At 67.8% G+C, this 227,654-nt stretch carries 216 protein-coding genes, 1 tRNA gene and 2 riboswitches (2 of these 219 cut by a window edge); of the genes, 92 read left to right on the forward strand and 125 right to left on the reverse strand.

The features are described 5' to 3' along the window. From QGN17_RS14365 to rfbG, 6 genes are all read left to right on the forward strand, one after another. Positions 1-115 carry the final stretch of a nicotinate-nucleotide adenylyltransferase gene (locus QGN17_RS14365; protein WP_281045278.1) on the forward strand. It extends 557 nt beyond the left edge of the window, so only the last 115 of its 672 coding nucleotides appear in the window; its start codon lies off the left edge, out of view; the stop codon is at positions 113-115. After that, positions 112-513, forward strand: a complete 402-nt coding sequence (gene rsfS / locus QGN17_RS14370) for a ribosome silencing factor (protein WP_281045279.1) — start codon at positions 112-114, stop codon at positions 511-513. Before QGN17_RS14365 ends, rsfS begins: the two co-directional genes overlap by 4 nt. A 19-nt stretch (positions 514-532) precedes the next feature. After that, positions 533-955 carry a 23S rRNA (pseudouridine(1915)-N(3))-methyltransferase RlmH gene (locus tag QGN17_RS14375; RefSeq protein ID WP_281045280.1) on the forward strand — a complete coding sequence of 141 codons (423 nt, stop codon included), beginning with the start codon at positions 533-535 and terminating at the stop codon, positions 953-955. A gap of 143 nt (positions 956-1,098) precedes the next feature. Further along, positions 1,099-2,235 carry a murein hydrolase activator EnvC family protein gene (locus QGN17_RS14380; RefSeq protein WP_281045281.1) on the forward strand — a complete coding sequence of 379 codons (1,137 nt, stop codon included), beginning with the start codon at positions 1,099-1,101 and terminating at the stop codon, positions 2,233-2,235. 64 nt (positions 2,236-2,299) lie between these two features. Continuing rightward, positions 2,300-3,070 carry a glucose-1-phosphate cytidylyltransferase gene (rfbF, locus tag QGN17_RS14385; protein ID WP_281045282.1) on the forward strand — a complete coding sequence of 257 codons (771 nt, stop codon included), beginning with the start codon at positions 2,300-2,302 and terminating at the stop codon, positions 3,068-3,070. Next, positions 3,055-4,140, forward strand: coding sequence for a CDP-glucose 4,6-dehydratase (rfbG, locus tag QGN17_RS14390; RefSeq protein WP_281045283.1), 1,086 nt, complete (start codon positions 3,055-3,057; stop codon positions 4,138-4,140). The genes rfbF and rfbG overlap by 16 nt, the downstream gene beginning before the upstream one ends. Here the strand turns inward: rfbG and rfbH are convergent. The 8 genes from rfbH to QGN17_RS14430 form a co-directional block, all read right to left on the reverse strand. Beyond that, entirely contained in the window at positions 4,137-5,477 is a 1,341-nt protein-coding gene (rfbH, locus tag QGN17_RS14395; RefSeq protein ID WP_281045284.1) for a lipopolysaccharide biosynthesis protein RfbH, read from the reverse strand. The two genes, rfbG and rfbH, sit on opposite strands and share 4 nt — an antisense overlap. Positions 5,478-5,544: 67 nt before the next feature. Further along, positions 5,545-5,979, reverse strand: coding sequence for a GtrA family protein (locus QGN17_RS14400; protein WP_281045285.1), 435 nt, complete (start codon positions 5,977-5,979; stop codon positions 5,545-5,547). Further along, positions 5,976-7,793: a thiamine pyrophosphate-binding protein gene (locus tag QGN17_RS14405; protein ID WP_281045287.1), complete on the reverse strand. Its 1,818-nt coding sequence runs from the start codon at positions 7,791-7,793 to the stop codon at positions 5,976-5,978. The genes QGN17_RS14400 and QGN17_RS14405 overlap by 4 nt, the downstream gene beginning before the upstream one ends. Further along, positions 7,790-8,824, reverse strand: coding sequence for an NAD-dependent epimerase/dehydratase family protein (locus QGN17_RS14410; protein WP_281045288.1), 1,035 nt, complete (start codon positions 8,822-8,824; stop codon positions 7,790-7,792). Before QGN17_RS14410 ends, QGN17_RS14405 begins: the two co-directional genes overlap by 4 nt. Then, positions 8,821-9,774, reverse strand: a complete 954-nt coding sequence (locus QGN17_RS14415; RefSeq protein ID WP_281045289.1) for a glycosyltransferase family 2 protein — start codon at positions 9,772-9,774, stop codon at positions 8,821-8,823. The genes QGN17_RS14410 and QGN17_RS14415 overlap by 4 nt, the downstream gene beginning before the upstream one ends. Positions 9,775-9,783: 9 nt before the next feature. Continuing rightward, positions 9,784-10,878 carry a 3-dehydroquinate synthase gene (locus QGN17_RS14420; RefSeq protein ID WP_281045290.1) on the reverse strand — a complete coding sequence of 365 codons (1,095 nt, stop codon included), beginning with the start codon at positions 10,876-10,878 and terminating at the stop codon, positions 9,784-9,786. Continuing rightward, a complete protein-coding gene (locus QGN17_RS14425; RefSeq protein ID WP_281045291.1) occupies positions 10,862-11,551 on the reverse strand; it encodes an SDR family NAD(P)-dependent oxidoreductase in 690 nt (229 codons plus the stop codon). Before QGN17_RS14425 ends, QGN17_RS14420 begins: the two co-directional genes overlap by 17 nt. Before the next feature lie 40 nt (positions 11,552-11,591). Further along, positions 11,592-12,395: an aldolase/citrate lyase family protein gene (locus QGN17_RS14430; protein WP_281045293.1), complete on the reverse strand. Its 804-nt coding sequence runs from the start codon at positions 12,393-12,395 to the stop codon at positions 11,592-11,594. Positions 12,396-12,850: 455 nt separating this feature from the next. Between QGN17_RS14430 and QGN17_RS14435 the strand changes: the two genes are divergently transcribed. The 4 genes from QGN17_RS14435 (at position 12,851) to QGN17_RS14450 (ending at position 16,327) form a co-directional block, all read left to right on the forward strand. Next, positions 12,851-13,540, forward strand: coding sequence for a hypothetical protein (locus QGN17_RS14435; protein ID WP_281045294.1), 690 nt, complete (start codon positions 12,851-12,853; stop codon positions 13,538-13,540). A gap of 82 nt (positions 13,541-13,622) precedes the next feature. Continuing rightward, complete coding sequence (locus QGN17_RS14440; RefSeq protein WP_281045296.1) at positions 13,623-14,423, forward strand: DUF72 domain-containing protein; 801 nt, start codon at positions 13,623-13,625, stop codon at positions 14,421-14,423. Between the two features lie 45 nt (positions 14,424-14,468). Next, on the forward strand, positions 14,469-15,626 hold the full coding sequence (gene nhaA / locus QGN17_RS14445; protein ID WP_281045297.1) for a Na+/H+ antiporter NhaA: 1,158 nt from the start codon (positions 14,469-14,471) through the stop codon (positions 15,624-15,626). Then, positions 15,623-16,327 (forward strand): CPBP family intramembrane glutamic endopeptidase, encoded by a 705-nt coding sequence (locus QGN17_RS14450; RefSeq protein ID WP_281045298.1) that lies wholly within the window; start codon positions 15,623-15,625, stop codon positions 16,325-16,327. The genes nhaA and QGN17_RS14450 overlap by 4 nt, the downstream gene beginning before the upstream one ends. On the opposite strand, the gene QGN17_RS14455 is transcribed toward QGN17_RS14450, so the two are convergent. The 5 genes from QGN17_RS14455 to QGN17_RS14475 all read right to left on the reverse strand — a co-directional run bounded on the left by QGN17_RS14455 (position 16,324) and on the right by QGN17_RS14475 (position 20,064). Next, positions 16,324-16,599 (reverse strand): acylphosphatase, encoded by a 276-nt coding sequence (locus QGN17_RS14455; protein WP_281045299.1) that lies wholly within the window; start codon positions 16,597-16,599, stop codon positions 16,324-16,326. The genes QGN17_RS14450 and QGN17_RS14455 overlap by 4 nt on opposite strands. A 79-nt stretch (positions 16,600-16,678) precedes the next feature. Beyond that, positions 16,679-17,608 carry an electron transfer flavoprotein subunit alpha/FixB family protein gene (locus QGN17_RS14460; protein WP_281045300.1) on the reverse strand — a complete coding sequence of 310 codons (930 nt, stop codon included), beginning with the start codon at positions 17,606-17,608 and terminating at the stop codon, positions 16,679-16,681. After that, positions 17,605-18,354: an electron transfer flavoprotein subunit beta/FixA family protein gene (locus QGN17_RS14465; RefSeq protein WP_281045302.1), complete on the reverse strand. Its 750-nt coding sequence runs from the start codon at positions 18,352-18,354 to the stop codon at positions 17,605-17,607. Before QGN17_RS14465 ends, QGN17_RS14460 begins: the two co-directional genes overlap by 4 nt. Before the next feature lie 105 nt (positions 18,355-18,459). Then, positions 18,460-19,659 carry an ADP-forming succinate--CoA ligase subunit beta gene (gene sucC / locus QGN17_RS14470; protein WP_281045303.1) on the reverse strand — a complete coding sequence of 400 codons (1,200 nt, stop codon included), beginning with the start codon at positions 19,657-19,659 and terminating at the stop codon, positions 18,460-18,462. 90 nt (positions 19,660-19,749) lie between these two features. Then, positions 19,750-20,064 (reverse strand): hypothetical protein, encoded by a 315-nt coding sequence (locus tag QGN17_RS14475; RefSeq protein WP_022692779.1) that lies wholly within the window; start codon positions 20,062-20,064, stop codon positions 19,750-19,752. A gap of 65 nt (positions 20,065-20,129) precedes the next feature. On the opposite strand from QGN17_RS14475, the gene QGN17_RS14480 reads away from it, so the two are divergent. Next, positions 20,130-20,642 (forward strand): sterol desaturase family protein, encoded by a 513-nt coding sequence (locus tag QGN17_RS14480; protein ID WP_281045304.1) that lies wholly within the window; start codon positions 20,130-20,132, stop codon positions 20,640-20,642. A gap of 58 nt (positions 20,643-20,700) precedes the next feature. Further along, on the forward strand, positions 20,701-21,012 hold the full coding sequence (locus QGN17_RS14485) for a hypothetical protein (protein WP_281045305.1): 312 nt from the start codon (positions 20,701-20,703) through the stop codon (positions 21,010-21,012). Positions 21,013-21,025: 13 nt separating this feature from the next. On the opposite strand, the gene QGN17_RS14490 is transcribed toward QGN17_RS14485, so the two are convergent. The 4 genes from QGN17_RS14490 to thiC all read right to left on the reverse strand — a co-directional run bounded on the left by QGN17_RS14490 (position 21,026) and on the right by thiC (position 25,226). Beyond that, positions 21,026-21,706, reverse strand: coding sequence for a DUF2490 domain-containing protein (locus tag QGN17_RS14490; protein ID WP_281045306.1), 681 nt, complete (start codon positions 21,704-21,706; stop codon positions 21,026-21,028). 37 nt (positions 21,707-21,743) lie between these two features. Continuing rightward, positions 21,744-22,682 (reverse strand): phytoene/squalene synthase family protein, encoded by a 939-nt coding sequence (locus QGN17_RS14495; RefSeq protein ID WP_281045308.1) that lies wholly within the window; start codon positions 22,680-22,682, stop codon positions 21,744-21,746. Then, positions 22,682-23,263: an LOG family protein gene (locus tag QGN17_RS14500; RefSeq protein WP_281045309.1), complete on the reverse strand. Its 582-nt coding sequence runs from the start codon at positions 23,261-23,263 to the stop codon at positions 22,682-22,684. The genes QGN17_RS14495 and QGN17_RS14500 overlap by 1 nt, the downstream gene beginning before the upstream one ends. Positions 23,264-23,348: 85 nt before the next feature. After that, the gene (gene thiC / locus QGN17_RS14505) at positions 23,349-25,226 is read right to left on the reverse strand and encodes a phosphomethylpyrimidine synthase ThiC (RefSeq protein ID WP_281045310.1); all 1,878 of its coding nucleotides are present in this window, start codon (positions 25,224-25,226) and stop codon (positions 23,349-23,351) included. Positions 25,227-25,262: 36 nt separating this feature from the next. Next, positions 25,263-25,372, reverse strand: a riboswitch (TPP riboswitch). Between the two features lie 212 nt (positions 25,373-25,584). Between thiC and QGN17_RS14510 the strand changes: the two genes are divergently transcribed. Beyond that, on the forward strand, positions 25,585-25,875 hold the full coding sequence (locus tag QGN17_RS14510) for a hypothetical protein (RefSeq protein ID WP_281045311.1): 291 nt from the start codon (positions 25,585-25,587) through the stop codon (positions 25,873-25,875). On the opposite strand, the gene QGN17_RS14515 is transcribed toward QGN17_RS14510, so the two are convergent. Genes QGN17_RS14515 through QGN17_RS14525 form a run of 3 tightly spaced genes read right to left on the reverse strand, consistent with a single transcriptional unit; the run spans position 25,847 to position 27,562 of the window. Further along, complete coding sequence (locus tag QGN17_RS14515) at positions 25,847-26,257, reverse strand: DUF2065 family protein (protein WP_281045312.1); 411 nt, start codon at positions 26,255-26,257, stop codon at positions 25,847-25,849. The genes QGN17_RS14510 and QGN17_RS14515 overlap by 29 nt on opposite strands. 49 nt (positions 26,258-26,306) lie before the next feature. Continuing rightward, positions 26,307-26,963, reverse strand: coding sequence for a hypothetical protein (locus tag QGN17_RS14520; protein ID WP_281045313.1), 657 nt, complete (start codon positions 26,961-26,963; stop codon positions 26,307-26,309). Positions 26,964-26,989: 26 nt separating this feature from the next. Further along, complete coding sequence (locus QGN17_RS14525; protein ID WP_281045314.1) at positions 26,990-27,562, reverse strand: hypothetical protein; 573 nt, start codon at positions 27,560-27,562, stop codon at positions 26,990-26,992. 220 nt (positions 27,563-27,782) lie between these two features. Between QGN17_RS14525 and QGN17_RS14530 the strand changes: the two genes are divergently transcribed. Then, complete coding sequence (locus tag QGN17_RS14530) at positions 27,783-28,250, forward strand: hypothetical protein (protein WP_281045315.1); 468 nt, start codon at positions 27,783-27,785, stop codon at positions 28,248-28,250. A gap of 43 nt (positions 28,251-28,293) precedes the next feature. Here the strand turns inward: QGN17_RS14530 and QGN17_RS14535 are convergent, their stop codons facing one another. After that, positions 28,294-28,998: a sterol desaturase family protein gene (locus QGN17_RS14535; RefSeq protein WP_281045761.1), complete on the reverse strand. Its 705-nt coding sequence runs from the start codon at positions 28,996-28,998 to the stop codon at positions 28,294-28,296. A 149-nt stretch (positions 28,999-29,147) separates the two neighbouring features. Between QGN17_RS14535 and QGN17_RS14540 the strand changes: the two genes are divergently transcribed. Further along, positions 29,148-29,486: a PilZ domain-containing protein gene (locus QGN17_RS14540; protein WP_022689680.1), complete on the forward strand. Its 339-nt coding sequence runs from the start codon at positions 29,148-29,150 to the stop codon at positions 29,484-29,486. 4 nt (positions 29,487-29,490) lie between these two features. Here QGN17_RS14540 and QGN17_RS14545 read toward each other — a convergent pair whose 3' ends face one another. Continuing rightward, positions 29,491-29,667 (reverse strand): hypothetical protein, encoded by a 177-nt coding sequence (locus QGN17_RS14545; protein ID WP_281045316.1) that lies wholly within the window; start codon positions 29,665-29,667, stop codon positions 29,491-29,493. 188 nt (positions 29,668-29,855) lie between these two features. On the opposite strand from QGN17_RS14545, the gene crtY reads away from it, so the two are divergent. Continuing rightward, the gene (gene crtY / locus QGN17_RS14550; protein WP_281045317.1) at positions 29,856-31,010 is read left to right on the forward strand and encodes a lycopene beta-cyclase CrtY; all 1,155 of its coding nucleotides are present in this window, start codon (positions 29,856-29,858) and stop codon (positions 31,008-31,010) included. An 11-nt stretch (positions 31,011-31,021) separates the two neighbouring features. Next, positions 31,022-32,506, forward strand: a complete 1,485-nt coding sequence (locus QGN17_RS14555; RefSeq protein ID WP_281045318.1) for a phytoene desaturase — start codon at positions 31,022-31,024, stop codon at positions 32,504-32,506. Positions 32,507-32,634: 128 nt separating this feature from the next. Here QGN17_RS14555 and QGN17_RS14560 read toward each other — a convergent pair whose 3' ends face one another. The 4 genes from QGN17_RS14560 to QGN17_RS14575 form a co-directional block, all read right to left on the reverse strand. Next, positions 32,635-34,587 (reverse strand): hypothetical protein, encoded by a 1,953-nt coding sequence (locus QGN17_RS14560; protein ID WP_281045319.1) that lies wholly within the window; start codon positions 34,585-34,587, stop codon positions 32,635-32,637. Continuing rightward, the gene (locus tag QGN17_RS14565) at positions 34,581-35,558 is read right to left on the reverse strand and encodes a TniB family NTP-binding protein (RefSeq protein ID WP_281045320.1); all 978 of its coding nucleotides are present in this window, start codon (positions 35,556-35,558) and stop codon (positions 34,581-34,583) included. The genes QGN17_RS14560 and QGN17_RS14565 overlap by 7 nt, the downstream gene beginning before the upstream one ends. Further along, on the reverse strand, positions 35,555-37,825 hold the full coding sequence (locus tag QGN17_RS14570; protein ID WP_281045321.1) for an integrase: 2,271 nt from the start codon (positions 37,823-37,825) through the stop codon (positions 35,555-35,557). The genes QGN17_RS14565 and QGN17_RS14570 overlap by 4 nt, the downstream gene beginning before the upstream one ends. Positions 37,826-37,970: 145 nt before the next feature. Continuing rightward, positions 37,971-38,927: a hypothetical protein gene (locus QGN17_RS14575; protein ID WP_281045322.1), complete on the reverse strand. Its 957-nt coding sequence runs from the start codon at positions 38,925-38,927 to the stop codon at positions 37,971-37,973. A gap of 154 nt (positions 38,928-39,081) precedes the next feature. Here QGN17_RS14575 and QGN17_RS14580 point away from each other — a divergent pair, with 154 nt between their 5' ends. Beyond that, entirely contained in the window at positions 39,082-40,185 is a 1,104-nt protein-coding gene (locus tag QGN17_RS14580; RefSeq protein ID WP_281045323.1) for a hypothetical protein, read from the forward strand. On the opposite strand, the gene QGN17_RS14585 is transcribed toward QGN17_RS14580, so the two are convergent. Next, positions 40,182-40,919 carry a hypothetical protein gene (locus tag QGN17_RS14585; RefSeq protein WP_281045324.1) on the reverse strand — a complete coding sequence of 246 codons (738 nt, stop codon included), beginning with the start codon at positions 40,917-40,919 and terminating at the stop codon, positions 40,182-40,184. The genes QGN17_RS14580 and QGN17_RS14585 overlap by 4 nt on opposite strands. An 846-nt stretch (positions 40,920-41,765) precedes the next feature. On the opposite strand from QGN17_RS14585, the gene QGN17_RS14590 reads away from it, so the two are divergent. Continuing rightward, positions 41,766-42,446 (forward strand): hypothetical protein, encoded by a 681-nt coding sequence (locus QGN17_RS14590; protein ID WP_281045325.1) that lies wholly within the window; start codon positions 41,766-41,768, stop codon positions 42,444-42,446. A 94-nt stretch (positions 42,447-42,540) separates the two neighbouring features. Here QGN17_RS14590 and QGN17_RS14595 read toward each other — a convergent pair whose 3' ends face one another. The 3 genes from QGN17_RS14595 to QGN17_RS14605 are packed head-to-tail and all read right to left on the reverse strand — an operon-like array spanning position 42,541 to position 45,853. Then, a complete protein-coding gene (locus QGN17_RS14595) occupies positions 42,541-43,431 on the reverse strand; it encodes a plasmid partitioning protein RepB C-terminal domain-containing protein (RefSeq protein ID WP_281045326.1) in 891 nt (296 codons plus the stop codon). 2 nt (positions 43,432-43,433) lie between these two features. Then, positions 43,434-44,306, reverse strand: a complete 873-nt coding sequence (locus QGN17_RS14600) for a plasmid partitioning protein RepB C-terminal domain-containing protein (RefSeq protein WP_281045327.1) — start codon at positions 44,304-44,306, stop codon at positions 43,434-43,436. Further along, entirely contained in the window at positions 44,303-45,853 is a 1,551-nt protein-coding gene (locus QGN17_RS14605) for a recombinase family protein (protein ID WP_281045328.1), read from the reverse strand. The genes QGN17_RS14600 and QGN17_RS14605 overlap by 4 nt, the downstream gene beginning before the upstream one ends. Positions 45,854-45,921: 68 nt before the next feature. On the opposite strand from QGN17_RS14605, the gene QGN17_RS14610 reads away from it, so the two are divergent. Next, positions 45,922-46,290, forward strand: coding sequence for a hypothetical protein (locus QGN17_RS14610; protein WP_281045329.1), 369 nt, complete (start codon positions 45,922-45,924; stop codon positions 46,288-46,290). Between the two features lie 52 nt (positions 46,291-46,342). Here the strand turns inward: QGN17_RS14610 and QGN17_RS14615 are convergent, their stop codons facing one another. Beyond that, positions 46,343-46,618: a helix-turn-helix domain-containing protein gene (locus QGN17_RS14615; protein WP_281045330.1), complete on the reverse strand. Its 276-nt coding sequence runs from the start codon at positions 46,616-46,618 to the stop codon at positions 46,343-46,345. A gap of 214 nt (positions 46,619-46,832) precedes the next feature. Beyond that, entirely contained in the window at positions 46,833-47,264 is a 432-nt protein-coding gene (locus QGN17_RS14620; RefSeq protein ID WP_281045331.1) for a hypothetical protein, read from the reverse strand. Positions 47,265-47,850: 586 nt separating this feature from the next. Here QGN17_RS14620 and QGN17_RS14625 point away from each other — a divergent pair. Then, positions 47,851-53,754 carry a DUF3320 domain-containing protein gene (locus tag QGN17_RS14625; protein ID WP_281045332.1) on the forward strand — a complete coding sequence of 1,968 codons (5,904 nt, stop codon included), beginning with the start codon at positions 47,851-47,853 and terminating at the stop codon, positions 53,752-53,754. Positions 53,755-53,822: 68 nt separating this feature from the next. Here QGN17_RS14625 and QGN17_RS14630 read toward each other — a convergent pair whose 3' ends face one another. From QGN17_RS14630 to QGN17_RS14640, 3 genes are read right to left on the reverse strand one after another with little or no spacing between them, the layout of a single operon-like run. Next, the gene (locus tag QGN17_RS14630; RefSeq protein ID WP_281045333.1) at positions 53,823-54,470 is read right to left on the reverse strand and encodes a hypothetical protein; all 648 of its coding nucleotides are present in this window, start codon (positions 54,468-54,470) and stop codon (positions 53,823-53,825) included. A 40-nt stretch (positions 54,471-54,510) separates the two neighbouring features. After that, on the reverse strand, positions 54,511-55,479 hold the full coding sequence (locus QGN17_RS14635) for a restriction endonuclease (protein WP_281045334.1): 969 nt from the start codon (positions 55,477-55,479) through the stop codon (positions 54,511-54,513). Beyond that, positions 55,457-56,293 (reverse strand): WYL domain-containing protein, encoded by an 837-nt coding sequence (locus tag QGN17_RS14640; protein ID WP_281045335.1) that lies wholly within the window; start codon positions 56,291-56,293, stop codon positions 55,457-55,459. The genes QGN17_RS14635 and QGN17_RS14640 overlap by 23 nt, the downstream gene beginning before the upstream one ends. 79 nt (positions 56,294-56,372) lie before the next feature. On the opposite strand from QGN17_RS14640, the gene QGN17_RS14645 reads away from it, so the two are divergent. Together QGN17_RS14645 and QGN17_RS14650 are read left to right on the forward strand one after the other, a co-directional pair. Beyond that, complete coding sequence (locus tag QGN17_RS14645; RefSeq protein WP_281045336.1) at positions 56,373-57,518, forward strand: exonuclease SbcCD subunit D; 1,146 nt, start codon at positions 56,373-56,375, stop codon at positions 57,516-57,518. Next, positions 57,515-60,592, forward strand: a complete 3,078-nt coding sequence (locus tag QGN17_RS14650) for an AAA family ATPase (protein WP_281045337.1) — start codon at positions 57,515-57,517, stop codon at positions 60,590-60,592. Before QGN17_RS14645 ends, QGN17_RS14650 begins: the two co-directional genes overlap by 4 nt. 49 nt (positions 60,593-60,641) lie before the next feature. Here QGN17_RS14650 and QGN17_RS14655 read toward each other — a convergent pair whose 3' ends face one another. From QGN17_RS14655 to QGN17_RS14690, 8 genes are all read right to left on the reverse strand, one after another. Beyond that, positions 60,642-61,709, reverse strand: coding sequence for a hypothetical protein (locus QGN17_RS14655; RefSeq protein WP_281045338.1), 1,068 nt, complete (start codon positions 61,707-61,709; stop codon positions 60,642-60,644). Between the two features lie 112 nt (positions 61,710-61,821). Further along, on the reverse strand, positions 61,822-62,745 hold the full coding sequence (locus QGN17_RS14660) for a restriction endonuclease (RefSeq protein WP_281045339.1): 924 nt from the start codon (positions 62,743-62,745) through the stop codon (positions 61,822-61,824). A 101-nt stretch (positions 62,746-62,846) separates the two neighbouring features. After that, positions 62,847-64,373 (reverse strand): three-Cys-motif partner protein TcmP, encoded by a 1,527-nt coding sequence (gene tcmP, locus QGN17_RS14665; RefSeq protein WP_281045762.1) that lies wholly within the window; start codon positions 64,371-64,373, stop codon positions 62,847-62,849. Further along, complete coding sequence (locus QGN17_RS14670) at positions 64,340-65,161, reverse strand: DUF5131 family protein (RefSeq protein WP_281045340.1); 822 nt, start codon at positions 65,159-65,161, stop codon at positions 64,340-64,342. The genes tcmP and QGN17_RS14670 overlap by 34 nt, the downstream gene beginning before the upstream one ends. An 80-nt stretch (positions 65,162-65,241) precedes the next feature. Further along, positions 65,242-66,432 (reverse strand): GIY-YIG nuclease family protein, encoded by a 1,191-nt coding sequence (locus QGN17_RS14675; RefSeq protein WP_281045341.1) that lies wholly within the window; start codon positions 66,430-66,432, stop codon positions 65,242-65,244. A gap of 1 nt (position 66,433) precedes the next feature. Beyond that, on the reverse strand, positions 66,434-68,491 hold the full coding sequence (locus QGN17_RS14680; protein WP_281045342.1) for a DEAD/DEAH box helicase: 2,058 nt from the start codon (positions 68,489-68,491) through the stop codon (positions 66,434-66,436). A gap of 15 nt (positions 68,492-68,506) precedes the next feature. Next, the gene (locus tag QGN17_RS14685) at positions 68,507-71,233 is read right to left on the reverse strand and encodes a DNA methyltransferase (protein ID WP_281045343.1); all 2,727 of its coding nucleotides are present in this window, start codon (positions 71,231-71,233) and stop codon (positions 68,507-68,509) included. Positions 71,234-71,241: 8 nt separating this feature from the next. Further along, the gene (locus QGN17_RS14690) at positions 71,242-71,541 is read right to left on the reverse strand and encodes an ArsR/SmtB family transcription factor (protein ID WP_281045344.1); all 300 of its coding nucleotides are present in this window, start codon (positions 71,539-71,541) and stop codon (positions 71,242-71,244) included. A gap of 300 nt (positions 71,542-71,841) precedes the next feature. Here QGN17_RS14690 and QGN17_RS14695 point away from each other — a divergent pair, with 300 nt between their 5' ends. The 5 genes from QGN17_RS14695 (at position 71,842) to QGN17_RS14715 (ending at position 75,909) form a co-directional block, all read left to right on the forward strand. Next, positions 71,842-72,585: a hypothetical protein gene (locus QGN17_RS14695; RefSeq protein ID WP_281045345.1), complete on the forward strand. Its 744-nt coding sequence runs from the start codon at positions 71,842-71,844 to the stop codon at positions 72,583-72,585. After that, entirely contained in the window at positions 72,582-73,499 is a 918-nt protein-coding gene (locus QGN17_RS14700) for a 3'-5' exonuclease (RefSeq protein ID WP_281045346.1), read from the forward strand. The genes QGN17_RS14695 and QGN17_RS14700 overlap by 4 nt, the downstream gene beginning before the upstream one ends. 120 nt (positions 73,500-73,619) lie before the next feature. Then, the gene (locus QGN17_RS14705; RefSeq protein ID WP_281045347.1) at positions 73,620-74,306 is read left to right on the forward strand and encodes a hypothetical protein; all 687 of its coding nucleotides are present in this window, start codon (positions 73,620-73,622) and stop codon (positions 74,304-74,306) included. Next, positions 74,303-75,106, forward strand: coding sequence for a hypothetical protein (locus QGN17_RS14710; protein ID WP_281045348.1), 804 nt, complete (start codon positions 74,303-74,305; stop codon positions 75,104-75,106). The genes QGN17_RS14705 and QGN17_RS14710 overlap by 4 nt, the downstream gene beginning before the upstream one ends. A 116-nt stretch (positions 75,107-75,222) precedes the next feature. Further along, on the forward strand, positions 75,223-75,909 hold the full coding sequence (locus QGN17_RS14715; protein WP_281045349.1) for a hypothetical protein: 687 nt from the start codon (positions 75,223-75,225) through the stop codon (positions 75,907-75,909). Between the two features lie 63 nt (positions 75,910-75,972). Here QGN17_RS14715 and QGN17_RS14720 read toward each other — a convergent pair whose 3' ends face one another. The 4 genes from QGN17_RS14720 to ung form a co-directional block, all read right to left on the reverse strand. Next, the gene (locus QGN17_RS14720; RefSeq protein ID WP_281045350.1) at positions 75,973-77,928 is read right to left on the reverse strand and encodes a hypothetical protein; all 1,956 of its coding nucleotides are present in this window, start codon (positions 77,926-77,928) and stop codon (positions 75,973-75,975) included. A gap of 245 nt (positions 77,929-78,173) precedes the next feature. Beyond that, a complete protein-coding gene (locus QGN17_RS14725) occupies positions 78,174-78,596 on the reverse strand; it encodes a DUF6481 family protein (RefSeq protein WP_281045351.1) in 423 nt (140 codons plus the stop codon). A 138-nt stretch (positions 78,597-78,734) separates the two neighbouring features. Beyond that, entirely contained in the window at positions 78,735-79,592 is an 858-nt protein-coding gene (locus QGN17_RS14730) for a hypothetical protein (protein WP_281045352.1), read from the reverse strand. Positions 79,593-79,804: 212 nt separating this feature from the next. Then, entirely contained in the window at positions 79,805-80,533 is a 729-nt protein-coding gene (gene ung, locus QGN17_RS14735; protein WP_281045353.1) for a uracil-DNA glycosylase, read from the reverse strand. Between the two features lie 101 nt (positions 80,534-80,634). Here ung and QGN17_RS14740 point away from each other — a divergent pair, with 101 nt between their 5' ends. Then, entirely contained in the window at positions 80,635-80,949 is a 315-nt protein-coding gene (locus QGN17_RS14740; RefSeq protein ID WP_281045354.1) for a hypothetical protein, read from the forward strand. A gap of 30 nt (positions 80,950-80,979) precedes the next feature. On the opposite strand, the gene recF is transcribed toward QGN17_RS14740, so the two are convergent. Further along, positions 80,980-82,059: a DNA replication/repair protein RecF gene (recF, locus tag QGN17_RS14745; protein WP_281045355.1), complete on the reverse strand. Its 1,080-nt coding sequence runs from the start codon at positions 82,057-82,059 to the stop codon at positions 80,980-80,982. Between the two features lie 48 nt (positions 82,060-82,107). On the opposite strand from recF, the gene QGN17_RS14750 reads away from it, so the two are divergent. After that, the gene (locus QGN17_RS14750; protein ID WP_281045356.1) at positions 82,108-83,334 is read left to right on the forward strand and encodes an MFS transporter; all 1,227 of its coding nucleotides are present in this window, start codon (positions 82,108-82,110) and stop codon (positions 83,332-83,334) included. A 9-nt stretch (positions 83,335-83,343) separates the two neighbouring features. Here the strand turns inward: QGN17_RS14750 and QGN17_RS14755 are convergent, their stop codons facing one another. From QGN17_RS14755 to QGN17_RS14775, 5 genes are all read right to left on the reverse strand, one after another. Continuing rightward, positions 83,344-83,643, reverse strand: a complete 300-nt coding sequence (locus QGN17_RS14755) for a glycine zipper 2TM domain-containing protein (protein WP_281045357.1) — start codon at positions 83,641-83,643, stop codon at positions 83,344-83,346. Between the two features lie 130 nt (positions 83,644-83,773). Further along, positions 83,774-84,334, reverse strand: coding sequence for a nicotinamide riboside transporter PnuC (gene pnuC / locus QGN17_RS14760; protein ID WP_281045358.1), 561 nt, complete (start codon positions 84,332-84,334; stop codon positions 83,774-83,776). After that, entirely contained in the window at positions 84,334-85,473 is a 1,140-nt protein-coding gene (locus tag QGN17_RS14765) for a phosphotransferase enzyme family protein (RefSeq protein ID WP_281045359.1), read from the reverse strand. The genes pnuC and QGN17_RS14765 overlap by 1 nt, the downstream gene beginning before the upstream one ends. A 2-nt stretch (positions 85,474-85,475) precedes the next feature. Continuing rightward, positions 85,476-87,758, reverse strand: coding sequence for a TonB-dependent receptor (locus tag QGN17_RS14770; protein ID WP_281045360.1), 2,283 nt, complete (start codon positions 87,756-87,758; stop codon positions 85,476-85,478). A gap of 60 nt (positions 87,759-87,818) precedes the next feature. After that, positions 87,819-87,928, reverse strand: a riboswitch (TPP riboswitch). Between the two features lie 209 nt (positions 87,929-88,137). Next, the gene (locus QGN17_RS14775; RefSeq protein ID WP_281045361.1) at positions 88,138-89,577 is read right to left on the reverse strand and encodes an NAD-dependent succinate-semialdehyde dehydrogenase; all 1,440 of its coding nucleotides are present in this window, start codon (positions 89,575-89,577) and stop codon (positions 88,138-88,140) included. Between the two features lie 216 nt (positions 89,578-89,793). Between QGN17_RS14775 and QGN17_RS14780 the strand changes: the two genes are divergently transcribed. The 3 genes from QGN17_RS14780 (at position 89,794) to QGN17_RS14790 (ending at position 93,400) form a co-directional block, all read left to right on the forward strand. Next, on the forward strand, positions 89,794-91,122 hold the full coding sequence (locus QGN17_RS14780) for an amidohydrolase family protein (protein WP_281045362.1): 1,329 nt from the start codon (positions 89,794-89,796) through the stop codon (positions 91,120-91,122). A gap of 2 nt (positions 91,123-91,124) precedes the next feature. Next, a complete protein-coding gene (locus QGN17_RS14785) occupies positions 91,125-91,553 on the forward strand; it encodes a nuclear transport factor 2 family protein (RefSeq protein ID WP_281045363.1) in 429 nt (142 codons plus the stop codon). Between the two features lie 77 nt (positions 91,554-91,630). Continuing rightward, a complete protein-coding gene (locus QGN17_RS14790) occupies positions 91,631-93,400 on the forward strand; it encodes a M14 family metallopeptidase (protein ID WP_281045364.1) in 1,770 nt (589 codons plus the stop codon). Between the two features lie 10 nt (positions 93,401-93,410). Here the strand turns inward: QGN17_RS14790 and QGN17_RS14795 are convergent, their stop codons facing one another. Next, positions 93,411-94,049: a flavin reductase family protein gene (locus tag QGN17_RS14795; RefSeq protein WP_281045365.1), complete on the reverse strand. Its 639-nt coding sequence runs from the start codon at positions 94,047-94,049 to the stop codon at positions 93,411-93,413. Positions 94,050-94,054: 5 nt separating this feature from the next. Beyond that, positions 94,055-94,999 (reverse strand): carbon-nitrogen hydrolase family protein, encoded by a 945-nt coding sequence (locus tag QGN17_RS14800; RefSeq protein WP_281045366.1) that lies wholly within the window; start codon positions 94,997-94,999, stop codon positions 94,055-94,057. Between the two features lie 98 nt (positions 95,000-95,097). On the opposite strand from QGN17_RS14800, the gene QGN17_RS14805 reads away from it, so the two are divergent. Further along, positions 95,098-96,225, forward strand: a complete 1,128-nt coding sequence (locus QGN17_RS14805) for a cupin domain-containing protein (RefSeq protein ID WP_281045367.1) — start codon at positions 95,098-95,100, stop codon at positions 96,223-96,225. 21 nt (positions 96,226-96,246) lie between these two features. Then, the gene (locus QGN17_RS14810; RefSeq protein WP_281045368.1) at positions 96,247-97,158 is read left to right on the forward strand and encodes a fumarylacetoacetate hydrolase family protein; all 912 of its coding nucleotides are present in this window, start codon (positions 96,247-96,249) and stop codon (positions 97,156-97,158) included. A 52-nt stretch (positions 97,159-97,210) separates the two neighbouring features. Here the strand turns inward: QGN17_RS14810 and QGN17_RS14815 are convergent, their stop codons facing one another. The 8 genes from QGN17_RS14815 to QGN17_RS14850 form a co-directional block, all read right to left on the reverse strand. Then, the gene (locus tag QGN17_RS14815; protein ID WP_281045369.1) at positions 97,211-97,618 is read right to left on the reverse strand and encodes an acyl-CoA thioesterase; all 408 of its coding nucleotides are present in this window, start codon (positions 97,616-97,618) and stop codon (positions 97,211-97,213) included. Then, positions 97,615-98,103: a MarR family winged helix-turn-helix transcriptional regulator gene (locus tag QGN17_RS14820; RefSeq protein ID WP_281045370.1), complete on the reverse strand. Its 489-nt coding sequence runs from the start codon at positions 98,101-98,103 to the stop codon at positions 97,615-97,617. The genes QGN17_RS14815 and QGN17_RS14820 overlap by 4 nt, the downstream gene beginning before the upstream one ends. A 25-nt stretch (positions 98,104-98,128) precedes the next feature. Continuing rightward, entirely contained in the window at positions 98,129-100,435 is a 2,307-nt protein-coding gene (locus QGN17_RS14825; RefSeq protein ID WP_281045371.1) for a bifunctional salicylyl-CoA 5-hydroxylase/oxidoreductase, read from the reverse strand. Between the two features lie 71 nt (positions 100,436-100,506). Further along, positions 100,507-101,649, reverse strand: coding sequence for a pyridoxal phosphate-dependent aminotransferase (locus tag QGN17_RS14830; RefSeq protein WP_281045372.1), 1,143 nt, complete (start codon positions 101,647-101,649; stop codon positions 100,507-100,509). Between the two features lie 58 nt (positions 101,650-101,707). After that, on the reverse strand, positions 101,708-102,877 hold the full coding sequence (locus QGN17_RS14835) for a pyridoxal phosphate-dependent aminotransferase (protein ID WP_281045373.1): 1,170 nt from the start codon (positions 102,875-102,877) through the stop codon (positions 101,708-101,710). A gap of 8 nt (positions 102,878-102,885) precedes the next feature. Continuing rightward, entirely contained in the window at positions 102,886-103,269 is a 384-nt protein-coding gene (locus tag QGN17_RS14840; RefSeq protein ID WP_281045374.1) for a hypothetical protein, read from the reverse strand. After that, positions 103,262-104,542, reverse strand: coding sequence for an NAD(P)/FAD-dependent oxidoreductase (locus tag QGN17_RS14845; protein ID WP_281045375.1), 1,281 nt, complete (start codon positions 104,540-104,542; stop codon positions 103,262-103,264). The genes QGN17_RS14840 and QGN17_RS14845 overlap by 8 nt, the downstream gene beginning before the upstream one ends. Before the next feature lie 50 nt (positions 104,543-104,592). Continuing rightward, the gene (locus QGN17_RS14850; RefSeq protein WP_281045376.1) at positions 104,593-106,839 is read right to left on the reverse strand and encodes a TonB-dependent receptor; all 2,247 of its coding nucleotides are present in this window, start codon (positions 106,837-106,839) and stop codon (positions 104,593-104,595) included. A gap of 159 nt (positions 106,840-106,998) precedes the next feature. Here QGN17_RS14850 and QGN17_RS14855 point away from each other — a divergent pair, with 159 nt between their 5' ends. Genes QGN17_RS14855 through QGN17_RS14875 form a run of 5 tightly spaced genes read left to right on the forward strand, consistent with a single transcriptional unit; the run spans position 106,999 to position 113,826 of the window. Beyond that, positions 106,999-109,053: a hydantoinase/oxoprolinase family protein gene (locus QGN17_RS14855; protein ID WP_281045377.1), complete on the forward strand. Its 2,055-nt coding sequence runs from the start codon at positions 106,999-107,001 to the stop codon at positions 109,051-109,053. After that, complete coding sequence (locus QGN17_RS14860) at positions 109,050-110,693, forward strand: hydantoinase B/oxoprolinase family protein (protein WP_281045378.1); 1,644 nt, start codon at positions 109,050-109,052, stop codon at positions 110,691-110,693. Before QGN17_RS14855 ends, QGN17_RS14860 begins: the two co-directional genes overlap by 4 nt. Positions 110,694-110,695: 2 nt before the next feature. Next, positions 110,696-111,886 carry an MFS transporter gene (locus QGN17_RS14865; RefSeq protein ID WP_281045379.1) on the forward strand — a complete coding sequence of 397 codons (1,191 nt, stop codon included), beginning with the start codon at positions 110,696-110,698 and terminating at the stop codon, positions 111,884-111,886. A 17-nt stretch (positions 111,887-111,903) separates the two neighbouring features. Beyond that, positions 111,904-113,133, forward strand: a complete 1,230-nt coding sequence (locus QGN17_RS14870; protein WP_281045380.1) for a metal-dependent hydrolase family protein — start codon at positions 111,904-111,906, stop codon at positions 113,131-113,133. Between the two features lie 24 nt (positions 113,134-113,157). Then, complete coding sequence (locus QGN17_RS14875) at positions 113,158-113,826, forward strand: GntR family transcriptional regulator (protein WP_281045381.1); 669 nt, start codon at positions 113,158-113,160, stop codon at positions 113,824-113,826. A gap of 79 nt (positions 113,827-113,905) precedes the next feature. Here QGN17_RS14875 and QGN17_RS14880 read toward each other — a convergent pair whose 3' ends face one another. Continuing rightward, positions 113,906-114,289: a Rid family hydrolase gene (locus QGN17_RS14880; RefSeq protein WP_281045382.1), complete on the reverse strand. Its 384-nt coding sequence runs from the start codon at positions 114,287-114,289 to the stop codon at positions 113,906-113,908. Between the two features lie 24 nt (positions 114,290-114,313). Next, a complete protein-coding gene (locus QGN17_RS14885; protein ID WP_281045383.1) occupies positions 114,314-114,787 on the reverse strand; it encodes a MarR family winged helix-turn-helix transcriptional regulator in 474 nt (157 codons plus the stop codon). Between the two features lie 141 nt (positions 114,788-114,928). On the opposite strand from QGN17_RS14885, the gene QGN17_RS14890 reads away from it, so the two are divergent. The 3 genes from QGN17_RS14890 to QGN17_RS14900 are packed head-to-tail and all read left to right on the forward strand — an operon-like array spanning position 114,929 to position 119,340. Beyond that, the gene (locus QGN17_RS14890; RefSeq protein WP_281045384.1) at positions 114,929-115,708 is read left to right on the forward strand and encodes a cyclase family protein; all 780 of its coding nucleotides are present in this window, start codon (positions 114,929-114,931) and stop codon (positions 115,706-115,708) included. A 6-nt stretch (positions 115,709-115,714) separates the two neighbouring features. Continuing rightward, positions 115,715-117,841, forward strand: a complete 2,127-nt coding sequence (locus tag QGN17_RS14895) for an indolepyruvate ferredoxin oxidoreductase subunit alpha (protein ID WP_281045385.1) — start codon at positions 115,715-115,717, stop codon at positions 117,839-117,841. After that, complete coding sequence (locus QGN17_RS14900) at positions 117,841-119,340, forward strand: indolepyruvate oxidoreductase subunit beta family protein (protein WP_281045386.1); 1,500 nt, start codon at positions 117,841-117,843, stop codon at positions 119,338-119,340. Before QGN17_RS14895 ends, QGN17_RS14900 begins: the two co-directional genes overlap by 1 nt. Before the next feature lie 39 nt (positions 119,341-119,379). Here QGN17_RS14900 and QGN17_RS14905 read toward each other — a convergent pair whose 3' ends face one another. From QGN17_RS14905 to QGN17_RS14920, 4 genes are read right to left on the reverse strand one after another with little or no spacing between them, the layout of a single operon-like run. Continuing rightward, complete coding sequence (locus tag QGN17_RS14905; protein WP_281045387.1) at positions 119,380-121,059, reverse strand: GMC oxidoreductase; 1,680 nt, start codon at positions 121,057-121,059, stop codon at positions 119,380-119,382. A gap of 1 nt (position 121,060) precedes the next feature. Then, positions 121,061-121,672, reverse strand: a complete 612-nt coding sequence (locus QGN17_RS14910) for a gluconate 2-dehydrogenase subunit 3 family protein (RefSeq protein WP_281045388.1) — start codon at positions 121,670-121,672, stop codon at positions 121,061-121,063. Next, entirely contained in the window at positions 121,672-123,384 is a 1,713-nt protein-coding gene (locus QGN17_RS14915) for a hydantoinase B/oxoprolinase family protein (RefSeq protein ID WP_281045389.1), read from the reverse strand. The genes QGN17_RS14910 and QGN17_RS14915 overlap by 1 nt, the downstream gene beginning before the upstream one ends. Further along, positions 123,381-125,420, reverse strand: coding sequence for a hydantoinase/oxoprolinase family protein (locus tag QGN17_RS14920; protein ID WP_281045390.1), 2,040 nt, complete (start codon positions 125,418-125,420; stop codon positions 123,381-123,383). The genes QGN17_RS14915 and QGN17_RS14920 overlap by 4 nt, the downstream gene beginning before the upstream one ends. 135 nt (positions 125,421-125,555) lie before the next feature. On the opposite strand from QGN17_RS14920, the gene QGN17_RS14925 reads away from it, so the two are divergent. The 3 genes from QGN17_RS14925 to QGN17_RS14935 are packed head-to-tail and all read left to right on the forward strand — an operon-like array spanning position 125,556 to position 128,123. Continuing rightward, positions 125,556-126,422: an alpha/beta hydrolase gene (locus QGN17_RS14925; RefSeq protein WP_281045391.1), complete on the forward strand. Its 867-nt coding sequence runs from the start codon at positions 125,556-125,558 to the stop codon at positions 126,420-126,422. A gap of 2 nt (positions 126,423-126,424) precedes the next feature. Further along, positions 126,425-127,738 carry a purine-cytosine permease family protein gene (locus QGN17_RS14930; RefSeq protein ID WP_281045392.1) on the forward strand — a complete coding sequence of 438 codons (1,314 nt, stop codon included), beginning with the start codon at positions 126,425-126,427 and terminating at the stop codon, positions 127,736-127,738. 19 nt (positions 127,739-127,757) lie between these two features. Then, complete coding sequence (locus QGN17_RS14935; protein WP_281045393.1) at positions 127,758-128,123, forward strand: nuclear transport factor 2 family protein; 366 nt, start codon at positions 127,758-127,760, stop codon at positions 128,121-128,123. A 54-nt stretch (positions 128,124-128,177) separates the two neighbouring features. On the opposite strand, the gene QGN17_RS14940 is transcribed toward QGN17_RS14935, so the two are convergent. The 8 genes from QGN17_RS14940 to QGN17_RS14975 form a co-directional block, all read right to left on the reverse strand. Next, a complete protein-coding gene (locus tag QGN17_RS14940) occupies positions 128,178-129,101 on the reverse strand; it encodes a sugar phosphate isomerase/epimerase family protein (protein WP_281045394.1) in 924 nt (307 codons plus the stop codon). Positions 129,102-129,256: 155 nt separating this feature from the next. Then, complete coding sequence (locus tag QGN17_RS14945) at positions 129,257-131,323, reverse strand: TonB-dependent receptor (RefSeq protein ID WP_281045395.1); 2,067 nt, start codon at positions 131,321-131,323, stop codon at positions 129,257-129,259. A 145-nt stretch (positions 131,324-131,468) separates the two neighbouring features. Continuing rightward, positions 131,469-131,876 carry a RidA family protein gene (locus QGN17_RS14950; protein WP_281045396.1) on the reverse strand — a complete coding sequence of 136 codons (408 nt, stop codon included), beginning with the start codon at positions 131,874-131,876 and terminating at the stop codon, positions 131,469-131,471. A 17-nt stretch (positions 131,877-131,893) separates the two neighbouring features. Continuing rightward, the gene (locus QGN17_RS14955) at positions 131,894-132,388 is read right to left on the reverse strand and encodes a VOC family protein (RefSeq protein ID WP_281045397.1); all 495 of its coding nucleotides are present in this window, start codon (positions 132,386-132,388) and stop codon (positions 131,894-131,896) included. Between the two features lie 95 nt (positions 132,389-132,483). Then, positions 132,484-133,887 (reverse strand): FAD-dependent oxidoreductase, encoded by a 1,404-nt coding sequence (locus tag QGN17_RS14960; protein WP_281045398.1) that lies wholly within the window; start codon positions 133,885-133,887, stop codon positions 132,484-132,486. After that, positions 133,884-134,171: a (2Fe-2S)-binding protein gene (locus tag QGN17_RS14965; protein ID WP_281045399.1), complete on the reverse strand. Its 288-nt coding sequence runs from the start codon at positions 134,169-134,171 to the stop codon at positions 133,884-133,886. The genes QGN17_RS14960 and QGN17_RS14965 overlap by 4 nt, the downstream gene beginning before the upstream one ends. A gap of 1 nt (position 134,172) precedes the next feature. After that, positions 134,173-135,354 carry an NAD(P)/FAD-dependent oxidoreductase gene (locus QGN17_RS14970; RefSeq protein WP_281045400.1) on the reverse strand — a complete coding sequence of 394 codons (1,182 nt, stop codon included), beginning with the start codon at positions 135,352-135,354 and terminating at the stop codon, positions 134,173-134,175. Then, entirely contained in the window at positions 135,333-136,298 is a 966-nt protein-coding gene (locus QGN17_RS14975) for a dihydrodipicolinate synthase family protein (RefSeq protein ID WP_281045401.1), read from the reverse strand. The genes QGN17_RS14970 and QGN17_RS14975 overlap by 22 nt, the downstream gene beginning before the upstream one ends. Before the next feature lie 162 nt (positions 136,299-136,460). On the opposite strand from QGN17_RS14975, the gene QGN17_RS14980 reads away from it, so the two are divergent. Continuing rightward, complete coding sequence (locus QGN17_RS14980; RefSeq protein WP_281045402.1) at positions 136,461-137,345, forward strand: LysR family transcriptional regulator; 885 nt, start codon at positions 136,461-136,463, stop codon at positions 137,343-137,345. Positions 137,346-137,395: 50 nt separating this feature from the next. On the opposite strand, the gene QGN17_RS14985 is transcribed toward QGN17_RS14980, so the two are convergent. The 6 genes from QGN17_RS14985 to QGN17_RS15010 all read right to left on the reverse strand — a co-directional run bounded on the left by QGN17_RS14985 (position 137,396) and on the right by QGN17_RS15010 (position 141,936). Beyond that, positions 137,396-138,646: an MFS transporter gene (locus QGN17_RS14985; protein WP_281045763.1), complete on the reverse strand. Its 1,251-nt coding sequence runs from the start codon at positions 138,644-138,646 to the stop codon at positions 137,396-137,398. Positions 138,647-138,651: 5 nt separating this feature from the next. Further along, complete coding sequence (locus tag QGN17_RS14990) at positions 138,652-138,981, reverse strand: hypothetical protein (protein WP_281045403.1); 330 nt, start codon at positions 138,979-138,981, stop codon at positions 138,652-138,654. 1 nt (position 138,982) lies between these two features. Beyond that, entirely contained in the window at positions 138,983-139,549 is a 567-nt protein-coding gene (locus tag QGN17_RS14995) for an isochorismatase family cysteine hydrolase (RefSeq protein ID WP_281045404.1), read from the reverse strand. Between the two features lie 24 nt (positions 139,550-139,573). Further along, positions 139,574-140,026, reverse strand: a complete 453-nt coding sequence (locus QGN17_RS15000) for a MarR family winged helix-turn-helix transcriptional regulator (RefSeq protein WP_281045405.1) — start codon at positions 140,024-140,026, stop codon at positions 139,574-139,576. 158 nt (positions 140,027-140,184) lie between these two features. Continuing rightward, positions 140,185-141,303 (reverse strand): DNA polymerase III subunit beta, encoded by a 1,119-nt coding sequence (dnaN, locus tag QGN17_RS15005; protein WP_281045406.1) that lies wholly within the window; start codon positions 141,301-141,303, stop codon positions 140,185-140,187. A 129-nt stretch (positions 141,304-141,432) separates the two neighbouring features. Beyond that, positions 141,433-141,936, reverse strand: a complete 504-nt coding sequence (locus QGN17_RS15010; protein WP_281045407.1) for an outer membrane protein — start codon at positions 141,934-141,936, stop codon at positions 141,433-141,435. 405 nt (positions 141,937-142,341) lie between these two features. On the opposite strand from QGN17_RS15010, the gene QGN17_RS20895 reads away from it, so the two are divergent. Both QGN17_RS20895 and QGN17_RS15020 read left to right on the forward strand, forming a co-directional pair. Next, a complete protein-coding gene (locus tag QGN17_RS20895; RefSeq protein WP_313790163.1) occupies positions 142,342-142,611 on the forward strand; it encodes a hypothetical protein in 270 nt (89 codons plus the stop codon). Positions 142,612-142,735: 124 nt separating this feature from the next. Continuing rightward, entirely contained in the window at positions 142,736-145,228 is a 2,493-nt protein-coding gene (locus tag QGN17_RS15020) for a TonB-dependent receptor (RefSeq protein ID WP_281045408.1), read from the forward strand. Between the two features lie 85 nt (positions 145,229-145,313). Here the strand turns inward: QGN17_RS15020 and QGN17_RS15025 are convergent, their stop codons facing one another. Then, on the reverse strand, positions 145,314-145,469 hold the full coding sequence (locus tag QGN17_RS15025; protein ID WP_022689819.1) for a hypothetical protein: 156 nt from the start codon (positions 145,467-145,469) through the stop codon (positions 145,314-145,316). Positions 145,470-145,592: 123 nt separating this feature from the next. Next, positions 145,593-145,724, reverse strand: coding sequence for a hypothetical protein (locus QGN17_RS15030; RefSeq protein ID WP_281045409.1), 132 nt, complete (start codon positions 145,722-145,724; stop codon positions 145,593-145,595). Positions 145,725-145,821: 97 nt separating this feature from the next. Between QGN17_RS15030 and QGN17_RS15035 the strand changes: the two genes are divergently transcribed. From QGN17_RS15035 to QGN17_RS15045, 3 genes are read left to right on the forward strand one after another with little or no spacing between them, the layout of a single operon-like run. Continuing rightward, complete coding sequence (locus QGN17_RS15035; protein WP_281045410.1) at positions 145,822-146,883, forward strand: FUSC family protein; 1,062 nt, start codon at positions 145,822-145,824, stop codon at positions 146,881-146,883. Positions 146,884-146,924: 41 nt separating this feature from the next. Continuing rightward, on the forward strand, positions 146,925-148,130 hold the full coding sequence (gene rlmN / locus QGN17_RS15040) for a 23S rRNA (adenine(2503)-C(2))-methyltransferase RlmN (RefSeq protein WP_281045411.1): 1,206 nt from the start codon (positions 146,925-146,927) through the stop codon (positions 148,128-148,130). 39 nt (positions 148,131-148,169) lie between these two features. Then, a complete protein-coding gene (locus QGN17_RS15045) occupies positions 148,170-149,393 on the forward strand; it encodes an SAM-dependent methyltransferase (RefSeq protein ID WP_281045412.1) in 1,224 nt (407 codons plus the stop codon). A 133-nt stretch (positions 149,394-149,526) separates the two neighbouring features. Here the strand turns inward: QGN17_RS15045 and QGN17_RS15050 are convergent, their stop codons facing one another. Beyond that, positions 149,527-149,955 carry a hypothetical protein gene (locus tag QGN17_RS15050; protein WP_281045413.1) on the reverse strand — a complete coding sequence of 143 codons (429 nt, stop codon included), beginning with the start codon at positions 149,953-149,955 and terminating at the stop codon, positions 149,527-149,529. 88 nt (positions 149,956-150,043) lie between these two features. Between QGN17_RS15050 and QGN17_RS15055 the strand changes: the two genes are divergently transcribed. After that, the gene (locus tag QGN17_RS15055; RefSeq protein WP_022689813.1) at positions 150,044-151,267 is read left to right on the forward strand and encodes an argininosuccinate synthase; all 1,224 of its coding nucleotides are present in this window, start codon (positions 150,044-150,046) and stop codon (positions 151,265-151,267) included. Here the strand turns inward: QGN17_RS15055 and QGN17_RS15060 are convergent. Next, on the reverse strand, positions 151,229-152,815 hold the full coding sequence (locus QGN17_RS15060; RefSeq protein ID WP_281045414.1) for a glycosyltransferase family 39 protein: 1,587 nt from the start codon (positions 152,813-152,815) through the stop codon (positions 151,229-151,231). The two genes, QGN17_RS15055 and QGN17_RS15060, sit on opposite strands and share 39 nt — an antisense overlap. 158 nt (positions 152,816-152,973) lie before the next feature. On the opposite strand from QGN17_RS15060, the gene QGN17_RS15065 reads away from it, so the two are divergent. From QGN17_RS15065 to QGN17_RS15075, 3 genes are read left to right on the forward strand one after another with little or no spacing between them, the layout of a single operon-like run. After that, positions 152,974-154,515 carry an NAD(P)/FAD-dependent oxidoreductase gene (locus tag QGN17_RS15065; protein ID WP_281045415.1) on the forward strand — a complete coding sequence of 514 codons (1,542 nt, stop codon included), beginning with the start codon at positions 152,974-152,976 and terminating at the stop codon, positions 154,513-154,515. Continuing rightward, positions 154,512-156,320 (forward strand): hypothetical protein, encoded by a 1,809-nt coding sequence (locus QGN17_RS15070; RefSeq protein ID WP_281045416.1) that lies wholly within the window; start codon positions 154,512-154,514, stop codon positions 156,318-156,320. Before QGN17_RS15065 ends, QGN17_RS15070 begins: the two co-directional genes overlap by 4 nt. Before the next feature lie 47 nt (positions 156,321-156,367). Then, positions 156,368-157,984, forward strand: a complete 1,617-nt coding sequence (locus QGN17_RS15075) for a hypothetical protein (RefSeq protein WP_281045417.1) — start codon at positions 156,368-156,370, stop codon at positions 157,982-157,984. Here the strand turns inward: QGN17_RS15075 and QGN17_RS15080 are convergent. From QGN17_RS15080 to QGN17_RS15090, 3 genes are read right to left on the reverse strand one after another with little or no spacing between them, the layout of a single operon-like run. Continuing rightward, positions 157,918-158,649 carry a class I SAM-dependent methyltransferase gene (locus QGN17_RS15080; protein ID WP_281045418.1) on the reverse strand — a complete coding sequence of 244 codons (732 nt, stop codon included), beginning with the start codon at positions 158,647-158,649 and terminating at the stop codon, positions 157,918-157,920. The genes QGN17_RS15075 and QGN17_RS15080 overlap by 67 nt on opposite strands. A gap of 1 nt (position 158,650) precedes the next feature. Continuing rightward, positions 158,651-159,616, reverse strand: a complete 966-nt coding sequence (locus QGN17_RS15085) for a glycosyltransferase family 2 protein (protein ID WP_390902701.1) — start codon at positions 159,614-159,616, stop codon at positions 158,651-158,653. A gap of 25 nt (positions 159,617-159,641) precedes the next feature. Beyond that, positions 159,642-160,070, reverse strand: a complete 429-nt coding sequence (locus QGN17_RS15090; RefSeq protein WP_281045420.1) for a GtrA family protein — start codon at positions 160,068-160,070, stop codon at positions 159,642-159,644. A gap of 83 nt (positions 160,071-160,153) precedes the next feature. Here QGN17_RS15090 and QGN17_RS15095 point away from each other — a divergent pair, with 83 nt between their 5' ends. After that, positions 160,154-162,064, forward strand: a complete 1,911-nt coding sequence (locus QGN17_RS15095; protein ID WP_281045421.1) for an AcrB/AcrD/AcrF family protein — start codon at positions 160,154-160,156, stop codon at positions 162,062-162,064. 145 nt (positions 162,065-162,209) lie between these two features. On the opposite strand, the gene QGN17_RS15100 is transcribed toward QGN17_RS15095, so the two are convergent. The 4 genes from QGN17_RS15100 to argB are packed head-to-tail and all read right to left on the reverse strand — an operon-like array spanning position 162,210 to position 164,990. After that, entirely contained in the window at positions 162,210-162,833 is a 624-nt protein-coding gene (locus QGN17_RS15100) for a MarC family protein (protein ID WP_281045765.1), read from the reverse strand. Beyond that, complete coding sequence (folD, locus tag QGN17_RS15105; RefSeq protein ID WP_281045422.1) at positions 162,830-163,720, reverse strand: bifunctional methylenetetrahydrofolate dehydrogenase/methenyltetrahydrofolate cyclohydrolase FolD; 891 nt, start codon at positions 163,718-163,720, stop codon at positions 162,830-162,832. The genes QGN17_RS15100 and folD overlap by 4 nt, the downstream gene beginning before the upstream one ends. Further along, positions 163,717-164,019 (reverse strand): YggT family protein, encoded by a 303-nt coding sequence (locus QGN17_RS15110; RefSeq protein WP_281045423.1) that lies wholly within the window; start codon positions 164,017-164,019, stop codon positions 163,717-163,719. The genes folD and QGN17_RS15110 overlap by 4 nt, the downstream gene beginning before the upstream one ends. Positions 164,020-164,078: 59 nt before the next feature. Further along, positions 164,079-164,990 carry an acetylglutamate kinase gene (gene argB / locus QGN17_RS15115; protein ID WP_281045424.1) on the reverse strand — a complete coding sequence of 304 codons (912 nt, stop codon included), beginning with the start codon at positions 164,988-164,990 and terminating at the stop codon, positions 164,079-164,081. 109 nt (positions 164,991-165,099) lie between these two features. Here argB and QGN17_RS15120 point away from each other — a divergent pair, with 109 nt between their 5' ends. The 7 genes from QGN17_RS15120 (at position 165,100) to QGN17_RS15150 (ending at position 170,216) form a co-directional block, all read left to right on the forward strand. Continuing rightward, positions 165,100-165,342: an HIG1 domain-containing protein gene (locus QGN17_RS15120; protein WP_281045425.1), complete on the forward strand. Its 243-nt coding sequence runs from the start codon at positions 165,100-165,102 to the stop codon at positions 165,340-165,342. Next, positions 165,342-165,920 (forward strand): cob(I)yrinic acid a,c-diamide adenosyltransferase, encoded by a 579-nt coding sequence (locus QGN17_RS15125; protein WP_281045426.1) that lies wholly within the window; start codon positions 165,342-165,344, stop codon positions 165,918-165,920. Before QGN17_RS15120 ends, QGN17_RS15125 begins: the two co-directional genes overlap by 1 nt. A gap of 93 nt (positions 165,921-166,013) precedes the next feature. Then, a complete protein-coding gene (egtB, locus tag QGN17_RS15130; protein ID WP_281045427.1) occupies positions 166,014-167,309 on the forward strand; it encodes an ergothioneine biosynthesis protein EgtB in 1,296 nt (431 codons plus the stop codon). Position 167,310: 1 nt separating this feature from the next. Further along, a complete protein-coding gene (gene egtD, locus QGN17_RS15135) occupies positions 167,311-168,291 on the forward strand; it encodes an L-histidine N(alpha)-methyltransferase (protein WP_390902702.1) in 981 nt (326 codons plus the stop codon). Positions 168,292-168,360: 69 nt separating this feature from the next. Beyond that, entirely contained in the window at positions 168,361-169,230 is an 870-nt protein-coding gene (locus tag QGN17_RS15140) for a 3-hydroxyacyl-CoA dehydrogenase NAD-binding domain-containing protein (protein ID WP_281045428.1), read from the forward strand. Further along, a complete protein-coding gene (locus QGN17_RS15145; RefSeq protein WP_281045429.1) occupies positions 169,227-169,748 on the forward strand; it encodes an HIT family protein in 522 nt (173 codons plus the stop codon). The genes QGN17_RS15140 and QGN17_RS15145 overlap by 4 nt, the downstream gene beginning before the upstream one ends. A 66-nt stretch (positions 169,749-169,814) precedes the next feature. Continuing rightward, on the forward strand, positions 169,815-170,216 hold the full coding sequence (locus QGN17_RS15150) for a hypothetical protein (protein WP_281045430.1): 402 nt from the start codon (positions 169,815-169,817) through the stop codon (positions 170,214-170,216). A 7-nt stretch (positions 170,217-170,223) separates the two neighbouring features. Here QGN17_RS15150 and QGN17_RS15155 read toward each other — a convergent pair whose 3' ends face one another. Together QGN17_RS15155 and QGN17_RS15160 are read right to left on the reverse strand one after the other, a co-directional pair. Next, entirely contained in the window at positions 170,224-170,679 is a 456-nt protein-coding gene (locus QGN17_RS15155; RefSeq protein WP_281045431.1) for a hypothetical protein, read from the reverse strand. Next, positions 170,676-171,914, reverse strand: a complete 1,239-nt coding sequence (locus tag QGN17_RS15160; protein ID WP_281045432.1) for a NupC/NupG family nucleoside CNT transporter — start codon at positions 171,912-171,914, stop codon at positions 170,676-170,678. Before QGN17_RS15160 ends, QGN17_RS15155 begins: the two co-directional genes overlap by 4 nt. A 146-nt stretch (positions 171,915-172,060) precedes the next feature. Between QGN17_RS15160 and QGN17_RS15165 the strand changes: the two genes are divergently transcribed. Together QGN17_RS15165 and QGN17_RS15170 are read left to right on the forward strand one after the other, a co-directional pair. Then, positions 172,061-172,693 carry a hypothetical protein gene (locus QGN17_RS15165; RefSeq protein WP_281045433.1) on the forward strand — a complete coding sequence of 211 codons (633 nt, stop codon included), beginning with the start codon at positions 172,061-172,063 and terminating at the stop codon, positions 172,691-172,693. Positions 172,694-172,775: 82 nt separating this feature from the next. Continuing rightward, on the forward strand, positions 172,776-173,426 hold the full coding sequence (locus QGN17_RS15170) for a queuosine precursor transporter (RefSeq protein ID WP_281045434.1): 651 nt from the start codon (positions 172,776-172,778) through the stop codon (positions 173,424-173,426). Positions 173,427-173,429: 3 nt separating this feature from the next. On the opposite strand, the gene gluQRS is transcribed toward QGN17_RS15170, so the two are convergent. Next, entirely contained in the window at positions 173,430-174,287 is an 858-nt protein-coding gene (gene gluQRS, locus QGN17_RS15175) for a tRNA glutamyl-Q(34) synthetase GluQRS (protein WP_281045435.1), read from the reverse strand. A gap of 170 nt (positions 174,288-174,457) precedes the next feature. Between gluQRS and QGN17_RS15180 the strand changes: the two genes are divergently transcribed. The 3 genes from QGN17_RS15180 to QGN17_RS15190 all read left to right on the forward strand — a co-directional run bounded on the left by QGN17_RS15180 (position 174,458) and on the right by QGN17_RS15190 (position 178,586). Beyond that, positions 174,458-175,024, forward strand: a complete 567-nt coding sequence (locus tag QGN17_RS15180) for an HNH endonuclease (RefSeq protein WP_022688401.1) — start codon at positions 174,458-174,460, stop codon at positions 175,022-175,024. Positions 175,025-175,107: 83 nt separating this feature from the next. Continuing rightward, positions 175,108-177,795 (forward strand): phosphoenolpyruvate carboxylase, encoded by a 2,688-nt coding sequence (gene ppc / locus QGN17_RS15185; RefSeq protein ID WP_281045436.1) that lies wholly within the window; start codon positions 175,108-175,110, stop codon positions 177,793-177,795. A 206-nt stretch (positions 177,796-178,001) separates the two neighbouring features. Further along, positions 178,002-178,586, forward strand: a complete 585-nt coding sequence (locus tag QGN17_RS15190; RefSeq protein WP_281045437.1) for a manganese efflux pump MntP — start codon at positions 178,002-178,004, stop codon at positions 178,584-178,586. Here QGN17_RS15190 and QGN17_RS15195 read toward each other — a convergent pair. Genes QGN17_RS15195 through QGN17_RS15225 form a run of 7 tightly spaced genes read right to left on the reverse strand, consistent with a single transcriptional unit; the run spans position 178,583 to position 186,179 of the window. Further along, positions 178,583-179,905: a sensor histidine kinase gene (locus QGN17_RS15195; protein ID WP_281045438.1), complete on the reverse strand. Its 1,323-nt coding sequence runs from the start codon at positions 179,903-179,905 to the stop codon at positions 178,583-178,585. The genes QGN17_RS15190 and QGN17_RS15195 overlap by 4 nt on opposite strands. After that, positions 179,905-180,630: a response regulator gene (locus QGN17_RS15200; protein WP_281045439.1), complete on the reverse strand. Its 726-nt coding sequence runs from the start codon at positions 180,628-180,630 to the stop codon at positions 179,905-179,907. The genes QGN17_RS15195 and QGN17_RS15200 overlap by 1 nt, the downstream gene beginning before the upstream one ends. Further along, positions 180,627-181,292, reverse strand: a complete 666-nt coding sequence (locus QGN17_RS15205; protein WP_281045440.1) for an EF-hand domain-containing protein — start codon at positions 181,290-181,292, stop codon at positions 180,627-180,629. The genes QGN17_RS15200 and QGN17_RS15205 overlap by 4 nt, the downstream gene beginning before the upstream one ends. Beyond that, positions 181,289-182,497: an ABC transporter permease gene (locus tag QGN17_RS15210; protein WP_281045767.1), complete on the reverse strand. Its 1,209-nt coding sequence runs from the start codon at positions 182,495-182,497 to the stop codon at positions 181,289-181,291. Before QGN17_RS15210 ends, QGN17_RS15205 begins: the two co-directional genes overlap by 4 nt. 50 nt (positions 182,498-182,547) lie before the next feature. Next, a complete protein-coding gene (locus QGN17_RS15215; RefSeq protein WP_281045441.1) occupies positions 182,548-183,243 on the reverse strand; it encodes an ABC transporter ATP-binding protein in 696 nt (231 codons plus the stop codon). A 4-nt stretch (positions 183,244-183,247) separates the two neighbouring features. Then, positions 183,248-184,579: an efflux RND transporter periplasmic adaptor subunit gene (locus QGN17_RS15220; RefSeq protein ID WP_281045442.1), complete on the reverse strand. Its 1,332-nt coding sequence runs from the start codon at positions 184,577-184,579 to the stop codon at positions 183,248-183,250. A gap of 1 nt (position 184,580) precedes the next feature. Then, positions 184,581-186,179: an efflux transporter outer membrane subunit gene (locus tag QGN17_RS15225; protein WP_281045443.1), complete on the reverse strand. Its 1,599-nt coding sequence runs from the start codon at positions 186,177-186,179 to the stop codon at positions 184,581-184,583. A 232-nt stretch (positions 186,180-186,411) separates the two neighbouring features. On the opposite strand from QGN17_RS15225, the gene QGN17_RS15230 reads away from it, so the two are divergent. Both QGN17_RS15230 and QGN17_RS15235 read left to right on the forward strand, forming a co-directional pair. Further along, on the forward strand, positions 186,412-188,937 hold the full coding sequence (locus tag QGN17_RS15230) for a DegT/DnrJ/EryC1/StrS family aminotransferase (RefSeq protein WP_281045444.1): 2,526 nt from the start codon (positions 186,412-186,414) through the stop codon (positions 188,935-188,937). Further along, positions 188,934-189,992: a glycosyltransferase family 2 protein gene (locus QGN17_RS15235; RefSeq protein ID WP_281045445.1), complete on the forward strand. Its 1,059-nt coding sequence runs from the start codon at positions 188,934-188,936 to the stop codon at positions 189,990-189,992. Before QGN17_RS15230 ends, QGN17_RS15235 begins: the two co-directional genes overlap by 4 nt. Before the next feature lie 13 nt (positions 189,993-190,005). Here the strand turns inward: QGN17_RS15235 and QGN17_RS15240 are convergent. Both QGN17_RS15240 and QGN17_RS15245 read right to left on the reverse strand, forming a co-directional pair. Then, a tRNA-Leu gene (locus QGN17_RS15240) sits at positions 190,006-190,092 on the reverse strand. 98 nt (positions 190,093-190,190) lie between these two features. After that, positions 190,191-190,937, reverse strand: coding sequence for a zinc-ribbon domain-containing protein (locus QGN17_RS15245; RefSeq protein WP_281045446.1), 747 nt, complete (start codon positions 190,935-190,937; stop codon positions 190,191-190,193). 159 nt (positions 190,938-191,096) lie between these two features. Between QGN17_RS15245 and ftsE the strand changes: the two genes are divergently transcribed. Genes ftsE through QGN17_RS15265 form a run of 4 tightly spaced genes read left to right on the forward strand, consistent with a single transcriptional unit; the run spans position 191,097 to position 193,908 of the window. After that, positions 191,097-191,804, forward strand: a complete 708-nt coding sequence (gene ftsE, locus QGN17_RS15250) for a cell division ATP-binding protein FtsE (protein ID WP_281045447.1) — start codon at positions 191,097-191,099, stop codon at positions 191,802-191,804. After that, positions 191,804-192,691 (forward strand): cell division protein FtsX, encoded by an 888-nt coding sequence (locus tag QGN17_RS15255; protein ID WP_281045448.1) that lies wholly within the window; start codon positions 191,804-191,806, stop codon positions 192,689-192,691. Before ftsE ends, QGN17_RS15255 begins: the two co-directional genes overlap by 1 nt. Beyond that, a complete protein-coding gene (locus QGN17_RS15260; protein WP_281045449.1) occupies positions 192,688-193,221 on the forward strand; it encodes a YdcF family protein in 534 nt (177 codons plus the stop codon). The genes QGN17_RS15255 and QGN17_RS15260 overlap by 4 nt, the downstream gene beginning before the upstream one ends. Positions 193,222-193,224: 3 nt before the next feature. After that, complete coding sequence (locus tag QGN17_RS15265) at positions 193,225-193,908, forward strand: lysophospholipid acyltransferase family protein (protein WP_281045450.1); 684 nt, start codon at positions 193,225-193,227, stop codon at positions 193,906-193,908. Positions 193,909-193,994: 86 nt separating this feature from the next. Here QGN17_RS15265 and QGN17_RS15270 read toward each other — a convergent pair whose 3' ends face one another. Continuing rightward, complete coding sequence (locus QGN17_RS15270; RefSeq protein ID WP_281045451.1) at positions 193,995-194,900, reverse strand: prephenate/arogenate dehydrogenase family protein; 906 nt, start codon at positions 194,898-194,900, stop codon at positions 193,995-193,997. Next, a complete protein-coding gene (hisC, locus tag QGN17_RS15275; protein ID WP_281045452.1) occupies positions 194,900-196,003 on the reverse strand; it encodes a histidinol-phosphate transaminase in 1,104 nt (367 codons plus the stop codon). The genes QGN17_RS15270 and hisC overlap by 1 nt, the downstream gene beginning before the upstream one ends. 147 nt (positions 196,004-196,150) lie before the next feature. On the opposite strand from hisC, the gene QGN17_RS15280 reads away from it, so the two are divergent. The 3 genes from QGN17_RS15280 to metW are packed head-to-tail and all read left to right on the forward strand — an operon-like array spanning position 196,151 to position 198,292. Beyond that, positions 196,151-196,561, forward strand: coding sequence for a hypothetical protein (locus QGN17_RS15280; protein ID WP_281045453.1), 411 nt, complete (start codon positions 196,151-196,153; stop codon positions 196,559-196,561). A gap of 13 nt (positions 196,562-196,574) precedes the next feature. Next, positions 196,575-197,690 carry a homoserine O-acetyltransferase MetX gene (gene metX / locus QGN17_RS15285; RefSeq protein WP_281045454.1) on the forward strand — a complete coding sequence of 372 codons (1,116 nt, stop codon included), beginning with the start codon at positions 196,575-196,577 and terminating at the stop codon, positions 197,688-197,690. Beyond that, positions 197,687-198,292, forward strand: a complete 606-nt coding sequence (gene metW, locus QGN17_RS15290) for a methionine biosynthesis protein MetW (RefSeq protein WP_281045455.1) — start codon at positions 197,687-197,689, stop codon at positions 198,290-198,292. Before metX ends, metW begins: the two co-directional genes overlap by 4 nt. Positions 198,293-198,411: 119 nt before the next feature. Here metW and pheT read toward each other — a convergent pair whose 3' ends face one another. From pheT to rpmI, 6 genes are all read right to left on the reverse strand, one after another. Next, positions 198,412-200,796, reverse strand: a complete 2,385-nt coding sequence (gene pheT, locus QGN17_RS15295) for a phenylalanine--tRNA ligase subunit beta (protein WP_281045456.1) — start codon at positions 200,794-200,796, stop codon at positions 198,412-198,414. Further along, positions 200,793-201,878 carry a phenylalanine--tRNA ligase subunit alpha gene (gene pheS, locus QGN17_RS15300; protein WP_281045457.1) on the reverse strand — a complete coding sequence of 362 codons (1,086 nt, stop codon included), beginning with the start codon at positions 201,876-201,878 and terminating at the stop codon, positions 200,793-200,795. The genes pheT and pheS overlap by 4 nt, the downstream gene beginning before the upstream one ends. A gap of 64 nt (positions 201,879-201,942) precedes the next feature. Next, positions 201,943-202,980, reverse strand: coding sequence for a hypothetical protein (locus QGN17_RS15305; RefSeq protein WP_281045458.1), 1,038 nt, complete (start codon positions 202,978-202,980; stop codon positions 201,943-201,945). Further along, positions 202,977-204,707 (reverse strand): Hsp70 family protein, encoded by a 1,731-nt coding sequence (locus QGN17_RS15310; RefSeq protein WP_313790164.1) that lies wholly within the window; start codon positions 204,705-204,707, stop codon positions 202,977-202,979. The genes QGN17_RS15305 and QGN17_RS15310 overlap by 4 nt, the downstream gene beginning before the upstream one ends. Positions 204,708-204,799: 92 nt before the next feature. Further along, positions 204,800-205,177: a 50S ribosomal protein L20 gene (rplT, locus tag QGN17_RS15315; protein WP_110155310.1), complete on the reverse strand. Its 378-nt coding sequence runs from the start codon at positions 205,175-205,177 to the stop codon at positions 204,800-204,802. A gap of 14 nt (positions 205,178-205,191) precedes the next feature. Further along, positions 205,192-205,395 (reverse strand): 50S ribosomal protein L35, encoded by a 204-nt coding sequence (rpmI, locus tag QGN17_RS15320; protein WP_022692209.1) that lies wholly within the window; start codon positions 205,393-205,395, stop codon positions 205,192-205,194. A gap of 159 nt (positions 205,396-205,554) precedes the next feature. Between rpmI and QGN17_RS15325 the strand changes: the two genes are divergently transcribed. Beyond that, positions 205,555-207,687: an AsmA family protein gene (locus QGN17_RS15325; RefSeq protein ID WP_281045460.1), complete on the forward strand. Its 2,133-nt coding sequence runs from the start codon at positions 205,555-205,557 to the stop codon at positions 207,685-207,687. Here the strand turns inward: QGN17_RS15325 and hisN are convergent. Further along, positions 207,684-208,451 (reverse strand): histidinol-phosphatase, encoded by a 768-nt coding sequence (gene hisN / locus QGN17_RS15330; protein WP_281045461.1) that lies wholly within the window; start codon positions 208,449-208,451, stop codon positions 207,684-207,686. The two genes, QGN17_RS15325 and hisN, sit on opposite strands and share 4 nt — an antisense overlap. A 62-nt stretch (positions 208,452-208,513) precedes the next feature. Here hisN and QGN17_RS15335 point away from each other — a divergent pair, with 62 nt between their 5' ends. Continuing rightward, the gene (locus QGN17_RS15335) at positions 208,514-208,945 is read left to right on the forward strand and encodes a VOC family protein (protein ID WP_281045462.1); all 432 of its coding nucleotides are present in this window, start codon (positions 208,514-208,516) and stop codon (positions 208,943-208,945) included. 3 nt (positions 208,946-208,948) lie between these two features. Here QGN17_RS15335 and QGN17_RS15340 read toward each other — a convergent pair whose 3' ends face one another. Then, a complete protein-coding gene (locus QGN17_RS15340) occupies positions 208,949-209,281 on the reverse strand; it encodes a TfoX/Sxy family protein (RefSeq protein WP_281045463.1) in 333 nt (110 codons plus the stop codon). A 4-nt stretch (positions 209,282-209,285) separates the two neighbouring features. After that, on the reverse strand, positions 209,286-210,221 hold the full coding sequence (locus tag QGN17_RS15345; RefSeq protein WP_281045464.1) for a ribose-phosphate pyrophosphokinase: 936 nt from the start codon (positions 210,219-210,221) through the stop codon (positions 209,286-209,288). 111 nt (positions 210,222-210,332) lie between these two features. Between QGN17_RS15345 and gltX the strand changes: the two genes are divergently transcribed. The 6 genes from gltX to ribH are packed head-to-tail and all read left to right on the forward strand — an operon-like array spanning position 210,333 to position 215,239. Further along, the gene (gltX, locus tag QGN17_RS15350; RefSeq protein ID WP_281045466.1) at positions 210,333-211,673 is read left to right on the forward strand and encodes a glutamate--tRNA ligase; all 1,341 of its coding nucleotides are present in this window, start codon (positions 210,333-210,335) and stop codon (positions 211,671-211,673) included. Between the two features lie 16 nt (positions 211,674-211,689). Beyond that, positions 211,690-212,031 carry a hypothetical protein gene (locus QGN17_RS15355; RefSeq protein ID WP_281045467.1) on the forward strand — a complete coding sequence of 114 codons (342 nt, stop codon included), beginning with the start codon at positions 211,690-211,692 and terminating at the stop codon, positions 212,029-212,031. Next, a complete protein-coding gene (ribD, locus tag QGN17_RS15360) occupies positions 212,028-213,089 on the forward strand; it encodes a bifunctional diaminohydroxyphosphoribosylaminopyrimidine deaminase/5-amino-6-(5-phosphoribosylamino)uracil reductase RibD (protein WP_281045468.1) in 1,062 nt (353 codons plus the stop codon). Before QGN17_RS15355 ends, ribD begins: the two co-directional genes overlap by 4 nt. A gap of 10 nt (positions 213,090-213,099) precedes the next feature. Further along, the gene (locus QGN17_RS15365; protein WP_281045469.1) at positions 213,100-213,717 is read left to right on the forward strand and encodes a riboflavin synthase; all 618 of its coding nucleotides are present in this window, start codon (positions 213,100-213,102) and stop codon (positions 213,715-213,717) included. Continuing rightward, a complete protein-coding gene (ribB, locus tag QGN17_RS15370; protein WP_281045470.1) occupies positions 213,714-214,826 on the forward strand; it encodes a 3,4-dihydroxy-2-butanone-4-phosphate synthase in 1,113 nt (370 codons plus the stop codon). The genes QGN17_RS15365 and ribB overlap by 4 nt, the downstream gene beginning before the upstream one ends. Next, positions 214,826-215,239 (forward strand): 6,7-dimethyl-8-ribityllumazine synthase, encoded by a 414-nt coding sequence (ribH, locus tag QGN17_RS15375; protein WP_281045472.1) that lies wholly within the window; start codon positions 214,826-214,828, stop codon positions 215,237-215,239. The genes ribB and ribH overlap by 1 nt, the downstream gene beginning before the upstream one ends. A 10-nt stretch (positions 215,240-215,249) precedes the next feature. On the opposite strand, the gene QGN17_RS15380 is transcribed toward ribH, so the two are convergent. Together QGN17_RS15380 and QGN17_RS15385 are read right to left on the reverse strand one after the other, a co-directional pair. Continuing rightward, positions 215,250-216,101, reverse strand: a complete 852-nt coding sequence (locus QGN17_RS15380; RefSeq protein WP_281045473.1) for an HpcH/HpaI aldolase/citrate lyase family protein — start codon at positions 216,099-216,101, stop codon at positions 215,250-215,252. Continuing rightward, complete coding sequence (locus tag QGN17_RS15385; protein WP_281045475.1) at positions 216,098-216,550, reverse strand: MaoC family dehydratase; 453 nt, start codon at positions 216,548-216,550, stop codon at positions 216,098-216,100. Before QGN17_RS15385 ends, QGN17_RS15380 begins: the two co-directional genes overlap by 4 nt. Positions 216,551-216,730: 180 nt before the next feature. Here QGN17_RS15385 and QGN17_RS15390 point away from each other — a divergent pair, with 180 nt between their 5' ends. Then, positions 216,731-217,327: an NADPH-dependent FMN reductase gene (locus QGN17_RS15390; RefSeq protein WP_281045476.1), complete on the forward strand. Its 597-nt coding sequence runs from the start codon at positions 216,731-216,733 to the stop codon at positions 217,325-217,327. A gap of 3 nt (positions 217,328-217,330) precedes the next feature. Here the strand turns inward: QGN17_RS15390 and QGN17_RS15395 are convergent, their stop codons facing one another. Both QGN17_RS15395 and QGN17_RS15400 read right to left on the reverse strand, forming a co-directional pair. Further along, entirely contained in the window at positions 217,331-217,774 is a 444-nt protein-coding gene (locus tag QGN17_RS15395) for an acyl-CoA thioesterase (protein WP_022690818.1), read from the reverse strand. Continuing rightward, on the reverse strand, positions 217,774-218,550 hold the full coding sequence (locus QGN17_RS15400; RefSeq protein WP_281045477.1) for an SDR family NAD(P)-dependent oxidoreductase: 777 nt from the start codon (positions 218,548-218,550) through the stop codon (positions 217,774-217,776). The genes QGN17_RS15395 and QGN17_RS15400 overlap by 1 nt, the downstream gene beginning before the upstream one ends. A gap of 127 nt (positions 218,551-218,677) precedes the next feature. On the opposite strand from QGN17_RS15400, the gene QGN17_RS15405 reads away from it, so the two are divergent. Beyond that, complete coding sequence (locus QGN17_RS15405) at positions 218,678-219,280, forward strand: TetR/AcrR family transcriptional regulator (protein WP_281045479.1); 603 nt, start codon at positions 218,678-218,680, stop codon at positions 219,278-219,280. Between the two features lie 5 nt (positions 219,281-219,285). Continuing rightward, positions 219,286-220,071, forward strand: coding sequence for an enoyl-CoA hydratase-related protein (locus tag QGN17_RS15410; RefSeq protein ID WP_281045480.1), 786 nt, complete (start codon positions 219,286-219,288; stop codon positions 220,069-220,071). A 177-nt stretch (positions 220,072-220,248) separates the two neighbouring features. On the opposite strand, the gene QGN17_RS15415 is transcribed toward QGN17_RS15410, so the two are convergent. Beyond that, the gene (locus QGN17_RS15415; RefSeq protein ID WP_281045481.1) at positions 220,249-221,184 is read right to left on the reverse strand and encodes an NAD(P)H-dependent flavin oxidoreductase; all 936 of its coding nucleotides are present in this window, start codon (positions 221,182-221,184) and stop codon (positions 220,249-220,251) included. A gap of 130 nt (positions 221,185-221,314) precedes the next feature. Here QGN17_RS15415 and QGN17_RS15420 point away from each other — a divergent pair, with 130 nt between their 5' ends. Beyond that, a complete protein-coding gene (locus QGN17_RS15420; RefSeq protein ID WP_281045768.1) occupies positions 221,315-222,289 on the forward strand; it encodes an NAD(P)H-dependent flavin oxidoreductase in 975 nt (324 codons plus the stop codon). Here QGN17_RS15420 and QGN17_RS15425 read toward each other — a convergent pair. The 3 genes from QGN17_RS15425 to QGN17_RS15435 are packed head-to-tail and all read right to left on the reverse strand — an operon-like array spanning position 222,286 to position 225,040. Beyond that, positions 222,286-223,077 (reverse strand): tyrosine-protein phosphatase, encoded by a 792-nt coding sequence (locus tag QGN17_RS15425; protein ID WP_281045482.1) that lies wholly within the window; start codon positions 223,075-223,077, stop codon positions 222,286-222,288. The two genes, QGN17_RS15420 and QGN17_RS15425, sit on opposite strands and share 4 nt — an antisense overlap. Continuing rightward, positions 223,074-224,276 (reverse strand): acyl-CoA dehydrogenase family protein, encoded by a 1,203-nt coding sequence (locus QGN17_RS15430; RefSeq protein WP_281045484.1) that lies wholly within the window; start codon positions 224,274-224,276, stop codon positions 223,074-223,076. Before QGN17_RS15430 ends, QGN17_RS15425 begins: the two co-directional genes overlap by 4 nt. Next, positions 224,273-225,040, reverse strand: coding sequence for an SDR family NAD(P)-dependent oxidoreductase (locus QGN17_RS15435; protein WP_281045485.1), 768 nt, complete (start codon positions 225,038-225,040; stop codon positions 224,273-224,275). Before QGN17_RS15435 ends, QGN17_RS15430 begins: the two co-directional genes overlap by 4 nt. A gap of 142 nt (positions 225,041-225,182) precedes the next feature. Between QGN17_RS15435 and QGN17_RS15440 the strand changes: the two genes are divergently transcribed. Both QGN17_RS15440 and QGN17_RS15445 read left to right on the forward strand, forming a co-directional pair. Then, positions 225,183-226,346, forward strand: coding sequence for an acetyl-CoA C-acetyltransferase (locus tag QGN17_RS15440; protein ID WP_281045487.1), 1,164 nt, complete (start codon positions 225,183-225,185; stop codon positions 226,344-226,346). Positions 226,347-226,385: 39 nt separating this feature from the next. Continuing rightward, positions 226,386-227,654, forward strand: the 5' portion of a protein-coding gene (locus QGN17_RS15445) for an acyl-CoA synthetase (protein ID WP_281045489.1). It continues 273 nt past the right edge of the window; the window shows 1,269 of its 1,542 coding nt (coding positions 1-1,269); its start codon is at positions 226,386-226,388; its stop codon lies off the right edge, out of view.

The raw sequence follows: 227,654 nt of genomic DNA on the forward strand, positions 1-227,654 counted from the left end.
CGATCCCGATTGGCATCGCCGCCGACTTCCCAGGGCCGCCCGCGACCGCGTGACGCGCCGGCCCGTTCCCCCGGAGGATACTTGCCTTCCCCTACCGCCGCCGCCCGCTCCATGACGGGTGGCCCCGCTGCCTCTGCCGAAGCCCAGGCGCTTCATGCCACCATCCTGCAGTCGCTGGATGACGATCAGGCGGTCGAGACCGTCTCGATCCCGCTCGCCGGCAAGTCGACGATCGCCGATTATATGGTGATCGCGTCGGGCCGTTCGAGCCGCCAGGTCTCCTCGATGGCCTCCAAGATCGCCGAGAAGGTGAAGGCGCAGACCGGCCAGAGCCCCAAGATGGAAGGCCTCGCCGCCGCCGACTGGGTGCTGATCGACGCGGGCGACGTGATCGTCCACCTGTTCCGCCCGGAGGTCCGCAGCTTCTACAATCTGGAGCGGATGTGGGCGTTCGGTGACGAAAGCGCCGCGACCGCCTCGCCCTCCAACCCGCCCGCGCCGCCCGGCGCCTGACGGCCGCGCGGGGGACGAATTGCTGCTCCATATCGTCGCCCGCGGGCGGATCGGGCGCGGGCCCGAGGCCGATCTGGTGGAGCGGTATCTCAAGCGTGTGAACTGGCCGACGAAGGTCAGCGAACTGCCCGACACCGGCGGGCGGGTGCCTGATGTCGCGCCCGCCACCCGGACGGTGGTGCTGGACGAGACCGGTCGCGACCTGCCCTCGCGCGAGCTGGCCGCGATCCTAGGGCGCTGGCGAGACGACGGGATACGCGAGACGCGCTTCCTGCTCGGCGCAGCCGACGGCCACGAGACGGAGACGCGCGACAAGGCGGATCTGCTGCTCGCCTTCGGCAAGGCGACCTGGCCGCATTTGATGGCGCGCGCGATGCTCGCCGAGCAGCTCTGGCGCGCGACCAGCATCCTCGCCGGCCATCCCTATCATCGGGAGGGGTGATGGCCACCGCTCGCCCTCCCTATCCGTTCGTCCTGAGCGAAGTCGAAGGACGTGCGGCGAGCGCCACGCCTGCAGCCCGCACTTCGACTTCGCTCAGTGCGAACGGTAGGATCTGGCGGAGATTGCTCCTCGTCCCCCTCCTGATGCTCGCCGCCCCTGCCCCCGCCCAGGCCCCCGGCCTCGACGATGCCAAGGTTGCGCTCGTCGCCGCCAAGCAGGCGGCCGCCGATGCCGAGGCGCGCGCCGCGGCGCTCGATCAGGCGGCCGAGGATGCCGGCAACGAGGCGGCGCGCGCGCGCGCCAAGGCACAGTCGCTCGCGCTGCAGGTGCAGGCCGCCCAGTCCGACATCATCGCCGCGCAGGCGCGCATCCGGCTGATCGCCTCGCTCCAGCAGGTCGCGCGGGGGAAGATCGCCGACAGACAGGGGCCGATCCTGCATCTCACCGCCGCGCTGCAGACCATGGCCCGCCGCCCCCCGGCGCTGGCCATCGCCCAGCCCGGATCGATCGACGACATCGTCCACGTCCGCCTGCTGCTCGCCGACACGTTGCCGGTCATCCAGGCGCGCACCGCCGGTCTGCGCGCCGATCTCGACAAGCAGACCCAGCTCAGGTCCGATGCCGAGCGCGCGATCGCGGCGCTGGATGCCAGCCGCAAATTGCTCGGCCAGCGCCAGCAGCAACTCGCCAGCCTCGAACAGACCGCGATCCGCAAGTCGCAGCGCCTCGCCGAGCAGGCCGCCGACGAACAGCAGCGTGCACTCGGCCTGGGCGAGGAGGCACGCGACGCCGCCGACCGGATGCAGAGTGCGGAGGATGCGGGCGACGTCCGCGCGCACCTCGCCCGCCTGCCCGGCCCCGACATGCGGCCCGACGACAATGGCGACGATGCGATGCCCGAGCGCGGCGAGACCGGCCGCTACCGCCTGCCCGTCTCCGGCGATGTCGCGACCGGCTATGGCGAGGTGTCGCCCGCCGGCGTGCGATCGCGCGGGTTGACCGTATCGCCCGCCGCCGATGCCGAGGTCGTGGCGCCCGCCGCCGGCACCATCGTCTTCGCCAGACCTTTTCGCAGCTATGGCCAGGTGGTGATCATCGATCATGGCGGCGGCTGGACGACGACACTCACCGGCCTTGCCGATGTCTCGGTGAAGGCCGGCCAGCATGTCGCGCAGGGCGAGGCGGTCGGGCGGAGCGGCGGCAAGGGCGCCAGCGTCACCACCGAGCTTCGGCGAGACAATCGCCCGATCGACGTCGTGGCGATGGCGCAGGCGGGCTGAGCTTGCCCGTCCATCGCGCCGCCCCTAATCGTGGTCCAGTCGCGGGGCGAAGCGGGGAGCGTACATGCAGGCAGTGATTTTGGCGGGCGGCCTCGGCACCCGCATCGGCGAGGAAACCGCGATCCGTCCCAAGCCGATGGTCGAGATCGGCGGGATGCCGATCCTGTGGCACATCCTGAAGATCTACGATCGCGCCGGCATCACCGACTTCATCATCTGCCTCGGCTACAAGGGCTATGTGATCAAGGAGTTCTTCGCCAACTACTTCCTCCACACCGCCGACGTGACGATCGACCTCGCCCGCAACGACATCGAGGTTCATCGCGCGGGCAGCGAGCCGTGGCGGATCACGCTGGTCGATACCGGCGCCGAGACGCAGACCGGCGGGCGCCTGAAGGCGATCCGCCACCATCTGAAGCCGGACTCGCCCTTCTGCTTCACCTATGGCGACGGCGTGGCCGACATCGACGTCAGCAAGCTGGTCGCCTTCCACGCCAGCCACGGCAAGCGCGCCACGATCACGGCGGTGGCCCCGCCCGGCCGCTTCGGCGCGCTGGAGTTCGACGAGGATCTCGTCACCAGCTTCCGCGAGAAGCCCTCGGGCGACGGCGGCCTGATCAACGGCGGCTTCTTCGTGGCGGACCCGTCGGTGCTCGATCTGGTCGATAACCCCGACACCCTGTGGGAACAGGAGCCGCTGGAACGCCTTGCCGCCGCGCGCGATCTGGTCGCCTATCGCCACGAAGGCTTCTGGCAGCCGATGGACACACTGCGCGACAAGCAGCTGCTGGAGCGGCTGTGGGCGAGCGGCGAAGCGCCGTGGAAGGTCTGGTGAGCATGAACTGGCGCGGCCGCCGCGTCCTCGTCACCGGCCATACCGGCTTCAAGGGGAGCTGGCTGTCGCTGTGGCTGCACGCGATGGGCGCCGAGGTGAGCGGCCTCGCGCTCGCGCCGCCGACCGATCCGAGCCTGTTCGACGCCGCCCGCATCGCCAAACTGGTCGACCACGAAGAGGGCGACATTCGCGATTATGCGACCGTCCACGCCACGATGGCGCGGGTGAGGCCGGAGGTGGTCTTCCACCTCGCCGCGCAGCCTTTGGTCCGCCTCTCCTACGAGCAGCCGGTCCAAACCTATGCCACCAACGTGATGGGCACGGTGCACGTCATGGAGGCGGCGCGGCAGGTCGGCGGCGTGGGCGCGCTGGTCTGCATCACCACCGACAAATGCTACGAGAATCGCGAATGGGTCTGGCCCTATCGCGAGACCGACCCGATGGGCGGGTACGATCCCTACAGCAGCAGCAAGGGCGCCGCCGAGCTGGCGATCGCGGCGTATCGGCGTTCCTACTTCCCGGCGGAGGGCGGCACCCTGCTCGCCTCGGTGCGCGCCGGCAACGTGATCGGCGGCGGCGACTGGGCACTCGACCGGCTGGTGCCCGATCTGGTCCGTGCGTTCGAGGCAGGCGAGGCGCCGGTGATCCGCTCGCCGGACGCGGTGCGGCCATGGCAGCATGTGCTGGAGGCGCTGGGCGGCTATTTGCTGATCGCCGAACGGCTGATCGCGGGCGAGGCCGCCTTCGCCGATGCGTGGAATTTCGGCCCCTCCGACGATGACGCACGCCCGGTCGGGTGGATCGTCGACACGATGCGCGCGGCGTGGGGCGGCACGCATGAGGCTAGCCCGCACCACGGGCCGGTGCCGCACGAGGCGGGGCTGCTCCGCCTCGACTGCTCGAAGGCGCGCGCGGCGCTCGGCTGGCGGCCGGCGCTGACGCTGGACACCGCGCTCGACTGGATCGTCGACTGGCACAAGCAGGCCGGCGCCGGGGCGGACCCGCGCGACCTCACGCTCGGCCAGATCGCCGCCTATCGCGCACGGATGGCCTCGCCCGTCGCGGGTTAGACCCGGCCGCCCTTCAGGAAGGCGTCGATCGTCTCGGCCATATAGTGCAGGTGGTCGTCGGTGAGGCCGGGGAAGACGCCGATCCAGAAGCAGTTGGTGGTCACCAGATCGGCATTGGCCAGTTCGCCCACCACGCGGAAGTCGCGGCGACGCATATAGGGCTGGCGGATCAGGTTGCCGCCGAACAGCAGGCGCGTGGCGATGCGGTGCGCCTCCAGCCAGTGGACCAGCTCGTCGCGGGTGAAGGGGGCGTCGGGGCGGATCGTGATCGGGAAGCCGAACCACGACGGATCGCTGCGCGACGTGGCTTTCGGCAGGATCAGCACATCCTCGAACGGGGTCAGAAGCTCGGTCAGCTTGGCGAAGTTGCTGCGCCGCGCGGCGACGAAGCCGTCGATCCGGTCGAGCTGGGCCAGTCCCACCGCCGCCTGCATGTCGGTGATCTTCAGGTTATAGCCGGCGTGGCTGTAGGTATATTTGTGGTCGTAGCCCATCGGCAGGTCGCCGAGCTTGCGGGCGAAGCGCTTGCCGCAGGTGTTGTCCTGCCCCGGCGCACACCAGCAGTCGCGGCCCCAGTCGCGCATCGATTCGATCACGCGGCGCAGGCGCGGCTTGTCGGTGAAGACCGCGCCGCCCTCGCCGGTAGTGATGTGGTGGGCGGGGTAGAAGCTCAAAGTGCCGATGTCGCCGAAAGTGCCGACATGCTGGCCGTCATAGGTGGCACCGAGCGCATCGCAGCAATCCTCGACCACCCAGAGATCGTATTTCTCGGCGACGCGCATCACCTCGGCGAGATCGAAGGGATTGCCGAGCGTGTGGGCGATCATGATCGCGCGGGTGCGGTCGGTGACCGCCGCCTCGATCATCTCGGGCTTGATGTTGTAGGTCGGGATGTCGACGTCGACGAACACCGGCACCAGCCCGTATTGCAGCGACGGATTGACCGTGGTCGGGAAGCCGGTGGCGACGGTGATGACCTCGTCGCCCGGCACCAGCGCCTCGCTGCGGAAATAATGCGAGGTGAGCGAGGAGAGCGCGAGCAGGTTGGCGGACGAGCCGGAATTGGTCGTCAGCAGATCCTGTATGCCGATGTAGGACGCCAGCTTCGCCTCGAACTCATCGTTGAAGCGGCCGGTGGTGAGCCACAGGTCCAGCGAGGAATCGACCAGCGAGCGCAGCTCCGGCTCGCCCACCACCTTGCCTGACACCGCGACATTGCTCTCGCCCGGCACGAACGGGCGGGGCGCGTGATGCTCGCGCGCGAAGCGGCCGGCGAGATCGACGATGAGCTGGCGCAGCTCGTCGCGGCCGAGGCCCTCCGCGAGCTGGTCGATCATGGACTCGCGAGATTCCGCTGCGATGCTCATTCGATTGAATACCCGTCCGATGGCGTCAAGACGCCCTTTATGCCGTCCCGCCGCGAAATGTCAGCCGGCTATGGAAGATGTAGCTGCCGATCACGGTGAGAATCGTGAAACCGAGCTGGGCGACGATCGGCCGGATGCCGACGATCTCGACCAGAAACGGCAGGGCGACCCAGTTCAGCGCATAGATGCCAAGATAATAAGAAGCGAAGCGCACGAACTCGCGCGCGATGTTGCCGCGCGTGCCGAACACGAACAGCTTCTGCGTGGTGTAGGCGAAGACCAGGCAGACGGCCTGCGAGATCAGCAGCGCGCCCATATAGCCGACGCCGGCCGGGCGCAGCGCCCAGAGCAGCAGCGGATAGACGCCGAGGCCGACGAGCGTGTTGACCCCGCCGACCACGACGAAGCGGGCCGATCGCTCGGTGCCGCCGGTCGTGCCGCTGTCCGCGCGCAGGGCGAATCCGCGGCTCATTCGTCGAGCAGCTCCACGCGCATATTCTCGCGCAACACCTCGCGCGGCAGGAACGGCGAAAGGTCCTCCAGCGCGGGCGAGGTGATGCGGCCGTCGGGATGCACCTTGGCCGAGAGCTTGGGCGAGAAGGGCGCGTTCTCGTCGACCATGATCTCACAGAGCGCCGGCCCGTCCACCTCCAGCGTAGCGCGGATCGCATCGGCCAGCTCGGCGTGGTTGCCGGCGCGCGCATAGGCCAGGCCGAACGCCGCCGCGATCCGCCCAAACTGCGGGAAGGTGACGTTGCTCTTCGGCCCGCCGCCGACCTCCTGCCCGTTGAAGAAGTTGCGCTGGGTCTGGAAGATCGAGACGTAGCCGCTGTTGTTGATGAGGAAGATCTTCACCGGCAGGGCGTTGCCCGCGATCGTCTGCAGCTCCTGCAGATTCATCATGATGCTGCCGTCGCCGGCGATCGCGATCACCCGCCTGTCCGGCCCGAGCGCCACCGAGGCGCCGATCGCGGCGGGCAGATCGTAGCCCATCGAGGCGCAGCCGGAGTTGGTCCACAGCCGCTGGCCGCGCTTGATCTCGCCCGCCTGGAAGCTGACGACGCAGGCGCTGCCGTTGCCGGTGACGACCACCTCGTCCTCGTCGAGCGCGGCGAACAGGCTCTCCATGGCGACGTAGGGGTTGCAGATCTCGCTCTCGCGAAATTCGGGCAGCACCACCGGGAAGCGACGGACGCGCTCGCGCGACCATTCGAGCCATTCGGCCTGCTCGGCGCTCGGCCCGTCATGAGGCTGGGCGAGCAAGGCGGGGATGAAATCCTTGAGATCGGCGACGATCGGCATGTCCGGCACCACCGTCGGCTTGCGCAGCTCGATCGGATCGATGTCGACCCATACCTTGTACGCCTCGCGCGCGAAGGTCTTCCAATTGTAGCTGACCTGCCGGATGTTGAGCCGGCTGCCGAGGATCAGCAGGAAATCCGCGCTCTGCGTCACCATATTGCCCGCGCGGTCGCCGATCGTGCCGGGCTTGCCGGCATAGAGCGGGTGCGCGTTCCACAGCACGTCGTGCGCGTTCCAGCCGGTGACCACGGGCACGCCGAGCCGGTCGATCAGCTGGAGGAACTGCTCGTGCGCGCCGCTCAGCCGAACGCCGCCGCCGGCGAACACAACCGGGCACTTCGCCTGCTTGAGTTTCGCGATGACGTCCTTCGCCACCGCATCGAAATCGGTGTGCGTCCACGGCTCGTCCAGCTCGGCGGGGTCGAAGCCGGGGAGCAGATCGTCCGGGTCGATCCGGGCGGACTGGACGTCGAGCGGGATGTCGAGCCAGACCGGGCCAGGCCGCCCGCTGGTCGCCAGATACAGCGCCTTCTCCAGATGATAGCGGATCGATCGCGGATCGGTGACCATCACCGCATATTTGGTGACCGGGCGGATCATCGGCTCGATGTCGATCTCCTGGTCGCCGAGCTGGCGCAGCGGCAGGCCGGTGGAGCGCACCGTCGTCTCGATCTTCACCTGGCCGGAGATCACGACCATGCCGATCGAATCGACGTACGCGCCGTAGACGCCGGTGATCGCGTTGGTGCCGCCGGGGCCGGTGGTGACGTTGACCACGGCCAGCCGGTTGGTCAGCCGGTAATAGGCCTCCGCCGCCATCGTCAGCGCCTGCTCGTGATGCGCGAAGGTGGTCTTGAGCGCCGGGTGCGTGCCGAGCGAGTGGTTGAGGTGCATCGCCCCGCCGCCCGTGATCATGAACACGTCGCTTATGCCATGCGTGGCGATCCGCTCCGCCACCCAGTCCGAAAGCTTCACCGTCGTCATCCCTGCCACCCGTTCCAGATCGCCGTGCGGCGAATGGCCTCGTCGAGGCCGATTGTCGATTCAAGCCCCAGCTCCGTCCGCGCGCGTTCGGTCGAGGGCACGTAGCGGCCGGGGTTCCAGCCCGGATCGGGCCGGCCGAGGATCTCCGGCGCGCCGCCGCCCAGCACCGCGCTCACCCGCGTCGCCAGTTCGGCGATCGAGACGGCCTCTTCCGATCCGACATTGTAGGCTTTGCCCCCCTGCCCATGCAGCAGGATCGCCCACAGCCAGCGGACCAGATCGGTTGTGTAGAGGTAGGAACGCACCGCCGTGCCCGCGCCCTGCACGGTGATCGTCCGCCCGGCCAGCGCGTCGCGAATGAAGTTGCCCGCGGCGAAATGGATGTCGAGCGAGAGCAGCGGCCCAAGCAAGGTGAAGATGCGCGCGGTGACGATGTCCAGCCCGAACTGCCTGGCCATGATCGCGCCCAGCATCTCGGCCGCCCGCTTGCCCTCTCCATAGGCCGAACGCGGATCGAGCGGATCGGGGCCGCCGCGCCAATCCTCGCCGACATGGGTCAGCTCCCACGGCTGCGCGCCATAAACCGCGCCCGAGCTGAAGAGCAGCACCCGATCCGCTTTGCTCGCCACTGCGAAGTCGAGCGCGCGGCGCGTGCCGTCGACCACCGTTTCGAACATGCGGCGCGGATCGTGCTCGTTGAGTGCGGCGCTGGCGTCGGTGGCGGCGTGAAGGATGTGGGTGTAGCGCGCGCCATCCGCCGCCATGTTCAACACGTCGCCGGTGACGAAGCGAAACGCTGGATGCGCGGCGAGGTGCGGCGCCTTCGCGGCAAAGGCGGCCGGATCGCGGGTGAGGATCGTCACATCGCAGCCGAGGCCCAGCCGCAGGTCCGCCTCGCGCAGCCCCTCCAGCATCCAGCGGCCGATGAAGCCGGTGCCGCCAGTGACGAACAGGCGCGCACCCTTCAGGCCTGACCAGTCGAGGCCGGTCACGATCGCGTCGAGATCGTCGGCGAAACGCCAGCCGGTCATCGCACCGGCCGCTGGCGATCCGCCGGGAAGTTGATCCTTTGCTCCTCGATCACCAGCGGCACGTTGCGCGTGCGCTCCGCGATGAGGCGCACCTGATCGCCCATCAGGCCGAGGAACAGCAGCAGGACCGCGAACAGCCCGATCTGCAGCGTCGCCAGGCCGAGAAACAGCGCACTGGCCCCCACCAGCAGGCAGACGATCGTCGCGATCGCGAGCAGCGCCGTCAGAAGCCCGGCATAAACCGACAGGATCAACGGCAGCCGCAGCAGCGACTTGGCCGATCCCGCGAGGCCGGACAGCGCGAAGGCCAACAGGGTGCGGACGTTGTTCTTGGATTCGCCCGCCTGCCGCGCGGGCCGATCGAAGGGCAGGAGCGCGATGCGGTAGCCGCTTTCGACCAGCATCCCGCGAAAGAACGGCTCCGGCTCGCGCCACGTCGCCAGCATGTCCACCACCTCGCGGTCGAACAGGCCGAAACCGGTCACGTCGCGCAGCACCGGATAGTCACCATGGCGCGCGAGGAAACCGTAGCCCGCGTCGCGTACCATGCGGTGCAGCCACGGCGCCGGCTCCGAACGACGCTGACCGAGCACGATCTGCGCGCCCGCGCGCCATTGGCGGATCATTTCGCCGATCAGCGCGGGCGGATCCTGAAAGTCGCAGCACATGGCGATCACCGCCCGGCCCGCCGCCTGATAGATGCCGTGGGTCGGCGATCGCATCTGGCCGTAATTGCGGTTGTTGAGGATCACCCGCACCGCCGGATCCTCGGCGCACAGCGCGGCCAGCAGGGCGCGCGTCGCGTCGGTCGATCCGTTGTCGATGAAGATGATCTCGTGCGAGGCCGCGTGCAGCACCAGCTCCGCCGCCACGGCGGCGTGGATGGCGCGGACATTCTCCTCCTCGTTGAAGCAGGGAATGACGACCGAAATCTCGGGGCGATCGGACATGCGTGTGCCTCAGGCCGCCGCGCGCGCCGCGACCGACGCTTCGAGGATGGCGGCGAAGGCGCCCCGGATCAGCGCCACCGACGCCGCGTCGCGCGGCAGCATCACGCGCTCGACGCGCCCCTCGGGCGTGACGACGATCGCGGCATAGGCGGTCCGGCTGTGCTTCTTGTCCGATTCGAAGGCGGCGAAGAAGGCGTCGATCGTCACGCCCGACAGGCGATCGGCTAGGTCGGGCACGGTGGCGAGCAGGCCGCGGATATGCGCCGCGAAGGCGGCGACGTGCCCGACCGGCATCGGATCGCGCCCCTGCAGCCGCCCCAGCTCCAGCGCGGCCAGCATTCCCAGCCCGACGGCGAGGCCATGGCTGACCGCAAAGTCGCTCGCCGCCTCGATCGCGTGGCCGAAGGTGTGGCCGAAATTGAGCAGCAGCCGCTCGGCGCGATCGAACTCGTCGATCTCGATGAACCAGGTCTTGGTTCGCAGCGTCAGTTCCGAAACCCGTTCCAGCGTCGCCGCTCCGGACATCGCCGAGGGCGCCAGCGCCAGATAATCGGCGAAGCGATCGGGGCCGTGGCACAGGCAGATCTTCGCCGCCTCGCACAACCCTTCCGCCTTTTGTTCGGCGGAGAGCTTGTCGGTCAGCGTGGCGTCGACCTGCACCGTCACCGGCGGGTGGAAGGTGCCGACGATATTCTTGAAGCGCCCAACATTGATCGAGCTTTTGCCGCCGATGCAGCTGTCCGCCATGCTGAGCAGGGTTGTGGGCACATACACCCAGTCGATCCCGCGCATGTAGATCGAGGCGACGAAGGCCGCCGCATCCTGCACCACGCCGCCGCCGATCGCGACCAGCCGGGTACCGCGCGTCGCGCCGCGTTCACGCAGCGCCACGATCAGGTCCGAGACGCGGTCGAGCGACTTCGCCTCCTCGTTCGCGTCGATCAGGATCGCGTCGATCCCGGCGGCAGCGAGCCGATCGGCGAAGAAGGCATCGGCGATCACCACCTGATCGCGCGTGTCGGCCAGTACGGCGGCGAGCGAACCCGGCCCGATCGCGACATCGTAGGCGCCGGTCGAGGCGGAAACGCTAAAGGAGGTGGGCATTGGACATTCCCAGATCGACGGCGATCGATTGGCCGGTGATGCTGTTGTTGGCGGGCGAGCAGAGGAAGAGGATCGTCTCGGCCAGCGTCGCCAGATCGGGCAGGCGGCCGAGGGTGGACTTGCCCGTCACCGTCGCGATCTGGTCCGCCGAGAGGTTGGCGCGGGTCATCGGCGTGTCGAGCACGCCGGGCAGCACGCCGTTGACGAGATGGCCGTCGCTGCCGAGATCGACGCTCGCCGCGCGGACGATGCCGCCGACCGCCGCCTTGGTGACGGCGTAGGAGAATTTGTCCTGCCGCGCGCGCTCCTGCCAGATCGAGCTGACGATCGCGAGGCGCGCACCCTTGGCGCAGAGCAGACCGCGCCGCAGCAGCGCGGCGGCCGACGCCATCACCGTCAGGCAATTGGCCTGGTAGAGCGCGACATGGCGGGCCATGTCGAAATCCTTGAGCGAATCGGCGAGGTTGGCGCCCTGTGCCCAGCACACCGCATCGAACGGGGCCAGCCCGTCCAGCGCGACACCGTCCGCATCATCGATCGGATCGTAGCGGAGCCATTCGGCGGAGCCGGCCTCTGCGGGGATCGCGCCCCGCGTCACCGCCGTCACCGCCCATCCGGCGCGGGTTGCGTGATCGACGACCGTACCGCCGATCGCGCCGGTCGCGCCGAACACCAGGCATCGCCACGCTCCCCCCGTCATAACGTGGCGCTGGCTAGGCGGCGGAAACGAGCGAGACGGGCGCGCGGGTGCGCGCTTCCATCATGGCGATGCGCGTCGCGTCCTCTTGGGAGATCGAACCGTAATAGTCGCGCTTGTTGCGCAGCCAGTCGAGCTCGAAGTCCACGGCGTTGGCGATGCCGGCCTCGATCTTGTTGGTATCGAGCGCGGCGCCCGAGAAGATCACCTTGCGCGTCTCGAAGCGATCGAGGCGGATGGCGCGGATCGCGCGCAGCGCCGGGATGGCGTCCACCGACACCGAACCGCCGACCACCAGCTCCAGATCGTTGAGCGCGCAGGTCAGCGCCACGCGCAGCACAGCGTCGGTGATCGAAGGCTCGTTGATCGCGCCGCGCGGCATACCGCGCGACAGCGTGAAGTCGACGCGGCCGAAGACGATGCCATCGACGCCGCCCTTCGCCACCGGAACCATCTCCTCGAGGTTCTGCAGCGTGGTCTCGGTCTCGAGATTGTAGAGGAACTGGGTGCCGTCCTCGTTGGTGCCGTGGGTCTTCTTCTTGGCGTCGATGAATTTGGAGAGCGCGTAGGGCGTCTCCACCATCGGCGCGATGATATAGTCGATGCCGTAGAGCCGGCTCGCCAAGAGATCGGACACCGCCTCGCAGCCGCCGATCTTCAGCGCGACCTTCAGGTCCGCGCGGCGCGCCATGTCGAGCAGGCGCAGCAGCTCGTCCGGACGCGTGCCCTCCGCCTCGAACTCCGCCTTGACGGCGACGACGCCGAATTCGTCACGACCGCGCTTCAGGCGATCCAGCATCATGTTTTCGAGATGGTTCATGGTCTTGCATCCGTTCGGTGATGGCCAAGGATTAACGGCGAATTATTGATAATTCCTAACCACGAGGCGGGCTTCGGCGGACGCCTGGGGGGCCATGGCGAAGCCCGCAAGGCGGCACATGCGGCGGCCGGATCGGCCGCGATCCGCCCGGTTTTCCGGCACTGGCGATGACCGTAACGCATCGGCTTCGGCTCCCTGCCGCGAGCGACTTTTCGATCGTGCCGGAAATATGCGCCGATGAATCTTAGCCAATCGTTTCAACCATGATGGCGATACGACCAAGGCCGCATCCCGATATGGAGCCGTCGCGCCAATTCGGACGCGATCCTAACCGGTTAGACCATGAACCCGCTTGACGCGCCGCCCGGCTCCGCCATGGTCGCCGCGCGCCGATCATGGCGCGACGAAACGGGGGTTTCACAATGATCAGGGGTGGATGCGCTCTTCTGGGCGCAATGGTCGTCGCCATGCCGGCGACGGCGCAGGTGGCGGCGACGCCGGTGACCGCAACGGTGGCGCCGGTCCTCACGGTGCAGAAGACCGTGGTGCAGAACGGCTCGGCGCTGCCGAGCAACAGCGATGTATGGGTCTCGCTCGACATGCCCATGGATTCGAAGCGCATGAAGCAGGGCGACAAGTTCGACGTCACCGTCTCACGCGACGTCATGCTGGGCGATTATGTGGTGATTCCACGCGGCACGCACGGCCACGGACAGATCAGCTACCGCACCGGCAAGGGCGCGTTCGGCAAGAGCGCCAAGATGGAATTCGACATCATCGACGTGCAACTCGGCCAGCGCACCATCGCGCTGTCCGGCCATTATCGCATCGAAGGGCAAGGCAATACCGGCGCAACGGTGGCCGCAGTCGCCACCGTCTGGATCGCGTCGCCGTTCATCACTGGCCATAGTGCTACCGCCACGCAGGGAAGCGAGTGGAAAGGTGCAACCAAGGAACCGATTCTCGTCGCTCTCGCTCCAGTTACTCCCGTTCAACCGGAGGTTGTCGCCGCGCCCGTGACGGCGACCCCGGCGGTCGCGACACCGGCACCGACGGCTCCGGTCGCGACGCCTGCGGTCACCACCGCCGTCGCACCGGGCGGCGCGGTGCTGACCCCGGCCAGCGCCACCATCGTCAAGCAGTGACCGGTTCGCCGGCGGCGCCTTTCGCGGGCGCCGCCGGCCATCGCGCTGGACGCCGCCTCCGCCCGCGCGCAAAGTGCCGGGCATGAGCAAGCATGGCACCATCCGGGTCGGCATAGGCGGCTGGACCTTCGAGCCTTGGCGCGGGACTTTCTTTCCCGAGAAATGGCCCAAGACGAAGGAGCTGGACTATGCGGCCGGCAAGCTCACCGCGATCGAGGTGAACGGCACCTATTATTCCAGCCAGAAACCCGCCACCTTCGCCAAATGGGCGGCCGCCGTGCCCGACGGCTTCGTGTTCAGCCTCAAGGCCTCGCGCTTCTGCACCAATCGCAAGGTGCTGGCGGACGCGGGCGAATCGATCGAGCGCTTCGTCGGCCAGGGCATCACAGAGCTGGGCGATCACCTCGGCCCGATCCTCTGGCAGTTCGCCACCACCAAGAAGTTCGACGCGGCCGACTTCGGCGCCTTCCTCGCATTGCTGCCATCCTCGCGCGACGGGCTGCCGCTCCGCCATGTCGTCGATGTGCGGCACGAGAGCTTCCGCGTGCCGGAGTTCGTGGCTTTGTGCCGCGCGCACGGCGTCTCGATCGTCCACACCCATTCGGACGAATATCCGCAGATCGGCGATGCCAGCGGCCCCGTCTCCTATGCCCGCCTGATGATGACGCGCGAGGAGGAGGTGGCCGGCTACCCCGCGCCCGAGATCGACGGCTGGGTGGATGTCGCGAAAGGCTGGGCGAAGGGCGAAACGGGCGATGCCTTCCCCCTCGCCGCGCCCGATGACCTGCCGCCACCCGTGCCGCGCGACGTCTTTCTCTTCTACATCAGCGGCGCGAAGGTCCGCGCGCCCCACGCGGCCATGGCGACGATCGCGAAGCTCTGACCGGTTTTCCTTGAAACCGGCGGCACCGAACCGCCACAAGGGGCCATGCTCCGCAAGCCACGCCGCGTCCTGACCAAGTCCTTCCTCGCGGTGCGCGACCATCTGTCGGGCGAGGCCGCGCCGGGACTGGTGCTGATGGCCGCCGCCGCCCTCGCGCTGATCGTCGCCAATTCGCCGCTCGGCCCCGCCTACGAGCATATGCTGCACGCGAAGATCGGGCCGATGGGCGTCCAGCACTGGATCAACGACGGGCTGATGGCCGTCTTCTTCCTGTTCGTGGGGCTGGAGGTGAAGCGCGAGGTGGTGGCGGGCGATCTCTCGACCCCGGCCGCGCGGCGGCTGCCCGTAATCGCGGCGGCGGCGGGCATGATCCTGCCCGCGCTTGTCTATGTCGGGGTGATCCGGGGCGATCCCGCCTACCTTCATGGCTGGGCGATTCCGGCCGCGACCGACATCGCCTTCGCGATCGGGGTGCTGGCGCTTCTCGGGTCGAGGGCGCCGGCCTCACTCAAACTTTTCCTGACGACGGTGGCGATCGTCGACGATATCGGCGCGGTGGCGATCATCGCGCTCGCTTATACGAGCGGGCTGAACTGGCACGCACTGGCCGCGGCGGCGGTGCTGCTCGTGCTGCTCTGGCTGCTCAACCGCAAGGGTATCCGCGCGCTGTGGCCTTATGCAGCGCTCGCTCTGCTGCTGTGGGCGGCGGTGCTGAAATCAGGTGTCCACGCGACGGTGGCGGGCGTGGTCGCCGCCCTGTTCGTGCCGCTCGGCGACCGCGACGACGATGACGACTGCCCGCTCGCCAAGCTGGAGCACGCGCTGTCGCCCTGGGTGAGCTACGCGATCCTGCCGGTGTTCGCCTTCGCCAATGCCGGCGTCGCGCTGGGCGATGCGCCGCTCTGGGCACCGCTGCCGCTGGCGGTGATGCTCGGCCTGTTCCTCGGCAAGCAGATCGGCGTGTTCGGCGCGATCCGCGGCGCCGTCGCCTTCGGCTGGGCGCAGAAGCCGGAGGGCGCGGGCTGGATGCAGCTTTACGGCGTGGCGTTGCTCGCCGGCATCGGGTTCACGATGAGTCTGTTCATCGGCGGCCTGGCCTTCACCGATCCGCTGCTGATCGAAGAAGTGAAGATCGGCGTGCTGGCGGGGTCGATGCTGTCGGCGGTGGCGGGCTACGCGGTGCTGCGGTGGAGCGCGCGATGACACCGATCTGGGCCGATCATCTCTACGTGGTCGGCATCCTGCTGCTGGTCATGCCGATCGTCGGCACCATCGCCTATCGCCGGTTCCTCGCCCGGCGCGAGCGGATCGGCGGGCGCGCGCTGGTCATCGAATATCGCACCACGCTGCTGTGGCAGGTGGCGCTGGCCGGGTTGCCCCTGCTGATCTGGTGGATCACCGCCCGCCCGCTTGCCGCGCTGTTCGCCACGCGGCCGGTCACGAGCGACGGCGGAGACTTCGCGATGGCGCTGGCGATCGGCGCGGGGATCGGTCTTGCGGCGCGTCCGCTGCTGGCGCTGGTCCCGCCAATTGGCCGCACGTTCGCACGCCAGATGACGAAGCTCGCGCCGTTCCTGCCGCGAACCGTCGAGCAGCTTTGCTGGGGCCTCGCCGTCTCGCTCGCAGCCGGGCTGTGCGAGGAGATCGCCTATCGCGGTTATCTGATGGCCTATCTCGGTCACTGGCTGCCATGGGGATGGCAGATCGCCGGGACGGCCGCGATCTTCGGAATCGCCCACGCCTATCAGGGCAAGACCGGCGTGATGATGACGTCGGTCGTCGGCGCGGGGCTGGGCGCGCTCTATGTGGTCGGCGGATCGCTCTGGCCGGCGATCGCGCTCCACGCCGCGCTCGATGTGTCGGTGATGCTGACCGCCTTCATCGTCCTGCGCGAGACGGCCTAGACAGTCGGGCGCTTTCCGAAGGCATCGAACAGCTCCTCCGCCACCTCGCTCACCACGACGTCATCGACCCGCGAGGCGGGCGAGCCTTGCCGCGCCTTCGCGACCGCCGCCGCAATCATCTCGGAAGATCCTGACACCACCGCCTCGACACTTCCGTCCGCCCGATTGCGCACCCAGCCGGTGATTCCAATCCCGCGCGCCTGCTCGACGAACCAGTCGCGATAGAAGACGCCCTGCACGCGGCCGGTGATGCGGAGGTTGCGGGTGATCATGCGCGGTCAACGCCTCGACAAACGAAAAGCCCCGCGACGCTGGTGCGTCGCGGGGCCTTGGTGATCGGTTTGGGCCGGATCAGAGCTTTTCGGTGAGCTCCGGCACGACCTTGAACAGATCACCGACCAGGCCGATGTCCGCCACCTGGAAGATGGGGGCGTCCTCGTCCTTGTTGATGGCGATGATGGTCTTGCTGTCCTTCATGCCGGCGAGATGCTGGATCGCGCCCGAGATACCGACCGCGATATAGACTTCCGGCGCCACGATCTTGCCGGTCTGGCCGACCTGATAGTCGTTGGGCACATAGCCCGCATCCACCGCCGCGCGGCTCGCACCGACGCCCGCGCCCAGCTTGTCGGCGAGCGGCTCGATGATCGCGTGGAAGTTCTCGCTGTTCTGGAGAGCACGGCCGCCAGACACGATGATCTTCGCCGAGGTCAGCTCCGGACGCTCCGACTTGGAGATCTCGGCGCCGACGAACGACGAACCGGCATTCTCGCCCGCACCCGATACGGCCTCGACACTGCCCGAACCACCCTCGCGGGCGGCCTTCTCGAAGGCGGTGCCGCGCACCGTGATCACCAGCTTGGCGTCCGACGACTTCACCGTCGCGATCGCGTTGCCGGCGTAGATCGGCCGCGTGAAGGTGTTGTCGCCTTCCACCGAGAGAATATCGCTGATCTGCATGACGTCGAGCAGGGCGGCGACGCGCGGCGCGATGTTCTTGCCGTTGGCGGTGGCGGGCGCCACGAAGGCGTCGTGATGGCCCATCAGTTCCACGACCAGCGGCGCGATCGCTTCCGGCAGGACATGATCGTAGGCGGCGTTGTCGGCGACATGCACCTTGCCGACGCCCGCGATCTTCGCGGCGGCGTCACCCACCGCGCCCACGCCCGAACCGGCGACGAGGAGATGCACCTCGCCCAGCTTCGCGGCGGCGGTGACGGCGGAGAGGGTGGCGTCCTTGATGGCGCCGCTGTCGTGCTCGACCCAAACCAGCGTCTTCATGCCGCCACTCCCAGCGCCTTGAGTTTCGTGACCAGTTCATCGACGTCAGCCACCTTCACGCCGGCCGAGCGCTTGGGCGGCTCGGAGACCTTGAGGGTCTGCAGGCGGGCGGCGGTGTCGACGCCGTAATCGGCCGGGGTCTTGTTCGCGAGCGGCTTGCTCTTCGCCTTCATGATGTTGGGCAGCGAGGCGTAGCGCGGCTCGTTGAGGCGCAGATCGGTGGTGATGATCGCCGGCAGCGCCAGCTTCACCGTCTCCAGGCCGCCGTCGACCTCGCGGGTGACGGTGGCCGAGTCACCCTCGACCTCCAGCTTGTTGGCGAAGGTGCCCTGTGGACGGCCGGTCAGCGCCGCCAGCATCTGGCCGGTCTGGTTGCTGTCGTCGTCGATCGCCTGCTTGCCGAGGATCACCAGGCCCGGCTGCTCCTCGTCCACGATCGCCTTGAGGATCTTGGCGACGGCCAGCGGCTCGACTTCATCGTCAGTCTGGACGAGAATGGCGCGGTCGGCGCCCATCGCCAGCGCCGTGCGCAGCGTCTCCTGCGCCTTGGCGACGCCGATCGACACCGCCACGATCTCGGTCGCGACGCCCTTTTCCTTCAGGCGGATCGCCTCTTCGACGGCGATCTCGTCGAACGGGTTCATCGACATCTTCACGTTCGCCAGATCGACGCCGGTGCCGTCCAGCTTCACGCGCGGCTTCACGTTATAGTCGATCACCCGCTTCACCGGGACTAGGATCTTCACCTTCGCACTCCTCTCAAAATAGGCGGCAGGGGCTCCTGTTGGGGATGCCCCTACCTTACCTTGACGTAAAGGTAAAGCGAACCTCCCCCGAAGGAGAGGGGCGGATCAGGCCGCCTGCTTCACCTCCGCGACGATCTTCTTGGCGGCGTCGCCCAGATCGTCGGCGGGCACGATGGCGAGGCCGGAATTGGCGAGGATCTCTTTGCCCTTCTCGACATTGGTGCCTTCGAGGCGAACGACCAGGGGCACCTGGATGTTCACTTCCTTGGCCGCCGTGACGATGCCCTCGGCGATGATGTCGCAGCGCATGATGCCGCCGAAGATGTTGACGAGGATGCCCTTCACCGCCGGATCGGCGAGGATGATCTTGAACGCCGCCGTCACCTTCTCGGTGGTGGCGCCGCCGCCGACATCGAGGAAGTTGGCGGGGAACATGCCGTTCAGCTTGATGATGTCCATCGTCGCCATGGCGAGGCCGGCACCGTTGACCATGCAGCCGATGTCGCCGTCGAGCTTGATATAGGCGAGGTCGTACTTGGAGGCCTCGACCTCGGCCGGATCCTCCTCGGTGATGTCGCGCAGCTCGAGGATGTCCTTGTGGCGGAACAGCGCGTTCGAGTCGAAGCTCACCTTGGCGTCAAGCACGAGCAGCTTGCCGTCCTTGGTCTCGACCAGCGGGTTGATCTCCAGCATCGACATGTCGGTGGCGACGAAGGCGTTGTAGAGCTGCTCGACCAGCTTGACGCACTGCTTGTTGAGATCGCCGGTCAGCTTCAGCGCGAAGGCGGCGGCGCGGCCGTGGTGCGGCTGGAAGCCCTCGGCCGGGTCGATCACGATGGTCTGGATCTTCTCGGGCGTGTCGTGGGCGACCGCCTCGATGTCCATGCCGCCCTCGGTCGAGACGACCATGGCGATGCGGCCGGTCGCGCGATCGACCAGCATCGACAGGTAATATTCCTTGTCGATATCGGCGCCGTCGGTAACGTAGAGGCGGTTGACCTGCTTGCCATGCTCGCCGGTCTGCACCGTGACGAGCGTGTTGCCGAGCATCTCGGTCGCCGCGGCCTTCACCTCGTCGAGGCTCTTGGTCAGGCGGACACCGCCCTTGGCATCGGCGGGCAGTTCCTTGAACTTGCCCTTGCCGCGGCCGCCGGCGTGGATCTGCGCCTTCACCACGTAGAGCGGCCCCGGCAGCTTGCCGGCGGCCGCAACGGCCTCGTCCACGCTCAGCGCGGCATGGCCTGCGGGCACCGCGACACCGAACTTCGCGAGCAGTTCCTTGGCCTGATATTCGTGGATGTTCATGGGAAGGCGACTCCGCTGGTCCAAAGGTTTGCCGGTCGCGTTAATCCCCGATGGCAGGCGCGGCAACCCCGCTATTTCGCAGGCGCGGCATCAGCCCGCGATCGCACAACCCAGCCCGACTCGCGTGACAACGCTGACGATGTGCGGATCGTTCAGCGCCTGCAGCCGCTGAGCCAGCTCGTCGAAACTCATGTGCCCAGGATGCTGGCCAGGCAGCTTGGCGACGCGACCGAGCTGATGCAGCTCGTCATAACTGAGCTTGCGGACCAGCTTTCCCGCCATGCACTGCGCCATTTCCGGGCGCACGCCGGCATCGACAAGCTTCTGGCGCACCCGCGCCTCGGGCGAAATCGTCGAGCAGGCGGCAGCGAGCAGGGCGAGGGAGAGGATGGCGGCGCGTTTCATGGTCCCGCGTCCAGCGCTCCTGCGGCTGAGCGGTTCCTGAACGCATCGATCCCGCCTATATCGGCATGGTGAGCGTGGCACCCGGCATAATCCTGTTCGTTCTGACCGTCGCGGCGATGGAGGGCTTCGCCTATGCGATGCACCGCTGGGTAATGCACGGGCCGGGCTGGTTCCTGCACGCCAGCCACCACCGGGCGCGCACCGGCCCGTTCGAGTTGAACGATCTCTATGCAGTGATCTTCGCCTGCCCGTCGATCCTGCTGCTGGCGGGCGGGGTACGCTGGGGCTGGTGGCCGGGCTGCACCTGGATCGGCGCAGGCATAGCCGCCTATGGCGCCATCTATTTCGGCTTCCACGACTGGATCGTGCACAAGCGCCTGCCGCATCGCTACGTACCGCGATCGACCTACATGAAGCGCATCGTCCAGGCGCACCGCCTCCACCATGTCGTCGAGACGAAGGAGGGCACGGTGAGCTTCGGCTTTCTCGTCGCGCCCAGGCCGGAGGCGCTGAAGGCGGAACTGCGCCGCCGTGAGCGCGTGGGTGTACGTGCGCCAGTGTTCGATCGGCGCGCTTGACCGTTTCGGCAACGCGCCATAGCTTTGTTGCCGGGGGATTTCTCAGGAACGAACAGCCATGCGTAGCTTCGTGATTGCGGGGGCCGCGTGCCTCCTGACCGTGTCGGCCGCGACCGCGCAGGTCGCCTCCACCGGCAACGGCCGCGCCACCGCCGACATCGGCAAGGGTTCGAGCGACCCCAACAAGGTCGTGTGCATCACCGAAGAAGTGACCGGATCGCGGCTCGGCGCGGTCAAGACCTGTCACACCAATGCCGAATGGGCGCAGTATCAGCGCGAGATGCGCAATACGGTGGATCGGATGAGCGCCGGCAAGAACTATCAGCTCGGCCAGGGCGGCGGCCCGACCTTCATCGCCGGCGGACACTGATCCGCTCCGGCGGTCAGTGTCGGACGAACAGGCTGAGCGAGACGACGTGGTTGTCGCCGATGCGGCGGCCCGTCATGTTCACCCGCTGGTTCAGGTAGCCGGCCTCGACCGTGGTCCTGCCCTTAACGGGTATTTCGAGGCCGGCGAAGCTGCGCAGCTGGTCGAAGCCCTTGCGCGCGCCCCAATCGGTGTCGTTCGCGGCGAGGAAAGCCTCGGCGTAGACCAGCGCCTTAGGCCCCTTGCCGCTGGCGTGCAGCGGGTGGACGTAGCGCAGCATCTCGCGAAGCCGGAAGCCGATGTCAGCCCCGTCCGACCGCCAGCGCTGCTCGAAGCGGGTGCGTGAGGAGAGCGTGCCGCGCCCTACCTTGCCGATCGTCCAGGTCGCCTGCTGGAAGCTGCGCTCCTCGTTGATGTCGCGCGCCCCCTTCACCGGCTGCGCGATGTGGGCATAGCCCTGATAGAGCGCGAGGTTCGGGCTGACCTGCCAGCCGATCGCCGGGCGGATCAGCAATTGACCGAGCCGCTCGCTATTGTCGTAGAGGCGGGGCTGGATCTCGGCGAAATAGATGAGCTTGCCCGACAGCGAGCCCATCGAGGTGAGATTCACCCAGACATGGGCGTCGGGCACGATCTCCGCGCGGGCGGGCGCGGCGACGGCGAGCAGGGCAAGCGGGAGAAGGGAAGCGATTCGCATCGCCGTTCCCTGCCTGATTGCGCGCGCGCCGTGTGTTTCAAAGCGTTGCCGGGCCGCGCGTCCACAGCCCATCACGCGACGCATCGGGGAAGGAGCGGCGCCGCATCGCCTGCCAGCCGGCGGTGACGACCCAGCCGAGCTTGTCGGCGTTGGAGGTGGTGACCCGCCGATCCCACGCGCGCGGCCCCCGCGCCGCGACCTCGCGCGCGATGTCGCCATAGATGCCCGCCGCCGCCAGCACCGCCCAGGCCGACCGGAAGGGCAATGCCTTCGTCCCCGTCCGCGCCGAGGCCTCGTAGCGTTCGGCCATGCCCGACAGCCGCCGTGCCAGCACCGCGAGGCGTGGGCGGAAGGGCGGCTTCATATGCTCGCCGGGCGGGATGTCGACCTCGACCAGCCATTCGACCGGCAGGTAGCAGCGGTCGATCACGTCATCCTCGCTGATGTCGCGTGCGATGTTGGCGAGCTGGAAGGCGATGCCGAGATCGCAGGCACGGTCCAGCACTGCCTCATCGTCGGGTGCCACGCCCATCACCACCGCCATCATGCAGCCGACCGTGCCGGCGACATGGTAGCAGTAGCGCAGCAGGTCGTCCTCCGAGCGCGGCCGCCACTCCTGCGCGTCGAGCGCGAAGCCGTCGATCAGATCGTGCGCATAGCGGTGCGGCAGGCCCGTTTCCGCCGCGACCACGCCGAGGCAATCGAAGGAGAGATCGCCCGTCTCCTCCCCGGCCAGCGCCTTCGCTGTCAGCATCCGCATCCGCGAAAGCCGCGCAGTCGCATCCTGCACCGCGCTCGCGCCATGGCCCAGCACCTGCCCGTCGGCGATGTCGTCACACGCGCGGCACCAGGCGTAGAGCAGTTGCGCGCGCTCGCGGGTGCGCGCATCGAACAGGCGCGAGGCGGCGGCGAAGCTCTTCGATCCCGCCGCGATCGTCCGGCGGGCGTGCGCGACGAGCGCCGCGCGATCCGCCATCACAAATTCTCCGCCTTCATCGCGAAGATCGTCGCATGGGGTTCGTAGGCCGCCATCCTTGCCAGCAGATCGTCGAGATCGTCGGACGCGATCAGGATGTTCCGATGCTGGGGGCGGACGAAGCCGGTCTCCCCCATCTTCGCCCAGAATTGCAGCAGCCCATCATAGAAGCCCGCGACATTGAGCAGGCCGACCGGCTTGCCGTGGTAGCCGAGCTGCGCCCAGCTCATCGCCTCCCACAATTCGTCCATCGTGCCGGTGCCGCCGGGGATGGTGACGAAGCCGTCGGACAGATCGGTGAAGGCCTGCTTCCTCTGGTGCATCGTCTCGACGACGTGCAGCTCGGTGCAGCCCTTGTGCGCCACCTCGGCATCGACCAGCGCGGAGGGGATCACCCCGATCACTTCGCCGCCCGCCTCCAGGCAGGCATCGGCCACCGCCCCCATCAACCCGAGCCGCCCGCCGCCATAGACGAGGCCGATGCCGCGCTCGGCGAACCCCCGCCCGACTTCGCGCGCGCTGGCGACGTAGCGGGGATCGCTCGGGGTGGCGGAGCCGCAATAGACGGCGAGACGCTTCACGGGGAGATGCTCCATGGATCGTTAGGAGGTGGCGGAGCGGCGATACGATAACCCCCAGCGACCACGCAACGTCCTCGTTACCCCCTCAATCGTGCTCCCGCCCGCCGGCGCCCATATACAGTTCGCTCCCCGTCTCCTTGAACACGCGGCTCATTTCGCGCATCCCGGCTTCCGCCTCTCCTTCGCTCACCGGGGTAGCGGCGAGGAAATCGTCCGCTTCGCTGTTCTGCCTGGCGGCGAACTCGCGCACCTCCTGCGTGATTTTCATCGAGCAGAATTTCGGGCCGCACATCGAGCAGAAGTGCGCGGTCTTGGCGCCTTCCGCAGGCAGCGTCTGGTCGTGGTACGATTCCGCCGTTTCCGGATCCAGCGACAGGTTGAACTGGTCGCGCCAGCGGAACTCGAAGCGGGCGCGGCTGAGCGCGTCGTCGCGCACCTTGGCGGCCGGGTGGCCCTTGGCCAGATCGGCAGCGTGGGCGGCGAGCTTGTAGGTGACGACGCCGACCTTCACGTCGTCGCGATCGGGCAGGCCGAGATGCTCCTTGGGCGTGACGTAGCAGAGCATCGCGGTACCGAACCAGCCGATCATCGCGGCGCCGATGCCGCTAGTGATATGGTCGTAACCCGGCGCGATATCGGTCACGAGCGGCCCGAGCGTGTAGAAGGGCGCCTCGCCGCACGCCTCCAGCTGCTTGTCCATGTTCGCCTTGATCTTGTGCATCGGCACGTGGCCGGGGCCTTCGATCATCACCTGCACGTCCTGCGCCCACGCTTTCTTCGTCAGCTCGCCGAGCGTCGCCAGCTCGGCGAACTGCGCCTCGTCATTGGCGTCGGCGATCGAGCCGGGACGCAGGCCGTCGCCGAGCGAATAGGCCACGTCATAGGCCTTCATGATCTCGGTAATCTCGTCGAAGCGCTCGTAGAGGAAGCTCTCCTTGTGGTGCGCGAGGCACCATTTCGCCATGATCGATCCGCCGCGCGAGACGATGCCGGTGACGCGCCTGGCGGTCAGGGGCACGTAGGGCAGGCGCACGCCCGCGTGGATGGTGAAGTAATCGACCCCCTGCTCGGCCTGCTCGATCAGCGTGTCGCGGAAGATTTCCCAAGTGAGATCCTCGGCGATGCCGCCGACCTTTTCCAGCGCCTGGTAGATCGGCACGGTGCCGATCGGCACCGGCGAGTTGCGCAGGATCCATTCGCGGGTGTCGTGGATGTTGCGACCGGTCGAGAGGTCCATCACCGTGTCCGCGCCCCAGCGGATCGCCCACACCATCTTGTCGACCTCGCTCGCGACGTCGGACGCCACCGCCGAATTGCCGATGTTCGCGTTGATCTTGACGAGGAAGTTGCGGCCGATTGCCATCGGCTCGCTTTCCGGGTGGTTGATGTTGTTGGGGATGATCGCCCGGCCGCGCGCCACCTCGTCGCGGACGAACTCGGGCGTCACGAAATCGGGGATGGCGGCGCCGAAATCCTGCCCGTCGCGCGCCAGCTGCTCCTTCAGCGCCTCGCGGCCGGCATTCTCGCGGATCGCGACATATTCCATCTCGGGCGTGATGATGCCGCGCCGGGCATAGTGCATCTGGCTGACGTTCATGCCCGGCTTCGCGCGCAGCACGCGGCCCCGCACCTGCGGGAAGGTGGGCACGCCGCCCGAGCGATCGGGGCCGAGCTGGCCGTTATCCTCGGGCCGCACCTCGCGCTGGTCGACCTCCTCGACATCGCCGCGCCCGCGGATCCAGTCACGGCGCAGTTCGGGCAGCCCCGCCATGATATCGATGCGCGCGTTCGGGTCGGAATACGGCCCGGACGTGTCGTAGACGCGCACCGCCGGCTCGCCCGCCGAGGGTTCCAGATCGATCTCGCGCATCGCGACGCGCAGATCCCCGACATGGACCTTGCGGCTACCACGGATGGGACCGGAGGTGACTTTGAGTTCGGTACGGGCGGGAATATCGGCCATCGTTTCGGTTCCTCTTCCTAGCGGAAGGGCGAAACGGGGGTGCCGCTCGACCCTCCCTACGCCGGTGTGAGCCGGATCAGGTTCAGCGGGTCGTGGGCTGCTGCCCACCTCTCAGCCGCGCGACAGCGGCCCCCCGGGGATGCTGCACGCATATCCGCCCGGACGGCGCGGGTCAAAGCCTGTCGTAAGACCGGTCGCTCGGACATCATCCGAAACGCGCGGCCGTATGGGGCGAGTCGCGCAAAAAAAAACGGTGATGGATCAATGACTTTTCAGACGAAGCCCGTCGGCGTGATCGCCGGCGCCCCTACTGCTCGCGCCGGCCGCACGAACGGAAACGGTCACGACGAGGTCCGGCTTGACCGAATGGCCTTGCTACGGATCACCGCAACTGATCGGCTATTGCCCTGGCTTCAAGGTCGACGGGACGCGAACCCAGACGATCGTCAACCAGACGGCCACGCCCTATCAGGGGCAATATCTGCTCACCGGAACCTATGATGTCGACTTCGACGGCCGCCTGTCCGGCATCGGCGACATTCCGATCAAGGTCAGCGCCCTCTTGAGGGCGTGCCGGCGTCACCCTCGGCTGGTAGGGCAAATGGCGCGCGCCGGCTCATTCACGGCAATGCGTCGGCGCGTCCCGTAAGGCCGGCAAGCAGCATCAGCACCCCCAGGACCAACGATACGATCGCCCATAACCGCGCATGGGCGAGGAAGGGTCGCGCGAGCGCAATCAGAAGACCCGGAAGCGCGATCAACACCAACCCTTCCAGCGCGAAGACCGCAGCTAGGACGGTGACGATCACGCTCAGCGGATCGTACAGGACATGGTGCGGGATCAGGATCGCGGTGCCGATCGCGAACACGCCGAGACCGATCGCGTAGACGAGGCCCGGCGAGGACTCGAGCTCCTCCACCATCGCCCGCATCCGCGCCGGCGCGATGAGCAACCCGATGCCGGCCGCGATCCAGTAGAGACCGATCGCGGTCGCGAGATCGAGCGTCAGTACGGTGAGCGTGTGGATCATCGCGCAAAAACGCGGGGCAGGGCCGTTCGGCTCCCGCCCCGTGCCGCGATCAGCGCGTGGCCGTCTGCGCGGCGACCTCGTTGCGGGCGAATTCCTCGAAATCCGCCTTGAACACGCTGACCAGCTCGTCATTGGCGGCCTGGATGTCGTCGCCCGGCTTGGGCGGGAATATCTTCAGGCCGTTGCCGCCCCAGCTCTTGTAGATGCGCTTCGCCTCCGGCGCGTCGCCGAACTGCCGGTAAATGAACAGCGTCTTGAGCGACCGGCCGTACATCGCCGCCTTCTGATACAGGACGTCGGCGACGATCAGCTCCGAATAGCAGGGGGAACTGGACGTCGCGCGGCGGGTCTTGATGTCGTTGACGCTATGCCGCTCCAGCGGCGCATCGTGCAGGATGACGGTCGCCGGCTGCTGCTTGAGCAGATCGGCGAGCGCGAGCGAGTTGAGCGCCGCGGTCTGGCCGGGACTGTCGAGCGCGCTGGACAGACTGGTCCGGCGCTGGGCATCGCCATCGGCGTGGCCGGCGGAATCGGCCAGCGCGCCGATCAGCCCGAAGCCGACGCCCCAGCCGGTGGTGCGCGCGTTGAACCGCTCCGCCGGCCAGACATGCAGCTCGCACGCCGGTGCGGGCGCGGTCGGCGTCTGCGCGCCGGCGGACGCCGCCGTGATGATCGACGCGATCGACGCCACCCAAACTCGGATCATGACATTCCTCCCCTGTTGAAAACGACTTATCGACGCGCGGCGACGGCGTAGCCCGCGAACTGTTCGAGATTGCGGACCAGCGCGACACGCAGCGCGGAATCGGCCGACACCGGATCGGCATCGATCGTGAAATGCGGCAGGGGCGTGGAGACCAGCGTCGTGAACGGCCGCGCCCCGCCATAAGGCCGCCACGCGAAGATGCCCTGTAATGCCGTACGGCTGAGCTGGTTATGCGAGAAGACGATATGCTGGAGCACCAGCGCTCCACCGCATGGCGCCGGCGCGGTCGTCCCGTCGACCGGCCCGTCGTGCAGCACCATCCGCGAGCCTGCCTGGCCCAGCAGCGCGGGCAGGTCCATGCCGGTCAGGGCCGAACGCTGCGCGGCCGGGGTCAGCATGTCGGCCAACATGCTCGGATGGCCGTCGCGGTCGCGCAGCGCCCTGTTGTGCGCCTCGATCAGGACGGCGCCGTCGCTGTTGGTTTCGAGGCCCTGAGCCAGCCAGACGTCGACGCGGCAGGCCGGCGCCTGCGCGATCGCCATGGCGCCCGGCACGAGCGACAGCGCGGCCGAACACGCCGCGATCCAAAGCCTTCGCATTGACAGACAAGCCCCCCGAGCGCCGCCCCCGCAGCGCATCCAAGACATTCGCCCGACAGGAGATTTTGTCAATCGGCGGCGTGGTCGAACTCCTGCCGTTCCTGAACCGCAACGAAATGCGGGGTTCAGCGGAGATAAACCGCGCATCCGGCGTTGTGACACGATCGCCGCGGCTTTTCCGCGGCCCGAGGGGAGAGAGAAGATGCGCTTGAAACGCCCGATGACGGCCTTGATGGCCTGCGCGATGCTGCTGCCGCTGGCCGGCTGCTACGAGGATGACGGCCCGCGCGGCTATGGCCCGCCGCCCCCGCCCCCGCCGCCGCCCGGTGGCTATTATGATCATGACCGTCCGCCGCCCCCTCCGGGTGGCTATTACGACAATGGCGCGCCGCGCGGCGGCTATTGGGATCGCGACGCGCCGCAGGGCTACGACCCCTATCGTGACTATCGCGACGAGCCGGGCCGCGATCGTGTGATCACCCGCGACGACCGCGTCTATCGTGGATCGGACGGCCGCTATTACTGCCGGCGTTCGGACGGCACGACCGGCACCGTGGTCGGCGCGATCGGCGGCGGCGTGCTCGGCGCGATCCTCGGCGGCGGCGGCGCGCTCGGCACCATCCTCGGTGCCGGTGGCGGTGCGCTGCTCGGTCGCTCGATCGACAAGGGCGAGGTCCACTGCAAGTGATCCGCGCCTGATCGCGGGAAACCCGTTCGCCCCGAAAAGATATTCAGGGCGAGCGGGTTTCCTGTCGGTCGAATCGGCCCAATCCGCTGTCCGTCCCGCACAATCGGTCCCAGACGCGGAAATAGAGGCCGTAATTGCAGCGATACTGCTGATGATGCCGCTGATGGTGGCTCGCGGTAATCAGCCAGTTCCCCGCTCGTCCCTCGACCATCCCGCGCGGAAACATCTCCCAGCCCATGTGGTTGGTGACGCCCATTACCGTCATGATCGTCAGCACGCAGGCCAGTGCCGTCCAGTGTAGCGGGACGATCAGCACCAGTGCGGGGATCACCACCGCCCCGGTCAGCGCCTCCCATGGATGGAAGCTCATCGCCGCCCAGGCGGTCGGCGGGCGGCTCGCATGATGGACGGCGTGCGCGATCCGGAACGGCATCGGCCGGTGCATCCAGCGGTGCGTCCAGTAGAACCATGTATCGTGCGCGAACAGGCAGAGCAGCGCCGATACCGGCCACCACCAGAGTGGATACGCATGGATGTCGGTGTAGACCCGCGTCCAGCCGCGATGCGCCCAGCCCCAGGCGAGCACGCCCGCCGGCACGCCGTAGATCGCGGCCGACGCGAGGCTCCAGCCGATCTCGCGCCGCATCTGCGGAGACAGGCCACGATAGAGGCCGGGGTGTCGCCGCTCTGTGGCGAGCGCGAAGGCGCCCGAGACGAAGAGGTAGCGCACACCGACGATCAGCGTCATCGCCAGGACGGAGAGGAGAAGCGCGAGCGTGGTGGTCACCACCCGCTTATACCTCGCAGCATCTTGATTTGAGCCATGAAAAAGACGAGCAGGGGCGCATGGGAGAGGGTGGCGACCCTGGCCTGCGCCATCCTGATTTCGAGCGAAGCATGACCGACGAGCGTCCCGTGTCCGAATCGGCCCCGCGCCGATCCGATCCCCGTTATGCCATCGACCTGCCGGCGCGGCTGGTCGTGATCGAGGGCAAACCGGAAAAGGTGCGGCTGATCGATCTGTCGCGCGGCGGCTTCCGCGTCACCTCGCCTCTCAACCTGCCCGCCGGCCATCCCGTGCGGCTGGAGGTCGACGGCTGGCCGCGGCTGGTCGGCAAGGTTGTGTGGTGCAGCGGCGGACGGATCGGCTGCATGATCGACGTGCCGCCGAGTGATGCCGTCTACGCAAAGATGCGCGCCGTCGCCGAAGGGCAGCAAGGCCAGCAGCAGCCCTGACGGCTCACTTCGCCGGCGGCCCCATTTCCTCGCGATGGAGGATCAGCCATTCCATGATCCGGCCCCATACCTGCTTCACGTCACCTTCGGCGGCATCGAACTGGCGGATCACCACATCCAGCGCGCGATCGCCGAAACGCTCCACCAATCCTTCCGCCAACGCATTGATTCGCTCGTCCACATCGACTTCCTTCACAGGGCCGACATTGGGCCACTGGATCGGCCTGCGCTCTAGGGCACGAAGGGGGTCTTGTGGCTGCACGAGTGTATAAACTGTATCAGGATCGATCAGTCTCGACCATCGTCTAAGGACCTGCGCAAATTTGCAGGCGGGTGACGCGGCGTGCGCGCCACGATAGGAATCCCGGCATGACACGCGTGCGCCAGTGCGACCTTGCGATCGTCGGCGGCGGGCTGGCCGGCGGGCTGATTGCACTCGCACTCGCGAAACGCCGGCCGGAAGCGCGCGTGCTGCTGATCGAGGGTGGCGAGACTCTGGGCGGCAACCACGTCTGGTCCTTCTTCGAAAGCGACGTGACGCCGGAGGACCGGCTGCTGATCGGCCCGCTCGTGGCCCATGCGTGGGACGGTTATCACGTCGTGTTCCCCGGCCTGCGCCGGCGGCTGGACGTGCGCTACAACAGCATCACCTCCGAACGCTTCGATCAGGCGCTCCGCGAGACGCTGCCCGCCGAGCGGGTGCTGACCGGTCGCAAGGCGATCGGCGTCGGCCCGCGATCGGTGGTGCTGGCGGACGGCACGCGGATCGAGGCCGGCGGCGTAATCGATGCGCGCGGCCCCGGCGACCTCTCCACCCTGGAATGCGGCTGGCAGAAATTCCTCGGCCGCGAGCTGCGCCTCGCCAAGCCGCACGGGCTGCAGCGCCCGGTGGTGATGGACGCCAGCGTCGATCAGGCGGACGGCTATCGCTTCGTCTACCTGCTGCCGTTCGGCACCGATCGCCTGTTCGTCGAGGATACCTATTACAGCGACACGCCCACCATCGATCCCGCTCTCCTGGCCGGGCGGGTTTCCGCTTACGCCGCGTCGCGCGGCTGGCCGGTCGCGGATTCGGCGCGCGAGGAGACCGGCGCGCTGCCGGTGGTGATGTCCGGCGATTTCGAGGCCTATTGGCGGTCCGGCGGCGCGCATGTCGCCAAGGCCGGGATGCGCGCCGGCCTGTTCCAGCCGGTCACCGGCTATTCGCTGCCAGACGCGATGCGGACGGCGCGGTTCATCGCGAACCTCTCCGATCTCTCCGCGCCGGGCCTGCATGAGGCGCTGTTCGCCTTCGCCAAACGGGCCTGGGACGAACGCGGTTTCTACCGCCTGCTCAATCGCATGCTGTTCAAGGCGGCCGAGCCGGACGAGCGCTGGCGGGTGCTGAAGCGATTCTACACGCTGGACGAATCCCTCGTGGAGCGCTTTTACGCGAGCCGCTCGACCAACATGGACAAGGCGCGGATCCTGCTGGGTCGTCCGCCGGTTCCGATCGGGCGTGCGTTGCGGGCGATCGCCGGTTAGGGATTGGACACATGAAGACGGCGGCGGTCATCGGAGCGGGATTCGGCGGGCTGGCGCTCGCCATCCGCCTGCAATCGGCGGGCATCGCCACGGTGCTGGTCGAGGCGCGCGACAAGCCCGGCGGCCGTGCCTATGCCTGGGAGCGGGACGGCTTCACCTTCGATGCCGGCCCCACCGTCATCACCGATCCCAACTGCCTCGCCGAACTGTGGCGCCTGTCCGGCCGCGATATGGCCGAGGATGTCGAGCTGCTGCCGGTCGATCCCTTCTATCGGCTCAACTGGCCCGACGGCACGACGTTCGACTACACCAACGACGATGCGGCGCTTGGCCGCCAGATCGCGGCGCTGAACCCGGAGGATGTCGCCGGTTATCGCCGCTTCCTCGATTATGCCGGCGCGGTCTATCGCGAGGGTTACGAGAAGCTCGGCCACGTCGCCTTCCTCGACTTCTCGTCGATGATCAAGGCGGGTCCGGAACTGCTCAAGAACCAGGCGTGGCGTTCCGTCTATTCGATGGTGTCCTCCTTCGTGAAGGATCCGCATCTCCGGCAGGCGCTGAGCTTCCATACCCTTCTGGTGGGCGGCAATCCGATGACCACCAGCGCGATCTACGCGCTGATCCACAAGCTGGAGCGCGACGGCGGCGTCTGGTTTCCCAAGGGCGGCACCCATGCCCTCATCCGCGCGATGGTCGCGCAGTTCGAGCGGCTGGGCGGCGTGGTGCGGCTGGGCGATCCGGTGGTATCGATCGACACGCTGGGCGATCACGTCACCGGCGTGACGACGAAGAGCGGCTGGCACGGCACCTTCGATGCGGTCGCCTCCAACGCCGACATCGTGCACAGCTATCGCGATCTGCTGACCTCCACCCAGCGCGGCGAGCGCGCGGCGCGCTCGCTGGAGCGCAAGCGCTTCTCACCATCGCTGTTCGTCGTGCATTTCGGCATCCGCGGCGCCTTTCCCGGCATCCACCACCATTCGATCCTGTTCGGCCCGCGTTACGAGGGGTTGCTCAAGGACATCTACGATCACGGCGTGCTGGCGCGCGACTTCGCGCTCTATCTCCACCACCCGACCGTCACCGACCCGAGCCTCGCGCCGGAGGGCTGCTCGACCTTCTATGCGCTGGCGCCGGTGCCGCACATGGGCAAGCTGCCGGTCGACTGGGACGAGATCGGGCCGATCTACGCCGATCGCATCCTCGATCATCTGGAGGCACGGCTGATACCGGGCCTGCGCGAGCGCCTGATAACCCGTTTCCACTACACGCCGGCCGATTTCGCGGGCGATCTGAACGCGCATCTCGGCTCGGCCTTCAGCCTCGAGCCGTTGCTTACCCAGTCGGCCTTCTTCCGCGTCCACAATCGCGACGACCGGATCCCGAACCTCTATTTCGTCGGCGCGGGCACGCATCCGGGCGCGGGCATCCCCGGCGTCGTCGGATCGGCGAAGGCGACCGCAACGCTGATGCTGGACGACCTCAGGCGGAGCTAGTGTTGGGACCACCTTTATCCGACCCCGGAATTCTAGGAGTTACGGGACTTGCCAACCTAATCCACGCAACCATGAATGACCTTCGGCGCTAATCGGCAACCCGAAATGGACTCCTGCCGCCGAGTATCTCAGTCGACGGCGCACCGCCTACCGGGCCACTGGGGACGTTGGACCTTAATGACGGGTAGCCTGCCGGCGAGAACGTCCTCTCGCGGCAGGCCGATCGGGAAGGTGTTCGCCAGATTCACGCCGGTGGCCGCGAGGACGTTCCGGGGCAGCAGACCGACGGTTTGCTTCACCATGGGCCAAGGCATGATGGTTTCGCTGAGCCGGAGTATCTGAGCGCGGTCGTAGAACGTCTTCTTCGGCGAGTGACGTGACAGCCTGACGAGCCCCATCGCGACGGCTCGGTCGAGCTCACGCTTGCCGACCATCAGGATGTCGCATGCCTCAGACGTCGTGAGCATGATGCGGGGGAAGAGCTTCAGGTTGTCGCTGGAACTCTGGAGGTCGGGACGACCAGCGATTCGGCACGGATCCACCAGCGCGTGCCTGGCGTCGAACGACCGACCGACCGGGATCCAGCAGGGCAGCTCATCCGCAAGGATCATCGAGAGCACATGCCCCCACGGCTTCATCCGAGCGAAGCACCTCATGGCCAGATGGAGCGGAACGAGACCAGAAGGCGGAGCTTCGGTCCGCGCGACTTCCGCGAACCGACTGCGGATGCCCGCGACCGCGGTCTTCAGCAGCCGCGGTTCGGGATCGAGCGCATGGATCACCGGATGGTCGACGTAGGCCAGTTCGCCCAGGGCCGCGAGCTGCTCGATTCCGTAGACCGGGATCTTGAGATAGGTCGCGCAGAAGGTCCAGGGGTCCGAACCCCGCCATAGGTTGGAGATCAGCTCGATCTCATGCGCGTCGAAGCGGGCGCCTCGTGGTTCGCTCGACGCCACGATCGGCGTGATCCGGCCGGTGTTTCGGAGTCTCGCGAACTGAATCGTCGAAATCCCGGTGATCCTGGCCGCATCGCGCGCGTTGAACGTGCGGCGCCCCAATGCGGCGAGGGCGATGTGCGAATTGTCGCGCGTCTCGGGGAGTCCGGCCTCGAACATCCGGTAGAGAGAACTCTTGGTCGTCGTGACGCTGAGCCTGCGATACCCCTTCGAGAAGCGCTTGGCCGCCGAGAGATCGGAGAGCCGACCATCGGAGAGGCGTTCCACGACCTCGCCGCGGAGCCGGCGGGGCCAGTCGCCCAGCAGATCGACGCCCGTGCAGACGATCTCGGCGAGTTCCTCGGGAGGGAGATGGACCACGCCCCGGGCGTTGGTGCTTCCCACGATGTTCGCCGGAACGCCGCGAACGAAGAGGGATCCCAGCAGAACGAGGCTCTGCACCTGGATTCGGCAACTCGCCTCCGCGAAGTCGGTCGGCATCGCGGCGAGCGTCGATGCTCTGACCGACGGGTCGGGATCGAGCATGCTCGCGAACCGGCGATAGCTCGCCTCGAGGCGTCTGGGCAGGAAGCGCGGCTCGGGCGCGACGAGCGGGCGACGGCATTCGTAGTTGTCGCAGTTGCCGATGCCCCAGGCCTCGCTCCATCCCTGCACAGTCCCGCAATCGGAGCAGCGATCGATCAGCAGCTCGAGGCTTTCCGGGCAGTAGGGAAGATGGCGATACAGCCAGGTGGTGCGATGATGGCCCGATTCGGCGAGGCTGACCGGGGACACTCGCCGGCGATGCAGTTCGAGATGGGACCGCGCGGGCGTCGGGATGCGGGCCCCCGCGTGCGGGTCGGGCTTCTGCTCGTTGCCGACGCGGCGAGCCTCGACCTCGGCCGGCGAACATCCGACGACGCGCGCGAGCGCGACGGACCAGTCGCCCGGCTCCACGACGACGTGACCCGGATGGAAGAGGTAGGCTCCGGTGACGCTCGTCACGATCCTCGTGTTCGCCAGCACGTTGCGCCGCGTGGCGCGCGCGACGAGGCCGATGAGGCTCTCGCCGTCGCGCGGCACGGTGGGAAGCGAGAGCCGCGCCGAGCTGACGGTGCCGTTCCAGCGGATTCCTGCGGTTACCACGAATCGGGCTCCGCGAAGGGGTTCTCGTCCACCCAGCCGTTGGGGATGGCGAAGTGCCGCACGGAATAGGAGAGGTCGTATTCCTCCACGAAGTCCGCGCCGCGCCGGGCGGAGAACCTGAGCGCCTCCTCGACGATGCGATGGACGCGGCCGACGTGTCCGGTCGCGGCGTCGACCATGCGGGCGAGGATCGCCCCGGTCCCGAGGCCGGAGAGTCGCCTGACGCAGCCGGCATCGACCATGGCCTGGTCGAGGTTGTCGCAGAACGTCGCGAAGGCGCGCGCGGCGTCGACGGACTCCATGGTGGCGGGGGCGAGCTCGAGGGGGGTCCCGAGTCGCCCCGCGAGCTGCGGGTTCGCCTCGAAGAATTCGCGGGACCGCTCGTTGCCGGCCATGACGATGGGGACCAGCCCCTCGTCCATGAACGTCTTCAGCTGGTCCGTGACGTCCTCCTTGACCTGCGAACCGCCGAGGAGGTGCTGGACCTCATCGACGAAGAGGAGCTGGACGCCGTGTTCGAGGAGCAGCTCCTTGCAGCGCTGCTCCAGGATCTCGACGTTCCCGACGTTGACATGCGGGTCGCCGAGCTTCGCCAGGACGTTCTGGAAGAGCATCTTGACCGTCGTCCGCTTCTTCAGGCCGATGTAGATCGCCTGGTGGGGATGCGGGGAAAGGCCGGTCGCCGCCGCCGTCTTCGTCTTGAGCTCGGCGATGTAGCTCTTGAGGGTCCACGTTTTTCCGGCCTGCGAGACCTGCGACAGGCGCAGGCCGGGAAGAGGTCTGCCGCGGATGCCGAGGGTCGACTGCCGCATGGCCTCGATCCTCCCCTTGATCGCCTTCTGGGGGGCGTGCTCGACGTCGATGCCGAGATAGGCCGTCCAGGCTGCGGTCTCGCGCGCGGTCGCCGCGTCGTCCCCCTCGGAGAGGGCGCGGCCCGTGGCGGGGCCGCGGAACTCGCGACCGGCGCTCATGCGCCGGTCTCCTCGTCGGCGACGTCGCCGTCGTAGGGATCCTCGCCGTGGAGCGGCTCGGGCTCGATGCCGGTCTCGGGATCGATGGCCTCGGCGGGGGCGCCAGCCCGGACCGCGTCCCAGAAGGCCTCGGCCCTGTCGATCGCGGGCTTCTTTGGCTTGCGACCGGAGCTTCTGGCCGTCGGGGACTTGGAATCCCCCGGCGACGTCGGCGCGATGCCGAGGTCGTCGGCCGTGAGCTGGGGCGAGACGACGGCGTCGTCCGGCAGGAGCGCGGGCTTGCGGCCGCCCTTCAGCGCGTCGACGACGTGGCTCTGGTGGAGGGCCGCCATGGTGGCGCGCTCCTTGAACTTCATCTTCGGCAGCATCTCCTCCATCGCGCCGAGCGTGAGGGCCTTCGAGCGCTGTCGCGCCTGTTCGGTGTCGAACGGCTCGTTCCGCTTCCGCGCCATCTCGCGGAACTTGTCGTGCTCCCAGGCCGTCAGGTTGTGGGTGTAGGCGGGCTGGGTCGAGGGCAGGCTGATCCAGCTGTTGTCGAGCGTGTCGAGGAACTCGATGGAGTCGATGTTCCCGTCGTTGCGGCGGACGGTGACCTTCACGGTCGCCGAGCCGTCCTTGCGCTGCGAGCGGCGGGCCTGCGTGTGGTGCATGTGGTCGAGGCCGAGCCTGACCTTGCGCGGATCGCGGTAGCGGATGCCGTCGAGCTCGATGCCGTCGCCGGTGAGCAGCGCCTGGTATTCGCGGGACAGGCAGCGCGCGACGTGGTCGCGGTCGACGAAGACGGGCGTGGCGCGGTTCCTGGCCTTCTGCATCCAGACCTGGAGCGGCGAGCGGCCGTCGAGGCCCTTGGACGGCGACACGTTGTGGCTCGCCACGACGTGCGCCACCATGACCCTGAGCTGGGGCAGCGTGAGCATGGCCGCCGCGACGCCGTCGTAGTCGAGGTCGCGGGCCCGCTTGGGGTCGATGATCGTGCCCGGGAGCATCGCGAGCTCCTCCTTGAGCGAACGGAAGAAGCGCTCGAGGGCCGCCTTCGCCGTCGGCATGCCGACCGGCGGCTCGGCGAGGCCGATGCCCGCGGAGTTGAGCCCGGGCAGCGAGCTCGGGCCGACGAGCGGCTTCGCGTTGTCGGGGGTGATGGTCGACGGCTTGCCGAAGATCCACCTCAGGTCCGGAAACTGGGCGAGGACGGCCTCGGGGTATTCGCTCGGCGCAAGGCAGTCGATGACCGCCTGCATGGACGTCTCGGCGCGCGGCGGGCCGGCGTAGACGCACCAGCCGAGGATAGCGTGCGAGGCGTAGTCCATGAGGACCGTGATGCGGACCTTGCAGGCCGGGAGCTGCCACGCGTCGTCGAAGACGATGACCTGCTCGAGGTCGGCGGCGTCCATGAGGACCAGCTCGAGGAGCCGGTCGACGAGGACGGGCTCGCCCGAGCCCTTGTAGAGCTTCTCGGACGACTGCCTGCCCTCCTTGGCGGCGACCGTCTCCGCGCAGCGGAGGCGCTCGATGCGCTTGCGCAGCGCCTCCTTGGACGGGCACCTGTGCTTCGGCGCGCTCGGCGCGAGCTGCTCGTTGGCGCGCTTCAGCTGGTGCTCGAGCCAGGCGTAGGCCTGCGCCTTGGTCGCGCGCGGGCGGGCCCAGAACCAGAGCGCCGCCTCGTGCAGCAGGCGGTCGACGAAGGGCGAGACCTGGGCCTGGCCGAGGCGCCGGCCCGCGCTGCTGACGAGGGCGCCCGGCCGGCGGAGTTTCTCGACCCGGCGCATCCAGCGGCGGACCGAGCTGGCGCCGGGGCGCGGGTAGCGCAGGTCGGAGGGCTCGGTGCCGAAGTTGCCGTCGAGCCAGTGGCGGATCGCCCGGTCGGTCCGGTCGATCTGCGCCATGCAGGCGCGCCAGGCGAGGGAGTCGCGCCAGCGGCTCTTCGCGTCCCGGCTGGCGCAGGCGTGCGGGTCGAGGAGCAGGAAGCGCCCTTGCGCGACGGCGACGTCGGTCGCGTCGCCCACCGGGTGGAGCAGCCCGCGGGCATACATCTCGCGCATCCACTCGACCGTGGGATCGGACACGGCGTCCGTCGCGGGGTCGCGGACCTGGAGGAGGCCCTCGGTCTGGACGTCGCGGAGCGCGACGGTCCCGTCGTCGCGGATGGCCTCCAGGACGACGTTGCGGTCGTCGCAGCGGAAGCGGTCGCCGACCGCCCCCACGATGTCGATGCGGACGGGCTCGCCGACGGGGTGGGCGACGGCGGTCGAGGGGTTGAAGTGCTTCAAGGTCGTTCTCCTTCGGAATGGTCGGCGCGGCCAGGCCGGGCGGACCGGGTGGTGGTGGTCAGGGTGGTTGTGGTGGTGACGGTGATGATCGCCGCGACGGTGCGGGTGCAGGCTCCGCTGGCCATCTCGAGGCGCGCCCCGGCCTTCAGCGGCCGGGGCGGATGGCGATGCGGCGCAGGTCGTGCTCCGCGGGCTCGGCGGGCGGCACCGGCGACACGATGGTGTCGTCGTTCACCGCGACGTCGAGGTCGTAGGCGTAGTGCCGGGCGCACATGAGCGCGTTGACGACCTGGAGCGCTGCCGACCGGTGCACGCCCAGCACCTCGCCCATCAGGGCCAGCGGCACCTCCGGGCCGCACTTCTCGACGTGGTCGGCGGCGGCGGCGAGCTGGCGCTCGTCGAAGCCGGTGAAGCGGTCGTCGAAGGCCCGGGCGACGTTCCTGACGCGGCGGCGGCGCTTCTGGATCTCGTCGCCGGTGCGCTTCACGAAGGCGATGCCGTGGAGCGGGAGGTCGTTGGCGGCGCGCTCCATCAGCGGCGCGTAGTCGACGTCGGAGAAGTAGCTGGCGCTGGCCTTGAGCTCGCGGGCCACCGTGCCGCCGCACGTCCGGGTCTCGAGGCAGTCGAGGGTGTAGCGGCGGCGGCCCTCGGGCGTCTCCCACGTCACGACCAGGCCCTGGGTCGCGTAGTCGACGCAGCCGGGATCCACCTCCCTCTCCATGGCGTCGAGCCGCTCCCACGGGCTCTCGCCCGACTGGTAGGCGCAGGTCTTGCGGCTGAGGAACTGGAAGGTGCCGCGCTTGCGGTGGAAGGTGACGCAGCTCCGGAAGGGACGGGATTCGATCGAAACGAGCGTCCAGCCGGCCGTCGACGCGGCCGCCCTGGTCGCGCCCATGGCGATCTCCGAGAAGAGCGGATGGACGTGGTTGACGCCGCCGATGCGGCGGGCGCGGGGGTGGAGGCAGTCGAGAGGATCGGGGATGCCGATCTCCGACAGGCGGGGGAGGAACCCCGCGAGGGCGGGAAGTGCGGCCGTTGGCGGTTCATCCGGTCCGGCGCCCACCGGTGTGCGGTTGAGCGGATTGATGGTCGGCGTGCGCAAGATACCCCTCCTCGAACGATGATTTGATAGACCCGTTACGGCCATAGCGGCTGTAGTGGGTTTTCAATGTTCGACAATCAAGAGGCTTGCAAGTGATATTTTATGGCTGTAGTGGGTTTCAAGTTTTTCACGTAGTGAACTTTTGGAAGCCGCCGTGGCGAATGTGCCGACCCTCGACGAACTCAAGCTGCGCGCCTGGCCCGAGGGAATTCCGACTCGGGACGAGCTGGCGATCCAGCGACTTCCCGACTCGGGGAGGGAGACGGTTCGCCGACGTTTGGCGGCGGTGCTTCGCTGGACGGAGCCGACAGACGGGGAACCGCGGTTCGATGGCGCCGCCGACGCGGCCACCTTCGCGGGACTGGCCACTTCGCACTTCTATCAGCTCGTGAGGGACTGGAAGGCCCGCCGCTCGGTGGAATCCCTGGGTGTGGTCGGAAAGGCCGGCACGAAGCGCAGGTCCGCGGTTTCGGATGCCGTGAAGGCGGAGATCTCGACCACGATCGCCGAGGTCCTCGACCGCGATCCGAACGCGGGGACCAACGCGATCCTGGATGCGATAGCCGCTCGCCATGCGGGGGCGCCGTCGCGAACGACTTTGATACGGATGATCACGGAGGCGCGACGGGAGCGGCGTTCCGGATCGTTCGGCGCCGACATCGCGTTCGACAGCGCCGGGCTGGATCTTGCCGATCCCGAGGGCCATCACCTCCGCCTGGACGCGGTCGTCGATGTCGGCACCGGCGTGGTTCTAGGCTGGGTCGTCGCAACGGCGAGGTGGGGTGCGACAGGATACGTGCACGCCGCCGATGCGGCGCTCGACGGGCTGGCCGATCTTGACCTGGAAGGCGTGTCCGTGGCCGATGGCGAGCCGGATGTCATGATCCGGGTCAGGTCAGGCGATGCGGCGGCCGAGCGCATCTTCGGTGGGACCGGTCTTCCCCTCGTGACTCCGAACGGCATCGACCGCCTCGGCAGGATCATCGTCGACGCGATCGGAGACCGTATCGGGCCCACTTGGCTTGGCGTGGGCGAGCGGCCCGACGGGGTGAGCTTCAGGACCGGCCGGGCGGCGGCGATGCCCGAGATCAGCTCGGCCATGATCGACACCATTCGGGAAACCATCGATCGAAACAACGGCGTGCGCCTCGAACGGGCGCGTCAGAATGGCATCGGTGGCTCGGCCGATTCCGATGGCGTGAGAAATCTGCTGCGGCGCGTGGCTGATCTGCGGTCGCGGATCGACGACGACCGCTAGATGGGCGTCATGCCCCCTTCGCCGCGTGCGCGCTCCTTGCTGCGGAGGGATCGGAGCCGTTCGTAGGTGGTCGACAGGGCCGGCGGCCTGATCCCGGCCTCTCCGCACAGTTCGACCGTCCGCGCGTGGACCGCATCCCCACGTGCATCGTCACCGAGCTCCTCGAGCGCGCGGCGGATGAACATCGCGATCATATCGGTCGTCTGCGTGTTCTTGCGCCTCGGCCGCTTCGCTGCGTAGGCGCCAGGCACGGCGACGGCGGATCTGAACATGATCCAGATGCGGACCATCTTTCGGAACTGGTGGGACGTCATGCCGAGACGGTCCGCCGCCTTCGATACGTCGGTCGAGTCCGGCTGTTCGATCCTGAGGTATTGGCGGATCGCGCGAAGCCTTTTCCGGATTTCGGGCCGCCGGGATGCGGGCACCTCATCGAGATCGACGCCGCGCTCGAGCGCTTCCAGCGCCTCGATCCGATCTAGCTCGGACGGCCGGTATCCGCTGCCTTGGAGGAACTTGGCCTCGCCGAGGCGGCGCCATGCCGTCGCCATGCGGATGAGGCTATCGACCGAGAGGCCGATTTCGGCCGCGAAGGCATCGTCGATCTCGACGTCCGGCCGCTCGATCGCGACGTAGCGCTTCACGATTGCGGCGCGCCGCCGCGCCTCGGCAATGTTGGCATGGCGCGGACGTGAGCCAGTATCCTTTTCGCGCGGCGCATCTACCTCGCTCACCCTTTCCTCCATTCCCGGTTGATCGGCGTTTTCGATCAAGACCTCGCGCGCTCGTGCCGGCAGAAGCCTCGTTCACGATCCGGTTCGGGGTGCCGCTTGTCTTGGCGGGTTGGCGTGACGTCGTATCCCTCCGGATCGTCGGCACGCGGTTTTTGACGCAGTCCCCCAGCATTTCCTCCACTGCTGCGGTGAGCAGTTCAGCTGCGATGGAGCGCAGTCGGTCTTCCCGTCCCTGTCGCCTGTCTCATCGACACGGCGGGACGCGAAACTCAGAGCCGCGGCTCGGGGTCGCAGCGACAGCGATGCCGAGAGGTTGGTGCGACGAACCGAGTGCTGGCCGCTATTGCGGTGTTAACACTCGGATTCTAGCGTCGTCGCATCCCATCGAGAGATGGGCGAGGCGTGGAAACCTCGAACGGTAAGTAGCCGCATGCCCGGTCGAATCTCATTCGGCCGGGGAGCGGGCGTGTATGTCCAGGATCCTCGGGTCTAAAGACGCTCGCGCTCGTCTTACCGCGAGTTTCCAATCTCCGGCTTTCGGGCCGGCGTCGCCTCGGGTTCGGGGCGACGCCGCCGGCTGGAGCCAGCCTTGGTCTCGCCCCTGTGGGGTCGCGTGGACATGGGCAGTCGTCATATCGGCAACGTATCGGTCCGCTCGGCGCTTAGCGCGCCGTCGCGCCCGGCGAGCATCGACCCCGTTCTGCGCGGGCGCCCGCCGCCGCTCGGCCTCCGCTGACGGAACGACGAGAGGGTCTGCTGCCCTGAACGAACATGGATGGACGACGGCCGCGCCGGAGCGACGCTCCGGCGATCTATGGCGCTCGTCCGAAGGACAAGGGGAATGCCGTGAAGAACATGTCGAAGATCATCGCCGCGGGCGTAGCGCTCGCCATGCTGCCGGGGTGCGGAAGCTCGAGCCCGCCGAAGGGGCATGCCGGTGGCGGGTCCGCCGGGTCGAGGACGCCGGAGGAGGTCGCGCAGGCGGCGCCCTACAGGGTCGGCGGCGCGGGGCTGATGATGACGCCCGAGCAAGTGGGCGCCGCACTTGGCGCGGAGGGCTATGCGAAGAAGGAGAGCGCGATGAACGCGGCCGCCTGGTCGAGCGACTCCTTCGAGGATCTCGTCGACGAGCGGATTTCCGGGCATGGTTCGGCGCATCCGACGCGAATACCGACGCACGAGGAATGGACGAAGGGCCACGAGGCGGTCGCGGTCGATTATGGGATCTACCCGGACGCGCCGAAGGCCATCGGCATCAAGTGGACGACGGACGACGGCTCGCCGGGCGAGGCCGAGATCAGGGCGACGCTCACGAAGCGATATGGATCGGGCTTCCAGCTGAAGAGCTTTCTGCCCCCGCAATGGTGCACGCCGTCGCCCTGCGGCCAGGGCTCTGCGACGCTGACGGCCTCGGGGAGCGAGATCTCGCTGCTGGCCCCGTCCGTGATGAGCCAGCCGGTCAGCTTCAACCAGCGCATGGACGCGGCCGTGCGGGCGAAGGGTGGGACGTCGAAGGGATCGTTCTAATCGAGAAGCTGGTCGGCGGTGCTCATCGCCGACCAGCGACCTAATGAACCGGTTCGCGGATGCCTGCTCGAGAAGGGCAGCACCCCGAGACATGCTAGGGTGCCGGCTGCTCCAGCGAGGCGGCCGAAACGATGGTCCGGAACTGGCTGCTGATCTCGGGATGACGACGTTCGAGGTAGGCGGAGATGTGCTCGTTGCCGAGCAGCTTCCCTATGTAGCCCGACGCGACGACGAGGCTCAGCACGTCGTCGCCGAAGGCGTCCTCGACGGCCTTCATGTCGCGCGTGAGGTTCTCCATCTCGCGCTCCATCTTCGCCATCTGCTCGGCGCTCAGACCGCCGATGCGCTTCTTGCGATCCGGCTTCGCGAGGTCGTCGCGCTTGGTCGCGGCGAGCAGCGCCTTGACGTAGCTGTGGAAGAAGTTGTTGGCCGAGATCATGAGCTCGGCTGCCTCGATCTGCCGAGGCGCCTTCATCTTCTTCAGGACCTCGAAGGTCTGGACGTTGATCGGCCGGTCCTTGAACATCTCGACGACCTCGGGCGCGATGCCCTTGAGCAGGTTCTGGCGTCGGCGGACGACGTTCACGTCGACGCCCAGCGACTTTGCGATCAGCTCGTCGGACGCGCCGCGCTTGATCGCGCGGTCGATCATGTAGTGCTCCTGGACGGTCGCCAGGCGGTTGACTCTCTTGTTGTAGGTGAAGGCCTCGTCGTCGTCCGCGAGGATGCAGCGGACCGTCTCGTCGCCGCGGGCCAGCAATGCGTGATGGCGGAGATGGCCGTCGAGAATCAAATAGGGCTGCCCGCGCTTCTGCTTCGACACCACCAGCGGCTCGGCGAGCCCGACCGTCGCGATCGACGCGACGATGCGCGCGTATCTTCGGGAGGTGAGCACCTGCGACGGAATCTGCCGGAGCGGAAGGATGTCCGAGAGCCTGAGCTCGAGGATCTTCGGGGCGAAGGCGATGTGGATGTCGTCGCTCATGGTCAGGCCTTCGCGATGCCTATGCGCTCGGCGAGCGGGAGCGGAAGCGTCTCCATCGCCTCGGCGCGAAGAAGGGTGACGAAATGCTCCTCGGCGAGGAGCCTCTTCAGCGCGTTTACGACGAACATGAGGCGGCTCTGGGTCAGGCTAGCCTTGCGGACGAGCTGCTTCTGCCGCTCCACCTCCTTCTGGTAGGTGCGCACGAGCGACGCGGCCGTCGGCTTGAGCCCCCTGTGTGGCCGGGCGACGGACTTCATGGCCTTGCCGATCTGGGCGCGCTCGTCGACGAGCCGTCGGATCGCCACGATCTGCGAGGTCGCGACCATGCCCTTCTCGTAGGCGTCAGCCAGCGCACGCTGCACCTCGAGGTCGGGGGCCATCGCGATCTCGTAGGCCACGCAGTGGGGGATCACGCCGCGCTCGACCGCGTTGAGGAGTCTTTCCTCGCCCCGGTCGAGCATGGTGCAGATGACCGAGACGTATTCGTGACTGAAGCCGAGCTTGTCGCCCACCTGCTGAAGCGTGTAGCCGCGGTCGCGCAATGCGCCGACCTCGCGGATGAGTTCAAGCGGGCTGTGGTTGCGCCGTGCCATGTTCTCGACGAGGCTGAGGACGTAGGCCTCCTCGCGTGACACGTCGATCACGATGGCAGGGATGAGCGTCTGCTTGAGCTCGATGAAGGCCTCGAGGCGTCCCTGCCCGCAGACTAGCGCGTATCCGTCCTCGGTTGCCGTGACCGTGATCGGCTTCTTGAGGCCGACCTTGGAGATGCTGTCGACCAGCTCCTCGAAGATCCTGCGGTTGCGGGCGCGGGGATTGAGGATCTCGATGGAGCCGACCGGCACCATGACGATGTCGGGGACGTTCTGGGTCATGCGGCGTGGCCGAGGCGGAAGCGGCGGGACAGATGGTAGAGCGGGCCGAGGTCGTCGGCGCGGTAGGCGTCGAGGCGGGTGCCGTTCTCGTCGGCGAGCCTGAGCGCGTCGTTGCCGCCGAGGTCGATCCAGGGAAGCAGATAGTAGTCGCGCGGCCGCTCGTTGCCGGGCGACATGCGGACCGCCACCGTGATGTCGGGCGCGAGGCCGGCGTCGAGACGGATCTTCCAGCGGCGCGACCCGCCGGCCGTCTCGAAGCACCGGGCGAGGACGAGGGACACCGAGAACTCGTCGTTGACGCGCATGAGGTCGGTCGCGGGATCGACGGCGACGGCGCCGCCGATGCGTTCGATCTCCGCCGCTGTGTCGGCGACGATGCCGGGGTGCATCAGGCGCAGAGCCCGGTTGGTCTCGAGATAGCGATAGTCGCGTCCGGGATCGTAGCCGATGAGGGAATAGGCCTTCACGAGGCTGCCGAAGCGGTGGCGATAGGCTGAGGAGGAGGGCATGTCCTCGTCCTCGTCGATGACGAGGCCGGACAGCGCCCCTTTGCGCAGCTGGAAGTCACGGAGCATCGTGAGCAGCTGCTCGTCGGTGAACCTGCGCGAGCGCTCGGCGACGATGTGCTGGGCGGCTTCGAAGAAGTCGGCGTCGACGATGGCCTCGAAGGCGCCGTCGCCGCGCACCCACATGTCGGGCGGGTTCGCCACCCGCTTGCGCTTCAGCTTGAAGGAGACGCGGTTGTAGACGTTGTTGCCGATATACTTCTCGTTGGTCAGGATCTGGTGGACTATCCCGCGCGTCCATCCGTGACCGAGCCCGGTGTCGATGCGCTCGTCGTTGAGGAGGATCGCGATCTCGCGCTCCGAGCGGCGCTGGAGGACGAAGACACGGTAGATGCGGCGGACGGTCTCGACCTCCGCAGGCGGACCCGGCACGAGGATGACCCGATCGGTCTGGAGGCTCTTCTGCTCGCCGCGCTCGAGCGGGGCCTTTCGCTCGTTGTGCTCGTCGACGAGGAAGCGGCGCAGGCCGTAGCCTGCGGGTCCGCCCTGACGGTAGCCCAGCGTGATGAGGCGGCATTGGCCGGCGAACACCTTGGTGGAAAGCTCGCGGCTGTACTCGCCCGCCATCACGCGCTTGACGCTCTTGATCAGCGTGGCACTGAGGCTTCCGTCGTTCTCGAACTGCTCGGCGCAGTAGTGGACGGTGATGCCGGCCTGCCGGCAGATGAATTCGTAGTAGGCGCTCTCGTCCGCGTCCTGGAAGCGCCCCCAGCGGCTGATGTCGTAGACGAGGATGACGTCGTAGTCGGCGCTTCCCGAGCGCACGTCCTCGATCATGCGGCGAAGGGATTCGCGGCCCGCGATGCTGAGCCCGCTGCAACCCTCGTCAGCATAGGTGCGGACGATCTCCATGCCCTTCTGCGCGGCGTAGGCGGCAATCGCGTCGGCCTGGTTCTGCGTCGAGTATTTCTGGTTGTCCGTCGACATGCGGACATATTGGGCGGCCCTCACCGTCTTCACTGGCCGATCGTCCGTCACCATTGCGCCTGACCCCGATTCGCAACCGATTCCATCTATCTGCGGTCGCGGATACGGTGAGGGGGTGCGGAATGTCGCTGCCCGGAATGGACCGAAAACTTCCGCACCCGCCACTCGGCGGGGACGCGGATCTGTCGCTCGAGATCGCGGCCGCGCTCCGGCGGGAGTTCGGCGATCTCCCCGCGACGGTGAAGCGGATAGCGCAGCTGGCGAACGCGCGCGAGCGGACCGTGAAGAACTGGCTGGCGGGAAACAACGGGCCGTGCGGCGACAAGCTCGTCGCGCTGATGCGGCACTCGGATCAGGTGCTGGAGGTCGTGCTCCGGCTCAGCGGTCGCGCCGATCTGCTGCGCGCCGCCCGCATGGATGATGCGCTGGCGAAGGTCCAGGCTTCGCTTCGGAACATGGAGGGGCTGCTCGACCAGAAGGCGTCCGAGTGAGCGGCTCTGACGGCGCTCGGGCTCGGTCCAGGCGGATTTCGCGCACCGCCCGCTACTGATCCTCGATGACGTCGAGGGCCTCGATCCTTCGCGCCGAGACGAGGTCGCCGAGGTCGATCTTCAACGCCCGGGCGAAGCGCAGGCAGGTCAGCAGGGACGGGTTCGCCCTGAGGTTCTCGACGTAGGAGATGTAGGCCTTCCCGAAGCCGGTGATGGCGGCGAGCTGCGCGTGGGTCAGGCCCGCCTGCTTGCGGGCGGCCTTCAGCCGCCTGGCGAAGCGGGCCTCCTCCTCGTGGAAGTCGCCAGGAGCGAGGGGGCGCTTCGTCACGGCCGCCGCCCGGTCTTGGCCGGAAGGGCTCCTCGCATCCGGCGGCTCGGTGGCGTCGGTGACGGATTTCTCCAGGTCGATCGCATATCGGCGATCCTACGGTCTTCCGCCGCGGCTGCCAATGCGGTCGTTCCGATGGAGCATTCCGCACAGGAACGGGCATGTCGGGTCCGAACATGCCGAGACCCGGACCGCCTCCGCGGCGTTGCGCATCCTATTTGCAGATCACCGCCCAATAGGCGCCCAGCCAGGGGCCGATCTTGCCGTTGTCGAAATAGTATGCTGCGTTTTGATCCTGCCTCCACATGCAAGCGCCTCCCTTGGATTTGATGGACGACATCTTCGCAGTGCAAAGCGTGCTGGCGATTTGCGCTGTCGTGGCGGCGCCAAGGTTGTATTGGGTTCCGCTGTAGTCGCTGCTGAACGATTGGACCGGCACGCCGCAGGAGGGACCGGTTGGAGCCGGTGCGGCGGCGGCGACGTTCGAGAGGCGCTGCCGCGCGTAGTATTTCGTGGTGGCGGCGCTCGCTGTCGCGCTGAGCGCCATCGCGGCGACGGCTGCCAGCGCTCCATGGTGGACCATTCGATTTCGCCGCCAGCATCGGCTGGTGCGGCGCATCGCCGGGTCGAAGTCACGTTTGGTCATTTTTCCTCCAGGCTATTTGAGTTCAAGTTGCCGCGCTTTCTGCGTCGCGAAAATTGTGGAGTTCGCGAATTCGCATTTCAATGGAGGTAACCTGAAAGACAAAAATAAAGCCCGTCATCCTCTCCAAAACATATCAGTCTCTAGCGCTGCGCAATATATCTGGACTCCAGAACCTGCATTTATTGAGTCCAGAATTCATCGGGTGTGATCGAAGCAGTAAATATCTGTGTTATCATTATTCTGTGGCGCTGCTATGAGCAGACGTTATTGGTGACGCACGACGGGGCGGTCGGTCGCCGCCGGCTGCCGACCCGGAAATCGCGAAGCTCTTGCTCCAGGCTGGGATGCGCCCACTCCGAGCGCGGATGCTCGACCATCGGCCGAACGGGTGCCTCTCGCCTTCCGTCGCGCTTCGATCGATCCGATGACGGACGGAGATGGTTCGACCGCACGGCGGGATCACTGTTTGCGTTCTAAACGGAGCGATTTCCGTCGGTCCGGCCCGTTGTTGAGATGGTGCGGCAAGTCGAATCCAAGTAGGGAAGGTCGGCTGTAGCGGGGGCGTCGGCGTAAGAGGGGGCTTTTCGTGTCTTGGACTGTTGAGGTTGCCGTAGCGGCGAAGATCGGCTTCGCGACGCATCAGAACGCGATTCCCGTCATCCGCGACCTCAAGGTCGCCGCGCCTTTGGAAGGGGAGAAGGCGAGCGATCTCGTCCTCACGCTCTCCGCCGATCCGCCGTTCGTGCAGGCGAAGACGTGGCGCATCGACGCGATGGCGCCCGGCGACGAGATCGACGTCGCCGATCGCGACGTCGCCCTCAACGCGACCCTCCTCCACGATCTGACCGAGAGCATGACCGGGACGCTGTCGCTGTCGCTCGCCGACGCGACCGGCGCAGTGCTCGCCGAGTGCGCTCATCCGGTCGAACTGCTCGCCCACAACCAGTGGGGCGGCCTCTCGACGATGGCGGAGCTGCTGCCCGCGTTCGTGATGCCCAACGACCCGGCGGTCGACAAGGTGCTGAAGACGGCGTCGGACGTGCTGCGCCGGGCCGGCAAGCCGGACGCCCTCGACGGCTACCAGTCGGGGAAGCGGGAACGGGTGTGGGAGCTGGCGTCTGCGGTCTGGTCCGCCGTCGCGGGTCTGCGGCTCTCCTACGCGCTGCCGCCGGCCAGCTTCGAGCGCACGGGGCAGAAGGTGCGTACGCCCTCGCAGATCCTAGCAGGCGGGGTGGCGACGTGCCTCGACACCGCGCTGCTATTCGCGGCGGCGCTGGAGCAGGCCAGCCTCAACCCGCTCCTGGTCCTGACGGAGGGGCACGCCTTCGTCGGCGTGTGGCTCCAGCCCGTGGAGTTCGCGGCGCTGGTGACGGACGAGGCGGCGGCGCTGCGCCGGAGGTTCGACCTCGACGACCTCGTCGTGTTCGAGACCACGCTCGCGACGCAGAATCCTCCGGCGAGCTTCAGTCAGGCCATGGCGACAGCGCGCCGGGAGATCGCGGAAGAGGCGGATGGGCGCTTCGAGATGGCGATCGACGTGCGCCGCGCGCGGATGCAGCGAATCCGTCCGCTCGGCGTCGCCGGGACCGGCCATTCGCCCTCCGACGAGGTCGTCGTCGCCATGGCCGAGGGCTTGGAGGTCGCACCCGACCTGCCCGCTTTCGACGTCGAGGTGAGCGAGGAGGCGCCGACCGCCACCGGCCGCATCCTCCAGTGGCAGCGCAAGCTGCTGAACCTCACCACGAGCAACAACCTGCTGAGCCTGCGCGAGGGCAAGAGCGTTGTGAAGCTGCTCTGCCCGGATCCCGGCGCGCTGGAGGACCTTCTTGCGGACGGGAAGAAGATCCGCATCGTGCCGATGCCGGATCTCGACGTCGGCGGGCGCGACGAGAGGCTCTACGAGCAGCAGACCCAGACGAGCCTGCGGCTCGAGGTCGCGGAACAGGCGATGAGGCGCGGCGAGGCGCTTTCGCTGCTGCCCAAGGACAAGCTCGACGCGTCTCTGGTCGAGCTCTACCGCAAGGCGCGCACCGATCTCGAGGAGGGCGGCGCCAACACGCTCTACCTCGCGATGGGCTTCCTGAAGTGGAAGAAGTCGCCGACCGAGGAGAAGGTGTATCGCGCACCGCTGATCCTGCTGCCGGTGCGATTGGAGCGGAAGAGCGCGCTCTCCGGCGTCACGATGATCGCGCACGAGGACGAGCCGCGCTTCAACTTGACACTGCTCGAGTTGCTCCGGCAGGACTTCGAGCTGACCATTCCGGGGCTCGACGGCGAGCTGCCCAAGGACCACAGCGGCATCGACGTCCCGGGCGTCTGGCGCAGGGTCCGCGAGGCGGTGCGCGACATCGCCGGCTTCGAGGTAGTGCCCGAGGTCGTGATCGGCACCTTCTCGTTCGCCAAGTATCTCATGTGGAAGGATCTGGTCGATCGCGCGGACCGGCTGAAGGAGAGCCCGCTCGTCCGCCACCTGATCGATCGCGACGGGTCGGTGCAGGTCGACAGGAGTGGCTTCCCCCGCGCCGAGGAGATGGACGCCAAGGTCGACCCCGCGAGGCTGTTCACCCCGCTCCCGGCGGACAGCTCCCAGCTGGTTGCGGTCATCGCGTCGGCCGAGGGCCGGGACTTCGTTCTCGACGGGCCGCCGGGCACCGGCAAGTCGCAGACCATCTCCAACATCATCGCGCACAACCTGGCGCTCGGACGGCGCGTGCTGTTCGTCGCCGAGAAGCGGGCGGCGCTCGAGGTCGTGCAGCGGCGTCTCGCCGACAAGGGGCTGGCGCCCTTCTGCCTCGAGCTGCACTCGGCCAAGGCGACCAAGTCGGCGGTGCTGAAGCAGCTCGACAGCGCCTGGACGGCGCGCGACGCGCTCACCGCCGAGGAGTGGGAACGCGAGGCGGCGGAGACGAGGCGCCTGCGCGACGACCTCAACGGCGTGGTGGCCCTGCTCCATCTCGAAGAGCCGAACGGCTGGACGATCCATCGGGCGATCGGGAGGACCGTGCGCGACGCGACCGGGTCCACGCCGCGCTTCGCCTTCGCGGCGTCGGTTCGCCATTCGGGCGAGGACATGGTGCGCTTCCGCGACGTCGCGCGCAGGCTCGGCATCGCGCGCAAGGCGGTGACCGATCTTCCGGCCGAGCTGGACGGCGTCGCGCGCACCGAATGGTCGAACGGCTGGCAGGAGGACATCGTCGCCTCCGCTGGCGAGGTGCCCGGCGCCATCGACGCCGTCGAGACCGGCCGGTCCGGCGTCAGCACCGCGACGAAGCTCCCGCTCCCCGGCGAGGACCGGGACCAGCTGCGGGCGCTGGTGGAATTCGTCGAGCTCTGTCTCACCACGCACGGGCACGACGTGCGCTTCGCCTTCGCGCCCGACATGGCGGACCGCGTGACGGCGGTGCGCGAGGCGGTGGCGCTGATCGATCGCTACCGCGCCGAGGAGGGAGCGCTGAGCGCGGCCTATGCCCCCGAGGCGGCGCGCAGGATCGACATCGAGGGGACGCAGGCGGCCTGGACCGTGGCGTCCGGCAGGTTCTGGTTCTTCGCCGCGCTCGCGCAGCGGAAGGTCGCGCGCTCGCTCGCCCAGGCCGGCGGGGCCTCGGGGCCGGTCGAGCCCGAGGCGGATCTGCCGCGCCTCCTCGCGATGCGCGATCTGCTGGCGCGGATCGACGCCCTGGCCGTTCGCGCGTCGGGCATCCCCGGCTGGGCGGGGCTCGCCACGGACGGTGCCCTGGTCGAGCAGGCCATCGGCCGCGCCGAGCGGCTCCGTGCCGCGATCGCGGCGCAGGCCGACGGACCCGAGACGCTGGTCGAGCTTCGTCGCGCGGTGTCCACGCTCGTCGTTGACGCGAACGAGATGCTGGCGGGCGACGGACCGGTGGCCGGCGCCGCGGAGAGGCTGCGCGGCTCGCTGGAGAGGATGGACCGGGTCGTCGGTCGCTTCGACGAGCTCTGTGCGGCTCCGGCGGGCGCGGGATTCGACGGCCTGCGGGCGCGTGCCGCCGTCGTCGTCGCGCATGCGCGTCGCCTCAACGACTGGACCGCCTGGCGGCGCGTCCGCGACGAGGCTTTGCAGGCCGGGATCGCGCCGCTCGTCGAGGCGCTGGAGCGCGGTGCCGTCGCGCCCGAGGCATCGGTCGAGACCTTCGAGACGGCCTACGCCCGCTGGTTCGCCTTCGTCCGCATCGACCAGGAACCTCTGCTCACCCAGTTCATGGCCGGCGAGCAGGAGGACCGCATCGCGCGCTTCCGCGAGCTCGACGACCGGATGGGCGAGCTGTCGTCGCGCTACATCCGCGCCAGGCTCTGCGGACTGATTCCGGACAAGAGCGAGGTAGGCAAGAAGGACGGATACGGGACGCTGAAGCATCAGCTCCAGTTGCAGCGGCCGAGCATGCCGATACGGAAGCTGGCCTCGGAGATGGGCGACGCCTTCACGCGACTGGCGCCCTGCATGCTGATGAGCCCGCTCTCGATCGCGCAGTATCTGCCTGCCGATCAGGCGCTCTTCGATCTGGTCATCTTCGACGAGGCCTCGCAGATCACGCCCTGGGACGCGATCGGAGCGATGGCGCGGGGCAAGCAGGTCATCATCGCCGGCGATCCCAAGCAGATGCCGCCGAGCAACGACTTCCAGCGCGGCACCGGCGCGGCCACCGTGGACGACGACACCGTGCCGGATCTGCCGAGCATCCTCGACGAATGCCTGGGGGCCGGCGTGCCGAGCCATCGGCTGAGCTGGCACTACCGCAGCCGTCACGAGAGCCTCATCACCTTCTCGAACGCGCGCTACTACGGGAACGAGCTGGTCACCTTCCCGCCGCCGGAGACCCGGCCGAGCGCGGTCACCTGGCAGAAGGTGCCGGGCGTCTACACGAGCGGCATCAAGACCAATCCGATCGAGGCGCAGGCGATCGTCGACGAGGCGGTGCGTCGCCTGCGCGATCCGGCCTTCGTGGACGAGAGGGGCGCGCCGCTCAGCCTCGGCATCATCACGATGAACGCCGAGCAGATGCGGCTGGTCGAGGACCTGCTCGACAAGGCCCGCCGCGCTCATCCCGCGATCGAGCCGCACTTCGATGCGGAGACGCGGCTGGAGCCGGTCTGCGTGCGCAACCTCGAGACCGTCCAGGGCGACGAGCGCGACGTGATCCTGCTCGGAGTCAACTTCGGGCCGACCGAGCCGGGCGGTCAGACCATGTCGATGTCGTTCGGCAAGCTCAACAACTTCGGCGGCGAGCGTCGCCTCAACGTCGCCGCGACGCGCGCGCGGCGGGAGATGAAGGTGTTCACCTCCTTCGATCCGGGCATGATCGACCTGACCCGCACGGCGTCGGGAGGCGTTCGCGACCTCAAGGCGTTCATCGAGTTCGCGGAACGCGGGCCGCGCGCGATCGCCGAAGCGAACAAGGGATCGATGGGTGGCGCGGATTCGCCGTTCGAGGAGGCGGTGACCACCGAGCTGCGCCGACGGGGCTGGACGGCCGTGCCGCAGGTCGGCGTGTCGAAGTTCCGCATCGATCTCGGCATCGTCCACCCGGATCGGCCGGGCGACTATCTGGTCGGTGTGGAGTGCGACGGCGCCTCCTACCACAGCGCCGCCACCGCTCGTGATCGCGACAAGGTCCGTCAGGCCATTCTGGAAGGACTCGGCTGGACGCTGGTGCGGACGTGGTCGACGGACTGGTGGATCGACCGCGACCGCGCGGCCGACAAGCTGCACGCTCGCATCGAGGCGCTGCTGGACGCAGATCGCACGGCGCGAGCGGAGGCGGAGGCAGCCGCCGCGGACCCTCTCGCCTCGGATGCCCGGACGCCGCACGACGAGATCATCGAGATCGTAGCGCCCTCCCGCACGGCGGTGCCGGAGACCGACGACGTAGAGGGCGACGTGGGCGACGTCGCCACTGGCGAGCCGGACCCGGTCCTGATCGTCGATCACGGGAGCGAAAGGCGCGAACCGATCTATGCCCGGGCGGCTGAGCCGATCGTCGCCGCGGCGGCCGGCTGGTCGGCGGAGACCGACCTCTACCGCGCGACGGCGTTCAAGACGTTCGAGGGCGAGCTTGATCCGCTCCGCTTCTACGAGGCCTCCTATGACGACCTTCTCGCCAGACTGGTGGCTCACGTGCTGCGGTTCGAGGCGCCTATAGCCGAGAGCCTGCTGGTTCAGCGCATAGCGCGGGCGCACGGCTTCCAGCGAGCAGGAAGGGTCATCCGCGACCGTGTCATGGCGGTCGCGGAGCGCGAGCACTTCGTGCAGGAGGAATCGAGCGGCGGCAGGTTCGTCTGGTCGACGGAGGCCGACTGCGCGGTCTGGGGGCATGCCCGAGCTCCGGCCTCGATGGACGACATCCGCCAGATCGAGGACATCTCGCTTGCCGAAATCCGCGTGGCGCGCAACGGTCGGGACGCGACCGAGGTGGCCCGCCTGTTCGGCGTGCGGCGCTTGACCTCGACGGCGAAGACCAGGATCGACAGCGCGTAGACTTGGCGCCCGTGCGATGACCGCGGTCTTGGATCTGCCGTCGAGGGCGCATCGGCATATCGCCGGCGTCAGGTTCTACCGGCTGCGAGCCACCGCAGATTCTCGGCCATCTCGGTGACGGCACCGAGGATGTGGTCGTCCTCGTCGGGAAACAGCTCGCCAGCGAGAAACCGCCGCTTCGCGAACGACGGGCGCCCGCCGTCGAAGGCCGGATCGGACAGCAGGCGCTCGGCGAGCGCGCGGATATGCGCCGCAGTCTCCTTCCCAGCCAATCGCTCGCCCGCTTCCTCCTGGTCGGCAACGCGGAGTGAGATCGCCTCGACTTCACGCTCGAACTCAGTGATCCAGGCGGCCTCCGCATAAGCGGCGTGCAGCACGCCTCCCGCGACGAATTCGACCGTCGTTCGGGCGGAATCGCCGTCATGAGCGGCTAGCGGTTTTCCGGCCCGCCTGATGTCCGTCGACGCGTCGTCATCCGGCTCGGCGCCGATCTCCTCGATCGCAGCCTCCACCTCGACGGCAGGATCCAGGGTCGTTTCGACGGCATATATGATGGCCGGGCGAACCGCGATGACCAGCCTAACGATCTCCTCGGTGGAGAGCAGGACCGTCGGATATGCGGACCGCTCCGTATGAAGCGGCGCGGCGACGAGATGGGAGCCTGCGGATGTGGCAGCGGACCGGATCTCGGCAGCGAGGGCTTCGGCATCGTTCATCCGTTCGTCCTTTCCGTTTCAGTCGAAGCCGACTGTCTCGTCACACCGCGTCGAGTCGCCGGGCCAGCTGCTCCGCGTTGCATATTATCACCTTGGCGGAGGCCGCGAGCTCGACGGCGGCGTCCGTGAAGCCGGCCACCGCGCAGACGACCGCGAAATCCAGCTTGTAGTGGGTTCGCGCACCGATGGCCTCCTGAACGGCCTTCACCCCTACCGGTTTGGACGTATCCTTGCATTGGATCGCATAGGAGAGATCGTCCTTCTGGGCGATGATGTCCGCGCCGAAGTCTCCACTCGCCGGCGTGGCCCGAACTTCGAAGCCGGCTGCGCTCAGACGATTCATGCATTCCTGCTCGAACGCGAGGCCGCGATTGAGCCTTGGAGCGGGCCGGAGGAGATCGGCCTTTATGAGTCGGACGAGGTCGCGGAGACGCAGAGCGCCATCGTCGCCGGACGCCGGGAGGAATCTCTGCACGACCTTTTCGACGGCGGCGCGGGCATGAGATTCGTTCTGTCGTCCGATCGCGTCCTCATGGACGTTCACGGCGTAGACGTTCTTCAGGACGGGAGCGTTCGGGACATAGATGTTGAGAAGGTGGACAAAGTACAGCGTTAGGTCGATGAGGCCGTAGGCGAGTGGATTGCGGCCATCCCAGAAGGTGCGGTCCTTCCGCCTGTCGGCGAGCACGACCAGTGCGGGTTCGCCGGCTTCGGATCGGAACGTCACGTCGGACCATTCGGGGAAGTAGCGATCGACCTGGAAGGCCATCCAGGGAACCTCTGCCTCGATCAGCTTCGCGAAGAGCGCGTTTGCCTGCGCCGGTGCGCAGCGGAGAGCGCCCCCATGACCGGTGGCCACAGCGTATGGTCGGGTGAGGAAGGACGGATCGCCTCGATAGATGCCGAGTATCGCGTCCTTGTGCGCGAGCAGGTTGGCGAAATCGAGGGCGGTGACGTCCGGCGCGGTGCGCCCGGCGTCGAAATCCTCAATCCCCTTCGCGAGCGGCATGGGCTGTCGGTCCTGTTCGTGATGAGGGAGCGGGGTCGCGGTCACGCCGTTCCAGGCGGGAGCCGGGAAGATCGAGTCCCCATCTGCGATCGACGTAGAAGGCCAGCGCCTCGTTCGTCTCGACGACGAGGAAGTCGCCTTCGAACCCGTATTCGAGGCGCACGGCCTTCTGCTGTTCCGGCGAGAGGTCGGACCTGGGACGCAGCTCGATCCGGACGCGGGTCTCCCATTGCTCGTCGATCGGCAGGGCATCCGGTGGCGCCTCCGTTGCGAAGCTGCTGGCCTCGGACACCCGGACCGGCAGATAGTCGCGCCACTCGCCGTGTCGATAGCTCCATGCGCGAAAGTGGATGCGCTCACCGTCGAAGCCGATCCGCGCTGGTGCGATCCACTGGGTCTGTCGGTCGCCGGTGCTCATCGACGCGTAGTCGATCTCGATCCGACGGCCGAGCTCCATCGCCTGATAGAGATGACGCACGACGGAGGCAGGACAAAGGCGCGACGGCGAGGGAAGCGCCTCGAACCGACGGCCCGCTCCGCTGGCCACCACGTCGAGCATCGGAGGGGCGTCGCCGGGTTCGGCGAGGCCGACATGGCGGTCGGAGGCGACGTAGGCCTTGCGGACCGTGTCGTAGAACGGAGCTGGTTCACGGCACTTCGCGAGGTAGACGCGGAAGTCGATGGCGGCCTGTGCCGGCGAGATGCCAAAGCGCTCGATCAGGTCACTGCGGTTCGCCTGCCCCCTCCATGCGAAGCACTGGTCGAGCCAAGCCAATCGCGTCCTGATCGCGGGTTTGAGATCGTCGGTCTCCATCGAAGGCGAACGCTACTTGACGACTCGCGTTGAGTCCATCTAATTTCTATACGTTCACTAATTAGACGGACTGGCCACGATGCGGATCCTCCATACTAGCGACTGGCATCTCGGACGCCAGTTCCACGGGGCGTCCCTGGACGAGGATCATGACGCCGTCCTCGCGCAGGTCGAGGCGGCGATCGCCGAGCACGCGCCCGACGTTCTGGTCATCGCCGGCGACATCTTCGACCGGGCGACGCCGCCTCAGTCGGCGCTGCGCCGCTTCGGCGACTTCGTCCAGCGCGTCGGCGCGACGTGCGGAACCGCCATCGTGCTGATCGCCGGCAACCACGACTCCGCCGCGCAGATCGGCATGATGGGCGTGCTGGCCGATCCGGAGCGGTCGCTCGTGCGCGGCCCCCTTGATCCGGAAGAGCGGCCGCTGCTGCTCGAGGACGAGTTCGGTCCGGTGGCCATATCGGCCCTGCCCTTCTCCTACGAGTTCGCGGCGCGCGCCTGCTATGCGAACGACGCCATATCGTGCCCGGCGGACGTGCTGGCCGAACAGATCGCGAGCGCGCGACGTCATGTGCCGGCCGGTGCACGGTGGGTCGTCGTCGCGCACGCCTTCGTGGAGGGCGCATCGACCAGCGAGGGCGAGCGACCCTTGACCCGCGCAGTCGGCGGGATCGAGACGGTCCCCGCTTCGGTCTTCGTCGGTGCTCACTATGTCGCCCTCGGCCATCTCCACCGTCCGCAGGCGGTCGGGGCCGGGCACGTCCGCTACTCGGGCGCGCCGTTGGCATTCGGCTTCGACGAGGAGGGTCACGGGAAGTCGATGACGCTCGTCGACATGGCGGCCGACGGCTCGATCGTGACGACGGCGCTGCCAATCGTTCCCCGACGGAACGTCAGGACTCTGCGCGGCAAGCTCGCCGAGCTGCTCGCGGCACCCGAGGGGTCGAGCGATCTGGTGAGCGTCGTGCTCACTGACGAGACGCCGCAGATCGATCCGATGAAGCGGTTGCGCAAGTTGTATCCCCATGCCGTCCAGCTCTCCTACGAGAGACACGAGAGCGCCGGCGCGCGAAGCCTTCGGGACGGGCGCGCGGCGCTTGAGCGGCCGCAGGACGTCATCGCCAGCTTCATGGGCTTCGTGCGGGAGAAGCCGATGACGGAAGCGGAGGGATCGCTCGTCGTCGAGGCGCTGGCCGACCTCGCGATCGCGGGAGAGGAGGCATGAGGCCGATCCGGCTCACGATCTCGGCGTTCGGCCCCTATGCCGGCACCGAGCAGGTCGATTTCCGGGAGGCGACGGACGCCGGTCTGTTCGGGATCTACGGCCCGACCGGATCGGGCAAGTCGTCGATCTTCAGCGCCATGACGTTCGCGCTGTTCGGCGAGGGCGCGAAGAGGGAGCAGTCGATCGCGACGATGCGGTCCGGGCATGCCGACGCCGACCAGCCGACCGAGGTGTCCCTGCTCTTCGAGATCGGCGAGCGCCGCTACTACATCCGTCGGCAGCCCGACCAGACGCGGCCGAAGAAGCGTGGCGACGGGGAGACGACCGAAAGCCACAAGGCCTGGCTCTTCGACGCGACCGAGGTTCCGGTCGAGGAGGTCACCGCCGACAACTGCGGCGTCGTGCTGGCCGAGACCAAGGTCGGCGAGGTCGCGCGGCTGGTGAAGGAGCTTCTCGGCTACGGCGTCGAGCAGTTCCGCCAGATCGTGCTCCTGCCGCAGGGGCGGTTCGAACGCTTCCTGGTCGCAGACAGCAACGAGCGCGTGGCGATTCTGCGCGAGCTGTTCGACGTCAGCGTCTATCGCAGGATCGCGGAGCGGATGAAGGAGCAGGCGGCGTCGGCGCGCCGGGACTTCGACGACGGGCATCGGATCATGGCGCAGCGCCTGGCCGACGCCGGCTTCGCGAGCACGGACGAGCTGGAGACGGGCATCGCCGAGGCGGGCGTGACCGTCGACGACCGACGCGCGAAGGCGGTGCTGGCGGAGACCGCCGCCCGCGACGCGGAGAAGGCGCATCTCGAAGCGGAACGGATCGAGGGCCTCTTCGCGGGGGTCGAGAGAGCCGATCGGCGCATGGCGGAGCTTGAGGAAGGCCGTCCGGCGATCGAGGCGCTCGAGGTCGTGGTCGCCCGCGCGCAGAAGGCGCAGCGGGCCGTCGATCTGGAGACCCGTGTCACCGAACTCCGCCGCGCCCATGGCAACGCCGTCGTCGAGGAGGAGCGTATTCGCGAGGCGGCGCGCCTCGCGACGGAGAAGCACGCTCAGTTCGAAGCCGCCGCCGTGCGCGAACGCAGGGAGGCGGAGCAGATCGACGGCCTGCTGGTCAGGGCGGCCGAGGTGGAACGGCATAGGGCCGCCCTCGTCGGCGCCGGCGATCTCAAGGCCGATCACGAGGCGAAGCACGGTAAGCTGGACGTGGCGCAGACCGGCTTCGATCGGGCGGATGCCGAGAAGACCCGCCTGGACGGTCTGGTCGCGTCGCTGGCTGGACGGATCGACTCCGCCCAGAAGGCGAACGTGCGTCGGTCCGACTTGACGGCGAACCTTGCCACGGCTGTGGGCGAGCAGCGGGAGGCGAAGGCTCACGCCGACGCGGGACGCAAGGCGTCGGAAGCGAAGACCGGCCTAGACGGTCTCGTGAAGGCGCATGCCGACGCGCTGGCGCTGGTCGGGCCGTTGCGCGACCAGGCTGCCGACGCCGAACGCGCGTTCATCGGCGCGCAGGCGCAGGTCCTCGCTGACATGCATCTGGTCGACGGGGAGCCCTGCCCCGTGTGCGGAAGCGCGGAGCATCCCTCGCCGGCTCGGGGAGAAGGCGATCCGCGGCGGCTCGAGACGGAGATGCGGTCGGCACGCGAGGCCAGCGACGCGGCCGTGCGTCGCGAGAGCCTCGCCGAGGCGGCTGTCAAGGCGGCCGGGGATGCGCTCGCCGATCGGCAGGCCGACCTCGCGCTGCTCCCGCAGCCCCGGATCGGTCTCAAGGAGGCGGACGCTGAGGTCGCCCGGCTCAAGAGCGAGATCGCGACCTTGGGCACGGCGACGGACGTCGCGGATCTGGAGACGCAGTCGGCGGAGGCGAAGCGGCTCCTCGGCATCGCCACGACCGATCTGGCTGCCGCTCTCGACGGATTGCAGAGGGCCAAGACCGACGAGGCCGTTTCGGCCCGGTCCTACGCGGACGCGATCGAGAGCGTGCCGGTGCCCCTTCGCGCGGAGGGCGCCGTCGACGAGGAGGCGCGGAAGATCGCCGGCGCCGTGACGAAGCTGCGCGAGAAGCTGGCGGAAGCCGAGGACGGGTTGCGCAAGGCCGCCACCGATCGCGACACGGCCGCGGCCAAGGTGGCGGGCGCTGTCGACGCGGTCGCCAAGGCGGAGGTGGAGGCGACGAAGGCGGTGACCGCCTTCGGCTCGCGACTGACGGAACTCGAGCTGGACCCCGATCAATACGCGGTCGGACGCGAGGCCATCCCGCACATCGCGGCCCACGAGGCGCGCATCGGCGCGTTCCGGAAGGACTTTGCCCTCTCAGACGCGCAGGCGGCCGCCGCCAGAGCGTCGGTCGGCGGACTGGAGCGGCCGGACACGGTCGCGACCGCCGGAGCGAGAGACGTGGCGCGGGGTGAGGCCGCGACCGCCCGCGGCGTGGCGGCCGACGCCGAGGCGGCGCGGAAGGTGCTGGAGGATCTCCGGGGCTCGCTTCGCGATCAGCTGGAGCGGCTGGCGAAACTGGAGGAGGAATCGGGACCGCTGCGGGCGCTTGCCGAAGCGTTCGTCGGCGACAACGTGATGCGCACGCCGCTCGAGACCTTCGCGATCGGCGCGATGTTCGACCACGTCCTCGACGCCGCGAACCTACGCCTCGATCCGATGACGGCGGGACGCTATCGGCTTGTTCGCGACGTGGAATCGGTGGGCGGCCGCACGAAGCGCGGCCTCGACATCCGTGTGCACGACATCCAGACGGGACGTGCACGCGAGATCAGCACGCTGTCGGGCGGAGAGACCTTCATCGCAGCCCTGTCGCTTGCGCTGGGCCTCTCCGACATCGTCGAGATGAGTCACGGCCGGATCCGCCTCGACACGATCTTCATCGACGAGGGGTTCGGCAGCCTGGACACCGAGAACGACGGTGGCACGCTCGATCTCGTGCTCCAGGTCCTTCAGGAGATCGTAGGGAAGAGCCGTGCCGTCGGGCTGATCTCGCACGTGCCTCTCGTTCAACAGGCGGTGCCAAACGGATTCTCGATCGTGAAGACCGTGGACGGCAGCCGTGTGGAGCGCAGGGTCGCATGAGCGCGTTCCTGCGCATCGGCACGAACTCCATTGCTGTTCGAGGCGGCAATCACGCCGCGAGTGTGGCCAGGCTGGCCTCGAGGATGTTGCGCAACAGCTTGGAGCGTTGCACGGGGTCGCCGGCGAAGTCGATGGCGATCGAAGAAACCATTGGTCCTCGACGGACGGCTTTCGCCTCAAGACCCAAGGCAGTCAGTCGAGCGCAGTCAGCCAAGCTGATGACCCGGCCGTTCGACTCGCGAAACAGCAACGTCCTTTCGCGTCTAGATCCATTGGCGAGGACGGCGCGAACTCTGAGTTGGCCGCCGTCAGTATAGTATTCCTGCCAACGGGAGTCGGGAGGCACCATCTGGTCGATCTCGGGGTCTTCCTCGTCATCGATGCGGTGCGGCGCCGACGCGCTGGCGGATGCTGCCATCGAACCGGGCGGCGGTTCGAGGGCGTGTTGGGCGTCGAAGATGGCTTCGAAGGTTTCGGCCACCTCGTCCAGCTCCGCCGGGCGCCCGTCTGGACCAAGCCGGAACTCGGTGTTGCAGATGGGCTCGAACCGACGGATCAGTGCCTTCTCGAGTGGCTTGATGCGTCGTTCCTTGACGGTCTGCTTGTCTTCCGCGGGGGCGTTCGGTGCGATGCGCCGGTAGGAGAAGGAGAAGCGCTCGAATAGTGCCTCGGGCGAAGCGTCGCGGAGCTCGGTCCAGTGGCGGGCTGCGAAGCGGGCCTTGTTGTAGGTCGCCTTGACTGAGCCCTTCTCCAGGCGGTCGCTCGCGCCTCGCGCAGCCGCTAGATCGCGAGCGATCTCATGATCGAGATTGTCCATGATCGAACGGAGCGGCGCGGAGCTGAAGCCCAGGCTCTTGGCCCGCAGCGTGAAGCCCATCACGTGCTTGTAGATCCGGTCGGCCACATGCCCGCCGAACGGATTCGCTTCTGGTCCCACGAAGGATCCGATGTAGATGAGCTTGCCGTCCCAGAAGCAGGCATAGACCCCTGCTCCCGCGAGATCGGTCTCCTTCATGCCGGGCAGCTTCGCGCCAACGAGGTTGGCCCACGGCGGCATTCCGGGATCGGCCTCGCCCGATGAGAGGGAACAGATCTCGCGTAGATGGCGCTTCCGCAACGGATTGCTCTCCGGTCTGGTGGTGCGGTCCGAGACGGACGGCGTCCATAGGGAGTATCGAGAGACTCCTTACCGAAGGTTTGAGGGCGATCGGGCCGAGTGAGGGTGTCACCTATTCGTCGACGAAGAAGTCCTCGTCGAGGCGCTTGATGGCGATGGTCCGACTGGCGCGCACGCCGACGTCGTGCTCGACCATGAGCTCCGCCAGCCGGTCGCCGTCGATCAGGATCACGCGCTGAGGAAGGTGCTGCACGAACTGGAGGGCCGGCGCGCTGAAGGTCGAAGTCGTGACGAAGACGCCCTTGGTGGCGCCGAGGCCAACCAGACTGCCGACGAACGCCTGGATCTCGGGGCGGCCGACGCCCACGTGCGCCGAGTATCGCTTGGCCTGCACGTAGATGCGGTCGAGGCCGAGGCGGTCCTCGTCAATGACGCCGTCGACGCCCCCATCCCCGCTCTTGCCGAGGCGCAGGGCGGCGCGCTCGTGCGTGCCTCCGTAGCCCATGGCGACCAGCAGATCGACGATCACGCCTTCGAAGAAGGTCGCGCTTTGCGCGAGGATCCGTTGGAGGAGCTCGGCCTTCAGGGCGGCGTGGATGATCGCATGCGCGGAGTCGATCTGCTCCTCCGGCGTCGCATCGGCGACGGAGGCGGCACGGATGGCCGGCGCCTCTTCGGATCCCGTCGTGGCGACCGACTTGGCATACCACTCGAGAAACGGGGGATATGTTTTCAGCGTCTCGACGTCGATCTCGGCCGGCGATCTCTCGAGAAGGGTCCTGCCGGATTCGCTGGCGCGGAAGAGACCCCGTTTCGGGCTGTCGATCAGCCCTGCCTTGGTCATGTAGAACTTCGCCCAGTGGATGCGGTTGTGGAGGATGCGCTGCCGCCCGCTCGGCAGCAGCTCGTCGCGCTCCTCCTCGGAGAGGCCGAGATCGTCCGCGATGCGGTCGGCGACCTCAGGCACGCGCGTATCGCCTTCAGCGGCGGCCTTCAGCACCGGAAGCATGAGGCTCTGATAGTCCGGAATGCGCAAGTCGATCCCCCGTCGTCGGCGACGGGGTCTGGCTATCCCGTTCGGAGTACGTGCTCAAGCCCGGCCATGCGGTAGTCGGGGGCGGAGAGCCTGTCGGCCTGTCACTGCGCTGCGAGCACGGTGGCGATCCAGTGCGCCGATGCCGATATCGCGGCGTGCAGCGGGGGGATCAGCGCTGCGCAGGCGATGCCCGCGCCGGCCACGGTCGCGGCGCCGGCGGCGCCTCCTGCCTTCTTCGCGAACTCGTCGGCGAAGATGTCGATGCGCGGCTGGAACCAGTGCAACAGCTTCTGGAGACGCGAAGCCGCTTTGGCCACGTCCAGCGCATCGGGCTCGGCCTTCGCGGCCTCCTCGGCGATGATGGCGGAGGCGTCCTTGATCTCGGCCACGAGGGATTCCGGCAGCGGATTGCCGTCGTCGTCGACGGGAGGGCCGTTGTGCCCCATCTCGCCGTGCTTGGGCCGGCGGGCCTCCAGAGCTGCGGCAAGGCCGGCGACGGCGTCGCCCATGGCGGCCCTCAGCTCCAGCTCGCGGTCGCTGCCGAACGTCGGTTCGGCGTCGCCTTCGAGGTCGGCAACGAGGCGATCCAGATCGGTGGTCGCTGCGTCGGTCGCGATCGCATCGGGATCAGGCTCGGCGCTTCCGCCGGAAATCGTTCTGGTCGTCACCTCGATCGGCGGATCTGTCGGAGCGCTTTCGTCGAGGGCATCGGTCTCGCGGAGCTCGGCAAGGAGGGCCTCGAGATCGCTCTGGTCGCTTTTGTCGTCGAGGGTGCGACCGGAGGTCTTGCGATAGGCGCGCAGCATGAGCGGCGTCGCCTCCTTATGATCGGTGGCATGGATCATGTGATACATGATCCGGCCGCCGCGCCGCTGGCTGTGTATGGGATAGGGCTTCGCGTAGGCGTAGCCGAGCTCGTTCATGAAGCGCTCGGCGAGGAGCGGGCCGCGCTCGGCGGACGATACCTTTCGGAGATCGCGCCAGTCGTCCCGGCCCCACCATCGCGTCAGACGCTCCGCAGTCTCTGGCCGGCGCACCGCCGCGATCGAGCGGTCGAGCCAGCCGGTCGCGAGAAAGTAGAAGATCTCGATCTTGTGGGTCGTCTTGTGCCCGGCGATGGCCTGCACCGTGGCCCAGTCGCATTCGAACCCGCGCTGGTCGAGCAGTGCGAAGGTCGCGGTCTTCGGCGTTATCGTGCCGGCCCCGAGGATGTCGTGGACCCGCTCGTTGAAATCGCCCGGAAGCACCTCGATCCGGCGTTTGGGCAGCGCTTCCGCGGCCTTGATCTCCTCGAGGAGCTCGATGCCCTTGGGGTCGAGATCGCATAGCCAGAACTCGCGCATCCACGGCGGCCGTGCCTGGAGCACGAGATTGGCGGAGCAGAGCTCCTTCAGATGTCGCTGCTGGGGAGCGGCGAAGCCGTCGATGTAGGTTCCGTGCTTCGTGACGAAGGTGAAGAGCCGGATGTATTCTTGGATGAGCTTAGCCTTGTTCTCCGTCCAGAGCGGCGTCTTCAGGGATCGGAAGTCCTTCTCCTCGGGTTTCTCGAGGATCGGGATCTCCTGTTCCGTGAACAGGGCCGGATGGCCGGGGACTAGGCTGTTCTTGCGACGGGGAGCTCGTCCCATGTCTCTCCGTCCAGCTCTCGGCCGGCGATCTTCTTGCCGACGCGGATCATGGTGGTGCCGTCGGCCACGGTCTCCATCCGCGCCTTGGCGAGCGGGATGCCCTGACCGGGCGCCCAGTCGCCCCACTGCTTGAAGTGGAAGGCGACGTCGTGCGCCATGCAGATGTTGAGGAGGTCGCGGAACCACGACGGGCTCGACGGCCGCGCCTTGGGTCCGCTCTCGCCACCGGTGATCACCCAGTCGAGCTTGTCGGCCCACGGCCCGATGTCGAGGGGACCGAGCAGCGGCTCGGCCGAGATGAAGCGGACGGCGGCGGGGATGGCGCCGAGGTGCGGCAGGCGCTCCTCGGCGTATTCCTGATTCTCGACCGTCGTGCCGAGCCAGACGTTCGCTGGCCACTCGTCGCCCCACGGCGCGAGTCGGGCGACGATCTCGGGGCGCTTGGTGAGGAGGAGCCAGTCGAGGTGCGGCGTCGCCTCGATCAGCTTCCAGAGACGGGCGCGATGGACGTCGAGGTCGCGCCGGTCCTCGAAGACGTCGGCCATGGACGCGCAGAACACACGGGCGCGCTCGCCCGTCGCCTCGGCGGCCGCGTTCCACTTCAGCGGCTCGGACCAGTGCTTGTCGCCGAAGAAGCGGCGCTCGGCGTTAATGCCCCATACCTTGCTGCCGACGCGCTTGGCCCAGCTCTCGGCGTAGCAGTGCTTGCACGCGGGAGACACCTTCACGCACCCCCACCAGGGGTTGAAGGTGTGGGTCGTCCATTCGATCCGGGAGTTCTTAGCCATTCGCGCCTCTGAGCGATGGTATAGCCTTTGTGCAACGCCGGCCAAGTGTTCGTTGTTCGTTCGATCCGATCATGGCGAGATCAGGCTTCCGCCAGAGGGACGATCTGGTCCTGCCCGACGTCGTAGCGGTAGAGATGCAGGCTCTTCGTAGCGATCAGCCTCATGGCCTGCTCGACGGACACCCTCGACACGAGAAACCACTCGCGCGGATCGACGGACCGACCGAAGCGGTCGGGCAGCCTGACGTCGACGCACGCGGCGCCGAAGAAGCGGTGGAGCAGCCCCTCGATCTTCTTCGGCGGGACGCCCCGGGTCTCGTATTCGTCGACGATCCTCGCCTCGGCGAGCAGGAAGGTCGGATCGGAGGCGGCGCCGGCGATGCGGCCGGCGGCCGTCTCGGTGGTCGACCCGATCTTGACGATGTGGTCGGCGAGGTCGGCCAGTGCCGGGTTCGTCGACAGCGTCCGCGCGACGTAGACGCAGCCGGTCACGGCGGGCTTCGCGTCCTTGAACAGGTCGCCCGCATCGGTCGTCAGCACGCGGCGGCTGTTCTCGGCGCGGTAGAGGGCCTTGCCGAACGAGCGCAGCAGGTGGTCGCTCTCGGTGCCGTTGTCGTAGATGATGCGCAGACGGGCGTCGTCGCGGTCGTTGCGCGTGTGCCGATCGACCTCGGCGATGTAGGCCAGCGCGCCGTCGACGATGAACATGTCGCCGACCCCGATCTGGTAGGTGGAGCTGGTCGGGACGGTCGCGCGGGCGCCGTTCGCGATGTCGGCGATGCACTCGTCGAAGATGGGCCGGAAGGCTTCGAAGTCCTTGCAGACGGTGCGTTCGGCGATGGTGTCGGTCTCCGCCTTCGGCTGCGGCACCGGCGTCTCGCGGAAGTCGAAGATGTGGTCGTCGGGGGTGCTTAGGAGATCGTCGCCGGCGGCGATGAGATCGTCGAGGCTGGCCGGGGCCGCTTCGCTGACGGCGGCCGCCATCGGCGCATCGAGTAGTCCGTATTGATCAAGGTGGCGCAGCTTGCCGACCTTGGCGGCGTCCTTGCGGAAGCTGTCGAGCCTGACCCCTAGCCGCATCTCGTCCGGTGCGCGGGCGTTCCTGTCTGGAGCCCGGCCGGTGCGCTCGCGGAACGCCACCACCTCGAGGAAGAGCCTGGACTGATCGTCGGCGGGCGTCCGCGACGGCTTTACGACGGGCACGAAGAGATCGTCGCCGGCCGCGATCAGCTCGTCGAGGGCTTCGTAGAACGCAGCGGTCGATCTCGCCATGTCAGGCCGCCTGCTCCTGCGCCTTCTCCTTCTGGCGGCGGATCGCGGCGGCGCGGATCCAAGCGAGGGCCTCTGCCATTCGCTTCTCGACCGGGTTCGCGGCGGTGATGCTCGGCTCGCGGCCGTGCTGCTCCTTGAAGGCGCGGATGCGCGGCACCTGGGCGAGCGCCTCGGCTTCGGTGATCTCGATGCGGGTCTCGGCGATGGACTGGTGGATGCGTCGCAGGACCGATTCCCCGAGCGCCTTGGACAGGATCTCGTAGGATTGCTGGAAGGGGTTCACCTGATCGATGAGGTCGATGCTGAGCTCGGGCATCGTGATGAACTTGGAGGTCAGCTTGATCAGCTGCGCGTGGGCCTTCTGGCCTTCGGTCTCCTCGCCGTCCTCGGAGGGCGTGGTGTCGATCGGGAGGCCCGGCTGGGCGATCCTGGCGAGCACGGCGCGGCGCGCGACGATGTTCTGCCGGATGGCCTCGATGTCCTCCTCGCTCTCGGCGATGTCGGGATAGCGCTTGGCGATGATGTCGGGGATCAGATGCTGGTTGATGGTCTCGGCCGGAAACTCGTCGGGGATGAGGCTGGCGCGAAGCACCTGGCTGTCCTGAAGCACGGCCGCCATCAGGTCCGTCATGTCCGTCTCGATGATCTCCTTGGCGCGCCTGCTGGTCGGTTCCTTGAGGCCGGCGATCTCGATGGTGGGCTCCGCGTCGAGGAGGTCGATGCGCGTAGTCGGGCGGGCGCCGCCGTCGAACCGGTCGTCGGAGGCCTTCGTCTTGAAGTTGAAGTTGGGGATCAGCACCTGCTCCATGAGGAGCGAGGCGGCGATCGCCTTCAGCATGTCATTGACCGCGCTACGCACGACCTCGTCGGCGGTGTCGGGTTCGGCGAGCAGGTTCGTGAACTGGGCGTGCGTCTTGCCTGGTGCGTCGCGGGTGGCTCGGCCGATGATCTGCACGACCTCGGTCAGCGAGCCCCGGTAGCCGATCGTCAGGGCGTGCTCGCACCAGATCCAGTCGAAGCCCTCCTTGGCCATCCCGAGGGCGATGACGATGTCGAGGTCCTCTCGCTTCTCCACGCTGCGGAGGCCTGTCAGCACGGTCTGCTGGGTGTCCGGCGTGACGAGGTCGGCGATCTTCAGAACACGACCGTCATGGGTTCGCAGCAACTGGAAGCCGGTTTTCGGATCGACCTCGAACACGTTGCCGAGGACGTCGAGGATGCCGTTCATCTCCCTGATCTTGTCGCCGAGCGCCGCCTGCGAGTTGACGTTGGGGATGTGGATGATCGTCTTCTTGGTCGGATCGAGCACCTCGCCGATCGCGGATAGGTAGCTGCCGTGGTAGAAGTGGTAGCCGATCCCCAGCGTCTTGAGATGCTCGTAGCCGGACAGCTGCTCGTAGTAGGTGTAGACGACGTCGGTGAACTTCGCCTCGTCATCGGCACGCAGGACCGGGATCTGGTCGCCGCGGAAGAAGGAGCCGGTCATGGCGACGATGTGGGTGGAGCCCTCGTCCATGACGGTGCGGATCAGCTCGCCCAGGCGGTTGTCGGCGTCGGCCGAGACGTGATGGAACTCGTCGATGGCAAGGACGCAGTCGTGGAAGGCGGTGATGCCGCGGCCTTCGCGCATGATCCGGTCGAAGGCGTGGCGCAGCGTGGAGTGAGTACAGACGATGATGTCGTCGTCCGAATCCATGAAACGGATGAAGGCGTTGATCTTGCCGCTGTCGCCGCCGATCATGTCGCAGAGGTTGTTCTGCGGAGCGATCGTCCAGTCGGCGAAGAAGCCGTGCGCCGTAAGATCGGTCGAACGGAACGAGTTGCCGATCGAGCGCTCCGGCACGGCGACGACGACCTTGCGCATGCCTTGGTTGCGGAGCTTGTCGAGGCCGAGGAACATCAGCGCACGGGACTTGCCGGACGCGGGCGGGCTCTTGATGAGCAGATACTTGGCGTTGCGGGCGTCGAAGGCGCGAGACTGCATGACACGCATGCCGTAGGCGTTGGTTGCCTTGCTGGCACCGGTGGAGCCGTATTCGACGGTGATGAAGTCAGGCATTCTGGCGTCTCCGGGTCAGCTGTTCTTCGGCTTTGAATGCCGTGCATAGAGCTTAAACAGATGCTCTAGCCGCTCGGTGTCGTCTCGGAATGGGCGACCAATGTAGATGGTCTCGAGGTATCGATCGAGATCACGGTGCGCCTGCCGAAGTTCGTCTGGTGTCGTTTCTGGATTGTATAGCCATCCTAGGGACCGGCCATCGGCAATATAGGGCTCCCTAGCCCTGAGAATTGCCAGAGCGTGATCCTCAAGCTCGGTTTTCTGTTGGGCGGAGAGAGATGGAAGGGGGAAGGTGTTGTAGACGAGAGTGTTGGAATACCGATAATCGGTCTTCAACCTTCCGCCGACCGTTGCCGTCCAATCAAGATGGAGGCGCGAGGAGACGATCGAGAACAGCCATGTAGGGGCGTTGTAGACCGCGAACGCCTGGTCGGTCGCGACCGTCCCTTCAGGGAGGAAGCCGCAAGGCAGATGCGATCGCCGTTCCGAGCAAATTCTGGGGATGATTAGGAAGGGCTCATCACGATGTCTAATCTCGTTGAAACGGTGCGGCCAAGCTGCCGAGGCGGCCGTGGAGGCCTTGGTGCTCTTTGCCCTTGCCTCGGACACTAGCCGCAGCCGGCCTGCAATCGAAGGGATCGAGGACGCAAGTGCCAGTTGGTCGTCACTGATCCAAAGGCAATATCGGAGATCGCCCTGAAGATACTCCTGGGCACCGTAGATGGGGCGGATGAGCGATCGGGCCTCGGGATGGGCATCGAGGAGTGCTTCCATCTCCTGGGTGTCCAGGCTCAGGTGACCAGCGTCTTTTGCAGCACTGCCGAGCTCGATTTCCGGAAGCCCGGCGATTGACGAGGATCGACGCTCGACGAAGATGTCCGGTGCATCGACCAGATAAGGGTTCACGTTGCTGGCGGCGATCTTGTGCTCGATGCTGAAAATCGCTTTCGGTCGATTTGAGATCGGCCTGAGGCCAACGATAACGCAGATCACTCCCGCGTTCTTCGCGGCGCTGTTGCTCCATTTGAACGGCGTGTAGCAGAAACTGTATTCGGCTCCCTTTGACCGGAGCAGTGGCCATAGCAACGGCACTTGTTCGCCCTGGAAGAGGGAATTGGTCGTGACGAAGGCCGCGGTGGCCCCGGTGAGGCGACCGAAGTCGGCGGCGCGTGCGAACCAGGCTGCGACGTAGTCGAGATTGCCGAAGACGCCAGGCTCCGCCGAGAACACTGCGGCCATGTCATCTTGTTGATCGGCAGTGCGCTTGGGGCGCCCAAGATACGGGGGATTGCCCACGATGAAGATCTCGGACGCCGGATCGGATGGACACACATCCGACCATGCGATGCGAAGGGCATTTCCGACTCTGATGCTCCCCGCATCCGTCAGCGGCAGAGCCGGAGCCGGGCTCGAGCATATCTCGCCCAGCTTCTGGTTCATTTGATACTGGGAAATCCAAAGCGAGAGCTTGGCCGTTTCGCAGGCGAAGTCGACTGGATCGACGCCGTAGAAGCTGCTGATCTTGATCCCAGTGTGATAGTCCGGAAGCGCCAATTGGCCCTTCCGCTTCACGTCGCGAATGCGTCGGAACGCCTCAGTCTCGATGCGGCGGAGTTCGCGATAGGCGATGATGAGGAAGTTGCCCGATCCGCAAGCGGGATCGAACACGCGGATCTTGCTGATGCGGTCCACGAGCTTGCCGAGCGCGCTCACGCTGTCGCCGGCTATGGTAAGCTGCTCGCGAAGGGAGGAGAGGAAGAGCGGCTCCAGCACCTTCATGATGTTCGGCACGGACGTATAGTGCATGCCGAAGTCGGCGCGCATGTCGGTGTGGACGATGGCCTGGATCATGGAGCCGAAGATGTCGGCGTGGATCTGGTCCCAATGGAGGTCGGCTGCTTCGAGGAGGAGGCGGCGCGCTCGCCGGTTGAACACGGGGACTGCGGTGCGGTCGCGGAACAGGCCGCCGTTCACATACGGGAAGTCGGTGGCGATCCGGCGCGACTGGACGCCGGCGCCTGCCCTGTTGGCCTCCACAGGGATGTCGAGAGCGATGAAGACGTCCTCAATCACCCTTCGGGTGTCCGAGCCATCGATCTGCATGGCTTCGCGCCGTAGCGTGTCGACGAACAGCTTCTTCTTGAAGATGCCCGTGTCCTCGGCAAACATGCAGAACAGGATGCGCGTCATGAAGAGGTTGAGGTCGTGGACATGGTCCACGCCGAAGCCGGGATTGGCATCGAGGATGGCGTCGTGGAATTTGGCCATGTGCCGCGCGGCCCGCACGTCGGCGGTCGTCTCGGCGGCGGGCTTGTAGCGCTCCACGCCGAACATCGGCATCAGATAGTCGTAATTGACCGGGAGGTCGGCGAGACGGTCGAAGCCGGGGCTCTCCCCCGTTTTGATGTCGACGGCGAGGAACTCGTCACCGTCCGTGCTGACGAGGAAGCGGGGCGCGTTCTTGGCGGCCGCGCCCTTCTTGCCGACCAGCGACGCCTTCAAGGCCTCGACGACGTTCTGCACCTCGCCGGGGGCGGCCGGGCGGTATAGCATCTTCTTCGGCCAGAGGATGTCGGTAGCGGCCAAGCCGGCGGGGTGCTTCATCCGCAGCTTGGTCACCTCGTTCCGGGAGGCGTCGTAGGCCTCCATGAGGCGGAACGGGAAGTCGTGCAGGGTGCAGGCGCCGGCGGCGACATCCTGAGCAATCTGCTCGAGGGACTTTTCGATCTCGATCGTGTTCATCGCGGTGCTCACTCCGCACCATCCGTCGAACCGCTGAGTTCGAGGAGGAGCGACCCGAGCTCGCCGAGGACCGCCCGGTTGGCGCGGTAGATCGTTTCGCGACCGTTCTTGGCGCTCTTCACGAGGCCAGCTCGCGCCAACACCGCGAGATGGACGGACATGGAGTTGTGGAGGATGCCGCCGACGGCAGTCGCAAGATCGCTCACGCTCATCCCGGCGGCGCCGGGCCGGCTGAGCGTGACCATGGCCGCAAAGCGAATGGGCTGCGCCAACGCGCTCATCGAAGTGATGGCCTTCTTCTGATTCATGTCATGAATCTATGACGCATTGATACGAATGGCAAGCGACGGAAATTACGTCGACATGAGAGATCGGACCAGAACGGGGCGATTGGAGGACCATGGAATCACGCGGATTCTAAGCAGGTTTGTCGCTGGCGCTGCGGGAGCTGTTCAACGCGGCTGGGGCTTCGAAGCAGAAGTCAATCAAGAACAAAAATACATCAATGCGTCATGACATATTGACGTATGGTTAATGCATCGTTAACTATGTTTCCACCGAGGGGCGGCCGCCTCCCGGATTCCCCATGAGACACGAGGAGACCGACGTTGACGAAGATGCTCGACCGCGCCGCTGCCGCGGACATCCACCACCATGTGCCGGCGGTCTCGTCGGATCGGGACGACCCGATGCTGCCCGACGAGACGGGCGACGAGCGCGTCGGCGTCACGAGGCGCGGCCTCGTCAGGCTGGCGATGGTCGCGGCCGAGGTCGGCGCCCGCTTCCAGCGCGAGGGAGTCGCCCACGACCCGATGGCCTGGATGCTTTCGCCCAGGGCGGTCTTCGACGGGGAGACCGCCATCGACGCGTGCATCGACCTCGCCCCGGCCATGCGCGCGATCATGCTGCACGGCCTCGGTCTGGGGCTCGACGCCACGCCCGAGGAGATCGACGATCTCATGGCCGACGACGAGGGCGGCGAGGAGGACGGCGACGACGTCGGCATCGGCGCGATCGATCCGCCCTCGGCGCACGTGATCCCGCTGAACGCGGGCTCGCCGCGCCTGTGGACGGCGCTTCTCGTCGACGAAAGCGACGACGGCATCGTGCACGCCTTCGAGGCCATGGTGGCGCCCGGCCCGGAGGTCGCCCGCGAGCGCATCCGCCAGCGTCACGGCGCCAGGATCGCGCACGGTGCCGAGATCCGCGAGGGGTTCGACGCCACCCAGCCGCTGGCCGAGGCGCTAGTGGCGCCGGCGGTGCAGGACATCCTCGCGATGGTCGCGGTCGACCCGGCCTCCCCGCTCGCGCAGGGCCTCGAGGTCACCGTCTCGCAGCGGTTTTGCGAATGACGGAGGCGCCTGGCCATAGGCGTCCGCCCGACGCGGAGGAGCATGCGCGGCAGGTCGCGGCGATGGTGAGGGCCATCGGAAGGCATCCCGACTACCGCGTCCTCCGCCGCATCAAGCCGATGAGGCGGACTGCGCCGGGCGGCATCCGCCCCGAGATGATGTGCGGATGCGCCATCGACGTGGAGACCACCGGGCTCGACCACCGGAAGGACGAGATCATCGAATTGGCGATGCAGCGCTTCTGGACGGACGCCGAGGGCAGGATCGTGGCGACGGGTCGTCGCGTATCCTGGCTCGAGGAGCCGGCGGTCGCCGAGATCTCGGAGGAGATCACCAGGGTGACGGGTCTGACGGCCGACGACGTGAGGGGCCGTTCGATCACCGACGCCGAGGCGATCACGCTGCTCCGCGACGCCCATGTCGTGGTCGCGCACAACGCGGGGTTCGACCGTCCGTTCGTGGAGAGCAGGCTGCCGGGGGCTGCGGGTCTCCGCTGGGTGTGCTCGATGCGCGACGTGGACTGGCGGGCGCACGGGTTCGAGGGCCGCGTGCTGGGTCACCTGCTCGGGCAGATGGGCTGGTTCCACTCCGCGCACCGCGCGCAGGCGGACGTCGACGCGCTGCTCCACCTGCTCGATCATCCGGTCGGCGCGACCACCGTGTTCCGCGAGGCGGTCACCACGGCATCGCGCCCGACGTGGCGGATCAGCGCGATCGATGCGCCCTACGGCGCGAAGGATGCGCTCAAGGCGCGGGGCTACCGCTGGAACGGCGAGGCCAAGGTCTGGAGCAAAGAGGTCGCGCGGGACGGTCTCGACGACGAGATCGGCTGGGCGATCGGCAGCGTCTACGCCGGGCGCGGACGGCCGCGGTTCGACAGGATCACCTGGAACGACCGCTACGCCGGAGTCTGACCGGCCAACGCGGCGACCGCCACGCGACGACGATCATCACGACACGACGGAGGAGACAAGGACCGGGCGCGAAGGCGTCCCCGGGAAGGCCTGGATTCAACCTGGCGAGGAGAGATGGACATGGCGAAGAAGGCGCAGAAGGGCGAGCTGGTTCGGAGCGGCAACGTGATCGTCCCCTACCGCATGGGCGGCGAGATCACCGTGGACGGCGTGGCCGTCTGGCACGTGGCGAGCCTCAGACCGGCGACTGAGCGCGGCGCGTGGGATTTCGAGGCGGACAAGCTCGCGTGGTGGGATCAGGCGACCGGCCTGCCCTGCATCATCCGCAGGGAGCGGAAGGGCAATCTCGGCGGCTACGTCGGCGTGCCGCCCGGCCATCCGCTCCATGGCCTCTCCGACGGCGCGCTGCCGCATGCGCTCGGCATCGAGGTGCACGGCGGTGTCCGCTACGCGGCCGCATGTCAGCGCGACGAGCCCGAGGACCGCTCGATCTGCCATGTCGAGCGGATGGAGCCGATCGGCGGGCAGCGCGTGTTCGCGGGCGCCGACGGCGACGCGTGGTGGTTCGGGTTCCGCTGCGACACGGCGCTCGACTACGCGCCGCTGGACTTCGGCGCCAACAGGCGCCCCTACGAGGGCCACGACAAGGGCCAGGTCTATCGGGACGAGGCCTACGTCTACCGGCAGACGGTCCAGCTCGCGGCGCAGCTCGACGCCATCGCGAAGGATCTGCCGAAGCCCGTGCTCGAGGAACCGCCGCCCGGCGTCGGTCTCGCCGAGGTCGCGGCCAGGAGGCGTGACCGATGAGCGGCCCGGAGGAGCGCTTCGACGATCCGTCGCGCCCGTGGGGCTGGTGGATGACCATGGACCGGAGCGGCTTCGTCGTCGACGAGCAGGGCCGGCGGTTCCGATCGGTGCGCGACGCGCTCTGGCGCGGCCGCCTCGGTCTCGACGTCACCGATGACCGGGAGGCCGGGATCGAGATGGAAAGGCTGCTCGGCTACCTCGTCTCGATCTCGCGCAAGGCGGCTGGCAGACGCGAACGCCTGATCGAGGTGTTCGAGGAGGACGCCCGCATGCCGGCGTTCGTCGAGATGTGGGCGCGGGGCCAGGGTCTCCTCGACGAGGATTCCGCCCTCACCATGGAGGGCCACGCGGCCATGCTCATGCTCGCGGTCACGCGCGACCTCGAGCGGGGGCCGACGCCGGTCGGCCGCGACGAGGTGCCGACCGCCGGCCCTGCCGCGGACCGGGCCGCGCGCGAAGCGATGTTCGAGCGCTCCGAGGCGTTCGGGCGCCGGAGCGAGTGGCGGTTCGAGCGGACGATGGTCGGGAGCGTCTACGCCATCTCGCTGTCGGGCCGCGTCAGTCCGAGGGCGCTGCCCGCCGAGGCGACGGTCTGGACATGCGCGTTTCTCGACCAGGAGAGCCGTGACGCCATGTTCCAGTGGATCTGCCTCCGGGTGGATCGCTGGCGGGCCTGGGGAGATGACGCCGGCAGGTTCGGGGCGGCATGGCTCACCGACCACCTGTTCACGCTGATCGCGTGCGGAATGGCGGAGGCGGTCGGCGGCGGAGCCACGGATACCCGAGGGGGATTCCCGTAGCCGATGCCGTCGACGGCTGAACGGCCGGACCCGACGGACGGGCTTGTCGACGGCTCGAGGATGGACAGGAGCGGAGGGCTCTCGCACGAAGGAGGCCGGATGTGACGGGAGCAGGCATGGCGAGCGAGGAGATCGAGGCAGCCCTGGAGTTCAAGCGCGGATTGGAACGGGACTTCGAGACGGCTGCCGGCCTCGATGGCCGATCCTACTACTCGGCCGCGTATTCGCTGCCCCAGGCCTCGCCCGTCATGTGGATCAATCTCAATCCCGGCGGCACGCCCGACGATCATCGCGTCCTCTCCGACGAGCAGATGGCCAGCGGTCGGCACGAGTTCTGGCATGGCGACGGCAAGACCTCGAGGGCGACCGGATCGTTCCTGGCACAGCTCTTCCCGGTCCCGTCCATCCGGCTGCGCTCCATCCAGGGGACGAACGTGGCGTGGGAGCGGAGCCGCGCAGGCCGCGACATCGATCTCGATGCGGCCGCCAGGCGGGCGGCTCCCTTCCTGCGGCGCTACGTCGACTACGCACGACCCAGGTTCCTAGTCTTCGGCGGATCGGCGGCGTTCGACCTCTTCGTGGACGTCCATGCCGCTGAGTCGGTGAAAACCCACGAAGTGCTCATGGGCAACTGGGGAAGGACGCAGGCCCGCATCTTCGTCGCGGCGACGCTCGCGGTGCCTGGTCTCGGCGAGTTCGAGGCCCTGGTGGTGTCGCATCCCAGTCGTGGGGTGCGTGCGGGAGTACTTGAGCGCTGCCGGGAGAGGCTGGCCGGCATCGAACTGCCCGAGGCGCTGGCCTGAAGTCCGCATACAGACAGATTTCGAAGATCTGTCTGTATGCGGCTCGATATGCGGCGGCGCCGCCTAAGCGGCCCAGACCTGGTTGAGGATCTGCGCGGCGAGCGCCGCCTTGTCCTGCGGTAGGAAGCGGCCATAGTGCTCGGCGACCATCTCCGGCGTGTCCTGGATCGCGTAGCTCGCCTGCTCGTAGGAGCCGGTCCGCTTGAGGATGTGGGTGGCGAGGACGTCGCGGATGTTGTGCGGGCCGTGCGGCAGCAGCCCTGCGATCGCTCCTTTCCCGGTCCAAGGGTTGTAGATCCCGTAGCGCTGGATCACGAGCCGCCACGCCTCGTAGAAGGTCGCCTGGTCGTAGGCGGCGTCGGAACTGGTCCGCTTGACCGTCTTGACGAAGAACGTGCCGGGGTCCTCGGCTTCGCCGAGCAGGACGCCTCTGTGCCGGTCCAGCCAGACCTCGATGTGGCGATAGAGGCCATCGTAATCGGGCAGCAGAAGGCGGAAAGGCTTTTTGCCGAAGAACGAGGAGTTCGCGTTCTTGAACGCGACGGAGGGGATGACGACCTCCCAGCCGCCGTCGCGATCGCTCCACCGCAGTTCGCCGCGCTTGAGCGTCTCGAGCTGGCGCTCCGGCCTCGGCCGCCCGCCTCTGGGGCACACGAGCAGCTGGCGCAGATTCTTCTGGCGGACGCCGAGATGCAGGCCGAGGCGCAGCATCAGGAAGCCGCGAACCGCCTCGGCCGCCGCGACGGGATACCGGTCGGCGCTCGGCATGCGCTTCAGGATCTCGGTCGTGATGCGGCGGTATTCCGCGACGGGGCTTTCGGCCTCCAGGACGGCGATGATCGGCTCAAACGGATCTCGATGGACGCGCGCGACGCGACCTATCTCCTTCGAGCGCGCCAGCCCGTGCTCGTGCATGACCTCGCAGGCGCCGCGCCAGTCGGCGCGGGCGGCGGCGACGTCGGCTTCCTCGACGAGGCCGGGTATCGGTTCGAGGCGCTCGGCGAGCCGCTCGTTCTGCCACATCCAGCCGGTCTCCTTGCGGGTCATGGCGAGGACGAGGCCGAGCATGTTGATCTCCCAGGCGGTATAGAAGCCCCGCCGCTGCTCGCGCCATTGGAGATACCAGTCCCATACGGCGGGGAAGGCCAGCAGCGCCATCGACAGCCGATCGGCCGGCAGGCCGAGGCCGCCGATCTCGGCATCCGGCGCGGCCGTCATTGCGCCGAACATGAGCGCGAGATGCTCGATCTTCTGCGCCGCGGTCTCCTCGCCCCAGACGCCCGTGCGCTTCTCGCCGATCGAGGTGAGCGTCTTGGTCTTGAAGCGGATCAGACCGGCGAGCTCGCGGACAAGCGCGGGTGGCGCAGAGCCGGGCGGCGTGGCCCCGGCCGCGACGTCGGTGACGACGGGTCCCGCCATCAGCGTCTCGGCCTTCGGAAAGCGGAGCGCGTATCGGTGTTTCATCGCCTCGGCCTGGAAGCGTCTGTAGTCGGTGCTGCCCGAGATGACGACGGTCCGCACCCACTCGAGTATCTCGGCCCGCTGCGCGGCCGGGCGCCGGTCGAAGTCCTCCGGCAGATGCCACGCGAGGCGGCGCTGCTCCGATCTGGTCACGGTCGGGATCGCCTTGCCGACGACGGCCTTGCCGCTTTCCGGCAGCTTCGTCCGGAAGTAGCCGGCGGGAAGCCGGTAACGGCGTTCGATGCGCGTCAGGATATCAAAGCTGGTTCCGGATTGAGGGACCTTTCGCCCGGCTGCCCAGTCCTGGATCGTCTTGCGCTGGAACGTCTCGCCATCGACGACGATCGCCTTGTGGAGATGCCAGAGGCTGTCCCCGTGGCGTCTGGCGTGGAGCGCGAGCGCGTCCGCGAAGGACTCGGGATCGAGCCAGTCTCCGGTGAGCGCGTCCGGAAACTCGACGACGGGCGTCGGCTTTCGCCCCCTTCGCGGGGCTGTCGGCTGAGAGTCGTCGGATGCGGCGGGCGCGCCGCAGCGGGCGGATGAACTGATTGAACGCATGAGCAACTGGTTTCCTCGTCAACGGCCCGATCGGCCTGATCGCCGTCGGGCGCTCCGATCCAAGATCGGAGCGGCCCATGCGAGGGTCGGCGGTTGAGAAATCGTTTCGGGGGCGGTCTTTCTGGCGTCGCCGCTGTGGGCGAGGATGGGGATTGTTCGACGTTCTAGACCGCGAACCGGGCTCGAACGGAGCGATGCCCGTCGAGACGGCCGTCGTCAGCACGGCGGTCTCGTTACAGCTCTGCCTAGCGGCGTCCCTGCCTGGCCTTCCTCGCGGCGTAGCGCGCGTCACGAGCGGCCTTGCGGTCCTCTTCCGTCCAGAGCGCGCGCTCCTCCCGTTTCCGCGCCTTGGCTTCCGCTCTCGCCTGCACCTCGGCGTCGCGCTCGGCCTTGACCCGTGCCTCGGCGGCGGCAACCGCCAACCGGTCCTGTTCGCGCTTCGCCTCGGCGGCTTCCTCCTTCACGCGGGCCGCTGCCTCTCTCGCCTGGATGGCCTTGGCGCGCTTGGCCGCCTCGGCCTCTTCGCGCGCGATGCGCCTCGCCGCCCGTTCGGCCATCACGGTCTCGTCCACTGGGGGGCGGGACTTGTATTGCGCCAGCGCGGCGCTCCGCGCGCGTGCTGCCGCCTGCTGTCGTTCCTGGAAGGTCGGATTCTGGAACGCCGGCATGCTTCGTGGTTTCTCCTTGGTGGTCGATCGTCCGTCGCGAGACGGAGGGGGGCGTGCATTGGCGCGGTCGGCGCGCGAAGTCGATACGTTCAGCGATGGCCGGGGGACTCGGGCCGTCGCGGCCCACCGGCTCCGCCGTCAGGCGAGGGAGTAGGTGGTGGTGCCGCTCTCGACAGTGAGTGCGGCCGTGATGTCGGACCTTGGGCCGAAGCTGTCGGCCGCGACGCGCTCGAGCCTGGCCATGCCGGGCTCGAAGACGACCCCGTCGTGGAGCGCGGGCTCGTCGTCGTGGCGGGTCGCGCGCAACGCCGCGATGCGTCGGGCGGCGTCGCCGATCGGGATCGCGAACGATCGCGCCTGCATAGGCGCTCCCGGCCCGTCCCCCAGCTTGGCGACGAGCCTGCCTGCGGCCCTGTCGACCCGCAGCAGAGCGTGGACGAGTTCGTGGCCGATCCGCACCATGCCCATTCCCGCCATCCTGCCGCGATGGACCGCGTCGTCGCGGACGAGGCTGTCGCCGTCCCTGTAGACGTTCACGAGCAGGCGTGCGCCGGTCCGACCGTTGCTGGGGGAGGTCGCCCAGAGGAACTTGAGCTGGGCTCCCTGGTGCTTGCACCGGTTGCAGACGTTCGCGGTGAAGGCGCGAAGGCGCTTTGCCGCGTCCCTGAACTCCTTGAGCGCGTTCTTTTCAGCACGCCCGTTCGGGTGGATGCGGTCGGGAAGCATCAGGGTGTAGCAGTCGAACAGCTCCGTCGCTTCGTAGACCAGGTGCTGGTAGGCCGAGAGGAGGGCGCTGCCGTCCGTTTTCTGGCGGAGCTCGACGGCTTCGAGTTCATCGGCGAAGTCCGTGAGCGCCTTGCCGGTGGAGCGCCAGCGGGCAGGGATCAGCTGATGCGGATGGGGTTCGTTCGACTTGCCCAGATCGATGGCGCGCGTCGAGCACGCCGCGAAGAATGGCGAGACCGGGTTGCCGGAGTCGTCGAGGTCGATTTCCATCGAGAGGATATTGTGGCTCGATGGCTCGGGAGGAAGAGGGAAGGTCGACACCCGTTATCGGGCAAGCCTGCATCGGCACCTATCCGACCTAGCGGATCAGGATCGCGAGCGTGACGCCATCGGGGATTCCGAATCCATTGAAGACTTGAAATCTGGCGGATTTCCGCGATATTTCGTGGCGATACCAGCGCCTTCCGACTGACCGCCGCTTGTCAGAGGGTCAGGGTCAGGTGGTCCCAACAGCTAGGCAGCGACCAGTCGATCGGCGGACGGCCATGCGCTTCCAGAAAGGCGTTCGCCTTGGAGAAATGCCGGCAGCCGAGGAAACCGTTGTGCGCGGAGAGCGGCGACGGATGCGCGGACTTGAGCACGAGGTGGTGCCCTCCCTGCTCGACGGTCTTCACGAAGCCCGCCTTCTTCTGCGCGTAGCTGCCCCAGAGCAGGAAGACGACCGGCTCAGATTGCTGTGCGACGAGGCGGATCACGGCGTCGGTGAACTTCTCCCAGCCCCGATCGCGGTGCGAGGCGGCGAGGCCCTGCTCCACCGTCAGCACCGAATTGAGCAGCAGCACGCCCTGCTTCGCCCAATGTTCGAGGAAGCCGTGATCGGGCCGCGCGATGCCGAGGTCGGCGTGCAGCTCCTTGTAGATGTTGACGAGGCTGGGCGGCGGCCGGACGCCGGGCTGCACCGAGAAGCACAGGCCATGCGCCTGCCCCGGCCCGTGATAGGGATCCTGCCCGAGGATGACGACGCGCACCTGATCGAGCGGCGTCAGGTCCAGCGCGCGGAACCACTCGCCGCCCTTGGGGAAGATGCGCTTGCCGGCCGCCTTCTCGGCGACGAGAAACTGCCGAAGCGCCGCCATGTATGGGCTGTCGAACTCACCGGACAGCGGCGCGCGCCAGCTTTCGTGCAGCTTCACCTGTCCCGCGTCCGCCATCGTCTGCTCCTTTGGCAAAGGGCTTTGCCGGGGCGCGAGGGGACTCGTCAACCGGGCGGCATCTGTTACGCTGCCGCCTCCTCTGAGTGCGGAGAATCGTGATGGGAATCCTCGACGGACTGCTCGGCCAGATCGGCAGCAATGTGGATATCGAGAACCTCGCCACCAAGATCGGCCTGCCCGCCGACAAGGTGGAAGAAGCGGTGCATGCGCTGGGCGTCGCCCATCCGCAGGACGGCGACACGGCGGAGATCGCCGCGCAACAGACCGGCCTTCCGACCGACACGCTCAATGAGATCATCGGCCATATCGGCGGCGAGGGCAGCCTCGGCCAGTTCGCCAGCCTGCTGCAGGGCGAAGGCAGCCTCACCGACAAGCTGGGCGGCTTCGCCTCGGGCCTGTTCGGCAAGAGCTGACGTTCCCGATCCTCCCCGTCGGGGGGAGGATTACGCGGCCTCCACCCTGCCTTCGCGCACGGTGAGCATGGTGCCGGCACCGATGCCCTCGAACAGCGCAGGTTCGGTGCCGGTCATCCAGACCTGTCCGCCGGTCGCCGCCAGTCGATCGAACAGCGCGGCGCGGCGGACGGGATCGAGATGCGCCGCCACCTCGTCGAGCAGCAGCAGCGGCGGTCGTCCGGCCCGCTCGGCGACGAGATCGGCGTGCGCGAGGACGATGCCGAGCAACAACGCCTTCTGTTCCCCGGTCGAGCAGCGGTCGGCCGGCTGCCTTTTCCCGAGATGGGTGACGACGAGATCGGTACGGTGCGGCCCGGCGAGAGTCCGCCCCGCCGCCGCGTCGCGACCGCGCGAGGTGTGCAGCTCGGCCGCGAGATCGATGCCGCGCCACCCCTCCAGCGCGAGGCCTGCCCGCGCGAACGGGCCTTCGGGCTGATCGGCCAGCCGCTCCGCCAGCGCCGCCAGCGCCCGCTCCCGCGCGATCGCGATCGCTTCGCCATGCTCGGCCATGCCGGCCTCCAGCGCCGAAAGCCACGTCGGGTCCGCCCCGCCCCCGAAATCATTGGCAGGCTCGGCCAGCAGCTTGTTCCGCGCCCGCATCGCCGCTTCGTAGCGCGCGCTGTGGTGCCCGTGGGACGGTTCCAGCGCCAGCACCAGCCGGTCGAGGAAGCGCCGCCGCCCGCTCGCCCCTTCGGTGAAAAGCCGGTCCATCGCGGGCGTCAGCCACAGCACCGACAGCCATTCGGACAGCGAGGTGGCAGACGCCCCCGCACCGTTGATCCGCACCTGCCGCCGCTCGGGCGCGGTCGCCGTCGTGCCGGTGCCGATCTCGATATCGCCCGCCAGCCGCGCGGCCACCGCGAAGCCGCCCGGCCCGTCGCCGCGCGCCATTTCGGACAGCGTGGCGCCGCGCAGCCCCCGCCCCGGTGACAACAGCGACAGCGCCTCCAGCACGTTGGTCTTGCCCGCGCCATTCTCGCCCGTCAGCACCACGAAGCCCGGCGTCGCCTCGATCGTCGCGGCGTCGTAGGAACGAAAATCGGTGAGGATCAGGCGGGTGACGGACATGCCCGACCCGTCTATGCCAGCGCGACGCCGAGGAACAGGGAGACGCCGATGTTGGGCGAACTGAAGACGCTCGATCGCAGCCAGTGGAGCGCGGTGATCGCCTCCTTCCTGGGCTGGACGCTGGATGCGTTCGACTTCTTCCTGATGGTCTTCATGGTGAAGGCGATCGCCGCCGAGTTCGGCACCGATGCCAAGACGGTGAGTTGGGCGGTGACGCTGACGCTCGCGGCGCGACCGTTCGGCGCGCTGCTGTTCGGCTGGCTGGCCGACAGGTTCGGCCGGCGCCCGATCCTGATGATCGACATCCTGCTCTTCTCGATCCTCGAATTCGCCTCCGCCTTCGCGCCCAGCCTGTGGTCGCTGATTGTGATCCGCATCCTGTTCGGTTTCGCGATGGGCGGCGAGTGGGGCATCGGCGCCAGCCTCGTGATGGAATCGATCCCGCCGAAGACGCGCGGACTGATCTCCGGCCTGCTGCAGGAAGGCTATGCCTGCGGCTACCTGCTGGCGGCGGTGGTCTATTACTTCCTGTTCGATACGATCGGCTGGCGCGGCATGTTCATGGTTGGCATCGTGCCGGCGCTGCTGGTGGTGGTGATCCGGCTGTGGGTGAAGGAAAGCCCCGCCTTCGAGGAAGCGCGACACAAGGGCGACCGGCCCGATCCCTTCGCGCTGCTCATCAAGCACTGGAAGACGGCAGCCTATGTCGTCGTATTGATGACGGCCTTCAACTTCTTCAGCCACGGATCGCAGGACGTCTATCCGCTCTTCCTGCAGACCGAGCACAAGTTCGACACGCACACCGTCGGCCTCGTCACCGCGATCATGAATGTCGGCGCGATCACCGGCGGGCTGATTTTCGGCGCCCTGTCGGATCGGTTCAGCCGGCGCTGGGCGATCATCGTCGCCGCCTTGCTGGCATTGCCGATCATCCCGCTCTGGGCGTTCAGCCATACGGCGGCGATGCTGGCGGTGGGCGCCTTCCTGATGCAGGTGGCGGTGCAGGGCGCGTGGGGCGTGGTGCCCGTCCATATCAATGAGCTGGCGCCGGACGGAGCGCGCGGCATGTTCCCCGGATTCGCCTATCAGGCAGGCAATTTCATCGCCTCGATCAATCTGCGCCTGCAGACCGGGATCGCGGAAACGTCCAGCTATTCGCACGCCATGGGGCTGGTCATCGGCGTGACGGCGGTGGTGCTGGCAGTGTGGACCTTCGTGGGGCCAGAGAAAAAGGGCGTCGCGCTCAAAGCGCGACGCCCTATTCGCCGGGCCTGAGCGACCGGATCAGCAGCCGTTGCGGCGGTTCTGCGCGGCGTCGTGCTTCTTGTCGAGGTGACGGCCGAGCAGGCCGCCGCCGACGCCGCCGGCGATGGTGCCGAGCGTGCCGCCGCCCAGCGCGTTGCCGATCAGCGCGCCGCCGGCCGCACCGGCGATCAGGCCGGTGGTGCCGCTCGAGCGCTTGCAGCGATAATGATAGCGGCCGTCATGGCCATGATAGTAATGGCGGGCCATCGCAGGCGCCGGCACCGCGACCGGGGTGGCGACGGCGGCGGCGAGCGTGGCGATCAGAAACTTGCGGGTCATCGTGTCTACTCCCTCTGCATGAGCGTCGGGCGGCGAAGCCCGATCGTCGAGTCCGGTTATGCCCCGCGCACAGTGGCGTGACGCTGAACGCGCCATACAACCTGCATTAATCTTTTCGGTTCCGGAACGCTTATGCGGACGTGACCCTGCGCCAGCGCCGATAGCCGATTACGGCGAGCACGATCATCGCCGCATAAAGCCCGGCGGTGAGGATCAGGCCCTTGAACACGAACATGCCGACATAGATGAGGTCCACCGCGATCCACAGCCGCCAGCTGGCCGCGTGGCGCCGCGCCGTCCAGAACTGGGCGACGAGGCTGAAGCTGCTCAGCGTCGAGTCCATCCATGGCAGAGCGGCATTGGTGTAGCGGCTGGTGAACCAGCCGATGGCAAGGCCGCCGATCGCGCCCACGACCAATCCCGCCACCGCCTGCCCGCGCGGGAGCGGCGCCACGACGACCTCCCCGTCCTCGTCCCGGCGGCCCATCGCCCATGCGATCCAGCCATAGAGGATGCCGATCCCGAACAGCGCCTGCAGCACCATGTCGGCATAAAGCCGCACGTCGAGGAACAGCTTGAAGTAGAGCGCGCAGGCCAGAAGATTGATCGGCCAGCACAGCATCAAGCGCTTCGCGGTCAGCCAGATGGCGAGGAAGGTCACGACGACCGCGGCGATCTCCAGCGCCGACATCAGGCGGTCGCCGCACCCATGATCCGCGAACCGAAATCGCGGGCCGGGGCCGAGAGGAACCATTCGGCATGACCGATCAGATAATCGTGCCAGGCGATCGCCGCATCCTGGGGCGCGGAGACGATGCCCGCGAAATAGTCGATCTCCGACAGCGCGAACTCGACATGGACGAGCGGGAGCAGGCGGACGACCGTTTCGATCTCCGATGCGTCGAGCGCCACGATGCTACGATAGCCGGCGAGCAGCGCGATGGCGGCATCGGGCTGGGCGATGTCGGCGCCCTCCCCCAGCCTCAGCCATTCGATCGCGGTGCGCTCGATCGCGGTGGCAAGATCATGGAGCGCCGAGGTCCGGGTCGCGAGGCCGAAGTCGATGATGCTCGCGACCTCACCGTCGGCCGTCCACATCAGGTTGGAGGGGTGCCAGTCATTGTGCGTCCAGAGCGTCCGATGGCCGGCCAGCCGCTCCGGTAGCCCGTCTCCGAACGTGGCGAACAGGCGCCCCAGTTCCCGCCGCCACGGTTTGTCCGCCAGATAGCCGGCGAGCGCCGGACGATCGGCGACATAGGCTTCGGCCGCCGCCAGCGGATCGGGCGACGGCAGGATCGTGAAGCTCGCCACCAATGGCCGCGCCGCGCGCGTCGGTGCGGTAAAGGTCCGCGCTGCCACGTGCAGCTGCGCCAGCGCCACCCCGGCGGTGAAGGCGTGGCCGTTCGACAGGAACGGCGTCCACGACAGCCGGTCGCGATAGAGGTCGATGCCGGGCGCCTTGCGATGCAGCTCGTAGGTCCAGTCGCCCTGCGCGAACGCCCCCTGCCGGTCCGCCGACATGATGATCTCCGACACCGGCAATCCTGCGGCGCGCAGATGGGCGACGAAGGCGTGCTCCTGCGCCAGATCCTCGGGCGAGCGCAGCCGCCGGTGGTGCCGTTTGAGCAGGAACTCGCCCCGGCTGGTCTGCAGCAAAGTCGCCGCCGAGAAGGGGCGCGGCGAATGCCAGCGCAGCCCCACCAGCCGCCCCGCGCCGGGAAAGCGGCCGATCACGCCTTCCGCCTCCGCCGTCGTGATCGCCGGCCAGGTCGGAGCCTCCAGCGCGGTGCCCATGCCGTGGACGAGGTGGGCGGGAAGCGCGGCGCTCATCGTCAGAAGGCGCGCGACAGCGTGACCATGAGGGCCCGCCCGCTCCCGATATAATAAGCGGGCGCCGATCCCGCGATCACCGTGCCGTTGCGGCCGGTCGTATCCTGCGCGTTGGTGCTGATCGCCTCGACGCCGGAAAGGACGTGCGGATTGGTCACGTTGATCGCGTTGAGGCGCAGGTCGGTGCGCTGCGCATCGATCAGCCCCGCCAGATGGACGCCGATCGACAGGTCGAGCGTCGCATAGCCCTTGATGCTCTCGTCGTTGGTGAAGGTCGCATATTGGCGCCCGACATATTTGAGCGCCGTGCTGCCGAACAGCCGCCCGTCGTCATAGGTGCCGCCGACGCCGAACTGCCAGGTCGGCGCCGAGACGGCGTGCTTGCCCTTCGTGGGCAGATAATCGTCGCCCACCGGCAGGTCGCCATCGATCCGCGCGTGGAGATATTCGCCAGAGACGTAGAGGCTCATGCCCCTGGCCGGACGCCAGTCGATCTCGCCGTCGACTCCGTAGGAGGTCTGGCTGCCGGCGTTGATCGTCGAGTTCATCAGCGCGCCGCCCTGATCGATCACCGTCGCCAGCTGACGGTTGCGGAAATGATAGTGGAAGCCGGTCAGCGAGGCGGAAAGGTTCGGGCCGATGTAACGGTAGCCCAGCTCCTCGGAGACCGAATATTCGTTCTTCAGGTCGGTCGTGCCGGTGCTCGACACGGCGCCGCCGTCATACACGTTGTAGAGCGTGTATTCGTCCGGCGCGCGGAAGTTGGTGGTGACGTTGGCGAACAGTTGCTGGCGATCGTCCAGCTGGTAGCGCACCGCCGCGCGCGGCAGGGCGGCGAAGCTGTCGAAGCGCACCTTCGATTGCGGGCCGGGCAGGTAGTTGCGGCCGTTGTGCAGCACGTCCACGCCCTTGAACCCGACATCCACCGTCAGGCGCGGCGTCACCGCAATGCTGTCGGCGAGGAAGAAACCCTTGGTCACCGTGATCGTCCGCTCATTCTCATAGGCGAGCAGGCGACCGTCGGCGGTGCGGATCGCGTGATCCTGATACCCCCACGGATCGACCGGATGGCCGTCGTCGCGAACTGCCGTGTAGGTCTGCAGCACGCGATCGGTGCCATAGTCGAACCAAAGCCCGGCGGTGATCGTATGCGCGCCCACCTGGTAGGTCAGCTTGCTGACGTTGCCGCCGCGGAACTGGTCGCCGGTGAAATTGCCCAGTACCGTCGCGATGCCGTCCGCATCGGCGCCCGGCAGCGCGACCGGCCCCAGCGCCTCGGTGCCGAGAGTGTTGCCGTCTTCGCTCAATTGCGTGCCGTAGGGCGAATTGCCGTAGCCGAACTGGAGATAGCTGGTGCTGTCCAGCGCCAGCCGGTCGGAGAGAGTCAGGTGGACCGGCGCCGACACGTAGATGTTGCGGAACGGGCTGCGCGACAGGCGCCAGTAATTGGTGTCGCCATCGGTGTAATGCCTGTCGAGGTTGAAACCGCGCCCGTACGCCCGCCAGTCGGCGAGCGTCGGACTGGGATAGAGCGAGTTGTTCGCGTCGTTGAACGAGACGGAGACGCTGGCGCGATTGCCGTCGCCCCATTCATTCAGCAGCTTGGCATCGACGTGGCTGCGCGTGTCGAAGCCGGCCCCGCGCCAATTGTCCGCACGGCTGTACGAGTAGGAGACGAAGGCCTTCAGCCCCGTCGCGCCGATCGTGCCGGTGTCGATCCGCACGAAGGCGCGGCGCTGGTCGTAGGAACCGGCCGAGAGATCGACCAGCCCGCCGAACTTCGATTTGGGATCGTCGAGCGAAAGCGACAGCAGCCCGCCCGCTCCGCCCACCGTCGGGGAATCGATATCCACCGCACCCTGCGCCAGCGTCACCTGCCGCACATTCTCGGCATCGGCGAACTGCGAGGGGTAGGCGTAATAATAGCCGATGTCGTTCTGCGGCGCGCCTTCCATCAGCACGCCGATCTCGTCCTGCCCCAGCCCGCGCAGCGTGAGGCTCGAGCTGACCGACAGGCCGTAGGGATCGGTGGAGGACACATTGGCGCCGGGCAGCAGATTGACCAGCTGGAAGGCGTTGAGCGTCGGTGCCTGCTTGCTGATGAAATCGGTCGAGATGGCGCTCACCGCCTTGGCAGCGTGCTGGTCAGGCAAGAGGCCTTCCGGATCGGGATGGCCCACGACGCGGATGTCGGCCGGCGCCTCGTCGGCCACCGTCGCCGCCATCGCCGGCACGGCCGCGAGCAGTACGGGGAACGCCATCGTGGCACGGCGTGCCGACGTCATGGAAATACGGGAAAACCTCACACTCATCGTCGTACAGCCACTCCAGCGGAGGGCTTGACGGAATGTCCGCTCAACCCTCCCTACGCCGGTATCAACCGGATCAGGTTCAGCGGGTCGTGGGCTGCGGCCCACCTCTCAGCCGCGCGTCAGCGGCCCCCCGGGGATGCGGCTCCATAAGCGATAAGATGGGGCGTGGGAAGACGTTCGCCGATCGGATCAGGATGGGCTCCGCCGTCCATCTATACTTGATTCCCGGCAGCGGAATGCCGCTGATCCGCCCGATGCTGCAGCGATACCGAGATCGCGGCGATGGAACGGCGATGCAGGCGGCGATGGCGGACGGGGAACCGCCCGTCCGCCACGCCGACTTCGGGGATCGTCAGGCGTAGGCCTGGGTCACGTACTTGGCGACCAGATAAGGCTCGAGCGCGTCGGCGCCGCCCTCGGTGCCATAACCCGAATCCTTGACGCCGCCGAACGGCACCTCCGGCAGCGCGAGGCCGAGATGGTTGATCGTGATCATGCCAGTCTCGACCTGATCGCCCAAAGCCTGGATCGTCTTGGCCGACCGCGTAAAGGCATAGGCCGCGAGGCCGTAGGGGAGGCGATTGGCTTCGGCGATTGCCTCCTCCTCGGTCGAGAAGCGGTTGATGATCGCGACCGGGCCGAACGGTTCCTCGTTCATGATCCGCGCCTCAGTCGGGACGTTGGTCAGCACCGTCGGCTCGAAGAAGTTGCCGCGATTGCCGATGCGGTTGCCGCCGGTCAGCAGCTTGCCGCCGCGCTCCACCGCATCGTGGATCAGCGCCTCGACCGCCGGGATGCGCCGATCATTGGCAAGCGGACCCATCTGCGTGCCCTGCTCGGCGCCGTCACCCACCTTCACCTTGGCGATCGTCTCTACGAAGGTCTCGACGAACGGCTCGAACGCATCGTTCTGGATCAGGAAGCGGGTGGGCGAGACGCAGACCTGCCCGGCGTTGCGCGTCTTGAACATCGCCATCGTCTTCGCGGTGGCGGCGATGTCGGCATCCTCGAAGACCATCACCGGGGCGTGACCGCCCAGCTCCATCGTCGCGCGCTTCATGTGCTGGCCGGCGAGCGCGGCGAGCTGCTTGCCGACCGGGGTGGAGCCGGTGAAGCTCATCTTGCGGATCACCGGGTGGGCGATGAGGTAGGACGAAATCTCCGCCGGCACGCCGTAGACGAGCTGCACGACCCCCGCCGGCACGCCGGCATCGTGGAAGGCGCGGATCAGCTCCGCGCAGGATGCCGGCGTCTCCTCCGGCCCCTTGACGATGATCGAGCAGCCCGCCGCGAGCGCGGCCGAAACCTTGCGCACCGCCTGGTTGATCGGGAAGTTCCACGGCGTGAAGGCGGCGACCGGGCCGACCGGCTCCTTCACCACCAGCTGGTGCACGCCCGGCGCGCGGGCCGGGATGATGCGACCGTAGGCGCGACGGCCCTCCTCGGCGAACCATTCGATGATGTCGGCGGATGCCATCGCCTCGCCCTTGGCCTCGGCGAGCGGCTTGCCCTGCTCGGCGGTCATCAGCGGGGCGATCGCATCGGCGCGTTCGCGCATCAGATCGGCCGCCCTGCGCATGATCCTGGCGCGTTCGAACGGCGAGGTGGCGCGCCATTTCGCGAAGCCCTTTTGAGTCGCCTCCAGCGCGCGATCGAGATCGGCGGTGCCCGCCTTGGCGAGATTGCCAATCTTCTCGCCCGTCGCCGGATTGATCACATCGATCGTGGCGCCGTCGGCCGCCGGCCCCCAGGCGCCATCGATGAAGAGCTGGGTGTCGGTGGTGGTGGTCATGGCGGGTTTCTCCGGGTCGGGCGCGGCGGATGCCGGGCCGGGGCGGCACCGAGATAGGGTCATCCGTGTCGGCGGCAACCCCAGGGGGCGGCGGTAGATGCCGGGTGCCCGGATCGCCCGCGCCACAACCATTGCGTTCAGCGCAACGATCTCGCCGAAGCGGCTCGTGATTTCCGTCGCATGATGCGCCGTCAGATATTCGACACGGGAGCCGTGGTGACCGACAGCATCCAGTATATTCGCGCGCGGCAGATCATCGACGGCACGGGCGCCATGCCGATCGCCGATGGCGCGGTGATCGTCCGCGGCAAGACGATCGAGGCGGTCGGGCCGGCGGCGGCGTTGCCCTGCCCCGATGGCGCGCAGGTGATCGATCTCGGCGACGACACGCTGCTGCCCGGCCTGATCGACACCCACGGCCATCTCGTATTCCGCTATGGCGCGCGCGGTGCCGGCGGCGTGACCGGCCTGTTCGAGCAGTCGGCGATGCCAGGCGGCGTGCAGATGCTGTGGCTGGTCCGCAACGCGCGCGCGGCCCTGCTGTGCGGGGTCACCACCATGCGCATGGTCGCCGAAGGCACGCCGGACAATCCGATCGACAGCTACGCCAAGGCGGGGATCGCCGCCGGCGTCGTCCCCGGCCCCCGCATCATCGACGGCGGCACCGGCGTGACGCCCACCGGCGGCCACGGCGGCAAGGCGATCTGGACCGATGGCGTCGACGCGCTGCGCGCCCGCGTCCGCAAGGACTTCAACACCGGCGCGACGTGGATGAAGATCCTGCTGATCGACAGCGGACCCGAAACCACCATCTATTCGGACGAGGAGCTGGGGGCGATCGTCGACGAGGCGCATCGCTGGGGCATGAAGGTGACGGTGCATTGCACCGGGCGCTGGGGTTCCTCGATCATCGCCGCGGCGCGCGCGGGCGTCGACAATGTCGAGCATGCCCGGCCGCTGACGCCCGAGGTGATCGCCGAACTCAAGAAGCACGACGTCGGGGTGAGCCTCACTCCGCTCGTCTATGTCGGCTTCCGGCCCGACGCATCGACGTGGGACTATCTCGACAATGGCGCGACCGGCCCGGCCGACTGGATCGACTATGGCCGCAGGCAATATTTCGAGTTCCGCGCCGCGCACCCCGAGATCGAGACGGTCGATCGACCCTATCTCGACGGCGAGCCGAACCGGGCCGGGCGGGACTTCTTCCCCTCCAACGCCACCCAGCAGGGGCAGGCGCTGGCCGCGCTGCGCGCCGGGCTGAAGGTCAGCGTCGGGCTGGATACCGTCTATTACGGCGCGGTGGGTAACGCCGTCGAATATCTGATCGAGGGCGGCTTCACGCCGATGGAGGGCATCATGTGCGCCACCGGCATGGCGGCGCAGGTGATCGGCGAGAGCCATCGCATCGGATCGATCGAGCCGGGCAAGCTGGCGGATTTCATGTCGCTCGGCGCCGATCCGCTGACCCGGCGCTGGGCGTGGGATACCGTCCATTTCGTGATGAAAGAGGGCGTGCGCTACGATCAGCTCTCATGGAAATGACCATGCACCAGGAATGCGACGGCCACGGCGCGGGCTGCGTGCATCACTGGACTCCGGACGAGGAACCCGACGCCGTCACCCGGATGTTCGCGTGGTGGAACCGGGCCTATGCCGACAACGCCTTCACCGAGGCGGGCTTCGCGCGCTTCTTCACCGACGATGCCGTGTTCCTGATCGACGGCATCGTGCGCGCGCGCGGTCCTGCCGGGTTGCTCGCCTATTTCCAGCGCATCCGCGATCATAGCGACGCCGTGGTGCTGCACGCCCCGGAAGACAGCTTCGTCTCGGGCGATCGCGTGTTCGTGCACTATCGCACCTCGGTCCGCGCCGGCGGGACAGCCGAGGAGCACGACATCATGGCCGCAGTACGCGTGGCTTTTGGCAGGATCGCCTTCTTCAAGGCGATCCGCAGGATCGAACCCACCCCCTGATCCAGCGGCGCGCGGGGTGTCGAACCGCTGGACACCCGGCCGCCCAGGCCGCATCGGGCCATATTCGCGAGGATGATATGACGAGCTATTCCTGGCCTGCCGATCGGCGCGCGCCCCTGCCTCCCGTCCAGCCCTGGACGGGCCGCAGCGAGACGCTGATCGCCGCGGGCGACGATCCGCATCGCCTGCCCGCCGAGGCCAGCGACTTCGCCACGACGCCGACCTACGAAGAGACGCTGGCCGTTCTCCGCGCGATCTGCGCGCAGTCGCCGCTGGTACGGATGCGCGAATATGGGCGCTCGGCCGAAGGGCGTCCGCTGACGCTGGTGATCGCCAGCCGCGACCATGAGGCGGCGGCGGCCCCTCGAACGTCCGCCAGCGCCGCCCGCGTGCTCACCGAATGCGGCATCCATCCCGGCGAGATCGACGGCAAGGACGCCGGGCTGATGCTGGTGCGGGACATCGCCTTCCACGGCCGCGACGCTTTGCTCGACGGTTGCGACTGGTATTTCGTGCCGGTGCTGAACCCCGACGGGCATGAGCGGCGATCCGCGTTCAGCCGCCCCAACCAGCGCGGCCCCGAGCTGCAGGGCTGGCGCGCCTCCGCGCAGGGCCTCAACCTCAACCGCGACTTCGTGAAGGCGGACGGCCCGGAAATGCGGGCGATCCTCGCCCTGATCGGCGAGATCGACCCGGATCTCTACGTCGACATGCACGTCACCGACGGGCTCGATTACCAATATGACATCACCTACGGCTTTCAGGACGTGCCCTATTCCGCTTCGCCGGCGATCAGCGCCTGGCTGGAGGGCACCTATCGACCCACCGTATCGGCGAGCATGAAAGGCTGGGGCCATATTCCCGGCCCGCTGATCCTCGCCGCGGACGATCGCCGGCCGGAGCTGGGCCTGATGCTCCCCGCCTTCCCGCCGCGATTCTCGCACGGTTATGGCGATATGCGGCACCTCGCGACGGTACTCGTCGAGAATCACTCGCTCAAGCCGGTGAAGCAGCGGGTGCTCGGCACCTATGCCCTGCTCGAAGCCACCCTCGCGCTCGCCGGGGGCGACATTGCGGCACTGCGTACCGCGACCGAGGCGGATCGCACGCGCCACGCCGCCCGGCCCATCCTCACCTGGGACATGGCCGAGGCGCCGGTGCGCAACGTCACCTTCCACCCCATCGCGTCGGACTTTTACGCCTCGCCCGCGTCGGGCGCGCAGGAGGTCCGCTGGCTCGGCACGCCGCTGCCGCCGGTCGAGGTGCCGCTGTTCGGATCGCAGCCGGCGATCACCATCGCGCGCCCGCGCGGCTATTGGGTGCCGGTTTCCGAAACCGCCGTGATCGAGCGTCTGCGGCTCCACGGCATCGCGCACGACATCGCCGCCGGGCCGGTGGAGGTGGAGGTCGCGATGATCCGCCTCGCCGATCTCACGCTGGCGCCGCGCGTGTCGGAACGGCGCGTCGCGCTCGCCGCCGATTGCTCGACGGTCGAGACCCGCCGGGAGACCTTCCCCGCCGGTTCGGCCTATGTGCCGACCGACCAGCCGCTCGGCGATCTCGCGATCCACATGCTGGAGCCGGCCTGCGCGGATTCGCTGTTCCGCCAGGGCATGATCGCCGGAATGCTCGATCCGGTCGAATATATGGAAGCCTATGTCATCGCGCCGATGGCCGACGAGATGCTGGCGACCGATCCCGACCTGCGCGCCGCCTTCGAGGTCAGGCTCGCCGCCGATCCGGCTTTCGCCGCCGATCCGATGGCGCGGCTTCACTGGTTCTACCTGCGTTCGCCCTATCGCGACGAGCGCCACATGCTCTACCCGATCGGGCGCGTCGCCGCGTAGCGGCGGCGCGCTACGCCGCGCCGTCCGCCATACGCTCGGCCCAGGTCGGGCGCGTCATCTGGATCAGGTCGGTCTGGCGGCTGTACCATCCGGCACCGTGCATCCGCGCGAGCAGCTTCATGGCGAGCGTGTCGATGTAGAGACGCTCCGGATCCTCGATGAATTCGTCGCGGACGTGGGCGTGGACCACCTCGCCGATCACCGCCATCTGGTCCGGCCCCGTCTCGATCGCGTGCAGCACGCGGCATTCGAAGCTGGCCGGAGCCGTGGCGATGCGCGGCGGCGCGACCTGGATGCTGGCAGGCAGTTGCAGCCCCGCCAGTTCCACCTCGCTCACGTCGGCGGGCGCGTCGATGCAGGTGAGGTTCATCGCCTGGCCATGATCCTCGCTGACGAGATTGACGACGAATTCGCCGGTCTCGACGATATTGCGCGGCGTGTCCTTGAGCCGCCCTTCGCCGTGCCGGAGCATGCCCAGCGCGATCGTCGGCGGTTCGTCGCCCAGCACGTTGAAGAAGCTGTAGGGCGCGGCATTGACCAGCCCGTCCGCCGATCGCGACGTCACCCACGCGATCGGACGCGGCGTTACGCACGATCCGAGGATCTTGTAGCGGCTCGCCTTGGGCAGCGCGCGCATGTCGAAGTCCATATGCCTTATCCCTTGCGGACGACGGCCGACTGCGCCGTCTCGTCCACCGTCAGGCGGAAGACGTCGGGGCGGGCATAATGGCCGACCACGTCGAAATCATACTTGCCGCGCACCACCTCACCCAGATCGATATCCGCATAGAGGATCGTTTCCGGCGTGAAGTCCGGCCCGGCGAGTATCTGGCCGTGGGGGCTGACGATCACGCTGCCGCCGCGCATCATGATCGTATCGGGATCGTCGCCGAGCGCGCATTCGTAATCGTCGGGGAAGGCCGCACGGGTGATGTGCTGGCAGGACGAGAGGACGTAGCAGCGCCCCTCCAGCGCAATATGCTGCATCGAGGGTGCCCAGGTGTCGCGATCGTCGGCGGTCGGCGTGCAATAGATGCTCACGCGCTTGTCGTACATCGCGAGGCGCAGCGCCGGCATGTAGTTTTCCCAGCAGATCACCGCGCCGATCCGGCCGAGCGAGGTGTCGAACACCGGCATCGTCGATCCGTCGCCGAAGCCCCAGATCAGCCGCTCGGCGCCGGTCGGCATCAGCTTGCGATGCTTGCCGACGAGGCCGTCCGCGCCATCGAAGAACAGGGCCGTGCAGTAGAGCGTCCCGCCGTCGCGTTCGAGGCAGCCGATGACGACGAACAGCCCCGTCTCCGCGCAGGCCTCCGCGACGAGGGCGACCTCGGGTCCGTCGAGATCGATCGCGCCTTCGTGATAACGGCGAAAGGCATCCCGCCCCTCGGGCTTGCGCATGCCGACCGGCGTGCCGAACGAGGCCCCCTTGGGATAGCCGCCGAGGAACACTTCGGGGAACACAGCCAGCCGTGCGCCGCCAGCCGCAGCCTCGCGCACCAGCCGCGCCGCCTTCTCCGCCGAGGCCATCGGATCGAACGGCACCGATGCCGATTGCACCACCGCCGCCTTGTAGGTGCCCGAAACAGACTGGGTCATACGCCATCTCCCGCGAAAGCCATGGCATCCTTCTGGTCGCGTTGACAGCGCGGTGCAATATATTTTAAGCCTATAACAGTTTCACGGAAGGGCAACCGATGGCGACCGAGAGCTACGACGACTATCGCGAAGAGATGATCGGCCGCGCCAACGTCGCCGACACCGCCGAGCTGGTCGACTTCTACCGTGACCTGGAGGCGCAGGGTGCCGGCGCGCTGTGGACGGTCGCCAACAAGATCGAGCCGTGGGAGCCGATCACCCAATCGGTGCCGATCGTGTGGCATTACGACCGGCTGCGCGATCATGTGATGCGCGCGCTCGAACTGGTGACGCCGGAGCAGGCCGGCCGCCGCGTCGTCTATCTCGCCAATCCTGGCCGGCGCGACGTGACAGCGGCGGTCGGCTGGCTCTATTCGGGCATCCAGGTGATGGGACCGGGCGAGCTCGCCTCCAGCCACCGCCATTCCGCTTCGGCGCTGCGCTTCATCATGGAGGGATCGGGCGCCTTCACCAACGTCGACGGCCACAAGATGACGCTCGGCCGCAACGACTTCGTGCTGACCCCCAATGGCACCTGGCACGAGCATGGCGTCGCTGAGAACGGCACCGTCTGCACCTGGCAGGACGGGCTCGACATCCCGCTGATGAACGCGCTCGACGCGAACTTCTACGAGGTCCATCCCGATCTGCAGCAGGCGGTGAGCTTCCCGGTCGACGATTCGACCGCGACATGGGGCAACCCCGCGCTCAAGCCTGCCGGCGAAACCTGGTCCAAGCGCTATTCGCCGCTGCTGAAATATGAGTGGGAGCCGACCTACGAGGCGCTGCTCAAATACAGCAAGGTCACCGACGGATCGCCCTATGACGGCATCCACATGGACTATGTGAACCCGTTCACCGGCGGTGCGCCCATGTCGACGATGGGCGCATCCATGCAGCTGCTGCGCCCCGGCGAGCACACCAAGGCGCATCGCGAGGTCGGCTCGTTCGTCTATCAGTGCGCCAAGGGATCCGGCCACACCATCGTCAACGGCCAGCGGCTCGACTGGAAGGAGCGCGACATCTTCGTCGTGCCGAGCTGGATGTGGCACGAGCATGTCAACGGATCGGCCAGCGACGACGCCTGCCTCTTTTCGTTCCACGATCTGCCGGTGATGCGCGCGCTCGGTCTCTACCGGGCCGAGGGCCTTGCCGAAAATGGCGGGCACCAGCCCGTCCTCTCCTGATCTTTTCCTGAAAGGACCGCCATGCGTCTCGTTACCTATCGCGCCTCCGTCGAAGCGGAGGGCCGGCTCGGCGTGCTGGTCGACGATCTCGTCATCGACGTCGCCATCCTCGGCGAGCGCTACGACGTCCCCTTCCCGTCGCGGATGCTCGACTTCATCGATCTCGGCCCGGTGGCGCTCACCGAGCTGAAGGCGCTGCTGGAGGAGGCCAAGGGCCGCTGGCCGGTCGGCGGCGCGCTGCCGCTGGTCAACGTCACGCTGCTCGCGCCGATCCCGCGCCCGCGCAAGAACATCTTCGGCATCGGCCTCAACTATGTCGAGCATGTCGCCGAGAGCGCCAAGTCGCTCGACACGTCCAAGGATCTGCCCAAACAGCCGGTGATCTTCTCCAAGCCGCCGACCACGGTGGTGGCACCGGGCGACCCGGTGGTGCACCGCGCCGATATCACCCAGCAGCTCGACTGGGAGGTCGAACTGGCCTGCGTGATCGGCCGCACGGCGAAGCGCGTGGCCACCGAGGACGCGCTCAACCACGTGTTCGGTTACACCGTGTGCATCGACATGAGCGCGCGCGACAACCGCCGCGCCGGCCAGTGGATCTATTCCAAGGGGCAGGACAGCTACGCGCCGATGGGCCCGTGCATCGTCACCGCCGACGAGATCCCCGATCCGCAGACGCTCGATCTGTGGCTCACCGTCAACGGCGTCGAGAAGCAGCGTTCGAACACCAAGCACATGCTGTTCAAGGTCGATTTCCTGATTTCGGACATCAGCCAGGGCATCACGCTGGAGCCGGGCGACATCATCGCCACTGGCACGCCGGCGGGCGTCGGCGCCGGCCGCGATCCGCAGGAGTGGGTGTGGCCGGGCGACGTGATCGAGGCCGAGGTCGGCGGAATCGGCAAGCTGCGCCACCCCGTGGTGGCAGGCTGAGCCGGGCGGGGCGGCCTCACCCCCCTCTTTTGAAGGCCGCCCCGTCGAACGTTCAGGCCGCTTCGGCGGCTTCCTGCGGGCGCATGTCGATCGGCCAGGCCAGCGGACGGCCGGTCTTCAGGTCCATGCACACCAGCACCGGGCGGGCGGTGAAGCGCAGCATGTCGCCGCAGCGCACTTCGATCGCCAGCTCCACGGACGAGCGGCCGACCCGCGCCACGTCGATCCGAAAATCGAGCCGGTCACCGAGCCGGCCGGGCGTCGCGAATTCGCTCTCCAGCTTCACGGTCGGCACGCCGATCCCGCGATCGAGATGCATCGTGCGAAAATCGACGCCGACATGCTGCGCGAAGAAATCCTCGACCGCGGCGTTGAGCATCTCGAAATAGCGGGGATAGAAGACGATACCGGCGGCATCGACATGCGCGAACCGCACCTCCTGCTGCGAAACGAAGGTCATTCAGGCTCCTCTTCGTCGGCCGCGATCGACGCCTTGAGCGTCGCCAGCAGCCGGTACAATGCAGTCTTGTCGTCGCGCGGCATGCCGGCGAACATCCGCTTGATCCACGCGTGGTGGGCGTCGGCCAGCTCGGCGAAATGCGCGCGGCCCCGATCGGTCAGCGCGACAATCGAGGAGCGCTTGTCCTCGGGCGCGGGCCGGCTGACCGCGAAGCCATCGGATTCCAGCTGTCGCACGAGCGCCGTCACGTTGCCGTTGGAGACGAGCAGCGTGCGCGACAATTCCCCCATCGTCACGCCGTGCGGATGGCGTTCCAGCGTCGCCATCACGTCGAAGCGCGGCAGCGTGGTGTCATATTGCGCGACGAAGCGCCGCCGCAGCCGCTTCTCGATGATCGTCGAGCAGCTGAGCAGGCGCAGCCACACGCGGACGTCGGTGCGGGCGGCCAACGCCCCGTCATGCTTTTCCCGTAGTCGTCCGCTCATTGTCGCTCCCCCAGACCGAACCGTCTCATGACGCTTCCGCCTGACGTTGCAAGGTCCGCGCGAGCTGGGACTGGCCGAGTGCATAGGCCCTGGGCACCGCGAGATCGCGATAGCCGGCCTGCGCCGCCGCCCGCATCGTCCACGCCGGGTCCGCCAGATGGGGCCGGCCCAGCGCGACCAGATCGGCGCGGCCGGCGGCGAGGATCGAGTTGACGTGATCCGGCTCGAAGATGTTGCCCACCGCCATGGTCGCGCAGCCGCCCTCGTTGCGGATGCGATCGGAGAAGGGCGTCTGGAACATGCGGCCATAGACCGGCTTGGCGGTGGCCGAGGTCTCGCCCGCCGACACGTCGATCAGGTCCGCGCCGGCATCGCGCAGCGCGGCGGCGATCCGCACGGCCTCGGCCGGGGTGACGCCAGCCTCGCCCGCCCAGTCGTTCGCCGAGATACGCACCGCGATCGGGCGCGCCTCGCCCCACGCCTCGCGCACCGCGCGCACCACCTCGACGGGCAGGCGCAGCCGGTTCTCCAGGCTGCCGCCATATTCGTCGGTGCGATGGTTCATCAGCGGCGTCAGGAAGCTCGACAGCAGTAAGCCGTGGCCCGCCTGGATCTCGATCATGTCGAAGCCGGCATCGGCGGCGCGGGTGGCGGCGAGCGCGAAATCGCGGACCACGCGGCGCATGTCGGCGCGGTTCATCTCGACCGGCACCTGGCTGTCGGGCTTGTAGCGCTCGGCCGAGGCGGAGATCAGCGGCCATCCGCCGTCCGCCAGCGGCACGTCCGGCTGGACGAAGCCGGGCTTCGTCGCACCGCGCGCGCCTGCATGCCCGAGCTGTACGCAGAGCTTCGCGGCGCTGTTGGCGTGGACGAAATCGGCGACCCGCCGCCACGCCGCGACCTGCGCGTCGTCATAGAGGCCGGGGCAATGGGGCGTGATCCGGCCATCGGCGGACACCGCCGTCATCTCGGTGACGACCAGCCCTGCCCCGCCCATCGCGCGCGCGCCGTAGTGGACGAGGTGGAAGTCGCTCGGGCACCCGTCCGGCCCCGCCGCATAGGTGAGCACCGGCGACACCACGACGCGGTTGGCGAGTTGCAAACCCCGCAGCGCATAAGGCGCGAACATCGGCGGGGCGGGCGGCGCGTCGTCGTTGCGTCCGGCCCGCGCGCCGAACCAGCGCTCGATCCCCGCCAGCCAGCGCGGATCGCGCAGGCGGAGATTCTCGTGGCTGACGCGCTGCGAGCGGGTGAGCAGCGAGTAAGCGAACTGTTCGGGCGCGAATCCTATATAGCGATGCAGCGTCTCGAACCATTCGGTCGAGTTGCGCGCCGAATTCTGGATCTTGAGCACCTCGACATGGCGCTCGTTCTGATATTCGGCGAGCGCCGCGCGCATCCCCGCCTTGTCGCTGGCGACGCCGGGGCGGCTCATCACCTCGGCCAGCTTGATCGCATCTTCCAGCGCCAGCTTGGTGCCCGATCCGATCGAGAAATGCGCCGTGTGCGCGGCATCGCCCAGCAGCACGACATTGTCGAACGACCAGGTTTCGCACAGCACGCGGCGGAAATTGATCCACGCCGCCGACCCACGCAGGTGGCCGGCATTGGTCAGCAGCGGCTCGCCATGCAGGTGACGCGCGAAGATACGCTCGCACGCGGCGATGGCGTCGGCCTGCTCCATCGTGTCGAAGCCGAGGCCCTGCCACGTCGCTTCCGAACATTCGACGATGAACGTTGATCGCGTCTCGTCGAAACGGTAAGCGTGCGCCCAGATCCAGCCATGCCCGGTCTCTTCGAACAGGAAGCCGAAGGCGTCGAACAGGCGCGGCGTGCCGAGCCAGATGAATTTGTTGGCGCGCGTCTGGATGTCGACGCCGAAGCGATCCTCATGCGCGGTGCGGATGCGGCTGTTGATCCCGTCCGCCGCGACGATCAGGTCGTAGTCGGCATAGGCCGAAAGATCGGAATCGAACTCGGTCTCGAACTCCAGCCGCACGCCGAGCGCGCGCGCCCGATCCTGCAGGATCTGCAGCAGGCGCTTGCGGCCGATGCCGATGAAGCCGTGCCCCCCCGATCGCTCGACATGATCGCCGACGACCACCTCGATATCGTCCCAATGCGCGAACTCGGCCTCGATCGTCGCGGCGCTGGCGGGATCGTTGGCGCGCAGGTTGGCGAGCGTCTGGTCGGAGAAGACGACGCCCCAGCCGAACGTGTCCCCGGCCTTGTTCCGCTCGATCACGACGACGTCGTGCGACGGATCGCGCAGCTTCATCGAAATCGCGAAATACAGCCCCGCCGGGCCACCACCGAGACATGCGACACGCATCTGCGGAACCTCCGATTTATTTTATGTCTAAAGTATATCGGGGCAGTGCGCAATATGCGGCGCGGCGCCCCTCAGCGCAGCGCGGCGAGCAGTCTGTCGGCGGCGGTGCGGATCGCGGCGGGATCGCGCGCGAAGCAGAGGCGGATATGGCCCCGCCCGACATCGCCGAAGGCCTCGCCGGGCGCGATGCCCACGCCATGCTCGATCGCGCGCCAGGCGAGTGCCTCGCCGTCGGCGAGGCCATCGACGCGGGGGAAGAGGTAGAAGGTCGCCTCGGTCTCGGGGACCAGGATGCGCGGATCCTTCGCCAGCACCGCCACGGCGGCGGCGCGCGCCGCCTCCAGCCGCTCCGCCTGCATCGCCACGAAGGCATCCCCCTCCGGCCCGAGCGCGGCGATGCCGCCCCGCTGGACGAAGCCCGGCGCGCAGGAAGTGTTGAACTCGATCAGCCGCTCCAGCGCCGCCACAAAGGCGCGCGGCGCCACCACCCAGCCGAGCCGCCACCCGGTCATCGCCCAGGTCTTCGAGAAGCTGTTGACGACGATCACCCGCCCCGCATCGTCGAAATGCGACAGGAAGGAGCGCGTGTCGGCACCGGGCCGCAGGATGCGGGCATAGACCTCGTCGGCGATCAGCCAGACGCCGCGCCGGCCCAGCTCGTCCACCAGTCGCGCCATATCGGCGGCCGGCATCCGCCAGCCGGTCGGGTTGTGGGGGCTGTTGAGGATCACCGCACGGGTGCGCGGCCCGAGCGCCCCGACGATCGCATCGAGATCGAGCACGAAGCGCGCGCCGTCGAGCCGCAGCGGCACCTCGCGCACGACGGCACCCAGCACGCGCGGCACGGCGATCAGGTTCGGCCATGTCGGCGTCACCACCACCACTTCATCGCCCGGATCGACAATCGCAGAGAGCACCAGCAGAATCGCGTTGAGGCCGGACGAGGTGACGGCGATCTGGTCGACCGAGAGGTCCGCGCCGTGGATCCGCGCCAGGTAGCCGGTCAGCGCGTCACGGAGCGGCGCGATGCCCAGATTGGGGCCGTAGAAGGTATCGCCCGCGCTGAGGCTGGCGTTCGCGGCTTCCACCACCGCCCGCGGCGTTGGCAGGTCGCTCTCGCCAAACCAAAGCGGGATGACGTCCTCCCGCCCCATCGCGGCATTGGCGATGGTACGGATCAGCGAGCCGGGCAGTTCGGTGGCGAGAGGGCGCAAGGATCTTCCATGAAGCAAGCGGGTCGGGCGGCCGGGCGAGGCGAGCCGCCCGTTCGGATTACAGGCCGTTGAAGAAGCTCTGCATCCTGTCAAGCGCGAGGTCGATCCGCTCGATCGTCTCCGATCCGAAACAGACCCGCAGGTGTCCCTCACCCTTCGCGCCGTAGAAGCTGCCCGCCTCGACGACGACATGCGCCTCGTTCAGCAGCCGCTCGGCCAGCGCCTGCGATCCGATGTCGGTGCCGGTGATGTCCGGAAAGGCGTAGATCGTACCCTGCGGCGAGGGGCAGCGCACGCCCGGCATCTGGTTCATCCGCCGCACGACGAGATCGCGCTTGGCCTTGTCGTCCGCCACCATCTCGCTGACCGGCGCTTCCGGCCCGGTGACGGCGGCAAGCCCGCCATATTGGATGAAGGCGTTGACGTGGGTGACGGCGCTGGTCGAGATCTTGACGAGGCCCGGCATCAGGCTGGCGTCGGCAACGGCATAGCCCAGCCGCCAGCCGTCCATCGCATAAGCCTTGGTGAAGGCGAACAGCGAGACGGTCCTCTCCTTCATCCCCGGCAGCGATGCGATGCTGACATGATCGGCCTCGCCGAAGGTGATATATTCGTACACCTCGTCCGACACGACGACGAGATCGTGGCGGATCGCGACGTCGGCCAGCGCCGCCAGTTCCTCGCGTGTGTAGACGCGGCCGGTGGGGTTGGCCGGGTTCACCATCACGATCATGCGGGTGCGCGGTGTGACGGCGGCTTCCACCCAGTCCGCGCGGATCGCGAAATCATTGTCCGCATCGAGCGGCACGGTGACGATCTTGCCGCCCGCCATTTCGATCTTGCCGACATGCTGCGGGTAGTAAGGATCGAGCAGGATCACTTCGTCGCCCGGATCGATCAGCGCCATGAACGCCGCATAAGACCCTTGCGTCAGCCCGTTGGTGACGAGGATCTCGTTCGGCGCCGCCTCGATATGGTTGAAGGCGCGCAGCTTGATCGCGATCGCGTCACGAAAGGCGCGCTCGCCCATCATGTCGCTGTAATGAACGTGGCCCCCCTCCAGCGCGGCGACGGTCGCCGCCTTGATGTGGGCAGGCGTGTCGTGGATCGGGCGACCGAACTCCAGATGGACGAGATCGACGCCGGCGGCATCGAGCGCCAGCGCCTGCTCGTACATGCCGTAGCTCTTCTTGGACGTCGCGGTGACGCGGGCGGCAAGCCTGACCATGGCGCGCCTCAGACCGAGAGCGAGACGACGCGCAGCAGCGCCATCCGCCCGTCCTCGACGATCGCATAGGCCATCGCCTCTTCGGCCGCCTGCTTGCCGTCGGCGATGACGTGGGTGCGGCAGTGGACGAAGGCGCGCTCTTTGGTCGCGAAGCCCTCCTCCACCGGCAGCACCATCGCCACCTCCTCGCAGCGCGCGGCGATCGCGGCATAATGGGTCGCCATCGCCTCCCAGCCGGTCGCGCGCAGATTGCCGTTGACGATCAGGCGGCCATCTTCGGTGAAGAAGCGCGCAAAGCCTTCCGGGGTCAGCTCGGCGGGGTCGCGCATCGCTCCGTTCCACCAGGTGAAGAAGGCGACGATGGGATGTTCGCTCATAATGTCCTCAGTCATGGCGCCGGGCGTCGAGCCAGTCGAGCAGCGGCGCGATATGGGGGTAGAAATTGCTGAGCCGGGATTGCAGCCCGGCGCTCGCACGGCTGGCTCCACCCAGCGTCGGCAGCGGCAGCGGCGCACCGGTGAGCAGATGGTCGGCCAGCGCCTCGCCCACCACGCTGGACAGCGCGATGCCCCGCGCGTTGCAGGCGGACGCCGAGATGATGCCGCCGTTCACCACCATCGAGGCGGGGTAACGCGGCGCGGAGAGCGAGCTGTCGCCCCACCACATATGCTGGATGCGGGGCACGTCCGGCAGGCCGAGCATCGCCTTCAGCCGGCGCGCCATGATCGCGGCGCTCCGCTTGGGCGAGGTGGCGAACGCATCGAGCGCGCCCGTCACGATCCGGCCCTCGCTGTCGACCCGATAGGTGAACAGGTTGCGGCGCGTGTCGGACAGGCACTCGCCATTCCGGAAGAGATGCGCGGTCCATTCGGCGGGCAGCGGCTCGGTTGCGCATTGCCAGACGCGCAGCGGCACGATCGTCGCCGTCATCGACGGTGCGAGCGCGGACGAAAGCCCGTTGGTGCATACCAGCACCCGGTCGGCGACGAGCGAACCCCGCTCCGTCACCAGCCGGTAGGATCCCGGCTGCGCTTCGATGCCGAGGACGCGGGACCGTTCGTAGAGCCGCGCGCCACGCGCGGCGGCGGCGTCCATCATCCCGCGGCAATAGCGCAGGGGATGCAGCGTGCCGCCGCTGGCAGCGAACCACGAGCCGACATAACCCTGCGCCGAGGTACGCTCGGCGGTCTGCCGGGCATCGAGCATCTCGCCGGGGAAGCCGAGCCGCTCCCACTGGATGACGATGTCCCTCACCCGCTCCATGGCGCCGACAGCGTGCGCGGGATGATACCAGCCGCCCTGCCGCGCGTCGCAGTCGATGCCGTAGGCGCGGATACGGTCGAACACCGCCTGCGCCGATCGGCCGACCATCGGCAGCAGCGTATCGGCGATGTCGCCGATCCGTTCTCGCACCTCGTCGGGCGAGCCGACGCTCAAGTGCGGAACGACGAAGCCGCCGGGCCGCGACGAGGCCCCCTCGCCGACCTCGCCCGCTTCCAGCACGGCGACGTCCGCGCCGGCTTCGGCAAGGGCAAGCGCGGCCGACGTGCCCATGATGCCGGCGCCGACGATGGCGATGTCAGCCTTCGTTTGCCGGCTGAGAGCGGGCGCGACGGCGCGCTCGCCAGCCGTCGCCCACCAGAGATTGTTCGATCGATCGTGCATGGATCACCGGAGATCCGGCCGCCGCCCGAGCGACGGCCGGAAGGATGGCATCAGTAGCGGAAGGTGACCTGCACGCCGTAGGTGGCGGGATCGCCCAGATAGTTGGACGACGGGAAGGCTCCGCCCCAATTATCGTAGGACTGGGAGATGTAGAGCTTGTTCAGGATGTTCTTACCGAACACCGCCACTTCCCACTTGTCGTTGCGATCGTGGACGCCGATCCGGCCGTTGAGCAGCCAGTAGCCGGCCTGCGAATTCTGCCCGCGCTCGGCCAGCGAGAAGTAGGTCTTGCTGCGGTAAGAGGCGTCGCCGAGGATGTAGACGCCGACATGATCGTTGCCGATCGGCGTCTCCCAGCGGGCCTGGCCGTCGAGCGTGAGCTTGGGGGCGTTGGCCAGCTGGTTGCCGGTGAAGTCGTCCGAACCGGGCTGGGTGTTGAACTTCGTGATCTTGCTGCTCAGCCAGTTGCCGGTCACGCGCAGCGACAGGTTGCGGGTCGGCTTGTAATCGGCCTCGGCCTCGAAGCCGTAGGTGCGCGCGTCGCCGGCATTGGCCAGCGTGATGACGCTGACGCCGTTCTCGATGATCGTCACGCTCGCCTGAAAATTATGCCACTTGTTGTAGTAGCCGGCGGCGTTGAGGGTCAGCTTGCCGTCGAGCCAGGTGGTCTTCACGCCCGCTTCGTAGGCGTCGACCGTCTCGCCGCGGAACGGCGTCGTCTCGTCGGGGTTGAAGGCGATCGCCGCCTTGAAGCCGCCCGCCTTGTAGCCCCGGCTGTAGCTCGCATAAACCATGGCGTCGTCGGTCAGCTTGTAGTCGAGACCGACCTTGCCCGACAGATTGCTCTGGTTGACGTGGTTCTGCACGAAGCCGGCGGTCGGCGGCAGGCTGGAATCGCCGAACGGGTTCAGGTCGACCGCATCATACGTGTAGCGCTTCTCGTCGCGGGTGAAGCGCAGGCCGCCGGTGAGCTTGAGCTTCGGCGTGATCGCATAGCCCGCCTGGCCGAACGCGGCGTAGGAATTGGTCGTCTGCACGTAGGAGGTGTCGACGCGGGTGTGGAACGGGAAATCGTCCAGCGCCTGCAGCGTGTCGCCGCCGATCCGATCCCACGAATAATAGAGACCGCCGACCCAGGTGAACGGGCCGGAGCCGTTCGACGCGAGGCGGAGTTCCTGCGTGAAGGACTGGATCTTGTCGCTGAACAGCCCGTCCAGCTCGACATAGGGCGATCCGTCGGAATCGTCCGGCGAGGAGCGGTTGTAGTAATTATATGCGGAGATGGCGGTCAGCTTGGCCGCGCCGAGATCGTAACCGATGTTGAGGTTCACGCCGGCGCCGTGCGCCACCGACCAGGTGCCGTAGATCGAGCCGTCCGATACGTGGCGCTGGTTCGGATCGGTGTCGTGATAGCCGAGCAGATCGACGCAGGTGTTGGGATCGCGATAGCCGGCGAGGCCCGCCGCGCAGAAGGCGCCCGAGCCGTCGGCGGCGTAATAGCCGACATGCTGGCGCTGCTGCGGCTGGCTCTTGTCGTAGAGGTAGGTGCCTTCCAGCGAGACGGTCAGCCGGCTGGTCGGCGTCCACAGCGCCTGTGCGCGCAGCGAGACGTCGTGCACCTTGCCGATGGTCTGGCCGGTCAGGTCGTTATACTGCCAGCCGCCGCTCTGCTGCACCGTCTTGCCGGAGAAGCGCACCGCCAGCGTGTCCGTCACGCCGCCGCCGAACGCCCCTTCCAGCTCCTTGCGGCCGAACCGCGCCCAGGTGCCGGTGACGTAGCCGCTCGTCTGCTGCGACGGCTTCACGCTGATGAAGTTGATCGCGCCGGCGGTGGTGTTGCGCCCGTAGAGCGTGCCCTGCGGCCCCTTCAGCACCTCGATGCGCTGGAGATCGAACAACTGGCCGGACATCATCGGCGTGAACGGCTGGATCACGTCGTCGACATAGATGCCGACTTCCGGGTTGTTGTTCGAGAAGGTGTCGTTGAGGCTCAGGCCGCGGATCGAGAAGACCGGGTTCTGATCCCCGCGCGATCCGGTAACGAACACGCCCGGCGAGATGTTGGCAACATCGGCCGCCGTCGTCACGCGCAGTTCCTGAAGCTGCTTTCCGGTGAAGGCGTTGATCGAGATCGGCACGTTCTGCAGCTTTTCCGAACGGCGCTGCGCCGTGACCACGATCTCGTTGTCGGATGCCTGCGCGGCGGCGGCCGACGTCGCGTCCTGCGCCTGCACGGCCCCGGCGCCCAGCGCCGCCATCGACACACCGGCCATCGCGGCCGCCCACACCATCTTCATGTCGTTCTCCCCGGATAGGCAGAGACGCCGCATCGGATGGGGCGTCCTTGCCCTCTTTGATACACGGAATTTTTTTGGATCCAATATTCAATATCCATCTTGTGCAATTTTTTTTGCGCGGTAACCCAGAGAGGACTTTCAGCGACTCTCGGAGATGAAATGGGTAGCGTCCGGGCGCATGTCGGCATCGACGTGGGCGGCACATTCACCGATCTGGCCATGTTCGACGGCGAGACGAAGCGGTTCTCGACGGTCAAGGTGCCGTCCTCCCCGCCCCTCTTCTGGCCGTCAGTGATCGACGCGCTGGACAAGGCGGGGATCGGTTCGGGCACGGCGGCAACCGTGCTGCACGGCACCACGGTCCACCTCAATGCATTCCTGGAGCGCAAGGGCGCGAAGATGGCGCTGGTCGCTACAAAGGGCTTCCGCGACGTCTACGAGATGCGGCGCGGCAACCGCCCGCAGCCTTACGACATGCATTTCCGCTACCCCGCCCCGCTGGTGGCGCGCCGCGACATCTTCGAGGTGGACGAGCGCACGCTGGCGGACGGATCGATCGAGACGGCGCCGAACGCGGCCGAACTCGACGCCCTCGCCGCGACGATCGAGGCCGGCGGCTACGAGGCGGTCGCGATCTGCCTGCTGCACAGCTACCGCAACCCCGCGAACGAGGCGGCGGTGGCCGCGGCGCTGCGCGCGAAGCTGCCGAACGTGCTGATCGGCCCGAGCCACGAGGTCTGCCGCGAATGGCGCGAATATGAGCGGACGAGCACGGCAGTGATCAACGGCTACACCTCGCCGATCCTGAGCCGCTACCTCGCCGATCTGCTGGAGGCGCTACGCGCCAAGGCGGAGACCAGGCTGTTCCTGCTCCAGTCCAACGGCGGCCTGATGCGCGCCGACGATGCGGGCGACAAGGGCATCCTTTCGCTGCTCTCCGGCCCGGTCGGCGGCAATGTCGCGGGATGTGCGCTGTCCGCGGTCGCCGGCATGCCCAACCTGATCTGCATCGATATGGGGGGCACCAGCTTCGAGGCCAGCCTCGTCATCGACGGCGAATCGGCGGTGCGCAACGAGCGTGAGGTCGGCGGCTTCCCGATCCTCGCCCCGATGGTGGACATCCACACGATCGGCGCCGGCGGCGGCAGCCTCGCCTGGAACGACACCGGTGCGCTCCGCGTCGGCCCGCAGAGCGCCGGCGCGCGGCCCGGCCCGGCCTGCTACGGCCACGGCGGCACCCAGCCGACCGTCACCGACGCCAATATCGCGCTCGGGCGGCTGGAAGACGGCGTGGCGTTCGGCGACCTGAAGCTGGACGCCACCCTCGCCCGCAACGCCATCGCCGGCTTCGCCAAGGATTTCGGCCTTTCGGGCGATGCGATGGCGCAGGGCATCCTCGACGTCATCAACGAGCAGATGGCCAACGCCATCCGCACCATCACTGTGCGCCGCGGCATCGATCCGCGCGATTTCGCGCTGGTCGCCTATGGCGGCGCCGGCCCGATGCACGCCGCCGACATCGCGCGGCTGCTCAACATCGAGACGGTGGTAGTGCCCCGCGCGGCGGGCGCCTTCTCGGCCTGGGGCATGCTCCAGTCCGATCTGGTGCACGATCGCGCCGAGACCCTGCTCCAGCCGGTCGATGCGCTCGACTGGGCCGATCTCGACGCGCGCTTCTCGGCGCTGGAGGCGGATCTCGGCGATCAGCTCGTCCGCGAGGGCACGGCGGCGGATCGCGTATCGTTCCTGCGCACGCTCGACATCCGCTATGCCGGGCAGGAGCATGCGATCGGCGTAATCGTCGAGAAGGCGGCCTTCGCCGATCCGGCGGCCGCCGCTGCAAAGCTCCGCGCCGATTTCGATGCCGCCTATCTCGCCACCTTCGGCCACAGCAATCCGGACGAGGTGCTGGAAACCGCGACGCTGCGCCTGCGCGCGACCGGCGGCACCGGCCTCGACGCCGCGACCCTGATCGGTGCCGAGGATGCGGTGGCGGAAGCGGCCACGCCGGAGCGGCTCGGCACCGTGATGTTCGACGGTGTGTCGTGCGAGACCCGCTTCGTCAGCCGCGCCGCGATGGCCAAGGGCGACAGCATCTCCGGCCCGTGCGTGGTCGGCGAATCGACCTGCACCACCATCGTTCCGCCGGATTTCACCGCCAGCATCGACGAACTCGGCAACCTCATCCTCACCTGGAAGGGCGCGCAAGCGTGAGCATCAATCCCGATCCGATCACCAGCGAGGTGGTCCGCAACGCGTACAACGCGATCGCCGACGACATGAGCGCGATGATCGCGCGATCGGCCTACTCGCCGATCCTTTACGAGGCGCATGACTACGGCATCGCTTTGTTCGACCGGCAGGCGCGGCTGCTCGGCCAATATGCCGGCCTGCCGCTCTTCACCGGCGGCCTCGACGCGGGCCTTCGCGCGACGATCGAGCGCTATGGGCTCGACGGCATGCGGCCGGGCGATGTGTTCACCGTCAACGACAGCTACATCACCGGCGGCCACCTCAACGACGTCGACACGATCGGCGTGATCGCCGACGAGGAAGAGGTGCTGGGCTTCATCGCGGTGCGCGCCCACTGGGCCGACATCGGCACCGCCGAGCCGGGCTTCCCGGTCAACAGCCGCAACATCTTCCAGGAAGGCGTGCGCTGGGGGCCGACGCGGATCATGGAAGGCGGCGAGTGGGTGCGCGACGTGATCGACCTGCTCTGCCTCAACAGCCGCGTGCCCAAGACGCTGATGGGCGACCTCAAGGCGCAGATCGCCGCGATCCGGCTCGGTGCCGAGCGCATGAAGTGGCTCAAGGGCCGCTTCGGGCAGGACATGCTGGAAGCCTGCGCGACGCAGATCTTCTCGGCCACCGAGGCCAAGTTCCGCGGCTTCATCCGCTCCATCCCCGACGGCATCTACACCGCCGAGGGCACGTCCGATAATGACGGCGTTACCGACGAACCGGTCGTCTCCAAGGTGACGGTGACGATCGCGGGCGACCACATGACGGTCGATACGCATGGTTCGGCGGCGCAGCGGCCGGGCAACCTCAACACCGGCTATGCCAACACCGTCTCGGCGGTGCGCCTCGCGCTCGCTCTGCTGATGCCGGAGCGCGAGCCCGACATCAACGACGGCAGCTTCCGCGCGATGGACGTGATCGCCGAATCCGGCTCCATCTACGCCGCCGAGGCCCCCGCCCCCTGTATGCGCCCGCACCCGGTGATGCTGCTGATCGACCTGATCATCAAGGCATTGTCCGACGTGCTGCCCGAGCATGTCGCGGCGGGCCTTCCGGGTGACAGCTGGAACATCTTCCTGATCGGCAAGGATCCGAAGACCGGCCAGGGCTTCACCAGCGGCGAGGCGCTGGACGGCGGCTGGGGCGCCTCCGCCCGAGGAGATGGCCCGAGCGCGATCATCCACAGCGCGGCGGGCGATTTCCGCAACATGCCGGTCGAGACGCTGGAATATCGCACCCCCGTCATCATCCGCCGGCTGGAACTCGGCAAGGACAGCGGCGGCGATGGCGAATATCGCGGCGGCCAGAACGTCGTGAAGGAATATGAGGCGCTCGCCGACATGGGTGTGACGCTCCACTTCGATCGATCCACGACGCCCGAATGGGGCCTGTTCGGCGGCCAGGACGGCGCTGCCCCGAAGGTGACCGTCTACAACGCCGACAAGCCGGAGGGCTTCGTCATCAACAAGGTCGAGCAGTTGCAGCTCCGCCCCGGCGACCGCTTCGTCGCCGAGACCGGCGGCGGTGGCGGTTATGGCGATCCGGCGAAGCGCACGGCCGAAGCCCGCGCCGCCGACATCGCCGACGGCATCTCCAGCGTGGCCGCCTGATCGTGGCGCCGGGAGGGTCCCCCGCCGCCACGCCGGGCGAGCGCAACTTCACCGTCCTGCAATGGACGGCCCTGCTGTTCGTCGTCTGCTGCGGCTTCTCCTCCCAGATGGTGATGCCGCTCTGGGTCGGCGCGGTGATCCAGGATCTGCATCTGAGCGAGGCGGCCGCCGGTCGCATCGGATCGATGGAGTTCCTGGCGGTCGCCATCGTCTCGGTGCTTGTCGCTCTGCGTATCCAGTCCTTCCCCACCCGGCCGACCGTGCTGGTCGGCGTGATCCTGCTCGTCGCCGGTAACGTCGCCTCGGCCTTCGCGCACAGCGAGCTGATGCTCACCGCCGCGCGGATGCTGTGCGGGCTGGGCAAGGGGCTGGTGGTGGCGATCGTGTTCAGCCTCGCGGCGGGATCGGCTCGGCCGACACGCGCCTTCGCGGTGCTGAACGTCGTCTACGCGCTGTTCTCCACCTTCTTCTACCTTGTCGTGCCCTATGCGATCACATGGGACGGTGCCGGTGGTGCCTTCCTGTCGATGGGCGGGGTCGCGGTGGTCGGCGCGCTGTTCATGCCCTTCTTCCCCGCCGATCGCCTGTCCGCCAGCGAGATTAGCGGGCTTAAGCTGCGCGATCTGCCGGCGTTCGGCTTCTTCGCCTTCGCGGCTTTGATCATCCTGTGGTCGGGCCACAACATGGTCTTCACCTTCATCGAACGGATCGGCGTGCGCGACGGCATGGACGTGAAGGCGATCGGCGCGGTCCTCTCGCTCTCCGCCTTCCTCACCATCGCCGGGCCAGGCCTCGCCCGCGCGATCGACACGCGCTTCGGCTATGGCGTGCCGATGCTGGTAGCGATCACCCTCAAGATCGCGGCGATGCTGGTGGTCGGCTACGTCGCCACCGCCACGGCCTTTTCGACCGCGGTGCCGGCCTTCATGCTGCTGTCGCTGTTCATCACGCCTTATGTGATGGGCATCCTCTCGCTGGCCGATCCCGCCGGGCGGCTGGCCGCGGCCTCCTCCGCGGCGATGACGGCAGGATCGTCGCTCGGCGCGTGGCTGGGTGGCATGGCGATCCAGGCGGCCGGCCCCGTCGGCCTCGGCTGGGGTGCCGTCATCCACTTCGTCATCTTCACTGTCATCGTCTTCGCGATCGCGCCGATCGCCAACCGTCACGGCCGCGCCAAGGCCGCGCTCGCCTGATGCCTTCCGGAGTTCCCATGATCCTCTTCACCAACGCCACCCTGATCGACGGCATCGCCGACACCGCGCGGCCCGACATGCACGTCCTCGTCGAGGGCAACGTGATCCGCGAGGTGTCCGACACGCCGATCACGGCCGTGGGCGCGCGGATGATAGATCTCAAGGGCCGCACGCTGATGCCTGGCCTGATCGACGCGCACGTCCACGTCTATTCGATCCACCTCAACGCCGCGCGCGAGCATGGCATGCCGCACACGTTGATGATGGCGCATGCCAGCCACCGCGTCCGCGCGATGCTGATGCGCGGCTTCACCACCATCCGCGACGTGGCGGGTGGCGACTGGGGCATGAAGACCGCGATCGAGAGCGGGCTGGTCGAGGGGCCGCGCCTGTTCGTCTCGGGCCGCGCGCTGAGCCAGACGGGCGGCCACGGCGATCACCGCCACCGCACCGACGACACCCTGCCCTGCGCCTGCACCTCCGTTCACGACATCATGAGCCAGCTCGCCGACGGGCCAGACAAGGTGCGCGTCGCCGTCCGCAACGAGCTGCGCAAGGGTGCCGACCATATCAAGATCATGGTCTCCGGCGGCGTCGGCAGCCCACACGACGCGCTCGACAACACGCAATATTCGCTGGAGGAGATCCGCATCGCGGTCGACGAGGCGGCCGCCAAGGGCACCTATGTCGCCGCCCACAGCTACACCGCGAAGAGCACCCGCCGCGCCGTCGAGTGCGGCGTCCGCACCATCGAGCACGGCAATTTCGTCGATCGCGAGACCGCGCTCTTCATGGCCGAGAAGCGCGCGTTCATGGTGCCGACGCTCATCTGCTACCGCGAATCCGCCGACAATGCCGACGAATACGGCCTGCGCCCCGAAGTGAAGCGCAAGCTCGCCGAGGTGAACGAGGCCGGGCTGCAGATGCTGGAGATCTGCCGCGACGCCGGCGTGACCATGGGTTTCGGTACCGATCTGATGGGCGAGATGATCGCCGCGCAGACCAAGGAGTTCGAGCTGCGCGCCGATGCGCTGAAGCCGATGGACATCCTGAAATCGGCCACCGCCGTGAATGCCGAGATCCTGAACCAGTCCGGAAAGCTCGGCTGCGTGGCCCCCGGCGCCTTCGCCGACCTGATCGTCGTCGACGGCGATCCGAGCGTCGATATCGGCCTGTTGAACGAGGGCCGGAATGCCATATTGGCGATCATGAAGGATGGTCGCTTCCACAAGGAGGCGCTAAATTAAACCACGGACAGGACGGGATTCTCAGTGGCGACGACGGCAAATGACGGCAAGCTGGCCAGAAGCACGACATCGGTCGACGTCGCCCGCGTCCTGAAGCAGCGGATCCTCGCCGGTCATTATGCCGAGGATCAGTTCATCCGGCAGGAACTGATCGCGCAGGAGCTGGGCGTCAGCCGCATCCCCGTGCGCGAGGCGCTCGCCCAGCTGGAGGCCGAGGGGCTGGTGATCCGCGAGAAATATCGCGGCGCCGTCGTCCCCAAGCTGTCGGTGAAGGAGATCGAGGAGATCTACGCGCTGCGGCTGATGATCGAGCCGTATCTGCTGCGCGCCGCCATCGCCAACATCACACCCGCGCAGATCGAGCATCTGCAAAATGTCGTCTCGCAATCGCGCAAGACGCAGGACATGGCCGAATGGGCCGGCCTCAACCTCGATTTCCACCGGACCTTGTACGAGGCGGCCGACCAGCCCCTGTCGCTCCAGCTGCTCGACAATCTGCTGATGCGCGCCGATCGATATCTCAAGATGCAGCGCTTCCTGTCCAACCAGACGCAGGAGGAGAGCGATGCCGAGCACCAGCGCATCCTCGATCTCATCGTCGCGGGCGATGCCGATGGCGCGGTCGCGGCGCTCTGCGAGCATATCCGCTGGAACGCCACCGACGTCACCAAGATGATCGGCTTCGGGCAGTAAGCGTCTTTTGGAAATGCGCGGAAGGGCGCATTTCGAGGCCGCACCGGCCATCCGCCGAAAGGCGGATTATCAAAAACCCTTAGCCCGGCCGTCGGGCCGTAACCTCGATCTCCACCTTCGCGCCCGGCGCCGGGATGCCGACGATCAGCGTGGTGTTGGTCGGCGGGCAATCGCCGAAGCGCGCCTTGAGCGCGGCGGCGACCGGCATCAGCACGTCGGCCGAGACGATGAACACGCGGCTGCGCGTCACGTCCGCGAAGCCCGCGCCGAAATGCGCCAGCGCGCGCTCGATCGTGGCGAAGATGTTGGCGAGCTGGTCCTCCACCGCGTCGGGCATTGCGCCGGTCTGCGGATCGCCGCCGACGGTGCCGGAGACGTGGATGTAGAGATCGTCCGCGACGGCGCGCGAATAGGCCGCGATCTCCTCGAAGCGGGTGCCGGACGAATAGCGTTCAAGCGACATGGATACTCCGTTCATCGTAGGGCCTCAGGACGGATCGAAACCGTCGAGGTTGAGGTGCAGTTGGTCGAGCAGCCCGATCAGGCGATCGAAATCGCGCGCCGAAAGCCCGCGCGTGATCGCCGCGTAGACCGGCGAGGTCGCGGCCCGCGCCTCCGCCAGCTTGTCCTCGCCGAGCGGCGAGAGCGTCACCATCGTCACGCGCGCATCCTCGCGGCTCGGTTCGCACGCGACGAGGCCGGCGGCGGCCATGCGCTGCACGATCCGCGTCATCGTCGAGAGCGGGATGACGGCGGCATCGGCGATGTCCCGCACGCCGCGCGGGCTCGCTTCGCCCAGGATCATCAGCACCCGCCAGTTGGGGATATCCAGCCCGATCGCGCGCAGCCGCGGCTCGATGATGCCGTTGTAGCGGCCGACCAGCCGGTTGAGCAGGTAGAAGGGATATTTCTCCACCCGGAACGCCGGCGTTCCGGGATCGCCATATATGCGGTTGTCCAAGCCCTGCTCTCCTGTCGATGCAGGCTTATCCGCGCGATCCTGATCGGGCAACCATCGAAGATTTTGGCGCAAAATTGATTGCATATGCACGTTTTTTAGCGCAGCTTTCGATTCGCACAACAACAAAGAGGGTCGGTGCATATGTCGCTCGCCACGCTCACCCAGTTCGCCCAGGCCGTATCCAGCGGCGCGATCCGCACCGTGGACCTGACCCAGACGCTTTCGGAAGATACGCCGCTGCTCGTCCTGCCCGAACCGTTCGGCCAGACGGCGGCGTTCAGGCGCGAGGAAATCTCCCGCTACGACGATCGCGGCGTCGCCTGGTACTGGAACAACTTCACAGTCGGCGAGCATACCGGCACGCATTTCGATGCGCCAATCCACTGGGTGACGGGCAAGGATCTGGCCGACAACACGGTCGATGCGATCAGACCGAGCGACTTCATCGCGCCCGCCGTGGTAATAGACTGTTCGGCGCAATGCGCCGAGGATGCGGACTTCCAGCTCACCCGCGCCGTGATCGAAGCGTGGGAGGCGGAACATGGGCCGATCCCGCCCAAGAGCTGGGTGATGTTCCGCACCGACTGGTCGAAGCGCTCCGGCGACGCCTACACCAACCGCCGCGCAGACGGCGCCCACACCCCCGGTCCCGATCCCGAGGCGTGCCGCTTCCTGATCGAGGAGCGCGACGCCCACGGCTTCGGCGTCGAGACGATCGGCACCGATGCGGGGCAGGCGCATTTGATGGACCCGCCCTACCCCGCGCATACCCTGTTCCACGGCGCCGGCCGCTACGGCCTGCAATGCCTGGAAAATCTCGACCAACTGCCGCCGACCGGCGCGGTGATCGTCTCCGCCCCGCTCAAGATCGAGGGCGGATCGGGCAGCCCGCTGCGCGTGCTCGCGCTCGTCGCGGAGTAATCGGGCATGGCGGAGCGGAGCTTCAAGAAGGAGGTGGAGAAGCTCCGCCTCGGCGCCGGCGAGAGTTTCGAGGGCGAAGGCATCCTCGCCGTGACCAAGGCGCTGCTGCAGGCCGGCGTCGCCTATGTCGGCGGCTATCAGGGATCGCCGATCAGCCACCTGATGGATGTCTTCGCCGATGCCGATCCGCTGCTGCGCGAACTCGGCGTCCATTTCGAATCCAACGCCAGCGAGGCGGCGGCGGGCGCGATGCTCGCCGCATCGGTCAACTACCCCCTGCGCGGCGCGGTCGCGTGGAAATCGGTGGTCGGCACCAACGTCGCGTCCGACGCGCTCTCCAACCTCGCCTCGGGCGGCGTCACCGGCGGCGCGCTGATCATCATCGGCGAGGATTATGGCGAAGGCTCCTCGATCATGCAGGAGCGCACGCATGCGTTTGCAATGAAGAGCCAGATGTGGCTGCTCGATCCGCGCCCCAACCTGACCACCATCGTCGATATGGTCGAGACCGGGTTCGAGCTGTCCGAAGCGTCCAATACCCCGGTGATGATCGAGATGCGGGTGAGGAGCTGCCACATGACCGGCAGCTTCGTTGCCAAGGACAATAAACGCCCGGCGATGACGGTCGGTCAGGCTGCCGCCAATCCGCGCCGCGACGTCGAGCGCATCGTGCTGCCACCGGCCATCTTCCAGCACGAGATCGAGAAGATCCGCGATCGCTGGCCGGCCGCGCAGAAGTTCATCGCCGAGCGGCGGATCAACGAATGGTTTGGCCCGGAGAAGGACGAGATCGGCATCATCGTCCAGGGCGGCCTCTACAACACACTCAACCGCGCGCTGGAGCTGGCCGGCCTGTCCGACGCCTATGGCGGCGCGCAGGTGCCCATCTACTGCCTCAACGCCGTCTATCCGCTGATCCCGGAAGAGGTGAGCGCCTTCTGCGCGGGCAAGAAGGCGGTGCTGGTGCTGGAAGAGGGCCAACCCGAATTCATCGAGCACGAACTCAACACGCTGGTGCGCAAGGCCGATCTGCAGACGCGGATCGTCGGCAAGGACATCATGCCGCGCGCCGGCGAATATTCAGGGCAGGTGATCCGCGACGGCGTGATCGCCTTCCTGCAGGCCCACGCCCCCGATCGCGCGCCCGCGACGCTTCCCCTCGCCCCGGCCGATCCGGACCTGGCGAAGACGGTGCCGGGCCGCCCGGCAGGCTTCTGCACCGGCTGCCCCGAGCGGCCGATCTTCTCGGCGATGAAGCTGGTCCAGCGCGAGCTGGGCGAACTGCACGTCTCGGCCGACATCGGCTGCCACCTCTTCTCGATCCTGCCGCCCTTCCACATCGGCAACACGACGATGGGCTACGGCCTCGGCACGGCAGCGGCCTCCGCCTTCAAGCCGGAAGGCAAGCGCGCCGTCGCGATGATGGGCGACGGCGGCTTCTGGCATAACGGCCTCACCTCCGGCCTCGGCAACGCGGTGTTCAACCAGGACGAGACCGTCACCATCGTTGTCGACAACGGTTATTCGGCGGCCACCGGAGGCCAGGACATCCTCTCCTCCCGCGCGAACAACGACACCCGCGCGACGAACCACCCGATCGAGCAGGCGGCACGCGGCATCGGCGTGAAGTGGGCGAAGACACTCACCCGGACTTACGATGTCGCCCGCATGCGCGACACACTGAAGGAGGCGCTGACCAGCCCCGAAAAAGGCCCGAAGCTGATCGTCGCGCAATCCGAATGCATGCTCAACAAGCAGCGTCGGGTGAAGCCGCTGCTCGCCAAGGCGGCGAAGGAGGGCAAGCGGGTGGTGCGCGAGCGCTTCGGCGTCGATCCCGATACCTGCACCGGCGATCACGCCTGCATCCGCCTGTCGGGCTGTCCGTCGCTCAGCGTGAAGCCGAACCCCGATCCGCTGCGCCAGCATCCCGTCACGCATATCGACAACAGCTGCGTCGGCTGCGGCAATTGCGGCGAGGTGGCGCATGCCGCCGTGCTCTGCCCGTCCTTCTACAAGGCCAGCATCGTCACCAACCCGACGCGCTGGGATCGCACCAGGGCGCGCGTGCGCGGCGCGGTGATCGGCTGGCTCCAACAACGGCAGGCCCGCAGCCTCGCCGCAAGGGCATTCTGATGGACTTCGTGCTTCCCACCGATCGCGACCGCATCACCATCGCCATCCTCGCGCTCGGTGGCGAGGGCGGCGGCGTGCTGGCCGAATGGATCCAGGAACTGGCGCGCTCCAACGGCTATGTCGCACAGGGCACCTCCGTCCCCGGCGTCGCCCAGCGCACCGGATCGACCGTCTATTATATCGAACTGATCCGCGCCGGCGCGGGCGGGGCCAACCGGCCCGATCCGGTGCTGGCGATGATGCCCGTGCCCGGCGACGTCGATATCGTCATCGCGTCGGAACTGATGGAGGCGGGCCGCGCCATCCTGCGCGGTTTCGTCAGCGAGGACCGCACCACGCTGATCGGATCGACCCACCGCGTCTATGCGATCTCCGAAAAGTCCGCGATGGGCGACGGCACCGGCGCGGGCCAGCGCATCCTCGATGCCGCCGGGCGACGGGCGCAGCGCTTCATCGGCTTCGACATGGCCGCCGCCGCCGGCAAGGCGGGAAGCGTCATCAGTTCCGTGATGTTCGGCGCGCTGGCCGGGAGCGACGCCCTGCCCTTCCCCCGCGAGACGTTCGAGGGCACGATCCGCCACAGCGGCAAGGCTGTCGAGGCCAACCTCAAGGGCTTCGGGCTGGGCTTCACCCGCGCGCAGGAGGGCGACCCCGCCGCGGCCGAGGCGGCCGGCCCCGCCGAGCCGACCACAGAGGCCGGCCGCGCGCTCAAGGCGCGGGTCGAGGCGCTGCTGCCCGAGGCCGCGCACACGCTGGCGATCGAGGGCGTCCGCCGCCTGATGGACTATCAGGACAGGGCCTATGCCGAATTCTATCTGAACCGGCTCGCTCGCCTCACCGAGCTGGACGATGGCGCCGACGACTGGCGCCTCACCCGCGAGGGCGCGCGCCATCTGGCCTTGTGGATGGCCTATGAGGATACGATCCGCGTCGCCGATCTGAAGGTGCGCGCCACCCGCAGCACGCGCGTCGAGGCCGAGGTCCGCCTGGCGCCCGACCAGGTGATGACCGTCACCGAATATATGCACCCGCGCCTGCAGGAAGTCGCCGAGACGCTGCCCGCCGCGATCGGATCGCTGATCCTCGGCAGCGGCACGTTGCGCCGTTGGCTGGAGCCGCGCTTCGCGAAGGGCCGCCACGTGGAGACGACCAGCCTGCGCTGGTTCCTGATGCTGCGCCTGCTCGCCTCGCTGCGCGGCATGCGCCGCTCGACGCTGCGCTATGCACAGGAACAGGAGCGTATCGACGACTGGCTGACTCTCGCGCACGAGGCCGCGCGCAGCGATTGCGAGGCGGCGGCCGAGATCCTCGCCTGCCAGCAGCTCATCAAGGGCTATTCGGATACGTTCGAGCGCGGCCTGGACAATTTCGCGACGGTGATGGCCGAGGCGCGCAAGGCGATCGGTGCGCCGGGCGCGGCCGCCCGTATCGCCGCACTGCGCGCCGCTGCGATCGCCGACGATCAGGGCAAGGCACTGGCCTGCGCGGTGGCGGGCTGAGAGGCGCAGGGGCCGGCGCCCGCCGGCCCGCTCAGGGCGTCAGAGCGCGCCCGCCTGCATCTGCTCGACCGCGAAGGCGGCGGCGCGCGCGGTCATCGCCATGTAGGTGAGCGACGGGTTCTGGCACGCGGTCGATGCCATCGCGGCGCCGTCGGTGACGAAGACGTTGTCCACGCCGTGAATCTGGTTGCGCCCGTTGAGGATCGAGGTCGCGGGGTCACGCCCCATGCGCGCGCCGCCCATCTCGTGAACCGCCGATCCGCCAGGGCCTGGCTCGGCCGAGGTGGACAGGATCTTCGCGCCGACCAGGCCGACCATCGCCTGCGCCTCCGCCTGCGCGCGGGCCAGCAAGGCGCGTTCGTTGGCGCCGTAGCGGAAGTCGATCCGCATCTGCGGCAATCCGTTCGCCTCGACCGCGTTGGGCGCGAGGGTGATGCGATTTTCCGCATTCGGCAGCGTTTCGGCAAAGGCGCCGAGGAACAGGATCCACGGCCCCGGCGCGTGGAGCTGATCCTTGTAGTCGGCACCGACGCCGGCGATGTTGAAGCCCTTTGGCCAGCCACGCCGGTAGGTCACGGCCTGATAGGAATAACCGCGCAGCACGTCGCGCTCGGCATTGGCGAGGTTGACGAAACGCGGAATGATGAACGGCGCCGGCCGGTTGCCGAAATAGATATGCTCGTCGAACCCCGGAATCTCCGCGATCACCGATGCGGTCAGCGCGTGATCCATGAAATAGCGGCCGAGCACGTCGTTGGTGTTGCCAAGGCCATGCGGAAAGGCCTCGCTCGCCGAGCGCAGCAGCACGCCGACGCTGTTGATCGTACCCGCGCACGAGAAGATCACGCGCGCCGTCACCCGGCTGCGCTCCTCACTTTGGGTATCGATGATCTCGACGCCGGTCGCGCGGCCCGTCGCGGGGTCGTGCAGGATGCGATCGACCACCGCGTCGGTGCGCAGCGTCAGCCGCCCTGTCGCCTGCGCGGCCGGCAGCGTCGAGCTCTGGGTGCTGAAATAGGCGCCGTAGGAGCAGCCGCGCGCGCAGATGCTGCGATACTGGCACTTGGCTCGGCCCGGCTTCGGCTCGGTGAGGTTCGACGTGCGCCCGATCGTGACGCGGCGATCGGGCCAGCGCGCCTCGACCCGCGCCTTGATTTCCAGTTCCAGCGGGTTGAGCGCCATCGGCGGCTGATAGACACCGTCCGGAAGCTGCGGCAGCCCATCGCGCGATCCGGATACGCCGATGAAATCCTCGACATGATCGTACCAGGGCGAAAGATCGGCGTAGCGGATCGGCCAGTCGACGCCATGCCCGTCGGCGGCGTTGGCCCCGAAATCGAGGTCGCTCATCCGGTAGCATTGCCGGCCCCACAGCAGCGACTTGCCACCGAGCTGATAGCCACGCCGCCACGAAAAGGGATCGGTTTCGCTCGTCTGGTAGGGATGCTGCGCGTCGGACACGAAGTGCCGATAGGTCCACTCGTCGAAGCCCATGCCCTGGCTCTGCACGGCATAATCGCGCTCGAACAGCCTGGGATCGCCGAAGCCGCGATAGGGCAGATCCCACGGCGCCGTGGTCTCCGTGACGTAGCCGCTGCCATGCTCGATCATCGGCCCGCGCTCGATCATCATCACCTTGAGACCGCGCTCGGTGAGCTCCTTGGCGGCCCAGCCGCCCGAAATTCCCGATCCGATCACGATCGCGTCGAAATCCGTCATGTCAGCGCGCCTCTATCGCGACCGGATGCGAGCCGAACCAGTCGCTGGAATAGGTGCGATACGCCGGATCGACGGGGGCATCGGGATCGTAGCGGCCAGGCACCAGCTCGTATCGCAGCTCATGGGAAGCCCCCTCCTCGGACGTGTAATAGGCCGCGAGGATCAGCGCCTTGATCTCCGGCCAGCCGGTTCCGGTGGGGCCGCCGGGTGCGAACACCCTCGCATCGAAAGCACGTAGCGCGCCGGCCTGATCGGCAGGATCGAGGTGGAGGAAGGGCACGCGCTGGCGCTCGTCCAGCAGGCGCCACACCCGGTTCAGCATCGCGGCGCTGGTGCCGAGAAGGCCTGCGGCGAGCGCGTTCAGGATGAAATCGACATCGGCCGGCGCACCGGCGCGCATCGATGCCGTGCGGGGCAGCACGATGCCGGAGATCTGCCCGATGAAGGTCGCCGCGCCCGGCAGCGGCCTGTCGTCATAGGCCGATGCGGCCGCCAGTCGCCGGACGCCATAGGCCGCGCCGCCCAGCAGCACGCCGGTGCCGAGCAGCGTGCGACGGTCGATCGGCTGATCGACCAGCGCAGGCGGCTCCGCTGCTGCGTGCGGCGCGCTCATTACGCGGCGGCGCGCAGCGCGGCGGTTCCGGCTTCATCGATGGCGCCATCGACGATCGACACCTTGTAGAGCGTCCGCGCCGCCTCCGCCGAGACATAGCCGTCGAGCACATCCTCCAGCACGGCGGCGGGCGCGCGCTCGGCCGGATCGCCGAAACCCGCCCCGCCGGCGCCGCGCGCGATCATGCGATCGCCGGTCTTCACCGGGGTGCGATAGGTGCCGACCTTCTTCTCGGCATCGGTACCGACGCCCACCATCATCGCATTGGCTTCCGGCTGGGCACCGCCAAGCAGCGACCAGGGTTTCTCCTTGCTGCGCTTGGTGATCGAGAGGAACTCGCCATCCTCGACGAAACGGATCTTCCGCTCGGTGCCGGCGCCGCCCCGCGTGCGGCCCGCGCCGCCGCTGTCGGCCTGGATCTCGAAGCTCTCCATCATCATGCCGGTCTTCATCTCGATCACCTCGATCGGCGTGTTGCGCACGAGGCTGCCCGAAATGTGATTGGTGGCGTTGATGCCGTCGGCGCCGACGCTGGCGCCCCAGCCCACCGGCTCGTTGTTCGAGACGGCGTACATGTCGCCGGTGACGCGGTTCGTGCCGATCATCATGAAGCCCAGCGTGTCCCCGCCCGAGCAGGCCGCCACGCGATCGGGCATCCCCTGTGCCAGCGCCTTGTAGACCAGCTCCAGCGCGAGGTGTGCCGGCCATTGCGTGTAGGTGGCCGACGGATAGACCGCGTGGAACAGATTACCTTCGGGCGCGATCACCTTGAGCGCGCGGAACGATCCGGCATTGTTGCGCTGCTCGGGCGTGGTCAGCGATTTCAGCACGAACTTGCAGATCGTCTCGGTCAGGCCGATCGGGATGTTGATCGGCCCGCGCACCGCCGGCGACGATTGCGAGAAGTCGCAGGTGAGTCCGTCGTCGTCCACGGTCACGCGGACGTGGATCGGCACCACATCGTCGGTGATGCCGTCGTCGTCGACGAGATCGCTCGCCTCCCAGGTGCCGCGCGGCAGGTCGGCAAGCGCCTTGCGAACGAGCGTCTCGCTGTGCGTCTTGATCCGCGCGATCGCCTCGCCGAACGCCTCCTCGCCGAATTTCTCGAGGATCGCGTTAAGCCGGGTGACACCGGTGCGGGTCGCCGCGACCTGCGCCTCGAGATCGCCGAGCACCGGGACGGGCATACGCGAATTGAATCGGATCAGATCGACCACGTCCTTCACCGGCGTGCCGTCCTTGTAGATGCGCGTGCCGGGGAAGATCAGCCCTTCCTGGTGCATGTCGGTCGAATCGAGGACGTAGCCCGGATCCTTGGCACCAAGATCCATCCAGTGCGCGCGGATGCAGGTGAAGGCGAAGGGCTTGTCCGCACCCGGCGCGAACACCGGCGCGAACAGCGTCGCATCGGCCGCGTGCGCCGAATTCCAGTAGGGATAGTTCATCAGCAGGATGTCGCCGGGGCGCATCGTCTCCATGCCGACATGCGCGACGCCCTTGCGGATCGCATAATCGTTCGCGCCGAGGAAGAAGGCGAGGCCGGGCGCGTCGGCGATCAGCTCGAGATCGGCGTCGTAGATCGAGATGCCGAAATCGAGCACCTCGTAGATCACCGGGTTGAACGCGGTGCGGATCAGCGTCCGCCGCATCTCCTCGGCGGCCGAGACGAGATAGCTGCGGATGACTTCGACGGTGGCGCCATCGAGCTTCATGCGGCCCTCCTGCGGATGATGAGATGACCGTGATCGTCGACGGAGACGGTCTGGTCGGAATGGATGACGGTGGTGGTGGTGCCTTCCTCGACGATTGCGGGGCCGTCGAAGACGTGGCCGGCGGCCAGCTTCGCGCGATCGTAGACCGCGAAGGTGGTGCGGTCGCGCAGCGCGAAGCAGAAGCAGTCCCGCTCGCCGATGCAGGCCTCGGATGCCGGCCCGGTGGCGGCATCGATGACCGGCAGAGCGGGCTTCGGCAACACCGCGTTCGCGCGCACGCGCAGCGTCACGATCTGGACCGCCGTGTTGATCGCATGGCCGTAGCGCAGCTTGTGAAGCGCATCGAACCGCTCGCGGATCGTGGCGAAGGGATCGCTCTCCGAAAGCTCGATCTCCAGCGCATGCTCCTGCCCGACATAGCGACATTCGACGAGGCGAACGATCCGCTCCTCGATATCCCTGCCGGCCTGCGCCGACAGGGTGGCGCGGGCATCGGCGACCAGCCCATCGAACGCCGCGGCGACGAACGGCTCGGCCTCGTCGCCCAGCAGGCGCAGCTCGGTCTGCGCGACATCGGTGACGACATCGGACATCAGCATGCCCCATGCCGAGAAGACGGCGGCGGAGCGCGGCACGATCAGCTCGGCATTGTCGACCTCCCGCGCGATCAGCGGTGCGATCATCGGGCCGGCGCCGCCGAAGGCGAGCATCGAGAAATCGCGCGGATCGCGGCCGCGTTCGACGGTGATCTCCCGGATCGCGCCGGCAGTGCGCGCCACCAGCACGTCGAAGATGCCCGCCGCCGCCCGCGTGACGTCGATGCCGAGCGGGCCGGAAACCTTGGCCTCCATACCCGCGCGCGCGGCCGGAACGTCCAGCTGCACCGTGCCGCCGAGGAACGACGCCGGATCAAGGAAGCCGAGGATCAGCGCGGCATCGGTGGTGGTCGGCTCGGTACCGCCGCGACCGTAGGCGATCGGGCCGGGCTGCGCGCCCGCCGACTGCGGGCCGACCTGCAGCAGGCCTTCCTGCACCCACGCGATCGATCCGCCGCCGGCACCGATGCAGCGGATGTCGAAGATCGGGATCATCGCCGGCAGATCGGCCAGCGGCGCCTCGTGCATCACCAGCGGCTCGCCATTCTCGATCACGGCGGCGTCGAGGCTGGTGCCGCCATAATCGAGCGTCAGCACGCGATCGCGACCGATCGCCTTCGCCAGATAGCCCGCGCCGATCAGGCCGCCCGCCGGGCCGGACAGCACCGTGTAGATCGGCGCCTGCCGCGCGGTCGCCGCCGTCATCGCGCCGCCGGCCGAGCGCATGATGAGCAGCTTGCCCTCGAACCCGGCATCGACCAGCCCGCTTTCGAGGCGCCCGACATAATCGTTGAAGATCGGGTTGATATACGCATCGACGACGGCGGTCGCGGTCCGCTCATATTCGCGATATTCGCGCGTGATCGCGCTGGAGGCGGAGACGGCGACCTCGGAATAGGCGGCGCGGATCAGGGCGGCCGCCCGCTCCTCGTGCGCCGGGTTGCGATAGCTGTGGAGGAAGCACACCGCGATCGAGCGCATGCCGGCGGCGACCAGTTCGCCGGCGGCCGCGACCACCGCCGCCTCGTCCAGCGGCTCGACCTCGCGGCCCTCGGCGTCGATCCGTCCCGGCACGCCGATGCGGTTGCGGCGCTTCACGATCGCCGGCGGGCGCTGGTAGCGGTAATCGTACATCGATGTGGCGGGGACGTCGGCACGGCCGATCTCGAACACGTCGCGGAAGCCCGCATTGGTGATGATGCCGGTGGCGACGCCGCGGCGCTCGATCACCGCATTGAGGCCGAGCGTGGTGCCGTGGACGAACAGCTCCGTATCGGAGAGCGATACGCCGAGCCGCGACAGCGCTTCCAGCACGCCGCGAACCGGCTCGTCCGGCGTGGTCGATGCCTTCGCCAGATGCGTCTTGCCGGTTTCCGCATCGAACATGATCGAATCGACGAACGTGCCGCCAATATCCACCGCCACGCGATAACGCTTCATGCCCCGAACCCTTGCTGCATCGTTCGCCGCGACGATATTGCGGCGATAATCCGGGTTTCTGAGAGTTCGTTGCGTTTTTGGCAACATAGGCGCTCCACGCTGGCGGCCCGACCCCTCGGCTGACACCATCGCGTCATGTTTCTCAGCCCGCAATCCCCGATCAACGCGACGAGCGACGCCTATCACGCGATCGCCATCGCCCTGTGCGAACGCGCGCAGGCGACGCTGCCGCACCGGCTCGACATCGCCTATGGTGCCCATAGCCAGCAGCGGCTCGACCTCTATTTTCCGCAGGAAAGCCCGGCCCATGGCTTGCCGATCTTCCTGAACATCCATGGCGGCGGATGGACCCACGGCTTCAAGGAATGGATGGGGCTGAACGCGCTCGCCATCGCCGCCTTCCCGGCGGTCTATGCATCGCTGTCCTATCGCCTGGCCCCGGCCGCGAAGCATCCCGCGCAGGTCGAGGATTGCCTCTCCGCCGTCGCATGGCTTGCCGGGCATGCCGGCGCCTTCGGCGGCGATCCCGACCGCATCCATATCGGCGGCCATTCGGCGGGCGCGCACATCGCCGCGCTCGCCACCCTGCGCACGGACCTGCACACCCGTCACCGGATCGCCCCCGGCACGATCAAGAGCTGCTTCGGCTTCAGCGGCCTCTACGATCTGCGCGGCGCCTTCGGGGAGCCGGTGCTCCCCGGCATCTCGCCGGTGCCGATGCTCGACGACATCGCCGACGAAGCGGACGCCTCGCCGATCCTGGCCGTCCGCAAGGTGCCCACGCGCTTCCACCTCAGCTGGGGCGCGCAGGAACCCGACGTCTTCTCCCGCAACGGAATCGCCTTCGCCAAGGCGCTGGCCGCCCGTGGCAATGCCGTCGAGACGTACGTGCCCGATCTCGACCACTTCTGGATCCATCTCGACCAGAACCGGCCCGAGAGCGAATGGAACCGTATGCTCCACGCCTACATGACCGGCAGCCCCGGCAATCGGAGAGTCTGAAGATGTCGATCGCCAAACGCCTGTCCGGACTGGTCGAGCGCAACCCCAACAGCCCGCCGGACGAGGCGGACATGCGCAGCTGGCCGTTCCTCACGATGGTGCTGATCGGCGTCTCGATCTCGGTTCCGTTCTTCGCGTTCGGCGGCCAGCTCGGCCAGCATGGCGATTTCCCGGTGGTCGCCGCCGGGATCGTGATCGGCAGCCTGCTGCTCGGCTTTTGGGGTATCGCGACGGGCTATGTCGGCGTCGCCGCGCGCCTGCCCACCGCGATGATCATCCGCCGCACGTTCGGCACGCGGGGCTCGATCGCGATCGTCGCGATGATGGTGCTCAGCTCCTTCTGCTGGTTCGGGCTGCAGACCCAGATCCTGGTGAAGAGCATATCGGCGATCCTCGAAACGCAGCTCGGCTATCATCTCGATCAGCGCATCGGCATCGCGGTGGTCGGCGCGCTGATCGCCTCGACCGCCATCATCGGCGTGAAGGCGATGGGCAAGGTGGCGGTGGTCAGCGTGCCGCTGCTGCTGCTCGCGACGCTGGTGCCGCTCGGCATCGCGCTCCACCATGGCGGGCTTGTCACGCTGTTCGCGGCACGCACGATCCAGGAGCCGCTGGGGCTCGGCATGATCGTCTCGGTCGTGGTGGGGGCCGAGGTATTCGGATGCTCGATCAACCCCGATCTCAGCCGGTTCCTGCGCACGCCGCGCGACAATGCGACGGCGATGTTCATCAACTACGGCGTCGCGTTCCCGGCGCTGCTGGTGCTCGCGGCCGCGCTCGGCATCATGTACGGCAATGCCGATCTGGTGGCGACGATGCTCGCCGCCGGCATCGCCCTGCCCGGTCTGCTGATCATCATCCTCGCAACCTGGACGAGCAACGACAAGAATCTCTACGCCTCGGCGCTGTCCCTCGCCGCGCTGTTCCCCAGGGTCGAGCGCTGGCTGCTCGCGGCGATCGCGGGCGTGCTGGGCACCTGCCTCGCCGCCGCCGACATCCTCGGCCACTTCATCGTCTGGCTCACCTTCATGGGGCTGCTGATCGCGCCGATGTCGGGCGTCTACGTCGCCGACTTCCTGCTCGCCCGCCACCTCTACACGCCCGACGCCGCCGAACCGCCGGCGTTCCGCTGGCTGCCGCTCGCCGCCTGGGCGTTCGGCATCGCGGTCGGCGTCGCGACCCTGCCACGCGCCAATGTCGGGCTTGGCCTGTTCGAGCTCACGCGCGCGCCGACGGTCGATGCCCTGCTCGCGGCGATGCTGTTCCTCTTCGTCGCCGGCCGCGCCTCGCGCCGCGCGCCTGCCGTCGCCCTCTGACATCCACTCCGGAGATCCCATGAGCGAAAACGTCGTCACCCGCATGTTCGATTGGTGGAACCAGGCCTATCGGGACAGCGCCTTCAGCCCCGAAGGCTTCGCGCAGTTCTTCACCGATGACGCCCCCTTCGTCGTCGACGGCGGCGTGCGCGGCACAGGCCCCGTCGAGATCGACGCGCATTTCCAGCGCATCCGCGCCAATACCGAGGCGGTCGAACTGACCACCCCGGTCAAGGCGACACTGGCCGACGAGACGACCGCCTTCGTCCGCTACGCGGCCACCTTCCGGAGCGCCGACAAGGAAGGTGCGGAGGAATGTATGGCGCTGGCCCGTCTGCGCGACGGCCGCATCGCATCGTTCGAGGTGATCGGCCGCCTCGCCTGACGGCACGCCGCCGCCCGCGCCGGGCAGCCGGCGTGCGCGGCGGCGGCGAAGGCCCTACATCAACGGCGAGAGATACTTCCGCGCCGCCGCCGAGGTCTCCAGCGGATTGGTCGGCACGTCATATTCGACGTAGAAATGTTCGACCCCGGCCTTCTCGGCGGCGGGGATGATGGTCTTGAACGGCACGATCCCGGTCCCCGGATCGCGCACATTCCCGTCCGGCCCGATATCCTTCATGTGGAGCATCCGGAAACGGCCGGGGTAGCGGTTGAAATAGGCGATCGGATCGACCTTGCCGTTGATCGCCCAGGCGAGATCCATCTCGAACTTGAGCTTGTCCGGATCGGTGCCCTGAATGATCAGGTCGTACGGCACGTCGGTGCCGACCTTCGCGAATTCCTGGCTGTGATTGTGGTAGCCGAGCGTGAAGCCCGCGGCATGGGCGGCATCGGCGGCGCGGTTGAGCGCCTTGATCAGCTGGTCGATCTGCGGCCGCGTCTTGAGCTGCGAAGGCCAGCTGATCTGCCAGACGATATATTTCTGGCCGAGCGGCCCGGCCTGCTTCGCGCATGCCCCGATCAGCTCGTCGACACGGTCGAACGAGAAAGCCTCCTCGAACTTGCGCTCGAACGTCGGCATGTCGATCCGCTTGGCGACGCCATCGACGAACACCTGGTAGAGGCCGGGCGGCATGATGTGCTGCGACGGCGAGACGAGGCCGTGCTTGTCGAGCATCGCGCGCAGTTCGGCGGGATCGCGGCCGAAGCTGCCGAGTGTCTCGACCTCGCGGTATCCCATCGCCGCGACCTTCGCGAGCGTGCCGTCGCAATCGGCGTTGAGCAGGTCCATCAGCGTATAGAGCTGGATGCCGAGCGGACGCGGGCGGCGGGCCAGCACGCGGCCGCCGAGCGAGGCCGCTGCGGTGCTCGCGGCGGCGGCACCGAGCAGAGCGCGGCGGGACAGGAGAATATCGGCCATCGAACGGGTCCTCACAGGCAGGGATCGGGAAACAGCGCCGCACTACGCGGCCGGTATCCGACGCCCTTCCTCATCGGACACGCGAAGCGACTGGAACCATTCGCACGCATCGAAAGGCGGCGGCTACCCGTAGGCGGCCGCCACCGTCGATCATGTCAGAATTTGACGCCCAGCTCGACGCCATACTGGCGCGGCTCGTTATAGCTCAGCAGGCTCGTCGTGCCGAAGGCGTGCGCCCCGACCGCCGCAGGCGTCCGCGCGTTCGAGAGGTTGCGGCCCACGAAGGACAGCGTCCAGTCTCCCCGGCGGATGCCGACCTTGGCGTTGAAGAAATCCTTGGGAGACGTCTTCAGGGCGTTCTGGACATCCCAATAGACCGAACCGCGATGCGACCAGTCTCCATGCGCGACGAGCGAGTAGGTCTCGCTCAGCGGCACGTCGAGATCCGTGCCGATCATGGCGGTGAAACCGTAGATCTGCGGGATCGTGTTGTTGTGGTAGGCGGTCGGATCCTCGGGCAGGAACTTCTTGATCTTGGCGTCGGAGTAGCCGACCGAACCGTTGAAGCTCAGCTCCCTCGTCGGGCGGATGGTCAGTTCGGCCTCGAAGCCGGGAACCGTGGTTTTCTCGATGTTCGAGATCACCGTGAAGATGCCCTCGCCCTCGACGACGCGCGACGTCGAATATTGCTGGCCCTTGAAGTTGGTATAGAAGGCCGCTGCGTTGAACGTGATCTTGCGATCCCAGAACTGGCTCTTGAAGCCGATCTCGAAATTGTCCGCCGTCTCAGGCCCGTAGCTCAGCAGGCTGCCTTCCGCCTGCGGATTGAAGCCGCCCTTGCGATAGCCGCGCGAATAGCTCGCGTAGAACATCAGATCGGGATTGGCCTTGTAGGACAGCGACGCCTTGCCCTGCGGCTGCTTGAACGTCTGGTGCAGGCGCTCGGCCGGGGTGCTGGTGTCCCGGTTCACATAGACCTGCTTTTCCCAGTCGTAGCGGAAGCCGCCCGTGAACTCGAGCTTGTCGGTGAACGCGTAGGACGCCTGGGCGAAGATCGCGGTCGTCTTGTAGCGGCGCATCGCGTCGGGCGTGGAGATCGGGGCCTCGCCCACCGCGCCGTAGGTCGATGCCTCGAGACGCTTCTCGTTCTGGTAGTAGCCGCCGACGTTCCACTTGAACGGCCCCGGTGCGTTCGACGTCAGGCGCAGCTCCTGCGAGAACGCCTCGTCGGTGTAGTGCACCGTCTGCGTGTTCAGGTCGGCCGCCGAATAATCCGCGTCGGCGGTGGTGTATTCATGGCCGCGCGAATAGGCGCTGACCGAGGTCAGCGTCGCGAAATCGGGGAAGGTATAGTCGGCCTTCAGCGAGAAGGCGCGCAGCTGGGTGCGGACGATGCCGGCCTGGTTCTCGCTGGGATTGACGGCCGGCCCGTCGAAATCGGCATCCGCGACGGAAGCGAGCCAGAGGCCGCCCACGCGGCTGTCCGTCGTCGATGCGGTCAGCGCGACGTTGAGATTTTCGGTGCCGCGCCAGATCAGGGCCGAGCGGCTGGTGACGCTCTTGCCGAAATCGGCGTTCTTGCGGTTCGCCTCGTTCGGGATCAGGCCGTCATTGTCGTCGACCGTGACACCGGCCTGGAAGAACAGCTTGTCCTTGATGATCGGGCCGGTGAGGCTCGCGCTGCCGCGACCCTCGGGGCCGGTCAGCCACGAAATCGAGGCATTGCCCTGAAACTCGTTGGTCGGCTGGCGGGTCGTGATGTTGATCGCACCCGCGATCGCGCCGCCGCCGTACAGCGTGCCCTGCGGGCCGCGCAGCACCTCGATCTGCTGGACGTTCACCAGTTCCTGCTGGAAGAACATCTGGCCGGGCTGGACGACGCCGTCGATCACCGTCGCGAAGGGGAATTCGCCTTCACGGCCGAGCGTGGTGAAACCCCGGAACGATACCGTCTTGTAGCCCGGATAGAGGCCGTCGAGCACGACGAGGTTCGGCGTGAGCCGCACCGCATCCTGCAGCGTGCGCAGGTCGGCATTCTGGATCGTCTGCGCCGTCACGACGCTGATCGGATCGGCGACCTTCTGCACGCTTTCGGAACGTTTGCGCGCGGTGACGGTGATGTCGCCCGGCGCGGCCGGCATATCGCTGCCCACCGCATTGGCGCCGGCCGATTCCTGGGCCGAGGCAGGTGCCGCGGCGAGGATACCCATGAGGAGCGCCATGGAAGAGGCGGCTCCGAGACTCTGCTTCGTCGTCAACATTTTACAAAACCCCCGCAATAAGAGTGACACCTCGCCGAAGCGAGCTGATCGTCTTCCTCCGCTCTCTCTTGTTCCGGCCTTGTCCCGACCGGCCCTGTTCCGGGCCTTACGTGTTCGGGATGGCCGCTGTTGCTTCTATCTCGACCAGAAAATCGGGCAGCGCGAGTGCCGCGACCCCGATGAAGGTGTTGGGCGCGGGCACCGCATCGCCATAGAATTCGCCGACCGCGCCGAGCACCGGCCCGAGCTTGTCCGGCGAATGATCGACGACGTAGGTGCGCAGGCGCACGATGTCGGCCGGGCCGCAGCCCGCTTCGGCAAGCACCGCCTTGAGATTGGCCAGCGCCTGCCGCGTCTGCGCGGCGAGATCGCCCGCGCCGACCACGTTGCAATCCTTGTCCCACGCAACCTGACCCGCGAGATGCAGCGTCGCGCCGGCCTCCTGCCGGGTCGCGTGCGAGAAACCGTAACCGAGCGCATCGTAAAGGCCGGCAGGATTGATGCGGGTGACCATGGCGCGATGCTCCCTTTTCAGTCGACGATCTCGAGCTGAAGCCCGAACGGATCCAGCACATATTGGTTGGTCTTGCCGGCGAGCGGACCGGCGTCGATCGCGATGGGCGCCATCGCGACACAGCCATGCGCTTCGAGCCACGCGATCGCGGCCGGCACGTCCTCGACCCTGAGGCCGAGATGGTTGCCGCCCAGATCGCAGTTGCGCGGCGGCGTCGCGGTCGCAGAACCCGGCTTGTCATACGCGACCAGCTGGAGGCACCCGCCGCCCGGAAACTGCAGCATGGCGAGCGTCAGCCGCGCACCGGCGACGTTGACGTGGGCCTCCATCCAGTCCCGGCCATCCGCGCCCGGCGGCATGTCCGCGGCATCGAGAGGCCCCATGCGGAACAGCTCGACCGCACCGAGCACGTCGCCATAGAAACGTAACGCGGCGTCGATATCGGCGACGGTGCGCGACATGTGATCAACTGTGAAAACCGGACGCTTGGTGCCTTCGATCGGCGTTTGCATGTCCCGCCACTCCTCGCTGTCGACAGGCAAGCTGACAGGCGGGAAACCCTCGATCAACGCACTGATTGCTTCACTTTTGTTGCGTAAAACGCAAACTAGCCTTGGGTCTTCGCGTCCGCGACGGCGCCGATCGGGGTGGGCCGAACGGGCATTCGCGGCTCGAACGCCCCCTGCGGGCGGGAAGGCGGCATCATGGCGCGAAGGTGATGCTCGCAGCCCCGTCCCTGGCAGCGCCCCATGCCGGTGCGGGTCAAGCGCTTGATCGCATTGGGTCCGGCATCGGGATTGCCGGCGATGGCGTCGGCCAGCGTGCCGCGCAGAATGTCCTCGCAGCGACAGATGACGGTGCCGTCATCGGCCAGGTGGGGCCAGAACGGCGTCGGGTCCGCCGTCGCCGCGAGCATCTCGGCGAAGCGCCGGGCCGAACGAAGGCGCCGCCTCGTCGGGCCGGCGCGACGCACGGCATCGCCGGACTCGATCGATCCCGAGTCGGAGGCGATGCCCAGACCGGCGATCACCCCCTCCAGCATCGAAACCTCGGCGCCGGCCACCCCCGTCACCTCTCCGGCGACATAGAGGCCGGGCACGCTTGCGCGCATCCATTCGTCATGGCGGATGCGCCAGCCGCCCGTCCCGGCGATCGGGATCGCATCGGCCCCGAGCGCGCGCGGCAGGTCGCTCTGCGGCAGGAATCCGAAGCACGTCGCGACCGAATCGCAGGCGATCGTCTCCGCGACCGGACCCGGCCTGCCGTCCACGAGCTTCGCGACCCGGACGGCCGCGACGCTCTCCCCGCCGTCCGCTGCCACGACGATCCGCCCGAACCGCACCGGCACGCCCGCCCGCGCGAGACGGGCCATCGCGCCCGCCGCGGCCGCGAGCGTGCCGGCATGGGCCATGGCCACGCCCGGCGCACGCAGCAGCGCCGCGCCGCGCGCCGGCGTCTGCGCGAAGAGGATTGCGGCCACCATACCGCCCGCCTTGACGATCTGATCGGCCAGGATGAGCTGCAGCGGATGCGTCCCCGCCAGCACGAACCGCTCGCCCGGCACGATCTGCTGCGCCTTGACGAACACCTGCACCGCGCCCGCGCTGGTCACGCCGGGCAAGGTCCAGCCGGGAAAGGCGACGGGCATGTCGTAGCAGCCGGTCGCGACGAGCAGGCGGCGCGCGCGCAGCATCGACGCTCCGCGAGGACCGGCGAGCATCAGGTCGAAACCGTCGTCGCTCCGATAGACCGAATGGACGGACTGGCCGGTCAGCACCCGCGCCGGCAGTGCCTCCGCGCGGGCAAGCTGCGCCTTCACCGCGCCATAGGCGCGGCCGGGCAACCAGTTGCCGACACGGAATGTCGCCGGGGGCTGCCGCAATATCTGCCCGCCCAGCCGCTGCTGCTCGTCCACGATGGCGACGGTCAGCCCGGCACCGGTCGCCACTTCGGCCGCCGCCATCCCCGCCGGCCCGCCGCCCACGATCGCGAGATCGACGACATCCGTCATGACAGGGGCTGCCCGGTCGCGATGCGCAGGCCTTCCTCGGCGGGAAGCAGGCAGGCGCGCACCGCGATGCCGCGCCCGTCGTCCAGCCGCACCATGCACTCGCAGCATGTCCCCATGTTGCAATAGAGGCCACGCGCGCAGCCATGCGCATCGATACGGAAACGCCGCCGCCCCGCAGCCGTCATCACCGCCGCGACGGTTTCCCCGGCAAATCCTCCGATCGGTTCGCCGTCGACGAAGATCGTCAGCGCGGCGCCACGCGCAACCTGGTCCGTGATCCGCATATCAGCCCATGAAGCTATTGAGATGCTCGTAGCGCGCCGGCGAGAAATCGGCGAGGTCGCCGGCATCCCGCCCCTCGACGATCGTATCGGCCAGCAGACGCGCGAAGGTCGGGCCGAGCGTAAAGGCCGATCCGCCCCCCGCGACATACACGCCGCGCATCCGCGGCACCTCCCCGACCACCGGCAGCTGGTCCGACGACACGGCGACCGTGCCCGTCCACGTCCGCACGAGGTTCAGCCCCGCGACACGTGGGACGATATCGGTCGCGGCGGCGAGGTTGCCCGCGATCGAGCCGGCGATCGGCGCGGGCGGACGCGACAGGTCGAAGCCGGTTCCGTCGGCGCGCTGCGCGAGCCGGCTCGGCCAGCCGCCGCCGATCAGCACGTTGCCCGCCCCCGCCTGCTTCATCGACAGCCGCCGCCCGACATGCTGCACCAGGTGCGGAATGAAGGGAGCGCAGCGCTCGGTCACGTTCATCGTCAGGCCGAGCGGGAAGACGGGCAGGTGCAGGTTGAGCATGGCGCCGATCGTCGCGATCCAGGCGCCGGCCGCGATCACCACGCGATCGGCGCGGACATGCAGCGCGCCGCATTGCGCCTCGAAACCGCCGGCGACCTTCCGCAGCCCACGGACGGGGCTGTGCGAGACGATCCGCGCGCCTTCGTGGACGGCCGCCGCCGCAAACGCCGGGGTCACCTTCTTGGGATCGGCATGGCCCTCGTCCGGCGCCCATAGCGCGGCGGCGACTTGCGGCCCCAGATACGGTGCGCGATCACGCGCCTGCCCGCCGTCGATCAGCCGCGTCGCCATGCCGGCCGCTTCTTCCAGCCGCGCCTTGCGGTCGAGCAGGTCCACCTGTTCGGGCGTCTCGGCGACCATCAGCCCGCCGTTCATCGCGACACCCAGCGGCGTGCCGAGCAGCGCCTCCAGCCCGCGCCATTCGTCGATCGCCCGACGATTGAGGCGGATGACGCGCGCGGCCTGCGCCATCACCGCATCGCCCTGCTCGAGAAAGCGCCGCTCCATCTGGAAATGGAGCGAGCCGGCATTCTGGCCGGAGGCGACGGCGTTGACGTCCCCCGCCTCGGCCACCAGCACGGACAGGCCGGCCCGCGCGAGATGGAATGCCGTGGCGCAGCCGACCAGGCCGCCGCCGACGATCAGGACGTCGGTTCGGCCCATGCGGCCCTGGCAGGCTCGACCTCGAGGCAGCCGAGCGAGCGCAAAGTTTCCGCGATCGTCGCGGCGTCCTCGGCCGACACGTCCCGGAACGGCGCGCGGACATAGCCGCCGGGCAGGCCCCGCGCGTTGAAGGCCGCCTTGAGGATCGCCGCGCCCGAACCGAACTTGCCGACGAGCCGCGGCGTGAACCAGTCGCGCATCAGCACGCGATCCTTGGCGCCGCACATCCGCGCCGCCTCGACGTCGCCCTTCCACAGATTGTCGAAGAAGCCGGTCTGGTAGCGCCCCAGCACGCCGCCCGCCCCCATCGTGCCATCCGCGTCATGGGCTTGCACCAGGGTGATACCGACCTCGTCCATCGTGACACCGAAGACCCGCACCTGATCCTTGAGCGCGAAGAAGGCATTCATGAACCGCGAGAGATCGGATGTCGATTGCTTGATGGCGACAACCGCATCGAGCTCCGCGAGCCGGCTGAGCAGCTCGATCGACATGTCAATGTTGGTACCCGGCGGCCAGTTGTAGATGCAGATCGGCAGGCGGCTGCGCTCTGCGATCTGGGTGTAGAAGGCCAGCAGATCGCCCTCGTCCGGCATGGCGTAGGGCGGCGGGGTCACCAGCACGCCGTCGAACCCGCAGCTGTGGGCATGATCGATATGTTCGACGACCTCGTCGGGCGTGAACGCGCTGCATCCCGCGATCAGCGGCAGCCGGCCGGCCATCTGCGCCGCCGCGGCCGAGAACAGCCTGTGGCGCTCCCCGCCGCGCAGGCTGAACCACTCGCCGGTCGTCCCGGCGATCACCAGGCCGTGCATACCTTCGGCGTGCAGCCATTCCAGCAGGCCGCCGAGGGCCGGAAGATCGAGCTGCCGATCCCTGTCGAACGGCGTCGTTATGGCAGGAAGATAACCGCGCCAGCCGACGCGCCCCCGTTTGTCACTCACGCGCTTTCCCTTACCCTGCCGCCGCAAGGAAGGCGGCCGCCCGGAATCATCTGCACGCATTGCCAGTGCGTCGTCCAGCGCACGCGATCGTGGACTTCTTTGCGTTTTTCGCAATATGCTGGTGCGGCAACGCGAGGAGGACCGCCCGCCGTGGAAGCAGGAATGCGCTATTTCTATGAGGCCGCGAACCAGGGATCGATGCGCCTCGCGAGCGAGAAGCTGGGGGTCGCCGTCTCGTCGATCAGCCGCCAGATCGCGCAGCTGGAAGCCGAGCTGGGCGTCCCCCTGATCGAACGCGGCCGCCGTTCGGTAAAGCTCACCGAGGCCGGGCGGCTGACCTACGAATTCCATCGTGCCAACATGATCGAGCAGGACATCTTCCGATCGAAGATCCACGGCCTGCGGGGCGTGCGCACCGGCCTGATCCAGCTCGCGGTCGGCGAGGGCTTTCTCGGCAGCGCCTTCTTCGAGACGGTCAACGCCTTCCACGCCACCAATCCGGGCCTTCGCATCGAAACCCACGTCGCCGCGACCAGCGAGATCGTCCGCATGGTGCAGGAGGACGAGGCCCATATCGGCCTGGTCCTGCAGATCGAGCCGGAGCCCAAGATCCGGATCCGTGTCTCGGCATCGCAGGATCTGATGGTGCTGACCCATCCCTCGCACCCGCTCACCCGCAAATCGGAAATCTCGATCGCGGATCTCGCGCAGCACGACCTGTGCCTTCCCCCGCGCGGCTTTCGCATCCGCCAGCTCCTCGCGAGCGCGGAGGCGGCGGCGGGAATCTATCTGGAGCCCGCGATCACCACGAGTTCGATCGTGATGATGCGGGACCTGGCGGCACAGGGGCGGGTCGCGACTGTCCTGCCGAGGATCGCGGTTCTGGGCGAACTCGGCTCCCGGCGGCTCACGGCCATCCCCTTTGCCGGCAACACGCTCGAATCGACATCGATCAACCTGATTTCGCGTCTCGGCCGGCAGCTGCATGGCGCTCCCGCCAAATTCATGGCGGTTCTCGAAGCGAAGATACGAGGCTGGGCCGGCTGACGGCGGCCGCGCGTTCGGCGTATGCCAGCGGCAGGCGACGGGCCTGCGCTTCAAGGGCGAAGTGGCTGATCCGCTGGCCGACGTCGATGGTGCAGAGCATCGCGGTGGATGCCCTTGGCCAGCGTGTAGGCGCCTACCACGGCCGCCGCGACGCCCGATCCGGCCCCCACCCCCAGGGACCAGCGCGGGCCGAAATGATCCGCCACGAAACCGGCGATCGGTGCCCCGATCGGCGTGCCGCCCAGCGCGACCCCGATGCGCAACGCCATCACCCGGCCGCGCATCGCCGGCTCGGTGGAAAGCTGCATCAGGCTGTTGCTGGTATTGGTGAAGGTCAGCGCCGCGATACCGATCACCACCAGAGCGGCGGCGAACAGCCAGTAACCCGGCGCGATCGCCGCCAACGCGCAGCCGATCCCGAAGACGGCGGCGCCACCGGCCAGTGCCTCGAATCGCGGCAGGTCGCGATGCGCGTTGAGCAGCGCACCGCTCATCGTCCCGATCGCCATGATCGAGGAAAGCAGACCGTAGCCGCGCGCATCGACGTGGAAAACGCTCACCGCCATCGTCGAGATGAAGATCGGGAAGTTGAGACCGAAGGTGCCGACCAGGAACAGCATCACCAGGATCGCCTGCAGATCCCGCCGCGCCCAGACGTAGCGGAACCCCTCGGTCAACCCTCCCCGCTTGCGCGCCGCGCGGGGGTTGGCGTGCAGATCCCCGGCGCGCAGCAGCAGCAGCGAGATCAGCACCGCGACGAAGGACAGGCCGTTGCCTAGGAAGGCCCAGCCCGTGCCGACGGTGGCGATGGCCAATCCCGATACGGCCGGCCCGATCATGCGGGCGGCATTGAACGAGGTTGAATTGAGCGCGACCGCATTGGCGAGGTCGGCGTCGCCGACCAGTTCCGCAACGAACGTCTGGCGAACCGGCGCGTCGAACGCGGCCGCGGTGCCGAACAGGAACGCGAAGAGATAGACCTGCCATAATTGCACGACGCCGGTGACGGTCAGCAGCCCGAGTGCCAGCGCCAGCACCGCCATCGCGCCCTGCGTCGCGATCAGCAGCTTGCGCTGGTTGAGCCGGTCCGCAGCCAGCCCCGTCCACGGCAGGAACAGCAATTGCGGCCCGAACTGCAGGCCCATGACGATGCCGACCGTCGATGCGCTGTGGTGGGTGAGCGTGGTGAGAACCAGCCAGTCCTGCGCGGTGCGCTGCACCCAGGTGCCGATGTTGGACACGAATGCCCCGGCCGCCCAGATGCGATAGTTGGTGCTGCGCAGTGACCGGAAGGCACCCATGCCGCTCACGGCGTCTCCACGACATCACCGCCATGGAAGCGGCCGAAATGACGGGCCGAGAACAGGCCGATAGCCACCATCCCCAGTCCGGTCGCCGCTGCGTCCGGCAGGGCGCGCGGATCGAACGCGCCGACGTGGCAGATCAGCCCATAAGCCACCGCGAGATTGAACAGCCCCCACAGCATGTTGACGGTCGACGACGACAGACCCTCGCCCGGCGGCGTGGCGAACGGGCTTTGGAACGGTCGTCCGGTCGCGCCGCTGACGACATGCGGAACCGCGTTCATCAGGAACAGCCCGCCGAAGAACCAGGACAGAAGATGGAGCCAGGTCATGTCAGGCGTCCCTTTGCGCGAGCAGATCGATGACGTCCTGCGCGGTGCCCGTCTCGCCAAGGCGCGGAAAAACATGGCCGATGCTGTAGGCATGGGCCTCGGCGCGGGTATCGGTCATCGCGTCGATCGCGAGCGTGACGTTGAAGCCCGCCTCATACGCCTGGCGTGCGGTCGATTCGACGCCGGTGCCGGTGGCCACACCGATCACCACCACCTGAGTGACGCCAATCGCCCGGAGGCGCGCTTCGATATCGGTGCTGGCGAAGGCGCCCCAGGTCTGCTTGGTCACGACGATGTCGCCCGGCTGGCGATCGAGTTCCGGTATCAGGTCCGCGAAACCCGGCGGCAGATCCCCGACGAAACGCCGCGGCTGCTCGGTACGGCCGGGCGCGACGCCCGCCACGTTGATCAGCACCACCGGCAGACGATGCGCACGAAACGCCAGGACGAGGGCGGCGGCACGCTCCACCACGGCGTCGATCGGATCGACGAGCGGCGCGCCGACGATCCCCTTCTGGAGATCCACGACAAGCAGCGCGGTATGGGTATCGAGGTCGGTCAACGGCATGGATCGCTCCTTCGCGGAGAGGGTTCAGTTTTCCACGAGACGTTGGAGAAGGGGTATCACCGCGACGAGCCGGGCCTGCTCGTCAGGAGACAGGCGCGCGTCGATCAGGCGTGCCAGCCAGTCCTGTCGGACGGCGCGCCCCTCGGCCATCCATGTCCGGCACTGGTCGGTCAGCGAAAGCAGCGTCTGCCGGCCATCCGAAGGGTCCGGCTGGCCTGCGACGAGGCCGGCGCCTTCCAGCGCGACGATGATCGCCCCCATCGATTGGGGCCGCATCCCCTCGCCCCGTGCGAGCGCCGACGTGGTCAGGGGACCATCCTGTTCCAGCCGGAGCAACACCGCGACCTGCGACGGCGTGAGGTCGCCGATATTCGCCTGCGCGCGAAGACGCCGCTTCAGCTTCCCCCCGAAACGACGAAGGTCGTGGGCGAGACCGTCGCTGGGGCGCGTCGCATGGCCGGAAACCGCATCTTCCATGCAGCTTCCGTAGTCATATGAAGCCTAACTGTAAAGTTGAACTTCATATAAGAAGTGCGTGTGTCATCGGCGCACATGCTGAAACGACAACGGCGGAGGACACCCCTTCCGGTGCCCTCCGCCGTCCCGTCCGTCGTACGATATCGGGCGCGAGCGCCTCAGACGCGCATCGGCATCAGCACATAGAGCGCCGGGGCCTTGTCGCCCTCGCGGATCAGCGTCGGCGCAGCGGCGTCGGCGAGGTGGACCTCCACCTCGTCGCTCTCGATCTGGCCGAGAATGTCCATCAGATAGCGGGCGTTGAAGCCGATATCGAAGCCCATCGAGGCATAGAGGCCCGGCACTTCCTCGGCCGCCGTGCCGTTCTCCGGCGAGGTGACCGACAGCGTGATCTTGTCGCGATCGAGCGTCATCTTCACCGCGCGCGTCTTTTCGGACGCGATGGTGGCGACGCGGTCGACGCCCTCCATGAAGCTCTTCGGATCGATCTTGAGCAGCTTGTCGTTGCCCGTCGGGATGACGCGCGAATAATCGGGAAAGGTGCCATCGATCAGCTTCGAGGTGAGGATGGCGGTGCCGAGGCCGAAGCGGATCTTGGTACCGGACAGCGACACCTCGACCGAGCCGTCCACCTCGTCGAGCAGCTTGCGCAGTTCGCCGACGCACTTGCGCGGGATGATCACGCCCGGCATCCCCGCCGCACCCTCGGGCTGCGCCACCGTCACGCGTGCGAGCCGGTGACCATCGGTGGCCGCCGCCTTCAGCACCGCGCCGTCCGCGCCCTCGTCGGCGGCATGGATGTAGATGCCGTTCAGATAATAGCGCGTCTCTTCGGTGGAGATCGCAAAGCGGGTCTTGTCGATGATCTGGCGCAGCGTCGCCGCCGGAAGATCGAACCTGGTCGGCAGGTCACCCTCGGCGATCACCGGGAAGTCGTCACGCGGCAGCGTCGCGAGGTTGAAGCGCGCACGGCCCGCCGTCACCAGCATCTTGCCCTCGGCGGCCGAGAGCTGGACCTGCGATCCCTCCGGCAGCTTGCGCACGATGTCGAAGAGGGTGTGGGCCGAGACCGTGGTCGCACCGGCTACGTCCACCGCGGCATCGACAGTCTCGACGATCTGCAGGTCGAGATCGGTCGCCATCAGCTTGAGCCCGCCGCCCGTCGCCGCTTCGATCAGGACGTTCGACAGGATCGGTATGGTGTTGCGCCGCTCCACCACGGACTGGACATGGCTCAGCCCCTTGAGAAGCGTTGCCCGCTCGATCGTCGCCTTCATTCCGTCCCCGCTTAAGCGCTGATTGGAGAGTGGTTATAGCGCGGCCTTCGCGCGCCGCCAGCCATTAAGAAAGGGGCCGGCGGATTGCTCCGCCGACCCCCGGTCGTTCCGTTTCGGTCGGTCAACCGATCAGAAGCGGAAGCCCGCGCCGAAGATCGCGGCATCGCGACCACCGAAATTGTCCTCATACTCGGTCCGGCGATATTCGGCCGAGATGTAGGTGCGCGGCGTCACCGAATATTCCAGGCCGCCGCCGTAGCGAACGCCCTCGAGGTTGGTGTGATCGCCCTGGAACTCGATGCGGGTCGTGTCGTAGCCGACCTTGGCAAAGGCCAGGATCTTCGGCGTCAGCACGTAGCCGGCGCGCGCCGAGATCGCGACGTCGCGCGAGGCGTGGAAGCCGAGGCCCTTGGTGGTCGAATCCTCGAAGGTCGCTTCGCCGCCGAGCGTGATCTTCGGCGTCACGGCGTAATCGTAGCCGAAGGCGCCGCCATAGGTGAAGCCGTCCTGGCCATGGGTCTTGTCATAGCCGAGGGTGACGCCGAGGCGCGCACCGGTGAACGGGGCGGCGTCCTGCGCGAAGGCGGGGGCGGCAACGGCCAGGGCCGCGACGGCGGCGAGAAGAATACGCATAAACTTACTCCTTACGCTTGCGTCCCGGCTAATTGAGGGGGATGCCGTGGATCGCGGCGGGGCCATTGGGCGCCGCAACATGAACGTCACATAAACGTAACGGGGACTGTTGCAGTGCCGCAACGCAGGGGTGGAAAGCTGGGCGCAAAGGTTGAAATCGGTCCATGGCGGCCCACCCGGCTGATCCTGATCGGATTGGCGCTGTTTCCGGCAGGACGTGCATGGGCAGCGACGGACCGTACATCTCTGGCCGTTTTCCGCAGCTGGGGCGCGTTTCGCGAAGGGTCTGCGGAAGCGCCGGCGCGATGCTACGCGATCTCCGAGCCACCCCCCGCAAGTGCGAACGCCGGGCGTGGCGCTTTTGCATCAGTGGGGAGCTGGCCGGGAAGGAGAATCCGCGCGCAGGTGGCGATCCGGCTCAGCCATCCGACCGGCGACGGCAGCCGGGTGACGCTCAGCATCGGCGACTCGGCCTTCCCCCTTATCGTGCGCGGCCAGAGCGCCTGGGCGCACGACCGCCGGCAGGATGCGGCGATCGTCGCGGCGATGCGATCGGGCAGCTCGATGAGCGTCAGCGCGGTGGGCGCCAACGGCAACGCCTTCGCCGACGCCTATCGCCTGCGCGGCGCCGCGAGCGCGATCGACGCGGCGATGCTCGCCTGCCCGCTGCGCTGAGCGGACACATTTCGTTACAGTCCCGACGTAGAGCATCTCGGAACCGTCCCCGAACTGAAAGCCGGGCGTCTTAACCGGCGTCCGACCGGGCTAAACCAGCGCCCGCCCAAGGGGACCGACCTTCATGCGAACTTGTTTTCCGGCCGCCTCGGCAGCCGTGCTCTCGCTTGCGCTCGCCACGCAGGCCCACGCCCAGACGCACACCGCTCCCGCTCCCGCCGAAGTGGCGGGCGACGGCCTGGGCGACATCGTCGTCACCGCGATGAAGCGCGAGACCAACCTGCAGAGCACCCCGATCGCCATCTCGGTGGTCAATGCCCAGGCCCTGAAGGATCGCCACGTCCAGAGCCTGCTCGATTTCGCCGACGGCGCGGTGCCCGGCCTGCGCGTCGCCACGTTCGAGGCGCGCCAGTCCGCGCTCACCATCGGTATTCGTGGCATCGTACCGCTCGACGCCAACCAGCCTGCGCGCGAGCAGGGCGTCGGCGTCTATATCGACGGCGTCTATATGGGCCGCCAGCACGGCCTCAATGCCGCCCTGTTCGACGTCGAGCGGATCGAGGTGCTGAAGGGTCCGCAGGGCACCCTGTTCGGCCGCAACACCGAAGGCGGCGCGCTCAGCATCGTCAGCAAGGCGCCGAGCGGCAAGTTCGAGGGCCGCGTGTCGGGCGGCATCGGCAATTACGGGTCGCACAATGCCGAGTTGCACCTCGATCTGCCCGAGGTGCACGGCTTCTCCTTCAAACTCGACGGCGTACTCCAGCACCAGGACGCGACCACCAGGAACCCGCTCACCGGCCAGACGGGCTGGAACTATTACGACCGCAAGGGCATTCGCGGCGCCGTCCGCTGGAAGCCGGTCGACGGCATCACCAACGATTTCTCGGTCGATGTCAGCCGCGATTCCAACTCGCCCTTCTACAGCCAGCTGCTCAACTACAACCCGAACAACTGCGTCGCCGGGCCGCAGTCCGCCTCGCCGAACTGCGTGCTGCCCGGCACCCAGTACGATACGCTCACCGGCGCGCCGCGCCCGACCCTGCCCGGCGTGGTCGTCGAGGGGAAGGACCGCATGACGGTCGCCGACATCGGCGTGCCGCAGCAGCCCAGCGTCGACAAGACCCACGGCTTCACCAACAATTTCAAGTGGAAGGTCGCGCCCGAACTGGAGCTGCGATCGATCACCGCGTGGCGCGGCGTCGATGTCGCGCAGTGGGACAATAGCGGCGGCGCGCACCGCCCGCCGGTCGTGGCACCCGGCTGCACCGGCGCCACCGCCTGCAACTTCAGCCGCTACAGCCTCGCCAACCTGCGCCAGCGCCAGTTCAGCCAGGAATTGCAGGCGGTCGGTTCGCTCGGCCGGGTCGATTACGTGGCCGGCCTCTATTATTTCAACGAGCATGTGAGCGACGACGCCGCCACGCCGGCGTCCATGCGGATCACCGGCTATACCACCGCAGGCCAGACCAGCGGCTACAATTACGAAGTCCTCGATCCGTGCTTCTTCAACGGCACGACACCCGCCGGATCACAGCCCGGCTGCCAGTCCATCGACCGCGCCTCGAAGGTCAATTCGAAGAGCTACGCCGTCTACGGCCAGGCGACCTGGCACCTGACCGACGCGCTCCACCTGACCGCCGGCGGCCGCTACACCCACGATCGCAAGCGCGGCGAGCTGCTGCTCTCGCGCAACGTCGCCCCGGTCGCGGGCGTGAACGGGTATGAGCCGCTGCGCGAATCGTGGAATCGCTTCAATCCGATGGTGACGGTCGCCTACGACGTCAGCCGCGATGTCCATGTCTACGCCAAATATGCGACCGGCTATCGCGCGGGCGGCGCCAGCTCGCGCACGTCCAACTACCAGGCGTTCGATCCGGAAGACGTGAAATCCTACGAGATCGGCCTGAAGACCGATTTCTGGGACCGCCGCGGCCGCTTCAACCTCGCCGGCTTCGTCATGGACCGCAAGGACAGCCAGGTGGACATCAGCTCGATCCAGTTCGTCGGATCGAGCAGCTTCAACAACCTCGTCACGATCAATGCGCCGGGCACCACCAAGATCCGGGGCATCGAGGCCGAGCTGACCCTGCAGCCGGTCGAGCGCCTGACGCTCAGCGCCTCCTACGCCTACACCTATACGAAGATCCCGCTGGTGCCGATCACGGTGAATGCCGGCGGCGTCAGCTACACGACGCTGCAGCGCTTCTACATCGTCTTCACCCCGCGCAACGCTGCGAGCGGATCGATCGACTATGCCCTACCGATGCCGATGGTGAGCGCGGACAGCCAGCTGCGCTTCCACATCGACGGCAATTACGCCCAGGCGACGCAGACCTTCGACCAGTTCGCGACCAAGAACGACGCGTCGTTCATCGTCAACGCCCGCCTGGCACTCACCGACATCGATATGGGCCAGGGCCGCAGCAAGCTGACCGCGGGCATCTGGGTACGCAACCTGTTCGACACCGCCTACGTCTACCGCCGCGATCCGTCGAACAGCCTGCCGGGCGCGCCGACCACCAATGCGGTCTCGGCCAGCCTCAACAACATCATGGGCGATTACGGCAACTTCAACGCGCCGCGCACCTTTGGCGTGGAGGCGTCGCTGAAATTCTGATCCCGCTTTCGGTTACAGGCCAGCCAAGCCCCGCTCGGCCTGTGAGGGGCGCGCCAACCGCTCGACGGCGCGCCCCTTTTTTCTCTCAGAGCTCGACGCGCCCGTTGCGGCGCTCCAGCTCGTCGACGAGCCGCCAGACCAGCTTGGAATCCTCTTGCGCCAGCGCCTCGTCGAGCGCCTTCCACAGCTGATCGTCGGTCATCCGCGCCAGTTCGAGGCTGCGATCGAAATACACGGGCATCACGCTCCAATCGGGATGCGCGATACATAGATTAGGGATGCTGTACGCCGCCAGAACGACGCGATTCAGGTCGCGGCATTTTCGAGTCGGTTCGGCGAAATCCGTTAAGATTCATTAAGGATTTCAGCGGCCTTGCTTGGCGCGATCGAGCGCGACCAGCATCGCCAGGAACTCGCGCGGCAGTGCCTGGCCCGCCGGCTGGGCGAAGGCCCGCTTCAGGCTGAGCGACACGATCGGGGCGGATGTCTGGTCCATGCTGATTCCTGTTACGGCAACCGCGCCGGACAGTTTAGCCGGACATTGGTCGAGCCATGGCCTTCCCATGGTCGAACGGCTCTGCCACTGACCGGGCATGGACCGGATCGACGCACGCACGATCGACGAAGCGGAGGTCGTCGCCTCGGTATTGCTGGCGATCCTGTTCGCGCATCTGCTCCACGCCGCCAACGTCTCCTGGGCGGCGTTTTCGGGCTATATGGTGATGCGCGGTCATGCCGACGAAACCGTGGTGCGCGGGATCCTGCGCATCGTCGGTACCGTCGTCGGCGGCCTGCTTGCGCTGGTGGCGACGCCCTGGCTGCTGCCCTTCTGGCCTGCACAGGCGATCGCCCTCGCCGCCGTCTGCACCGCCAGCCTCTATGGCGCGATCACGGCGAAGCGGGCCTATGCCTGGCTGTTCTTCGGCCTCACCTTCGTGATGGTGGTGCTCGACAAGGTGGAGCATCCCGCCCACCCGCTGCTCGGCTTCGTCGAAACGCGGGTGCTGGAGGTGGTGGCCGGCACCGTCGCCTGCATGGTCGTCAGCCTCGCCTCGACGCTCACGCTGCGGCGGCGCTGGCCGGCGGCACGCGCCAAGCCGCTGGCGGGCGGCTGGCATCCGCCCGCCCTTCGCCACGCCGCGCAGGGCTCCGCCGCGCTGGTACTGCTGAGCGGCCTCAGCCAATTCCTCGAACTGCCCGCTCTGGCGCAGAGCGCGATCACGATCATGGCGGTGATGCTGGTGCCGGTCTCCAGCCTCGGCGCGGCCGGTTTCGGGCTGGTCAACCGCCGCATCCTCTATCGCTTTATTGGCTGCAGCGCCGGCGCCGTGCTTGCCGCGCTCTTCCTGTTCGTCGCGCAGGGATGGGCGCCGGTGCTGATCCTCGGCACGATCCTGGGTGTCGCGATCGGCCGGCATATCGAGAATAGCGGAAGGCCGATCGCGTACGTCGGCACCCAGTTCGTGCTGGCGATCCTTATCATCCTGGTGCCGGACAGCTATGCGCAGGCGCATCTGGCGCCCGCCTGGGAACGGCTGGCGGGCATCTTCATCGGCATGGCGGTGCTGGAGCCGGTGCTGCTGCTCTGGCATTTCGCCGACCCCGGACGCCCGAAGAAAGTCGAGCCGGAAGCCGGTATGCTCGGCGACCTCTGAGCGTCTGGAAAAATCGCGCCGTTTCCCTTATGTGCGCGGTCATGCAGACCGCTCCGAACCTGATGCCGATTCCCGGCCACGTCGATCCCGTGCCCGTGCCGCGTGCCGAGCCGGCCAGCGCCGACGGCCGCCGCAGCCTCGTCGGCCTCACCCGTGATCAGATCCGGGGCGAACTGGAAGCCGCCGGCATGGAGCCGAAGCAGGCCAAGCTACGCGCCAAGCAGCTGTGGCACTGGATCTACAATCGCGGCGCCACCGCGTTCGCGACGATGACCGACATCGCCAAGGCGCAACATCCGTGGCTCGCCGAGCGATTCACGGTGGATCGCCCCGAAGTCGTCGAGGCGCAGGTCTCCAACGACGGCACGCGCAAGTGGCTGCTGCGCTCCACCGACGGCCACGATTTCGAAATGGTGTTCATTCCCGACGCCGATCGCGGCACGCTCTGCGTGTCCTCGCAGGTCGGCTGCACGCTCAACTGCCGATTCTGCCACACCGGCACGATGCGCCTCGTCCGCAACCTGACGCCGGGCGAGATCGTCGGCCAGGTGATGCTGGCGCGCGACAGCCTCGGCGAGTGGCCGAGTCAGCCCGAGGGGCGGATGCTCACCAACATCGTGATGATGGGCATGGGCGAGCCGCTCTACAATTTCGACGCGGTGCGCGATGCGCTGGCGATCGTGATGGACGGCGACGGCCTCGCGCTGTCGAAGCGACGGATCACGCTTTCCACCTCGGGCGTCGTCCCGATGATGGAGCGCGCCGGCAAGGAGATCGGCGTCAACCTCGCGGTATCGCTCCACGCCGTCACCAAGGACGTGCGCGACGAGATCGTGCCGATCAACAAGAAGTACGGCATCGAGGAGCTGCTGCAGGCCTGCGCCGATTATCCCGGCGCCAACAATGCGCGCCGTATCACCTTCGAATATGTGATGCTCAAGGACAAGAACGACAGCGACGCCGATGCGCGCGAGCTGGTCCGCCTGATCCGCAAATACAAGCTGCCCGCCAAGGTGAACCTGATCCCGTTCAATCCGTGGCCGGGGGCGCCCTACGAATGTTCGACGCCGGATCGCATCCGCAGCTTCTCGAACATCGTGTTCGAGGCCGGCATCTCGGCACCGGTGCGCACGCCGCGCGGGCGCGACATCGATGCGGCGTGCGGCCAGCTCAAGACCTCGGCCGAGAAGCGCAGCCGCGCCGAGCTGGATCGGCTGGCGGAAGAAAAGCAGGCGGCGCTCGGTTAGGCTTGATCGGGGGCGGGGCGACCGCCTAACAGTTCTGTAATGCTACTCGATCCGTTGCTTCGCCGTATCGTCAAACAGGGCGAGCTGATCATCACCGACGCCGAGGGCAAGGTGCACCATTATGGCGCGCCCGACCCTGAGCGTCGCCCGGTCCGCCTGACCTTCCACGACAAGCGCGTGCCGCTCGACGTCATGCGGCGCCCGACGCTGGGCTTTCCCGAAGCCTATATGGACGGGCGGCTGGACGTCGAGGGCGACGACATCCTCGCCTTCGTCGATCTGTTCCGGTTCAATGCGCGCTGGGAATCGGCGGTCGACGACGGCCTCGGCGTCGGCGAGCATCCGTGGCTGACGAAGCTCGGCCGGTTCAACTCGCTGGTCCAGTCGAAGCGCAACGTCGCGCATCATTACGACCTCAGCGATCGGCTCTACGATCTCTTCCTCGATCGCGACAAACAATATAGCTGCGCCTACTTCACGCCCGAGAACGAGGATCGCGACCTCGATCGCGCGCAGCTGGCGAAGAAGGCGCACATCGCCGCCAAGCTGAACCTGAAGCCCGGCCAGCGCGTGCTCGACATCGGCTGCGGCTGGGGCGGCATGGCGCTCTACCTGAACCGGGTCGCGGACGTCGACGTGCTGGGCATCACGCTCAGCGAGGAACAGCTCAAGGTCGCGAAGCGCCGTGCTGCGGAGGCTGGCGTCGCCGATCGCGTGAAATTCGAGCTGATCGACTATCGCACGCTCACCGGCAGGTTCGATCGGATCGTCTCGGTCGGCATGTTCGAGCATGTCGGCGCGCCGTCGTTCCGCGAATATTTCGCCAAGGTGCGAGATCTGCTGGCCGACGACGGCGTCGCGCTGATCCACACGATCGGCCGCATGGGGCCGCCGAGCTACACCGACAGCTTCACGGCGAAATACATCTTCCCCGGCGGCTATATCCCGGCGCTGTCCGAAACGGTCGCGGCAAGCGAGCGCGAGCATCTGATGCTGAGCGACGTCGAGGTACTGCGCCTCCATTACGGCTACACCATTCAGCATTGGTACGATCGCGCCGGCGCCGCGAAGGAGCAGATCGTCGCGCTTTACGACGAGCGATTCTACCGCATGTGGCGCTTCTACCTCGCCGGTGCGCTGACCGCGTTCACGCAGGCCGACATGGTGAACTTCCAGCTGCAATATGTGAAGGATCGCCACGCGCTGCCGCTGACGCGCGATTATATCGCGGAGACCGAGAAGGCCCTGCTGGCGAAGGGCTGATCCTCATCCTCCCTGCGCGCGGCGTGGGGAGGGGGACCGCCAGCCGAAGGCTGGTGGTGGAGGGGCAAGTGCCGCGCATCTCCCCTCCACCATCCTTCGGATGGTCCCCCTCCCCATCTGCGATGGGGAGGATTTAATGCGCCGCCCGCGCCGCCTTGTCCTGCTCCTTCGCCATCTTCCGCTTGATGCTCTGCGCCTTGCGCGCCTCGTCCGGCGTCACGGTGCCGTCGTGGTTGAGGTCCGCCCCGTCGAAATGGGCGAGCGCCGCCGCCACGAAATTGCCGCGCGGGATGCGCCCGGTATGCGCCTGATCGACGGCATCGAATTGCGCATCGACCTTCGCCCAGCCCGTCGCCGTCGGCGTGCCGCCCTTCGCCTTGACGATTCGCGCCAGCGCGGCGTGATATTCGTCGCGCGTCAGGATGCCGTCATGGTTGGCGTCGGCCTTGTCGAACTCGCTCTCCGCCCGGCGCTGGACGTCGGCGCGCTGCACCGGCGGCGGATCGGCGAGCGCCGGGCCGGCGAGCAGCAGGACGGGCAACAGGCCCAGGCATTTCCGCATCGTGACACTCCGGGTTGAACCAGCGGCCTTGCGATGGCACAGGCGCGCGCGTCCGGTAACCCCCAACCCTTCAAAGGAATCAGCCATCATGACGCAGCCCGCGGTCAACCGCGTCGTCCTCGCCTATTCGGGCGGCCTCGACACCAGCGTCATCCTCAAATGGCTGAAGGAGACCTACAATTGCGAGGTCGTCACCTTCACCGCCGATCTCGGCCAGGGCGAGGAGCTGGAGCCGGCGCGCGCCAAGGCCGAGCTGATGGGCGTGAAGCCCGAGCATATCTTCATCGACGATCTCCGCGAGGAGTTCGTGAAGGACTATGTCTTCCCGATGATGCGCGCCAACGCGCTCTATGAGGGGCTCTACCTGCTCGGCACCTCGATCGCCCGGCCGCTGATCGCCAAGCGCCAGATCGAGATCGCCAAGCTGGTCGGTGCCGATGCCGTCAGCCACGGCGCCACCGGCAAGGGCAACGATCAGGTCCGCTTCGAGCTCGGCTATTACGCGCTCCAGCCCGACATCAAGGTGATCGCGCCGTGGCGCGAGTGGGATCTCACCAGCCGCACGAAGCTGATCGAATATGCCGAGAAGCACCAGATTCCGGTGCCCAAGGACAAGCGCGGCGAATCGCCCTTCTCCACCGACGCGAACCTCCTGCACACCTCGTCCGAGGGCAAGGTGCTGGAGGATCCGTGGGAAGAGGTACCGAACTACGTCTATTCGCGCACCAACGATCCCGAGACCGCGCCCGATACGCCCGAATATATCACCATCGATTTCGAGCGTGGCGACGGCGTGGCGCTGAACGGCGAGGCGGTATCGCCCGCGACCCTGCTCGCGAAGCTCAACGATCTGGGCAAGACCCACGGCATCGGCCGGCTCGATCTGGTCGAGAACCGCTTCGTCGGCATGAAGTCGCGCGGCATGTACGAGACGCCGGGCGGCACCATCTACCACGCCGCGCATCGCGGCATCGAGCAGATCACGCTCGATCGCGGCGCCGCGCACCTGAAGGACGAGTTGGCGATCCGTTATGCGGAGCTCGTCTATAACGGCTTCTGGTTCTCGCCCGAGCGCGAGATGTTGCAGGCCGCGATCGACCATTCGCAGGAGAAGGTGGCGGGCACCGTCCGCCTCAAGCTCTACAAGGGCTCCGTCTCGGTGGTCGGCCGCAAGTCGCCCAACACGCTCTATTCGGAGAAGGTCGTCACCTTCGAGGACGATGCCGGCGCCTACGACCAGCGCGACGCGGCGGGCTTCATCAAGCTGAACGCGCTACGGCTGCGTTTGCTGGGCCGCCGCGACGGGCGGTAAATCCAGCCGCCGGAGACCGATCAGGTCGATCTGGCGCGAGCGGAACGTTCCCACCTCCACGCGCTCGCGTTCGAGCGCGTGGAGCATGACATCGCCCTTGTCGTAGAGTTCGGGGCTGAGGCGCAGCAGCCAGATGGTCGGCGGGCGCGTCGCCTCGCTGGTGCGCATCAGCCCATCGATCTGCGCGGGATAGAGCGACACCGCGCCCATGCTGCCGGTCGGGTGGAAGCCCGGCACCACCAGCGCGGGCATCGGCGCCGGCACCTGCCGCCACGGCAGCGCGCGCCGCTGGTCCTGCAGCGCGTAGGCCAGCGGCAGCGCCCCCTCGTTGGGATAGGCCCAGACGACATCGCCCGGCGCCATGCGCGGCTCCAGCCATTCGATCGCCCCGTACCAGTCCTGCGGAGGCCCGCGCCGCGCCTCCTCGCGATCGATGGCCGACGTCGCACCGACGACCAGCACGAAACCGGCGAGCGCGACCCACGCCCCCCGTCCCGGCCAGGCGAGGCCGAGGCTCACCAGCAGCAGCGCCGGCACGGCCGTCGGGCTCAGCGTGCGGGCCAGGAACACCGGCGAGACCGTCGCCGACAGCAGGATCGAGAGCGCCACCGGCAGCACCGCCATCAGCAGCAGGACGCCGAGCACCCGCACCCCGCCGACCCGCCGCATCAGCAGCGCGCCGCCCGCCGCCGCCAGTCCCAGCCCGATCAGGCAGGCCCACAGGTTCCAGTTGAGCCAGATCTGCGCGACCGTGATCGGCACGGCGGGTGCATCGAACACCACCCAGCCGGTCTGCACCCATGTCCGCGCCTGATGGAGCATGATCAGGAAGGCCGGCAGGTACAGCAGCCCGACCGCCACCTGCCCACCGACCAGCCACGCCCAGTCGCCACGCTTCAGGTTCGGCCCCAGCACCGCCACGACCAGCGCCAGCGTCATCGTCAGCCCGAACAGCGGCCCGAGGCTGTGCAGCCACAGCATCAGCGCCTCGCAGACGAAAAAGCCGATGATCGACAGGCGATCGAGCGGGCGACGCATCGCGTCGTCCTTCACCAGTCGCAGCAGCGGCAGCAGGCTCAACCCATAGACGAGGATCATCACCGGATAGGGTCGCACCTGCCGGCTCATCGCGATCAGCAAAGGCTGGAGCGAGACGAGGATCAGCATCGCCGCGATCAGCCAGCCGCGCTCCCGCGCCGACATGCGGGTCTGCCGTCCCAGCCGGCCCGCAACCATTCCCGCGACCGCGATCGTCGCCAGCCCGCACAGCAGCCCCAGCATCCGCCGCGCGATCAGGCTATGGCCGGTCAGCAGGCCCCACAGCCGCACCATCGAATAATAGACCGGCGGGTGCGTCTCGTACTGCGGCACCATCCGCCAGATGAAACCGAAGGGGTGATCGCCGGCGAAAGCCGAATAGGCCTCGTCCAGCCACAGCGGATCGGTCGCTGCGCCATGGAAGCGCAGCAAGGCGCCGGTGACGATCGCCACCACCGCCACGATCGCCGCGATTTCCGCCCCGCGCCGTTCCGAAACCGTTGCCGCCATACGCCAAGTCCCCGCCCCCGGGTGATTCGCGCGTAGCGAACATTCCGGCCGCAGAACATCCCGCAAAAACCAGCCGCCGCACCGATGCGGGACGCGCCTTAACCCCAAATTATCCATTCTCCGGCATCCGGAGTTCAGTATCGCCCGGGGAGACGAGCGTGGGTGCGCATTCCGATCAAGTCGACGTTGCCATCATCGGTGCAGGCCCCGCCGGCCTGACCGCCGCCTATCTGTTGACCAAGGCGGGCAAGACGGTGACGGTGATCGAGAAGGATCCGGTCTATGTCGGCGGCATCAGCCGCACCGTGGAGCACAACGGCTTCCGATTCGACATCGGCGGCCACCGCTTCTTTTCCAAATCGAAGGAGGTCGTCGACCTCTGGAACGAGATCCTGCCCGACGATTTCATCGAGCGGCCGCGGATGAGCCGCATCTATTACGAGGGCAAGTTCTACAGCTACCCGCTGCGCGCGTTCGAGGCGCTGTTCAACCTCGGCATCCTGCGCTCGACCGCCTGCATGGCGAGCTACGTCCGCTGGAAGCTCTTTCCCAAGAAGGAGGCGAAGAGCTTTCAGGACTGGACGATCAACCAGTTCGGATCGAAGCTCTTCGGCATCTTCTTCAAGACCTACACCGAGAAGGTGTGGGGTATGCCCTGTGACGAAATCTCCGCCGACTGGGCGGCGCAGCGCATCAAGGGCCTGAGCCTCGGCAAGGCTGTGCTGGACGGCTTCAAGCGCTCGCTGGGCCTCAACAAGCGCCCCAATGACGGCATGGAGACCAAGACGCTGCTGGAGAGCTTCCGCTATCCGCGTCGCGGCCCCGGCATGATGTGGGATGCGGCGCGCGATCGCGTGGTCGAGGGCGGCAACCATGTGCTGATGGGCCATGGCCTGAAGCAGCTCAGCCACGATTCGGAAGGCTGGCGCATGGTCGCGACCGGACCGGAGGGCGATCGCGTGATCCGCGCGAAGGACCTCATCTCGTCGGCGCCGATGCGCGAGCTGGCCGGCCGCATCCATCCGCTGCCGAAGACGCTGCCCGACGCGCTCGATCTCAAGTATCGCGACTTCCTGACCGTCGCGTTGATGATCCGCTCGGAAGACCTGTTCCCCGACAACTGGATCTACATCCACGATTCAAAGGTGAAGGTTGGCCGCATCCAGAATTTCCGGTCGTGGTCGCCCGAGATGGTGCCCGATCCGGGACTCGCCTGCGTCGGCCTCGAATATTTCTGCTTCGAGGGTGACGGCCTGTGGGCCTCGCCCGACGACGTGCTGGTCGATCTCGCGAAGAAGGAGATGGGCATCCTCGGCCTGTGCGATCCCGCCACCGTCGAGGGCGGCGTCGTGGTGCGGCAGGAAAAGGCCTATCCGATCTACGACGACGCCTATGCCGCGCATGTCGATGCGATGCGCAAGGAGCTGGAGGATGCCTATCCGACGCTCCACCTCGTCGGCCGCAACGGCATGCACCGCTACAACAACCAGGATCATGCGATGATGACGGCGATGCTGACCGTCCGCAACATCCTGGCCGGCGCGCGCGTCTACGATTGCTGGCAGGTCAATGAGGATGCCGAATATCACGAGAGCGGCAACGAAGGCGCCGAGGCGACCATCGCCAAGCCGCTCGACGAGGACCAGAAGGCCGCGCTTGATTCCGTGCGTGCGGTGCCGCGCCGCCTGAAGGCGGCGTGACCGGGCTGCCGGAGGCGGAGCGCTACACCGTGCGGCCGCATCCGGCCGGCGGCGGCACCCGTCATGCCATCGCGCTCGCCGCGATCTGGCTGGCGGGCTGCGCGCTCCTGCTCTTCTTCTTCCGCGACGATATCGGCGGGGCGCCTTTCTCCGATCCCGACGATTACATGCGCCTCCAACAGGTGCGGGATTGGATGGCGGGCCAGAGCTGGTTCGACGTCACCCAATATCGGATCAATCCGCCGCACGGCCTGCTGATGCACTGGTCGCGGCTGGTCGACCTGCCGCTGGCGGGTACGATCGCGCTGCTGCGACCGTTGGTCGGGCCGGCGCAGGCGGAAATCTACGCCTGCGCTATCGTGCCACTGATTTCACTCGGCCTCGCCGCGCTCGCCATTGCAGGCATCGCACAGCGGCTCATGGGCCGCGGCGTCGCGCTCGCCGCCATGGCCTTCTGCATGATCGCGCCCGAGCTGCTGTGGGCCGCCCGGCCGATGCGGATCGACCATCATGGCTGGCAGCTCGCCTGCGCCGCCGCGATGGCCTGGGCACTGATCGGCAACCGTGAGCCGCGCCGCGCCGCGCTCGCCGGTCTGTTCGCGGCGCTGTGGATGCACATCTCGCTGGAAGGCCTGCCCTTCACCGCCGCTTGCGGCGCGTGGCTGGGCTTGCGCTGGATGATCCAGCCGACCGACGAGCGCTGGCGCCTGCCCGCTTTCCTCGGCACGGCGGCGGTCGCGAGCCTCGGACTGTTCCTGATCGCGCACGGTGGCGCGCTGTTCGACCGCACCTTCTGCGATGCCGTCTCTCCGGTCCATATGGGTCTGCTGACGGTGGCGGCGATCGGCTCCGCCCTCGCCTGCCGTATCGCGCCGACGCACTGGCTGGCGCGCGGCGCCATGCTGGGCGTCACGGCGGTGGTCGCGGGCCTCGTCTACAAGCTCGGCGCGCCGCAATGCGCGGGCGGGCCGTTCGCGGCGCTCGATCCGCTCACCTATCGCCTCTGGTATCTCGCTATCCCCGAAGGCCTGCCGATCTGGCGCCAGACTCCGCAGGCGGCGGCGCTCGCCATCGCCTATCCGCTGGTCGGCCTCGCCGGCTGCGTCGTCGGCTGGCGCCGCGCGGAGGACAAGGGGGCGTGGCTCGATCTCAGCGCGCTGCTGGTCGCCGCGACCCTCATTGCCGCGATGCTGATCCGCGCCTGCGCCTGCGCCAACGCGCTGGCGGTGCCGGGCGCGCTCGCCTTCCTGCCGGCGGCGGGGGCGGCGATGAAGCGCACTACCGCCAGCCTGCTCCGCGTCCTGGCGGGCGCCGGCGCCGGACTACTGGCTTTCCCGCTGGCCATCGATCTGCTGGCGCTGGCGATGGTCCATACGGGCCACGCCGAGGACCGCAATCGCGGTGTCGCCATCGCCACCGCGCGCACCTGCATGGCGCCCGCCAACCTCGCGGCGCTGGACCGACTGCCGAAAAGCGTCTTCCTCACGCCGATGGACGAAGCACCGGCGGTGATCGTCGACAGCCATCACGAGGCGGTCGGCAGTGGCTATCATCGTAATGTCGGCGTGATGCACGATATTCTCACTCTCTGGATGGGCGACGAGGCCAACGCGCGCCGCCTGATCGCCGCGCATGGCGCGACGCACCTCTTCTTCTGCCCCGGCGACGCGGAGTTGCGGATGACCGCTCGCGAGGCGCCGCGGGGCTTCGCCGCGCGCCTGATCGGCGGCTCGCCCCCCGCATGGCTTCGCCCGGTGGCGGTTCCGGGTCTTTCGGCTGGCCGCGTCTACGCGATCGCCCCCTGATCGCCGCTTGCCCCCGCCCACCGCGCCGGACTATCGCGGTATCGACCATGACCGAGCCCGAGACGTCCCCGCGTAGCACCTTCTGGGAGACGCGCGCCTTCGCCATCGCGATGATCGCGCTGGCAGCGGTGCCCCTGCTGCTGACGCCGATCCCGCCGTTGACCGATCTGATGGGCCATATGGGCCGCTACCGAGTGCAGCTCGATATCGGCTCCTCCCCCTACCTTTCGCATTATTACAAGTTCGACTGGGCGTTGATCGGCAATCTCGGCGTCGATCTGGTGATCGAGCTGCTCGGGCCGATTCTGGGGCTGGAGCCGGCCGTCCACCTCGTCGTGATGGCGATCCCGTGCATCATGGTGGCGGGCCTGCTGCTGCTGGCGCGCGAGATTCACGGGCGGGTGCCGGCCACCGCAATCTTCGCGCTGCCGCTTGCCTACGGTTATCCCTTCCAGTTCGGCTTCGTGAACTTCGCCTTCGCGATGGGGCTGATGTTGATCGCCTTCGCCTTCTGGCTGCGCATGGCGCGCACCGGCCGGCTGAAATGGCGGCCATACATCTTCTTCGTCGTGTCGTTCCTGTTGTGGGTGGCGCACAGCTTCGCGTGGGGAACGCTCGGCCTGCTCTGCTTCATCGCCGAGGTGGTGCGCAACCGGAAGGCCGGCAAGCCGTGGTTCGAGAGCGGCTGGCGTTCGGTCGTCGCCTGCCTGCCGCTGGCGCCGCCGGCGCTGCTGCTGCTGCCATGGCGTGGCGGATCGAGTCCCAAGGGCACGTTCGACTGGTTTGCCTGGTACTTCAAGTGGATCTGGCTGCGCTCGGTGCTGCGCGAGCGGGTCGAGGTCTGGGACAAGCTGAGCGCGCTGCTGCTCTATCTGGTCGCGCTCTCCGGCCTCGTGTGGAAGCCGTGGCGTCGCTACGAGGCGACGCTGGGCATCGGCGCGGCGCTGCTGATCCTCGTCTTCATCTGCCTGCCGCGCGTGCTGCTGAGCTCGGCCTATGCCGACATGCGGCTGGTGCCTTATATGCTGGCGATCCTGATCCTGGCGCTGCGGCCGATCGTGGACCGGCGCATCGCGATCGGCGTCGCGGTGGCGGCGACGCTGTTCTTTGCCGGCCGCATCGCCATATCGACGCTCGCCTTCCAGAAGTTCGAGCGCAACTACAACACGCAGCTGCAGGCCATCGCGCATATCCCGATGGGTGCGCGGGTGATGGCGCTGACCAATACGCCGTGCCGGTCCGCCTGGTATTCGTCGCGGATGGAGCATCTCTCCTCGATGGCGACGGTCCGGCGGCAGGCCTTCGTCAACGATCAGTGGGTAGCGCCCGGCGCGCAGTTGCTGCGCATCGATTATCCACCGGCCGGCCGCTATTACAGCCACGACCCCTCGCAGATCGTCCGCCGTCCGGATTGCCGCGCGCGTAACGAGCCGATCCTCGAGATCGCGCTCGAATATTTCCCGCGCGATGCCTACGATTACGTCTGGATGATCGACATGCCGCGCAACCGCTGGCCGGTGGATTCGGACTTCGCGCCGGTGTGGGTCGGCAACCGCTTCGGGATCCTCTACAAGATCCGTCACCACCACCAGCTGAGTCAGGCGGGTTCGGCCACCGCCAGCAAGGACACGCCGAACGGCAACGGCCAGCGCGTCACCCAGTAACGCTCCGCCGCGAAGAGATGCTCCAGCGCCCGGTTGATCGGCGCCGGAGGCATAAGGCTGTCGTCGCTGCCCTCCCGACCGAGCAGCCGGCCCAGCAGGCGCGCACCCGCGATCGGCGGATAGAGCACAGTGTTGAAATGGCTCATATGGCGGATGCGAAATCCGCCGGCGCGGAAGGCCGCGCGCAACGTCGCGGCGGTGTAGCGGCGCTTGTGATGATGGGCGACGTCGTGCGCGCTCCACAGCCAGGGCGCGGCCGGCACGGTCAGCACCATCCGTCCGCCGTCCGCCAGTTTCTCGTGGAGCACCTGCAGCGATCCGATATCGTCCTCGATATGCTCCAGCACGTCGAGCAGCACGATCAGGTCGTAGCGATGATCGCGGATCTCGACCTGATCGGGCAGCATCCCGCCATCGACCGCGATGCCTGCCCGGCGACTGGCAAGCGAACGCGCCCAGGCATCCGGCTCGATCGCGTCGAGCCGGCCGAGGCCCTTGAGCATGGCGAGGTTCGATCCGGTGCCCGCCCCCACCTCGAGGATGCGGGCATCCGGCCGCAGCGGCACCTGCCGCGCGATCAGCGCCGAGACGATCCGGCGCCGTGCCGAGAACCACCAGTGCTCCGTGTCGATCCGCGCCATCCGGTCGTAGATGGCGCGGTCCATGTCAGCGAGTGACCGGCTGGATCGGCACTCCGATCGTCTCGCGAACCACATAGATCGGCCGGTGCTTGGTCTCCACCAGGATGCGCCCGACATATTCGCCGAGCACGCCCAACGAGATGAGCTGGACGCCGCCGAAGAACAGGATCGCGACCATCAGCGAGGGATAGCCCGGCACGTCGCCGCCGTGGACGATCGTACGCAGCACCAGATAGAGCGCGTAGAACAGCGTGCCGATCGCGACGATACCGCCGAGGTAGCTCCACACGCGCAAAGGCAGCGTCGAGCCGGACGTGATGCCGTCGAGCGCCAGCGTCCACAGCTTCCAGTAGTTGAACTTGGTGGTGCCGACCTCGCGCTCGGCGCGGTCATAATAGACCGCCGTCTGGTGGAAGCCGGCCCAGGCGAACAACCCTTTCATGAAGCGGTTGCGCTCCGGCATCATCCGGATGACGTCCACCACCTTGCGATCGAGCAGGCGGAAATCGCCGGCATGTTCGGGAATCTTGTCGGCGCTGAGGTAATTGTGCGCGCGGTAATAGAGATCGGCGGTCAGCCGCTTGGGCAGACTGTCGCTCTCCCGATTGCGGCGCACGCCGTAGACGACGTCGAAGCCCTCGCGCCACGATCGCACCATGTCGGCGATCACCTCGGGCGGATCCTGCAGGTCGACGTCGAGCGGGATCACCGCGCGACCGGCGGCATGATCGAGCCCCGCCGACAGCGCCGCCTCCTTGCCGAAGTTGCGGGAGAGCGAGATGCAGCGCACGCGCGGATCGCGGGCGTGCTGCACGGCGACCTCGGCCAGCGTGCGATCCCGGCTGCCGTCATCGACGAACAGGATCTCCCACCCTTCCGGCTCGTTCAGAGCGTCGAGGATCACGGACACACGGGACACGAACGGAGCGATCCCCTCCTCCTCGTCCTTCACGGGCACGAGAATGGTGATCAAGGGTGGGGCACCTGTCATGCGACGCTCTTACGCCTGATCGTGATCAATCGAAAACCCACTTCCGGTTCAGCCAGAACAGCAGCGCCGGGGTCGCGAAGAAGAAGGGCACCGAGGCCCAATGCGCCGACAGGTGCAGCTGCTTGGTAATCAGCCACACCCACCCCGCATTGACCGCGATGCCGGCGAGATTGACGACGATGAACTTCCACACCGTCTTCGCGAAATCGTGGTTGCCCTCTTCGGCCTTGAAGGTGAAGCGGCTGTGGATCGTATAGCCCACCACCATCGCCGCCGCGCTCGCCAGCAGGTTGGATATCTGTCCGGGCACGTGGCGACCGAGCAGCAGATTGTAGCAGCCGATCTGGAACAGGGTGACGCAGACGCCAACGATCCCGTAGCGCAGAACCTGCAAAGCGAGCGCCTGATGCCCGGCATCCAGCCCGCCCCACAATCTTACCAATCCGTCACGCACGCTCGATGCCCTTGCCCACAATCGCCCAGCGACTAGAGCGGGACGGACTAAATCTCAAATCCTTCTGGGACATGAAGCCCCGCATGACCGAACCCGCCCCTGAAACGTCCCCCGATGTGCCGGAAGAAACCCGCCTCGACCGGCTGGAGCGCTGGGCCGAGGATTTCGCCGACAATCGCTGGAAGCTGGTGACGCTGATCTTCTGGGTGGGCGTCGCGATCGCGCTGCTGATCCAGAAGGCCCATGCCATCCACTGGTTCGCGCTCAGCGATACCGACGACAACATGCGCTTCGATCAGGTGCGGGACTGGCTGGCGGGTCAGGGCTGGTACGACCTGCGTCAGTACCGGATGAATCCGCCGGGCGGATTCTCGATCCACTGGTCGCGGCTTGTCGATCTGCCGCTTGCCGGGCTGATCCTGATCCTGAAGCCACTGGTCGGCAGCGCGCTCGCCGATCGCTGGGCCTGCGCCATCGCGCCGATGCTCCCCCTGCTGTTGGCGATGATGATGCTGGCGGTGACGGTGCGGCGGCTGGTACACAAGTGGGCCTACCTCCTCGCGCTGCCGCTCTTGATGTTCGCGGGCGACGCGATGGGCATGTGGGCGCCGCTGCGCATCGACCATCACGGCTGGCAGCTCGCCTTCCTGATGACGACCGTGGCCGGGCTGACGGAACCGGACAGGCGTCGATCCGGCATCATGATCGCGGTCTCCTCCGCTCTGTCGCTGGCGATCGGGCTGGAGATGCTGCCTTACATCGCGTTCGCCGGGGCGGCGGTGGCGCTGCACTGGGCGTGGGACGCGGCCGAGACGCCCCGGATGCGCAGCTATGGTGCAAGCCTCGCGGTGGCGACGGTGCTGTGCTTTCTGATCTTCGCCTCCAACGACAACTGGCATCCGGTCTGCGACGTGCTCTCGCCGGTCTGGATGACGACCGTGGCGGCGGCCGCCTTGCTGTTGCTGGCGATCACATTCGTGCCGGCACCGCACCCCGGTATCCGGCTCGCGCTGGTGCTGGTGGCGGGCGCGATCGCGGGTGCGATCTATGTGTTCGGCTTCCCGCAATGCTTCGGGCACCGGCTGGAGGGCATCCCGCCCGAGGCTGACAGGCTGTGGCTCAGCCATGTCAGCGAGGCACGCTCGATCCTGCTCCATCCGATCTCGACCGGCGTGCCGATGGCGACTTTGCCGTTCATCGGCATGATCGGATCGATCGTCGCGATCGTGCGGCGCTGGGGCACGCGCGCCGCCGCCGAGTGGATGCCGGTGACACTGTTCGCGATCTTCGCGACCGCCTTGCTCTTCTGGCAGATCCGCACCGCGCCCAGCGCCGAGATGCTCGCGGTGCCGGGCGCCACCTATATCGCGCTGCGCGGTTTCGTCAGGCTGCGGCGGAGCGAAAGCGTGCTGGTCCGCGTGATCGGCCCGGTCGCGGCGTTCGTGATCGCGTCCGGCCTGCTCGCGACGGTCGCGCTCGATCGGGTGCCGGCGCGCTTCACCGGGCTGCGCGTCAACCAGTTCTGGGCGATGGCGACCGGGCAGCAGAAGTGGCCGGCCGCGCCCAAGCCGGGCGGAAAGGCGAAGCGCGATCTCACCAGCCTCGCCAATCGTAAATGCCCGACCATCCCGGCGCTGGCGCCGATCGGCAAGTTGCCGCCGGCGACCTTTTTCACGCTGATCGACAACGGCCCACGCCTGATCACGCTGACCCACCACAGCGCCGTCGCCGGCCCCTATCACCGCAACTGGCAGGCGATCCTCGACACCGAGCATGCCTTCCGTGGCACGCCCGATCAGGCGCACGCGATCATGCTGGCACATCACGCGCAATATCTACTGCTCTGCCCGCATATGTCGGAAGCGACCATCTATCAGGCGGAGGCGCCGACCGGCTTCTACTCCAAGCTGGAGAGCGGCTGGACGCCCAACTGGCTGGCGCGCCAGCCGCTGCCGGCCAACTCGCCCTACCAACTGTGGAAGATCGTCAGCTAACCCCACTCCGTTCGCCCCGAGCTTGTCGAAGCCTGTCCTGAGTGCCTGCCATGGCAGGCACTCGAAGGGGGCTGCCCTTCTTCTTGGGCCACGCAAGAAGGAAGGGCAGGGCTTCGACAGGCTCAGCCCGAACGGGTTTTGAGATTCAGGCGAAGGAGGCGCGGATGCCGTCCACCACGAACTGCGCCGCCAGCGCCGCCAGCAGCACGCCCAGCAGGCGGGTGATCACCGCCTCCACCTTGTAACCGAGGATCCGCATCAGCGGCCCTGCGGCGAGCAGCGCGCCCATCATGATCGCCAGGTTCACCGCCATCGCCGCCAGCACGACGACGTGGGCGGTAAGCCCGTGGCTGCGCTGCATCATCAGCATCACCGAGGCGATCGACCCCGGCCCGGCGATCATCGGCATCGCCATCGGGAAGATCGAGATGTCTTCGTACTGCTCGGGATGCGCGACGATCTCTTCGGCGCGATGCTCGCGGCGCTGCTGGCGCTTTTCGAACACCATCTCCAGCGCGATCAGGAACAGCATGATGCCGCCCGCGATGCGGAAGGCGTCGAGGCTGATGCCGAGCGTGTGGAGCAGCGGTTCGCCCAGCAGAGCGAAGGCGAGCAGGATCGCGCCCGCCACCAAGGTCGATCGCACGGCCATCTGAGTGCGGTGCGCCATGTCGGTGCCGCGCGTCAGGCCGGCGAAGATCGGCGCGCAGCCGGGCGGATCGATCACCACGAAGAAGGTGACGAACGCCGATATGAAGAGCGCGATCAGATCGCGCCCTTTCCGAGCGCCACATTCTCGCGCCGATAGGCCGAGACGAGCGTGTTGCGGAGCAGAACGGCGATGGTCATCGGCCCGACGCCGCCCGGCACCGGCGTGATCGCGCCCGCGACTTCGGCCGCGCTGGCGAAGTCGACGTCGCCGACCAGCTTGGTGCCGCCCTCGCCGTTGTCGACGCGGTTGATGCCGACGTCGATCACGGTGGCGCCCGGCTTGATCCAGTTACCCTTTATCATCTCGGGCCGGCCGACCGCCGCGACGAGGATGTCGGCCCGACGGCAGACCTCCGGCAGATCCTTCGTGCGCGAGTGCGCGACGGTGACGGTACAGCTCTTCGCGAGCAGCAGCTGCGCCATCGGTTTGCCGACGATGTTCGAGCGGCCGACCACCACCGCGTTCAGCCCGGAAAGATCGCCGAGGCGATCCTCCAGCAGCATGATGCAGCCGAGCGGCGTGCAGGGCACGAAGCCCTCCTGCCCTACCGCGAGGCGCCCGGCATTGACGACGTGGAAGCCGTCCACGTCCTTGTCCGGATCGATCGTCGCGATCACCTCGCTCTCGTCGAGATGCTTCGGCAGCGGCAACTGGACGAGGATGCCGTCCACCGCCGGATCGGCGTTGAGCTGGCGGACCAGCGCGAGCAGATCGTCCTGCGTCGTCGTGTCGGGCAGGCGGTGCGTGGTGGAGACCATCCCCGCCGCCTCGGTCGCCTTGCCTTTGGAGCGGACATAGACCTGGCTCGCCGGATCCTCGCCGACGATCACCACCGTCAGCCCCGGCTTACGCCCGGCGGTCGCCTCGAACGCAGGCACCAGCGCCGCCACCCGCTCGCGCAGGGTGGCCGCGAAGCCCTTGCCGTCGATGATCGCGGCGGTCACATTCCTCCCCCGGCCAGCGAGGCGAGCATGTTCGGCAGCACGATCGACTGCAGGATACGAATGATGATGATCACGATGAACGGCGCGAAGTCGATCCCTCCGAAATCCGGAAGAATACGCCGGAACGGCCGATATAGCGGTTCGGTGATCCGATCGAGCGCGTAAACGAACTGGCGCACGAAATCGTTGTGCGTGTTGATCACGTTGAACGCGATCAGCCACGACAGAACGATCTGCACGAGGATGATCATCGACAGAATGTAGAGAAGGTACTGCAGAATCTCGATGACGGTGAACATGCACGATCCCTTTGGGGCGGATTGCGGTCTCTTCTAGCCGGTCGCGAGCTCCGGCGCCATCAGTCCGCGCGGACCAGCGTGCCGGCGCCCTGGCGGGTGAAGATTTCGAGCAGCATCGCGTGGCGGATGCGCCCGTCAAGGATCACGGCGGCGTCCACCCCCGCCTCGATCGCGTGCACGCAGGTTTCCATCTTCGGGATCATGCCGCCCGATATGGTGCCGTCCGCCTTCAGCTTCTCGACATCGCCGGGGACGAGATCGGAGAGGAGCTGCTTGTTCTTGTCGAGCACGCCGGCGACATCGGTCAGCAGGAACAGCCGCGCCGCCTTCAGCGCACCGGCCACCGCCCCCGCCATCGTGTCGGCGTTGATGTTGTAGGTGTGGCCGTCGGTGCCGATGCCGATCGGCGCGACCACCGGGATGAAGCCCGAGGCCGACAGCGTGTTCAGGATCGTCGTGTCGACATGCTTCGGCTCGCCGACGAAGCCGAGATCGACGTGGCGCTCGATCCCCTGATTACGGTCCGCCTCCGCGCGGCCGACCTTCTCGGCCACCACCAGCCGCGCATCCTTGCCCGACAGGCCGACCGCCTTGCCGCCGGCCTGGCCGATCCAGCCGACGATCTCCTTGTTGATCGATCCGGCCAGCACCATCTCGGCGATCTGCGCGGTCTCCGTGTCCGTCACGCGCAGGCCGTCGACGAAGCGCGATTCGACGCCAAGGCGCTTCAGCATCGATCCGATCTGCGGGCCGCCGCCGTGCACCACCACGACGTTGACGCCCACTGCGCGCAGCAGCACCACGTCCTCGGCGAAGCTGCGCGCCATCTCCGGATTGCCCATGGCGTGGCCGCCATATTTCACCACGAAGGTCTTGCCCGCATAGCGCTGCAGATAGGGCAGCGCCTCGGTGAGCGTTTCCGCCTTGGCGAGCATGGCGGGATCGGGGAGCAGATCGGGCAGCGTCGACATGGCAGCGCCCATAGCGGGCGGGGCGCCGGGGTTGAACCCCAATTCCTCCATGCGCGGGGAGGAACAGGCCGGTGTGGACGCGGCGGCGTGCGGGGCCTAATGTCTGGCGATGCAGACCATCCTCGCGATCCTCGTCGTCCTGTTCGCGATCGGCGCGCTCGTCGCGCTGGTGCGGGGCATCATCATCTTCCTGCGCACGAAGGACGAGGAACTGCGCCGCGATCCCTCCGAAGGGCCAAGCCAGTCAAGCCTCCGGCAGAACAACATGATGTGGCGGCGCATCCAGTTCCAGGCGCTGGCGGTGATCGCCGCGGTGCTGGTGCTGCTGCTGGCGCATCCCCACGCCAGCTGATGGTCAAGCTCAACAAGATCTACACCCGCACCGGCGACGCGGGGGAGACCGGGTTGGTCGACGGATCGCGCGCGCCCAAACATGATCCGCGCATCGCCGCGATCGGCGAGGTGGACGAGGCGAATTCCGCGATCGGCGTGGCCGTGCTCCACCTGCCGGCGGAGAGCGAGGCGGCGGCGATGCTCGGCCGCGTGCAGAACGAGATGTTCGATCTCGGCGCCGATCTCGCGACGCCCGGCGAGGATTTCGCGCCCACCGACATGGCGCTGCGCATCGTGCAGGGCCAGATCGACCGCCTGGAGAGCGAGATCGACGCGATGAACGCGACGCTCTCGCCGCTCACCAGCTTCATCCTGCCCGGCGGCGAGCCGGCGGCGGCGCATCTCCACCTCGCCCGCGCGATCGTGCGGCGGGCCGAGCGGGCGGCGGTCTCGGCGGCGGCCGGCGCCAGGCTCAACCCGCTGGTGCTGACCTATCTCAACCGCCTATCGGATCATCTCTTCACGCTGTGCCGGGTGATCAACGGCGGCGGTGCGCGCGACATTCTCTGGCAGCCCGGAGCGACCCGCACGACGTGAACAAAATGTGACCGCGCCTCTTGAAATTGATTCCGGAGACGCAACTTATCCCGCTGCCAAGTCGTTGATCCCATTCAGCGGGAGAGTCATTTCATGGCCGCACGAGCCGACGCGATCGCGCCAACGCGCGACACGCCAGACCGGAGGCCGGACCTCCTCCAGCGTTTTCAATTCGTTCGTGCGCTGAGCCTCGCGCTCGCCGCCAATCTCTCCGACGCCGATGCCTCCGCCCAGTCGATGCCCGATGCGTCGCCGGCCAAGTGGCACCTCGCGCACACCAGCTGGTTCTTCGAGACCTTCGTGCTGCGCGATCATGTGCCGGGCTATCGCCTGTTCGATGATCGCTGGCCCTTTCTGTTCAACAGCTATTACGAGGCCGAGGGCGAGCGCATGGCCCGGCCTTCGCGCGGGTTGCTGACCCGTCCGTCGCTGGACGAGGTGCGGGCCTATCGCGCGCATGTGGAGGCGGCGATCGCGGCGGCGTGGGACGATCTGCCCGATGCTGCGCACGATCTGATCGCGCTCGGCTGTCATCACGAGGAGCAGCACCAGGAGCTGCTCGTCACCGATCTGCTCCACCTGTTCGCGCAGAACCCGCTGGCGCCCGCCGCTTGGGCACCCGAACCGCGCCGGCCGAGCATGGCGCCCGATCCGATCCGCTGGCTCGCGGGACGCGAGGGCAAGGCGGAGATCGGCCATGACGGCGATGGATTCGCCTTCGACAACGAAGGGCCACGCCACACCGTGTGGCTTGCGCCGCACGCACTGGCCGATCGCCTCGTCACCAACGGCGAGTGGCGCGCCTTCGTCGAGGATGGCGGCTATGCAACGGCCTCGCTCTGGCTGTCGGACGGCTGGGCGTGGGTGCGCGAGAACGGGATCGAGGCGCCCGCCTATTGGCGCCGCGACGCCGACGGCGCCTGGGCCGAACGCTTCGGGCTGGACGGGCAAGGGCCGATGGACCTCGCCGCCCCCGTCCGCCACGTCAGCTATTACGAGGCCGACGCCTATGCCCAATGGGCCGGGGGGCGCCTGCCCACCGAAGCCGAATGGGAAAGCGCGGCGCAGGGTCTCGACCCCACGCAGGGCAATTTCCTCGATGCGCCAGGCGCGGTTCGCCCGCTGCCGGTGACGCCCGGCGAGGGGCTGCACCAGATGTTCGGCGACGTCTGGCAATGGACCCGCTCCGCCTATCTCCCCTATCCCGGCTTCCGTGCCGCCGAGGGTGCGGTCGGCGAGTATAACGGCAAGTTCATGTCCGGGCAGTTCGTGCTGCGCGGCGGGAGCTGCGCCACCCCGCGCGGCCATCCGCGCGCCAGCTACCGCAATTTCTTCTACCCGCACCAGCGCTGGCAGTTCACCGGCGTGCGCCTCGCGAAGGACATCTAGCATGCTGCTCGAAATCGACCGGAACGACGCGCGTTCGACCGCTTTCGACCCGGCCTTCCGCGACGACGTGATCGCCGGTCTTTCGTTGCCGCAGAAGGCGATCCCTGCCCGCTGGTTCTACGATCATCGTGGCTCCGAACTGTTCGAGGAGATCACCCGCCTCCCCGAATATTATCCCACCCGCACCGAGCGCGCCCTGCTGGAACGCCATGCGCCCGAAGTCGGCCGGATCGCCGGCCCGCACCGCGCGGTGGTGGAATTCGGGTCGGGATCCTCGGCCAAGACGCCGCTGCTGCTCGGCGCGATCGATCCCGCCGCCTATGTGCCGATCGACATATCGGGCGAATTCCTGCGCGAATCGGCCGAGGCACTTGGGCAAGCCTTCCCGGCTCTGGCGATCCAGCCGGTCGAGGCGGATTTCACCCGGCCGATCCGCCTGCCCGTGCTGGTCGACAAGCATCCGCGCCTCGGCTTCTTCCCCGGATCGACGATCGGCAACCTGCAGGCGCCGGCCGCCGTCGATCTGCTGCGTGCGATGGCGGGGACGCTCGGCGCAGGCGCCATGCTGCTGATCGGCATGGATCGGGTGAAGAGCCCGGACGTGCTCGTCCCCGCCTATGACGATGCGCAGGGGGTTACCGCCGCGTTCAACCTCAACCTGCTCCACCGCATCAACCGCGAACTCGGCGGCGACGTGCCGGTGTCGCTGTTCCGCCACCGCGCGATCTGGAACGATGGCGATGCGCGGATCGAAATGCATCTGGAAGCGACGCGCGACCTCGCCTTCGCGATCGACGGCCACGATTTCGCGATGGCGGCGGGCGAGACGATCCACACCGAGAACAGCCACAAATACGGCCCCCGCAGCGCCCGGCAGATGCTCGCGGCAGGCGGGTGGACGACACTCGCCGAATGGACCGATCCGCAGCAGAACTTCGCGCTGCTGCTCGCCGAGGCCCGTCCGATGCCGATCGCGCCCTGAATCTCTTGCCGCAGGTGCGTCAACCTCGCTAGGCGCGTCCGCGAGAGTTCGGACTAGCGGAGACGGCACATGGAAACGATCGGCGTCATCGGCGCGGGACAGATGGGCGCGGGCATCGCGCAGGTGGCGGCGCAGGCGGGCTATCGCGTGCTGCTGTCCGATCGCGACATCGCGCTGGCCGAAAAGGGCAAGGCGGGCATCGCCAAGCGGCTCGGCTTGGCGGTGGAAAAGGGCAAGGCGACCGCGAGCGATGCCGAAGCGGCGCTGGGTCGGATCGAGACGGTCGGCGACTATGCCGCCTTCGGCGAGGCGATCCTCGTGATCGAGGCGGCGACCGAGCGCGAGGAGATCAAGCGCGCCATCTTCGCCGAGGTCGGCAAGGCGATGGGCGGCGACGCGATCCTCGCCACCAACACCTCCTCCATCCCGATCACGCGGCTGGCGCAGGCGGCGCCCGATGCCGGCCGCTTCATGGGAGTCCATTTCTTCAATCCCGTGCCGGTGATGAAGCCGATCGAGCTGATCCGCGGCCTCGCCACCTCCAACGAGACGGTATCGCGGGTCGAGACCTTCGCGAAGAAGCTCGGCAAGGAGGTCGTCCACGCCAACGACGCGCCGGGCTTCATCGTCAACCGCGTGCTGATGCCGCTGATCAACGAGGCGATCTTCGCGCTCGGCGAAGGCGTCGCCAACGTCCGCGACATCGACACCGCCGTCAGCCTCGGCCTCAACCATCCGATGGGCCCGCTGACGCTGGCCGACTTCATCGGCCTCGATACCTGCCTGGAGATTACGCGCGTTCTGCTCGAAGGCACTGGCGATCCCAAGTTCCGGCCGGCGCCGTTGATGGTCAAATATGTCGAGGCCGGCTGGTACGGCCGCAAAACCAAGCGCGGCTTCTACGATTATTCGGGCGCCGAACCGGTACCGACGCGATGAAGGCCGCGCTTGCCCTGCTGGCGCTGATCGTCGCGACGCCGGCGGCCGCCGAGGTTGCGCCGGGGTCCGCGAAGAACATCCCGACCGGGCTGACCGGCGCCTATACCGACAATCCGTTCGCGAAGATCCTGTCCGGCAGATTGCCGGCGACGAAGGTCTATGAGGATCGCACCGTCCTCGCCTTCATGAACATCCACCCGCTGTCGACCGGCGACCTGCTGGTGATCCCCAAGGGGCATTACCGCAACCTGATCGACATTCCCCGGCCGGTGCTCGATCACCTGATCGACGTGACGCAGCGGCTGGCGAAGGCGCAGATGCGCGCGCTGAAGCCCGACGGCATCTTCATCCGCCAGAACAGTGGCGAGGCGGCGGGGCAGACGGTGTTCCACTTCCACATGCACGTCACCCCGCAGTGGAAGGCCGTGCCGCTCGCCAAGGTCAGCTACGGCCAGAAGCCGGCCGATCCCCGGAAGCTGGCGGCGATCGCCGCGAAGATCCACGCGGCGATGCGCTGAACGGCGCCGCTGGCGCTGCCCGAAGCCTGTGATATGCTCCGTCTTCTCGAACAGGAGGGACGTGCCGTGAACAAGTTTCTCGCAGGCGCTGGGGCGATCATAGTGGCGTTGGGTGTCGGGGCGTCGGCCCACGCCGCAAACGACGTGATGAAGGAATGTGGCGCCAAATATCAGGCGGCCAAGGCCAACAACACGCTGGGCGGCAAGAACTGGGCACAGTTCCTCGCGGCGTGCCGTGGCGGAACGGCCGCCCCCGTCGCCGCGCCGGCACCCGCCGCGAAGCCGGTCGCTGCCGCCAAGCCCGCCTCGCACCTGCCCGGCGCACAGAGCCCGGCGATGCAGGCGATGCATGATCGCCAGCGCAAGTGCGGTCAGATGTGGTCCGCCGACAAGGCGGCGGGCAAGATCCCGGCCGGCCAGAAGTGGCCGCAATATTGGAGCGCCTGCAACACCAAGCTGAAGGGCTGAGGCCGCTTCAGCCGAAGCGCAGCGTGAGCGTCCCGCCGATCGGCGTGGCGCTCCACGCTTCGCCAAGGGTGCGCATCTCTGCGCGGATCGCCCCGATCGTCGCCGCGTCGAGCGGCAGCGCCGGGCAGGCGCGCGCCTCGCAGGTGATCCGGTAGAGGTCGATCATCGCGTCCGGCGTCGATTCGCCACCCGACCAGGCATCGCCCTGCACGACCTCGACCAGCCGTTCGACCCCGTCGCTCTCCGCCTCGGCCTGCATGGTGAAGGCGGCGTCCTCGCCCGCCGCCACGCGGCCAAGGAAGCCGCGCGCGGCCAGCACATTCTCCACCGCATAATGGACCATGTCGTGCGGGATGATGCCCTGCTTGGGGCAATCGATCCGCTCCTCTCCTCCGTCGGCGCGGCGCATGTCGAGGCGATCATGCTTCCCCACCCCCTTGGTGAAGGCGAGGGTGAGCGTCACGACAGCAGCAGGCCGGCGAACGCCGCCGACATCAGGTTGGCGAGGCTACCCGACAGAAGCGCGCGCAGGCCGAGCTTGGCGATGGTCGGCCGCTGGTTGGGGGCGAGGTTGCCGGTCACCGCCATCTGGATCGCGATCGAGGAGAAGTTGGCGAAGCCGCACAAGGCAAACGTCACCACCGCGACGGTGTGCGGCGAAAGCTGGGTGTCCTTGCCGAGCGAGATGTAGGCGACGAATTCGTTGAGCACGATCTTCTCGCCGAACAGGCCGCCCGCGATCCCCGCCTCATGCCACGGCACGTTGAGCAGGAACATCACCGGCGCGAACGCATAGCCGAGCAGCCGCTGGAAGGTGAGATCCTCGATCCCGAACCAGTGGCCGACGCCGGTCAGCAGGCCGTTGGCGAGCGCCACCAGCGCCACGAACGCCAGCACCATCGCGCCCACCGCGACGGCGAGCCGCACACCGGTCTGCGCGCCCTGGGCTGCCGCCATGATGATGTTGGCGGGCTTCTCTTCGTCATGCGTCGCCTCGGCGATCACGACATCCTCGTCTGCGATGTCCATTTCGGCGGCCGTCCTGGGGTCGGGCATGATGATCTTGGCCATCAGCAGGCCGCCCGGCGCCGACATGAAGCTGGCGGCGAGCAGATAGTCGATCTTGATCCCCATCGAGGCGTAAGCGGCGAGGATCGTGCCGGCGACGCCCGCCATGCCGCTGGTCATCACCGCGAACACCTGGGCTTGCGAGAGGCCCGCCAGATAGGGGCGGATGACGAGCGGCGATTCGCTCTGGCCGACGAAGATGTTGGCCGCTGCGCAGAGCGATTCCACCTTGGAGACGCCGATCACCTTCTCGATCCCGCCGCCGATCCAGCGCACGACCAGCTGCATGATGCCGACATGATAGAGGATCGAGACGAGCGCCGCGAAGAAGATGATCACCGGCAGCGCCTGGATCGCGAACATCTGGCCGAGCGGATCGGTGGCGAGCTTGCCGAACAGGAATTGCGTGCCGGCATTGGCGTAGCCCAGCAGATCGGAGACGCCGCCGGACATCTGTTCCAGCACCCAGCGCCCCGCCGGCACGTACAGCACCAGCACCGCGATCGCCGCCTGCAGCGCGAAGGCGGCGCCCACCACGCGTGGGCGGATCGCGCGGCGGTCGGCCGAAAAGGCGTAGGCGATCAGCAGGATCACGACGATGCCGGCGATGCCGGTCAGGATCTTGGTCATAAGCGGGCGGAAAGTTCCTGAAAGCGAACGAGCCGCGACCATACACGGGCCGGCGCGCTCTTCCAGCCGCCATTCAACAGGCGTTCAGGTGGATGGGACAGGATGACGCCGGCACTCGTCGATAATTCCGAAAGGGACATGTTCCGATGCGTCTGAAGCCCGTTCTCATGATCGCTGGCCTGATGGCCGCCGCCGGCGTCACCGCGGCGGTCGCCGCCGATCGCCAGGAAGCCCGCGTCGTGCCGGTCCACGTGCTGAACGTCCACATGCCCGACGGATCGATCCAGCAGGTCCGCTACACCGGCGACGTCGCACCGCGCGTGGTGGCGGTGCCGGTCGCGACGGCCGATCCGATGATGGTCGCGTTCGGCCCGGATTCGCCCTTCGCGATGATGGACCGCATCTCGGCGCAGATGGATGCGCAGATGGCCGGCATGATGCACCAGGCGGCGATGATGCAGAGCATGACGCCCGAACAGCTCCAGCAGGCCGCGATGCGCAGCGGCGGCGGGGCCGGCACGACCAGCTTCACGATGGTCTCCTCGACCGGCGCCGACGGGCAGGTGTGCAGCCAGAGCGTGCGCACCGTCTCGCTCGGTGACGGCAAGGCCCCGCAGATCCAGCGCACCTCCAGCGGAGATTGCGGGTCGACGGTGAGCAGGCCGCAGGGCCTTACCCCCACCGCCGCGCCGGCCGCCCAGGCCGCGCCTGTCGCGACGCCGGCCGTGCTGCCCGCCGCCAAGGCGCCCGCGCCGAAGCCGGACCGCAACACCATCTGATTTTCGCTCCCGGGGAGGGGGAAGGCCGGGCGCACGATGCGTCCGGCCTTTTTCTGTGCGGAGAAACCGGATAGCAGGGCGCATGTCCACAGAGCCGGTCGCGCCCGCCTTTCCCCGATCCCTGTTCCTCTTCTCGCTGCTGTACGGCGGGATGGTCTGCATGGCGGGCGTGCTCGGCGTGAAGCAGGTCGCGCTCGGGCCGCTGGCGGTGGAGGCGGGCATCTTCGCCTTCCTGCTGCTCGTCGCGATGGGCAGCGCGGTGGCCGAGCTGCACGGCAAGCCGACCGCCGACGCGCTGGTGCGGCTGGGCTTCGTGCCGCTGATCACATCGGCGGTGCTGATCCAGGTGGTGCTCCACCTGCCGACCGATCCGGGCATGTACCCGCCCGCCGTCTCCGCCTTTCCGATCGTGGTCGGCCAGGGCGCGCGGATGATGATCGCCGGGTTGATCTCCTACGGCACGTCGCAGACGCTCAACGTGCTGGTGTTTTCCCGCCTGTCGAAAGGCGAGGGCAAGAAGGTGTGGTTGCGCGGCATGATCGCCAGCGTGATCAGCCAGATCGTCGATACGGTGCTGTTCATCACCATCTCCTTCCTCGGCGAGCGGCCGATCCTCGGGCTGATGGGCGGACAGATGCTCACCAAGGTGGTGCTGTCGATCGTGCTGATCCCCTGGCTGATCACCGGCCTCGTCAGGCTGGGTCGCTGGCTCGACGAGCCGAGGGCCGCTTAAGGATCAGAGGCCCGTCGCCTCCCCTCGACGCAGCGCATCGGCCAGGGCGAGCGGATCGACACCCCTCGCCCGCAGATCGGCCAGGCTCTCGCTCCCCCGACGCTTGGCGAGACGCTCTCCGGTCGCATCCACCAGCAGCGGATGGTGGTGGTAACGCGGCGTCGGCAGGCCGAGCAGCGCCTGCAGCAGGCGGTGGATATGCGTCGCCTCGAACAGATCCTGCCCCCGCACGACGTCGGTCACGCGCTGCCAGGCATCGTCCACCGTCACCGCCAGATGATAGGAGGCCGGCGCATCCTTGCGCGCCAGCACGACGTCGCCGAAGCGCATCGGGTCGGCCGCGATCTCCCCCGCTGTCGCATCGTGCCAGTGGAGCGGGCCGGTCCGCGCCACCGCCCGGTCGATCGCGATCCGCCAGGCGTGCGGCTCACGCTCCATCCGCATCGTGCGCTCCGCCGGATCGAGCGCGCGGCAGGTGCCGGGATAGACCGCCCCCTCCGGCCCATGCGGCGCGCTCGCCGCCTGCGCGATGTCGGCCCGCGTGCAGAAGCATGGGTAGAGCAGCCCATCCGCCCCCAACGCCCCCAGCGCACCGCGATAGGAATCGAGCCGCGACGACTGGCGGACCATCTCTCCGTCCCAGTTGAGCCCCAGCCACCGCAGATCCTCCACGATCCCGGCGACATATTCGGGGCGGGAACGGCCAGGATCGATATCCTCGATCCGGAGCAGGAACCGACCGCCTTGCTCCCGCGCGAAGTCATGCGCCCGGATCGCCGAATAAGCGTGGCCGGCATGCAACCGTCCGGTCGGGCTCGGCGCGAACCGGGTGACGACAGCGGCAACAGTTGTGGATATCATCAAACCGGCCCTTGACCGCGAGTCGCGGCTGTTGTGTCATGGGCTCGTCACCAAGATCGGGCATCCGATCGGCTGACAAGACGACGCTGCCTTACCGGCATCGCGTCCTGAGTGCGACAGGGCCTGGAACCGGCAAGGCGGCGACGCCGAGCGGAGGTTCATGTCGTCCCATGTATCACCCCGATCTCATCCGACATCCCGATGGGTGCCCCACCCTCGTGCTGAACGCGGACTATACCCCGCTCAGCTATTATCCCCTCTCGTTGTGGCCGTGGCAGACCGCGATCAAGGCCGTTTTCCTGGAACGGGTCGACATCGTCTCGCATTACGAGCGCGAGGTCCATTCGCCGAGCTTCACCATGAAGCTGCCCTCGGTGATCGCGCTCCGCCAGTTCGTGAAGCCGTCGGCCTTTCCGGCCTTCACCCGCTTCAACCTGTTCCTGCGGGACAGCTTCGAGTGCCAATATTGCGGCAGCCGTCACGATCTGACCTTCGATCATGTCATCCCCCGCGCTCAAGGGGGGCGGACCACCTGGGAAAACGTCTCCACCGCCTGCGCCCCATGCAACCTGCGCAAGGGCGGCCGCACGCCCCGACAGGCGCATATGGCGCTCACGCAGGAGCCGCACAGGCCGACCAGTTGGGCGCTGCAAGAGAATGGCCGTCGCTTTCCGCCCAATTATCTTCACGATAGCTGGCGGGACTGGCTCTATTGGGATGTGCCACTGGAGGCCTGATCCGCGCACGAAACTGACAGCGCGAGACAGGATATACGAAACGAAGCATTGACGGCGGACGCGCTGCGATGCAGCACCCGCCCATGGCCAGCGCACCCCCGATCACGCAGAACCCCGACGTCCGCTTCCTTGGCAAGCTGCTGGGCGATGTGATCCGGGCCTATGGTGGTGAGCAGCTGTTCCGGCGGATCGAATATATCCGCTCGGTCTCGGTCGATCGTGCGCGCGGCATCGCCGGGGCGGATGCGATCGATGCGGGGCTGGAGGCGCTGAACCTCGACGACACGCTCGCCTTCGTGCGCGGCTTCATGCTCTTCTCGATGCTCGCCAATCTCGCGGAGGACCGGCAGGGCATCGCCGCCGAGCCGGACGCCGACATGGCCCATGCGCTCGACCGGCTGGCCAAACAGGGCATCGGCAAGGACAAGGTGCTGGATCTGCTGGAGCGCGCGCTCGTCGTCCCCGTGCTCACCGCGCACCCGACCGAGGTGCGGCGCAAGAGCATGATCGATCACCGCAACCGCATCGCCGAGCTGATGCTCCAGCGCGATACAGGCGCCGAGGAGACGCAGGACGGCGATCTGATCGAGGAGGCGATCATCCGCCAGATCGCCTTGCTCTGGCAGACGCGCGCGCTGCGCCGCGAGCGGCTCTACGTGGCGGACGAGATCGACACCGCGCTCGCTTACCTGCGCGATGTGCTGCTGCCCACGTTACCTGCGCTCTACGCGCGCTGGGACCGCGCGCTGGGGCATCGCTCGCCCAGCTTCCTGCGGCTCGGCAACTGGATCGGTGGCGATCGGGACGGCAACCCGAACGTCAAGGCCGATTCGCTGCGCCTCGTCCTCGCCAAGTCGGCGGCGGCGGTGCTGGGCTATTATCTCGCCGCAATCCACGAGCTGGGTGCGGAGCTGTCGATCTCCACCGAACTGGCGCCGCACGATACGGCGCTGGATGCGCTGGCCGAGGAGGCGCACGATCCCGGCCGCAACCGTGACGACGAACCCTATCGCCGCGCGCTGACCGGCATCTATGCGCGCCTCGCCGCGACGTACCAGACCATCGTCGGCCACGCCCCGCCGCTGCCGGCGCGCGTGTCTGCGGAAGCCTATGCCGATCCGCAGGCGCTGCGTCATGATCTCGCGACCCTGGCGCACGCGCTGGGCGAACAGGGCGGCGACAGCCTCAAGAGCGGCGGCGCGCTCGGCCGGCTGATCCGCGCGATCGACACGTTCGGCTTCCACCTCGCCACGCTCGACCTGCGCCAGAATGCCGATGTGCACGAGCGCGTGGTCGCGGAACTGCTCAAGGTGGCCGGCGTCGAGGCCGATTACCTCGCGCTGGACGAAAAGGCGCGCATCGCGACGCTGCGCCGCGAACTGGCGCACGGGCGCCCGTTGTCGAGCGACTGGGGCGATTATTCGGACGAGACGAAGACCGAACTCGCCATCCTGCGCGCGGCCGCCGAGGCGCACCGGCTGTACGGGCCGGGCTGCATCCGAATCTACAACATCTCCAAGTCCGAAAGCGTATCGGACATGCTGGAGGTGAATACGCTGCTCAAGGAGGTCGGCCTCTATCGCCCGGCCACCGAGGAAGGCGACGCGCCCCATGCGGCGATCATGGCGGTGCCGCTGTTCGAGACGATCGGCGACCTCGAAAATGCTCCGCAGGTGATGACCGACTGGTTCGCGCTGCCCGAGATCGCCGCGCTGGCCAAGGCGCGCGGCCACCAGGAGGTGATGGTCGGCTACTCGGACTCCAACAAGGACGGCGGTTACCTCACCTCGGTCTGGTCGTTGCATCAGGCGAGCCGCATCCTTGCACCCGTATTCGACAAGGCCGGCGTCGCGATGCAACTGTTCCACGGGCGCGGCGGCGCGGTCGGGCGCGGCGGCGGATCGTCCTTCGCGGCGATCCTCGCGCAGCCGCCCGGCACCGTGCAGGGCCGCATCCGCATCACCGAGCAGGGTGAGGTGATCGCCGCCAAATACGGCACGCGCGAAAGCGCCGCCAACAATCTGGAAGCGATGGCGTCGGCCACCCTGCTCGCCAGTCTCGAACAGTCCAGGCTGTCGGCCAAGGATTACGATCGCTTCGCCACCGCCATGGCGCAGATTTCGGATACGGCGTTCCACGCCTATCGCGATCTCGTCTATGGGGACGATGCCTTCCGCACCTTCTTCCGCCAGATCACCCCGCTGACGGAGATCGCCGGCCTGAAGATCGGATCGCGCCCGGCCAGCCGCACCAAGAGCGACCGGATCGAGGATCTGCGCGCGATCCCGTGGGTCTTCTCGTGGGCGCAGGCACGGATCATGCTGCCGGGCTGGTACGGGGTCGGCGCCGGTCTTTCCGGCTTCGGCGACATGGGCCTGCTGCGCGAGATGCTGGAGGCCTGGCCCTTCCTCGCCGCCACCCTCGCCAATATGGAGATGGTGCTGGCGAAGTCCGACATGAAGATCGCCGCCCATTATCTGCCGCTCGTCGAGGACAAGGCGATGGGCGACATGTTCTTCGGCCGCATCCGCGACGGCTGGCAGCAGACCCACGATTGCCTGCTGTCGGTTACCCGCCAGACGCGGCTGCTGGAGAAACACCCGTCGCTGGACACCTCGATCCGGCTGCGCCTGCCCTATATCGAGCCGCTCAACCTGCTGCAGGTGGAACTGCTCAAGCGCCACCGCGCGGGCGAGGAGGATGCGCGGATCAAGGAAGGCATCGAGCTTTCGATCAACGCCATCGCCACGGCCTTGCGCAACAGCGGCTGATCGGGCAGAGCGCGTCCGTTCCTGGGGAGTAGCCACCCGCGCGTGTGAGCGGGGCCTTCGTCAACATACTCGGCGCCATTTCCGAATGGCCCGTGGCGAGGGCAGCGGAGAGTGATCCGCCCGGCAAGACCACGACGTCGTGCCTTCCGCTGTGGCCGGGAGGGCGCGTGCGTCGTCGTCTGCCTCGGCCCCGGATTATTGGACATATGGCTGGAATGTTGACGCTCGGGGCACTCGGCCTTGGCCTGTCGGTCGATGCTTTCGCCGCGTCGGTCGGCAAGGGTGCCGCGATGGGTACGCCGCGCTGGCGGGACGCGATCCGCATCGGCGCGGTGTTCGGTGTCTTCGAGGCGCTGATGCCGTGCCTCGGCTGGCTGATCGGCAAGGCGGTGGCGACCTGGTTCTCCGAATATGGCGGCTGGATCGCCTTCATCCTGCTGGTCGGCGTCGGCGGCCACATGATGTGGGAGGCGTGGCACGGCGACCTCGCCGAGGAGCATGACGCGGACGACAAGAAGCCGGCCATGGGCATACTCTCCGTCGCGCTCACCGCCGTCGCCACGTCGATCGACGCGCTGGCTGTGGGCGTCAGCCTCGCGGTGATGGGTGTGCCGCTGCTCGCCGCCTGCATCGTGATCGGCGGGGTGACCACGATCATCGCCAGTTCCGGCGTGATGATCGGCAAACATGCCGGCCTCTGGCTCGGCCGCTATGCAGAGATCATGGGCGGCGGGGTGCTGATCCTGATCGGCGCGGCGATCCCCGTGCAGCAGTGGCTGATGGGCGGCTAGGCCGCGGCCGGCAGATCGACCGTCACCGCCAGGCCGCCGCCTGCGCGATTCTCGGCGCGGATAGAGCCGCCATGCGCCTGCGCGATCGAGCGGGCGATGGCGAGGCCGAGGCCGAGGCCGCCGGTCGAGCGGCTGCGTGAAGGCTCGTGCCGCTCGAACGGCTCGAACATGCGATCGAGTTCGTTATCGGGAATGCCCGGCCCGCGATCGGCGACGATCAGCCGCGCCCGGTCGATATCGTGGCGGATGCTGAGCTCGGCGGCGCCGGCATATTTCACCGCATTGTCGATCAGGTTCTGGATCAGCCGTTCGAGCGCCGAACGATCGCCGTTCACCACGGCGCGCTCGATCTCCATCACCGAGACTGGCGATCCGGTGTCGCTCGCCTGCCCCGCCAGCCGGCGGCCGAGCGCGGCGAGATCGACCGGCTGACGCTCGCCCGTCCCCGCGTCGCCGCGCAGGAAGCCGATCGTCGCCGCCACCATCTCGCGCATCTGCTCGATGTCGGCCTGCACCGGCCCGCGGATCTTCTCCGGCGCCGCCTCGATACGGAAGGCGATGCGGGCGAGCGGAGTGCGCAGGTCGTGCGCGATCGCCCCGATCATCGCCGCGCGTTCGCGCAGGTTGACGCGCAGACGCCCGTGCATCGCATTGAGCGCCTGTGCCGCCACTTCCAGCTCGCGCGGCCCTTCCACGGCCACAGGCGGTGCGTCGCGATCATGGTCGAGCCGCTCGACGGCCTCGGCGAAGCGCCGGATCGGGCGGGTCAGCCGCCGCGCGAACACCCAGGCGAACGGCACCATGAACAGCGCGGACAGTCCGAACCAGATCGCCGTGCGCTGCTGCCACACCGATATGTGCGACGGCGGCGGCGTGCGCAGCACCCGCCATCCGCCGGCAGGATCGCGCTCGGCCGCGACGACGGTGTTGAAGAAATAAGGCTGGCCATGGCGGATCGGCACCGCCCCCGATCCGGGCTGCCGGGTGAAGGGAAAAACCTCCGACTGGTCCGCCTGGAAATACAGCCGCACGTCGTCGGTCGGCCGCTGGATCTGGTTCGCCAGCCGTTGCGTGATGCGCGGATCGGAGATCATGCCGTCCTCGGCCAGCGGTGGCGCATCGGCGCGATGGACGATCAGCTTGCCGTCCGATCCAGGCTCCATCGCCAGCCGCTCAGCGATCTCGGTCATGGTGTAGAAATCGGGCCGGGGCGCCGGCAGGTAGATGATCAGCAGCACCGAGACGAGGAGGGCCATCGCCAGCCCGCCGAGCTGCAGGATCAGGGTCTGCCAGAACAGGGGCAGCGAGCGGAAGCGCATCAGCCCTCTTCGGGCTTGAGCGACAGCATGTACCCCTCGTTGCGGATCGTGCGGATCGGATCGCCCGGCCCCAGCTTCTTGCGCAGGCGGCTGATCGTCACGTCGATCGCGCGATCGAACACGTCGGCGTCCGATCCCTTGGCCAGCTCGATCAGCGTGTCGCGGCTGAGCACGCGCTGCGGGCGATCGAGGAAGGCGGTCATCACCCGGAACTCGGCATCGGTCAGCGGTGAGGCCGGATAGCCCTGGCGGAACAACGTACGCTCGACCAGATCGAGCGACCAGTCCCCGAAGCGGCGGCGCGGCGTGCCGCCCCCCGCGCCCGGCACGTGCAGCACCTCGTCGCCCCGCGTCGTGCGCCGGAGCAGCGCACGCACACGGGCCAAAAGCTCGCGCGGGTTGCAGGGCTTGGAGAGATAGTCGTCCGCACCGACTTCGAGGCCGACGATGCGATCGACATCCTCGCCCATCGCCGACAGCATGATCACCGGCGTGCGATCGCGCCCGCGCATCCGGCGCAGCACCGACAGACCGTCCTCGCCCGGCATCATCAGATCAAGGATCACGCAATCGTAACGCTGGCGGGCGAGCGCTGCGTCCATGCCTTCGGCATCGGCGGCGGTTTCGACGTCAATATGATGGTCGCGCAGGAAGCCGGCGATCAATTCGCGCAGATCGGCGTCGTCGTCGACGACCAGCAGGCGGGGTGGGACGGGATCGTTCATCGTCGCCCCTTATCCTCGCCCAAACGGCACGCGTCGATATCCATTTGCGCGGGGCTCTTCGCGAGCGTCACGTAGGTCAGATAGCCGAGCCCCTGCGTGTCGAGCAGCGGCCAGCGGCGGACCGCCGCCTGATCGAGTTCGAGCCGCGAGACGCCACGATTGAGATCGGTGTCCGCCGCGACGATCGGCTGCGGGATGTTCAGCGAGGACCAGACGCCCGCGCCATAGGGCGCCTCGTAATCGGCGCGGCGGCGGGCGGCGGCCTTCGCCTGATGCTTCTGCTCGCGCGTTCTGGGGCGCTTGTCCTGCCCCCGCTGGTAGAGCTTGATCTCGGGGGCGACGACATTTTCGTAATGCGCCATTTCCTCGGGATCGATCTCGCCGGACTTGTCGACATCGAGCGTCGAGAAGAAACGGTCCGAATCCGCGCGGAACTCCGCCAGCGTCACTTTGCCGTCATGATCGCTGTCGGCCCGGTCGAACCATGCCTTCATCGGATCGGTGAACCCGTCGGTACGGAACGGCTCGCCCATCGGCGCGATATAGGCCTTGGCGAAAGGCGGGCCGCAGCCCTGCGCTCCGTTGACGACGATCGCCTGATCCGCCGGCGCCTGTACGCCCGATGCGGACGCCTGCAACGCCAGAGCCAGCGCCCAGATCATTCGTGACGAAGCGCGTCGATCGGGTTGAGAGAGGCAGCGCGGCGCGCGGGGAAATAGCCGAACACGACGCCGATCAGCCCGGAGAAGAAGAAGGCCGTCAGGTTGGTCCACGGATCGAACACGAATGGCACGTCGATCACCTTGGACAATCCGATCGACGCGAACAGCGCCAGCACCAGCCCGATCAGACCGCCGAGACAGGACAGCACCACCGCCTCGACGAGAAATTGCAGCATCACCTCGCGCGCGACCGCGCCGATGGCGAGGCGGATGCCGATCTCGCGCGTGCGCTCGGTCACGGAGACCAGCATGATGTTCATGATGCCGATCCCGCCGACCAGCAGCGAGATCCCCGCCACCGCGCTGACGATCGCGGTCAGCACGCCGGTGATGCCGGACAGGGTGTCGGCGATCTGCTTGTTGTCGAAGATCATGAAGTCGTCGAGCTTGCCCCCGGAGATATTCCGTCGTTCCCGCAGCAGCGCCGCGATCGCTTCCTGCACGTCGCCACTGTCATACGCCGGATCCGCCGATACGATGATCGCGCGAATATCCTGGTTGCCGGTGAAGCGGCGCTGAACCGCCTTGATCGGCATCACCACGGTATCGTCCTGATCCTGCCCGAAGCCGCCCTGCCCTTTGGCATCGAGCACGCCGATCACTTCGCAATCGACGCTGCCGAGGCGCAGGCGGGTGCCGACCGGCTCCTCGTGCGGATACAGATTCGCCTTCACCGTCGAGCCGAGCAGGCAGACCGATTTGCCGGCCTCCTCCTCACTGTCGGAAAAGCGGCGGCCGTCGGTCAGCTTCCAGTTCTGCGCATCGAAATAGGCGTTGGTGGTGCCGTTGACGGTGGTCGACCAGTTGGCCGCATTGTGGACAGCCGCAGCGCTCGCCTGCGCCTGCGGGGCGACCGAGGTCACGCCGGTGACCTGATCGCGGATCGCGGCGAGGTCGCCATATTTGAACGGCGGCGGCGCCTGACCGCCACCGCCGCGCCCGTTGCCCTGCCCCGGAATGACGGTGAGGATGTTGGCGCCGAGACTGGAAATCTGGTCGTGCACCGATTGCGTGGCGCCCTTGCCCAGCGTCACCATCGTCACCACCGCGAACACGCCGATGACGATGCCCAGCACGGTAAGGAAGGAGCGCAGGATGTGGCGGCGGATCGCGCGCAAGGCGAGCAGCGCAGTGGTGCCCAGCAGCCGCATCGACGAGGCCTGCCGGGGCGCGGGCGGCGCGAGATCGAGGTCGCTCATGCCGCCTTCCTCTCGATCGTCTCGACCAGCCCGTCGCGGAAATGGACGATGGTGCGCGCATAGGCCGCCATATCCGGCTCGTGCGTGACCATCAGCACGGTGATGCCGCTGGTGCGATTGAGCTCGGTCAGCAATTCCATGATCTCGATCGAGCGTTCCGAATCGAGATTGCCGGTCGGCTCGTCGGCGAGCAGGACATCGGGGTGGGTGACGATGGCGCGGGCGATCGCGACACGCTGCTGCTGGCCGCCGGAGAGTTCGGCGGGCGTATGCTTGGCCCAGTCCGCCAACCCCACCTTGTCGAGTGCCGCCATCGCCGCCTCGCGCCGCGTCCAGCGATCCTCGCCGCGATAGAGCAGAGGCAGCTCGACATTCTCCAGCGCCGTCGTACGCGCCAGCAGGTTGAAGCCCTGGAAGACGAAGCCGAGATAGCGACGGCGCAGCAAGGCGCGCTGATCCCGCCCCAGGCTTTCGACATGGTGGCCGCGGAACAGGAAGCTGCCCGATGACGGCACGTCGAGACAGCCGAGGATGTTCATCGTCGTCGATTTGCCCGATCCGGACGGTCCCATCACCGCCATGAAATCACCGGCCTCGATATCGAGGTCGACGCCCTTCAGCGCCTGGAACGCCGCCGCCCCCACGCCGAAGCGCTTGGTGACGCCGATCAGCCGGATCAGCGGCTCGGCCACCGCGTCACTTCGCCTTCTGGTTCTGGGCGAGGCGGCCGGTGATCACCTGCATACCGGGCTTCACGTCCGGGCCGGAGATGGCGGTCAGCGTGCCGTTGGTCGACCCGACGACGACGTTCACCGCCTTGGGATCGCCCTTGCTGTCCAGCACATAGACGGTCTGGCGGCTGCCACGGCCGATATCCGCCTTCTTCTCCTGCCCCGCGACGCCGAAGCCACCCTTGCCTTCCTGCGGGCCTGAAAGGATGCCGCCACCGTTGGACTTCCACCCGTCGGGCGTGAAGCGCAGCGCAGCATTGGGCACCAGCAGCTTGCCGTGCTGGACCGAGGCGAGGATCGAAGCTGTCGCGGTCATACCAGGACGCAGCGCGAGATCCGGATTCCGGACGCTGAGCGAGGCCGTGTAGGCGACGACGTTGGTGGTCGATGCGGTCGAATTGCCGGCGCTGTTCACCGTCGGCGTGGCATTGGCGCCGAGATCGATGCGCGTCACCTGACCTGCGAAGCTGCGCCCCGGATAGGCATCGACCGAGAAGTTCGCGCCGTCACCGACCTGCACCTCTCCGACATCCGCCTCGTCCACCTTCACGTCGAGCTTCATCTGCGTGAGATCCTCGGCGATCGTGAACAATGTCGCGACGTTGAATTCGGCCGCCACCGTCTGGCCCGGCTCGACCTGGCGCGAGAGCACGACGCCATCGACCGGCGAATAGATCGTCGCCTTGGAGAGGCTGGTCTGGTTGGTCGAGACGTTGGCGCGGGCCTGCGCTACCGAAGCCTGCGCCGCCTTCAGGTTCGCGACCGCGCGCTCGTAATCGCCGCGTGCGGTGTCCAGCTCGGTCGCCGACGGCACCTTGCCGCCGGAGAGGCGCGCGACCTCCTGATAGCGCTTCAGCGTCGCACCCGACTGGTCGACGGTCGCCTGGTTCTGCGCCACCGTCGCCTGCGCCGAAAGCAACTGAGCCTGGCTCTGCACCAGCGCATCCTTGAGGCGCGAGGGATCGAGCTGGGCGAGCGGCTGGCCCTTGGTGACGCGGTCGTTGTTCTGCACGAACACATCGATGACGATGCCCGATTCCTCCGAACCGACGTTGATCTGCTTGGTCGGCGTCAGGTTGCCGGTCGCCGTTACCGATACGGAGAGATCGCCCTGCTTCACCGGCGCGGTGGAATAATGGGTGCGCTCCTTCGCGCCCGAAACGCAGCGCACGACCAGCAGCAGCACCAGCACCACCGCGACGCCGATCGCGATACGGCGGATCAGGCGCCCGCGCGCGTGCGTCGTCTCGATGCCGAGGAAGCTGTCGATGTCGGTGTCGGAGGCCGGTTGGTCCACGTCAGGGTCTTTCGATCGGCTTGGTCTGGTCGGGCGGGATCGGGGCAGGCTCTTCCGCCAGATCGGGAATCTCGATCTGGGCGGGCACGTTGGGCATCGCCGTGCCGGGCAGCGGCGCCGCCTGCCAGCCGCCGCCCAACGCCTTATAGAGCTGGACGAGCGCCGTGGCACGATCGGCACGCGCCTGCGCGAGGCTGTCCTGACTGGACAGCAGGGTGCGTTGCGAATCGAGCAGGGTCTGGAAATCGATCAGGCCGGCGCGATACTGGCTCTGCGCGAAAACCAGCGCGTTGCGGCTGTCGTCCGCCGCCGCGCCGAGCGTCACCACGCGACGGCGGCTGTTGGCGAGCGAGACCAGCGCATTCTCGACATCCGAAAGCGCGGTCAGCACCGCCTTGTGATAATTGGCGAGCGCAAGATCGGCACCGCCGCGCGCATTCTCGATCTGCGCGCGGATCGCGCCGCCGTGGAAGATCGGCGCCGACACGGAGGCGAGCAGCGTGCCGGTGAGGAAGGTGCCGATGTCGCCGATCGCCGTGCCGTTCCCGCCAAGCGAGCCGGAGAGCTTGAGGGTCGGATAAAGCTGCGCCTTGGCGACGCCGATCCGTGCGGTGGCGGCGGCCAGCGCGCGCTCGGCCGAGCGCACGTCGGGGCGCTGCGCCAGCACCGCCACCGGCACGTCGGTGCCGAGCGCGCGATCGGCGATCGGCACGGGGCGCGGCGGATCGAACGCCGCGTTGAGGCTGCCCGGCGCCTGGCCCGTCAGGATCGCCAGTGCGTTGAGCGACTGGGCGAGGCTGGTCTCCAGCGCCGGGATGGTCGCCGCCGTCGTCTCCTGCTGCGCCTTCGCCTGCGCGAGATCGAGGCTGGAGACGAGACCGGCCTTCACCCGCCAGCCGACCAGCTGGACGGTCTCGTCCTGGCTCTTGAGGTTGGAACGCGCGATGGCGAGCCGTTCCTGCGCCGAGCGCGCATCGATATAATCGAGCGCCACCTCGGCGACGATCGAGCGCTGCGTGTCGCGCAGCGTCTCGGCCGCGCTCGCATAATCGCCGCGGGCCGCCTGGATCGATCGCCGCACACCGCCGAACAGATCCACCTCGTAGGCGGCGTCGAGCGAGCCGGAAAACTGATCGTAGCTGCCCTGCGTGGCGAAGCTGGTGCCGCCACTGCCGCCCGGATTGGCGATGAAGGTGGTGCTGCCCTTGCCGAGCAGGGCGGTGTGCCCCGCCGATCCCCCGATATCGAGCGTCGGGAAGAGCGAGGCGCGCGCATTTTTGTATTGCGCCCGCGCTTGGCGAAGCTGCGCGCCCGCCGCCTCGATATCCGGGTTCGCGGCCAGCGCCTTGTCGACCAGATCGCCGAGCAGCGGATCGCCCAGCGCCGCCCACCAGCTGCCCAGTTCCTGCACGCTCGGCGCGTCGGCGCCCGGCGCGATGTCCGAGGAGAACTGATCCGGCACGCCCATCCGCGTCGCGCTCGGCGGCCGATAATTCGGCCCTACGGTGCATCCCGACAGCATGAACGAACCCACCGCCACGGCCATGATCGCCGCGACGCCCCTGCGCTCGCCCCCGTTCCCGTCAGTGCCGGCCGCCATGTCGGCTCGATGAACTCCATACTGTCCGAAGAGCCTTGATAGCCTCCGATATCGCAGTTGCGAAAGCCTTGTTCGTTCAGCTTTTTACTTCTGCTGAGGTTCTCGCCGACAATTCAGGCCTGCAAAGCCTCCGAAACGGAGCCAAATCGCAGCTCGTACACCCTTCCTTAGCGCTCCTTCAGCAAAGGTTCTGTGCCGACATTCGATCCAGACCCTTTCGAGCGGACCCGCCATGCCCATCGACCTGCCCCTGATCCGGCCCAATCCTCCGAAGCTCAGCCAGCTCACTGCCGGGCTGGAGGCGATCGAGGAATCGGGCACGTTCAGCAATTACGGCCCGGTCGCGCGCCGATTCGAGCAGGCGATGACCGAAAAGCTGTTTGGCGGGCGCGGTGCGTGCCTGACGGTCGCCAACGCGACGCTCGGCCTGATGATCGCACTCCGGCACGCGACGCTGCGCATGGAGCAGGATCGCAAGCTGGCGCTGCTCCCCGCCTTCACCTTCGCCGCCACGGGCCAGGCCGCGCAATGGGCGGGCCTCACTCCGCTGCTCGCCGACTGCGATCCGGACGACTGGGCGCTCTGCCCCAAGGCCGAGGAACGGCTGTTGGCCGAATATGGGCGCCGCATCGCCGCGATCGTTCCCTACGCCACCTTCGGCAATTCGATCGACTTGGAGCGCTATGCGTGGCTCGCCCGCCGGCATGACGTCGCGATCGTGGTCGATGCCGCCGCCTCGCTCGGCTCGCTGGATACCGAGGGCCGCGGCTTTGGCGCCGGTGCGCCGTTCCCGGTCGTCTACTCGATGCACGCCACCAAGACCTTCTCGACATCCGAGGGTGGCGTGATCCATTGCGCCGATCATGCGCTGATCGAGAAATTGCGCGCGATGACGAATTTCGGGTTCGAGGGCAGCCGGTCTGCCACCATGCCCGGCATGAACGCCAAGCTGGCCGAGATCCCCGCGCTGATCGCCGAGGCCAAGCTCGGCGACATCCACGAAGTCGCGCTTCACCGCACCGCGCTGGCGGAGCGCTATCGCGAGCGCCTCGCCGCCTTCTCCGTCCAGCGCCCGCGCGGTCACGCGCAGGCGGTGCAGTTCATGTCGGTGCTGCTGCCGCGCACGCTGGCCGAGCATCGCGGCGCAATCATCGCCAAGCTCGCCGAGGCAGGAATCGGCGCCGGCACCTATTTCAGCCCGCATCTGGGTGAGCAGCCGTGGTTCCGCGAGAGCTGCGTGATCGACGCGCTGCCCGTCACCGACGACATCGCCGCGCGCATGATCGCGCTGCCGGTGACCGACGACATGACCGTCGCCGACGTCGATCGCGTGTCCGACGCGCTGATCGCCGCCTGCTTCGCGCAGCCGCGCTCCACCGTTCCGGCGACTCCGTTGCGCGATCGGGTACTGGCTGCGGTGGTGGTCGGCGGCGGCCCCGCCGGCGTGGCGTTGCTCTGCGCCGCCGGCAAGGCCGGCAAGCTCGATGCGCTGGCATCGGCCGGCATCGCGGTGGTCGATCGCGGCGACACGATCGGCGGCGGCCGGCTCGGCGCCTACGAGATCACGTCGGACAGCTCGGCGGAAACCTTCCTCACCGCCGATGGCGCGCTACCCGCAGGACTCGGCATCGCCGACGAGGCGGCCGGTCAGGCGATCGCCGAACACAAGGGGGCGCTCGGCGTGCCGCTGCCCAAGGTCGGCGCCTATCTCGACCGGCTGGGCGAAGTGCTCGGCCATCGCCTGCGCACGCTCGGCGGGTCGATCCTCAGCGGCCACGAGGTCATCGCCTCGCAGCGCACCGCCGACGGCCTCTGGCGGACACGCGCGCGGCGCGTCTCGGACGGTGGCTCGATCGAATTGCTGTCCCGCTCGCTCGTCATCGCAACCGGCGGCCATCAGCCGGCGATCCGGCTGGCGGAGGAGAAGGTCGCGGGCATGTCGCTGGTCGAACGCTGCGGCAACCGGCTGATCCAGTCGGACACGCTGCTGGCGACGGGCGGCATCGAGGCGGTGCGCGAACGCCTGCGAGACTGTCTGGACGGGGGCCGCGCGCCCCGCATCGCCATCGTCGGCGGATCGACGAGCGCCGTCACCACTGCCGTGCGCCTGCTCAAGAGCGGTCTGCCGCTGGATACCGGCGGCATCGCCCTGCTGCACCGTCGGCCGCTGCGCCCCTTCTATCCCTCGATCGATGCCGCGCGTGCGGATGGATATACCGACTTCGGCCCGGATGACATCTGCCCGGTCTCCGGCTTCGTCTATCGCCTCGCCGGCTTCCGGCTGGAGGCGCGCGAACTGGTGGTCCACGCGCTCGGCATCGGCGGCCGGGTGGGCGACCCGCGCCTCACGCTCCACCAGCTGACCGGCGATGACGACATGCAGGCGGCGGACATCCTCGACCGGGCCGACCTCGTCGTCGCCTCCTTCGGCTATCAGCCGCACGCGCTGCCGCTGATCGACGAGCGAGGCCGCGCGATCCGGTTGCGCTGCGAAGGGCCGGTGCGCGGCCGCATGGTCGATGATCTCTGCCGCGTCGTGGACACGGCGTCGTGCGCGGTGCCCGGCGTCTACGGCATCGGTCTGGCCGCCGGCTTCGTGCCGCATGGCAAACTGGGCGGCGAGGCGAGCTTCCGGGGGCAGGCGAACGGCCTGTGGCTCTGGCAGAATGACGTCGGCCAGCTCATCGTCGAGCAGCTTCTCTCCGCCTCGGAAAGGGTCAGGGCGAAGACGGGAGCCGCCCGCCGCGCGGTCGCATGACGGCAGAGGCGCCCACCGCCGGCCCCGCCGTCAGCGTGGTGATGGCCGCCTATAACGGCGCCGCCTTCATCCGCGAGACGATCGACAGTCTGTTCGCTCAGACCATGCCCGACTTCGAGATCGTCGTCGCCGACGACTGCTCGACGGACGATACGCTCGCGGTTCTGGCGGCAATGAACGACCCGCGCCTGCGCGTGGTGAAGGCGGAGCGTAACGGTGGCCCGGCGGCAGCCCGAACCCTCGCCATGTCGCAGGCTCGCGGCCGCTTCATCGCCGGGCTGGATCAGGACGACATTTGCGCGCCCGATCGGTTCGAGAAGCAGCTCGCCTATCTCGACGCGCATCCCGATGTGGTGCTGGTCTGTTCCACGATCGCGATGTTCGAGGGCGGAAAGCTGCGGCGCGACCCCTACCCAGACCTGACCGATCCCGACGAGATCGACTGGATGATGGGGCTGTTGAACCCCCTGGCATGGTCGACCGCGATGATACGTGGCGAGGCCGCGCGCCGGCTGGAGCCGTTCGAGCGCGACGAGTATCGTTTCGCCGAGGATTTCGATCTCTACACCCGCATCCGCGCGCACGGCCGGATCGGTCGCATCGCCGAGCCGCTGGTCCGCTATCGCCTCCACCCCGGCGGAGCGAGCCAGGCCTACGAGCAGGGCATGATCCGGGCTGCCGGCCGTGTGCTGGCGGACCGCCACGCCACGCTGTTCGGCGTGGAGGCGGCGGAGGCCGGCGAAATGCTCAGCCGCTACGCCGGGGCCAGCTATCCCCCACCCGACGCCGCGACACTGGCGCGCTGCGGAGCAATCATGGCACGGTTTCTGGAAGACATGCGGAGCAATCCCTTCGCGCAAGACAGCAGCCGCATGATCTGGTGGCGCATCGCCCGGTCAGGCCTGCGCATGGGCCATTACAACGCGGCGGAAATGATGCGCGTGCGACCGGCCTTCGCCGGCAGCGGTGCGGCGCTCAGACCGGCCCTGTTGCGCGACGCCGCGATCGGCGCGACCCGCCGGGCGAGGCGCCTCGCGGCGAGCCTGTCGCTCTGATTTTTCCGAAAACTGGTGCGGTCGAGAAGACTCGAACTTCCACGGCCTTTCGGCCACAGCGACCTCAACGCTGCGCGTCTACCAATTCCGCCACGACCGCACGTCGATTTGCCCGCCAAATCCCCGATTCTTCGGGCCCGGCAGCTGGTAGGAGGGCGCCTCTAGCAAAGCCGCTCCCCCCGCGCAACGCCCTTTTCATCAATGATCGTCGGTGCCGGCGAAGCTGAGGTTGAGTGCCTTCGATCCCTGCGGCACGCCGACCTCCGCGCTGTCGAAATCGGCCGATCCCTTCGGCGGCAGCTGGCGCACCGGCGCGTTGATCGTCCAGCCATAGACCGGGCGGCCCGCCGCGTCGCGCAGCTCGGCGCGGATGTCCGGCACGGTCTGCGGCACCTCGGTGGGATTCACGATGCGGCCGGAAACCGCGAACAGCTCGCTACCGGTCGCCAGCGTGCGACGATCGGGCTTGCGGGTCACCTGCAGCATCAGCGGACTCTGCGCCTTGTCCGCGCCGAACAGCCTGGCGAAGGCGGCAGGGCCGAACCAGGCGACCGCCCCGGCGCCGATCAGCAGCAGCAGGCCCGCCAGCACCGCCAGCACCGTCATCTGCCGCATCGGGTTGCGGCGCGGCCGGAACGGCGGCTCCGGCGCGTAGGGATCGACCTCCGGGGAATGGCGGATATCGGCGAAAGCGTCCGGTGGTGGTGGCGTCGCAATGCCGGTCGGCGGCGCACCGTAAGGGGATGGCTCGGGAGCGGCCACCGGCTCGGGCGCCGGAGGAGGAGGAGGCGCGAAGGTCGTGACGGCGGCCTCGGGCTCGATCGCCGGCGGCTCCTGAAACCAGCTATGCCGGCACGAGGCGCACCGCACCTGACGCCCGCTCACGCCGACCGAACTGTCCGGTACCAGATATCGCGTGCCGCACGCCGGGCAGGTCAGTATCATGCCTTTGTCGTCCGGCCTTTCTCGCGTGGGTTTGCGACACCTCTGGTCCGGTCTAGGACGACGGGTGGGCGGCTGGCAAGCGCCACGCTTGCCCCCCATATCGCGCATGTGCGAAAGCGGCCGTCCGAAGGTCGTCCAGAAAGGCTGAAGCGAGAGCGAATGTCCGGCATCGTGCAGTTCGAGAATGTCGGTCTCCGCTACGGAACCGGCGCCGAGACGCTGTCGGACCTGAGCTTCACGCTGGCCGCCGGCGGCTTCTATTTCCTCACCGGCCCGTCCGGCGCGGGCAAGACCTCGCTGCTCAAGATGCTGTATCTCTCGCAGCGGCCGACGCGCGGCGCGATCCGGCTGTTCGACGAGGACGTCGTGCAGCTGCGCCGCGCCCGCCTGCCCGGCTTTAGGCGGCGGATCGGCGTGGTGTTCCAGGATTTCCGGCTGATCCCGCATCTGTCCGCGTTCGACAACATCGCGCTGCCGCTGCGCATCGCGGGCGTGGACGAGCGCGATCTGGTGACGCCGGTGCGCGAGATGCTGGCCTGGGTGGGCCTCGCCGATCGCGCCTCCGCCCACCCGCCGACGCTGTCGGGCGGCGAGCAGCAGCGCGTCGCCATCGCCCGCGCGGTGATCGGCCGGCCCGAAATCCTCGTGGCGGACGAGCCGACCGGCAATGTCGATCCCGAGATGGCGGCGCGCCTGCTCCACCTGTTCGATGCGCTCAATACACTGGGCACGACGATCGTGGTCGCCACCCACGACATTCACCTTCTCTCCCGCGTCGCGTCCGCCAACGTGATGCGGCTCGATCGCGGGCGGTTGCAGGATCCCACGGGTGCGCTGCGCTACCCGCCGCGGGCGGACGGGCATTGATGATGCTGGGCGCCTCGCAGGCCGAACGGCGGCTGTTGCCCGAAGGACGGCTCGCCGGGCCGATGCCGTGGGTCATCGCGATCATGATGTTCCTCACCGCGCTGGCGGCGGCGGGCGGGCTGGCGATGGGATCGGCCGCCAACCAGCTCAGCGCCGATCTCGGCCGGCAACTGACGGTGCAGGTGATCCTCGCCGACCCCGCCGCGCGCGACCGCGAAGCGTCCGCCGCGCAACAATTGCTGGCGCACGAGAATGGCGTGATCTCCGCACGACGGCTCGGCGATCAGGAGATGCAGGCGCTGCTCCGCCCCTGGCTGGGCGATGCCGGACTGGACAAGGATCTTCCGCTCCCCGCGATGATCGACATCGACCTCTCCGACGCCGGGCGGGATCGGCTGGACCGGATCACCCAGGCGGTGAAGGCGGTCGCACCCCATGCCCGCATCGATGACCATGCCGGCTTCATCGCGCCGCTCGTCGGGCTGATCCGCTCGCTCGGGCTCCTGGCGGGCGGCATCGTGCTGATGATGGCGGGCGCCACCGCCGCCGCCGTGGTGCTGGCCGCGCGCTCCGCGCTCAACACGCACCGCCGCACCATCGACGTCATGCACATGATGGGCGCGACCGACGTGCAGGTCGCCCGCCTCTTCCAGCGCCGCATCGCTCTCGATGCGCTGTTCGGCGCGGTGGTCGGGCTGGTCGCGGCGATCGCCGTGATCCTGCTGCTGGGCCGCCGCATCGGCGAGATCGGATCGGGCATCGTCGGATCGATCTCGCTGCCGGGCCTCGCCTGGCTGGTGCTGCTCTGCCTGCCGTTGGTGGCGGGCCTGCTGGCGCTGCTCGTGGCGCGCATCACCGTGCAGCGCGCACTCGGGGAAACGCTGTGATCCGCCGGCTGATCGCGCTGCTCATCCTGCTGTGGGGACTGGGTTTCGCTGTCTTCGCCCTCACCCTGCCGCGCCCGATCGGCGACCGGCAGACCGATGCGATCGTAGTGCTGACCGGCGGCGCCGGCCGGCTCGATCGCGGCATCGACCTGCTCGCGCGGCATCAGGCGCAACGGCTGTTCGTTTCCGGCACCGATCGCACCGTGCGCAAGAAGGAGCTGGCGGTGCGCACCGGTCGGCCGGTGGCGCTGTTCGATTGCTGCGTCGATCTCGGCAAGGAATCGGTCGATACCCGTTCCAATGCCACCGAGACCGCCAAATGGCTGGAGGCTCATCACTATCGCAGCGTCCGCCTGATCACGACCGACTGGCATATGCCGCGCGCCCATTCCGACCTGAACCGCGCGTTGAAGGGCTATGACGTCACCGTGGTGCCGGACGCGATCCGCAGCCAGCCGGGCTTCATGACCTTGTTCACCGAGTATAACAAATATGTGCTGCGCCTCGTCGCCGCGCCCTTCGGCTACTGACCGATGACCCTGCTGCGCTCGCTGCTCTTCGCGTTGCTTTTCTACGCGCTGACCACCTTGATGGTGTTTCCGGGGCTGCTGGTCGCTCTCGCGAGCCGGCGCGCCATCTCCTCCTACGCGCGCGCCTGGGGCCGGATGTATCTGTGGCTGGCGCGCGTCGTGCTGGGCGTGCGAATGCGGATCGAGGGCGAGGTGCCGGCGACGGCAGTGCTGGTCGCCGCCAAGCACGAATCCGCCTACGAGACGCTGGCGCTGCTGGCACTGATCGACGACCCGATCATCGTGCTGAAACGCGAGCTGGCGGACATCCCGCTCTTCGGGCGACTGACGCGCCGCCACGGCGTGATCCCGGTCGATCGCGCGGCGAGTGCCGGCGCGCTGCGCGCCATGCTGCAGGCGGCGGACGAGGCCAAGGCGCAACATCGCGCCGTGCTGATCTTCCCCGAGGGAACGCGGGTGCCGCACGGCCGCGCCCCCAAGCTGCAGGCGGGCTTTGCCGGTCTCTACGGGCGCCTTGCTATGCCGGTGGTGCCCGTCGCAACCGACGCCGGCGTCGCCTGGCCGCGCGGGCTGGTGAAGCGGCCGGGCATGGTGACACTGCGTTTTGGCGAAACGATCCCGGTCGGCCTGCCTCGCAAGGAGATCGAGGGGGCCGTGCACACAGCGATCAACGCGCTGAACGACTGACCTTCGTCATCGCGATGCGCGCAGCGCCGTGGCGATCCACATGCCGCGCCATGGATTGCTTCGCTACGCTCGCAATGACGATGGGTTCAGTGCTTGCGCCCGAAATCGGGCGCGGGATCGTCCTGCCCCTGCTCGACGATCGAGCGGCGCACCGCGCGGGTGCGGGTGAAGAGATCGAACAGCGTATCGCCGTCTCCCCAGCGGATCGCGCGCTGGAGCATCGTCAGATCTTCGGTCAGCCGCTGGAGGATCTCCAGCACCGCCTCGCGATTGTTCAGGAACACGTCGCGCCACATCGTCGGGTCCGACGCGGCGATGCGGGTGAAGTCGCGGAAGCCGCCCGCCGAATATTTGATGACCTCGCTCTGCGTCACCTCCTCCAGATCGGAGGCCGTGCCAACGATCGTGTAGGCGATGAGATGCGGCACGTGGCTGGTGACGGCGAGGACGAGATCGTGATGCTTCGGCTCCATCACCTCGACCTGCGATCCGAACGCCTCCCAGAAAGCGCGTAGACGAGCGACCGCCGCCTCCGGGGCGCCCTCGGGCGGGGTCAGGATACAGAAGCGGCCGGCGAACAGGCTCGCGAAGCCGGCATCCGGCCCGCTGTTCTCGGTGCCGGCGACGGGATGGCCGGGGATGATCGTTGCGCTGGGCAGCTCCTCACGCAGCGCCGCCAGCACCGCCGACTTGGAGCTGCCCACATCGCTCACGATCGCGTCAGCCGGCAGATCGTCCGCGATCGCCGCCGCCACCGCGCCCATCGCGCCGACCGGCACACAGAGCATCACCAGATCGGCGTCGATCACCGCGGCGCCTGCGGTATCCGGCACGTCGTCGGCGAGATCCAGCTCGCGCACACGCTCGCGCACCGCCGGATCGGCATCGTGCAGGGTCAGCCGCACGGTCGGCATGTGCTGGCGCACCGCGCGTGCGATCGACGAGCCGATCAAGCCCAGCCCGATGATGGTGACGCGCGAGAAAGGCAGCATCAGTCCGCCGCGCCGACGATCTCACGCAGTGCGCGAATGAGTCCCTTCGTCTGCTCATCGGTGCCGACCGACATGCGAAGCCCGTGGCGCAGCCCCTGCCCCGGCAGCCAGCGCACGATGAAACCCTTCTCCATCAGCTGGGTATAGGCTTCCTCCGCGGTCGTCCGGCCCTCGAACAGCACGAGCAGGAAGTTCGCCTTGGACGGCACGGCGCGCAGGCCCGCATTGCCGATCTTGCCGATCTCGTCGGTCATCCAGCCGAGCCATTTCTCGTTGTGGAGGCGGCTCGCCTCTACGAAATCCCTGGCGTGCAGGCTGGCGATCGCGGCCTGCTGGCCTGCCGTGGTGACGTTGAAGGGCGCACGGATCTTGTGCATCGCCTGGATCACCTTGGCAGGGCCGTAACCCCAGCCGATCCGCTCCGCCGCCAGCCCGAAGATCTTGGAGAAGGTGCGCGTCACCAACACGTTGGGTGCCGACTGCGCCAGCTCGAACGCGCCGTCGTCATCTTCCAGCGAGAGATATTCGGCATAGGCCTGGTCGACCACGAACAGGCAGTCGGCGGGCAGGCCCGCGTGCAGCCGCAGCAGCTCGGAGCGCGGCAGGTAGGTGCCGGTCGGGTTATTGGGATTGGCGATGAAGACGACGCGCGTCTTGTCGGTCACCGCCGCGAGCAGGGCGTCGACGTCGGTCGCATAGCCGACGTCCGGCGCCTCTATCGGCACCGCACCGACACGCCGCGCCGCGATCGGATAGACCGAGAAGCCGTAGCGGACGAACAACACCTCGTCGCCCTGGCCCGCAAAGGCGCCGGCCGCGAGGTGGAGCACCTCGTCCGATCCGGTGCCGTGGATCACGCGGGCCGCATCCAGCCCGTAATGCGCCGCGATCGCCTCGCGCAGATCGGTCGCCCCCGCATCGGGGTAGCGATCGAGGTTCTGCGCGGCCGCAACGAACGCCTCCCGCACCTCCGGCGCGGTGCCGAGCGGATTCTCGTTGGACGAGAGCTTGGCGGCCTTCACGCCGCTGTCGGTGGTCGAGCGGCCGGGCACATAAGGCGCGATCGCTTCGATCCAGGGCTTGGGGGTGAGGATATCGGTCATGGCGATGCCCTGTAGCGGGCTTCGACCTTGGTGGAAACGGTCGAGCGCACATGCCCCGCGATGGGACAGAGGGGTGCCGGTCGTCCGTACCGGATCCACCGCTCGCGCATTACCTCCCGCACGGGGTTGCCTGTTCAGAGTTGCGTCATGGTCTTGGGTCTGTCGGCGACGAGCGTCGATCTCGTCATTCTGGGTGGCCTGCTGGTCGGGCTGGCGCAAGCGATTGCACGGCGCGATTCGGTGTGGGTCGCAGCGCTCGGCCTGCCGATCCTCCTGTGCGGCGATCATGTCGGCGTAGCGCCGGCGCTGATCGCATGGGGCTTCGCGCTCTACGCACTGGTTCTCATCGTCGGGGCGGCCACCATGCTCGCCCGGAGAGCCCATCTGCCGGGTCTTCCCACACTCCTCGCCCTTACGCTCAGCACCGCGCTGATCGCCGGCAGGGCCGACGCCCACCACTTCAGACTGGCGGTGCCGTCGCTCCACGCCCCACCCGCGATCGGCGTCCGCCTCGCCCAGCTCCTGCGAACGATTGACGCGCCCGGCCCCGCCCCCTAGCGGACGGGGCAGGATGGAGCATGACGAGCGGTTCGGACACGCGCGGAGCGTCACCCTGCCCGGGCCGCTGGCGCTCGACGGCGGGCAGGTGCTGACACCCGTCACCATCGCCTACGAAACCTATGGCACGCTGAACGCAGACGCCTCCAACGCCATCCTGATCTGCCACGCGCTGACCGGCGACCAGCATGTCGCCAGCGTCCACCCCGTCACCGGCAAGCCCGGCTGGTGGGTGCGGATGGTGGGCGAAGGCAAGCCGATCGATCCGGCCCGCCATTTCATCGTCTGCTCGAACGTCATCGGATCGTGCATGGGTTCGTCCGGCCCGGCGACGGCAGCGGCGGACGGCAATCCGTACGCAATGCGCTTCCCGGTCATCACGATCCGCGACATGGTGCGCGCGCAGGCAATGCTGCTCGATCATCTCGGCGTCCGCACGCTGACCGCCGTCGGCGGATCGATGGGCGGTATGCAGGTGCTCGAATGGGCCGCCACCTATCCCGATCGGGTGAAATCGGCGGTGATCATCGCGTCGGCGGCGCGCCATTCCGCGCAGAATATCGCCTTCCACGAGGTCGGCCGCCAGGCGATCATGGCCGACCCGAAGTGGCGCGGCGGCGATTATTACGAGAGCAACGATCCGCCCGCCGCCGGCCTCGCGGTGGCGCGGATGGCGGCGCACATCACCTACCTGTCCGAAGCCGGCCTCACCGAGAAATTCGGCCGCCAGCTGCAGGCGCGCGACGCCGTCGGCTTCGGCTTCGATGCGGACTTCCAGGTGGAAAGCTACCTGCGCCACCAGGGCCTGAGCTTCGTCGATCGCTTCGACGCCAATTCGTACCTCTACATCACCCGAGCGATGGACTATTTCGACCTCGCCGAGGAGCATGGCGGGATGCTCGCCAATGCATTCCGGGGCAGCAAGGCGCGTTTTTGCCTCGTCTCTTTCGACACCGACTGGCTCTACCCGACCCGCGAATCGCGCAGCATCGTGCAGGCGCTGAACGCTGCCGGCGCGGCGGCGAGCTTCGTCGAGCTATCCTCGCCCTACGGGCACGACGCCTTCCTGCTCGAAGCGCCCGAACTCAATCGTGTGGTGGACGGCTTCCTGAGGGCGGGCGGGCTATGAACGATCAGGCGCTCCTCGGTCTGCGCCCCGATCTGCGGATCATCGCCGACCATGTGGCGGCGGGCAGCCGCGCGCTCGACATCGGCTGCGGCGATGGCGCGCTGATGGCGGCGCTGCGCGATCATGCGGGAGTGGACGCACGTGGTATCGAGATCGACGCGACCAATGTCGCATCGGCGGTCGCGCGCGGGCTGTCGGTGGTGCAGGGCGATGCCGACGTGGACCTCGTCGGCTATCCGTCGGGCGCCTTCGACTATGCGATCCTGAGCCAGACGCTGCAGACCACCCGCGCACCCGACAAGGTGCTGGACGAGCTACTGCGGATCGGCGCCAAGGCCTTCGTATCGTTTCCGAACTTCGCTTATTGGCGGGTGCGCGCCTCGCTGCTGTGGGGCGGACGGATGCCGGTGACGCGCACGCTGCCGGTGGCGTGGTACGCGACGCCTAACATCCACCACCTGACCATCGACGACTTCCGCGCCTTCCTGAAGGAGCGCGGGATCGTCACCGAAGGCGCATGGTTCCTCAACGGCGACCGGCTGACCAGCGAATGGGCCGCCAATTTCCGCGCCGAACACGCGGTGTTCCTGATCCGGCGGTGAGGTAAAGCCCCTCCCTGAAAGGGAGGGGTTTGGGGTGGGTCGGTTTCCGTATCGAGCGAGCGCCTGCCTCAGGCGAACCCACCCCCGCCCCCTTCCCCTCCCTTTCAGGGAGGCAAGGATTATGCCCTCAGCGTCGCACCCTGCTTCGTTGCCGCCGCGACGATCTTCTCGGAAATCGCCTTGAGCGCCGCCTCGTCGAAGCTCTTGTCCGCCGGTTGCAGCACCACCTCGATGGCGAGGCTCTTCTGCCCCTCCGGCACGCCGGCGCCGGTGAAGACGTCGAACAGCGCAACCTCGGTGATCGCCTGCTTGTCAGCGCCTGCGATGGCGCGGATCAGCTTGTCGGCCTGCAATCCGGCATCGACGAGGAAGGCGAAGTCGCGTCGCACCGCCTGCAGCGCCGAGGGCGCGTAAGCGGGCCGCGCGCGACCGGCATCGCGCTTCGCCGGGATGGCATCGAGATAGATCTCCGCCGCGACCATCGGGCCTTCGACGTCGAGCGCCTTGAGCGTCTCGGGATGCAGTTCGCCGAAGGTGGCGAGGATCATCTTGGGGCCAAGGCCAAGCTGGCCCGAGCGCCCCGGATGCCAGGTCTCGCCGCCCGGCCCGATCAACTGGAGCCGATCGACCGGCGCGCCCGCCGCCGCCAGCACGGCCAGCACCTCGGCCTTGGCGTCATAGGCGTCGGCGGGGCGCGCCTTGCCGGTGCGCCAGTCGCGCGCGGCCGCATCGCCGGCGATCAGCACGGTGAGCGTCGGCCGCTCGGCATCGTCCAGATAGCGGCGGCCGAGCTCGAACAGGCGGATCGCCTTCTCGCCGCGATCGCGGTTGCGCTGCGCGGCGCGGGCAAGGCCCGGCACCAGCGAGGGGCGCATCACCTTCAGATCCTCGGAGATCGGATTGGCGAGCGTCCAGTGGCCGCCGCCGAACGGCGCGGCCTCCTTCTCGGAGAGGAAGCTCCACGTCACCGCCTCGGCGAATCCTCGCGCGGCGGCCGCGCGGCGCGCCTTGCGCTCGATCCGCTGCTCTGGCGAGGCGGTCGGCTTGGCAACGCCTTCTGCGCGAGGCAGCGGGGTGGAGGGCACCTTGTCGAGACCCTCGATCCGCACGATTTCCTCGACCAGATCGGCGGTGCCGTCGATGTCGCGGCGCCAGGTCGGGATGGTGACGGTGAAGTCGTCCGAGACGCCGAAGCCGAGCCGTTCGAGGATCGCCTTCTGCCGATCCGCCGGCACGTCGAACCCGCCCAGCGCCAGCACGCGCGCCGGATCGTAGGCCAGCGTGCGCTGCTCGACAGGAGGCGTTCCCGCGCGCGTGATCGCGCTGGGAGTACCACCACAGTGGTCGAGCACCAGCTTGGTCGCGATGGCGAGGCCGTCGTCGAGGAAGGCAGGATCGACGCCGCGCTCGAAGCGCTGGCGCGCGTCGCTGGTCAGCGCGAGCTTCTGGCCGGTCAGCGCGATGTGATCGGGATCGAAGAAGGCGCACTCGATCAGCACGTCGGTGGTCGTGTCCGACACGCCCGAATGCTCGCCGCCCATGATGCCGCCGATGTCGTGCACGGACGCGTCGTCGGCGATCACCGTCATGCTGGCGTCGAGCGTGTAGGTCTTGCCGTTGAGGGCCAGCACCTGCTCGCCATCCTTCGCCTTCCGCGCGACCAGCGCGCCGGAGAGCTTCGCCCGGTCATAGACGTGCAGCGGGCGACCGAGATCGATCGAGACGAAGTTGGTGATGTCGACCAGCACCGAGATCGGCTTCTGGCCGATCGCCTTGAGCTTGTCGGCCATCCACTTCGGCGAGGTGCCGTTGGTCAGGCCGGACACCGCCTGCGCGTAGAAAGCGGGGCAGCCCTCGGCGTCGTCGGTGCGCACATCCGGCGCGGGATCGCTGCCGGCGATCGGCGCCAGCGACTCCATGCGATAGACCTCATGCAGCGGCTTCAACGTCCCCAGCCCGAACGCCGCGAGATCGCGCGCGATGCCGCGCACGCCCATGCAGTCCTGCCGGTTCGGCGTGATTGCCACATCGAACAGCGGATCGTCGAGACCGGCCCACTCCGCATAGCTGGTGCCGACCGGCGCATCCTCGGGCAGCTCGACGATGCCGTCATGATCCTCGCCGAGCAGCAGCTCGCGGAACGAGCACATCATGCCGTTCGATTCGACGCCCCGGATCGCCGCCACCTTGAGCGTCATGTCGGGACCCGGCACCCAGGTTCCCGGCGCGCCGAAGATGCCGACGAGGCCAGCGCGCGCGTTGGGCGCCCCGCAGACCACCTGCAGCGGCCCGTCGCCGGCATCGACCGAGAGTACCTGCAGCTTGTCCGCCTGCGGATGCGGCGCGGCGGTGAGCACCTTCGCGATCCTGAACGGACGCAGTACGTCGGCGGGGTTGGAGACCTCCTCCACCTCCAGCCCGATGCGGGTAAGCGCATCGGCCACCGAAGCGGCGTCGGCGGTCGTGTCGAGATGCTCCTTGAGCCAATTGAGGGTGAACTTCATGCCCCCACTCCTCCGGAAAGGGTGGGCACGTCGAGCGCCGCGAACCCGTAGTGACGCAGCCAGCGCAGATCGCCGTCGAAGAAGGCGCGCAGGTCGTCCATGCCGTATTTGAGCATTGCCAGCCGATCGATGCCGCAACCGAAGGCGAAGCCCTGCCATTCATGGGGATCAAGCCCGCACGCAGCGATCACCTTGGGGTGGACCATGCCGGAACCGAGGATCTCCATCCAGCCGTCCGGCTCGGCGCCGCCGATGGTGCGCTTGCCCTTGACCAAAGTGTAGCCGACATCGACCTCCATCGAAGGCTCGGTGAAGGGGAAGTAGCTCGGGCGCAGGCGCAGGACGATGTCGTCGCGCTCAAAATAGGCCTTCACGAAGGTCTCGAGCGTCCATTTCAGGTGGCCGAGCGTGATGCCGCGATCGATCACCAGCCCCTCGACCTGGTGGAACATCGGCGTGTGCGTGGCGTCGCTGTCCGAGCGATAGGTGCGGCCCGGCGCGATGATGCGGATCGGCGGCGGCGTCGTCACCATCGTGCGGATCTGCACCGGCGACGTGTGCGTGCGGAGCAGCATCTTCCGGTTTTCACCGTCAACGCGGTCGAAATAGAAGGTGTCGTGCATCGCGCGCGCCGGATGTGTCTCCGGAATGTTGAGCGCGGTGAAATTGTGCCAGTCGTCCTCGATCTCCGGACCCGTGGCGACCGCGAAGCCGAGATCGGCGAAGATCTCCGCCAGTTCGTCCATCACCTGGCTGACCGGGTGGACCGAACCGCTTTGCAGCCCGGCGATCGGCAGCGACATGTCGATCGTCTCGGAGGCGAGCCGTTGATCGAGCAGCGCGCGATCCATCGCCGCCTTGCGCTCGCCGATGGCGTTACTCACCGCCTCGCGCAGCCCCTGGATGCGCGGCCCCTGCACCTGCCGCTCCTCGGGCGCCATGCCGCCGAGCGTCTTGAGCAGCGCGGTCACGCTCCCCTGCTTGCCGAGCGCGCCAACGCGCGCCGCCTCCAGCGCCTCGGGCGTGTCGGCGGCGGCGATGGCGCCGAGCAGGTCGCCCTGCAGCTGTTCGATGTCAGTCATGTCGCGATCCTCGCATGTCGAGCGCGGCGATAGCGGCGCAAGCGCGCAGCGCCAAGCCGTCGCGTCAGAACAGCTTGCGCCCGACCCAGCGGACACCCTGGACCACGAGCACCCAGCTGAGCAGAGCCGCCCACATCCACGCAATGCCGAGCAGCACCGATCCGACTTCGTGCGAGATTGGCCAGATCAGCAGGCCGGGCACGAACGGCGCCAGATAGAGTGTTGCCACCCAGCGCCAGAAATTGGAACGCAACCAGACCAGGGTGCGCTTCCACTTTTCCTGCAACGCGCGATAGCGCTGACGGAGCTGGCCCAACCGGCTCTGGTCGCGCGCATGGAGATAGGTGCGCCAGGCCGTCAGCGCCTCGCGGGGGAATTCGGCCTGCAAGGAGCGGCGCTGGGTGGATATCTTGGCGAGGAAGGCGACGGCTTCCTGCCGCTCGGCCGGTCGCCAGCGCAGCCGGCCGCCATCGGGCGGCGCCTGCAGCAGACGATAGGCTTTGTGGTAGGATGCGGTCGGCGCCCGCACATGGCGATCGAAGAACACCACATCCTCGTAACGCTCCATCACCTGGCGGATGACGAGCGGGCAATTCCATTGCCGCATCGTCTCCACCCATCCGAAATGAAGGATGACCAGATCGAGCATCGCATTGGTGCGCGGAATGCCGCGTACGATGGTGTTCGCCATCCAGCTTTCGACCGCATTGCGCCGGCCGACATGTTCGAGATCGGGGCTTTGAAGCATCCGCTCCGTGATCGCGCGGACATCCTCGAAAATCTCCTCCCGCGGCCGATCGCCGAAGACGAGACGCTGGAGCCGCATCGCATCCTCGTCGAGCTGCGACGGCGCCGGCTGCGGCTCTACGGGCGCTTCGTCTGCTGCCGGGGAGGGCGGCGGAGGCGGAGGCGCCGCCGCGACCGCCGCCGGGGCGCGTCGCGCGTGCATCCGCGCCTGATCGAAGGCGGCGCGCAGCGCGATGAAGGCATCGCGATCGGTTTCCTCGTCGATCGTCTTGAGCTTCGTCGAATAGGCACGGCGGATTGCGTCGATATCGCCGGTCGGCGCGATCCCCAGTTCCGCCCAGATGCCGCCGCTCACAGGAAGCGCTCGCCCTCGATCGAATCGAGGATCCCGGCCAGTTCCGCCCGTGCCGTGTCGATCGCGTGCGGATCCTGCCGTTCGAGCACCGCCTGGAACTGCAGGATGACTTTTCCGATCCATTCGCGCCGATCGCCGAGCAGATCGGCATAGCAACGCTCGGCCCGCGCCAGCACGGCGGCATTGGCCGCATCCTCGCGCGGATGGTGCTTGAGCGCGGCCAGCGCCGCGCGGCGCTCGGCGAGGCTCGCGACACCCCGCCCCTCCTCGTCCTGATCGTGGATCACCAACTGGCGCGTCTCACCGGTATCGGGCAGCGTCACGTCCACTTCCAGCAACCCGCTGACGTCATAGCTGAAGCGACATTCGAGCGAGACGTGCCCGGCCGGGCGCGGCGGCACCGGCACGTCGATTTCGCCGAGACCGATATTGCCCGCCACCTCGCGGGCCTCGCCCTGATAGATTTTCACCTGCACGCGACGCTGGTTGTCCTGCATGGTGTGAAACATCTTGGCGCGGCTCGCCGGGATCACCGTGTTGCGCTCTATGATCGGGGAGAAGAGGCCGGTCTGCACCGATCCGTCCGGCAAACGCTCCGCCATCTCGATGCCAAGCGTGAACGGGCAGACGTCGGTCAGCCGCACTTCCTTCAGCGCGACATCCCTGGATCGCAGCCCGGCGAGTACCGCCGCCCCCAGGGCCACGGCATGGTCGGGATGGACGCCGGTCGCGGGAAAGCGACCGAACATGCGCGTGACGGCGCGGCGCACCACCGGCATCCGGGTGGCGCCGCCGACCATCACGATCTCGCTCAACCGTTCACTGTCGAGCCCCGAATCGCGCATCGCACGCAGCACCGGATCGCGTAGCCGCTGGACCAGCGGCTCGACCCGCTGCTCGAATTCGGCAGTGGCGACGGTCAGCTCGTGACGCTCTCCATCCCAGCTGAAGCCGAAGATGGCCTCGTCCGCCCCACTGAGCGCACGGCGGCAACGCTCGGCAGCGGCACGCAGCTGCTCGTCCAGCCGGGCCTGTTCGTCGGCGCGCAGCTTGCGCGGCAACGCATCGCCCAGCTGGTCGCGCACCAGCGCGACCAGTGCCTCGTTGAAGTCCTCACCGCCCAGCCGGTTATCACCGGCCGACGCGCGCACCTCGACGATGCCGTCGAAGATCTCGACGATCGAGACGTCGAACGTTCCGCCACCCAGATCGAAGACCAGGAAAGGCTCGCGATCGGCGCGATCGAAGATGCCGTAGGCCAGCGCCGCCGCGGTCGGCTCGTTGACCAGCCGCTCGACCCTGAGGCCGGCGAGTTCGCCCGCCCGGCGCGTAGCCTTGCGCTGCTTGTCGTTGAAATAGGCCGGCACGGTGATGATCGCGCCGGTCACCGTCTCACCGGACCACGCCTCGGCATCGGCCTTGAGGCTGGAGAGGACGAGCGCGGACAGATCCTCGGGCGAAAAGGCACGCTTGCCCAGCACCGCCTTGCGGGACGTGCCCATCAGCCGCTTGAAGGCGGTGGCGGTGCGATCCGGATGCGAGGCCTGCCGCTCGCGCGCCGCCATGCCGACGAGCACCGCGCCATCGTCACCCAGGCTCACCGCCGACGGCGTCAACAGATCGCCCAGCGCATTGGGAACGAGCACTGGCGCGCCATCACGAAACATCGCGATCGCGCTGTTGGTCGTTCCAAGATCGATTCCGACTAGCAAAGCCGCCCCACGCAAAACCCCGTCGCGGGTTTAGCGGCTCGTTGCACAAAGAAAAGGGCGCGGAAGCCGAGGCCGCCGCGCCCTTCGCTTATCTCATACGATCCGGCTTACGCCGCGACGCGCGCGCCCTCGGGGAGAGCGGCCTTCGCCTGCGCGATGATCGCCTTGAAGGCCTCGCCCTCGTGCATGGCGATGTCGGCGAGGACCTTCCGGTCCAGCTCGACGCCGGCCAGCTTCAGGCCGTGCATGAACACGCCGTAGGTCAGGCCCTCGGCGCGCACCGCCGCGTTGATACGCTGGATCCAGAGCGCACGGAACGAGCGCTTCTTCACCTTGCGGTCGCGATAGGCGTACTGGCCGGCCTTCTCGACGGCCTGGCGGGCGATGCGGATCGTGTTCTTGCGACGGCCGCGATAGCCCTTCGCCTGATCGAGAATCCGGGTGTGCTTGGCGCGGGTCGTAGTACCCCGCTTCACGCGTGCCATAGTCTAAGCCTCCCTCAGTTCAGGCCGTAGGGGGCCCAGAGCTTCACGCGGGCCGTATCGGCCTCGGCGAGCACGGTGGTGCCACGGTTGGTGCGGATATACTTGGCATTGTGCGAAATCAGGCGGTGGCGCTTGCCGGCCACGCCATGCTTCACCTTGCCGGTGGCGGTGAGCTTGAAGCGCTTCTTCACGCCGCTCTTGGTCTTCAGCTTGGGCATTTTCGACTCCTTATGATGTCGATTGCGAGTCGGCCACGGCAGCCCTTTTAGCCGGACGACCCCTCGATCGAAGCGCGCGCCTATAAGGAGAAAGCCGGCAGCACGCAAGGACCGAAAGGAACCGCGCCGCGATTCCGGCCGTTTCTTGGCCCCGTGAACATGGAGCAACCCGCCCCGGCCGACCCGGTCGTCCCCAACCCGCCGCCTCCGCCGGCCGGACCGCGCCGGATGCGCTGGAGCGCGCCGATTGGCATCGGGCTGTCGATCATCGCCATCTTCATCGGCCTGATCGTGCTGGCCTGGGCGATCCTGTTCATCACCAAGGGCCGTTTCCTGAAAGCCCGGTTCGAGAATATCGCCTCCAGCCTGTCCGAACGGCAGGTGAAGGTCGCGGGCGACTTCCAGCTCTATTTCGATCCGATCAACGTGAAGTTCGTGGCGGACGGTCTGTCGGTCTCCAACCCGAGCTGGGCGTCGAAACCCAATTTCCTGACCGCCGGGCATATCGATACGCGAATCTCCACGATCCGCCTGATCTTTGGCGCCAAACATGCGCGCTGGCTGAACCTCGACGGCGCGGCGGTCGACGTCGAATGGGACAAGAGCCATACCCACAACACCTGGACGTTCGGCGATCCCGACAAGAAGGGCGAACCGTTCAAGATGCCGACCATCGAGCGCGCGACGGTGACAGGCGCCACGGTTCGGTATCGCGACCCGCAAATGCAGCTTTACACCGACCAGTCGATCGACACGGTGCAGTCCACCGGCACGCGGATCGACAACGCCATCCGCTTCCACGGATCGGGGACGCTGCGCGGCCATGCCGTCACCAATTCCGGGGCGCTGCTATCTCCGAACGAAACGGTCGCAATGGGTCGGACGCGGTTCCAGCTGACCGTCGATGGTGCGCGCACCCATGCCGAGGCGACAGGCACCCTTCCCGCCGCCACCCAGATCGACGGTGCCGACATGGACTTCACGGTCAGCGGCCCCAATGCGCGCGAGCTGTTCGATCTGATCAATGTCGCGATCCCCGATACCCGCACTTATCGGTTCAGTTCCCACCTGCGGAAGGATGGCGGGGCGTGGCGCTTCTGGAACCTGCGCGGTCACTTCGGCGATAGCGATCTTGCCGGCGACATGACCATCCTGATGCCGAACGGCCGGTTGAAGCTGGTCGCGGGCCTTCATTCGCAGAAGGTCGATATCATCGATATCGGGCCGTTTATCGGCTACGATCCCCACGCCCTCGCCACCAAGGGCGCGACGGCGGCGGCCACCACGCAGGGCAAGGCCGACCATCCGCGCATCCTGCCTGACGCGCCGCTCCGCAGCGAGGCGATCAAGCTGTTCGATGCGCGCGTCGATTATGCCGTCAAGACGATCCGCGCGCCGCATCTTCCGGTCTCGAACGTTCATGCGACTCTCGATCTCGATCATAACCTGATGAAGATCTCGCCGCTGACCATGGACATCGTGGGCGCTGGCAAGCTGGCCGCCGACATCGCGCTCAACGCGCGCGTGCCCGCCGTGGTGACCGATTACGACATCCGCCTGTCGCCCACCCCGCTCGGCGCGCTGATGAAGGGCTTCGGCCTCAAGGATGCCGGCACCACCGGCACGATCAAGGCGCGGATCAAGATGACCGGCACCGGAGATTCGGTGCGCAAGTCGCTCGCCACATCCAACGGGCGGATCGCGATCAGCCTGCCGGCCGGCACGTTCTGGACCAGCTATGCCCAGCTCGCCGAGTTCGACGTCGGCGTGTTCGTGCAGAAGCTGCTGCAGGACAAGCTGAAGAAGCCGATCCACATCAATTGCGGCCTGATCGCCTTCACCGTGAAGGACGGCATCGCCGCCGCCGATCCGATCCTGATCGACACCGACAAGAATCTGATGGCGGCGAGGGGCGGCTTCAGCTTCCGCGACGAATCGATGAACCTGCAGTTCCGCGCCGACGCCAAGAAGTTCTCGGCCTTCTCCGGCCAGAGTCCGGTCGGCATCGGCGGCTATTTCGCAGCGCCCAGGATCCGGATCATCTCGCCGCAGCTGCTGGCGCGCGGCGGAGCGGCGGTTGCGCTCGGCATACTGACCCCGCCGGCGGCGATCCTCGCCTTCATCGATCCGGGTGATGCCAAGAGCGCGGCCTGCGGCCCGGTGCTCGCCGGTGACACCGCCGCACAGCAACATTCGACCAAGGGCAAGCCGCTCAAGCTGCTGGGCACCAAGAACGATAACAAGGCGGAGGCCGCGAAGCCCAAGGACAAAAAGTTCCTCGGGATCTTCTAGCCGGAAAGACGCTCCAGCACCGGCTCCAGCAGCCGCGCGTCGCCAAGCGCCACAACGCGCCCGTCGCTGTCGCGGTCGAGCGGACGACCCTGCCAGTCGCGCATGACCCCGCCCGCGCCTTCCACCACCGGCACCAGCGCCGCGAAATCGTAGAGCTTCAGGTTGGCCTCGATCACGCCGTCGAGCTGGCCCAGTGCGACGAGCCCGTAATTGTAGCAATCGCCGCCCCAGATGGCGTCGCGCGCGTCTGTGGTGACGCGCATATAGGCCTCCAGCTCCTCCGGGCCGAACGCCGCCGGGGCGGTACTGCCGAATCGGGCCTCGGCCAGCTCGGCGCAGTGCCGCACGCCCGCGATACCGTCGTTGAAGCGCGTCTTGCGGCCCGCCGCGCCGATCCAGCGCTCGCCCAGGATCGGCTGGTCGATCACGCCGAGCACCGGCTTGCCGCCTTCCAGCAGCGCGATCAGCGTGCCGAATAGCGGCCGCCCGGTGACGAAGGCGCGCGTGCCGTCGATCGGATCGAGCACCCAAAGGCGATCGGCATCGCCGCGCACCACGCCATATTCCTCGCCGAAGATTCCGTCCTGGGGGCGTTCGGCCTCGATGATCGCGCGCATCGCCGCCTCGGCGGCGCGATCGGCCTCGGTAACGGGCGAGGCATCCGCCTTCTGCTCCAGATCGAAGCGCGCACGGAAGAAGGGGCGGATCGCGGCGCCGGCCGCGTCGGCGAGGCGCTCGGCCAGGCGGATATCGTCGTCGGTCATGCCGCCAGCCGTAGCGGAAGCCCGCCATGGGGCGCTAGATGGGCGCGAAGGAGAATCGGTCCATGCGTCCCGCGATCATCCCCAGCATCCGTTACGAGGATGCGCCCGCCGCGATCCTGTTCCTGTGCGACGCCTTCGGTTTCCTGCCGCACGCCATCTATCCCGACGAGGAGGACGAGCAGATCATCCACCATGCGCAGCTGGTGCTGGACGGCAACATGCTGATGCTGGGCAGCGCGCTGCCGGGTGAGGCGCAGGAGCGTTATGGCTGGGTGACGCCGGAAGAGGCCGGCGGGGTCACCTCCTCGCTCTATGTCGTGGTCGAAGATGTCGACGGCCATTGCGAACGCGCCCGCGCGAACGGCGCCACCATCATCGACGAGCCGCACGAGAATGACGGCTATCCGGGCCGCGGTTACGCGGCGCGCGATCCCGAAGGCCATGTCTGGAGCTTCGGCAGCTACGATCCGTTCGCGCCGATCGAGGACGCCTGAGGCTTATTTCGGCGGGAGCGTGCCGACGAAGGCGATCGCCCCCGCCACCAGCTTCCGCCGCAGGCCGTGATCGTCGCGGCTGGCGTCGGACGATATGCGCACCCAGCCGGGCATGGCCCGCTCGCCCATCGTGACGGTGACGATTTCGGGATGGGCGAGCGCCCAGCCATCCTCGCCCTTGCCGAGCCGGACCATCATGCCCTTCTGGCTGGCGGCGCAGAGCATATGGCCGTCGAGCAGCCAGCACAGGCCGCCGAACATCGCTTTCTCGGTCAGTCCCGGCCTGTCGCCCAGCGCCTCGCGGACCATTTCCTCGAGGAGCCAGTCGCGGGCCATCGCCTTAATCGAACAGCGAGGAGACCGAGCTTTCGTCGGCGATGCGCTTGATCGCCTCGGCGAGCAGCGGCGCGATGGTCAGCTGGCGGATGCGCTGGGCATCGGCCACCGCCGGCGGCGCGGCGATCGAATCGGTCACCACCAGTTCGGTCAGCGCCGAGCCCTCGACGCGCGCGACAGCCCCGCCGGACAGCACGCCGTGGGTGACATAGGCGACGACGTCCTCGGCCCCCGCCTCACGCAACGCGGCGGCCGCGTTGCACAGCGTGCCGGCCGAATCGACGATGTCGTCGACGAGGATGCAGAAGCGGCCCGAAGGATCGCCGATGATGTTCATCACTTCCGATTCGCCGGGCTTCTCGCGGCGCTTGTCGACGATCGCGAGCGGCGCGTTGCCGAGCCGCTTGGAGAGCGCGCGGGCACGCACCACGCCGCCGACGTCGGGCGAGACGACCATCAGGTTGCGGCCGGAGAATCGCGCCAGCAGATCCGCCGACATCACGGGTGCCGCGAACAGATTGTCGGTCGGGATGTCGAAGAAGCCCTGGATCTGGCCAGCGTGGAGATCGACCGACAGCACGCGGTCGGCGCCCGCCGCCGTCACCATGTTGGCGACCAGCTTGGCCGAGATCGGCGTGCGCGGGCCGGGCTTCCGGTCCTGCCGTGCATAGCCGAAATAGGGGATCACCGCCGTGATGCGCCGCGCCGACGAACGCTTCAGCGCATCGATGCAGATCAGCAGCTCCATCAGATTGTCGTTGGCGGGGAAGCCGGTCGACTGGATGACGAAGACATCCTCGCCGCGCACATTCTCCTGAATCTCGACGAAGATCTCTTCGTCGGCGAAGCGGCGCACGCTCGCCTTGGTGAGCGGCATGTCGAGATAATCGGCGATCGCCTTGGCGAGCGTCAGGTTCGAGTTGCCCGACAGAAGTTTCATGTGCTGGTCGTCCCGCGCGAGGCCCCCGCCGGGCCGTTCGCGCGCGCCTTAGCGATGATGCCGCCTGCTGCCAAGTTGCGGGATGATGACAGAGTGGTAGAGGGCCGCTTCATGACGGTCATCACGCGCTTCGCGCCTTCCCCTACCGGCAAGCTGCATGTCGGCAACATCCGCACCGCTCTGGTGTGCTGGATGGCAGCGCGCGTCGAGGGCGGGAAGTTCCTGCTGCGGCTCGACGACACCGATCGGGCGCGCTCCACCGAGGAGAATGTCGTCGCGATCCGGCGCGATCTCGAATGGCTCGGGCTGGTGCCAGCTGGCGAGGTCCGCCAGTCGGATCGCTTCGCGCTCTACGAGGCGGCGTTCGAGACATTGCACGCGGCGGGGCGGGTCTACCCCTGCTACGAGAGCGAGGAGGAGCTGTCGATCAAGCGCAAGGTGGCGCTGGGACGCGGCCTGCCGCCGATCTACGACCGCGCCGCGCTGACGCTGAGCGCCGAGGAACGGCAGAGACTGGAGGCCGACGGCGTTCGCCCGCACTGGCGTTTCAGGCTGGATGCGACACCGATCGAGTGGACCGACCTTATCCGGGGTCCGCAGCATTTCGAGGGCGCGGCCCTCTCCGATCCCGTCGTGCGGCGCGCGGACGGGAGCTGGCTCTATCTGCTGCCGAGCGTGATCGACGATATCGACATGAAGATCAGCCACGTGGTGCGGGGCGAGGATCATGTCTCCAACACCGCCGTGCAGATCCAGATGTTCGAGGCTTTGGGCGCCGCGATCCCCAACTTCGCGCATATGGCCTTGCTGGTGGGGGCCGACGGCAAGCTCTCCAAGCGCGAGGGGTCGATCGGGGTCGAGGCGATCCGGGCGGAGGGGATCGAGCCGCAGGCGCTGCTCGGCCTGCTCGCGCGGATCGGGACGAGCGAGCCGGTGGTCCCGGTTGCCACGGCAGACGAGCTGCTGCCCGGTTTCGCCTTCTCGCACATGGGCCGCGCGCCGGCGCGTTTCGATTCGGAGGAGCTGGCGCAGCTCAACGCCAGAACGCTCCACCTGCTGCCATACGAGGCCGTAAAGGACCGGCTGCCGGCGAACGTCGATGAAACCTTCTGGCTGGCGATCCGCCCCAACCTGACGACGATCGCGGACACGGACGCCGCGCTGGCGGTGATCGAGGGGCCGATCGCGGCACCGACCCTTTCGCCCGAGGATCGCGCCTTCTGCGCGGACGCCGCCGCAGCGGCGGACGCTCTTGATTGGGCCGAGACGCCGTGGGCCGCGCTGACCACCGCCCTCAAGGCGTCCACCGGCCGCAAGGGCAAGGCGCTGTTCCTGCCGCTCCGCCTCGCGCTGACCGGGCAGGATCATGGGCCGGAAATGGCCGCCCTCCTCCCCCTCATCGGCCGGGAACGCGCCATCGCACGGCTGCGGCTGGCGGCGGGCGCCGCATAGGCCTATCTTGGCAGCCATGGCCCGTTCCTCCTTCTCGCCCTTCAAGCCACCGTCACCCCGGCGTTTCCTCGCCGGCTTCCGCGATCTCGGCTTCTTCCTGAAGACCCGCTCGCGCGCCGACTACGTGATCGCCGGCATCGCCGCCGCGATGACGGTCTTCATCATCTTCGCCTTCTGGCACGACAGCAGCTTCAGGGGCGATCCGCCGATCATCTACGTGCAGAACTGGCCCGCCAACCGCACCGACGACCAGATCCGCGCCGACCAGAAGAAGGACCGGATCGAGCGCGAGAAGGCCGAAGCCTATCGCAGGGCCGAATTCCAGAAGATGCAGAAGGCGACCAGCGGCTGGCTGTGAGCGCCGCCAGGGGACCAGGAACAGGCGACGACGCCCGCTGGACGGCGGCGGCGGTCGCGCTGTCCGAACGCGGCCGGGGGCGGACGACCCCCAATCCCAATGTCGGTTGCCTGATCGTCAAGGACGGCCGCGTCGTCGGGCGGGGCTGGACCCAGCCCGGCGGCCGCCCCCATGCCGAGGCGATGGCATTGGAGCAGGCGGGTGCGGCGGCCGAGGGCGCCACCGTCTACGTCACGCTGGAACCCTGCGCGCACGAAAGCCCGCGCGGCCCCGCTTGCGCGGACCTGCTGATCCGCGCCCGGCCTGCGCGCATCGTCGCGGCGCTGACCGATCCCGATCCGCGCACCGCCGGCAAAGGCTTCGCCCGACTGCGCGAGGCGGGAATCGCGGTGACGGAAGGTGTCTCGGCCGACTTGGCGCGCCGTGCGATGGCCGGGTTCCTGACCCGGCAGGCGCTCGGTCGCCCGCATGTGACGCTCAAGCTCGCCACCTCGCTGGACGGCAGGATCGCGCTGCCGTCGGGCGAGAGCCGCTGGATCACGGGGGCGGAGGCTCGGGCACACGGACATCTGGAACGGGCGCGGGCGGATGCGATCCTGGTGGGACGCGGCACGTTCGAGGCGGATGCGCCGAGGCTCGATGTGCGGCTGGCTGGGCTTGAGGACCGCTCGCCGGCGCGCTTCGTCCTATCCCGTCGCTCCTGCGGAGGCAGGAGCCCATCTTCTGACGGCTCCGCAAGTGGGACATCTCTGGAGATGGACCCCTGCCTTCGCAGGGGTGACGACTGGGGGTGGCTGGACTCGCACCAAGCCATTTCTTCCCTACCTGCCAATCACCTCCTGATCGAAGGCGGCGCCGGTGCGGCATCCGCTTTCCTCGCCGCCGATCTGGTCGATCGCCTGCTGCTCTACCGCGCGCCGATCCTGATCGGGGACGGCCGCGCCTGCATCGGCGACATCGGTCTCGGCAGCCTTGCCGACGCGCATGGCTGCTGGGCACTCACCGACGCTCGCAGCCTCGGCACGGACCGACTCGAAATCTACGAACGCAAGCGCTAGGGGCCTTCGCATGTTCACCGGGATCATCACCGACATCGGCAAAGTTCGCAGCGTCGAACAGCGCGGCGACATGCGGCTGGTCGTCGAGAGCGGCTACGACATGGGCGGCGTCGATCTCGGCGCCTCGATCGCCTGCTCGGGCGTGTGCCTGACGGTGGTGGACAAGGCCCCCGCCGGCGAGAAGGGCTGGTTCGCGGTCGATGTCTCGGGCGAGACCATCTCGCGCACTGCACCCGGCCTCTGGCACGAAGGCGCCCGCCTCAATCTCGAACGCGCGCTCAAGGTGGGTGACGAGCTGGGCGGCCACATCGTCACCGGCCATGTCGACGGGATCGGCGAAATCGTCGGCACCTGCCCCGAAGGCGATTCGATACGCGTCGGCATTTCGGCGCCGGCCGCGCTCGCCCCCTATCTGGCGGCCAAGGGATCGATCACGGTCGACGGCGTCTCGCTGACCGTCAACGAGGTGGCCGACCAGCCCAACGGCAGCGTCCACTTCGCGCTCAACATCATCCCGCACACCCAGAAGCTGACCACGCTCGACGACCTGACGCCGGGCCGCAAGTTCAACCTCGAGATCGATATCCTTGCCCGTTACCTGGGCCGCATGGAGCAGCTCCGCCGATGACCGCGCCTTTCCGCACCACCCGCCACGCCTTCCTCTCCCCCACCGAGGAGATCATCGACGAGGCGCGCAACGGCCGCATGTTCATCCTCGTCGACGACGAGGATCGGGAGAATGAGGGCGATCTCGTCATCCCCGCGCAGATGGCGACGCCGTCGGCGATCAACTTCATGGCGACGCACGGCAAGGGCCTGATCTGCCTCGCGCTCGGCAAGGAGCGGGTCGACCAGCTTGGCCTCACCTTGATGTCGGCGAAGAACGGCACCCGCCACGAAACCGCCTTCACCACCTCGATCGAGGCGCGCGACGGCGTGTCCACCGGCATCTCGGCCGGCGACCGCGCGCGCACCGTGGCGGTGGCGATCGATGCCGCCAAGGGGCCGGAGCATATCGTGACGCCGGGCCACGTCTTCCCGCTGATCGCGCGGCCGGGCGGCGTGCTGGTCCGCGCCGGCCATACCGAGGCGGCGGTGGATGTCGCGCGGCTCGCCGGGCTCAATCCGTCGGGCGTGATCTGCGAGATCATGAAGGAAGACGGGACGATGGCCCGCCTCGACGATCTCGTCGCCTTCGCGCAGCTGCACGCGCTCAAGATCGGCACGATCCGCGACCTGATCGCCTATCGCCGCCGCCACGACCACAATGTCGAGCGCGTCGCCGAGGCGAAGTTCACCAGCCGCTTCGGCGGCGACTGGACCGCCGTTACCTTCCGCAACAAGGCAATCGACACCGAGACGCTGGCACTGGTGAAGGGCCGGCTCGATCCGTCCCAGCCGACTTTGGTGCGTATGCACGCGCTCGGCCTGTTCTCCGACGCGCTGGGCATGGAGAGCGAGCGCTCGGGCCTGCTCGGCCGCGCGATGGAGGCGATCGCGGCGGAGGGCACCGGCGTCGTCGTGCTGCTCAACTCGCAGGCCAGGCTGTCGCAGATCACCCAGGCGATTGGCGGCGCCACCGTCGGCGACATGAATGAGTTGCGCGACTATGGCGTCGGCGCGCAGATCCTCGCCGAACTCGGCATCCACGACATGGTGCTGCTGACCAATTCCCACCATACGCTCGTCGCGCTCGACGGCTATGGTCTCAACATCGTCGAGGAGCGTCTGTTCTGATGGCCAACATCCTGATCGTCGAGGCGCGTTTCTACGAGCATCTGAACGACCTGCTGCTGGAGGGCGCGCGTGCCGCGATCGAGGCGGCGGGCCACACACACGAGACCATCACCGTGCCCGGCGCGCTGGAAGTGCCCGGCGCGATCGCGCTGGCGGCGGACGCCTATGACGCCTTCGTCGCGATCGGCGTGGTGATCCGGGGCGAAACCTATCATTTCGAGATCGTCGCGGGCGAAAGCGCGCGCGCGCTGATGGCGATGACGCTCGACGGCCTCGCCATCGGCAACGGCATCCTCACCACCGAGAACGAGGCGCAGGCGCTCACCCGCGCGCGCCGCACCGAGAAGGACAAGGGCGGCGAGGCGGCGAAGGCGGCGATCGCGATGCTGGAACTGCAGAAGCGCTTCGCCTGATCGGGGCAGACTAGCCCTCGCCCGCCAGCGCCAGCGTGCGGCGCGCCTGCTTCAGATGCGGCGCGTCGATCATCCTGCCGTCGAGCTGCAGCGCGCCCGCACCCGGATTGGCGGCGAAGGCCGCGACCACCGCGCGGGCATGGGCGACCGCCTGCTCCGACGGCGTGAATGCCGCGTTGATCGGCGCGATCTGCGCGGGGTGGATCGCCATCATGCCGGTAAAGCCGTCGCGCGCCGCGCGACCCGCATAGCGGGCGAGACCGTCGAGATCGCGGAAGGCCGGGAACACCGTCTCGATCGCCGGCACCCCGGCCGCGTGCGCGCCGAACAGGGTGAGCGCGCGAGCGATCTCGTAGGGGGCGGTGTAGCTCCCGTCCTCCTCGCGGCTGGTCGCGGCGCCGATCGCGGCGGGCAGATCCTCCGCCCCCCAGGTCAGCCCGCACAGGCGATGCGCCACCGGGCCGTAATTGCCGAGCTGGAACACGGCGGCCGGCGTCTCGCTGGCGATCGGCAGGATCGGCACGAACAGTTCGCGCGCCGCCATGCGGTTGCCCAGCGCCTCGATCGAGGCGGCGCCCTCGGCCTTGGGGAAGACGATACCATCGGGCTTGCCGGGCGCGATCGCCCGGAGGTCCAGCGCGATGTCCTGGCTGTCGAGCGGATTCACGCGGACGAACAGCTTCACCGCCCGGTCGGTGGTGGCGGCGAGGAAGTCCGCGACCATCTCGCGCGCCTTCGGCCGGGCATCGGCGGCCACCGCATCCTCCAGATCGAGGATCAGCGCGTCGGCGCCGAGGCCCAGTGCCTTCTCCATCCGCTCCAGCCGGTCGCCGGGGACGAAGAGCAGCGAGCGGAGCCTCATGCCGCTCTCCGGTGCAGCAGCGCGGATCGGGTGCAGCGGCACACCACCTCGTCGCGCTGGTTGATCAGCTCGTGCGCGAATGTGACGATGCCGGCGGTGGGCCGGGACTTGCTGTCCTTCAGCTCGACCACCGCACTGGTCGCGCGCATCGTGTCGCCGATGAACACCGGCTTGGGCATGACGAGCTTGTCATAGCCGAGGTTGGCGACCAGCGTGCCCAGCGTCGTCTCGCCCACCGACAGGCCGACCATCAGCGCGAAGGTGAAGGTGCCGTTGACGAGGATCTGGCCGAACTCGCTGGCCTTCGCCGCCTCCAGATCGAGGTGGAGCGGCTGCGGATTGTGAGTCATGGTCGAGAAGAGCAGGTTGTCCGTCTCGGTCACGGTGCGGCGGATCGGGTGCTCGATCCGGTCCCCCACCTGCCATTCGTCGAAATATCGCCCGGCCATGTCGTCCTCTCTCCTGATCGACGGACAAGGCTCTCCGCCATCCGCGCCGCCGGATCAAGCACAGCGCGCCATTCTTCGATCATGCAAAGAGAAACTGCGCGACGGATATAAGACGTATACAGCCTTGCCCGACACGAAAGGCGTGCCAAAGAGTGCGCCGCGACCCATATGGAGAGACGCATGACCACGGCCCCCTATATCGTCGGCATCGGCGGCACGACGTCACCCGGCTCCTCCACCGAGCAGGCGCTGATGCTGGCGCTCGCCTCGGCCGAGCGGGAGGGGGCGCGGGTGCGGCTGTTCGGCGGGGCCGACATCGTGAGCCTGCCGCATTATGCTTATGGCGTCGCCGCCGGGCACGAAGGCGCGAGCGCGCTGGTGCAGGCGGTGCGCGAGGCCGACGGGCTGATCATCGCCAGCCCCGGCTATCACGGATCGATCTCCGGCCTGGTCAAGAACGCGGTCGACTTCATCGAGGAAACCGCGAAGGACGAGCGCGTCTATCTGGACGGACTGCCGGTCGGCCTGATCGTCACCGCTTATGGCTGGCAGGCGACGGGATCGACGCTGGCCACCTTGCGCTCGATCGTCCACGCGCTGCGCGGCTGGCCGACGCCGCTGGGCGCCGCGATCAAGTCCGCCTCGGGCATGTTCACGGATGGCGCCTGCAACGATCCGGCCGCGGCGGGGCAGCTCGATCTGGTCGGGCGGCAGGTCGCGGAGTTCGCGCGGCTGCGCAGCCGCCTGCCCTCCGCCACGGCGACCGGGCCGAACTGAGCCTCAGCCTTCCGCGATCGGCCGGATCATGCCGCGCGTGAGGCATTCGCGCAGATCGTCGGGCAACGGTGTCGGCGCCTTGCCGTCGGTCGCGCAGATCGTCGCGCGGCAATAGGCGCACGCCCGGCCATCCTGCAGCGCGAGCTGGCCGAGCGTCCAGCTCGTCCGCCCGATCGCCAGCACGCCGACATGGATCCGCAGCGGCTGCGGGTAATGCGCCTCGGCCAGATAATCGATGCCGGCGGCGACGATCATCATGCGCAGGTTCTTGAACAGGGCGCGGGCGCCGTGGCCCAGATCGAAGCGCACCCGCGCATCCTCGAACGCCGCCGCGATCGCGACATTGTTGATGTGCTGGTTGGAATCCATGTCCGAAAAGCGCGTCTGCACATCCTGCACGAAGATGTAGCGCGCGGGATCGAGCAGCTCGGGCGCGGCGCGGCCCATCAGAGCGACTGCCCGTCGTCGACCATCACCGCCGTTCCGGTGACGGCACGCGACGCATCCGAACAGAGCCACAGCAAGGCGACGTCGAGGTCGCTCTCCTCCATCAGCCGGCGGCGCGGGAAGCGCTCGATCTGCTTCACGCCGCCCGGCGAATCGAACCAGGCGTCGTTGATGCCGGTGCGGATGTAGCCGGGGCAGATCATATTGACGTTGATGCCGTGGCGCACCCAGTCGCGCGCCATCACCTTGCCCATCTGGACGACGCCGGCCTTGGTGCCGCTATAGACCGCCAGCCCCGGCTCCACCGCGATCGCAGCCATCGATGCGGTGATGACGATGCGCCCGTTCTGCCGATCGCGCGATCCGGCGGCGAGCATCCGCTTCGCCCCCTCGCGCGCGGTGAGGAACACACCGCGCAGGTTGACCGCGACGGTTTCGTCGAAATCGGCGACGGAAAGCTCGGTGGTCGGCCCCTGCGCGTTCATGCCGGCATTGGCGACGATCGTATCGACCGTGCCGAACGCCGCTTCGGCCGCATCGTAGGCGGCGATGGTCGAGGCTTCGTCGGTGACCTCGAGCGAGACGGTGATCGCCTCGCCGCCCGCCGCGACGATCTCCTTGCGCAGCGCCTCCAGCCGGTCACCATTGCGGGCGGCCAGCACCACCTTCGCGCCGGCAGCCGCCAGGATGCGGCCGTAGCGCATGCCGATGCCGGACGAGGCGCCGGTCACCAGAGCCACGCGGCCGGCGAGATCGAACACCGGTGCAGCCGTCACGAAAACCTCCCCTTCATCCACGGGAAGGATGCAGGCGTCGGCCACGCGGCGATACCTATCCGTTTTCGGAGGCCGCACCCCGCGATTTCACATGGCGCCGGATAACGCCGTTATCTATGATCGGCCGATGCCCGTCCTGCTCACCGACGCCCAGGTCGCGCAAGGCCGCGAGCGCATCCGCCGGGTGGCGGAGCGGCAGGCGGTCGAGCGCGGGATCGAACGTGTCTCGATGCACTCGATCGCGCAGGAGCTCGGCTGGTCGGCGACCGCGCTCTATCGCTATTACCAGAACAAGGAGGCGATCCTCGCCGCCACCCGCACCGCCGCGCTGGATCAATTGTCCGAACGGCTGGAGGCAGCGCTGGCGGGGGCGGGCGACATCTGGGAACGGTCGCGCGCGATCGGCAACGCCTATGTCGATTTCGCCTATGCCAATCCGGATGCCTATCGCCTGATCTTCGCGCTGACCCAGCCCGACATGGCGCTCTACCCCGATCTCGCCGCCGCCGCCGATCGATCGCGGCGCAACCTCACCGCTTATGCCCGCGAGATGGTGGAGACGGGCGATCTCGACATCGATGCCGAGATGCTGGCCCACATCTTCTGGGCACAGATCCACGGCCTGATCTCGCTGGAAATGACCGGGCGGCTGGGCGGCGACGCGCCAGACTTCGAGACGATCCGCCACGAGATGGTGAGCCGCATCGTCCAGAGCGCCAAGCGGGGCTGAGGCCGATGCGCTACGAGCATATCCGGTTCGAGCAGGCGGGTGCGGTCGCCACGGTCACGATCGACCGGCCCGACACGCTCAACGCGCTGGCCCCGCAGACGCTGGCCGAGCTGATCCACGCCTTCGATCGCATCCGCGACGAGGGCGTCGTGCGCGCCGCGTTGCTGACCGGATCGGGCCGGGCCTTCTGTTCGGGCGCGGACCTTTCGGCGGCGCAGGGCGAGGACGGCCCGGTCGATCGCGGCGCCCAGCTGGAGGCGGGCTTCAACCCGCTGCTCGAACGGATGCGCGACCTGCCCGTGCCACTGGTGACGGCGGTGAATGGTGCCGCGGCGGGGGGCGGATGCGGCTATGCACTGGCCGGCGACATCGTGATCGCGGCGCGATCGGCCTATTTCCTCCAGCCCTTCGCGCGGATCGGGCTGGTGCCCGATGTCGGATCGACCTGGCTGCTGCCCCGCCTCGCCGGCCGCGCGCGGGCCACGGGCATGATGATGCTGGGCGAGCGCGTCTCCGCCGAACAGGCGCTCGACTGGGGGCTGATCTGGCAGATGGTGGACGACGAGGCGCTGATGCCGACGGCGCGCACCATGGCCACGCGGCTCGCCGCCGGGCCGACCGTCGCTTACGGTCTGATGCGCCGCGCGATCACCGATGGCCTGTCCTCGACGCTCGGCGAAAGCCTGGAGCGCGAACGGACGGACCAGCGGATCGCAGGCTTCACCGACGATCATGCCGAGGGCGTGCGCGCCTTCCTCGAAAAGCGCGAGCCGCGCTTCAGCGGGCGATAGAGCGGGCCGCCTCGCGCCGCACCAAAGCGAGCGCGCGCAGGCGGCTGCGGATCGCGGCACGGGTGAGCGCAGGTTCGGGCTGTCGGAAGGCGGTGCGGCTCATGACGCGTGTCTAGCGCGATCCGCCGCCGCCCCGCCAACAAAGCCTTCCGCTCACAGTCATCGCGCGATCCGATGTCAGGCGTTCAGCCGGTCCAGCGCCGCGCGATATTCGCGGCCGAGGCGCGCGACCAGCTCGCCCGCCGGCACCACGCCGTGCACCGCGCCGATCCCCTGTCCGCAGCCCCAGATGTCCTTCCACGCCTTCTTGCCTTCTGTCATCTCGGCGAAGTTCATCTTGGACGGATCGGATTCGGGCAGATCGTCCGGATCCATGCCGGCATTGCGGATGCTGGGCTTCAGGTAATTGCCGTGCACGCCGGTGAAGAGGTTCGAATAGACGATATCCGACGCGTGGCTGTCGACGATCATCTGCTTGTAGGCCTCGGCCGCGTTGGCCTCCTCGGTGGCGATGAAGGCCGATCCGATATAGCCGAGATCCGCCCCCATCGCCCGCGCCGCGAGTATCGCGCCGCCGTTCGCGATCGCACCCGACAGCGCCAGCGGCCCGTCGAACCACTCGCGAATCTCCTGCACCAAAGCGAAAGGCGACAGCGTGCCGGCATGACCGCCCGCGCCCGCCGCGACCGCGATCAGTCCGTCCGCGCCCTTCTCGATCGCCTTGCGGGCGAACATGTCGTTGATGATGTCGTGGAAGACGATGCCGCCATAGGAATGGATCGCCTCGTTGATCGCCGGCTGCGCGCCGAGCGAGGTAATCACCATCGGCACGCGATATTTCACGCAGAGCGCCAGATCCTCCTCGAGTCGCGGGTTCGACCGATGGACGATCAGGTTCACCGCGAAGGGGGCGTCCTTCTCGGTCAGCTCGGAGGTCAGGCGCTGGAGCCATTGCTCGAACACGCCGGACGGGCGCGCATTGAGCGACGGGAAGGAGCCGACCACGCCCGCGCGGCACTGTGCCAGCACCAGTTCGGGCTGCGAGATGATGAACATCGGCGAGGCGATCGCCGGGATCGACAGGCGGCCTTCGAGCAGCGCGGGCATGGTCATGACTGGCGGCATCCTTCCGTTTCGTCGCCGCCCCCTGCCCCTTTTGCGAGGCGAGCGGAGCGGCGCTTTCTGCCAAGCTCAAATCATAGATAACGGCGTTATGCACGTGAAAAATGGACTGCGGGAGACGATCATGATCCGTACGCGCATCACCGAGATGCTGGGCATCGCCCACCCGATCGTGCAGGGCGGGATGCAATGGGTCGGCACCGCGGAGCTGGCGTCCGCCGTGTCCAATGCCGGCGGCCTCGGCATCCTGACCGCGCTCACCCAGCCGACGCCCGACGACCTGCGCCGCGAGATCGAACGCTGCCGGGCGATGACCGACAAGCCGTTCGGCGTGAACCTCACCATCCTGCCATCGATCAACCCGCCGCCTTATGCCGACTATCGCCGCGCGATCATCGACATGGGGATCAAGGTGGTGGAGACCGCAGGCTACAAGCCGCAGGAGCATGTCGACGAGCTGAAGGCGCACGGCATCACGGTGATCCACAAATGCACCGCCGTCCGCCACGCGCTGTCCGCCGAGCGGATGGGCGTGGACGCCATCTCGATCGACGGGTTCGAGTGCGCCGGCCATCCGGGCGAGGACGACATTCCCGGCCTGATCCTGATCCCGGCGGCGGCCGACAAGGTGAAGGTGCCGATGCTTGCCTCGGGCGGGTTCGGCGACGGGCGCGGGCTGGTCGCGGCGCTGGCGCTCGGCGCCGAGGGGATCAACATGGGCACCCGCTTCTGCGCGACGCAGGAGGCGCCGATCCATCCCAATTTCAAGGCGGCGATGGTCGCCAATGACGAGCGCGCGACCGACCTGATGTTCCGCAGCTATCGCAACACCGCGCGGGTGGCGCGCAACGCGGTGAGCCAGGAAGCGATCCGCATCGAGCGCGAGGGCCAGCCGTTCGAGGCGGTGGCGCATCTGGTGAAGGGCGCGCGCGGCCGCGAGGGGCTGATCAGCGGCGACGTGGATCACGGCGTCTGGTCGGCCGGCATGGTGCAGGGTCTGATCAACGACGTGCCGACCTGCCGCGAGCTGATCGAGCGGATCGTCGCCGATGCCGAAGCGATCATCGCTGGCCGTCTTGCGGGGTTTCTGGGCTAGCCGATCAACCGGGCGGCGAGCGCTTCCCGCATGGTGCCGGTGACGCCCAGTTCGTCACGCAGATAGGCGTCCACCGATCCGCTGCGTTCGGCGATGGCAGCAAAGGCGGCGTCGAGATAGGCCGGCTCCACCATCATCAGCACGCGCACCGCCGCATCGTCGATCGCCCCGCCATAGGAGGCGCGGACGTGGGTCGCGCCCGCCGCGATCCGCTCCTCGGCGCGGCCGGCGCTGTTGGTCATCAGGTAATCGGCCATGATGTCATCCGGATGGACACCCATGCCCACGTGGAGGAGCGCGACGGCGAGGCCGGTGCGGTCCTTGCCCGCCATGCAGTGGATCAGCGACGGACCGGGCAGATCCGCCAGCACCGCGAAATAGCGGCGCAGCATCGGCATCAGGTGCGGGCGATAGGCCATGCCGGCATAGCCGCGCGTCATTGCGGAGCGCGCCTGATCGGCGCTCGGCGCGGCGCGGGCGGCGTCTCGCGCCGCCTGCATGTGCGGGGCGATACCGGTCGTGTCCTCGTCCACGAAGAACACCTGCGCGGCGAACCCCTCCGGCCGGCGGCAGGGCGCCTTGTCCCGCTCCCGGCCGCCGCGCAGATCGATCACGCTGGCGAGGCCGATGCCGGCGATCCGCGCCAGATCGCCGTCGGTCGCGCCATGATGCTGGGCGGAGCGGAACAGCAGCCCGGTCTTCAGCCGACCGCCCGCGCAAGGATAGCCGCCATAGTCTCGGAAGTTGTGCACGCCCTCCAGCGGCAGGACGCGCGCGGCCTCGCTCACCCCGCCTGCGCCCTGGTCCAGTCGCGCTTGATCTTCTTGGCGAGGCTCCATTTGTGCACCTCTGTGGGGCCGTCATAGATGCGGAAGCATCGGATCTCGCGGTAGAATTTCTCGACCATCGTGTCACGCGTGATGCCGGTGCCGCCCATCACCTGCACGCAGCGATCGGCGACGCGCGACAGCGCTTCGGACACCGCCACCTTCGCCATCGAGGATTCGGCCGTGCCCAGCTCGCCCGTGTCGAGCACGTCGGCGCACCAGTCGATCATCAGTTCGGCCTGTTTCAGGTCGATGAGGTTGTCGGCCAGCATGAAGCCGACGCCCTCATGATCGACCAGCGGCTTGCCGAACGCCTTGCGGCGATTGGCGTAATCGGTCGCGATCTCGTTGGCGCGCACCGCCGCGCCATACCAGCGCATGCAGTGGGACAGGCGCGCGGGCGACAGGCGGATCTGGGCATATTTGAAGCCCTCGCCCGCCACGCCGAGCATCTGGTCGGCCGGCACGCGCAGATTGTCGATCTCGATCTCGGCATGGCCGCCGGGCATCGAATCGTCGATCGTTTCGAGCACGCGGGTGATGCGGATCGCCGGGTCCGGCAGATCGACCAGGAACATGCAGGCGCCCCCCGTCCCATCCGTGGCTTCCGATTTCGCCATGACGATGCCGACGATCGCCCCTTCCGCGCCGGTGATGAACTTCTTGCGGCCGTTGATCACCCAATGGTTGCCGTCCAGCCGGCAGGTCGTCTTCATCATCGAGGGGTCGGATCCGGCGCCGTCCTCGTCGGCCGGCTCGGTCATGAAGAAGGCCGATCGGCCGTGGCCTTCGACCAGCGGCTTCAGGAACCGCTCCTTGATCTCCGGGCTGCCGACCTTGCCGAGCAGGAACATGTTGCCCTCGTCGGGCGCGTTGGTGTTGACCGCCAGCGGCCCGAGGATCGACAGGCCGGACTTTTTCAGCACCGCCGCCGTCTCGCGCTGCGACAGGTGGCGGCCGTCGGGCAGGATGTGCGGGGTGAGGATGCCGGCGGCGCGCGCCTTGCCCTTCATCTCGGCGACCAGCTCGTCGGTCGGGCCGTGCTGGTCCTGCCGCGGATCGGTCTCGTAGGGGACGATCACGTCGCGGACGAAGGCCTCCACCTTGGCGGCGATCTCGGCGGTCTTTTCGGGGCCGACCCCTTCGTACGCGCCGCTCATTTCGCGGCCATCCGGATCGATCCGTCGAGGCGGATGGTCTCGCCGTTCAGCATCGGGTTGGCGATGATCGACTGGGCCAGCATGGCATATTCCTCCGGTTGTCCGAGGCGGCTGGGAAAGGGCACCTGCTGCCCGAGCGAATCCTGCGCCTCCTGCGGCAGCGAGGCGAGCAGCGGCGTCCAGAAGATGCCGGGCGCGATCGTCATCACGCGGATGCCGGACCGGGCCAGCTCACGCGCGATCGGCAGCGTCATCGCGACGATACCGCCCTTCGACGCGGCATAGGCCGGCTGCCCCACCTGCCCGTCATAGGCGGCGACCGAGGCGGTGTTGATGATCACCCCGCGCTCCCCGTCGGGCGTGAGCGGCGCCTCGTTCACGATCCGCGCCGCGAACTTCGACAACACGTTGAAGGTGCCGAGCAGGTTGATCGAGATGATCTTCGCGAAATCGGCGAGCGGCAGCGGATTGCCGTTGCGATCGACCACCTTGGCGGGCGGGCCGATGCCGGCACAGTTGACGCAGATGCGCGCCTTGCCGTGCAACCCCTCCGCCTCCGCGATCGCGGCCTGAACGGCGGGTTCGTCGGTGACGTCCACCTTCACGAAATGGCCGCCGATCGCCTTCGCCTTCTCGATGCCGAGATCGGCGTTGAGATCGAAGATCGTGACCCTGGCGCCGCCCTTCGCCAGCATATCGGCCGTCGCCCCGCCGAGGCCCGAGGCCCCGCCCGTCACGATCGCGGCCGTCCCGCTCAATTCCATTGCCGTCTCCCTGAATCCTGCGATCCTGCCGTAGAACATGGCGGCGGCGAAGAAAGCCCGCCTATGTCACAGGCGCGCGCGCAAGCGCCGGCCGCCTAATGTCGCTATCGACGTCGAACAGAATCGCGGGGAGCAGGATCATATGGCCGAAGCCTATATCGTCGAGGCGGTGCGCACCGCCGGCGGGCGGCGCAACGGGCGCCTCTCCGGCATCCATGCCGACGATCTCGGCGCCGCGAGCCTGAACGCCATCGTCGATCGCACCGGCATCGATCCGGCCGCGATCGACGATGTGATCTGGGGCTGCGTCACCCAGGCGGGCGAGCAATCGATGCATTTCGGCCGCAACTGCGTGCTCGCCTCGAAGCTGCCGGCCAGCGTGCCGGCGGTGACGATCGACCGCCAGTGCGGATCTTCCCAGCAGGCGATCCAGTTCGCCGCGCAGGCGGTGATGTCCGGCACGCAGGACGTGGTGATCGCAGGCGGCGCAGAGAGCATGAGCCGCGTGCCGATGGGATCGGCGGCGCGCTCGCCCGAGGGCGCGCATCCTTATTCGAAGTCGCTGCTCGATCGCTTCGGCGTGAGCGGCTTCAGCCAGTTCGGCGGCGCCGAGATGATCGCCGAGAAGCACGGCTTCACCCGCGATATGCTGGACGCCTTCGGCCTCGACAGCCACCGCAAGGCGGCCGCCGCGAGCAAATCGGGCGCCTTCGGCCGCGAAATCGTGCCGGTCGCCATCGTGCTGCCCGACGGCACGCCCGCCGTGCACGACACCGACGAGGGGATACGCTGGGATGCCTCGCCCGAAGGCATGGCGGGCGTGAAGCTGCTGGTAGAGGGCGGGCGGCTGACGGCGGCCACCTCCAGCCAGATCACCGACGGTTCCTCCGCCGTGCTGGTGGTCTCCGAACAGGCGCTCAAGGATCACGGCCTGAAACCGCTGGCGCGCATCCACAACCTGACGGTGACGGCGGGCGATCCGGTGATCATGCTGGAGGAGCCGCTCTTCGCCACCGATCGGGCGCTGAAGCGCGCCGGCATGACGATCGGCGACATCGATCTCTACGAGGTGAACGAGGCCTTCGCCTCGGTGCCGATGGCGTGGCTGAAGCATACCGGTGCGGACCCGGCCAGGCTCAACGTCAACGGCGGCGCGATCGCGCTCGGCCACCCGCTCGGCGGATCGGGCACCAAGCTGATGGCGACGCTGATCAACGCGTTGAAGGCGCGCGGCAAGCGCTGGGGCCTGCAGACCATGTGCGAGGGCGGCGGCGTCGCCAACGTCACGATCATCGAGGCGCTGTGACGCGCTGAGCGGGCTGGCGGCGGAGGAGAGGTCGCCTTGATGTACATCACCCAGAGCCTGCACCGCATGATCCAGCGCGCGCCGGATCGCACCGCCACGATCGACGGCGAGCGGCGGCGGACGTGGGCAGAGCTGGGCGCGGAGGTCGCCCGCTTCGCCGGTGCGATGCGCCGGCTGGGGGTAGCGCCCGGCGACCGCGTGGCGATCCTGTCGCGCAACGGCGATCACTTCCTCACCTTCATCCTCGGCACGCTCTGGGCCGGCGGCGTGATCAACCCGGTCAACCTGCGCTGGACGGTGGAGGAGATGGCCTATTCGCTGGTCGACTGCGACACGCGCATCCTGCTCGTCGCGCCCGAGTTCGAGCCGCTGGTGCCCGCGATCCGGGCCGGGACGCCCGGCCTGCTCCACATCCTCTCGACCGAGGACTCCGATCGCGACGGCATCGTGCCGCGCGGCCGCTGGATGGCGGACGCACCCGCCGTCGAGGATGCCCTGCGGCGCGGCGACGATCTCGCCGCCATCCTCTACACCGGCGGCACCACCGGGCGGCCCAAGGGCGTGATGCTGAGTCACGCGAACATGGTGTGGGCGGCGATGGGCAGCATGTCGCATCCGGGCTGCGCGCCGGGCGGCATGTTCCTCCATTCCGCGCCGCTCTTCCATGTCGGCGCGCTTTCAAGCCTGATGATCGCCCTGTTCAGCGGCGCGACCTCCGCCTTCATCCCCGGCTTCGAGCCGCTGGCGATGCTGCAGGCGATCGAGGCGTGGCGGATCACCGACGCCTTCTTCGTACCGACCATGCTGCGCATGACGATCGACCATCCGCGCTTCGCCGAGTTCGACACGAGCAGCGTCGGCCGCCTGCGCTACGGCGCCGCGCCGATGGACGACACTTTGCTCGATCGCGCGATCGAGGCCTTCCCGAACGCCGGTTTCTGCCAGGCCTATGGCATGACCGAGCTGTCACCGACCTGCTGCATCCTCTCGCCCGAGGATCACAGCGCCGAGGCGCGCGCGGAAGGCCGCGGACGGGCGGCGGGGCGCGCCACCTCGGTGTGCGAGATGCGGATCGTCGGCCCGGACGATACCGAACTACCGCGCGGCGAGGTCGGCGAGATCGTCGTGCGCGGGCCGACCGTGATGCAGGGCTACTGGAACAGGCCCGACGCCACCGCCGAGGCGCTGCGCGGCGGCTGGATGCACACCGGGGACATGGGCCGGATGGATGCCGCCGGCTACGTCACGGTGGTCGATCGGCTGAAGGACATGATCATCACCGGCGGCGAGAACGTCTATTCGGCCGAG

The sequence above is a fragment of the Sphingomonas oryzagri genome (genome assembly GCF_029906645.1).
Lineage (GTDB): Bacteria > Pseudomonadota > Alphaproteobacteria > Sphingomonadales > Sphingomonadaceae > Solisphingomonas > Solisphingomonas oryzagri.

Coding starts and splice junctions, on each gene's coding strand:
- QGN17_RS14900 (WP_281045386.1), top strand. CDS start 117,841: ATGGACTTCGTGCTTCCCACCGATCGCGACCGCATCACCATCGCCATC.
- QGN17_RS14835 (WP_281045373.1), bottom strand. CDS start 102,877: ATGGTCAGGCTTGCCGCCCGCGTCACCGCGACGTCCAAGAAGAGCTAC.
- pnuC (WP_281045358.1), bottom strand. CDS start 84,334: ATGTCGGCGCTGGAGATCGCCGCGGTCGTCGTGACCTTCCTCGCCATC.
- QGN17_RS15225 (WP_281045443.1), bottom strand. CDS start 186,179: ATGGCGGCCGGCACTGACGGGAACGGGGGCGAGCGCAGGGGCGTCGCG.
- QGN17_RS15345 (WP_281045464.1), bottom strand. CDS start 210,221: ATGAAACTTCTGTCGGGCAACTCGAACCTGACGCTCGCCAAGGCGATC.
- QGN17_RS15410 (WP_281045480.1), top strand. CDS start 219,286: ATGCGCTACGAGCATATCCGGTTCGAGCAGGCGGGTGCGGTCGCCACG.
- QGN17_RS15145 (WP_281045429.1), top strand. CDS start 169,227: ATGAAGGCCGCGCTTGCCCTGCTGGCGCTGATCGTCGCGACGCCGGCG.
- QGN17_RS14995 (WP_281045404.1), bottom strand. CDS start 139,549: ATGCCGTTGACCGACCTCGATACCCATACCGCGCTGCTTGTCGTGGAT.
- QGN17_RS14845 (WP_281045375.1), bottom strand. CDS start 104,542: ATGCACGATCGATCGAACAATCTCTGGTGGGCGACGGCTGGCGAGCGC.
- QGN17_RS15050 (WP_281045413.1), bottom strand. CDS start 149,955: ATGCGGAAATGCCTGGGCCTGTTGCCCGTCCTGCTGCTCGCCGGCCCG.
- QGN17_RS15170 (WP_281045434.1), top strand. CDS start 172,776: ATGTCCACAGAGCCGGTCGCGCCCGCCTTTCCCCGATCCCTGTTCCTC.
- QGN17_RS15045 (WP_281045412.1), top strand. CDS start 148,170: ATGCTACTCGATCCGTTGCTTCGCCGTATCGTCAAACAGGGCGAGCTG.
- hisN (WP_281045461.1), bottom strand. CDS start 208,451: ATGACCGACGACGATATCCGCCTGGCCGAGCGCCTCGCCGACGCGGCC.
- QGN17_RS15120 (WP_281045425.1), top strand. CDS start 165,100: ATGCAGACCATCCTCGCGATCCTCGTCGTCCTGTTCGCGATCGGCGCG.
- QGN17_RS15355 (WP_281045467.1), top strand. CDS start 211,690: ATGGCCCGTTCCTCCTTCTCGCCCTTCAAGCCACCGTCACCCCGGCGT.
- QGN17_RS14870 (WP_281045380.1), top strand. CDS start 111,904: ATGATCCTCTTCACCAACGCCACCCTGATCGACGGCATCGCCGACACC.
- QGN17_RS14765 (WP_281045359.1), bottom strand. CDS start 85,473: ATGAGCGCCGCGCTTCCCGCCCACCTCGTCCACGGCATGGGCACCGCG.
- recF (WP_281045355.1), bottom strand. CDS start 82,059: ATGTCCGTCACCCGCCTGATCCTCACCGATTTTCGTTCCTACGACGCC.
- QGN17_RS14850 (WP_281045376.1), bottom strand. CDS start 106,839: ATGAAGATGGTGTGGGCGGCCGCGATGGCCGGTGTGTCGATGGCGGCG.
- QGN17_RS14495 (WP_281045308.1), bottom strand. CDS start 22,682: ATGGCGGATCGCGCGGCGCTCGTCGCGCACGCCCGCCGGACGATCGCG.
- QGN17_RS15165 (WP_281045433.1), top strand. CDS start 172,061: ATGCGTCTGAAGCCCGTTCTCATGATCGCTGGCCTGATGGCCGCCGCC.
- QGN17_RS15325 (WP_281045460.1), top strand. CDS start 205,555: ATGGAGCAACCCGCCCCGGCCGACCCGGTCGTCCCCAACCCGCCGCCT.
- QGN17_RS15010 (WP_281045407.1), bottom strand. CDS start 141,936: ATGCGTATTCTTCTCGCCGCCGTCGCGGCCCTGGCCGTTGCCGCCCCC.
- QGN17_RS14840 (WP_281045374.1), bottom strand. CDS start 103,269: ATGACTGAGGACATTATGAGCGAACATCCCATCGTCGCCTTCTTCACC.
- QGN17_RS14925 (WP_281045391.1), top strand. CDS start 125,556: ATGTTTCTCAGCCCGCAATCCCCGATCAACGCGACGAGCGACGCCTAT.
- QGN17_RS14740 (WP_281045354.1), top strand. CDS start 80,635: ATGGGAATCCTCGACGGACTGCTCGGCCAGATCGGCAGCAATGTGGAT.
- hisC (WP_281045452.1), bottom strand. CDS start 196,003: ATGACCGATATCCTCACCCCCAAGCCCTGGATCGAAGCGATCGCGCCT.
- QGN17_RS14820 (WP_281045370.1), bottom strand. CDS start 98,103: ATGAGCGGACGACTACGGGAAAAGCATGACGGGGCGTTGGCCGCCCGC.
- QGN17_RS14815 (WP_281045369.1), bottom strand. CDS start 97,618: ATGACCTTCGTTTCGCAGCAGGAGGTGCGGTTCGCGCATGTCGATGCC.
- QGN17_RS15125 (WP_281045426.1), top strand. CDS start 165,342: ATGGTCAAGCTCAACAAGATCTACACCCGCACCGGCGACGCGGGGGAG.
- QGN17_RS14940 (WP_281045394.1), bottom strand. CDS start 129,101: ATGGCCGATATTCTCCTGTCCCGCCGCGCTCTGCTCGGTGCCGCCGCC.
- QGN17_RS14755 (WP_281045357.1), bottom strand. CDS start 83,643: ATGACCCGCAAGTTTCTGATCGCCACGCTCGCCGCCGCCGTCGCCACC.
- QGN17_RS14705 (WP_281045347.1), top strand. CDS start 73,620: ATGGCGAAGAAGGCGCAGAAGGGCGAGCTGGTTCGGAGCGGCAACGTG.
- QGN17_RS15395 (WP_022690818.1), bottom strand. CDS start 217,774: ATGGGCCGCGCCGCGCCCGAGCTGCTCGATCCCGCGCGCTACATCTTC.
- QGN17_RS14955 (WP_281045397.1), bottom strand. CDS start 132,388: ATGCAAACGCCGATCGAAGGCACCAAGCGTCCGGTTTTCACAGTTGAT.
- QGN17_RS14785 (WP_281045363.1), top strand. CDS start 91,125: ATGCACCAGGAATGCGACGGCCACGGCGCGGGCTGCGTGCATCACTGG.
- QGN17_RS15365 (WP_281045469.1), top strand. CDS start 213,100: ATGTTCACCGGGATCATCACCGACATCGGCAAAGTTCGCAGCGTCGAA.
- QGN17_RS14520 (WP_281045313.1), bottom strand. CDS start 26,963: ATGATCCGAGTTTGGGTGGCGTCGATCGCGTCGATCATCACGGCGGCG.
- QGN17_RS14635 (WP_281045334.1), bottom strand. CDS start 55,479: ATGCCGCTCGCGAAGGGGATTGAGGATTTCGACGCCGGGCGCACCGCG.
- gluQRS (WP_281045435.1), bottom strand. CDS start 174,287: ATGATATCCACAACTGTTGCCGCTGTCGTCACCCGGTTCGCGCCGAGC.
- QGN17_RS14980 (WP_281045402.1), top strand. CDS start 136,461: ATGCGCTATTTCTATGAGGCCGCGAACCAGGGATCGATGCGCCTCGCG.
- QGN17_RS14790 (WP_281045364.1), top strand. CDS start 91,631: ATGACGAGCTATTCCTGGCCTGCCGATCGGCGCGCGCCCCTGCCTCCC.
- QGN17_RS15110 (WP_281045423.1), bottom strand. CDS start 164,019: ATGTTCACCGTCATCGAGATTCTGCAGTACCTTCTCTACATTCTGTCG.
- QGN17_RS15230 (WP_281045444.1), top strand. CDS start 186,412: ATGCCCATCGACCTGCCCCTGATCCGGCCCAATCCTCCGAAGCTCAGC.
- QGN17_RS15020 (WP_281045408.1), top strand. CDS start 142,736: ATGCGAACTTGTTTTCCGGCCGCCTCGGCAGCCGTGCTCTCGCTTGCG.
- metX (WP_281045454.1), top strand. CDS start 196,575: ATGGAGCATGACGAGCGGTTCGGACACGCGCGGAGCGTCACCCTGCCC.
- pheT (WP_281045456.1), bottom strand. CDS start 200,796: ATGAAGTTCACCCTCAATTGGCTCAAGGAGCATCTCGACACGACCGCC.
- QGN17_RS14435 (WP_281045294.1), top strand. CDS start 12,851: ATGGTCGTCGCCATGCCGGCGACGGCGCAGGTGGCGGCGACGCCGGTG.
- QGN17_RS15035 (WP_281045410.1), top strand. CDS start 145,822: ATGGACCGGATCGACGCACGCACGATCGACGAAGCGGAGGTCGTCGCC.
- QGN17_RS14965 (WP_281045399.1), bottom strand. CDS start 134,171: ATGCGGATCACGGACCAGGTTGCGCGTGGCGCCGCGCTGACGATCTTC.
- QGN17_RS14910 (WP_281045388.1), bottom strand. CDS start 121,672: ATGAGCGCGCCGCACGCAGCAGCGGAGCCGCCTGCGCTGGTCGATCAG.
- QGN17_RS14400 (WP_281045285.1), bottom strand. CDS start 5,979: ATGAGCCGCGGATTCGCCCTGCGCGCGGACAGCGGCACGACCGGCGGC.
- argB (WP_281045424.1), bottom strand. CDS start 164,990: ATGTCGACGCTGCCCGATCTGCTCCCCGATCCCGCCATGCTCGCCAAG.
- QGN17_RS15335 (WP_281045462.1), top strand. CDS start 208,514: ATGCGTCCCGCGATCATCCCCAGCATCCGTTACGAGGATGCGCCCGCC.
- dnaN (WP_281045406.1), bottom strand. CDS start 141,303: ATGAAGGCGACGATCGAGCGGGCAACGCTTCTCAAGGGGCTGAGCCAT.
- QGN17_RS14930 (WP_281045392.1), top strand. CDS start 126,425: ATGTCGATCGCCAAACGCCTGTCCGGACTGGTCGAGCGCAACCCCAAC.
- QGN17_RS14715 (WP_281045349.1), top strand. CDS start 75,223: ATGGCGAGCGAGGAGATCGAGGCAGCCCTGGAGTTCAAGCGCGGATTG.
- QGN17_RS14450 (WP_281045298.1), top strand. CDS start 15,623: ATGACACCGATCTGGGCCGATCATCTCTACGTGGTCGGCATCCTGCTG.
- rpmI (WP_022692209.1), bottom strand. CDS start 205,395: ATGCCCAAGCTGAAGACCAAGAGCGGCGTGAAGAAGCGCTTCAAGCTC.
- tcmP (WP_281045762.1), bottom strand. CDS start 64,373: ATGGGACGAGCTCCCCGTCGCAAGAACAGCCTAGTCCCCGGCCATCCG.
- QGN17_RS14515 (WP_281045312.1), bottom strand. CDS start 26,257: ATGATCCACACGCTCACCGTACTGACGCTCGATCTCGCGACCGCGATC.
- QGN17_RS14905 (WP_281045387.1), bottom strand. CDS start 121,059: ATGACGGATTTCGACGCGATCGTGATCGGATCGGGAATTTCGGGCGGC.
- QGN17_RS14460 (WP_281045300.1), bottom strand. CDS start 17,608: ATGAAGACGCTGGTTTGGGTCGAGCACGACAGCGGCGCCATCAAGGAC.
- QGN17_RS14525 (WP_281045314.1), bottom strand. CDS start 27,562: ATGCGAAGGCTTTGGATCGCGGCGTGTTCGGCCGCGCTGTCGCTCGTG.
- QGN17_RS15000 (WP_281045405.1), bottom strand. CDS start 140,026: ATGGAAGATGCGGTTTCCGGCCATGCGACGCGCCCCAGCGACGGTCTC.
- QGN17_RS15200 (WP_281045439.1), bottom strand. CDS start 180,630: ATGAACGATCCCGTCCCACCCCGCCTGCTGGTCGTCGACGACGACGCC.
- QGN17_RS15060 (WP_281045414.1), bottom strand. CDS start 152,815: ATGGCGGCAACGGTTTCGGAACGGCGCGGGGCGGAAATCGCGGCGATC.
- QGN17_RS14620 (WP_281045331.1), bottom strand. CDS start 47,264: ATGACCAAACGTGACTTCGACCCGGCGATGCGCCGCACCAGCCGATGC.
- QGN17_RS14750 (WP_281045356.1), top strand. CDS start 82,108: ATGTTGGGCGAACTGAAGACGCTCGATCGCAGCCAGTGGAGCGCGGTG.
- QGN17_RS14825 (WP_281045371.1), bottom strand. CDS start 100,435: ATGCGTGTCGCATGTCTCGGTGGTGGCCCGGCGGGGCTGTATTTCGCG.
- rlmN (WP_281045411.1), top strand. CDS start 146,925: ATGCAGACCGCTCCGAACCTGATGCCGATTCCCGGCCACGTCGATCCC.
- QGN17_RS15340 (WP_281045463.1), bottom strand. CDS start 209,281: ATGGCCCGCGACTGGCTCCTCGAGGAAATGGTCCGCGAGGCGCTGGGC.
- QGN17_RS14630 (WP_281045333.1), bottom strand. CDS start 54,470: ATGAACGATGCCGAAGCCCTCGCTGCCGAGATCCGGTCCGCTGCCACA.
- nhaA (WP_281045297.1), top strand. CDS start 14,469: ATGCTCCGCAAGCCACGCCGCGTCCTGACCAAGTCCTTCCTCGCGGTG.
- QGN17_RS15235 (WP_281045445.1), top strand. CDS start 188,934: ATGACGGCAGAGGCGCCCACCGCCGGCCCCGCCGTCAGCGTGGTGATG.
- QGN17_RS14985 (WP_281045763.1), bottom strand. CDS start 138,646: ATGGGTGCCTTCCGGTCACTGCGCAGCACCAACTATCGCATCTGGGCG.
- QGN17_RS15430 (WP_281045484.1), bottom strand. CDS start 224,276: ATGAGCGGCGCGTACGAAGGGGTCGGCCCCGAAAAGACCGCCGAGATC.
- QGN17_RS14810 (WP_281045368.1), top strand. CDS start 96,247: ATGCGTCTCGTTACCTATCGCGCCTCCGTCGAAGCGGAGGGCCGGCTC.
- QGN17_RS14475 (WP_022692779.1), bottom strand. CDS start 20,064: ATGAAACGCGCCGCCATCCTCTCCCTCGCCCTGCTCGCTGCCGCCTGC.
- QGN17_RS14700 (WP_281045346.1), top strand. CDS start 72,582: ATGACGGAGGCGCCTGGCCATAGGCGTCCGCCCGACGCGGAGGAGCAT.
- QGN17_RS14600 (WP_281045327.1), bottom strand. CDS start 44,306: ATGACCCAGAACGTCCCCGACATCGTCATGGTGCCGGTCGGCTCCATC.
- QGN17_RS14720 (WP_281045350.1), bottom strand. CDS start 77,928: ATGCGTTCAATCAGTTCATCCGCCCGCTGCGGCGCGCCCGCCGCATCC.
- QGN17_RS14855 (WP_281045377.1), top strand. CDS start 106,999: ATGGGTAGCGTCCGGGCGCATGTCGGCATCGACGTGGGCGGCACATTC.
- QGN17_RS14685 (WP_281045343.1), bottom strand. CDS start 71,233: ATGAACACGATCGAGATCGAAAAGTCCCTCGAGCAGATTGCTCAGGAT.
- QGN17_RS14440 (WP_281045296.1), top strand. CDS start 13,623: ATGAGCAAGCATGGCACCATCCGGGTCGGCATAGGCGGCTGGACCTTC.
- QGN17_RS15080 (WP_281045418.1), bottom strand. CDS start 158,649: ATGGACCGCGCCATCTACGACCGGATGGCGCGGATCGACACGGAGCAC.
- rfbH (WP_281045284.1), bottom strand. CDS start 5,477: ATGATCGACCAGCTCGCGGAGGGCCTCGGCCGCGACGAGCTGCGCCAG.
- QGN17_RS14990 (WP_281045403.1), bottom strand. CDS start 138,981: ATGACCTGGCTCCATCTTCTGTCCTGGTTCTTCGGCGGGCTGTTCCTG.
- QGN17_RS14950 (WP_281045396.1), bottom strand. CDS start 131,876: ATGGTCACCCGCATCAATCCTGCCGGCCTTTACGATGCGCTCGGTTAC.
- QGN17_RS15140 (WP_281045428.1), top strand. CDS start 168,361: ATGGAAACGATCGGCGTCATCGGCGCGGGACAGATGGGCGCGGGCATC.
- QGN17_RS15055 (WP_022689813.1), top strand. CDS start 150,044: ATGACGCAGCCCGCGGTCAACCGCGTCGTCCTCGCCTATTCGGGCGGC.
- QGN17_RS14730 (WP_281045352.1), bottom strand. CDS start 79,592: ATGGAAATCGACCTCGACGACTCCGGCAACCCGGTCTCGCCATTCTTC.
- thiC (WP_281045310.1), bottom strand. CDS start 25,226: ATGGCCGATATTCCCGCCCGTACCGAACTCAAAGTCACCTCCGGTCCC.
- QGN17_RS14935 (WP_281045393.1), top strand. CDS start 127,758: ATGAGCGAAAACGTCGTCACCCGCATGTTCGATTGGTGGAACCAGGCC.
- QGN17_RS15085 (WP_390902701.1), bottom strand. CDS start 159,616: ATGACAGGTGCCCCACCCTTGATCACCATTCTCGTGCCCGTGAAGGAC.
- sucC (WP_281045303.1), bottom strand. CDS start 19,659: ATGAACATCCACGAATATCAGGCCAAGGAACTGCTCGCGAAGTTCGGT.
- QGN17_RS14880 (WP_281045382.1), bottom strand. CDS start 114,289: ATGTCGCTTGAACGCTATTCGTCCGGCACCCGCTTCGAGGAGATCGCG.
- QGN17_RS14430 (WP_281045293.1), bottom strand. CDS start 12,395: ATGAACCATCTCGAAAACATGATGCTGGATCGCCTGAAGCGCGGTCGT.
- QGN17_RS14530 (WP_281045315.1), top strand. CDS start 27,783: ATGACGGCCTTGATGGCCTGCGCGATGCTGCTGCCGCTGGCCGGCTGC.
- QGN17_RS14915 (WP_281045389.1), bottom strand. CDS start 123,384: ATGAAGCTCGATGGCGCCACCGTCGAAGTCATCCGCAGCTATCTCGTC.
- QGN17_RS14675 (WP_281045341.1), bottom strand. CDS start 66,432: ATGGCGAGATCGACCGCTGCGTTCTACGAAGCCCTCGACGAGCTGATC.
- QGN17_RS14960 (WP_281045398.1), bottom strand. CDS start 133,887: ATGACGGATGTCGTCGATCTCGCGATCGTGGGCGGCGGGCCGGCGGGG.
- QGN17_RS14710 (WP_281045348.1), top strand. CDS start 74,303: ATGAGCGGCCCGGAGGAGCGCTTCGACGATCCGTCGCGCCCGTGGGGC.
- QGN17_RS15180 (WP_022688401.1), top strand. CDS start 174,458: ATGTATCACCCCGATCTCATCCGACATCCCGATGGGTGCCCCACCCTC.
- QGN17_RS14455 (WP_281045299.1), bottom strand. CDS start 16,599: ATGATCACCCGCAACCTCCGCATCACCGGCCGCGTGCAGGGCGTCTTC.
- ung (WP_281045353.1), bottom strand. CDS start 80,533: ATGGCGGACGCGGGACAGGTGAAGCTGCACGAAAGCTGGCGCGCGCCG.
- QGN17_RS15190 (WP_281045437.1), top strand. CDS start 178,002: ATGGCTGGAATGTTGACGCTCGGGGCACTCGGCCTTGGCCTGTCGGTC.
- QGN17_RS14770 (WP_281045360.1), bottom strand. CDS start 87,758: ATGACGTCGGCACGCCGTGCCACGATGGCGTTCCCCGTACTGCTCGCG.
- QGN17_RS15270 (WP_281045451.1), bottom strand. CDS start 194,900: ATGCTGCCTTTCTCGCGCGTCACCATCATCGGGCTGGGCTTGATCGGC.
- QGN17_RS14890 (WP_281045384.1), top strand. CDS start 114,929: ATGTCGCTCGCCACGCTCACCCAGTTCGCCCAGGCCGTATCCAGCGGC.
- pheS (WP_281045457.1), bottom strand. CDS start 201,878: ATGACTGACATCGAACAGCTGCAGGGCGACCTGCTCGGCGCCATCGCC.
- QGN17_RS14415 (WP_281045289.1), bottom strand. CDS start 9,774: ATGTCCGATCGCCCCGAGATTTCGGTCGTCATTCCCTGCTTCAACGAG.
- QGN17_RS15435 (WP_281045485.1), bottom strand. CDS start 225,040: ATGGAATTGAGCGGGACGGCCGCGATCGTGACGGGCGGGGCCTCGGGC.
- QGN17_RS14690 (WP_281045344.1), bottom strand. CDS start 71,541: ATGAATCAGAAGAAGGCCATCACTTCGATGAGCGCGTTGGCGCAGCCC.
- QGN17_RS14795 (WP_281045365.1), bottom strand. CDS start 94,049: ATGGACTTCGACATGCGCGCGCTGCCCAAGGCGAGCCGCTACAAGATC.
- gltX (WP_281045466.1), top strand. CDS start 210,333: ATGACGGTCATCACGCGCTTCGCGCCTTCCCCTACCGGCAAGCTGCAT.
- QGN17_RS14490 (WP_281045306.1), bottom strand. CDS start 21,706: ATGCGAATCGCTTCCCTTCTCCCGCTTGCCCTGCTCGCCGTCGCCGCG.
- crtY (WP_281045317.1), top strand. CDS start 29,856: ATGACACGCGTGCGCCAGTGCGACCTTGCGATCGTCGGCGGCGGGCTG.
- ribB (WP_281045470.1), top strand. CDS start 213,714: ATGACCGCGCCTTTCCGCACCACCCGCCACGCCTTCCTCTCCCCCACC.
- QGN17_RS14670 (WP_281045340.1), bottom strand. CDS start 65,161: ATGGCTAAGAACTCCCGGATCGAATGGACGACCCACACCTTCAACCCC.
- ppc (WP_281045436.1), top strand. CDS start 175,108: ATGGCCAGCGCACCCCCGATCACGCAGAACCCCGACGTCCGCTTCCTT.
- egtB (WP_281045427.1), top strand. CDS start 166,014: ATGGCCGCACGAGCCGACGCGATCGCGCCAACGCGCGACACGCCAGAC.
- ftsE (WP_281045447.1), top strand. CDS start 191,097: ATGTCCGGCATCGTGCAGTTCGAGAATGTCGGTCTCCGCTACGGAACC.
- QGN17_RS15280 (WP_281045453.1), top strand. CDS start 196,151: ATGGTCTTGGGTCTGTCGGCGACGAGCGTCGATCTCGTCATTCTGGGT.
- QGN17_RS14380 (WP_281045281.1), top strand. CDS start 1,099: ATGCTCGCCGCCCCTGCCCCCGCCCAGGCCCCCGGCCTCGACGATGCC.
- QGN17_RS15025 (WP_022689819.1), bottom strand. CDS start 145,469: ATGCCCGTGTATTTCGATCGCAGCCTCGAACTGGCGCGGATGACCGAC.
- QGN17_RS15205 (WP_281045440.1), bottom strand. CDS start 181,292: ATGATCTGGGCGCTGGCTCTGGCGTTGCAGGCGTCCGCATCGGGCGTA.
- QGN17_RS15095 (WP_281045421.1), top strand. CDS start 160,154: ATGACCGAACCCGCCCCTGAAACGTCCCCCGATGTGCCGGAAGAAACC.
- QGN17_RS15195 (WP_281045438.1), bottom strand. CDS start 179,905: ATGCGCTTCCGCTCGCTGCCCCTGTTCTGGCAGACCCTGATCCTGCAG.
- QGN17_RS15255 (WP_281045448.1), top strand. CDS start 191,804: ATGATGCTGGGCGCCTCGCAGGCCGAACGGCGGCTGTTGCCCGAAGGA.
- QGN17_RS14775 (WP_281045361.1), bottom strand. CDS start 89,577: ATGACCACCACCACCGACACCCAGCTCTTCATCGATGGCGCCTGGGGG.
- QGN17_RS15440 (WP_281045487.1), top strand. CDS start 225,183: ATGGCCGAAGCCTATATCGTCGAGGCGGTGCGCACCGCCGGCGGGCGG.
- QGN17_RS14725 (WP_281045351.1), bottom strand. CDS start 78,596: ATGCCGGCGTTCCAGAATCCGACCTTCCAGGAACGACAGCAGGCGGCA.
- QGN17_RS14920 (WP_281045390.1), bottom strand. CDS start 125,420: ATGAAGCGTTATCGCGTGGCGGTGGATATTGGCGGCACGTTCGTCGAT.
- QGN17_RS14970 (WP_281045400.1), bottom strand. CDS start 135,354: ATGGGCCGAACCGACGTCCTGATCGTCGGCGGCGGCCTGGTCGGCTGC.
- QGN17_RS14540 (WP_022689680.1), top strand. CDS start 29,148: ATGACCGACGAGCGTCCCGTGTCCGAATCGGCCCCGCGCCGATCCGAT.
- QGN17_RS15075 (WP_281045417.1), top strand. CDS start 156,368: ATGACCGAGCCCGAGACGTCCCCGCGTAGCACCTTCTGGGAGACGCGC.
- QGN17_RS15265 (WP_281045450.1), top strand. CDS start 193,225: ATGACCCTGCTGCGCTCGCTGCTCTTCGCGTTGCTTTTCTACGCGCTG.
- ribH (WP_281045472.1), top strand. CDS start 214,826: ATGGCCAACATCCTGATCGTCGAGGCGCGTTTCTACGAGCATCTGAAC.
- QGN17_RS15380 (WP_281045473.1), bottom strand. CDS start 216,101: ATGAGGCTCCGCTCGCTGCTCTTCGTCCCCGGCGACCGGCTGGAGCGG.
- metW (WP_281045455.1), top strand. CDS start 197,687: ATGAACGATCAGGCGCTCCTCGGTCTGCGCCCCGATCTGCGGATCATC.
- QGN17_RS15160 (WP_281045432.1), bottom strand. CDS start 171,914: ATGACCAAGATCCTGACCGGCATCGCCGGCATCGTCGTGATCCTGCTG.
- QGN17_RS15415 (WP_281045481.1), bottom strand. CDS start 221,184: ATGACCATGCCCGCGCTGCTCGAAGGCCGCCTGTCGATCCCGGCGATC.
- QGN17_RS14650 (WP_281045337.1), top strand. CDS start 57,515: ATGAGGCCGATCCGGCTCACGATCTCGGCGTTCGGCCCCTATGCCGGC.
- QGN17_RS14535 (WP_281045761.1), bottom strand. CDS start 28,998: ATGACGCTGATCGTCGGTGTGCGCTACCTCTTCGTCTCGGGCGCCTTC.
- QGN17_RS15245 (WP_281045446.1), bottom strand. CDS start 190,937: ATGATACTGACCTGCCCGGCGTGCGGCACGCGATATCTGGTACCGGAC.
- QGN17_RS15385 (WP_281045475.1), bottom strand. CDS start 216,550: ATGGCCGGGCGATATTTCGACGAATGGCAGGTGGGGGACCGGATCGAG.
- rplT (WP_110155310.1), bottom strand. CDS start 205,177: ATGGCACGCGTGAAGCGGGGTACTACGACCCGCGCCAAGCACACCCGG.
- QGN17_RS14595 (WP_281045326.1), bottom strand. CDS start 43,431: ATGAGCGACGACATCCACATCGCCTTCGCCCCGAAGATCCTCGAGCTC.
- QGN17_RS14485 (WP_281045305.1), top strand. CDS start 20,701: ATGCGTAGCTTCGTGATTGCGGGGGCCGCGTGCCTCCTGACCGTGTCG.
- QGN17_RS14805 (WP_281045367.1), top strand. CDS start 95,098: ATGGCGACCGAGAGCTACGACGACTATCGCGAAGAGATGATCGGCCGC.
- QGN17_RS14800 (WP_281045366.1), bottom strand. CDS start 94,999: ATGACCCAGTCTGTTTCGGGCACCTACAAGGCGGCGGTGGTGCAATCG.
- egtD (WP_390902702.1), top strand. CDS start 167,311: ATGCTGCTCGAAATCGACCGGAACGACGCGCGTTCGACCGCTTTCGAC.
- QGN17_RS14410 (WP_281045288.1), bottom strand. CDS start 8,824: ATGACCGGCTGGCGTTTCGCCGACGATCTCGACGCGATCGTGACCGGC.
- QGN17_RS15405 (WP_281045479.1), top strand. CDS start 218,678: ATGCCCGTCCTGCTCACCGACGCCCAGGTCGCGCAAGGCCGCGAGCGC.
- rfbF (WP_281045282.1), top strand. CDS start 2,300: ATGCAGGCAGTGATTTTGGCGGGCGGCCTCGGCACCCGCATCGGCGAG.
- QGN17_RS14405 (WP_281045287.1), bottom strand. CDS start 7,793: ATGACGACGGTGAAGCTTTCGGACTGGGTGGCGGAGCGGATCGCCACG.
- rsfS (WP_281045279.1), top strand. CDS start 112: ATGACGGGTGGCCCCGCTGCCTCTGCCGAAGCCCAGGCGCTTCATGCC.
- QGN17_RS14645 (WP_281045336.1), top strand. CDS start 56,373: ATGCGGATCCTCCATACTAGCGACTGGCATCTCGGACGCCAGTTCCAC.
- QGN17_RS14945 (WP_281045395.1), bottom strand. CDS start 131,323: ATGGCGCTCCTCATGGGTATCCTCGCCGCGGCACCTGCCTCGGCCCAG.
- QGN17_RS14555 (WP_281045318.1), top strand. CDS start 31,022: ATGAAGACGGCGGCGGTCATCGGAGCGGGATTCGGCGGGCTGGCGCTC.
- QGN17_RS14480 (WP_281045304.1), top strand. CDS start 20,130: ATGGTGAGCGTGGCACCCGGCATAATCCTGTTCGTTCTGACCGTCGCG.
- QGN17_RS14610 (WP_281045329.1), top strand. CDS start 45,922: ATGTCGCTGCCCGGAATGGACCGAAAACTTCCGCACCCGCCACTCGGC.
- QGN17_RS14680 (WP_281045342.1), bottom strand. CDS start 68,491: ATGCCTGACTTCATCACCGTCGAATACGGCTCCACCGGTGCCAGCAAG.
- QGN17_RS14565 (WP_281045320.1), bottom strand. CDS start 35,558: ATGAGCGCCGGTCGCGAGTTCCGCGGCCCCGCCACGGGCCGCGCCCTC.
- QGN17_RS15030 (WP_281045409.1), bottom strand. CDS start 145,724: ATGGACCAGACATCCGCCCCGATCGTGTCGCTCAGCCTGAAGCGGGCC.
- QGN17_RS14640 (WP_281045335.1), bottom strand. CDS start 56,293: ATGGAGACCGACGATCTCAAACCCGCGATCAGGACGCGATTGGCTTGG.
- QGN17_RS14895 (WP_281045385.1), top strand. CDS start 115,715: ATGGCGGAGCGGAGCTTCAAGAAGGAGGTGGAGAAGCTCCGCCTCGGC.
- QGN17_RS14420 (WP_281045290.1), bottom strand. CDS start 10,878: ATGCCCACCTCCTTTAGCGTTTCCGCCTCGACCGGCGCCTACGATGTC.
- QGN17_RS15390 (WP_281045476.1), top strand. CDS start 216,731: ATGACCACGGCCCCCTATATCGTCGGCATCGGCGGCACGACGTCACCC.
- QGN17_RS14605 (WP_281045328.1), bottom strand. CDS start 45,853: ATGGTGACGGACGATCGGCCAGTGAAGACGGTGAGGGCCGCCCAATAT.